The organism is Planococcus circulans (genome assembly GCF_020023385.1).
In the GTDB taxonomy this organism is placed as follows: domain Bacteria; phylum Bacillota; class Bacilli; order Bacillales_A; family Planococcaceae; genus Planococcus.
The window spans coordinates 1-230,686 of the sequence record NZ_JAIQCL010000006.1 but is presented as its reverse complement, the minus strand read 5'-3'; the positions used below and the strand labels follow the sequence as shown (position 1 = coordinate 230,686).

Here is a 230,686-nt window from a genome sequence, read left to right as displayed (position 1 = left end):
AGAAGAAAAAAGGCGTTGCCGCTTTCTGCGGACACGCCTTTTTGATGCTCCGATCCAAGCTTCAAGGCTGATAATTGCAACTATTCTTTATAACAGGTAAAATTGTAACATCAATGTTTACACATCACGAATCTACAGGAAAAGGAATGGGTCGTTTTGAAAAAATGGAGTTTATTTTTAGCCGGTATCCTGCTGCTTGCAGCGTGTTCTAATGAAGAAACTGAACCTGCTGAATCAGAGAAAGAGGATAAGACCGAGATGGCGGTCGAACAGAAGAGCATGACAGAAGAAGGATTCATCACACAAGTCAGTGGAGAAGACATTCTGGTCAACAATATTTACTTCACCATTCCTGAAGATGTCGACGTGCAATTCAGCGACGGCGCAGAAACGACCGACGGGGTGGTCCGCGACATCCGTACAGGCATGAAAGTCAGCATGGATTACCAGGGGCCGCTTGCTGAATCTTTTCCGATGCAAGGAGAAGCGGAAACCATCACGATCCTGACAGATGAGGATTCCGTCAAACAATCAGAGGCACTTGAAGCATTCATCAATCAAGAGCAATTATCAAGGTTGATCATGATGGGACAGCCGATTATCCGTGATAACGAAATCGGTTTCCTGTTCAGCAACATGGAAACAGGGGAAATGTCCGAAGTTCGGATTGACCTTGATACTCATGAATATACAATTGGCGGGGAACAAAGCGAATGATGAAAAGGAAAAGCGGCTATAGCTGCTTTTTTTCATGAAAAATTATGGTTGTATCTCTTGCACTCGGCAAAAATCCATGATATAGTTTGTATATTCATTTCAAACATTGCATAAAAATACATTGGAGGTTTTCATATTGAATAAAAAGATTGTACTCGCATACTCAGGTGGATTAGATACATCGGTGGCCATTCCGTGGCTGAAAGGACAAGGCTACGACGTCGTTGCTGTATGCCTGGATATCGGGGAAGGCAAGGATTTGGACTTCATCAAACAAAAAGCGCTTCAAGTTGGAGCGGTTGAAAGTTATATGATCGATGCAAGAGACGAATTTGCGGATGAATATGCATTGATTTCACTGCAGGCGCATACTTTATATGAAGGCAAATATCCATTGGTATCCGCCTTGTCTCGTCCATTGATTTCGAAAAAACTGGTTGAAATCGCTGAAGCGACCAACTCTACTGCTGTAGCACACGGCTGCACAGGAAAAGGCAACGACCAGGTGCGTTTTGAAGTTTCCATCAAATCATTGAATCCGAACCTAGAAGTGGTAGCGCCGGTGCGTGCTTGGGCTTGGTCACGTGATGAGGAAATCGCTTATGCGAAAGAACATAATATTCCAATTCCTGTGAATTTGGACAGCCCGTTCTCCATCGACCAAAACTTATGGGGCCGTGCAAACGAGTGTGGCGTTCTGGAAGATCCATGGGCTACACCGCCGGAAGAAGCGTATGATATTACGGCTGCGCTTGAAGATACTCCGAATACTCCGGATGTTGTTGAAATCGAGTTCGTCAATGGTGTTCCAACTCAATTGAATGGTGTTTCGTACTCATTCTCTAAATTGATCCTTGAATTGAATGAAATCGCCGGCAAACACGGTGTGGGAAGAATTGACCATATCGAAAACAGACTGGTCGGCATCAAATCACGTGAAATCTATGAAGCTCCTGCGGCAATGACGTTGATTGCAGCGCATAAAGAATTGGAAGATATCACATTGGTTAAAGAAATGGCCCATTTCAAGCCGGTCATCGAAAAGAAATTGACAGAATTGATCTATGAAGGTCTTTGGTTCTCTCCATTGCGTGTAGCACTGGAAGCTTTCCTGAAAGAAACACAGGCTTTCGTCAATGGAACCGTACGTGTAAAACTGTTTAAAGGACATGCCATCATTGAAGGGCGTAAGTCACCAAACTCACTTTACAGCGAGCAATTGGCCACTTATTCTACGGATGATACGTTCAACCACGAATCTGCAGTCGGCTTTATCGAATTATGGGGCCTTCCGACAGTCGTCAACTCAATGGTCAACAAGAAAGAAGTTGCAGTTCCAGAAGACTTGAAAGAGAAGGTGAAATCATGACCAAACTGTGGGGCGGCCGTTTTCAAAAATCGGCCGAACAGTGGGTCGATGAATTCGGTGCTTCAATTTCCTACGATCAAAAATTGGTGATGGAGGATCTGGAAGGCAGCTCAGCGCATGTAAAAATGCTGGCGGCCTGCCAGATTCTTTCTGAAGAAGATGCGGAGCTGATCCTATCCGGTCTTGCGACGCTGAAACAGAAAGCACAAGACGGCGATTTGAAGTTCAGTGTATCGAATGAAGACATCCACTTAAACTTGGAAAAGCATTTAATCGATGAAATCGGTCCTGTCGGCGGCAAACTGCATACAGCCAGAAGCCGTAATGACCAGGTAGCGACCGATATGCATCTGTATCTGAAAAACCGTGTCCAGGAGATCATCGAAGCCATCACGGCTTTCCAGGACGCCATCGTCACACAGGCGGAATCGCATGTGGAAACGATTGTTCCTGGCTATACGCATCTGCAGCGTGCCCAGCCCATTTCATTCGGCCATCATTTGATGACGTATTTCTGGATGCTGCAGCGCGACAAGGAACGATTGACGGAATCGGTAAAACGCATCGATATCTCCCCGCTTGGAGCGGGAGCGATGTCGGGTACGACCTTCCCGATCGACCGTGAAATGTCAGCTGAGCTGTTAGGCTTTTCAGCTGTCTATCAAAATAGCCTGGATGCTGTCAGCGACCGTGATTTCATCCTTGAATTTCTCAGCAATTCGTCCATGTTGATGATGCACCTTTCCCGTTTTGCCGAAGAAATCATCCTTTGGTCGAGCGAAGAGTTCCGTTTCATCGAACTGGATGATACCTTCTCAACTGGTTCAAGCATCATGCCGCAGAAAAAAAATCCGGATATGGCAGAATTGATCCGTGGCAAGACCGGACGTGTCTATGGCAATCTATTCGGCTTGCTGACGACATTGAAAGGCCTTCCGTTGGCCTACAATAAGGATATGCAGGAAGACAAGGAAGGGATGTTCGATACGGTCCATACATTGATGGGCTCCTTGCCGATCTTCGAAGGTATGATCCGCACCATGAATGTTCGCACGGATTCCATGGAAAAAGCCGTACATTCGGATTTCTCCAATGCGACGGAATTAGCGGATTATCTGGCTGCCAAAGGCATGCCGTTCCGCGAAGCTCATGATGTGACGGGAAAACTGGTTTTTACCTGCATCCAACGCGGTTATTTCCTGAAAGACTTACCGCTCGCTGATTTAAAGGAAGCGAGTCCACTGATCGATGAAGACATTTACAATACGTTGATGCCGAGAACGGCAGTAGAGAGAAGAAACTCACTGGGCGGCACAGGTTTTGAACAAGTACATCATCAATTGGGACTTGCCAAGCAACTCATCGGGTAAAAAGTCCATCTCTATAAAGCCGTCGGCGGTTGGTACCCGCTTTCGGTCAATAAAAGCCAATTTTCCTAGTCCCCTATGGAAAATTGGTTTTTATTTTTTTGTCTTTTTTTGAGAATGAGACCGCTGCGGTGATTCTGAATTTACCCTTCATGGCGATTTCAGCCGTAAGACTGATTTATTTTACAAATCGAACTATTGTCTTTCCAATAGTTGGCAGGTTTTGCTAAAATAAATTGAGATGAATCGGACACGCCAGAAGATAAAAAAAGATTTAGTATTTTAACACTCATACGTGCAGTGCGGAAAGCAAGAAGGCAAAAACTTAAATCAGCAAGGGGTAAGATGCAATGCGTGTATTTTGGGAATTGGGCTGGTTTTTTAAGGAACGGAAAAAGCAATATGCCATAGGGATTTTTTTATTGCTCATTGTGGCATTTTTAGGGGTTTTGCCTCCGCGCATCATTGGATTTGTAGTGGACCGCATCAGCCAAGGTACTTTGACACCAGCCTACCTGCTGCAATGGCTGGCAATTTTAGCAGGGGCAGCTTTAGCGATGTATGCCCTTAGATACATGTGGCGGCTGCTGATATTCGGTTCATCCATTATTTTGGCGCGGAATCTGAGAGAGCGGCTGTTTCAGCATTTCACCCAAATGTCCCCGGCTTTCTATCAAAAACGGCGTGTCGGAGATTTGATGGCCCATGCGACCAATGATCTGCAGGCGGTTCAGCAAACGGCCGGGGCAGGTGTATTGACGTTGGTCGATTCGATTGCGACGGGAGGATTTGTCATCGCAGCCATGACCATCACCATCGATTGGAAATTGACGTTGATCGTGCTGTTGCCGATGCCCTTGATGGCCTTTCTGACTAATTATTACGGGAAATTGATGCACCAGCGTTTTCATGGAGCACAACAGGCTTTTTCCGGACTGAACGACAAGACGCAGGAAAGCATTTCAGGAATGAAGGTCATCAAGACGTTCGGCCAGGAACAGCAGGATATTGAGGATTTCACTAGGCTTTCAGAACGTGTTGTCGATGAAAATATCCGGGTGGCGCGCGTCGATTCGCTGTTTGATCCGACGATTTCCGCAATCATCGGGATCTGCTATTTCCTGACCATCAGCTTTGGTTCTTATTTTGTGGTGAACGGTGATATGACTATCGGCGATCTGGTCGCTTTTACTGCCTATCTTGGCCTTTTGGTTTGGCCGATGCTGGCGTTCGGCTGGCTCTTCAATATCGTGGAACGCGGCCGGGCTTCCTATGACCGCATCCGTGCGCTGTTGGCGGAACCGATCGACATCGATGACCGTGAAGATGCCATCGATGAGGATCCGGCTGGCGATCTGATCTTTTCGTTGGAGCAATTCAAATTTACAGGTGATGACCGGGCAGCGCTTCGGCATGTTCATTTTACGCTTAGACAGGGTGAAACATTGGGCATTGCCGGCAAGACGGGTTCTGGAAAATCAACCATACTGCGTTTGCTGCTGCGCGAGTTCGAAAACTATAGCGGATCCATTGTATTTGGCGGCCATTCCATCGATGCCTATAAAAAGCAGCGTTTGCGGCAGGCGATCGGCTATGTGCCTCAGGATCATTTTTTGTTTTCAACAAGCATTGCCGGCAATATCGCCTTTGCACGGCCGGATGCACAATTGCATGAAGTCGAGAATGCGGCTCTATTGGCACATATCCACGAAGACATCAGCAACTTTACCGAAGGCTATGCCACGGTAGTTGGAGAGCGCGGCGTCTCCTTGTCCGGAGGCCAGAAGCAGCGGATTTCGATTGCGCGGGCATTGATGACAGATCCTGAATTGCTGATTTTGGATGATTCTCTGTCTGCAGTGGATGCCAAGACGGAAGAAGCCATACTGAAATCGTTGAAACAGACGCGGGCAGGGAAATCCACCATCATCACCTCGCACCGGTTGAGTGCCATCCAGCATGCGCATCAGATACTGGTGATGGATGAGGGGACGGTTGCGGAAATCGGTTCGCATGAAGAACTGATGCGGAAAAAAGGACGTTATTACGAAATGTATGAGCTGCAGCAACTGGAAGCGCTTGTCGAACAAGGAGGCGAGGTGTAATGCTGGCCAAAGAAACCGAAAAACAACAGGAGCTGACCGGCCGGGATCAATGGATCGTCTTCAAGCGCCTATTAAAATACTTGGCACCGCATAAAAAAATGCTGGCATTGGCTATGGGGCTACTGATTTTGACTGTATTCGGGGATGTACTGGGACCATTGCTCATAAAAATTTTCATCGATGACTACTTGACTCCTGGAACCTTTCCCACTGGACCGATTGTTGGATTAGCAGCCGCTTACTTATTTATTCAAACTTCCAATGTCATCATCAGTTATTTTCAGATGCTGAAGTTTCAGGAAGTCGCATTGAAGATCATCCAGCAGCTGCGGATCGATGTTTTTACAAAAGTGCACGGACTCGGCATGCGCTATTTCGATAAGACCCCTGCAGGAGGCATCGTGTCGCGAGTCACCAATGACACCGAAGCGATCAAGGAAATGTTCGTCACCGTCCTGATCGGCTTTATCCAAAGTGCATTCCTGATTGTCGGCGTCTATATCGCCATGTTCTTCCTCAATGTCCGGCTGGCGCTCATCACGTTGGCCTTGCTGCCGATACTTGGGTGGATCATCTATCTTTACCGCAAATACAGCTCGGTATTTTACCAGGATCTGCGGGAGCGCCTGGGGCAGCTGAACGCCAAATTATCCGAATCGGTCCAGGGCATGGGCATGATCCAGGCTTTTGGCCAGGAAACGCGCCTCAAGGATGAGTTTAATAAAATCAATGACAAGCATTGGCAGGCGGGCAAGCGCAACATCAAAATCGACGGCTTGCTGCTGCGTCCCGCAATCGATCTTGTCTATGCGTTGGCGCTGATTATGTTGCTGAGCTATTTTGGCATCACTTCGTTTTCGAATACTGTGGAAGTCGGCGTCATTTATGTATTCGTCACTTATATCGACCGCTTTTTTGAGCCGATCAATCAAGTGATGCAGCGGCTGTCGATATTTCAACAGGCCATTGTCGCTGCATCGCGCGTTTTCCTGCTCTTGGATGAACAAGAGAAAACACCAAGACAGGAAGAGGTGGCGTTAAAGATCAAAGATGGGAAAATCGAGTTTCGGAATGTCAGTTTTTCCTATGACGGGCATGCCGATGTCTTAAAGAATATATCCTTTACGGCGTTGCCGGGACAGACTGTAGCACTTGTCGGCCACACTGGCAGCGGAAAAAGTTCCATCATCAATTTATTGATGCGCTTCTATGAATTCAACAGAGGCGAAATCCTGATAGATGACGTGTCGGTGAAACAATATCGAACTGCCGAATTGCGCAGGAAAATGGGGTTGGTGCTGCAGGATCCATTCCTGTTTTATGGAACGATTGAGAGCAACATCCGGCTTTACGATCAGTCAATTACGGAGATGGAAATACGGGAAGCGGCGGAATTTGTGCAAGCGAATCGTTTCATCGAAGCTTTGCCGGAAGGCTATAGCCAGAAAGTCACTGAACGGGGATCGACTTTTTCAAGCGGACAGCGCCAATTGGTGGCATTCGCTCGTACGATGGCGACGGATCCGAAGATTTTGGTGCTTGATGAAGCCACGGCAAACATCGATACAGAAACGGAAGTGGCGATCCAAGGGAGCCTCGAACGTATGCGGCGCGGAAGGACGACCATAGCGATTGCGCACAGGCTCAGTACGATTCAAGATGCTGAACTGATACTTGTGCTGCATCAAGGCGAAATCGTCGAGCGCGGATCGCATCAACAATTGCTTCAGCAGCGCGGGTTATACCATAAAATGTATCTTTTGCAAAACAGTATTGTGGAATAAAAACAATGGACGGCTCTGGCCGTTCTTTTTTTATGGAAAAAGAATCGTTAAAAAGAGGGAAACGCTTGTTTTCATTTACTATGTAGTAAACTACAAAAGGTTTTCGGATAAAAATCAAAACCGTCAACAAGAAAAATCAATACTAGCTAAAAGAAGCAAGAAAAATTCCCTAATTAAACGGAAGATTTTTGAGGGAGCAGATAGGCAGGGCTATTATTTCAAGGAACAAAAAAGAGTTGAGAGCAGCAAAAAGAAGATGGAAACTGCCGGTCCAATCAGTTCAGCAATCAAACGGCTGTTATTTTGTCCACAAAGATTTCACAGGCGCAGAGGCAGTGTTTCCACTGGAAATTTGGTAAGATGGGAAGAGCACAGGAAGGAGAATACCCAGTGGGATCTGATATTAATTTATTTTTAGCTTTTGGAGCAGGCTTTTTAAGTTTTATTTCGCCATGTACACTGCCTTTGTATCCTGCATTTTTATCTTATATAACAGGCATGACTATGGATGAGATCAAGAACGATAAAAAAGTCATGCAACGACGGGGCATGTTCCATACATTATTTTTCTTATTAGGATTTTCAACTATATTTATCGCACTCGGTTTCAGTACATCATTCTTTTATGAGTGGTTCATCCGCTATGATGAATTGATCCGCCAAGTGGGCGCGATTTTTATCGTGTTATTCGGATTGATGATCGTTGGGGTCTTCTCACCTAAATTACTGATGCAAGACCGCAAGTTCTCGTTCAAGAACCGTCCGTCCGGCTTTTTAGGGACATTTATCATCGGTTTGGCGTTCGCAGCTGGTTGGACACCTTGTACAGGTCCGATTACTGCCGCTATTTACGCTCTTGCTGCGACCAATCCTGGGTCTGGTGTCTGGTATATGCTGGCCTATGTACTCGGTTTCGCCATTCCATTTTTCGTTCTGTCCTTCTTCGTGACACGGATGGGCTGGCTGCGCAAGCATAACCGCAAGATCATGAATATCGGCGGTTATGTTATGATTGGAGTCGGCATCCTGCTGTTTTTCGATGGCATGACGTATTTAATCCGGATTCTGAGCCCGTTCTTCGGTGATTTTCAAGGATTTTAAAATGATAGTAAGTAGGTGACAAAGATGGAAACCATTTCAGCGATAGAAGAATACCAAGCTAAAATTGGTCAAGAGCAGTCGTTTCTGCTTTTTGTCAAAACGGATAACTGCTCAGTCTGTGAAGGTTTGCGTCCCCAGGTCGAAGCATTCGAAAATGACTACAAACTGCCATTCCACTTGGTCAATGCCGCAGAGGTACCAGAGCTGGCAGGCCAGCTGATGCTGTTTACAGCACCTGTTGTCCTGTTGTACCGGCAAGGCAAGGAAATCCATCGATTTGCCCGGTTCGTACCGATCGAAGAGTTGCGCCGCAGATTGGATGAGTTGGAGGGGAGTTTAAATGCTTGATCAAATCCCCACTGAAGTGTATTTAATCATCACTACCATTGGTGCATTGGCGATGGGGTTGTTCGCAATGTTTGTCCGTTCGAAATCTGCAAAAAAACCGGCCTCAGTCAAGAAAATCATTCTTCCACCGTTTTTCATGTCAACTGGTGCATTAATGTTCATCTTTCCGTTTTTCCGGGTTGCGCCTCTGCAGATCTTTGAAGCATTGGCGGTCGGCATCCTATTTTCAACTGTTTTGATTTGGACTTCCAAGTTCGAAGTCCGTGACGGCGATATTTATTTGAAGCAATCGAAAGCATTTGTTTTTATTTTGTTCGGGCTTCTGCTGGTTCGCGTAATTGGAAAAGTGGTGTTAAGTTCAAGCATCGATATCGGAGAACTGGGCGGCATGTTCTGGATCCTGGCATTCGGAATGCTTTGGCCATGGCGGCTCACCATGCTGTGGCAATACAAAAAAATCGCTTCAAAGGATAAAAGCGCTATTCCCATTTAAGGGAATGGCGCTTTTTACTGTTCGAAATATTGTTCGTACGGACGGACATCAATCTCCATCTCGGCCAATTTTTTTCTTAAGAATTTATGGTCACGTTTCGGAGTTGCCAGGATGTAGCCGCGGATGATATGTTCAAGCTTCATCTTTTTGACTTTTTCTTCAAGCATCACTTGTCCGATTCGGCCAGCGATTTTTTGCTTAGCCACCGGGCGGAATAAATCAGGAACCGGCTGCACCAACTCATTTAACATCGCTTTTTCTTCATCGCCCCATAAATGAATGGTTTTATCGACGTAATATTCTTCCCAGTTCAGATCCGAAAGACCATCTTCTTTCGGCATGGACTTGAGGAATTTTCTGAACATGAAATATCCCCCGATTGCGAAAAGCCCTACCAGCACGACTACCCAAAATAGGATAAACCATAAAAACCAGCCACTTAGTTCCATATTGTTTCACCTCATTTTTCCATTACTTCTATTATAGAAGGCTTTGTAAAGAAATTCATTAAAAATGTATCTCTTTTTCTGAACTATGTCTATATAGCGAATGAAAGGAGGTGAGAAACATGGCTTTTAGTGAATTTAAAAACGCCAGCATTCGCTGCACATACGACAACGGGTTGGATGCCAATGGCAAAGTGAAACGCAAATTCAAGTCGTACCACAACGTCAAAGAAACAGCAGCTGCAGAAGGAATCTTCGAAACGGCAGCCGTATTGACGAACTTCGGAACCAAGACATTGATGGATATTGAGAAACAATCCGCAACGTCGATCTACCAATAATCAGCATAAGGGGGAATAGGAAATGGCTAAAACATTGGAATTGATTTTTACGAATATTGAAGGGAAAGACGTTACGTTGACCGTGGATGAGCCGCGTGCCAATGTCACAGATGCGGAATTGGCAGTTGGAATGCAGGCAATCATTGCCCAGGATATCTTTGAGGTGGAAGGTTCACCACTCGGTACGATAAAAGGTGCACGAATCGTCGAACGGAATATTGTGGAGTACGAAGTATAAGCAAAAAGCTCTCCTGATTCGGGAGAGCTTTTTTTAGTTAGAAAGGAGTGAAAACAATGGCTGAGTGGATGCAATGGATTCAGGAACTCGGATTCCCCATTTTTGTATCTTTTTATTTGATGCATCGTGTGGAGACGAAATTGGTCGCCATTCATGATGCATTGCTTACATTGAAACTGTCCTGACTTCACAAAATCGTGACAATGGCAGTGGAACGTGTATTGTGAAGATTCTACACTTTCGCTATGATAAGAATGATGAAAGAGTGGAGGCAATTTTTATGCGATATATTTCTTTGTCAGTTTTGCTGAGTTTGGCTCTATTGTTATCGGCATGCGGCAATTCTGCGATAGACGATTTTTCCTTTACAGACCACAGGGGAGAACCGGTTACTTTAGAGGATCTGGAAGGTACACCTTGGCTCGCAACTTTTGTTTTCACAAATTGCGAAACGGTTTGTCCGCCAATGACGTTCAATTTAAGCGGGATCCAGGAAGAGCTGGAAGCAGAAGGTTTGCAGGACTATAAAATCGTAGCATTCAGTGTGGACCCGAGTGTGGATACACCGGAAACGATGCAGACGTATTTAGCCCAGTATTCGGTGCCGGATGAATCGAAATGGCATTTGCTTACCGGCTATACACAACCGGAGATAGCGGAGTTTGCGAAAGATAATTTCAAATCCTTTGTCCGCAATGATCCCGAAAGCGACCAGGTCATACATGGTACGAGTTTTTATCTAGTGGACCAAGAAGGGGTTGTCGTCAATAATTACGATGGCTTCGAAAATGTACCAGTGGAAGATATTAAAGCTGATTTACGGAGTTTAATTGAAGAAAAGTAAAAAACCGGTCATAGACCGGTTTTTTCTTTGCCCAAAAGATCTCTGATTTCGAGAAGGATTTCCTGGGTTTTGTCCAGCACTTCCGGCTCTTCGTCGGCAGGTATGTCTTTTTTGCGTTTCATCTTGGTGAAGATGCGGATAACCATGAAAATCGAGAAAGCAATGATGAAAAAGTCGATAATGGATTGGATAAATAGGCCATAGTTCAAAACAACATCATTGAACGTATAACTCCAATTCTCCACACTGATTCCACCGACCAAAATTCCGACAACCGGCATGATGATATCTTCCACCAAAGAAGAAACCACTTTACCGAAAGCGGCGCCAATGACTACTGCTACAGCAAGGTCAAGGACATTCCCCTTCAACGCGAATTTTTTAAAGTCTTCCCACATATAACTCACCTCCTGTTTTCAACTAGTTAATCATATCATAAGAAATTTAATATAGTAGACGAATTGGGTTTTAGATTGCCGGCTATTCATCAGGAAACGGCAATAAAATAAAGTTTATGCTACACTTAAACAAATAAAAAATAGGTGTGGAGAAATGAAAAAGAAAAAATTACCAATTAGGTGGAAGCGTAAGATTGGTTGCCTGATTCTTTTTGTACCGGCGGCTATAGTCACGATGACAATCGGAATCCTTGTTTTCGCGATGGTCAATTCCGCTTCGGTATTCGATACCATCAAAGAAGCACCCAGCCACTTAGTGGAGCTGGAAGTTCCGGAAGAATACATTCCGCTCTATAAAGAAGCGTCAGATGCCTACAGCATTCCCTGGACTTTACTCGCTGCCCATCACCGGGTTGAAACAAGGTTTTCGAGAATGGATCCATTGTTGTCTCCAGTGGGAGCAGAAGGGCATCTTCAGTTTATGCCCTGCACTTTTGTGGGGTGGAGCCATCCGACCTGCTCGGGAAAAGGCCAAGGGGAAATCAGTGAAGAAGATAAGACAAACCTTGATGTGATTGCCTATTATGGAGGTTATGGAGTCGACGGCAACGGAGATGGCATTGCGGATCCCTATAATTTAACGGATGCCTTGTACAGCGCTGCGAATTACCTGTCACAGAATGGTGCCGCCGAAGGGGACTTGGAAAGCGCAATTTTCCAGTATAATCATAGTGAAGAGTATGTCGCTGACGTGTTGCATTATTACAATGTGTATGAAGAAGAATACAATTGAACGCAAAAAAAAGAGTGGACATTGTCCACTCTTTTTTATTAGGCTCTCCGGCCTTTTCTCATAGATCCCATAATCAGGCTAAGAACGAATACAAAGATCAAAGCACCGATTAATGCTGGGATAATAGCTACGCCCCAAACGACTGGACCTAGGTCTCCAAGAATCAATCCACCTAACCAAGCACCTACGATACCTGCAATGATGTTCCCGATAATGCCGCCAGGTACATCTTTACCAAGAATCATACCCGCGATCCAACCGATGATACCACCCATAATCAAATATAAAATAATACCCATTTTTTCCAGCTCCTTTTCGAATGTAATGAATAATTGCTACACTCTAGGTATAACCAGATTCAGGACATTTGAAACATAAACGGGCAAAAAAATTATAAAACTTGTGCGCCTAAGGTTGTAGTGAAGTGCCGCAGAGCCCAGTCGTGGCCTGCCTGATCGAAGCTGGCAACGCCTTTTTCATGGATGAAAATTTTGTAACCTTTGTTGTAGGCATCGACTGCCGTATGCAGTACGCAGATGTCCGTACAGACGCCAACAATGTGCAATTCCTTAATATTCCGTTCACTCAACAGCAGCTCCAGGTTGGTGCCGGCAAATGCGCTGTACCTCGTTTTGTCCATCCAGATGATGTGGTCAGCATTCGCTTTATAGACTTCCGCAAGGCGGCCGTAAAGCTCTCTTCCAGCAGTCCCTCTTATATTATGAGGAGGAAAAAGTTTTGCCTCCGGATGGAATGCATTGGTTTTTTCATGCAGATCGACCGGCATTACCACCAGTTCTTTCTCGGTTAGAAATTCCTCTGTCAGTCTGCAAATCGTTTCTTCAATCGCCTGTCCAGGCTTTCCGCAAGTCAGTGCTCCGTCATCCGCAACAAAATCCACAGTGTAATCGACAACCAACAATGCTTTTTTCATGTGATCCACTCCAATCCTTTTCTTGATTATAAACCTAAATCATTCCTTACTGAAAGCAACAATCCTTGCCATAGGACTTAGTTTTCAGTATAATCAGACTATTATATAAAGAAGGGGTGGTCCTGATGCAATATGAAAACGTAGAGAAACTAGATCGGCAAGCAATGATTTTTGTGGTGATCCATACTTTGCTCATTTTCAATTTTGCTTTGGATTTCGGTTTTTTCTTATGACCGGAAACCAAAAACAGCCTGTCCCGATATTCCGGGACAGGCTGTTTTAATGTGAACCTCTTTTCAGGCGAACCAAGGAATCCTTAAGGATACGTGATGCCGAGTCGAGCGAGACACCCAGAATTTCCTGGATTTCCTCAAGATTTTTGTGCTCAACAGAATAGAGGTAGTGGACATAAGCGAAACGGATATCACCGGATCGCATCGGCATGCCGACAAAAGCGGAAAGCGCTTCAGTGTAATCAGACAATGATCCCATCTGGAACATCGTGTATTCGTTTTTCACTTTGGACGACAGCAAATATGGCGTGCCACGGAATACGGCGCGTTCAATCCCGTCAAGCATGACTGGAATCTCCTTGTCCGAAAATTTCAGGAGACATTGATAACCGTCTTTCTTTTCGACCACCAATGCCAGTTTTCCATTGCGATCATCAAAATTATCCACATCGATGGCCACCATATCGCGCAGCCGAAGCCCGCGCAAATATAGGATATAGAGGATCTTGGCATTCAATGATAAATGATCCGCCTCAAGTACGGCGTCTTTTTTCTTCAATAGGTCTTCATAGTCCAAATAGATATCGGAAGGTGTCAAATCAAGTTTTTCACTGAATTTAAATTTAGGCATGAAATCGTTCGGAATGCGTCCGATCTGCCACATATAATCAAACCATCTTCTGATATAGATCAGTTTTCGGTTCAAGGTGCTGTCTTTAATGCCGGATGCATGCTGATCCTGCAAGAACTGCTGGATATCGGAAGGGCGGATGTCATGCGGCTCCACCGGTTTTTTATAGGTATGCCGAAGAAAAGCGAAGAGCGAGCGGATCAATTGGACTTCATGGACAACCGTGTTCGGGCTTATGCCGTTGTCCAACCGGAATTTCTCATAACCGTAAGGCATCGTGCGTCACCTCTTCTAAGGAATTTCCTTAAATTATACCATTAATTCAGTCAAATAGAACGTATTTTCCCTTATTAGGCAAGACCGGAGAAAACTGCCGATTCTGGCTATCGGAAAGCTGTGGTGACAAGGCAGAATGTGTTGTCTTTCATGTATATAATTCGGATAGATTAGGGTATGTTAATAGAGATAGGCATTTAGATGAAATGAAGGTGGATATTGAGATGTTCAAAGAAGACAACGCAAAAATCAGAAACCAGATTCTTCAGGCAGTAGAGGGGTTGAGTGACGAAAAACTGAACCAAAAACCGTCAGCAGAAGAATGGTCGCCAATTCAAATTCTGGATCATCTTCAATTAATGGAAAAAACCATTGCGAGGGGGGTGTCCCACGAACTCACGAAAGAAGACAGCCACAAATCGATCAAAAAACCGATTGGGTTGACTGTCAGCCGGTCGTTCAAAGTGAAGGCACCGAAACATGTGGTGCCGACTGAAGAATTCGTTACGCTCGAAGAGATGAAAGAGCGTTTGAACGCTTCACATAATTTATTGTATGAAGTGTATGCAAGCGCCAGCTCTGAACAGTTAAAACAGAAATCGATGGATCATCCGGTGTTTGGAAAAGTGCCGCTCTTTCAATGGTTTCCATTTGTCGGATTGCATGAAAAGCGGCATTTCAAGCAGCTGGAAAAGACATTAAGCAAACTCGATTGATTCGCAGAATAGTCATTCGAAAAACTTATCACAATGTATAATTTTAATGTAATTTACTTATGCTCCCACTTTCGGTATGATGGAAGAGGAGAAAAGCGCTGTCACGAGCCTTTTCAGAAGATTCAAAGGAGGAACACACAAATGGCAAAGAGCAGTTTGCACAACAGCCGCACTTCTTTTGAGCTAAATGGCAAAACGTATAACTATTATCGTTTAGCAGCATTAGAAGAAGCAGGAGTCGCTAAAGTATCACGCCTCCCTTATTCAATTAAAGTTCTATTGGAATCCGTATTGCGTCAGCATGACGGATATGTGATCAAAGACGAGCACGTTGAAGAATTAGCAAAATGGGGCAAAGATGCCAACAAAGAGGCAGAAGTTCCATTCAAGCCTTCACGCGTTATCCTTCAGGATTTCACTGGCGTACCAGTAGTCGTCGATTTGGCTGCACTTCGTTCAGCAATGGCTGAAATGGGTGGAGACCCGAACAAAATCAACCCTGAAATTCCAGTGGATCTTGTAATTGACCACTCTGTACAGGTTGATAACTATGGAACAGAAGATGCACTTCGCATCAATATGGAACTTGAATTCGATCGTAACGCTGAGCGTTACCAGTTCCTTAGCTGGGCTCAAAAAGCTTATGATAACTACCGTGCGGTTCCACCTGCAACTGGTATCGTTCACCAGGTAAACCTTGAATACTTGGCAAACGTTGTCCATGCAGTTGAAAATGCAGATGGTACATTCGAAACATTCCCTGATACATTGGTCGGAACAGATTCACATACGACAATGATCAACGGAATCGGTGTTCTTGGATGGGGCGTTGGCGGCATCGAAGCTGAAGCTGGCATGCTCGGACAGCCTTCTTACTTCCCAATTCCAGAAGTTATCGGAGTTAAAATGACTGGCGAACTTCCAAACGGTGCAACTGCTACCGATTTGGCGTTAAAAGTCACTCAAACATTGCGTAAAAAAGGCGTAGTTGGTAAATTCGTTGAGTTCTTCGGCCCTGGCGTTACAACATTGCCGCTTGCTGACCGTGCAACAATTGCCAACATGGCTCCAGAATACGGCGCAACTTGCGGATTCTTCCCAGTTGACGACGAAGCACTTGATTACATGCGTTTGACTGCACGTGATGCAGAACAAATCGCTGTAACCAAGAAGTATTTGCAGGAAAACGATATGTTCTTCACTGTTGAGAACGAAGATCCGATCTACACAGACCTTGTGGAAATCGACCTTTCTGAAATCGAACCAAACCTTGCAGGACCGAAACGTCCACAGGATTTGATTCCTTTATCTCAAATGAAACCTGAGTTCAACAAAGCTGTAACTGGCGAAGAAGGACCACACGGTTTTGCACTTGATGCAGCTGAAATCGAAAAAACTGCAACAGTTAACTTCAAAGACGGCAGAAATGTTGATATGAAGACTGGTGCTTTGGCGATTGCAGCAATCACATCTTGTACAAACACTTCCAACCCATACGTAATGCTTGGTGCTGGATTAGTAGCGAAAAAAGCAGTTGAAAGAGGATTGACTCCACCTGCTTACGTGAAAACTTCATTGGCTCCGGGATCTAAAGTTGTTACGGGTTATTTGAACGATTCAGGTTTGTTGGATTACATGAACCAAATCGGCTTTAACCTTGTCGGCTACGGCTGTACAACATGTATCGGTAACTCGGGTCCATTGCTTCCTGAAATCGAAGAAGCGATTCTGGACAACGATTTGCTGGTTTCATCTGTATTGTCAGGTAACCGTAACTTTGAAGGACGCATCCACCCGCTTGTAAAAGCTAACTACTTGGCATCTCCAATGCTGGTTGTTGCTTATGCACTTGCTGGTACAGTGGATATCGACTTCGCAGTTGAGCCGATCGGCACAGACAAAGACGGCAAAGACGTCTTCTTTAAAGACATCTGGCCATCAACCGAAGAAATCAAACAAGTCGTTAAAGACACAGTCACTCCAGAATTGTTCCGCAAAGAATACGAGCACGTATTCAATGAGAACGAAGCATGGAACGCGATTGAAACGAACGACGATTCTTTGTATGAGTTCGATGCGACATCAACTTATATCCAGAACCCGCCATTCTTTGAAGGTCTATCAAAAGAGCCGGCTCCGATCCAACCGTTGGCTGACCTTCGCGTAGTTGCGAAATTCGCAGACTCGATCACGACTGACCACATTTCACCAGCTGGTGCCATCGGCAAAGATACGCCAGCCGGACTATACCTTCGTGAAAACGGCGTAGAGCCACGTAACTTCAACTCTTACGGATCTCGTCGCGGTAACCACGAAGTCATGATGCGCGGAACATTCGCCAACATTCGTATCCGTAACCAGGTAGCTCCAGGAACAACTGGCGGTTACACGACTTACTGGCCAACTGGCGAAACAATGGCAATTTACGATGCTGCCATGAAGTATCAGGAACAAGGCACAGGACTTGTGGTCTTGACTGGTAAAGACTACGGCATGGGCTCTTCACGTGATTGGGCTGCTAAAGGTACATTCCTTCTAGGCATCAAAACAGTCATCGCTGAAAGCTATGAGCGTATTCACCGTTCAAACCTTGTAATGATGGGCGTTCTGCCATTGCAATTCGTTAACGGCGAAAGCGCAGATTCTCTTGGATTGACTGGACACGAAACCATCAGCGTCAACTTGTCTGATGACGTGAAACCACGCGACGTCCTTACTGTTACAGCTACTGCTGAAGACGGTAAAGTGACTGAGTTCAAAGTATTGGCACGTTTCGATTCCGAAGTGGAAGTGGATTATTTCCGCCACGGCGGCATCCTGCAAATGGTGCTACGCAACAAATTGTTAGAAGTATAAGAAAAGCGTAAGCTCCCATCGAATCTGGGCGCTGGAGTCTTTACAATAAGTCTCCAGCTGAAAGTTATATTTTCATAATGTAGAAAATCTACACAAAAAGGCTGCCGGGAAATTTCCCGGTAGCCTTTTCTGTTATATAAAGAAGAAATATCTTGTATACTGGTAAAGAGGTGAAATGGACATGTACATAAGCGAAAAAGAAATAGAAATCCGTTACGCGGAAACCGATCAAATGGGGGTTGTCTATCATGCCAACTATATTATTTGGCTGGAAATCGGCCGCACCAAACTGATCGAAGACTTGGGATTCACGTATGCGGGCATGGAGAAAGATGGCTACTTGTCTCCTGTGACCGATATTTCCATTCAATATAAAGCGGCTCTCCGTTATGGACAGAAAGCCTATGTCCGAACCTGGGTGGAGGAACACGGACGCCTGCGGACCAAATACGGCTACGAAATCGTCCATGAAGACGGTGCGATTGCCGCAACCGCAACATCCGAGCATGTAGTAGTCAAAAAAGAGTCGTTCCGTCCGGTTTCCATCAAGAAAATCTATCCGGAATGGCATGAGAAATACGAAGAGATCAAAAAGCAGGCTGTCGATGGCGTTCGGAATTAAGCGGGACGAGCTGGAGCGCTGGAAACAGGGAGTCGCCAACGGACAGATTTCATTTTTGACCCATTACTGGGTGGATGAGCGCTTTCCGGGATGCAGTACGGTCACCAAAGTCGGTTGCTGCGACTTGGATAAGCTGGAGACATGGGGCAAGCAGTACGGTCTGCACCGTGAGTGGATGGATTTGCGCGGCAATTACCCCCATTTTGACTTGTTCGGCGATCGCCAAAAAGCAATCCTGCAAAATGAAGGCCAACTGGAGCAACTGAATAAACTGCAAAATAAAAAAGCATGAATTATTCATGCTTTTTTATTTTGTATATGAATAATCAAGTTCGTGTAAGTCATCATTGACGCTGACCTGTAGATTGTGGCCGTCAAAATACCAGACATCGGTTTGTTCAATAAAGTAGGTGACTTGGTCCTGTTCCACCTGGACAGCCATTTCATACGGCTGATCTTTGGTTACACCCAATGAAAATCCAGGCTGCAGCTTGCTGGAACCGCCGTAGCGGACGAAAAAGCGAACTGCTTCTCCCGGAGCCACTTCCATTTCTTTTTTAAACCAATCGAGTGCGTCTTGACTGATGTTAATCTGCATATCACACGTCCTTCCACTGGGTTTACCAGTTGATTTTTGGCTCAGTTCCGGCTCGGATCCGGGAAATATTGGCACGATGGCGGAAAATGATGAACAAAGCCAGAATGTAGATGACAATCATAAACAGGTAATCTCCCGTGTAGATCCCATAAAAAGTCGTATAGATGATGAAAACGACAGCCAGGATAATAGACGACAACGACACCATTTTCGTGATCTTCAAAGCGATGAGCAGCACTGCCACCGCCATGATAAACAATGGCCATTGATAGCCAAGAAGGATACCGCCTGATGTCGCAACTGCTTTGCCGCCTTTGAATTTAGCGAACACCGGATAGATGTGACCAATGACTGCAAGAACTCCAAGCAGCAGCGGATGAATGTCAGTTGCGATATAGAGGGGAATCAGCGTTGCAGCCGTTCCTTTCAGGATATCCAGCAGCGTGACAGCAATTCCGGCTTTCTTCCCGAGGGTCCGGAATGTGTTGGTAGCGCCTAAATTTCCGCTTCCTTGTGTGCGGATGTCCGTGTTGTAAAATAGTTTCCCGACCCATAAGGCAGACGGAATCGAGCCGAGCAGGTAAGCGAGTAGAATGGGAAGCAGTATAGTCATCATGAACTCCTTTAAAACAACCTTATTTTGTAGTATCAGTTTACCATGACTGAAGTTCTTTGAACAATAGATGGCAAATTATTCAACAGGCAGGACGAATTCGTGTATGATAGAATAAAAAGGACAGGTGATGATCTTGAACAATCCTAGCCGTGAAGAAATCAAAAACGTACTCGACAATGCGAAAACAATTGCTGTAATTGGCCTCAGTCCGAATCCGAGCCGAACTTCCCATATCGTCTCGCAATCCATGCAACGTGCCGGTTACCGCATCATCCCAGTCAATCCGCAAGCAGATACTGTGCTGGGTGAAAAAAGTTACGCCTCTTTGAGTGAGATTCCAGAAAAAGTGGATATCGTCAATGTTTTCCGGCGAAGTGAGTTTTTAGAAGATATCGCTGAAGAGTTCATGAAAATCGATTGTCCAGTGTTCTGGACACAATTAAATGTAGTTGATGAAGACGTATTCAATCGCTTGGCTGATGCAGGTTACACAGTCATTATGGACCGTTGCATCAAAGTGGAACACGCCATTCTGAAATAAGGCATTACTGCTAAAGGGCGCTCAGCGCTCTTTTTCTATGAAGTTTGACAGATGCCTACAAAATAGAATACGATTAAGAGAGATTATTATGCGAACAAATGTTTGTTGGAGGGAATTAGATGGCTAAAATTCAAAATACGGCATACAACGAAGAAGCAATTCAGGTACTCGAAGGCTTAGATGCCGTTAGAAAGCGTCCGGGGATGTATATCGGTTCGACGGATACACGCGGGCTTCACCACTTGGTCTATGAGATTGTCGATAACTCGGTCGATGAAGCGCTTGCAGGATACGGGGACAGAATTACTGTAACCATCCATGAAGACAACAGCATCAGTGTCCGGGATTATGGACGCGGCATGCCTACAGGAATGCACCGAAGCGGAAAACCCACTCCGGAAGTGATTCTGACGGTTCTCCATGCCGGAGGAAAATTCGGCCAGGGCGGCTATAAGACAAGCGGAGGCCTTCATGGCGTCGGTGCATCGGTCGTCAATGCTTTATCCGAATTTCTGGAAGTGACGATTTACCGTGACGGCAAGAAGTACCGCCAACGATTTGAAAACGGCGGCAAGCCGGCCACGACTCTGGAAGAAATCGGTTCGACAAAAGAAAGTGGCACCATGATCCACTTTTTGCCGGATGAAACTATTTTCTCCGTGTCCAAATACAATTACGAAACTCTTTCCGAACGTCTGCGCGAGTCTGCTTTCCTGTTGAAAGGATTGAAGATCGAATTGTTCGATCAACGGACAGAAGCAAAGGACATTTTTCACTACGAAACCGGCATTGAAGCGTTTGTATCTTACCTGAACGAGGAAAAAGACGTGCTTCATCCAGTAGCCTACATCGAAGGGCAGCAGGACGAAATGGAGATCGAATTTTCGTTCCAGTTCAACGATGGCTATTCCGAAACGATCCTGTCGTTCGTCAACAACGTACGGACCCGCGATGGCGGTACCCACGAAACCGGTGCAAAAGCAGCCATGACACGCGTCTTCAACGACTATGCCAGAAAAATCAACTTGCTGAAGGAAAAAGACAAAAACCTTGAAGGCTCCGACATCCGCGAAGGATTGGCAGCCATCGTTTCCGTCCGCATCCCCGAAGGCATGCTGCAATTTGAAGGGCAGACGAAAAGCAAGCTTGGAACCAGTGAAGCAAGAAGCATCGTCGATTCAGTCGTGTCCCAAAAATTGATGTATTTCCTGGAAGAAAATGCTGATCTCAGCGCTTCTTTGGTGCGAAAAGCAATTCGTGCATCCCAGGCTCGAGTGGCCGCCAGAAAAGCGCGCGAAGACGCGCGAAACGGCAAAAAGCGCAAGAAATCGGACGCGTTGTTGTCCGGTAAATTGACGCCTGCCCAATCCCGCAACGCCTCGAAGAACGAATTATACCTGGTGGAAGGAGATTCGGCCGGCGGTTCTGCCAAACAAGGGCGCGACCGGACCTTCCAAGCCATCCTGCCGCTGCGCGGGAAAGTCGTCAACACGGAAAAAGCGAAACTCGAGGAAATCATGAAGAATGAAGAGATTTCAACCATCATCCACGCCATTGGCGGAGGGGTATCTTCCGATTTTTCAATCGACGACATCGCCTACAATAAAATCATCATCATGACTGATGCAGATACGGATGGAGCGCATATTCAAGTGCTGTTGCTGACATTCTTCTTTCGGTATATGAAACCATTGATCGAGGCTGGAAAAGTGTTTATTGCGCTTCCGCCGCTATACAAGGTTTCCAAAGGCATCGGCAAAAAAGAAGTGGTCGACTACGCCTGGACAGAATCGGATCTGGATGCATCGATTCAAAAAGTCGGTAAAGGCTATACACTGCAGCGCTATAAAGGTTTAGGTGAGATGAACGCAGACCAGTTATGGGAAACGACTATGAACCCAGAATCCCGTACGTTGATCCGGGTTACGATTGAAGACAGTGCACGTGCAGAACGCGGCATCACTACCTTGATGGGTGATAAAGTGGAACCGCGGCGCAGATGGATTGAAAACAACGTCGACTTCGGACTTGAAGAAGACAGCAATATTCTTGAAAATGATTTGATTCACGCTGAGGAGGAACTTGTATGACACAAACCGAAAGATTTCAGGATTTGCCACTGGAAGAAGTAATCGGCGATCGGTTTGGCCGTTACAGTAAATACATTATCCAGGACCGGGCATTGCCGGACGCCCGTGACGGGTTGAAACCTGTTCAGCGCCGTATTTTATATGCCATGCACCATGAAGGCAACACCAACGATAAAGCGTTCCGTAAATCGGCCAAAACCGTCGGTAACGTCATCGGTAACTACCATCCACATGGAGACAGCTCTGTTTACGAGGCGATGGTGCGCTTGAGCCAGGATTGGAAAATCCGACACATGCTCGTTGAAATGCACGGTAATAACGGCTCGATGGACGGCGATTCGCCTGCTGCGATGCGTTATACTGAAGCCCGTCTATCTGCTATTTCTTCTGAACTGCTGCGGGACATCAACAAAGGCACCGTGGATTTCATCCCGAACTTTGATGATTCTGATATGGAACCGACTGTTTTGCCGGCTCGATTCCCGAACCTTCTGGTCAACGGATCGACCGGTATTTCTGCCGGCTATGCCACCGATATCCCACCGCACGCCCTTCATGAAGTGCTCGATGCGGTATTGATGCGCATGGACAACCCGCAAGCGACGGTCGCAGAACTGATGACTGTCATTAAAGGACCGGATTTCCCGACTGGGGGCATCATCCAGGGAGTGGATGGCATCCGTAAAGCTTATGAAACCGGCAAAGGCAAAATCATTGTCCGTTCAAAAGCACGAGTGGAACCGTTAAAAGGCGGGAAAGAGCAGATCGTCATTACGGAAATCCCGTTTGAAGTCAATAAAGCCAATATGATCAAAAAAATTGATGACCACCGGTTCGACCGCAAGCTTGAAGGCATCTCCGAAGTGCGGGATGAATCGGACAGAAGCGGGTTGCGGATTGTCATTGAATTGAAGAAAGATGTCCAGGCAAACGGAATTTTGAGCTATCTGTATAAAAATACCGATCTGCAGGTCAGCTACAACTTCAATATGGTGGCCATCTACAAACGCCGTCCAACAATGATGACTTTACAGACGATGCTGGATGCCTATATCGAACATCAGAAAGAAGTCATCACCAAGCGCTCTGAGTTCGATCTCCAAAAAGCCAGCGATCGTATGCATATTGTGGAAGGCTTGATGAAAGCTCTATCGATTCTGGACAAAGTGATCAAGACCATCCGTTCTTCAAAAGATAAACGCGATGCCAAAAATAACCTGATTGAGTCATTCGATTTCTCGGAAGCACAGTCGGAAGCGATTGTTTCCCTGCAATTATACCGTTTGACCAATACAGACATTACGGAACTGCAAAAAGAAGAAAACGATCTGAAAAAATTGATCGCTGAATTGACAGGGATTCTGACCAGTTCAACAAAATTAAAAAATGTCATCAAGAAAGAATTGGCAAACATACGCAAGCAATTTGCAGAACCGCGCCGATCCGTCATTGAAGATAAAATAGAAGAAATTACCATTACACGCGAAATCATGATTCCAAGCGAAGAAGTGGTAGTGACCGTAACCAAAGAAGGGTATGTCAAGCGGACCAGTACACGTTCGCATGCCGCTTCAAACGGCAAGGACTTTGCGATGAAAGAAACGGATTATCTGCTGTTCGAAGGCAACTTGAATACGCAGCATACCATTCTGATATTCACCACTGCAGGAAACTTTGTTTACCAGCCGATCAATGAGCTGCCTGACATCAAATGGAAAGACCTTGGCCAGCATTTATCCAGCATTGTTCAATTGGATGCCAATGAATCCATCCTTGCAGTGTATCCGTTTGAAAACTTCGATGCAGATGCCAGCATCCTGACGGTGTCTAAATTAGGGCAGGTCAAACGTTCAGCGTTGAAGGATTATCATATTCAGCGTTATTCACGTGCGATTAAGACGATGAACCTGAAGTCGGGTGATGCGATGATCTATGCAGGATTGGTGACGAAGGAAACTGAGTTGTTCATTGGGACTAAGCAAGCCTATGGTCTACGTTTCCCACTGGAGGAAGTTCCGCTCACCGGCCTTCGTACCGGGGGCGTCAAAGGCGTCAATCTGAAAGATGGGGATGAAGCAGTTTCCGCTGTTATGATCGACCCGGAAGTGAAGCAGGAATTGGTGTTGATCACCCACCGCGGTGCGGCGAAGAAAATGAAGCTGCAGGAGTTTGAGAGCGGCAGCCGTGCGAAGCGCGGGGTCGTTATGCTCCGTGAGTTGAAATCGAATGCTCACCGTGTGGTTGCTGTAGTCGCTGCAACCGGAAAAGAAGAAATCATACTAGAAACCGACAAAGGCGCACGCATTTCACTGATTGCGAATTCGTTGAAGAATGTGGACCGTTATTCGAACGGTTCCTTCATCGCGGATGAAGCGGCAGATGGAAAAGTGATTTCCGCCTACCGTGTCGAGCTAAAAGAGTAATACGAATAACCCCACCCTTTATTCAAAGGGATGGGGCTTTTTTTATTCAAGGTATTCATTTTTTAACTGAGTTATATTTATTATTCATAAATATTCAATGAATAATATTAAGGGTGAACCATTTGTAAAAATGAATAATCAACAATCTTCAATTCGAACGTTTTACAACTGCTTTTAAGTTCGATAAAGACAAGATGGAAAAAACTTTTCATTGAATTGTCGCAATTTTCTTACCAAGTAAACGCTCTGATGTGGTAGAGTAGTGAGATAAATAAAAATAAGAAGGTGACATCTATGGCTAAGAGCAACATCACAGAGCTTGACAGGGAAGTAAAGCTATCTAGAGTATCGGTGGAAGAGATTATGGTGGCCAACCAGGCGCTCAAGGATGTCGTCAATAAAACTCCGTTGCAGAAAAACGAATTATTGTCCGCACGATATGAATGCAATGTCTATTTGAAACGTGAGGATCTGCAAGTGGTTCGTTCCTTTAAACTGCGTGGAGCCTATAACTTCATCCGCAGCCTAAGCGCAGCAGACCGTGCTAAAGGCGTCGTCTGTGCCAGCGCCGGCAACCACGCACAAGGTGTGGCCTACTCGTGCTTCGCACTCGGCATTGAAGGGAAGATTTTCATGCCATTGACGACTCCGCGTCAAAAAGTATCGCAGGTCAAGCGATTTGGCGGAGACAAAGTATCGGTAGTATTAACGGGCGATACGTTTGACGATTCTTTCACTGCGGCGATGGACTACTGCACGGTGGAAGAAAAGGTGTTTGTCCATCCATTCAACGACAGCCGTATCATCGCTGGACAAGGGACAGTTGCGGTAGAAGTGCTGAATGATATGCAGGAGCGCGTCGATTATATGTTCTGCGCAATCGGCGGCGGCGGATTGGCATCCGGTGTCGGGTCTTATTTGAAAGGAATCAGCCCTTCGACAAAACTGATCGGTGTGGAACCGGCCGGAGCTGCAGGGATGAAAGCTTCTCTCGCCAATGGACAGGTGACGCGTCTGGATACCATCGACACATTCGTCGACGGCGCTGCAGTCAAACAGGTTGGGGATCTTTCCATGGCCATCTGTTCAGATGTCTTGGACGACATCGCTCTGGTGCCCGAAGGTAAAGTCTGCACGACGATTTTGCAGCTGTATAACGAAAATGCCATCGTCGCAGAACCCGCTGGCGCATTATCCGTTGCAGCCCTTGATTTCTATAAAGATGACATCAAAGGAAAAAACGTGGTTTGCGTCATCAGTGGGGGCAATAATGACATTGAGCGGATGCAGGAAATCAAAGAAAAATCCCTGATCTACGAGGGATTGAAGCATTATTTCATCGTCACTTTCCCACAGCGTGCTGGAGCGCTCCGTAAATTTATGGAGCAGGTTCTTGGAGAAAATGATGACATCACCCATTTCGAATACACGAAACGGACAAATCGTGAAGAAGGACCGGTCTTGGTCGGAATCGAACTGAAATGCCAGGAGGACTACGAGCCGCTTGTCAAACGCATGACAGAAAACGGTTTTCCATATAAAGACCTCAATAATGATTCTCTGCTGTTCAATTTATTGATCTAATGGCAGGTTTGACCTAGACGAAAGGGCGTTCACGATTAGTGGACGTCCTTTTCAGTATTCCGAAAAAGTCTATAAAGTGGAGACTTCTCTTCAGTGGTATAGTGGAATCAACTACAGGAACGAGGTGGACTAAGTGGGAAATCGATGTTTATGGGCTCAGAGCAATGCCATGATGCAAGCCTATCATGATGAAGAATGGTGCAGGCCCAGCCGGGATGACCGCTATCTTTTCGAAATGTTGATTCTGGAAGGTGCACAGGCCGGATTATCGTGGAATATTGTGTTATCAAAGCGCAATGCCTATCAGGAAGCTTTCCATCAATTCGACGTTGATTATTGTGCGGAGCTGTCGGATGCAGAGCTTGCGTCCATCAAAGAGAATTATACTGTAGTCAAGCACGGCGCAAAAATCCAGTCTGTCCGCACCAACGCCCAGGCGGTACAAAGCATTCAAAAAGAGTGGGGAAGTTTCGTTGATTTCCTATGGAGCTTTACAGATGGCATACCGGTCCACAATAATTGGGAGACCGATGCACAGATTCCTGCGCAATCGCCGCTTTCTGTCCAGCTCAGCAAAGAATTGAAAAAGCGCGGCTTTAAATTCGTGGGACCGGTGACGACCTATTCGTTTATGCAGGCCATCGGGATGGTCCATGACCACATCAATAGCTGTGACTACCGAATAGTGAAACAATAAACGACCGCCAGTGGCGGTTGTCGGTTAAGGTGAATCTTCAGTTTGGTGCTGGTTCTTTGAATTCCAGCAGGTTTCCGAAGTTTAAACAAGGTAAAAAGCGAGAAAGTGCAGTGATCACTTCCTCGCTTTTTTTGACTTAAAGGAATTGCCATATAAAAGCAGAATAAGATACAGACAGCTTTCCAAATGAATTAATGAACTAGACAATCTCTATGTATTATCGACGGGTTTCAGCCCGTTTTTAAGCTGCTTCTTTACAGTTCAGACGGCTTCTCTTTTTTCCACTAGAGCTTATAGGGTTTCTGCGGTAAACTGAGTAATAGAAAGACTATTTTTCTCCTTTTTGTTTATTGGTATCTCTAATACTAAGAGAAGGCTTCCATTTCTCTCTTTTGCAGGCGAAGAAGAGCTGTATAGTGAGTCTTATATCCAAATAAAACCATTTAATTGAGCGCATGTAAATGTTTAGTTTATGCAAAGTTAACGACATTCTGAATAACGAGTGGTCTTTACAGTAGCCGTCTTATTTTTTGCCAAACGGCAGAAGAATAAAACGAGTCGCGAAAGGAGATGTAGTATGTTGAACTTAAAATATTTGGATCTATTGGCGCAAAAATACGATAGTGAAGAAAAAGTTGCGACTGAAATCATCAATCTTGAGTCAATCCTTGATTTGCCTAAAGGAACCGAGCATTTTGTAAGCGATTTACACGGGGAATTCCAAGCTTTCCAGCATGTTCTGCGAAACGGTTCGGGAAATGTGAAAGTGAAGATCAAGGACTTGTTCAAAGATGAAATGAGCCAGAAAGAGCTCAACGAATTTGCGACATTGGTCTATTACCCGGAAGAAAAACTGCAATTGATCAAAAGCACTTTCAGCAATAAAGCGGAATTGCAGGAATGGTACATAGAGGTCATTGAACGGATGCTGAAGCTCGTGTCCTATGCATCGTCCAAATACACACGTTCGAAGCTCCGCAAAGCCTTGCCGAAACAGTTTGTCTATATCATCGAAGAGCTGCTCTACAAAACGGACGAGTTCAAAAATAAAAAAGAGTACTACGCCAAAATGGTGGATCAGATTATTTCACTCGGACAAGCCGATAAGCTGATTATCGGGTTGGCTTACACGACACAGCGATTGGTCGTGGACCATCTGCATGTGGTGGGCGATATCTATGACCGGGGACCGGATCCGCATAAGATTGTGGATACACTCATCGATTATCATTCAGTTGATATTCAATGGGGAAATCATGACGTACTTTGGATCGGCGCCTTTGCCGGCTCTAAAGTGTGCCTAGCGAATATCCTTCGCATATGCGCGCGCTACAATAATTTGGATATTATCGAAGATGTCTACGGCATCAACCTGAGACCGCTGTTGAATTTGGCGGAAAAATATTATGAGGACAATCCGGCTTTCCGTCCGAAAAGAATTGCGGATGAACAACTGACAGAGCAGGAACAGCTGCAGATCACTAAAATCCATCAGGCGATTTCCATCATTCAGTTTAAATTGGAAAGTCCGATCATCAAAAGACGTCCCTGCTTTGCGATGGAAGACCGGCTGCTGCTTGAAAAAGTCGATTATGAAAAAAATGAAGCAACAATCCACGGAAAAACTTATCCACTGGAAAATGGCTGTTTTGCGACCGTCAATCCGGAAAAACCTGATGAATTGCTGGAAGAAGAACAGCAGGTCATCGATAAGCTGCTGTTCTCTCTTCAACATTCGGAAAAATTGGCAAGACATATGAATTTCCTGATGAAAAAAGGCAGCCTTTATTTGAAGTACAACGGCAATCTGTTGATCCATGGCTGTATACCGCTGGATGAAGAAGGCAATATGGAGAAGATGGAGATTGAAGGGAAAGACTATGCCGGCCGGGATCTATTGGACCTTTTCGAGCGGTATCTCCGGCATTCATTCGTCCATCCCGAGGAAACCGATGACTTTGCGACCGATATGGTCTGGTACTTGTGGACAGGGGAATATTCATCCCTTTTCGGCAAACGCGAGATGACGACATTTGAGCGCTATTTCATCAAAGATAAAGAGACGCATAAAGAGCGGAAGAATCCATATTATTATTTGCGTGAAGATGAGGAAATGTGCCGTAAGATGCTGGAGGAGTTTGACTTGAATCCAGATTACGGACGCATCATCAATGGCCATACGCCGGTCAAGGAACGCGATGGGGAAAACCCGATCAAAGCGAACGGCAAGATGCTGGTGATCGATGGCGGATTCTCAAAAGCCTACCAATCAACCACAGGAATTGCCGGCTATACGCTGTTATACAACTCCTATGGCATGCAGCTGGTGGCGCATCAGCTGTTCAACTCCAAAGAAGAGGTATTGCAGAACGGTACGGATGTATTGTCCGCAAAACGGCTGGTTGATGAAGAGCTGGAGCGGAAAAAAGTCAGGGAAACGAATATTGGAGAAGGATTAATGCAGGAAATCTTCAATTTAAACAGCTTGAGGGAATACCGTTACATGAAGTGACAGCAGTTGAATCGAATGAAGAAAGGAAGAGCCGCAACTCTGTGGCTCTTCCTTTTCTGTTTAACATCCCACTCATTTGCCGACGGGTTCTATAAAGGGCGCCTTGCAGAGCCATCCATCCCGACGGATTTTCTTTTTAAAGCGTTGTGCTGTTCCAGTCTTGGACCCAGCTGAAACAACAGGACACCGCCGCTGATCAACAGAACGCCGAGCAGGGACTGCCATGTGAAAGCGACTTTTTCCAAGCCGAACCATCCGAGCGTATCCCACATCAAGCCAAAGAAAATCTGCGACACCATGATCAGGGAAATGGCGCGGCTGGGTCCGAGAATCTGGACGCCCTGTGTCACGCAGGCCACGACGCCGACGCCAAGTATGCCGCTGAACCAAAACCAGGGCTGTGCCTGGAATTCGAATAGCCGGCTGCCTTCAAAAGCGAGACCTGCGGCCAGTGAAGCCAGAAATCCGAGAAGCAGGACAAGGGCCGTAGTGGACCAGACGCTGACATGTTTTTTAACGTTGGCGTTGAAAGTGTTTTGAAGACAGACAAACGCGCCTCCGAGTAATGCCAATAAGATGCCGATTGCCATACAGATTCTCCTATTCGTAAATATTTTGACCGGCTTGAGTGAGCAGGGAAGAACGGTCAAGAATGGTGATTTTTCCACGTTTTTTAATGATCCATCCAGCTTGTTCGAATTGCTTAAGCACACGATTCAAATGCCGATAGCTGGTGCCGATCAAGTCAGCCATATCGAGGAGGGAAGTGGAGTCGAGTTTCGGTTGTGTTGGTGTCATGGACAACAGGTAGCTCGCCAGCCGAACATCCACTGGATAAAGCAGGTTGAAGTTCATGGCATGCGATTTCATCTTGAATTTCTGGGTTACGGTTTCGAGGAGGAAATTAAGCCACACGGGATTGTCTGCCATCTCTTTTTGCAAGACTTCGTATGGAATCCGGATGACCCGTGTCGTTGTGACGGCTTCTACGGTATTGATCAGCGAACACTGCTGGATGAATTCGATATCGCCCACCAAATCAAAAGGATTTTTAAACGCTAAAATTAAACGCTTTCCTTCGGGAGACAGCATGGATATCTTCAGTTTTCCTTTAACTAACAGGTAGAGTGTGCCGGAATCATCTCCTTGAGACAGCAAACGGTCTCCACCTGCTAAACTTTCCAGCTGCATCACCTGTTGGACACGCTCCGGAAACAAATCCGCCAGTCCGTATTGGGATAGATAATCCTTGCTTGTCAATTCCATTTCCACCCTCCTCACCATTTCAGAACAATGACTCCTGCAATCATCAGCAACAGACCGGCAATCTGTGTCCGCCCGATCCGTTGCTTGGCCATGTCGAACCAGCCTTTACTGTCGATCATGACTGCCGCAACCAACTGGGCAATCAGGAAGATGCCGATGGTCAGCGTCACGCCCATCCGGTGGACCGCTGTCATGTTGCTGTAAAGGACGACCGCTGCCAGCATTCCACCGGATGCGTAAAGAGGCGGTACTGTTTTTAAATTGAGGTACGAACGGTCCCCCAGCATAACAACAATCAACAGCGCCAGCACAAAGCCGGTGAACTGTGTCATCGTCGCTGCCTGCCAGGTACCGATGCCAGTACTGATTGTGGCATTTGCAACACTCTGGAAGGTCAGGAAAAAGCCGCCTGCCAGGGCAAAAAAGATTCCTCTCATCCAGATCACACACCTTTCTTTCATTTTACAGTAAGAGAAGATTAAAAAACCGAAAAGGACATATGTCCCATATCGAAAAGGCTTTAAGTAAACCTAGGCGGGAATTACCTGAACTGTATAAAATAATTGAATGTGCCGAAAAAACCGGTTCTTTTGTTTATAATGAAATAAAAGTAGCTTCCAATTAAAGCAGGCAGGTGAGACTACCAATGGGGCAAGGGAGTACTGATCGGGAGATTTTACCACGTTATTTTGCCAGCGTAAATCAACATAAGGACCCTAAATCCTTCTCTCGTCAACTTCAGCATATTGTTTCCGGAAAAAGATAAGCAAAGCCGCTAAGTGAAAAATTTCAGCCAAAGCAAAATAATTTATGGTAAGCTACTGACATCATATCCTCATGAAATAAAAAAAATCTCCAAAATCATCGTTACTATTTCGTAAGGATCAAGAGCGGAGCGTATGACTATGTTAAAAGAACAAAGTAGATATTCAAGACTGGCAGAACTGACGAAAATCATCAATACGAAGTTGGAACTGCATGAAGTATTAAAGCATGTCACGGTTGCAATCTCCGAAGAGATCGTTCAATGCGATTCTGTCGGTATCTATCTGCCTGATGAAGATGGCCATTTCAGGGCGGTAGCCGGAAAACCTGATTTCATCAACGGGCACGCCATCTCTTCCCAGAAAATCAATAGTGAAACAGATCGCTTCGCTAAAGACATCTTAACTACGAAGCAGACGATTTATATTCCCGATACATCGAGGGATAAACGACCCGACCCGTCAGCTGTCGCTGCATTCAATATCCATTCACTGCTCGGGCTCCCAATCATTTATGAGGAGCATCTCTTTGGACTGGTCTTTCTATTCGATTGTGGAAAACCCATGGACATTACAGAACTGCAGATACAAAGTGTAGAAGCATATGTCAATATGGCAGCGGTCGCTATTCAAAACGCCAATAACTTAAAGCAGAAAGAGCATTTGCTTGCAGAAAAGCAGCTGTTGCTCGATGCCAACCGCGAATTGTCCATGTGCTCAACCATCCAGGAAACCTTGGATACTTGTTTTTATTATTTGGGCAAAACCGTGGACTGCACGAATGTTGCTGCCTTTCTCAGTGATCCGAAGAAAGAAAATGTCCTCAGTTTTAAAGGAATGAGCAAGGAGTCTGAATGGACAGAAGATGAATGGAAGAATGCACTGAAGGATATCCAGGCGAATCAAAGCACTGAAAACATTATCCATGAAGTGATGATCAACAGAACAGTCAAGTTTATACCGAGTGAGGAAAGATGCCGACTGCTGCTGATTCCGATGATTTCGAAAGGAGAAGTTTTCGGGTTTATTGCCATTGCCTGTTTAATGGAGACCCTCCAGTCGGACGAAAAATCCCAGGTCCACCTGGCGCATTCCATTGTTGATGCGACAGCCCTCAGCTATTCAAATTTAACGTATATGGATCAACTGGAATTGCGTGTGAAAAGACGTACAAATGAATTGGCGACTGCCAACGACAAAGTCACCAGCGTCATCGAAAGCATAACGGATGGTTTCTTCGCGCTGAACAAGAACTGGGAATTCATCTACATCAACCAGCATCAGTATCTACCAAAAGGAAAAGTATCCGAGAACGTGTTGGGGCAAAGCATATGGGATGTGTATTCGGATACACTCAATCCCGTTCTGCATGGTGAGCTTTACCGGGCGATGTCGGAGCGGGTTCCTGTGCATTTTGAAGTTTCATCAGCGGAGGGCTGTTGCTTTGAAGTGGTCGCCTATCCTTTTGACGATGGCATCTGTTGCCTTTGCAAAAACACCACAGAAAAAAAGAACTATGAAAATGAACTGAAACGCTTATCGAATCTTGAATTGATCGGCCAGATGGCTGCGGGAATCAGCCATGAAATCCGTAATCCAATGACCACGGTCCGGGGCTTCCTTCAATTGCTTACAAATGATCAGGGATTGAAGAAATACGCTACTTACTTCGAGCTCATGATTGATGAATTGGATCGCGCCAACTCCATCATTTCAGAATTTCTCTCGATGGGAAATACGCGTTCATCGGAATTGAAGATGCAGGATTTAAATGCCATCATCTATGATATCGCACCTCTATTGGAAATCGATACCTTCAACCAAAACAAAATCATCGAATTCGAGACGCAGGAGATACCCGAAATGTTCTTGAACCGGGATGAAATCCGTCAATTGCTCATCAACCTGTGCAGAAATGGCTTGGAAGCGATGCAGCCGGGCAAGATGCTGTCGATTCGCACCTATATTGAAGAGAAAGACACTGTCGTACTGGAAATCCGCGATCAAGGCGCAGGGATGGACACAGAAGTCCTGAAGAAAATCGGCACTCCTTTCTATACCACGAAAGATAATGGCACCGGCCTGGGGCTGGGCGTCTCTTATGCAATTGCCGCTCGCCATCATGCTAAAATCAATGTACAGTCGAATGAAGAAGGTACCGTGTTTTTCGTTAAATTCTGTTGTCCGGGATGTTGAAAAGCCGACCTTTTATCCGCTTCAGGTTTGAACCCGTACGAATTGAATTTTCGCAGCAATAGGAAAGAGGGCGATAGAAGTCTGTATTCATCAGACTTCTATCGCCCTCTTTCTAATTTGAAACGTTATGGCATCAAAAATGGTGGAGATCCCGGTGAATGTCCTGAAGCAAAGTCCAGTAACGGGATCACGTAAGCGATGGCGATGGAAAGTGTCGCCAGAGCAACCCAGATTGCCCAACGGTCCATGAACAACGGGGATGCATCTTTTTTGTTGTAATCTTCGCCAATCGGAAAATCCGTGTCTCCTTTTGGTGCGATAAAGGCAAGTTGGATCCAGATGTATACCAGCAAGAGGATGCCGATAAACAGGATGACGCCACCCATAGCCATCAACATTTCATACAGCGCCCAATCCGATGCGGCACTGTGTCCGTTATATGTTGTGTTTGCCGTCCGGCGCGGGCTTCCAAGCAGTCCATTAAAATGCATCGCACCGGACATCAGAAGCATTCCGCTTGCCCAGACAACTGTTTGGGCAAGAGCTAAACGATTGATGGTTTTCGTCATTTTTCTTCCAGATAGATAAGGAATCAGCCAATAGGAAATTCCGAAAAACGTCAGCATAACCGTCGTCCCCACAGTCAAATGCAGGTGTCCGGTGACCCAGATCGAGTTGTGGACAACTTGATTGACCTGATTGCTGGCATTGATGATTCCGCCCAGTCCAGCCGGAATGTATGCCAACATGGCGACAATCAAAGCGAAGAAACGAGCATCGGACCAAGGGAGGATTTTCCACCAGCCCAATAAACTTGTGACTCCTTTTGTTCTGCCGGCACGCTCCATTGTAGCAAGCATCGCAAAGGCTGTCATAAGGGATGGGAAGATGATCATGAACGTTTGGATGACATGCAGGAATTTCAATTCCACGGACAATCCTGGATCAAGAATCTGGTGATGGAAGCCACCGGGTACGTTGGCGACCACCAGAATGACCACGGCGACTCGGGCAAGCGAATCACTGAACACCTTCCCACCGATAATTTTTGGCATTGAGACATACCAGGCGGAAATGGAAGTCAGCATCCAAATATTAACGAGCGTATGGCCGAAAGCCCAAAACATGGTGCGCCCGATCATGGGATCGATTGTCGGGACCCAGCCAAACGCCCAAGGGATAACCATCCCCACCACAAACACAGCGATGAAGAGGGACGCAAAGACCCAAAGAACAAAAACGGCATTGGAGAAAAATGCAAAAAGCGGCGTCAATTCACCGGGATTCCGCTTTCTCCAGCTCTGGTAGGTGATGAACATACCCACACAATTTAGCAGGATTCCAACAACCAGCAAGGCCAGGCCTACATAAAACCAAGGATTTGCCTGCATGGGTGTATAGAATGTGTAGAGCACATTGGCATCTCCCGAAAGGATGAAAAATGCGGCAATTACAGTTCCGGCTGTCATCAATCCAAAGCCAGCCCATCCGAAAGCCACTGTTTTATCTGCGAGGCCACCCAGTACCCGCGATGTTCCAGCATATAGATAGCCAATACTGAAGAAAGAGCTTAACACCAGCACCAGCAAGACGCCGTGAGCTGTCAGCAAAGCATAATAGCTGATCCAGGAAGGAAGTTCCAAAAAACCGCTTCGGACAAAGCCCTGCAACAAACCGGCAGCACCGCCGATGACTAAGGCGATAAAGGCAATCGATAAATTGGCGATGGACAAGCGGGAATCCCTTTTTGAAATCCCAGCGATGGCACCTGCCGTAACTGCTTTCCCTTTATGGCGGATTGGTACGTCAGTTATGTGCGTCATTTTTTTCCCTACTTTCTATTCGTATGATTATGGTGAAAATAGCGGCTGGTGCAGATCAGCCAGCAGCTCAATTGACGGTAATGGTATTTGCCATGAACTCGTGTCCCAGTCCGCAGTATTCATTGCACAAAATCAAGTATTCTCCCGCTTCGTGGAAGGTATGGCTGACTTTCGAGATATGTCCCGGAACGACCATCACATTGACGTTGGTGTCGGTGATTTTAAAGCCATGGGTCACGTCAGGAGAAGCCAATGTGAAGTGGACAGTTGCACCGGCTGGGATTTCCAGATCTCCGGGCTGAAAAGCAAACATTTCGGCAACGATGGCGATTTCGTATTCGTTATCGCCAATTTCTGTCAGTTCGGCATCTGCGAAGAGTTCAGATTCCCGTACCTCTTGTGGATCCATCATCTCAGCATGGCTTGGCGGCCCCATTTCGAGATAAAAGGTTTGGATTGCTAAAATTGCCAGGAAGACTAGGAGAATGAGAGAACCGATAATCAACCAAAGTTTTTCATAACGATGAATATGCATGAATGACAAACCCCTTTCTGATTTCTTTGCTGGAAAATGCTTTTAATTGCGTTCTAAAAATAAAAGGAAAACACTGAACCAGGAGAGAATCATGAAGACAGCTATGATCATGACGGAAACAAACGTGCCACTCAAAGAAGTTTCATCATATTTTTTGCGGCCTTTGTGGTTCTTATTTGTAGAAGCCGTATTCTTCATATTAAAATCCTCCTTTCCTTGTTTTTCATAACGAATATTTCATAAGCTGGAAAATAGGCTTTTTGTTGCTAAAAACTATACAAAACATAATTATCTTTATGGTAACAAATATTCAGATAATTTAGAAGACTTATCGGCGTATTTCCCGATAGACGATTGCTAGCCCACTTTCTAATTGGCTGAAGATCTTTCTAGTTCTTTATCGTAAAGGAACTGAATGTGAAAATCCTTGAGCTGCATCAAGGAAAAAAACCTGCAGCTGGAAAAATGTCCAGCAAAAAAAAAACAATCTTTCAAGTTAGATAAAGACACGGATTTCTCTGTTGGCTTGACAGTTTTTTCTTTTATTTAAAATTCTTGATGCAGGTCAAGAATCTGCAGGCCAAAATGGTCTATAATGAAGGTGTGAATAGTACGGACAATTCAGTTAATGTATCCTGCATTTGACGGGAGCTGGATTGGATGATAAAAATCAGGTTCTGTTGATGCTGGCTCCAAGAGCAGGGACAGAAAATAACTCAGTCTGGAGGAGATTCTCATGCTGGTAATTATGTCTTTAGTGCTTATCGTAACGGCAATCCTGACTCTTATCATATCTATTGAAGTAAGCGAGACCGATGAGGGAAATTAAAGCGTTGCCGATGGACTCTTGAAGATCGGGAATTGAAACGTCCGCAAGAACCTGTAAAAACTAATGCATAAAAAAGAGAGAGGCGGTTGCCGGTGCAGCTCAATCTCTTCTTTTTGTCGCCAATGCACTACCGGAATCGAGGTTCCTGGACAGTAATTGAGATAAGGAGATTGACTGAATGGAAGTTTGGGATGTATTCGATCGAACAAGAACCCCCCTTGGCAAACAACATGTACGAGGTCAGGCGATGCTGCCAGGCGAATACCACCTAGTGGTGGAAATCTTCACTTTCAACGAAGATGGCAAACTATTGATTACGCAAAGAGATCGGGTCAAGACCCACCCTTTGCTGTGGGAGTGTACAGGCGGATCGGTGACCGCTGGAGAAACCAGTCTTGTTGGAGCGGTCCGGGAGCTTAAAGAGAAAACCGGACTCTGTGCAAATCCCCAGGAACTGCATCTTCTCGGGAGCTTAAAGAAAAATGCTTATTTCTTGGACAGTTATCTGTGGAAAAGTCCGAAGAACTTCGAACTGGCGGATTTAAGATTGCAGGCAGGAGAAGTATGCGGCGCGAAATTCGTTACACTGGCAGAATGGGAAGAAATGAATGAAAAAAAGTTGGTTGTCCCGGTAGTATGGGAGCGCTTTAGTCTCTATAAAAATGCAGTAAGAGAATTGATTGGGAAAATGGAACAGTATAGAAGCTGAAATAAGGGAGTGGTTTTTTTGATGCCGCAACACCAAAAAACATATCCAGCTCCTTCACCTCCAAAGCACATCCTTTCTGCGGCAGCTATTGTCCTCAACGATCAAGGTGAAATTTTGCTGATTAAAGGTCCGCGCAGAGGATGGGAAATGCCAGGAGGACAAGTGGAGGAAGGGGAATCTTTGAAAGAGGCTGCAGTGCGGGAAGTAAAAGAAGAAACAGGTATAGAGATTGAAGTAGTGAAATTTTGTGGGGTTTTTCAAAATGTCGAAGATTCCATCTGCAATACGCTCTTTTTGGCGAAACCTATCGGAGGCATCGAAACGACGTCTGCTGAAAGCTTGGAAGTTGCCTATTTTCCAGTGGCACTAGCATTGGAACTGGTGACCTGGAAGAATTTCCGGCAAAGAATTGAATATTGTCTGAATGATATGGCCCATCCGTTTTACATAGAATTTTAACGAATGCATGAGAAAAATTATCTGCACAAAAAAGTCAGGAGCATCCTTGCCCCTGACTTTTTTTGTTCTCATCAACTGAAGTTACTCCTCATCTTCAAGATCTTCAATCAGCCTTTTCATTTCGGCGATTTCCTCCCGTTGCGCTTCGATAATCTGATCTGCTAGTTCGCGTACACGGGGATCTGAAATATCCGCTCTTTCACTTGTCAGAATGGCAATCGAATGATGTGGGATCATCGCTTTCATCCAACCCGTGTCTTCAATCAGCACCTGGCTGCGGACAAGCCACAAAGAAAGGGCGAAAACGACCGCGCTTCCTGCGAGAATCGCAGTGTTGATTTTTTTGTTTTTGTACATGGGCCACATGAATAACATCATGACGACCGCCATGATGGATCCCATGATCAAGGCCATGTAGACTCTCGTCTCACTAAACGTCACGTGATCAACTTGAAAAACATTCAAATACATCAACCAGTACATCAAAAATGTGGAAGTTCCGATCATAATGCCAAATTTCAAATAAGGATTCATCAGGTGTTTTCCTCCTTTTCCAGATTATTTACATATAAATGGGTTCTTTCTATCTGTATACCATCGATAAAGCACAATAAACTTCATAGAAACTGCACATTTCGTCTTTCACTGTCAGCAGGGTACAGGGATGAATAAATGAATTAGTGCAAATTGAGAGCAGGAGATAATGGTATAATTATTCCAATTAGGAAAACGACCGGAGGCTCGTAATGGAAATTTCTACAGTATTGGCCTATTTGACAGAAGAAAAAATCCTTCCTTCTGCCGACTGGAAATGCACAGCTATGAGCGGCGGGACAATGAGTGAAGTCTATCTTTTGCGGTTGGAAATAGGCATGCCGGTCGTTGTCAAAATAAATGAAGAAAAAGTAACCAAATCAGAAGCGGAATTTCTTTCGTTTTATCCTTTCCTTTCACTTTTGCCGCGACTTGTGGCGGTTGATCCCGTATATCGATTCATAGCCTATACCTATATTCCAGGTTCCACGGACAATGGGTCTGGCGGTAATAAAAAAGAGCTTCTCCAAGCGCTTGTCAGCGGATTGATCAATCAGTATCTGCCTGTATATTCGGGTAAAGGCTGGGGATGGCAGGATGCGCCCGTGAGATCCTGGCAACAATTCTTGATGGAAAGAGTGAAGGCTTCTGAAGAAGTTCTGAACGCCTACCTAAAAAAGAAAGATTTGAGTATTGTATCACCATCGACAAGAGACCTAACGCAAAATTCGCCTAAATCTATTCCTTATTTAATCCACGGCGATTGCGGTGTCCATAACTTCATCCTTCATGAAAAAAGGCTCGCAGGTGTCATCGATCCGACGCCGGTACTTGGGTGGCCGCATGATGATTTGATCTATGCATTCTTTTCGACGCCGCATGAACTGACAAAAGAAGCGCTGGACGCTGCTTTCGAAGTTTTCACCTTGCCACTGCCCGACAGGCAGCAGCTATACAAGGAAGTACTGATCGGCTTGTACCAGCGCTTAGCGATTTGTGTGAAACACCATCCAGAGAACTTCCATGCATATCTTCAGGCTTGGAAATATTGGGAGGGAATTGTTGGAAGAGAGCCGCTTTCTGTCAACAAAACAGAGAAAAACAGCAGCCCGATAAGTTCAGAGAAGCTATAGGTAAAGGAGAGTGGCAAATGAAGGAGAAACTGATTTTCTCATTTTTGGTCATATTGACGACCGGCTTGATGGGGTCTTCCTTTGTGGTGGCTAAAATGGGGTTAGTTTACATATCGCCGTTGTTGTTAGCAGGATTGCGCTTCGTAATTGCCGGGAGCATCATGTTGTTTTTCGTCCGAATGTTCAAAAGGAAGCAGCTCGCACACCGAGGCGAATGGGGGAAAGTGATACTGATTGGCGCTGTTCAAACGGCTGGCGTCATGGGAGCGATTTTTTTAAGCTTGCGTACCATTACGTCCGGCGAATCGGCCATTTTAACTTTCATGAATCCTTTGCTGGTCGTAATTTTTGGGACATTGGTGATGGGTGTCCGCTACCGGATGGTCCAGTGGACGGGGGTGCTGATCGGCTTTATCGGTGTTTTCATTGCGATGGGAAGCCATTTGGCGATTGAAATCGGCACGTTTCTGGGATTTTTGAGCGCCGTTTTTTGGGCTGCCGGAACGCTTTTGATCAAAAAATGGGGCAAGTTGTTCGATATATGGGTGCTGACTGCTTACCAGATGTTTTTCGGTGGCCTCATTTTGCTTGTCGGCTCGGCTTTACTTGAAACTTCCCGTCTTGTCATCAATTCCAACTCCATTTCGATTCTTTTATGGCTATCCATCCCTGCCTCTATCATCCAATTTACCGTGTGGTTCTATTTGCTGCAAAAAGGCGATTCTGGAAAGGTCAGCGCTTTTCTGTTTTTGGCTCCTTTGTTCGGCATCCTATCAGGTTGGTTGGTGCTAGGAGAGCAGCTCGGCTTGCCTTTATTGGTCGGTGGCAGTTTAATCTTCGCTGGAATTTTTCTGGTGAACTGGCCAGAAAAGCAGGTGCCGGTAAAAGTCACTGTTTAAATCCAGCAGGAAAAGGTTTTCAATAATGTCTTATTGGAATACCCGGACAATAATTCTGTTGCACGATTTGAATTGATTGCCTTGAAGAAACGGCTTGAAACAGAGGTAGAAAGCGATTAGGAAGGGAAGCAGCTCATCATGGTTAACATCATTGGAGATAAGATTAGATTGACACAAGCATCAACGGCCCAGCTGGACGAACTTTATTATTGGCGCTTTGAGGAAAAGCGGCAGGAAGCAAAAAAATGGAACGGACCCTATATTCCGGAAACGCGGCTGAACAAAGAACAGCACCGGGAAAAATGGCTGGAAGAGGAGTCGATCGCAAGCGGAGTGCCCGCGTCACTCATCATAACAGCTGATGAAAAAACTATCGGTTACGTCGGCGCTTATTGGGTGGACCAAAACACAAGCTGGCTGGAAACAGGCATCGTCATTTATGACACTGCGTACTGGAATGGTGGATATGGAACGGAAGCATACCGGCTATGGATTGATTTTCTGTTTGAATTCACCGATCTGCATCGGCTTGGCATGTCCACTTGGTCGGGAAATGACCGGATGATGAAAGTCGCTCAAAGGCTCGGAATGAAAGAGGAAGCCCGCATCCGAAAAGCGCGTATGGTAGAAGGTGAATATTATGATGCCATTAAGATGGGGATATTGCGTGAAGAATGGATAGTGCAGTGTAAATGAGCAGAACGTACTGGACATAAGTAAATTAGAAAACCCTGAATGGGATCACTGTTGCGTGAAAACCATTCAGGGTTTTTGATTGAAAATCCTATACTCTGCAATTATTTGAAGTTAAATGCTGACTTGACCATTGTCTCATAATCATCAACAATAAAGTTGCCTGCTTTACCAGTTAAGTTTTGTTTGGTATGTTCGATCGTCAGTAATTGGCGGTCCGGTGACAATTTGAACGAAGTAGGTTTTACTGGAATTTCAGTACCGTCTTCCAACTCAACCATGAAGCTGAAGAAATCAGCTATTTCTGTCGCATTGTAATCAGCCAAAGCGGGTTCTGTCAATGTAATTGCAGTAGAAGTGGCTGAAACCACTTTTACACTTGAAGCTTCCGGGTAATAGAACCAATCTGTTGTTGTATCGATTGTTTTGTACAACAGGTTGGCATATTCTCCGCGTGTAATATTGGTATAGGTTCCATATGAAGTAGGCGTTTTACCTGAAGTGATCCCTGCGCCATATAATGCTTCGATATACGGTTTGAAGACTCCGCCAACATCAGAAAATGGAGTCGTTTGCTGATACTCTTCCAATTCAAATGCCACTGACAGGAATTTCGCCATTGCACCACGGCTTAATGGAGCGCCCGGCTGGAACTCAGTTTTTGTTACGCCTGAAACTATGCCGACTTCAGCAAGAGCATTTACAGATCCACGAACACGGGTATTCAAATCTTTGAAGCCTGCATCTTTAGCGGTATCGGTATCCAAAAATAACGTATTCGCTAAAATGACCGCAGCATCGCCGCGTGTTAATGGCTCATTTGTACCGAACTTTGTTGTGGTTTTCCCATTTATAAGTTCTGTGATATAGAAGAACTCTACTGCTTCTTCGTAACGGTCTCCGACATCAGTAAAAGGGTGGAGAGAAGAAGCGGATGCAGGTGAAGCGATGGTCATGGCTGCAACTACTACAGCAGCTGCTGTATAAAAGAATTTTTTGATTGTCAATGAAGTATCCCCGATCTAAATATAATGAGTGCTGTTTTTTGATAAACTTTGAATAATAAAACGACTTGGATAATTGTTCCTTTCTTTCAATTTCTATTCATCAAACTGAAATTATTATAGCTGATTATTAATGTGTTTGTATAGTAATTTTTTCGAATAATTACTAGTTATTAGTGAATATTTGTTGTTTAGTAAGATAAAGTCTAAATACCTATTAATAATAAGTTGAATAGATATACTTATCCATTCGATTAACGCAAGTCCCTTTCCGAGCTTTGTTGCATTAAATCTAATGGTAAAAGAGAAGATATAGACTGGAAAAAACTTAATGAATGAGATTTATTGGTGAACGGTATGTACATAGTATCTAACTACAAAAGACGAAAAACCGTGTGTACATGCAAACGGTTTTTCGTCTTTTGATATCATAAAGCAACTAAATCTAAACCGCGAAATACGCAATGACTGACAGCAGAATGGAAGTGATCGTCATCGCAGCAAGCGGCAACATGGCGCGTTCGCGCAAATCCCGCAAGCTGACAGTCAAGCCGAGTCCGACCATCGCAGCCGTCAGGAGCCATGTAGTCAATGTCGAAACAAAGTCACGCCAGGCATCCGGAAATGGAACTGAGTGGCCGAAGACATAGCTGCCCAACACACTCAACAAGATAAAACCTGCAAGAAACCACGGGAATTCAATTGCAGTTTCTGTTTTCTGATCTTTGTTTTTACGCTTCATCAGAAAAATGAAGATAAAGCAAAGTGGAACAAGCAGAAAGACGCGGCCCAATTTCCCTAACAAGGCCATTGCCAGGCCGTCTTCTCCAGCCGGTGCTCCGGCTAACGCCACATGGGCGATTTCATGGAGACTGATGCCGACCCACATGCCGTATTCGATGTCGTCAAGCGGCAAAAACGGGCGAAGAATAGTGTAGGAGATGGCGAAGACTGTTCCAACCAGGGCGATGATGCCGACGCCGATGGCTGTGTCTTCGTCTTTTGCTTTGATGATCGGGGCGATTGCGGCAATCGCTGCCGCTCCGCATACCCCAGTCCCGACACCGAGCAGGAGAGAGATGGTCTTATCAGCTTTAAAGCGTTTCGCCAGCCACACCGTCAGCAGGATAGCGAAGGCGATGACGACCATGTCCCGCAGCAATAACCCCAGTCCGTCACTTAAGACGGTATCGATATTCAATTTCAGTCCGTAAAGAATGATGGCGACTCGCAACAGACGCTTTGAGGAAAAGGTGATGCCCGAGCGGACGGCATTTGGATAGCCGAAAATCTGCCGGTAAAAAACCGCGAGGATGATGGCACAGGCAAGTTGCCCAACCTGGTCGAAGCCAGGCACCTGAGCTAACAGGTAGCCAAGAAAAGCCAATAGAAATGTAAAAAGAACGCCGCCGATCCAGGCTGTGGCCGGTGAAGTCCATTTGGAATTGGAATGGGTAGGTTTATGGGTATTTGCAGACATGGGAAGACCTCCTGCAACAAGTATAGAAAAATGCTATACATTAGTAAAATAAGTATCTAATATAGTTATGATAAGTAAAAGCATATACAGAAGGAGGAAGAAAATGGATCAGCGCCTGGAAGTATTTCTGAAAGTAATCGAAAAGAGAAACTTTTCTAAAGCAGCGGAAGAACTCCATATGACACAACCTGCCGTCAGTCAGTATATCCGGTCTTTGGAAGAAAGCACGGGTGTCCAATTGCTGGAGCGGACCAATAAATATGTACGCTTGAACAAAGCAGGGGAAATTGTCTATCACCATGCCATTGAAATCAAAGAACTTTACGCAAAAATGAACCACCTTCTCGATGACCTGACCAATAAAGCGAGCGGTTCGATCGCCATCGGAGCAAGCTACACATTCGGGGAGTACCTGCTGCCGCAAATAATCGCAGAAGCGAAAGAGCAATTTCCGGACATCAAACCGACTGTCACGATCGGCAACACCACTACCATTGCCGGCCTTGTGCTCAGTCACCAATTGGATGTCGGCATCGTGGAAGGACATTTTAAAGGTGTGCAGGAATTGAAGACCGAGCCGTTCGCAGAAGACAGAATGGTCGTAGTCGCATCCGCCGACCATCCATTGGTTCAACGCGTTAAGCCTATAAAAGTGGAAGAGCTGATTGAAGAAACCTGGATATTGAGGGAGCTTGGCTCCGGCACAAGGGAGGCGTCAGAAAATGTCTTTAAGCAATTTTCAATAGAACCCAAGTCCCTGATGCATTTCAGCAGCACACAACCAATCAAAGCCATGGTCGAGGCGGGTATGGGCATCAGCCTGGTATCGGAATGGGCGATAAAAAAAGAACTGCACTACGGAGACTTAAAGGTAGTGGATGTAGAAGGATTGCCTTATACAAGAGACTTTTCAATTGTGACAAGATCTCCGTTCCGAACAAAAGCCCTTTCTGCATTTCTGGATTTGTTGAAGGGCCATAAGGAACTGACGGATTTTAAGATTTTATAAAATCATTCAGCGTATTGTTGTTCGTATAGAATTATTTTATGAACGGTTATATTCTGATGATCTTTCTTCGATTATATTTTCCAGCTTTATTATATGGTATTATTAGTAAAAAATTAAAAATAAATACGCAGATAATACCATTTCAACAGAGGAGGGCTATGGTGTGGAATGGAGTTGGAATAAGACCAGCATCAAGCGTCCTTATTCATATGAAAATCTCAAGGCTCTTTTAAATGTAGTCTGCAGAGAAGAAAATCAATTCAGCCAAGTAGACTTCTGTATGTGGTGCGATAATTTAACGATGGCTTGGGATGAAGAAGATTTAGGCGATCAGGATCAACTAGCTTTTCATATTGCACGGGATATTGAGGCGCAGTGGGATTTGCATTGGTACGAGTTCTATTCCCACAAAGAACTGTTTAAGATGGATTTGTCGAAATTGGAATTACCACCTGAATGGTTTAAAGAATGGGCAGCTGAGCTAAACAGAAATAACCAATGAATTAGAGGAATCGAATGTAACTTATGTGCAGTTAAGTTACATTCGATAAAATACAGAATGGCTGAATTTCAAAAGGGGTAATGACAAGTGGCTGAATTTGAAAGTTATTCTTTTTCTCGGTTGTACAAGGATGAGAATATTGAATTCTTTTTTATTATTGGAGTAAATGATTCGGATAGTTTCGATGACTATTGGGATGGAAGGTTAAAAGAGGTAATAGGGTATGTAATGATTTTTACTAATAAAAATAATCGAAAGCAAGAAAATTTTATTTACTTGATCGAAAAATCTTCCAGAAGATTTGAAGACATAGTTAGATATACAAAGAGGTTCGTTGACCAAATGTCACTATCACCGAATCTTTCTGACAGAGAGAATTTTAAAATCTCAAAAACCAATAGAACAGGCCAATTTGTAGATTCTCCATACACTCCTTTTATTCAAAGCATCGTCCGTAATGACATTCCTCATCAAATTTTAGAATCTATGACCGAAGCAACCTTATTTGACAAATAATTTAGTTAAACGAATGTAACTTATTGGTAAGTAAGATACATTCATCAAACGAATAGAACAGAAGAAAAACTCCTTCCAAAAATTCAGTTCTGGAAAGAGTATCTTTAAAACTCCTACTCTATTCGTTTGGTCTTACTCAACAAACTCAATATCGTTTGTCTCCTGCAACGTGGCAAAATTGCTCAGTAGGCCATTATGATGATCGATGATTTGCACAGCGCTCATCTTTTCAGAATCCCAGGTGCCGTGTGCGTCTTTGGCAAGAGTCACGTGAAATCCTAGGTTGCTGGCGCTGCGTGTCGTTGCATCTATACAATACTCAGTTTGGTTGCCTGCGATTACAAGGTTCTGGATGTCTTTATTTTTCAATATCTCCAGTAGCTTTGTCTCATGAAAGGAATCGGGCGTCCATTTCTGGACAACGGCATCTTCTTCTTCGGGAGTGATTGATGGATGGATTTCCCAGAAGTCGGTACCTTTTACAAGGCCAGGGTCGTTATGCTGCACATAAATTACGGGAACGTCGGCTGAACGCGCTTTTTTGATCAGTGACTGGAGATTCTCGAGCAATTGTCCGCTTTGATGGACAGGATTCGACTGGTCGAACATTTCGTTTTGGGCATCAATGATTAGTAAAGCCGTCTTAGACATTGGACAGTCTCCTCTTCATTTATTCGTTTTCCTTATTTTATAGAGGATACAATATCTTGTATAGTGGCTGTCGTTAAATATGAAAACAGACTGATTGCTGCAACTTCGGTCAGCTGTCTTAACCAGTCATTCCATAGCAAGGCAGTAAGGTTAAAGATAACTTTTATTAGTTACATAAACTGGTATATTTAAAGAATAACCGAACCTTAAGTTCGAAGTTAATCTGAGTTAAATAACGCATTATTGGAGGAAGCAAGATGAATGGATTTGGGAAAACAATAGTAGGGATGCTGATCATCGCTGGCATTCTTTTTGTATTTTTTGGTGGAGCGCTTCATATTTTAAATACAGGAGATGTTCATTTGTTTGGCTTCTTTGGTGCAATCATCATTGCGCTGATAATTTTCTTTGTTTTTATTATAGAAAACAGAAGCGGCAAAAAAACGGCTGTTTGGATTTCTTTAGTTTTAGTGGGTGGAGCAGCCTTCGCAGTTCCTCATTACTACAAAGAAAGTTTCGAGAAAGTGAACGATACAGAAGTGGACCTCTTTGCCTATGAGCCATTTAAAGAAAGTGAAGACCTGGCGAGATTGGAAGGGGATGCTTCTTTCCAAATAGAAGGGGAAGTGCCGATACTGGATGGGGCAACGGCTTTATATCCGTTATTTGCAGCATTTGCGGAAGCAACTTATCCGGTAGGTGTATATGAACCTTATAAAGGGCCGGTCGCTACTACGACAACTCCATCTGCCTATAGCCGTCTCATTGAAGGGAACGTCGATTTAATCTTTGCTGCAGAGCCTTCCAGCGGCCAAATACAGGCGGCTGAAAAAGCTGGCGTTGAACTGCAAATGACGCCAATAGGACGTGAAGCCTTTGTTTTTTTCGTCAATGCCCGCAATCCCGTAGATAATTTATCGAGTGAAGATATTCGGAAAATCTATTCAGGGGAACAGGGGAATTGGAAAGCGCTTGGCGGGAAAGATGATGAAATCCGTCCTTTCCAGCGGCCTGTAGACAGCGGCAGCCAGACCATGTTCATTAAATTCATGGGAGATACCAAAATCACTGAACCAGAAACTGAAGAAATAGCTGAAGGGATGGGCGGGATGATAGAGGAAGTGGCGAGCTACCGGAACTATAAAAATGCAATTGGCTATACTTTTCGCTACTATTCCACCGAGATGGTCGGCAATGAGAAAATTAAGTTGATTTCCATTGATGGCATTGAACCGAGCATCAAAAATATCCGTTCAGGCAGCTATCCGCTGGCTTCTGAATTTTATGCTATTACCGCGGGAACAGAAAATCCCAACGTACAGCCATTCATTGACTGGATCCTTTCTGAAGAAGGGCAACTATTAGTGGAGGATACAGGGTTTGTGCCAGTCCGGTAGAATTCCGATAAAAGAGAAATGGTTCTGGTAACGGCCGGGATTAAAATATATCGAAAAGGTTCACAAACTATTAATTGACAGGCTATTTTGATAAAATTAATTCAACACAAACAACTCCTTTTTTATTGGTTTTTGCGTCAAATCAACCATACAAAAAAGTTCGAGTTGTTTGTTTTTTTGCCTTAAACTACTTCGTAAACTGTAAAACGGGGTTAAATCGGGACCGATGGCAAAATGCAAAGGAGATGATCATTTTGCAAAAATACGTGATGGAATTTCAAGAAGTGGAAGAAAATGATTTGCTGCTGGTGGGTGGGAAAGGCTTGAATTTAGCAAAGTTGGCGCAAGTTCCGGGCATTCGGGTGCCGGCAGGATTTTGCATTACGACTGCCGCTTACAAGCGCATGGTCAACGGCAATCCAAAAACTGCAGAATTAATGGAGCGTTTGGCAGCGCTTGAATCCTCAGATGCAGACGAAATCCGATTGATCAGCGAAAAGTTAAGAAAAGCCATCGAAAGCACGGAAATTCCGGCGGAAATAGAACAGGAAATCGCCGACTCTTTTGAACAGCTGGGAAGCAAGTTCACCTATGCGGTCCGGTCAAGTGCGACGGCGGAGGATTTGCCGACGGCGTCTTTTGCAGGACAGCAGGATTCGTATTTGAACATTCACGGGAAAGAGCAGCTCTTGCGGCATATCCGAAAATGCTGGGCTTCCTTATTTACGGAACGGGCAGTCGTTTACCGCATCCAAAACGATTTTGACCACCAGAAGGTCCATTTATCGGTTGTCGTCCAGCAAATGGTTTTTCCTCAAGCTTCGGGAATACTGTTTACGGCTGACCCAGTCACTTCCAACCGCAAAGTGGTATCGATTGATGCAAGTTTCGGTTTGGGTGAAGCACTCGTCTCAGGCATTGTCTCCGCAGACAATTACAAAGTCCGGGAAAGGCAAATCATCCAAAAGACGGTTTCCGTGAAGAAGCTTGCCGTTTATCCGTCGGACAGCGGTGGAACGGAACAACGGGAGGTTCCTCTCGAACAACGTGAACAGCAAGCGCTATCGGATGAACAGATTCTGGCGCTTGAGGGCATAGGTCGGAAAATCGAAGCGCATTTCGGACAGCCTCAGGACATCGAATGGTGCCTGGTAGACGAGTCGATCTATATTGTGCAAAGCCGGCCGATCACCACTTTGTACCCGTTGCCGGAAACGAGTGACGGAAAGTATCGCCTCTATCTGTCCGTCGGGCACCAGCAGATGATGACCGAGCCGATCAATCCGCTTGGCATGTCGTTTTTTGTTTTTCTTTCCAATTACAATTTGACACAAGCTGGCGGACGGCTATTCATGGATTTGTCGCCTGAGCTTGCTTCAGTTACTGGGCGGGCGATTATCGTGTCGTCGCTTGGAAGCAACGATCCGCTGATGAAAGATGCATTGACCAATTTCATGAAGCGAAAACCGCCGTTCTCGAAAGGAAAGCGCATGTATAAATTGGGGAACGAACTCTTTACGTGGAGATTTCCGGTGGAACTGCTGAAATTGTATCGGAAAAATGACCGCAGGCTGGCCAGTCAGCTCATCAATTATAATGAGGCTTCTATCCGCTCACTCGAATGGCGCATTCAAACGGTTTCAGGAGATGGATTGTTCGAGTTTATTGAAGAAGACCAAGAACAATTGAAAAAAGAAATTTACAATCAGGAAAGCTTTGGCGCCATTATGGTTGGCATCTATGCGGTCAACTGGCTCAATAAACAAATGGAAAAATGGCTGGGGGAAAAGAATGTCGCAGACACCCTTAGTCAATCGGTGGCCCATAACGTGACGTCCGAAATGGGGCTTGAACTTCTGGACGTAGCGGATGTGGTGCGAAATTATCCCGAGGTACAAGCATATTTTGAACACCCCCGAAAAGAAACGTTTTTTGAAGACTTGGAAAAAATGCATGGCGGAGCGGCGGTCAGTGCAGCTCTGAAGGAGTATCTTGAGAAATATGGCATGCGCTGTGCGGGTGAAATCGACATTACGAAAACGCGGTGGAGCGAGGATCCGACAATTCTGGTTCCTGTTATCTTGGGCAATATCAAAAACTTCGAGCCGCAAGCGCATGCAGCCAAAGTGGCAGAAGGCAAACGGAAAGCCAAGCAGAAAGAACAGGAATTGCTGGAGCGCTTGGCCAAGCTTCCGTGGGGCGAGAGAAAAATAAAACAAACCAAGCACATGATTGGTTTGCTGCAAAACTTCCTCGGGTACCGTGAATATCCGAAATTCAATTTTATCAAACGCTATTTTCTTTATAAGCAAGCATTGATGAAAGAAGCTGTTCTGCTCTGTGAAAAAGGGGGCATCCAAACGCCGCAGGATGTTTATTATTTATCATTTGAGGAATTCCGGGATGCCGTCAACGGCAAGAACATAGACCAACAGGTGATTGAAAAGCGGAAAGCGGACTACCGCTATTACGAGAAATTAAAAGCGCCACGACTGATGACTTCAGAAGGAGAAGAGATTTTCGGAAGCTATCAAATGGATAAGTTGCCAAGCGGCGCAATTCCAGGCATCGCGGTCTCTTCCGGCATCGTTGAAGGGCGGGCGAGGGTCATCTTGAAAATGGAGGACGCCCACATCGAACGGGGGGATATACTCGTAACGGCTTTTACAGACCCCAGTTGGACTCCGCTATTCATTTCACTATCAGGGTTGGTGACGGAAGTGGGCGGCCGGATGACACACGGGGCGGTCATAGCCCGGGAATATGGCCTGCCGGCTGTGGTCGGGGTGATGGACGCCACGAAGACCATTAAAGACGGACAGAAGATTCGCATTAACGGTTCTGAAGGCTATGTGGAAGTGCTGGAAAAGCAGGCGAAAAAAAGTCCTATTCAATAAAGTACAACCATATGGTAAAACGCTTAAGCGAAATACAAGCTGTAAGGCGGGAGATATAATGACGAATTCTGAAGATTATCCAACATCCAATAAAAGAGATGGACAGCTTGTATCCAAAAGCAAAAAAGGAAAGATCAAAAAAGTCCTGTTGTATATGTTGGTGCTGATCGGCACATTGGGAGGGATCTTAATTTTGTTTATCAACATTCATCCCGGTTTTGGCAGCAATCCGAGCAAAGAACAAAAAGACGTATACAAGACCTTTGATAACTATGAAGATGGCAAGTTTGTCTATCAGCCTTCAACTATGGAAACTGTCAGCGTAGAGATTCCTTCCACATCTGCGGAACCCGATACAACGGATAAAGAAAAGCAGCCGGCTGGACAACTGCCTGTCTCTGAAATTGATTGGGATAAAATCAATGGCAGTGAAGATAGTCTGACTTGGCTTGGCCATTCAGCCTTTATCCTGAGCCTGGATGATAAAAAAATTCTGGTTGATCCCATGCTGGGTCCCACCGCATCCCCTGTTTCCTTTATAGGGCCAAAACGCTACAGTGAAGATTTCCTGGGGAGTATAGACGAAATGCCTCCTATCGATGCAGTGTTCATTACGCATGATCATTATGACCATTTGGATTATCAGTCCATAAAAAAACTGAAGAGCAAGGTCAGCCATTTTTTTGCTCCTCATGGAGTAGGCAACCATTTAATCCAGTGGGGGGTCACAAAAGAAAACATTACCGAAATGAATTGGTGGGATGAAACCGAATTCCAAGGATTGACGCTGGCTTTAACGCCAGCTGATCATTTCTCTGGAAGAGGGATTTTGAATCGAAACTCGACTCTTTGGGGAGGGTGGGTCATTCTTGGAGAACAAACCCGATTCTATACGAGTGGGGACGGCGGGTACGGTACGCATTTTAAGGAAATCGGTGATAAATACGGACCTTTTGATATCGCTTTAATAGAAGGCGGACAGTATGATGAACGCTGGCCAGACTCGCACATGCTTCCGGAAGAATCCGTACAGGCCAATATCGATGTACAAGGCAAGCAGATGATGTTAGCCCACTGGGGTGCTTTTACGCTAGCGCGGCACGGTTGGACAGAACCGATAGAACGGGCGTCCAAAGCGGCAAAGGATAGTGATGTGAAGCTGATGGCTCCCAGAATTGGTGAAACGATTCGACTGGATGAAAACGCGCCTGTACCCGTTTCAACCTGGTGGGATTGAAAGTTCTGGAACCATTATGGGATGAAACTGGTTATGCATGTATGTTATAAATGAATAGGTGTCTAGAAAATGCGGCAAACTTGAACTTTAGTTTTTACTGCAATGGATTGAAAGGATGATTTTTTGTTTGATTTTGAAAGTTTTGATTGGGAAAGCCTGCTGTTGAAGGCAGGATTGGTTGCGGCGCAAATAATCGGTATTTTAATTGCTTTTGTTATTGTGCGGGCAATCGGAAACAAACTGATCAATCGATTTTTCACTAAATTGACGGGCAAGGGAGATGTCACAAAAGGCCGGGCATTGACGCTGCAGACTTTATCGGAAAATGTTTTCTCCTATGCACTGATCTTTATCCTCGTCGCAACGATATTCAATATATTTGGCTTATCTGTAGCGAGTCTGATTGCCGGGGCAGGAATTGTCGGTTTGGCGATCGGCTTCGGGGCTCAGGGTCTCGTCAGCGATGTAGTCACGGGTTTTTTCCTGTTGCTCGAAAAGCAGATTGATGTCAATGATTATGTAACTGTCGGAAGCATCGACGGCATCGTGGAATCGGTCGGCTTGCGGACCACCCAACTCCGCAGTTTCGATGGTACGCTGAATTATATTCCGAATCGGGACATCACGACTGTCAGCAACCATTCACGCGGAAATATGCAGGCGCTCGTGGATATTGGCGTATCTTATGATGAAAACATCGATAAAGCGATTGTTGTCCTGCAAACAGCCTGTGAAAAGGTCGCAGCAGAAAATGAAATGATCGTTGAAGGACCCGATGTAATCGGTGTACAGGCGTTCGGTGCATCCGATGTCACACTGAGGATCATCGCCAAAGCCAAGAGCGGGGAGCAATGGGCAGTAGAACGCCATTTGCGTAAAGCCATTAAAGAAGCTCTGGATGCCAATGATATCGAAATCCCCTACCCGCATCAGGTCAATATCCATAAAAACATAACTATGCAGGAAAATTAACTGTACGAAAATAATTTTTATGAATAATGGATAAAGCAATCGGAACTAATCCGATTGCTTTTTTTGTAATAAATCTAGATTAATAATTTTTTTAACTATTCAGAAATATATGCTATCATAAAGTAATTAACCTTCTAACTAATCGGTTAAATAGGCAAATGCCAAGGGTAGATGCGTTTATTGAGCAACCGAGGATCAGTCCCATCCTCAAGAAAAAAGGAGTTGGTGACCGTGGGAGAAACAGCAAAAACAGTGCTATTTGAAATCGAACGCAGAAACTCCACTGAGGAAGATTCATATTGGGAAAAGTTCGAATTGCCTTATGTAATGAATATGAATGTCATTTCTGCTTTAATGGAGATCCGACGGAATCCGGTAAATAAGGAAGGTGAAAAAACGACACCCGTCACATGGGATATGAACTGTTTGGAGGAAGTGTGCGGTGCTTGTTCGATGGTCATAAATGGTAAGGCGCGCCAATCTTGTACCGCTTTAGTGGATCAATTGGAACAACCGATCCGGCTGCAGCCGATGAAGACATTCCCAGTTGTCAGAGATTTAATCGTTGACCGCAGCACCATGTTCGATACATTGAAAAGGCTTAAGGCATGGATTCCGATTGATGGAACTCACGATCTGGGAGAAGGGCCGCGCATGCCGGAACGCAAACGGCAATGGGCGTATGAATTGTCCAAATGCATGACCTGCGGTGTCTGCTTGGAAGTATGTCCGAACGTCAATGAAAAAAATGATTTCATCGGCGCTGCGCCTATTTCTCAGGTGCGGTTGATGAATGCACATCCCACAGGTGCAATGAATAAAGATGTACGTTTGAATTTATTGATGGGCCCCGGCGGAATCCAAAACTGCGGCATGGCTCAAAACTGTGTAGAATCCTGTCCGAAAGGGATCCCGTTAACGACTTCCATCTCTGCTATGAACCGGGACACCACAGTCCAAATGTTCCGCAATTTCTTTGGAAGTGATAGGATGGTCGAGTAATAGTGGAATTAGCGCGTAAAGCGGTAGGAATGACTCAATCGGATGAAGAGGTCTAAAAAATTACCCCCAGTGTATGAAAATGATGCTCATAGTTTAACTTGAGCTTCCCAAGTTGTAGCAATTAACTTTCGAACAGTAGCTGCAGCCAATAATTATTGAATTCAAAAGTGATCAAACAATCAATTTGAATTTTACTTAACACGGAAAGAAGAGGCTGCTCAAGGCTTATCTTCTTTTCTTTTTTTATAAATAGCATCTTCTTGAGCGATTAAATTTTTCGAACAAGGATTTCTACGGAAAAATTATAGTGAAGGACTTTCAAGAAATTCGGGGTAAACGGTCTATGGAACTCAGCGGTATCGACTGGTTTTGGGGACGATACACCTATTGTAACCATTTTTCTGAGAAAGCGTCTAACTGTTTAAAGCAACAGTAGAAAAGGGGGCCACAATGATGAAAAAGATTCTCGTATTGATCGGCCTGCTGCTTTTATTGTCTGGTTGTGGAACAGATGAGGAGCCGCTTAAGGAGCCACTGGCAAATGAAGAGGATCCATCAGCTGCAAGCGGAGCAGGGGATAAAGAAGCAGTGAGGGGCCGTGAAATTCTTGTGACACTTGAACAGACTGCAGATCCGGTAAAACGCAACGAAGCGGCAGCAGCTGTGAAGGAATCCTCTGACTTCAAAGAAGGTTATTTAGGAGAACCGACAGAAGAACTTGCCGAAGACATGGCAGTTCAGCAAATCGAAGCAGAAGCGGTGTTTAAGGCGGTGGAGGACATATACAAAGGAAATGAGGGACTAGAGAAAGCGGGTGTTATATTCCTGGAAAACCAGACATCCGGCGCAAACCAGTCAGGAGTCTGGGTAGGCATCAAGAATCCCGATGAGCGGATTGGGGAGCTTGCCGCGATCTTGCAGAAGCAAGTCGACGCTGGTGAAATTCTGGCAGAACCGATTTACATCTATAAGAGTGCCCATACCCGATCTGAACTGAATGACCTGATGTATCAGGCAGGGAAAATTGTGAAACCGATGGCGGAAGCCCATCCAAATCCTGAATCCGTCTCTTATTCTATTTCTGCAGATACCATAACAGGCGCTATCGAGATTGGACATAACTTTTTGACAGAAGCGCAGATTGATGAACTGAAAAATGCGTTTCCAGAACGTGAAGTTATGATTGAACAGGAAGGCATCATGGTGCCGGCACCGGGCGAACCGACCGTTAAGTATCCCGAACCCGCCATGACAGTTGAGCCATCGAGTGAAGGAAGCTATATCATAGATATGGAGGAAGACCGTTTCCTCGCAGTTGAAGCTACACCAAAAGACTTCAGTGAAAATGGAGGGCAGGATGAATTTTATTCGGCGGTCCACTTTGAATTCAAGGATGCTGCTAATTTGTTGGAAGTCGGCCAGCGTGTCAAAATAGAAGCAGCCGGACCGATTCTGGAATCATATCCGGGACAAGGACGCGCTGTGTTTGTGGAAGTATTGCCGACCTATCAACCGAAATCTGCTGATTTGACGGAAGCTGAAGTAGTGAAACGGGCATTGAAAGGGATTGACCAGCTGGAGTTCGGCATACCGGCCATCCGTTCTGTCACTTACCATGCTGCGGAAGATCATTGGTCGGTTGCGTTCAAATCATGGGAGCAGGAAACCGAATTAACGATAGAAGATGAAAAATAGCAGACAAATGTCTGCTGTTTTTTTGAACGAAGTAAAGGTAGAGGATGATTGGTTTGAGGAAGAATTCATTCACTGATAGATAAGGGGAAACAATCGGCCATTCCAAGGAGCAAATAAAGAAAAGTTACTGAATTCAATGAATAGAACCCCAAATGAGAGTCACTTCAAGGAAGCAATCACATGTGGGGTTCAGTCTAGTTACTATTCTGTTATGTACGGGAATTTGGAGCTAATATGAAAACAATGTAACCCAAATCCTGATCGAAATCCCAGTCCATAAAGATATCCAGTATTTGCTGCTGCAATATTTCTTCCAAACCTGCTTGACCAAACAACTTCCGTTCCAGTGGACGCTTAACCACTTTCAAAACTTCTTCGTAGCCTTCAGCGATCAATGCCTTTTCAATGCCGACTAGGATATCCACCCGCTTTACCAGCAAAATCCGATTGCTTAACCAGATGCTTTCAATCAGACCAGGTTTGCGCTCCACTGCTTCATTTACTTTTTCTATTTTTTTGTGAATCATTTTTCTATCTGTTTCTTTTGACCACTTCAAATTTTGGGCAGTCACTTTTTCGTCCATAATTCCGATGAATATTCCCGTTTGTGACGAGATATTCCAATCGGTATAAAGTTCTGTAAATTCCAGTTCCGTTATTTTCAATAATTCTGCCAGAATTTGAGGTTTTAGCGCATTCAGCAGCAAATCTCTCGTTTCTAATACTCGTTTCCATTCGTTTTGGTCGAGTAGGATTTTTTCCATCGGACTGAGAAATCCTCTGAAGTGAATAGCAATGTAGGGTCTTTTGAGGGTAACATAAACAGAGGTGGGTCCTTTTCCAAAATGTTTTCGCAACAAAGTGGACATATACCCTGATATATCGGCTTGGATTGTTCTTTCTTCAAGCATAGTAAAAGCTCCTTTTGGCGAGTGACAGCCGTTCATTTTTCAAAATTCTGCTACAGGATCATCTGTATTTTTGGCTTTCGTCCCTTTTCAATAAAAGAACCATATAACTAATATCCTTTTGGAAGTTCCAGTCTACAAAAAGGTCTTCAACCGGGCTTTTTAAAATGGATTGCAAATTGAAAAGTTCGATTATCCGGTATTCCAATGGCCGTTTGGCCAAACGCAGTTCTTCCGTAACGCAATTTTGGATCAATTGTTTTTCGATATCCACAAGCACTCCAATGCGTTCAATCAAAAGAGTATACTCATTCAGCCAGTAAAAGTTCGTTTGATCCGGCTGTTTTTGTGTACGGATGCTGTTCAAGATAATAATTTCCTTCAATGTGTCCTGATTCACATTTTGCGGCCATAAAAAATCAGGTTCATCATTTTCTGTTTTTAATGTGATGATCAACAATCCGTTTTGTTTAGTTAAATTCCAGTCTGCATACAAATCATCAGTATGGAGACCTAAGTGATCTTCGAATCCCTTTAATAGCTCATTTTTTACGGATCGGACGAGGATATCTCGGGTTTCACGAATCTGTCTGGCCCGTCCTTTTTCCAACAGTATTTCTTCAGAAGGCAATAAGAAGCCGGTGATGTGAACAAGCAGGAAAGGGGGGCGCAGCGTGATTTCCAGTTGTGCAGGTTTCCCTCCGAAATGTTCTTCCAAGAAAGTTTCTATGTAGTGGATAGTAGTGCTCAGACTGTTCTGTTCCTTATTCATTAGATGCACTCCTCGATTGAATAATTCAGCAGACCGATATTTTCTGACTTTTTCGAACAAATAAAAAAGAACGCCAAAAAGAATGTAACATTCTTCTTGGCGTTCTTACCGGCTCTATTGTCCGAAATACTCAGCTCAATTATATTCTATTATTTACTTCATCGAAATGAAATATCGTCTGGAAATCAAAAAAACCATTTATACAGCTATATGTAGATTTTACCTATAATTCTGGTCAAAGTAAAGGGGGAATAACGCATCACTAAAGAGTATTCAACAGGTAATAGGTCTAGACTTATCTTCGGAAATAATACAAACAGCTATCTTTGGCAAGCGACAGCAGTCGACTTTCATAAATTTAAAAAGGAGAAGCGATATCATCGCTTCTCCTTTTAGTTTGGTTTGTTTTCAAGAAAAAAATGGATTGAAATCAAGGAAGTTTCCTGACATGTTGAGGAAATGCACTTAGGCAGTCGGCATTCCGCCGGTTATGCTATAAATTTGTCCGGTAACGTAGCTGGATTCGGTCGAAGCCAGGAATACGTAAACAGAAGACAACTCAACAGGCTGTCCTGCACGTCCAATCGGGGTTTCAGGTGTGCTTTTGCCGAATTCCGGAATGTTTTCTTGAGGTTGTCCGCCGGAAATTTGAAGAGCTGTCCAAATCGGTCCCGGAGCAACCGAATTTACTCGGATGCCTTTCTCAGCCAATTGTTTTGATAAGGATTTTGTAAACCCGATAATCGCAAACTTCGTTGCTGCATAATCGACGAGCATCGGGCTCGGGTCAAAACCTTCAACAGAGCTGGTAGTGATGATGGAAGCCCCTGCCGGAAGATGTGGAAGTGCTGCTTTTACAGTCCAGTAGAGGGAATAGACATTTACTTGGAAGGTTTTTTCAAGCTGCTCGGTGCGCAAATCCAAAATGTCTTCCACGGCTTGCTGCTTGCCTGCGACCAATGCCAGAATATCCAGTCCGCCAAGTTCGGAGTTTGCTTGTTCGACAAGCTCCTTGCAGAAAGATTCATCACTTAAATCTCCTGGAAGTAAGATGGCTTTTCGACCTTCAGCTTCGATCAATTTTTTGACTTCTTCTGCATCGGTTTGTTCCACAGGCAAGTAGTTAATTGCAACATCTGCGCCTTCTCTGGCATAAGCAATTGCCGCCGCTCGACCAATTCCAGAATCACCGCCTGTCACAAGCGCTTTTCTTCCCGTTAATTTTCCTGATCCTTCGTAACTTGTTTCACCACAATCCGGAAGGGGGCTCATTTGGTTTTGAAGGCCTGGTGGCTCTTGAAATTGTTTTGGAAAATCATCTGTCGTGTATTGAGTTTTAGGATTTGGAATGTTCGTCATATCGATCTCTCCTTAAGTAGATAATGAATGGTGTCTATCTTTATCTACCACTAAACAATAAGGTAAAACATGGATGAGAAAATATAGATGCTTTTTATTTTACAAATGAAAGAGCGGACAGATAATGAAAGCCCCTGATTATTCTTTTACAGCGATCTCCACATTCTTCTTTGGCTTAGTGGAAAGGGGAAGGATCGTCGTTCTGCAAAAAAGAAATAGCAGGCCGATGATTGAAAACAGGATAAAAGCGAAAGGATAGGAGATTCCTTCGATTAACATCCCTGCGGCTATTGAGCCTGCTGATTGTCCAATTCCCAACGAGAAAAATGAAATACTGACACCGGTTGAAGGGGATTCAGGAAACTGACGGGTGCCCCATACTATAAAAAGGCCTGTCATGAAAATAAATGCGACCCCAAAGAGAAGTGCCGAAAAGTAGATGGCTGCAAAATTAGGGTTTGTCAATCCGAAAATAGATGCCGATACAACCACAACCCCTAAAAGATATGAGCGGTGCAGCCCGATCGACTGGATGATGGCGCCTGCCACTCCTCCAAGAATGCCAGCCCCTCCCATGATGGTCCAAAATCCAACACTTTCGCTTACAGTTAAGCCATGGATAGCAGTGATGTAACTTTTTGAGAAAGTCCAATAGATGGAAGAGCTAAACCCGATTCCAATAGAAGCCATGATCAAAAAGCGCGCTTTAACTAAAGGTTTTAAGCTGATCCTAATTTGATGGGTCATTCGGGTTTCCTGTTTTTTCTCTTTAATCGAATAGCCGTTCCACAAGCAAACAATCATGGCAAAAACTGCGAATAAGGCATAACTCCATCTCCACTGCTCTGCAAATGCCAAAGCAACAGGACCGGTTAGTAAAATGCCGAAACTGGTTCCTGTATTAATCCAGGTGTTCCTTTTATCCTGTAGATCGGAACTGACCGACTGCGCCACTACTTGGCTAAAAGCCGGGGAAACCCATCCGCTCCCCAATCCCGCCAAGAATGCGCTGAGTGTCAACGTATAAAACCCTTGGGACAAAGCCATTCCTGCCATGCCTAGACTGGCGGTGGTGCCAGACAACAGAATCATACGCCTCGCGCCGAAATGATGTATAAAAATGGAGGCAGTCAGCAAAGCAATTGTATAAGCCAGATAAGCAGATGAACTGACATATCCCGCCTGACTCTCAGATAGTTTCAGGGAGGAGCTGATGTCAGGCAAGAACCATCCAAAACTATATCTAGCGAAAGCATACGTAACGGCGATCATCGCAATGCCAGGAAATACAAGTTTCCACATATTTTCCAACTCCTTTATAGATAGAACGATAACTCTAAAATTTTTATAAAAAAAGTAAGCAATCAGCTTACTTATAAGTGTTGAACCATTGCCATCGTCGCCTGCTCAATTTCTTCACTATCTATGGTTTCAGCTGAAGATGTGGCTCCTTCGAATAACAAGGATAATTGAATGGCTTTTGTGTGGGAGAGTCCGCTCGCGATAAAAAAGTGTATTAGCTGTTCTTTATGGGCATAGACTTTTTGAACAATCAACTGATCCGGGGAATTGCCGAATTCTTCTTTTGCCCGAAGAAACATGCAGCCATTCGGCGCGTGTTTTTTTAGCCAGAGCAGATGGCCAACAGCGAGTCTTTTCGTGAGGGGTCCAGTTTCTTCTTTTTGGGCTGTTTCCAAATAAGTGAAATAAGCCAATTCTCTTCTATTCAAAATCTCCAAAATGAGTTCTTCTTTAGAACCAAAATGATTATACAAGGTCATAAGTGCTACGTCCGCTTCTTGGACAATCGATTTTAAGCCGATTGCATGGAACCCGTGGCTGTAAAAAAGCTGTTCGGCAGCAACTAATAAATCTTCTTTTTTAGTACTCATCTAATTCCCTCTTTCCATTATAGATATAACGGTCACTCTAAAATTAGCATATCTAACTGAATTTTTCAACCTATAATAAAGGGAGAAGATTTATTTCTTTTTAGTGATGAAGGCCGGAATGCGAGGAGTGACTCATCTTAAGGACTTATGGCAGACATAAAAATAGGCCTGTCTTAAGATGGCTATTCATTCCAGTATGGCATTTGTTTTTGGAGAGGATCAACTGGGATACCCAATGATTAAAGAACTCCCCAACAATTTGTTGAAAATAAAGAAATCAATAGAATTACAATAAAAATAAGCTGGCTTAAAGTGTAAATATAGGCATTCGGATTTTCTGCATGTCTTTTTTCCATAATAGCCCGTATGATTTCAGCGATAATTACAAGCGTCAGCAACAATACCCACGGTTCCAAAAACAAAATCGGCTCTTCGGGAAGCCTGTTGATATTGACCGCTCCGCCGAGTATCATCAAGGCAATAAATACCCCTCGAAAGATCCAATCGATTTTTTTGTGCTTGTCGTTAACATGGTTATGTGAGAACATTTTTGGTCTTTCAACTTTTAGCCATCTTCTCATAATGCCGTTGAACAAAAACGTCAGTATAAAAAACGGAACCAGTACAAACAGCAAGTCGAGCCAAAAAGATGAATCGATTCCAACCACCAAATCTCCTCCAATCATAAGTATACGAATCTTCAAATCGATTGTTCTGAATGAGTTTATATTCTTTTCAAAACTCTAATGTATCTTTTTGTTAATTTTACCATAAAATTTTAGATGCTTTTCATGTTTTGAAGACAATGACAACTAGTATGGAAAGGGGGAACCCTTAAAGTTTGTTACATAGAATTAATCCTAAGCTCTGACATTTATTCCTATAAGCAAGGGAGGCAGCCGAAATAATAAGGTTGCCTGCTTTATATTTTCACTTAAAAATATGTTAAAAATGAATCCAACGATTGTATTTTCCGGAAAAAAGGAGTATCATCTATAATTGGATATCGGATATCCATAATGGATATCCAAAGTAGAAGAAAAAGAGGTGTTACGTATGCAATTGACAAAAGGAGTAGAGCAAGCCGTTTGCACCATCGTTCTGCTCGCCACTCAGGAAAGCAGCGCGCCACTCGCATCCGATGAAATCAGCAAAAGACTGGGAGTATCTCCTTCCTATATGAAAAAAATCATCAGGAAGCTGGTCGTCCAGGGAATTGCTGAGTCGGTATCAGGGAATAATGGAGGTGTCTCGCTCGCAAAGCCAGCAACAGAGATTACCTTGCTTGACGTGATCGAAGCGATGGAAGGATCTATTCAACTTTATCCGGATACGGGATTGATCAGTCTTGCTTTTCACGATGGAAAGTATGCGCAAAAAGGGCAAGAACTTCTCCGCAATGTTTTTTCCCAGGGAGATCGTTTACTGATTGAATACTTTTCGAATGTAACAGCAGCAGATCTTTTGAAAGAAGGATTAGGAACGTCCAATTTGCCGACTTTAAACTGGAACCGGGAAACATTAAGTGATGTAATCGGTAATGAACGGGATGATGACAAGTGAAAATGCTGAAGCGGGAATGGAAGCAATTGTTTTCGAACCCTCTTTTATTGGGAACAATGATCGTAATGATGTTTATCCCGATTATTTATGGGGGATTTTTCCTCGGTTCTTCTTGGGATCCCTATGGAAAAACGGATCAATTGCCGGTAGCCGTCGTAAACGAAGATAGAGCTGCGGCTTATGAAGGCAGGACCTTTGCTGTCGGGGACGAACTGGTCGGTAATTTAAAAGAAAACAAAACACTCGACTGGCATTTTACAGATGCCAAAGAAGCTGAACGCGGCATGGAAGACGGAACATATTTTATGGTATTGACGATTCCGGAGAATTTTTCTGCAAATGCTTCGTCTATTATGGCCGATCAACCAAAAGCCATGAACCTACAGTACGAAACCAATCCTGGCCGCGGCTTTTTCATCGAAGCTGTCAGTAAACAAGCGACTATGGCTATAAAGGAAGAAATTGCTGAAAACGTCACGAAAGAATATATAAAAGCGGTATTTGCACAAATTGAAACGCTTGGTGAAGGGATGGGACAAGCGGCGGACGGTGCGGAGCAATTGGATGCAGGAGCTGTGCGATTGCAGGAAGGAAACACCCGGCTAACTGCAGGGCTGCTCGAATTGTCAGAAGGCAGTTTGACTTTCCATGAAGGCGCCGAGCAATTGGAAATTGGTACCGGACAATTTGCGCGTGGAGCAACTGAGCTGCACAAAGGAGCAAACCAGCTGAACAAAGGGATTTTTGAATACACCGAAGGGGTCGGCAGATTGCAGGCCGGTGTTGCTGGACTTGCTGAAGGCACCGCTACTTTGAATGAAAATGGAGCTAGTCTGGTCCTGGGTTCCGAAAAATTGGCGCAAGGCATCGGTTCACTCCTTCCGGGAGCGGAACAATTAAGTGATGGCCTTTCAGCAACTGAGCGCGGCAGTGCTGAATTGGATAATGGCTTACATGAATTGCAGGCACAAACAAGTCAGTTGGCAGACGGCTCATCAGGCATCCAACAATTGGTTTCAGGCCAAGCCGCGCTAAGCGAAGGACTAGCTGATTTGTCGACTGGCAGTTCGGCACTTCATGACGGACTAAATGCATTGGATGAGGGACTGCCCGAAGCAAACCAAATTGCCGGTCTGCAACAGGAACTTGCAGGTATTCAGACGAACCTTAACCAATTGAATGGGACATTTTCCGCAGGTAATGTGCAGGGTGCTGCAGGTATGCAGGCGAATTTGGCCGCGGCGCAGCAGGATCTAGTCGAACTGCAGACAACGTCTCCAAGTGGAGCAATTGAAGCGATGCAGGCGGCTCCGGCGTTTGCGAATTTAACTGAAGAACAACAAGCAGAGCTGTCGGCTGCCGTCAGTGGGAGTATAGAAGGACAAACGGCTGCGCAACTAGCGGCTGTTGCAAAGCTTGAGGAAAGCCTTAACGCTGTATCAGCCGAATTGAATGAACAACTAATTCCTTCGTTCCAATCATTGGGTTCATTGCCGGAGCAAATCGCAGAACTGAACAGTGCTGTGGAAAGAGTGAATCCCCAAGCGGTCCAGGTACTCGGCGGATATGCATCAGTACAAAGTACCCTGACTGAGCAGCTTATTCCGGGAGCAGCATCTCTGGTGGCTGGAGCGAATCATGCTATGCAAGGCAGCGAGAAACTGATGGCAGGCACGGAAAAGGCAAAAGCAAACCTTCCACAGCTGGCGGAAGCGGTCGACCGTTTGGCGCAAGGCAGCTCTTCATTGAATGAAGGCGTCTCATCTCTTGCTTCGGGTTCAGTCGGCCTTGTTGAAGGCGCTAACGAATTGCAGCAAGGATCCGTAGAATTGAAAAAAGGCACAGCGGCTTATACGACCGGCGTATCAGAAGCAGCGGAAGGCGCCGGCAAACTTCTACAGGGAACCGATCAACTGGCAGGCAACTCGGCGCAATTGAATTCGGGTTCCGGTGAATTGGCAGATGGTGCAAGTCGTCTGGCAGAAGGCGTCCCGGCACTTTCCGGTGGAGCGGAAGAACTTGCTGACGGTTCAGCTGGACTGCACAGTGGGGCAAACCAGCTGACAGAAGGTTCAGGTGAACTTGAAAAAGGAATCGGTGAGCTTTCAAAAGGTTCATCCGAACTCGCCAAAAGTTTAGCCGAGGGAGCGGACGACGTAAATGGTACCCAACTGGAGGACGCCAACTTCAATATGCTGGCTGCTCCAGCAAAAGCGACAGAAAACCAGCGCAGCGACGTACCGAACTACGGCCATGCACTTGCCCCTTATATTTTGTCGCTTGGGCTCTTTGTCGGTGCTTTGTCATTCAACTTGGTGTTCCCGATCAATGCGCCGGCAGGGCGTCCGACATCAGGGACCGCATGGTGGCTAAGCAAGTTTTCGCTCGGCTTTGTGCAAGCAACCGCAGCGGCATTAATCGTAGACGCTATTATGTTATTCGGTTTCCATCTACAAGTGGAACATCTTGGAGAATTCCTCGCAATTTCGGTGATGACATCGCTCACCTATATGTTCCTGATCATGTTCTTGGGAATGACGTTTGGCAATCCCGGACGTTTTATGGCCATGATTTTACTCGTCCTTCAATTGGGCGCGAGCGGCGGCATGTTCCCGGTAGAGCTGACAAATGGTTTCTTCCAGAAAGTGCATGATTTTATTCCGATGAGCTATGCACTGCTTGGATTCCGGGAATCGATGTCTTCGGCATATGGAATAGATACATTTGTGATGAGCTTTTCAGTGCTCGGAGCGTTTTTCCTTGCCTTCAATGTTTTGTTGTGGCTTGTGCTTAGCTTAAGAAGCCGCAAAGCCTTCAAGTTGGCAGCAGAAAGTTAATGAGCATCTCTTTTGAATGGCCATGTAAATGGGTGTTCAAAAGAGATTTTTTTGTGGAAAATTACTGACTTTGAAATATATGATTTGGTTAAAAAGATAGAATATTCACTTATATCGTATATGGATTGGGTTTATTTGGTATATTAAAAGAAAGGGAGTAGAAAAACATAGTGGATAGGAGAGGGAAAGAATGAAGAAGCTTATTTTGCCAGTAAGCTTGTTGCTTATTTTAAGCGGGTGCGTGAATAGCGATCGATATGAGTTTTCAGGAAGCAGTGAAAATTGGGATGTATTTTATGTTGTGGAGATTTTGGATAGAGATAGGCAACAAGAAAAGGGAACTGTTAAATTCACCGGCGACGATGACGCTCCAGAAGTAATAGAGTATAGACTTCAAACAACTTCGGGAGATTCCGAAGGTACAGGCGTCATGTTAACTAATGGAGTCGGAAATATTGCTAATGGTTCTTGCGGAGGTTGTGCTGTTGTTCAAGAGGATGAAAAGGTTGAAGTGGAGATCACATGGGATGGGCAAACGGAAAAGTTAGTATTGATGAACGAAAATTAAGATTCAATCATTTTCAAAATGGGAGGCGAAGAAATGGAGTTGGTCTTTATTCGCCACGGACAAGGGCAGCATACAGCGAATTTGCCTGAAAGCCTAAATGTAGCAAATCCTTCATTGACAAAGATAGGGAAGAACCAGGCGAAGGATCTGAGGATATCCCATCCTTTAGCTAAAAAAGATGTTTTAATCGTTAGCCCGACTTTACGAACACTTCAAACGGCTGATCTATGGTCCGGGAATATAGAGTGCCTGAAAATAGTTCATCCTCTGGTAGCTCCGCGCATATTTCCGAGTCGTTCTGCCGCTGGTACATTGCCGTGTGATGAACTACTCAGTTTCGGGAGATTTGCAGAAGAATTTCCGCATTTTCATCCAGCGCCAAACCTTCCTTCTTCATTGTGGGAAACAGGCATCAATGTCTTGCCTGAAGGCGAATTCAGTCGGTTAGCAGAAGCGTTTATTGATTTTTGTCAAAGCCTGAAAAAAGATAAAGCTTATATCGTCACGCATGATGGAACCATCACTTCGTATCGGCAAGAACTTTCAGGGCTGGTGCTGACAAGAGCTGACTTTCTTGAAGAAACAGAATCGTATCGCCTGATTGTATAGTGGGTGATGGACTTAGTTTACAAGCTCTATGAATCTTAAAGGGATAAATATGAATCTACCTATTATCAAACCAGCTACAGAACATGCAGAAGGCATTTTTGCAAGATATTTTATGGATTGGAAGAAAACTGTTGAAGAAAGAACCACAAAAGTCCGATTAGCTTGAGAGGCAAGTTAATCGGACTTCGATAAATCAGTGGAGAAAAGTCAAGTTTTCTGCAGACCTTACAGTAAACTTCCTATTTTTATTCTTTGGCTTTCTCTGGATTGTCACTTCTGACCACTAAAACATCACAAGGACTGCTTCTTACAATGTGCTGAGATACACTCCCCATTAAATAATGATCAACTGCATTTAAGCCCTGAGCTCCACATACAATAAGATCGGCTTCCACTCGCTTTGAAAAATCACGGGAAATGACTTTATTGGGAGAGCCAGGTGCAACATATACATTTACTTCAGGGATTCCGGCTGCTAAAGCTTGCTCTTTGTATTTATCGAGCATTGTTTTGCCGAACTCAAACACTTCTTCATCCATGTCCGGCACATGTTTTGTCATGACCGTAAATGAACGGGTATCCACTACATAAAGTAAGTTTAATACTGCATTATTTTGCTTAGTGATTTCTACCGATTTTTTAAATGCCCAATCTGCTTCATGTGAACCGTCAATTGCTGTTAAAATTCGTTTGTATGCCAATGTCATGCTAAAACCTCCCATGATTTTTCTGTTCTAACAATTCATTCATAGATGTAACGATTGTTTTGTTCTATTATAATCTAAATATTCAGATAATTATATAGCGAAGATATGTTAACTTCATATAGAGAATCTTAAGGAGGGAACTCATTTAATGAAAAGATTCATGATCTTGTTTCTTTCTACGATACTTCTCTGTAGTTGCAATCCATTTGATTCGAGTGATTATCAGGGCTATATAGAAGAAGTCAAGAAATCGAGCATAATTATCTCTCCTCCAGCTACTGACCCTGAAGCTGATTATCCTATCTATGAAGTATTTAGTACAGAAGAAACGATTGTAGAAGGAAAAAAAGAATCATTTGATGAACTTGAGCGCTTGGACAAAGTGGAGGTTTGGGTTGATAAGAAGAGTGAAGAAAAGGAGCTGGCAGAAACGATCGTTGTAGAAGATTAACCTAAAATTTGCCTGTGTCGCGCTGAGTGAATAGATATCCTGAAGAAGAGGAAGTGGCGGAAATGAAACGATTGCTTGGTATACTCGTTATTCTCCTGATAGCGTTATCGGCCTGTGGGGATTATGAAGGTGAAGTTACGGAAAAGAAAGATGTCAGCTTTATTATAGAAGTGCCTACGGATGATCCGGAAGAAGAACCGGTTGTTCATGAAATGCACCTGAATGACGGTACGGTCTTCAAGGGGGCGATCAGTTCTTATGAGGAATTGGAAGTAGGGCATCAAGTCCGTGTCATTCCCTTTGATGTTCCGGATAATTTCTCTGGAATCCTTCCTTCGGAAGTGATTGTGGAGTGACTGATGATTGAGCTGATAGTTTATAAGCATTGAGACGAAAACTGGGTTCAATCGGAAAAGGAGGAATTCCGGATGTTCGCTTTGAAAAGTAAAACCATTCTATGGCTGTCAGTTTTAATTTCTTTCATGGCTGGCTTAGCTTCTTGGGGAGGATTGTTCTCTGAAGGACTCTACCGGGATAATGCACTCGTTGTTTCTGCCTGGCGAGGCAATGATATCGTGACTTTGTTTATCGCAGTGCCACTGTTATTGATTTCGTCGTTGTTTGCATCACGTACTTCTAACAGAGGCAGGCTGTTTTGGATGGGTTCCCTGTGGTATATGATCTACAATTATATGTTCTATCTTTTTGGAGCGGCCTTTAATAATTTCTTTCTGTTGTATGCAGCCTTATTCGTGGTTTCTGTCTATACTTTTGTACTTGCGTTGATCCAAACGGATGCACAGGCATTCAGCCGGAGCTTCAGTGAGCAACTTCCCTATAAATCCGTCAGTATATTCATGTTGTGCTTTGCCATACTTTTAGGGAGCATGTGGATTATCTTGTCGTTCAATTTTGTCTTTACTGGGCATATCCACCAAAGTATTTTGCAAACCGGCCATCCAACTGCTGTTGTGTTTGCGGTGGATTTGACCTTATTGGTACCGTCTTTAATCATCAGCGGGATACTCTTGTGGCAAAAAAAATCCTGGGGACCGATAGTGAGTTCGGTTGTATTAGTAAAGGCCACTGCCTACGGATTGGCCTTAATCAATATGACAGTACTCAGTTATCGCAATACAGGGGTGGTGGATCCATTTATTCTTTTGTGGATTATACTCACTGCTGGTTGTGCAGTATCGCTGATCTTGCTGCTGCGAAATATCGGAAATCATTCTACTTCGTTGAAGAAGTAAGTAAGGTGGACGAAGAGGAGGTATGAAAATGGAAGATCATCCGAAAAAAGAAACGAATACACCGAAAGAAATAACCATTCTTACTGTTCTAAATAGCTACGGTGTTTTTCTATTTCTAGGGCTCTTGGCCGCTATTTTCGTTCACGGGATTGAGTACAAAACTGAATTTCTTTTATTCATTTTAGTCAGTGGCATCTTTTACTTCCTATTATTAAATTTATATTTTAGAGGGGACTTATGGAGAAGAGTGGTCTATGGTGCAATGTGCGTAATCGCATCGTTCAGCCTGTTCATGGTGTTTTACCTTCAAGTTCAGCAGTAGGGATTGTTTCTCCTGAAACGACCATAAACGCACGGAAAAAAGTCTGGAAGAAACCCAGTATACGGGTTTCTTCCAGACTTTTTAAAATTCGGCTGACATTTGCTTATCTTTGGATGTTAAAGTGCTGGCGGCTTTTTCCGTCAACTATAAATCTTGTACTGATCCTGATCTGAAGTTTTTGCTTCGTATAAGGCCATATCCGCGTACTTGACCAATTGCTTTTCATTGACTGCATCATCAGGATAGAGGGAGATGCCAATCCCTGCGCCAATTCTAATGTTAAAACCATTGAAGTTTAAGGGAACCTCAAATGATTTCAATATGCGTATGGCTGTATTTTCTGCCATTTCCACTGAATCGATTTCGGGTAAAATTATTCCCATCTCATCTCCGCCCAGCCGTGCAACTGTATCACTGGAGCGGATACTCGCCTGAAGCCGAACGGCCATTTCCTTAATGACAGCATCTCCTGCATCGTGGCCGAACTGATCATTAATCTGTTTGAATTTACGTCCATCCAGCATCAAAACCCCTACTTTTTTGCCGGTGCGTTTCGCTTGATGAATCGCTTTTTTCAACTTGTCATCAAAAGTCCGCCGATTGGGGATTCCGGAAAGATGGTCATAAAAAGCCATTTTCGCCACTTTATCCTGAAGTCTTCTTCTCTCAGTGATATCTCTGGAAATGGTGAAAAATTGTTTCAACTCACCGTTGGATAAGACCGGGGTAGGGGAGACTTCCATCCAAATATAATGGCCTTCCCGATGCAAGTAACGTACTTCAATCGTTGTCGGTTCTCCTCCATCAATCAGAGAAGCTACACTTTCTATTAAGTCGAAAGCATCTTCAGGATGGATGTGGGTGGTAAAAGGGCTTCCGATATAAGTTTGATCCGGATATCCAAGGATTTTTTCGCTTGCAGGAGATACGTATTCAATCTGGCCTGAAAGGTCGATCAAGGTGATGATATCAAAGGTGCTTTCTGTAATCAGTTTATATTTCTCCTGGCTTTTCTGCAGTTCCTGTTCTGCTTTTTTCAGCTCGGTTACGTTTTTGTAGACAATCGTTGCGCCGACCACTTTTTTATCTGCGTCGTGAACCGGCGAATAGGAGGAAATGATATTCAGCGGTTTACCAGATTTGTTTATCCGCAAGGTATCATGAAATTTGACGGTTTCTCCGGCTAAAATCCTTTCCACGATATTGTCTTGATCAGACGTCATATGCGGTGGAATAATTGTGCCTTCTCCCCTGATCATTTCCTCTTCCGTAAATTCAAACGTTTCTTCGAAGGCGGGATTTACTTTCAGGATATCTCCTTTTGTATCAATGTAAAAAATCGGATCTGTAGAACTTTTCCAAAAGACTTCAAGTTCTTCTTTCGCTTCCAATAAGGCTTTTTGGGCACGTTTTTTTTCGGTGATATCGGTCACGATGCCATGGATTCCAAGCAATTCCCCGTCTACTATGATTGGGATATTCAGAACCTGCAAATCAATTAGATCACCATCTTTTTTATGGAAGCCCATTTCATAGCGCTCCGGCCTTTTAGTATGGATCGATTCGAAAAAGTGGTGGCGAACTTTATCTGTTTCTTCAGGCATGACGACAGCTATAAATGCATTTGCCTGAAGTTCTTTCAAGGAGTAACCCGTAATGGTTTCTGTTCCGGCATTGATGCTATTCAGATTGCCGGTGCGGTCGAATGTGAAAATTCCATGTGGATGATTATCGAACAAGGACTTATATCGTTGTTCATTTTCACGCAAAAGACGTTCCGTATTTTTCTGCACAGTAATTTCTTTTGCGATGGCATAGATTCCGAGGACTATGTCTTCGTCGATGATGGGAACCGTATTTACTTGGAAAGTGGCCATCTGCTTGTTTTTAGTATAGATAGTCGTCTCAAATTCCACAGAACGCCCTTTTAGCGCCTCTTCAAAATGCGCTATGGTATCCTTCAAATCGGTTTCAATAATTAAGGAAACTATCGATTGGCCAAGCAATTCTTCTTCAGTGAATCCCGTTACTTCAGTGACCATTTTATTGATGCTGATGAAATTTTTTTGCTGGTCAAATTCAAACACAGCATTCCCATTGTTTTCTACCAAGGAATTTAATCTTTTCCGTTCGATTTCGATTGCTCTTTTTGTCTTTTGGAGGTCCTTGTTTTTATATTCTCTTTCGGTGACGTCTCTTACGACAGCTAATATGTATTGAGATTGGCCATTTTCTGCTTCAATCGGATTAAGCATGGTTTCTCCGATGAATTCGCCAAACCCGGTTTCTATTTTCTCGATAAACTCGATGGGTTTTTGAGCAGCTTTTGCTTTTTTATAATGTTGGATTAACCGGTCGCTTAATTCCTTAGGGAATATCTCTTCGATCAGGCATCCGATAATATTTTGGGAAGGCATGATGGATAAGGCTGATGGATTTACGTAAATATATCGATAAGAGTCGTGAGCTTCCTCCATCAAGAAAATGGGGTCTTTAATTAAATCAAAAAGAGGGGTGGACGTTAAAATATCTTCTCCGCCTTTTTTTGTGATATCCTTCATCATCATCAATCTCCTTTCGGTAATCAGAATTTTTATTTTTAAGAATCCTGCGTTTATCGGCAAGTGTGGTAGGCATGAAATTCATTTTCGTTGCAAAGGAAGTCTACTATTTTTTCAGCAGATTTCATATAGGCCAGTCCTGCAACTAAGAGCATGTTGAATAACGGTAGGCAGGTAGACAAATCCCAATTGTTTTCTTGATTGATATGCTTTGTTTTTGAATTGATCTGAAATGAAATTTGAAAAAATTTTTATATATCGTTAAAAAGACAGTAATTCCCATGTCTTACTAGTTTATAGGATTGAGTCAGAGCAAGATAGGGGTTTTTGATAAAAATTAGAAAATATTAGGAATATTATAAATGCAATACTCTATCACTAGTTTTATTAAAAATGATTGATAGAAAAAAACCAAGCATCATCTTTTGGGGCTGTGCAGTAAGGAAGAGAGCGATAGTTTTAAAATACAAAAAAGAGATGAGCTTAACCACTCATCTCACTTTTCGTATTTTGTTTTTCGCGGGCACTATGTTTGGTTCCCCATTCATGCATCGCACCTAAAATGTCTTCCAAGGTACGTCCGTATTCCGTGATGGAATATTCGACTTTCGGTGGAACTTGGGGGTAGACGACTCGATTTACAATATCCTCATCTTCAAGTTCCCGTAAATGCTTCGTAAGCATTTTCTGTGTAATTGCAGGAATACTGCGTTTCAATTCGCTGAATCTCATGGTGTCGTTTTGCATCAAATATAATAGAATGATGGGTTTCCATTTTCCCACAATGATATCTAAAGCATCATCCACTCGACACAGTTCGGGTTGTACATCGGCATCCATAACTCTTCTCCTCCAGTGGTATCTTTTTGTACACTATAGCATTTTCAAGGATGTCCTTACTATATATCCATTTGATAGCGGCCATCTGTTAAACTTGTGCTTTTACTTCTTCAGGGTCCGGGATACGGACCACTAAGACATCACAGGGGCTCCGGCGGACAATATGTTGGGACACACTTCCCAACATAAAACGTTCCATGGCATCCATTCCAGAGGCGCCGCATACGATCAAGTCCGCTTCAACTTTGTTGGCGAAGTCCCGTGCAATGACCTTTTTGGGGGAACCAGGAGTGACGATGGCATTTACATTTTCCACGCCTGCGGCCAGTGCTTCCGTCTTGTATCTCTCGAGAAGATCCTTGCCGAACTTAAAGGATTCTTGGTCATCATCGGGTCCGTGCACTTTAACGGCGGTATAGGTGCGGGGATCCACGACATAAATCAAGTTCAACACGGCATTGTTTCGTTTGGCAATGCCAATCGACTTATTGAAGGCCAATCCCGCCTCTTCTGAACCGTCGATTGCTACAAGGAGATGCTGATATGTTAAGTCCATAGTATTTCCTCCTGTCAGGTTAGGTGATAGAAAGTACTTCGCTGCGTGATGGGCAAACTCCTGCCTTCAGGTGGGGGAGATTAATTCTGAGACATTTGGATGAAAAGAGGAAGTCATGGATAAAATGGCCAATGAATTTCTCGAAGATACTACTTTGGAAATCATTGATATTAAGTTCCCTACACCTGTTTTCTATTTCTGTGCGATGGTGATGTATAAGACAACTGATTATTCGAAAAACCCTATAGAATATTAGAAATCCAAGTATTTAGATCAGTGGGGAGGACGACGTATCTCTATTGATGGGAATCTCTCATTATTTATCTGCTTGTTTTTTCCCCTCTAAATCTCCCCTTGTTCTATCTGTGTCCTCACTAGTAAATCACTTATGTAAATTGCTGCACATCGTATAATTACACTAAAGGACGGAAAACCCTATTATGGCATGGATATCCTATTCCTTTCTTTCCGGTAGCTCGAGGAAACCGGGTAGCCATGTGAACCCTACCGATTGATGGGATGGAAAGGGTGTCCTAAAAACAAAAAAAAACAGCACTTCATTGCCGGATATTCCGAACAACGGGTTGCTGTTTTTGAAGTGCTTAATACTCTTTGACGTCGGGTATAGCTGTTGGTGTATAAGTGGTGTTGCTGGCTTTGGAAGATTTTCGGTTTTTAACAAGATCGACAAAGCCAATTGCCGTGTTGCTGTATTGATTAACCTCAGCAATGTTCCGCTTGTCACGATCCACTCGTGTTGAAATGTCGTTAGTGATCGACCGGACTGTTGCATTCAGATCGACAACCGAATTCATGGTGCCTTTCGCAGCATCAACGAACATGCTGACTTTTTCAGATTTCATTTGGACATCTTCTTTTAATTCATTTGCGGTATGCGAAAGGGCAGTCGCTTCTAAATTGAGCTTGTCAACACGCTCTTTCAGGTTGTTTGCTGAGCCTTTGATCTCTTTCACCGGTTCTTTGATTCCTGATATCAGCATAACCACTCCGACGATTGCGATAATCAGGCCCAGAACGAAAATTCCGAGCGCTATGTACAGCCATAATGTTGGATCCATGATGATTTCCTCCTCTAAATTTATTGATGTCTTGGATATGCTATACCCGTTATGTACTCTCGCTTAACCCTTCAGAGGATGGTATTTGCCTATAGTCAAAAGGTTTTGGGAGAATGGCTTTTTTCATTCTGCAAAAAATAGACTCTATCATTTCAAGTTAAGCTTTCGCCGATTTTGCAAGTTGCTTTTTCAAGTGCTCTTTAATGGCTGCAACATCCTCAGAAACCGAGGCAGCGCGCTGTTCATCTTTTTCGATTTTTTCAAGTGAGCCGGCCAATACTTTTTGTGCGCTTTCCTGCGGGATAACAATAACGCCATCGCCGTCTCCGACAATGATGTCACCGGAATGTACTGAAACGCCTCCACAGGAAATTGCCGTATTTATTTCGCCTTGGCCAGCCTTATTGCCGGCGGCCATCGTTGTGCCTTTGCAGAAAATCGGAAAATCCAAAGCCTTGCATGCTTCCAGGTCCCGAATGGCACCATCGACCACAAAGCCAGCGATTCCTAGGGTTTTGGCCATGCCGATCACGAAATCGCCTGCGACAGCGCGCGACAGGTCTCCTTTTGCATCAATGACAATAATGTCTCCAGGCTCGGCTGCATCGAGCGCCTTCATAACACTGTAATTGTCTCCGATGGGCATTTTCACAGTAAGTGCTTTCCCGCTGATTTTATAGGTATCCTTCAATGGCTTGATGGACGAATCCAGATTATTCAACCCTTCCATTGCATCGGAAATAGCGGTAGTGGGAATAGATTTGTATTGTTCGATAAGTGATTGATTTACCATTTTACTAAACACTCCTTCGTTTAATGGGATTCTTCAAAAATTCGGGTGCCTCTTTTTAATTAGGTAAAAGCATATCGCTAAAAGAAAGATAAGTAAAATCGAATCTGTAATGGATATCGATAAGTTGTTGTGATGTTCTGACTTGTTTACTGTTTTCCTCGATCATTTTCTCCTGATCGATTTCTATCTAACTTGCTGCATAAATGGAGAGATCCATTTAATAAGAGTTTCTCATTGGTCCCTAGTTGGTATAGTAACTACTAATACGAATCCCGGAGGCGAGAGAAATGAAGGTTGATATTATCAGACATACCGAATGGGCAGATACCAAGTTTACGCTGCATTTGATTTCACAGATCCTGGGAAAAATAAAACTGGAAACTGCCCAGCAGGAACCACAATGGGCGCACGTCGGACTGAATGTTACACCTGATGGCTTCTCAACCGGTTTGCTGTTCCATAAGAAAGCTGTTTTTCAACTCGATCTGGACATCAGGAACAGCCAAATCCTATTCAATGTGGATGGCAACGTTCAATCTTTGGAATTGAAATCCTCCAAATCCATAAAGGATTATTTTGAAGAAATAATGGAAGCTCTGAATTCTGGTGGCATTAATGTCATGATCAATCCAAAACCGCAGGAAATGGCCTATAAAAAGAACCTGAATGAAGATAATAGCCCTCTGACATTTAATCACAAGGATGGGATGAGGGGATTGCAGCTATTCCATTTTGCGTTGCGAGAACAAATGAGATTTGCAGGTCCGCTCAGATGCCGGAAAATGAAACCGCAATTGTTTTGGGGCACCTTTGATGTGTCTTTATTGATTATCAAAGACAAAATGGAACCATTTCCGGAAGACAAAATTATCGAAAAGGCGGCTTTTGATGAGCAGATGATTGAATATGGATTTTGGTTGGGAGACGACAAAGTCGATGTCCCGACATTTTTTGTATTGCCCTATCCATTCATCTATAAAGATTTAACTTATCCCAACCTGAAACCCAAATCGGCGTATTACGATAAAAAACTGAGCGAATACTTCCTTGACTTGGAAAGTGCAGTCAGGTCTGAGGATCCAAGTCAAGCTATACAAGATTTCTTCCATTCCAGTTTCGATATTTTATCCAACGAACTCCAGTGGGAAGGCATTGACCATTATTTTATTCCGTTGAAGATGAATAAGCAAAATGGTGCCGATAAATCCAATGGCACTGACAGAAACCAACAAAGATAAGGCCTTTGCTTTAAGTAATTGCTATTCACGTGAAGAAGGATAAAGCTTCATTTCTTAAGGGAAGTATGACGAAATGGCCTTGTTTAGAAAACAGGGCTATTTTACTGCCGGCAAATTTGATGGTTGAAAATTCACTCTTTTTATGTACATGACTTAACATACTTGATATACTAAATTATGGAATAAAAGAAAGGAAGTTGAAAATGAAAACTATTTGGTTGGCTTTGCTTGGGGCCGCAACTGTCCATCTTCTTTATTTTGCAGCTGTATTTTCCGTGGGCTATGTAAAAACCATCACCTACAGACCCAATATTCCAAAAGCCTGGGAAAATGCAGAAAATCTGCAAAGTACTGCAGCTTTCGGGTACGCTGTTTCCCCTATCATCTATTTTGGTACATTTTCAGCTGCAACGGTCGCTTGTATGTTGCTGTTGTGTGGGTATAAAAAACTTGCTTCAACGCCTGTCAGAACTGAATAGATATAGACAGAAAGTCTGATATAGCTATTTTTTCTTGTTCTATTGCTGAATATTTAAAAGATTGAATACAAGATGAACTGGATTAATGGCGATGTTGATGTTACGCTTACTTTAGATTTTAGCATTTTCAAAATAACTGAATATAAAACACTGGGGGAGTCTTTTGAGACTGAGATGGAGAAATCCGGACCCTTTGAACCTGATCTAGTTGAAACTAGCGTAGGGAAGTGGTTGATGTATGTCCAATCTTTTCTGTAGATATACCCAAAACCACTCCATCGCTGGAGTGGTTTTTTTATGTTGTTATTAAACTCATTTGTTTTAACTTTCCGAAAGTCGATAAAAGGAGGCAATATATGAGAGATGGCGAGTTGCATATAATCTCAACTGATAAGCACCCCCCACAACAACTGGCAGAAATCATCAGCCGGATTCATCGTGAAGTTGATTTTATCCATCTACGTGAAAAGAGCAAAACAGCAAGAGAAGTAGTGGAATTAGTGAAGTTGTTGGTGGATAAAAATGTACCTTTATCAAAAATAATCATAAACGACCGAGTGGATATTGCCGTTGCCTCCAATGTAAAAGGTGTTCAATTGGCTTATCACTCGTTACCGGTAGATTGTGTGAAAAGAAGTTTTACACATTTAACGATTGGGTGTTCGGTGCATGCGATTGAAGAAGCTCAACTTGCCGAAAAGAAAGGGGCTGATTATGTAGTATGTGGCCATATTTATTCGACTTCATCAAAAACTGGACTGATACCGAAAGGCTTAGAACTACTGAAAAATGTTTCTGAATCAGTTTCTATTCCAGTCATTGCTATTGGTGGCATAACGCCCGGAAATACTGGGGATGTTATCAACTCTGGAGCGAGAGGGATCGCTGTAATGTCAGGAATTTTCGAAGCGAAAGATCCTTTGCTGGCTGCAAGATCCTATCGTTCCTGTTTAGCGAAATAAAGTTTTTATCTGGTGCTATGAGGAGAGGATTTCTATGAACAGAACATTTGAAGCAATTGTAGTTGGGGGTGGAGTCATCGGCGGTTCAATAGCCTATAGTTTGGCGAAAAGAGGAATGGAGGTGTTGCTATTGGAAAAAGGACGCCTTGCTGGTCAAGCATCTGGTGCTGCAGCTGGGATGCTTGGTGCGCAAGCGGAATTGGAAGGAGAAGGACCGCTTTTTCTATTAGCGAAGACCAGCAGGGCGATGTTTAACGGCTTGGCCGATGAGCTGAAGATTGCGAGTGGAATTGATATTGAACTTGTCAATAAAGGGATGTTGAAGCTTGCCTTAACCGATAAAGAACAGCAGGAGCACCGTCGAATCCTGGAAGTCCACAGACAGAATAACGAACGGGCCGAATTGCTTACGGGTGATGAAGCTAGAAGAAGGGAACCGGCAATATCTAGCGAGGTGATGGGAGCCATGTATCTAGAACGAGATGGCCAAGTTGCCGCTCCTCAACTGGCATTAGGGTTTTTAAAGTCAGCTGAGGCTTTTGGTTCTGTCATTAAAGAAGATGTAGAAGTTCAGTCCTTTCACTCTTCTAAGGGCATAATGACAGGAGTCGCTACATCTGAAGGGGACTTCATGAGCGCAAATATCGTGGTGGCAGGGGGGGCATGGAGCGAAGTCTTGTTAAGTAAAATGGGTTTACCGACTATCACCCATCCTGTAAAGGGGGAATGTTTTTCTGTGCGGACAGAAACGCCGTTATTATCCAGCACGATCTTCACTTCCGGCTGCTATCTGGTGCCGAAGAAAGACGGGAGAATCATTGTAGGCGCAACCGTTATACCGAATACATTTAATCCGCAGACCACTGTAAAAGGCATTTCGTTATTGAAGGAAAATGCAAAGAAGCTGGTGCCTTCTATAGAAGAAGCAGAATGGGAAGGGGCTTGGGCTGGAATACGTCCACAAACTGCGGACGGTTTGCCTTTTATGAGTGAACATCCTGACTACAGCGGCTTATTTATCGCGACAGGCCATTACAGAAATGGGATCTTGCTGTCGCCGATTACGGGAGAAGTGATGGCTGATTTGATTGAAGGAAAAACACCATCACTTGATCTCTCTTCTTTTCGTATCGAACGATTGATCAGAAGAAAAAATTGATAAGGAAGTGTTGAAAATGAAGTTGGTGGTTAACGGAGAACGGGTGGTCGTACCAAATACGGTGGAGACGGTAACTGAGCTGCTGCGACATTTTGAATTGAATCAGAAAGTGATCATTGTTGAATTGAACGCTGAAATAGTTGGGAAAGAGAAGCATGCTGAAACTCTGATTTCTTTCGGGGATAAAATTGAATTGGTGCATTTTGTAGGAGGAGGATGACTATGTTAAAAATAGGTGGTTACGAATTTTCATCAAGATTATTATTAGGCACAGGAAAGTATCCTGATTTTGATATACAAAGGAAAGCCGTGGATGTGTCAGGTACAGAAATATTGACGTTTTCAGTTCGGCGGATGAATATTTTTGAAGCAGGACAACCTAACTTCCTTGAAAATCTGGATATTACAAAATACACCTTGCTTCCAAATACAGCTGGAGCGAAGACAGCGGAAGAAGCGGTTCGGATCGCGAAACTAGCTAAGGCATCGGGCCTTTGTGACATGGTTAAAGTTGAAGTAATCGGGTGTCTAAAAACCTTGCTGCCGGATCCAGTTGAAACATTAAAAGCATCGGAAGAGCTAGTGAAAGAAGGATTTACCGTATTGCCATATACGTCGGATGATGTACTTCTGGCAAGGCGCCTTGAAGAATTAGGCTGCCACGCGATCATGCCCGGAGCATCTCCCATCGGTTCCGGCCAAGGAATCATCAATCCATTGAATCTTTCTTTCATAATTGAACAATGCCAGGTTCCAGTTATTGTGGATGCAGGAATAGGAACACCTTCAGATGCTGCCATTGCAATGGAATTGGGAGCGGCTGGGGTCTTGTTGAATACTGCGGTTTCCGGTGCAAAAGATCCAGTAAAAATGGCCGAAGCGATGAAATTTTCGATCGAAGCAGGAAGATTGGGATTTGAAGCTGGACGAATTCCCCAAAAACGATATGCCACTGCCAGCAGTCCAGTTGAAGGAATGAGTTTTAATTGAATGGACGATATTCACGACAGGAGCTTTTTGCACCGATCGGCAGAGAAGGGCAACGGAAACTGAGGAACAAGCATGTTTTAGTGGTGGGAGCCGGAGCTCTGGGAACAGGCAGTGCAGAAATGCTGGTACGGGCAGGTATCGGCAAACTGACTATAGTGGACCGTGATTATGTAGAGTGGAGCAACCTTCAGCGTCAGCAACTCTACACCGAGGCGGATGCGAAGCAGCGGATTCCAAAGGCCGTTGCAGCTAAAGAACACTTGTCACGCATCAACTCTGAAGTGGAAGTCCGGTCATTTGTTATAGATGTCTCTGTCGAAGAGATGGAACAGCTGGTAGAGGGAATTGATTTGATTATTGATGCAAGCGATAATTTTGATATACGGATGATCATGAACGATATTTCTCAGAAGCATCGAACCCCATGGATCTACAGTGCCTGTGTAGGAAGTTACGGAATCAATTATGCCATTCTTCCGGGAAAAACACCCTGTCTGAGTTGTCTTCTGGAGGATGTGCCAATGGGTGGCATAACCTGTGATACCGTAGGAATCATCAATCCTGCTGTGCAAATGGTTTTGTCTTTACAAATTACAGAAGCATTAAAGATTTTGGTTGAAGATTCGTTTCAGTTAAGCAACAAACTCGTATCGTTCGATCTTTGGAAAAATCAATATTCATCCATTACCGTCGATAAAGTGAAAAAAGAGGATTGTTCATCCTGCGGTTTAAATCGATCCTATCCATATCTTTCTTTTGAAAAGCAGACAAAAACCGCTATTTTATGTGGTAGGGACACAGTGCAAATCCGACCATCCCAACAGATGGACAGGAATTTGGAAAATTTGGAGGGGATTTTAACAGAACTGGGGATGAATGTGTCCCGCAATCCCTATTTACTGTCTTTTTCGACAGCACAGCACCGGCTTGTCGTTTTTAAAGATGGCCGTGTCCTGGTACATGGAACGAAGAACGTTGTGGAAGCTAAAGCTTTGTACTATCGCTATTTAGGATAAATAGAATTCCGGTATGATGTTGAATCCCTTTCTCCTAACATCGGGTTAGACAAAATCGCTGAATCAATACTGCTACGAATGACAAGCTGCCCGAGAGGAGCTTGTTATTCATAGAGGTCCTTATAGCGCTTCATGAATTTCAGGTCAATATGCTTTTTGAGTTTCCAGGGGATTCCACCATGCAGCGCTTGTTTTCCATAAGAAAGGAAAGCCTCGCCATCGCCAGTAGACAAGATGGAAACGAATCGCTTTTGTGGAGTGAACGGCAACAGCCTTTCTTCAGAAAGGCTGTTTTTCAGGTTCTTCCAAAGGATTGGACCTTGACGCACCGCATAGACGCCATTTTTGGCAAGTGACGGATAACGGTCGATCGTGATGCAATCTCCGGCCCCGAATATGTCTGGATGCTTGACGCTTTGCAGCGTATCGTTGACCAGCAGAAAACCGCTGCCATCCGTCGGCAATCCGGAAAAGCGGAACAAGTCCGAACTTTTGGGTCCTGTCAGCCAAAGCACACCTGAGTGCGGATACGAACGTCCTGCACTTGTGATGACACTGAAATCATCAACGTCTTGAACCAAGACATCTGTAAAAAAAGGCAAAGATTTCTGCTTAGCAATGAATTCAATTTTCTTTGAGGCTGTCAGCCCTTGACCGGAAAGGAGCGAAGTCGAACTGAACAGCGCCACGTTGGCAGGCAAGTTTTGCTGTTTTCTCCATGACAGAATGGAAAACGCCAATTCCACTCCCGAAGCGCCTCCGCCGACAATCACGGGGTAAGCAGAATCCCGCAGCTGTGCCAACTGCTCTGGAAAGCGGTAATTGGGTTTGATGGAAGAGACATGTTTTTGTATTGTCTCTGGAATAGCGGTTTGTGAGCCGATATCAAATGATACGGCATCATAGTGATAAACGTTGCCATCTATGCCCTTCAATTCTTTTTTTTCCGGATCGATGGTGTGGATCAGATCCTCGACAAATAGTGCCCCGATCTTGTCACAAAGACGTTTCAAATTGATCCGGATATCTTCGAGCGTGTAAACGCCTTCCGTATATCCGGAAAACATCCCTGAATAATACTGATAGGAAGATGGAGAAATCAGCACCACTTGCCAGTCTTCCGGCAATTTATGTTTTGTTTGTTCAAGACAATGCAGATGCGCATGTCCGCCTCCGACCAGTACAAGTGCCTTCATCCCACTCCGCTCCCGTCTACTTCAGAATCCTTTTGGCTTCAGACAAACGCTGTAAAATCGTCACAACCTGTACAGCGAAAAAAATCAGCGTGAATGCTGTTAAGTATGTTGAAAAAATAATCATTAGGGTAAAGAGTATAAAGCCTTCTGTTCTTTCAGCAAGTCCTGCCTGGTAGTAGAACGATTTCATGCCTGGCTTATCAGATAACGCACCCACCGTCAGGAATACAGTCATTGCGACGATGATGGAGACGCTCAACAGCAGCAATGCCCACATCGAATCAGGGAATCGGAAAGCTAACCCTATAATGACACTGATCTCCACCAGGCGATCAAAACTGATGTCCAGCAATGTTCCCCAGGAGGATGGTTTGGTTTTCCGCGCCATGGTGCCATCGACGACATCGAGATATCCGGAGAACCAAAGAACGAAGACGGCCCATAAAGGCTGGTCCAGGTAGATGAAAACACCTGAAGACATCCCGACGGCAAAGGCGATTTTCGTCACGCCATCAGCTGTAAAGCCTTTTTTCAGCAAGACATCAGCCGTCTTTTCAACGACTGGTTGAACATGTTTTCGTGCGTGTGTATCGAGCATCAAGTTCACCTTTTCATTTTCAAGATATTTTCAGTATATAATAGGAGCCCGATTGAAACCCGTAATCCCACTCGAAAGCGAAATACGGTTTTTTAAAAAAGATCTTACCTATCCGAGTCTGATTAAGAGTAAGTTTTTTAAGCTTTTTGATAAGATGATTGTAGTTCAGGAAAAGAAAGGAAATGGTAAAGATGGTAAAAAAATATGATATCGCAATAATCGGAGCTGGTGCAGCCGGACTGACAGCCGCATTTACAGGGGCAGGATTCTCAAAAAAAGTCGTGTTGATCGACAAGAATCTACCGGGCGGAGAGTGTACCTGGTCCGGATGTATTCCAAGTAAATCCCTGATCAACATCGCGGAAGAAGTCCATCACGCCAGAAAATATACACCTAATCTGCAAGTAGACACCTCAGTTGTATTAAAGGATATTCAAGACGTTATCCAGAAGGTCTACGAAGGCGAATCGCCGGAAGTGCTGAAACAATCAGGCATCGATTTCATCAATGGTTACGCAAAATTTGTAGGCCCGCATGCAGTGGAAGTCGACGGGGAACGCATTGAAGCAAAGAAAATCATCCTTTCGACAGGGTCATCACCGATGGTTCCGCCAATCGAAGGCATGGATAAGGTATCGTATTTGACCAACGAAACCATCTTTACCCGGAAATCTTTCCCGAAATCCATAACGATTCTTGGTGGAGGAGCGATCGGCGTTGAAATGAGCCAGGCTTTAAACCGCATTGGTGTGAAAGTGACATTGGTTGAGAAATTCGAACGGATTTTGCCGAAGGATGAAGAAGAATTGGTCTTGATGATCCAGCAGCGGCTGATCGACGAAGGTGTAACCATTCACACAGGCGCAACCGCAGTTAAAGCGGAGCAAAAAGGCGATCAAATCGATTTGAAAATCGAAAAAGGCGGCAAAGAACTGACCGTTTCTGCCGAAGGGTTATTGGTCGCGCTGGGACGGCAGGCAAACGTCACAGGCTATGACTTGGAAAAAGCAGGCGTAAAATATGATTCGAAGAGCATCCAGGTGGATGATCATATGGAGACTACCGCTAAAGGCATTTATGCAATCGGGGATGTCGTCGGACCTTACCAATTATCCCATATGGCCAATGCACAAGGCATTACCGCTACACAAAACGCTATTTTACCGATCAATAGAAAAATGGATTACGAGCATGTCACGTGGTGTACATACACGGATCCTGAACTTGGCCGATCGGGTTTATCCGAAGAGGAAGCACGTGAAAAATACGGGGATTCCATTCGCGTCTATGAACACGATTATGCGGATATTGACCGTGCCAATACGAAAAAAGACAGCATTGGCAAAGTGAAGATCATTCTGGATAAAAAAGGCTATATAATAGGCGCAAGCATTCTCGGAGACCGTGCCGGTGAAATCATCAGCCAAATCCAGACCATCAAATCGCTGCACATCAACATGGGCAAATTATCGGGTGTCATCCATCCCTATCCGACCTACAGTGAAGTGTTGGTGAAAATCGGCAAGAAAGTCTATGTCGACAATCTATTGAACCAGCCCGTCGTCAAAACATTCAATAAAGCAAAAGCAGGAGAATTGCCGGCGGACAAAGTCGCAATTTATGGAGCCGCCACTGCAGCTGGAATCGGTATCGCCAACATGGCCATCAAAAACAACGTCAAGCCGAAACTCGGTGTGGAAAACGGCCGTCTGAAGGAAATGCCGTCAACGCCGAATGCGGTTTCGTCGCAAGCTCAAACAAAAGACAAGCATGTGCCGGCATGGCCGTATAACGGTACCAAAAACGAAGCGAAAAAGAACTTGATCGGCATGCTGAAAGGGTATGAAGGTGTAACGATTGTGCAAAATGACGAAAATTACGTCTATGCAGTCGCCAAGTCCAAAACGATGCGATTCAAGGATGATATCGAGTTCTATTTTAATGATGCCGCTCAGCGAATCGAATTCCGTTCAGCTTCGCGTGTAGGCTATTCAGATGCAGGCGTCAACCGGAAGCGTTATGATGAAATGAGAAACCGTTACTTCAGCATCTCAGCACACACGCGCAACTTATGAACCGCAGCACAACTTTGAAGGTAGGGAAATGGCTGTTAGCTGTTTTTGCCGTCGGATTGGTCATTTGGCTTAGCCGCTCGGTTTTCGATGTCGACGCCAATGATCTTCGCAGCTGGATATTGTCCTTTGGCATATGGGCACCTGTCATGTACATCGTCATCTATACGATCAGGCCGTTGATCTTTTTTCCGGCCTCCGTCCTATCAATTGCCGGAGGCTTGGCTTTCGGTGCCTGGCTCGGAACGCTTTACACTATCATCGGTGCGACATTCGGTGCGATGCTGTCTTTTTATGTGGCGAAAACATTCGGGAAAAGCTTAATTCGCAAGGAATGGACCGGCAATGCCGGAAAAATCCAATCCCAAATGGAGCAGAACGGATTTTTCTACGTTTTGCTGTTCCGTTTCATACCGGTCATCAATTTCGATTTGATCAGCTATACGGCAGCTTTTGCGAAGGTCCGCTTCACTTCTTTTGCGCTTGCTACATTGATTGGCATCATACCAGGGACATTCGCCTATAACTTTTTGGGCAGCAGCTTTGTCACTGGAAATCCACAAATCATCCTTCGGGCAGTCGTGGTTTTCGTCGTCTTGACAGTGGTTCCGATCATCGTCCGAAATCGGTGGAGTAAAAAACAAAATCTCGATAAATAACAGGAAGTTCATTAAAGCATTTAGGAAGTGGAAAAATGAAAAAGTTTTCATTACTGGCACCAGGATTTCTAGTGCTTACATTGGCCGCGTGTTCTGAAGAAACCGGAGACGGTGCTGCGGCAGAAGCAGATAGCCTGCAGACAAGTGACTGGGAAGAAGTTTCTGGAGCGGCGACAGGACAGGAAGTCAATATGTATATGTGGGGAGGCAACGACAATATCAACCGTTACCTCGATGAATGGGTAGCTCCCCGTCTGAAAGAAGAGCATGACGTTGAGTTGAACCGTGTGCCGATGAACGACTCACAGGATATCATCAACCAATTGGTGGATGAAAAATCAGCCGGCAAGACCAAAGGCAGCATGGACATCATTTGGATCAACGGCGAGAATTTCAAAGCCGCCAAAGACAACGAGTTGCTGTGGGGGGATTTTAGCGGGCAATTGCCGAATTTCAATGACTATGTCGATGCGGAAGCACCGGAAATTGCAACCGATTTTGGAGAACCTGTGGATGGATTGGAAGCGCCTTGGGGCAAAGCTCAATTTGTTTTTGTCCACGATGAAAACAAGTCGGAAGATCCGCCAAAATCAATGGCCGAACTGGCTGAATGGGTGCAGGACAACCCAGGGCAGTTCACCTATCCCGCCTTGCCTGATTTTACCGGCAGTGCCTTTATCCGCCACGTGCTCTATGAAACAACTGGCGGCTACGAACAATACCAGCAACCGGCAGCTGATATTGAAGACCTTGAAGCACGGCTTGAACCGATGTGGCAATACTTGAACAGAATTGAACCGTATTTATGGCGTGAAGGAGAAACCTATCCGGAAAGCCTGGCCAAGCAGGATCAGTTGTTTGCGAGCGGTGAAATTGGCATGACCATGAGCTACGACCCCGCGCTTGCTGCCAGCGAAGTGCTGAAGGGTCGCTTCCCTGAATCCACCCGCACTTTCGTACTGGTAGGCGGGACACTCGCCAATACGCATTTCCTATCCATTCCATTCAACTCTTCCGCGAAAGCAGGAGCGATGGTGGCCATCAACAAAATGATGTCGCCGGAAGCCCAAACCGCTAAATTGTCTCCTGAAAACTGGGGTGATTTGTCGGCATTGGATTTGGAGAAACTATCGCCTGAGCAGCAACAAGCCATGAACGATGTGGATCTAGGCGCAGCTACATTGCCATTGGAAGAATTGGAACAACACCGTCTTCCGGAGCTGTCAGCCGATTACATCGAAATCATCGAAAAAGGATGGATGGAAAATGTGGCAAAAGACTAAACCCTATCTTTTGCTGCTGCCAGCCGTCGGCACCATCGTCCTCCTGTTTTTTGGAGGACTTTTTGATGGGCTTCTGAAAAGCCTGGGCTATTTTCCCGCTATCGGAGAAACGCGTTTTGAGCTTACGGCATACACGGATTTATTGCGCTCTAGCGAGTTCTGGGAATCACTCTTCCTTACTCTTCGAGTAGCGGCACTGTCTTCAGTGATTGCAGGAGTATTGGGGGCAGCCGTCGCAATATCCCTGTATTTGTTGAATGAATCGGCGAAATCCGGGACGACTCAAGTTTGGCACCGGTTGTTCCAGCTTCCTTTGACCATTCCGCACCTGGTCGGCGGCTATATCATCGTCCTGCTGTTTATGCAAAGCGGATTTTTGTCGAAGATTTTGGCGACTATAGGTTTCATCGATGAAATACCGGATTTTCCCGTGCTGGTCAATGATCCGTTCGGATGGGGCATTATTTTGACTTATGCCTGGAAAGAAGCCCCTTTTGTATCATTGATGATCTATCCGGTGCTGTCACGGATTCACCGGTCGTGGCGCGATGTATCGCGTGTATTCGGTGCCGGCAATTGGAGTTTCATCCGGGAAATCGTCCTGCCGGTGATGCTTCCGGCTTGGACGATTGCGACATTTATCGTTTTTGTCTTCACCTTTTCAGCTTTTGAAGTCCCGTTCCTGCTGGGTGTCACGTATCCGAGCATGCTGCCGGTCTACTCTTATCAGCTGTATACGAGCGGTACGTTGGCTGACCGGCCGGAAGCATTGGCGGTCAACATCCTACTCGCCATCCTTACAATTTTGCTTGGGCTGGTCGTCTATTACTTCAGCAAACGCTGGAATGTCTTGAAGGGGTGGGATTGATGACTAAGACCCGACCTTTCTTGAAATCCATATTATTCACCCTATTATTCATCCTTATCGGACTGCCGTTTATTCCTTTGATCCTGTCCAGTGTTTCCTTTGGCTGGCAATGGCCGAATATTCTTCCTGAGTCATTCAGTTTCCGTGCCTGGGAATATGTACTGCTTGGGAGTTCGGGCACTTGGCAGGCGGTGTCAGTCAGTCTGCTGATTGCTTTTATCGTCACAGCGGTGAATATCCTTCTCGCCGTACCGGCTGCCAATGCACTGGTGCGTTATCCACTGCGCGGCAAATGGCTGCTGGAAGCGATGCTTTTTGCACCGATCGTCATTCCGCCGTTTGTCGCTGTCATGGGCATCCATTTGACGTTTCTGCGGCTGGGTTTGACGGAAACCGTTTTCGGTGTAGTCCTGGCACATCTTTCACCGACTTTGCCTTATATGGTCCGTGCTGTCATGATCAGCTACAATACCTTATCAATCGACTGGGAAGACCAGGCACGGATGCTCGGGGCGGGCTCGCTTTCCCGTTTTAGGCATGTCGTGCTGCCGCATCTGTTGCCGGGCATCGCTGCTGGAGCCAGTTTAAGCATCCTGATTTCCTTGAGCCAGTACTTGATCACGTTCATCATCGGCTCCGGGCAGGTTGTAACTTTGCCGATTTTGCTGTTTCCATTCATCAGCGGTGGGGATCCGGCGATCGCTTCGGCCTATTCGCTGCTTTTCGCTGGAATAGCAATCTTGACCTTAATCGGAATGGATGCCGCCTTGAAAAAATATTACCAAAATAAGAAAGCCGGCGCAGAGAATGGCTAAAGGAGTGGAAATATGAGCAGTTTGCGCATCATCAACATCGAAAAGCAATACCAACAAACTCAGCGTAAAAGCGATCCGGCGTTTTCCCTGCAGCCGGTTGGGCTGACCATTAATGAGGGGGAATTTTTCTCATTATTGGGCCCTTCCGGCTGCGGTAAGACGACATTATTGAAGCTGGTGGCGGGATTATTGCAGGCAGACAATGGGGAAATTTGGGTGGGAGATGCCAATATAACAGCGGTTCCACCGGAAGACAGAAGGTTCGCCATGGTATTTCAGCAATCGCTGCTGTTTCCGCATATGACAGTGGAGGACAACGTGGCTTTCGGCTTGAAGATGCAGAAAGTCGGCAAAAAACAGCGTCTAGCTGATGCAAGAGAGATGCTCGAGCATGTGGGGCTCAAAGGATTCGGACTCCGTTTTCCTGATGAATTGAGCGGAGGGCAGCAACAGCGTGTAGCTTTAGCACGCGCGTTGGTCGCCAATCCACAAGTGCTGCTGATGGATGAACCCTTCAGTGCTTTGGATCCGAGTCTCCGGGAAGAAATGAGGGAGTTGCTCAGCCGGATCCAAAAACAGTTCCGTGTCACGGTGCTGTTTGTCACCCATGACCGGGAAGAAGCTTTTCAATTGTCGGACCGGATCGGTGTGATGAGTGAAGGCACGCTGCTGCAAGTAGGCAAAGCCAGGGATTTATATGAACGCCCTGAGAGCAGGAAAGTTGCTTCATTTTTAGGCTTAAAAAACAGCGTTGAAGGTATAGTGGCAGCAGGCCGATTTATATCTGCCGATCGAAGTTTTGATTTTCCGGTGGAAGAAACCATCGAGCGGGGACCATGCCATTTGATCCTACGACCAGAAGTGGTGCAGCTCAAAATCCTCAAGGAGGATCCGCTTGAAGACTCTATTCAGCTTAGCGGAGTTATTCAACAACTGAGATTCAATTATGGCTTTTATACCGGAACCATCCAAGTGGGAATCTATCTACTGGATTGTTCCTTTACCAGCCAACAGGCTGAAGGATTGGTGGTTGGTCAAGAGATTGACGTACTAGTGAATAAAAAAGACTTATGGTTTGTGGCATGAATAAAAAAGACTTGAGCCCACTAAAGCCACAAGTCTTTTTTATTTGGCTGCAGATGTAAACTGCTCAAGATGGTTATTCATCAATATCTAACCCATGGAAAAGATCTACTTTATAAACAGGATTATTCATAGTGTGATAGAGTGGTTTGATGAATAAAATGACTAGGTTATTCAGTTGGCTAAGCAAAATTATAAAAACCACTCAGCAGCAACTATTGCCAGACGGTGCACTATTGATTGTAAAGACGAGTGGCCTGCTGCTGCAGACGCCGGTTTCCGGCAGCTCCAGCTCTACCCGTTCGGCAGCTTCGTGATCGCCGGAAAGATGGGCAACAACCGACCGGGCTTGTTCAAATCCTGTCGCCATCAGGTATGTGGGCGCACGCCCGTAGCTTTTAGCGCCGATAATATAGAAGTCTTTTTCGGGCTGCCGCAGTTCCCGCTCGCCATGTGGGCGCACGGTCCCGCAGCTATGGATGTTCGGATCGATCAGCGGGGCAAGAGCTGGCACACTTTCAAGTGCCGGATCAAAGCTATAGCGAATTTCACGCAAAAGTTCAAAATCAGGACGGGAACCGGTATTGGCGATTACCCGGTCAAATGGGCCAAGCTCAAGTTGGCGGCCTTTTTGTTCAGCGCCCAGCATGACTTGCTGTTCATCCAGTTGGCTGACGGATTGTATGAATGTTGAAGTTTGGCTATCGATCATCCCTTGAACCAGCAACGATTTGACTTGTGTGCCAAGCGCACCGCGTTCCGGCAATTGGTCAGCGTCGCCGCCTCCTAATGCTTGTTCTGGAGAGTCTTTTCGGACGATCCAAGTGATGTGTGTCGCTGGAAAGTCTCTCTTCAGCTGGACCAGGTCCAACAAGGAATTCATCGCTGAATGGCCGCTCCCGACCACTGCTACACGCTTGTTTTCAAAGCATTTTTGGTCGGAGCCAAGAATCGCTGGAATGCCGTAATCCACCAATCCGGCTGCTGCATCAGGTGCCCCGCCGGATACAACAGAATTGGGGGTTTTCCAGGTGCCGGTTGCATCGATGACTGCTCGTGCAAGAATGGTTTTTCGTGTGCCCGTGCCGTTTTCGACTATGAGTTCAAACGGTTTTTCCTCGCGGTTGGCTGTTTTCATCTTGTCCAGTCCCTGGCGCTGCAAATGAACGACCCGGCTGTTTAAGTGGATGAACGGTTTTAGCTCTGGAAGTTCGCCAAGCGGCTGAAGATACTGTTCGGCAATTTCCTTGCCATATGGCAGATGCTGCGGGTCAGGCAGGGCCAGTCCGTGCAGTTCGAATAATTTTTTGGATGCTGCGTCGATATTATACCGCCAAGCTGAAAACAAACGGACATGGCCATATTCAAGAAAATGGGTGCCAAGCGCAGGGCCTGATTCGAATAACACGAATGCTTGCTTATATTGGGCCAGGTGGGCGGCCGCGGCCAGTCCTGCCGGTCCGCCGCCGATGATGGCTACGGGTAGAGAGCTTGTCATTGGGATACACTCCTTCTATAATAGGTTCGATTTTTTATGCTGCTGATCAGTTTGGTGGTCTAATGGATTTATAAAGCTCCTCAGGCAACAACCGCTCCATTTCTTCATTCTTCAAGGCGTAATAGCTCCAAGTGCCTCTGGTTTCTTTTGTCAGGAGCCCGGCATTCAACAGGATTTTCAAATGATAAGACAGTTTCGACTGAGGCATCGCCATTTCCTCAACCAGGTCGCAGACACAGACCGAGTCTTTCTGGCCGATCAAGTTCAGCAATTCCAGCCGTTTCGGGTCAGCCAATGCTTTGAATTTTTGGGCATAGATTTCATTCGTCATGTAGACTGCAGTGTTTTCCTCCAGCGGTTGAGCCATTCCAATCCCCACTTTCTTTAAATCAAATTTATTTGATGAATCAAGTATAATAGGTAGAAGAGATGAATGCAATTACTAAATCAAAAAAATTGATTTAGTAAGAGACCTCTGTTATAACGATTGACTTATATAAAGAAATCATTATATACTAAGCGCGAAGGAGTGGATCCTAATGGAGACTTTGGCAAAACAATCTGCAGCTGATGTCACGGCTTGTCTGAAGGCAGTCAGCGATCCAACCCGCCTGTTGATGATGAAACTGGTGGAGACGAATGAATTATGCGTCTGCCAATTCGTCGAGATGTTCGGCATGAGCCAGCCGGCCATCAGCCAGCATCTGCGCAAGCTGAAGCAAGCGGGACTCGTAAAAGAAAACAGAAGAGGGCAATGGCGATTTTATTCCATGAACAAGGAATCACTGCATGCGCCATTGATTGAAGGCATCTTAAGCCATATTGAAGACACGGACCCTCAAGTTTTGGCTTTGCGCGCCAAGGAAGCACCAGTGGATTGCTGCTAGAAAAAGCATTCGCGACTTACCGAAAAAATACTAGAGATCATAAGCTTTTTTAAGCAGCTCAAAAGGAGAACTCACTATGCCGAAAAAAACCATCTATTTTTTATGTACCGGAAATTCCTGCCGCAGCCAAATGGCTGAAGGCTGGGCAAAACAGCATTTAGCGGATGAATGGGACGTCTACAGCGCAGGAATCGAAGCGCATGGCTTAAACCCGAACGCAGTAAAGGCGATGAATGAAGTAGGCGTTGATATCTCAAACCAGACATCTGACATCATCGACTCGGACTTGCTGAATAATGCAGATTTCGTCGTCACGCTTTGCGGCGATGCAGCTGATAAATGCCCGATGACTCCGCCTCACGTCAGACGTGAACACTGGGGCTTTGAAGACCCAGCGAAAGCGCAAGGGACGGAAGAAGAAAAATGGACGGTGTTCCAAACAGTCCGTGATGCAATCGGAACGCGCATCGAAACCTTTGCCAAAACCGGAAACTGAACGTTAAAGGAGACTGACTCATGACGAAAGTGACGATATACGACCCAGCCATGTGCTGCGATACCGGTGTCTGCGGACCTGTAGTGGATCCGAAGCTGACCGCTGTAGCAGCCGCTGTTTTTTCACTGGAGAAAAAAGGTTTTGACATCAAACGCTTTAATCTGGGGACTGACCCGGCAGCTTTTGTCGAAAACAAAACAGTCAATGCACTGTTGTTCGAGAAAGGCGTAGAATCTTTGCCGGTGATCCTGATCGATGGCGAAATCGCCAAAACCGGAGATTACCCGACTGTCGAGGAGTTCGCTGAATGGTTCAAGGTAGAGAAAACGGAATTGCAGCCGGTTAAACAGCCGGCCAATCCGCTGAACGTCAAAATCGCAGGTGCCAAATGACCAGCCAGGCATTTAAACCAGACCACGTCAGCGGAACACCTTTCCTGTTTTTTACAGGTAAAGGCGGAGTGGGCAAGACTTCCACCGCTTCTGCGACAGCTGTGGCTTTAGCGGATTCGGGAAAACGGGTGCTTCTGGTCAGTACAGACCCGGCTTCGAATTTGCAGGATGTCTTTGGCATGGAACTGACGAACAAACCGCAAGCCGTTGACGGCATCCGGAATTTGTTTGCCTGCAACCTCGACCCGGAAGAAGCGGCACGAACTTACCGCGACTCGGTCGTTGGGCCATACCGCGGCAAACTGCCGGAAGCGGTCGTCAATCAGATGGAGGAGCAGTTGTCCGGCGCCTGCACGGTCGAAATTGCCGCGTTCGATGAATTCACCAAGCTCTTGGCTGATGATCGGGTCATGGATGATTATGACCATATTCTGTTTGATACGGCACCGACTGGCCACACGTTGCGGCTATTGAAGTTGCCGACGGCCTGGAGCGGATTTTTGGATGACTCCACACACGGAGCTTCGTGTCTCGGGCCACTCGCAGGACTGGATGCCAAAAAGGATCTTTACGCAAAAACCGTACAGGCTCTATCTGATCCAGACCAGACGACATTGATCCTGGTGGCGCGTCCGGACACGGCTTCTTTTAAAGAAGCTGCCCGTGCGTCTCAGGAACTCCAAACCATCGGCATCGAAAATCAGGTGCTGATCCTGAATGGTGTTTATTCACCGATTCAAAACGAAGACCATGTATCCCAGGCGTTTGCCCAGCAGCACCAGCAGGCTTTAAAAGAGATGCCTGCGCATTTGCAGACATTGCCGGTATACAGCCTGCCGTTCGTGGCATTCTCCTTGACTGGCATCGCTAATTTGAAGCGCCTTTTCACAGCACCTGAATGGCGTCCGGATGTTCTGAATACGGATCAGATGCCCGCGGAATTGGCTGGTTTAAAAGACATAGTCGACCAGTATTCAGCGCAGAATACCCGCGTCATTTTGACGATGGGCAAAGGCGGCGTCGGCAAAACGACTGTCGCGTCGCTGCTCGCTGTCGGCTTAGTTGAGAAAGGGCATTCGGTGCATTTAACCACGACCGATCCGGCCGCGCATCTGGCGGACCGCTTTGAAGAAACAGGCAACGACCGGTTGACGGTTTCCCGAATCGATCCGCAGCTTGAAGTTGAATCTTATCAAGCACAAGTCATGGAAGCGGCGGGGCCGATGGACGACGAAGCCCGTGCTTACCTGGAAGAAGACCTGCGGTCGCCCTGCACCGAGGAAATTGCCGTGTTCCGTGCTTTTGCGGAAGTGGTTGCCAAAGCGGACAATGAAATCGTCATCATCGATACGGCGCCGACCGGACATACGTTATTGCTGCTGGATGCCACGCAGACCTATCACAAGGAGCTGGAACGGTCGACCGGAGAAATCCCGGAAAGCGTCCAAAACCTGTTGCCGCGCCTGCGCAATCCAAACGAAACCGACGTCCTGCTTGTCACCCTCCCGGAAGCGACCCCTGTTTTTGAAGCGGCTCGCCTGCAGCAAGACTTGAAGCGTGCGGGGATCCAAGCGAAAAACTGGGTCATCAATCAAAGTCTGGCAGGTACCGGCACAACCGAAGGGCTCCTGCAGGCAAAAGCCCAGAGCGAATGGCCGTGGATCCGTAAAGTCAGCAGCGAGCTGGCTGAACGCACGGCGTTGATTCCATGGCAGGCACAAGACAGCATCGGCTATGATAAAATGAAGCAATTGGTAACCAATTAAAGGAGGATTTTCAATGAACATTACACAACCGGCTAAAGACATGCTGTTGGAATCCATGAAAGAAAATACAGCACAAGGCATCCGCTTTTATTTTGCGGGGCAGGGCTGCTGCGGACCGCAATTCGGCCTGTCGATGGATGCACCGGAACAAGGCGACATCATCAAGGAAATCAACGGCATCCAAGTGGCGCTCGATGAACGCGTAAGCACAATGGTGGAGGAAGTATCGCTTGATTTTAAAGACGGCGGCCTGGTACTCGAAGGCCTTCCGGAAAGCAATTGCTGATTTAATCGAAGCAACTATAGAAAACCGGCAGCCCGATAAAAGGGGCTGCCGGTTTGAGCTTGTAGACAAAAGAATATTGATGTCATTTAAAGAATGAATACACATTTTATCATGGTTATACCGGATCCTGCGCTTCCGGCGGACGCTTTCCGCGGGCTCGCGCCGAACTTACTCGGACTGGCGCCCGAGTGGATTTCGGCACTTCGCTGTCCCCGCAGGAGTCGCCGCCTTGCGCTCCGGATCCTTGAGTGAAGGATTTACTAGGTTTTGTGAGACTATTTTTTCCGAACCTGACTAGGAGCTTCTCTCTTTGTTTGAAGCAACACGCTNTCGGCACTTCGCTGTCCCCGCAGGAGTCGCCGCCTTGCGCTCCGGATCCTTGAGTGAAGGATTTACTAGGTTTTGTGAGACTATTTTTTCCGAACCTGACTAGGAGCTTCTCTCTTTGTTTGAAGCAACACGCTCCCAAGCGGGCTGGCCACGAAGACTCCTGTGGGACAGCGAAAGCTGAAGACCCCGCAGGAACGCAGTGACGAGGAGGCTGAAGCTGAGCCCACGGAAAGCGAAGTGGCCAGACCGTTTGGGGACTATGCACCGTTATACATTTTGGTCAGGCTTTGTCTACAGTCTGAAACCGGCAGCCCGATAAAAGGGGCTGCCGGTTTTTTTGTATACGACTGAATTGTTGCTCGATTCCGAAAACTGTATTGACACAGTTAGGGGCACTACCTATACTTGATATATAACAGTCTAGCTACTGACAGATGAAAGGGGATATACTTATGCTGGCAACATTAACACCACTCGATTGGAAACGCCGTGCAGTCAAATACTACCCGGAGAAAATCGCGGTCATTGACGGAGACAAGAAATTTACATACAAAGAGTTTGGAAAACGGGTTGACCGCCTGTCGATCGCTTTACATAACGCCGGCATCAACGAAAAAGACCATGTAGCAGTCATGCTTCCGAACAACCATGCGATGCTGGAATGCTTTTACGGCATCCCGCCACTTGGAGCGGTCATCGTTCCGCTCAATTACCGCCTGTCGACAAAAGACCTGGTGTATATCCTGAAGCACAGCGATGCCAAAGTGCTGATTGTCGATGCAGAATTCGGTAAGATGCTTGAAGAAGCCCAGGCCGAACTGCCGATTGACAAATATATCATCGTGGCTGTAGAAGGCTGCGAATCGGGCCTCAAAGGCGTGGATTATGAAGACTTTATCGGTGAAGTGCCGGATGACGCCAAAGTGCCGGCAACAGAACTGGATGAAAACCAGATGCTTTCCCTCAACTATACGAGCGGCACCACATCCAATCCGAAAGGGGTCATGCAGACCCATCGCACGAATTACATGAACGCTGCGAATTTCCTGCATCATTTGGAGATCAAATACGATGACGTTTACCTGCATACCTTGCCGATGTTCCACACAAACGGCTGGGGCGGCGTTTGGGCGATCACTGCAGCCGGCGGAACCCATGTCTGCCTGCGCAAAGTCGACCCGCCATTGATTCTGGATCTGTTCGAAAACCATGGCATCACGTCACTTTGCGGCGCGCCGACTGTCGTCAATATGCTGGTCAATGACCCGAAAGCCAAAGAAATCGAATTGACACGGAAAATCCGGATGGGAACAGCCGGGGCACCGCCTGCCGCGGCATTGATCGCCAAAGCGCAAAGCATTCTTGGCTTGAACATGATGCACGTCTACGGCTTGACGGAAACTTCGCCCTTCATCCTTTATTGCGAATGGAAAAATGAATTCAATGAATTGGATCCGGATCAGCAGGCAGCCATTAAAGCTCGCCAGGGAATCGAACTGGCGTTCAATGGGGAAACCAAAGTCGTCAACCAGGAAGACGGGAAAGAAGTGGCCTGGAATGGAAAAGAACTTGGTGAAATCGTAACGCGCGGCAATGTCGTCATGGCCGGCTATTACAAGGATCCTGAAAAAACAGCTGAAGCAATACGGGATGGCTGGTTCCATACAGGAGATCTGGCGGTCACGCATCCGGATGGATTCATCGAGATCCAGGACCGCATCAAAGATATGATCATCTCCGGCGGAGAGAACATTTCCTCGACTGAAATTGAAGGAGTCCTGTACAAGCACCCTGCCATTGCCGAAGTCGCTGTCATAGCGGTTCCGGATGAAAAATGGGGAGAAGTGCCGAAGGCCATCATCGTCCTGCACAAAGGCTCGGAAGTGACCGAACAGGAAATCCTGGATTATACACGCGAAAATATGTCCCGTTTCAAAGTACCGAAATCCGTGGATTTTGTGGAAGCTTTGCCGAAAACAGCCACAGGCAAACTGCAGAAATTCCAATTGCGGGAAATGTATTGGGGCGGCGGAAAAAAAGTGAATTAAAGATAAGCGTAAAGGCGAAGAGTGATCTTCGCCTTTACTTTTTGTTGAACTGTGCTAAAATTCCGAAAGTTCATTTGACAGTGAATAAATGCATTCCTATACTAAAGTAGACAGATGTTAAGAGTAAGAGATTGAAAGGGGTATGGGAGATTATGATTGCACCATTAACACCGCTCGATTGGAAACGCAGGGCCATCAAGTATTACCCGGAGAAAGTAGCCGTCATCGATGAAGAAAAAACGTTTACATACAAAGAGTTCGGAAATCGGACCGACCAGCTGGCGTTTGCTTTGCACAAAGCAGGCATTCAGCAAGGGGACCATGTAGCCGTCATGCTGCCGAACACCCATTATATGCTGGAATGCTTTTATGGCATCTGCCAAATCGGTGCGGTCATGGTGCCGCTCAATTACCGCCTGACCGCCAAAGACCTGGAATACATCATCAACCACAGCGATGCGAAAACATTGATCGTCGATGCAGAGTTCGGCAAGCTGATTGAAGAGATCCAGGACAAACTGCCGATTGAAAAATTCATCGTCGTGGAAGTGGACGGGCATGAATCGAAGATCAATGGGATCTCCTATGAAGATTTTATTCAAGTGGACAGCGACGCTGTACTTCCTGAAGTAAGGATTGATGAAAATCAGATGCTGACGCTGAACTATACAAGCGGCACGACATCAAATCCGAAAGGTGTCATGCTGACGCATCGCAGCAATTACCTCAATGCAGCGAACTTCCTGTACCATCTGAAAGTAGAGCATGACGACGTCTATCTTCATACTTTGCCGATGTTCCACGCCAATGGCTGGGGCGGCGTCTGGGCGATCACCGCTGCGGGAGGCACGCATGTCTGCCTGCGGAAAGTTGATCCGCCGCTGATTTTGGAACTGTTTGAAACACATAAAATCTCCGTGTTATGCGGTGCACCGACCGTCGTCAATATGCTGGTCAATGAACCGAAAGCGAAAACCATCAACATCACCACCAATCCACGAATGGGGACAGCCGGCGCTCCGCCCGCTGCTGCATTGATCGGCAAAGCGCAGGAATTGCTTGGATTGAATATGATGCATGTCTATGGTTTGACAGAAACGTCGCCATTCATTTTGTATAATGAATGGAAAAAGGAATTTGACGAGAAGACGCCGGATGAACAGGCAACCATCAAAGCGCGCCAAGGAATCGAGCTGGCATTTAACGGCGAAACCAAAGTCGTCAACCAGGAAGACGGCAAAGAAGTCGCATGGAACGGCAAGGAACTGGGCGAAATCATTACGCGTGGAAATGTCGTCATGAGCGGCTATTATAAAGATCCCGAAAAAACAGCTGAAGCGATCCGTGACGGCTGGTTCTATACAGGCGATCTGGCTGTGACCTATCCGGACGGTTATATTGAGATCCAGGACCGCATCAAGGACATGATCATTTCCGGAGGCGAAAATATTTCTTCTACGGAAATCGAAGGCGTGCTGTATAAGCATCCGGATGTCTTAGAAGTGGCTGTCATCGCTGTACCTGATGAGAAGTGGGGAGAAGTGCCGAAAGCGATCATCGTCCTGCATGCGGAGGCGACTGTTACCGAACAGGAGATCATCGCGTACACACGCGACAATATGGCGCATTTCAAGGCACCGAAATCCATCGAATTCGTCGAGGAGCTGCCGAAGACCGCGACCGGCAAACTGCAGAAATTCCGTTTGCGCGAAATGTACTGGAGCGGCCCGAAGAAAGTGAATTGATCTGAGTAGATGAAAAAAGAAACGTCCGTATAATGCTGAGAGGCATTCAACGGACGTTTTTTAATAACTGATTCGAAAGATGCTATAGTCGAATAAAAGAGTGTTTGCTCTAAAGTTAGAAGCCTAAGATTGCCACAAAAATCAGCGTAAATACCAAGCTGATGACAGAAGACTTTACCCAACGGTATTCTTGGCTGGTTCCGAGAAGCATACTGACGGCAACATGGATCAATAAAATGGCTATAAAAACGACGAGAGTGGTTACCAGAAAATAGAACATGATTTTTTCATCCTTTCGTTGAACGCATTATCCGGCTCTAAAATGGACCGATAAAAAACGAGGAGTGAATCCATATGAAACTGATTTGCCGTACATGCCATCTGGAAATTTCAAAGGAAGTAAGGGAATTGCCAGACGTCAGCCTGCTGAACCATGAAGATGCCCAAGATTATATTCCCGAAGGGTTTTACATTATTGACGACAATAAAATGCACCTGGACCTTAGAGATGCCATCATCATCAACCTTAAAGATCTAGTCAATTCAAAACGTCATTCAAACAGGAGCCGGCTGAATGGCTGTTGCGGCATGGATGGATTGGATGGAAGGAACCGCCTTTGTCTGAGAAACCACGAGATTGGCACAGAAAAATCGGATTGCTGGATGGCGCATTTTATTGCATTAGATCCAGAAATGGTTCAGTTTGAATGAATAGGTGAATTGTAAAAGTTTCTATTTTTATGAATTGAAAAATAGATTTGATTTCGAAAAAGAATAATTCACGAATAATTTTATCTCTTCGAATTTCTTAGCAGAGTCCTGATTTGTCCCCGGTGGCTGATTTCATCTTCCATGACATGGAACCAAAGATAATGGTTATTAAAGGAACCGCCATTTTCCCACTGGCTCTCTTCCAGCAACCAGCTGTCTTGCTTGGATTTCAGCAAGGATAATGTGCTGTTTCTGGTCTCCTGCAATTGAACTAAATAATATTCAAGTGGCCGATTTTTTATAGTTGCTCTCGCTTCATCTCCCAGTTCTAAAGGGACTTTCCACTTTTTATATTCAGCAGTGGTTAAATCCCTCTTTTCATTGGAAATGACTTGATGCACAAATTCGATGGACGCCATATGCAGCAGCAGAGCGGCAATGGTATTTGAACTGTCATCCGGCAAGTAATCCAATTCGTTTTGGGTCAGACCGGAAATTTCATTCAAAGTTACATTCCTTGTGTATTCCAGCATGGAGACAAGCTCACCTATTTTCTCGGTGAAAGGCACTGCTGAAATGATTCGGTAATCAATCATTTATCCACTTCCCATTCATGGTTTAGATTGGCTTGTAAGCATAATGAAAAGGAGGTCAACGGATGTCTCCGCTGACCTCCTTTTTTTACGCTTGATTATTGGTCTATCGTTTTCCGGAAATGGCTTCTGCTGCAATAGGCGATCAAGCTGACTAGTGCGAGCAATAGACCCGATAAGATAAAGACGGAACGGATGCCGATTGCATCAGCCAGTATCCCCATCAAAAGGGAAGAGACGCCGAATGTTCCCGTTCCGATTGCACCCAATGTCGTGAATACTGTCGGCAGCCGGTCTTTCGGGACGCTCGTCTGGACGATGGTCTGCTGCGGAATGTTTTTGATTTGGCTGAAAATGCCGACTAGAACAGAAAGCAGCAGCGCCAGTACCGGAACAGCGTTCAGTCCGAAAAGGAAGGTTGCCAGGCTGCTGGAGACCGCTCCTCCGACAATAAAAAGGCTGAGATTCTGTTCAATCCAACCAGAGAACCACAGGCAGAAAAGGCTGCCGGCAATCAATCCCAGGAAGAAGGAGCCGTTGATAAAGCCCCACCACATCTCTTCAAGCATCAGCGCTTCGCTGACGAATACATAAAGGATTGCGGCGATCCATACCGTACCGGCGATTGTTTCCAGTACATCCATCAAAGCAATTCGTTTCAGCACAGGAGAAGCGGAAACGTTTTTCCAACCGCTGCTGATTTGCTGCCATTTGCCCTGCTTGCTGGATGGTGTGAAATCGGCTCTATCCAGCCCGCTTAACAGAAGACTGGACAGGAAAAACAAACCCGCTGTAATCCAGATCAATTCATTTGCTGTCAGCCAAACCAACAGCGAACTGCCGACAAACCACATGGCGGTCTGGATCAGTTGTGTCACCGTTTCGGTTATACCATTGGCTTTCAAGAGAAGTTCGTTTTTTACATAAACCGGGATAAGCGAGCGGGTAACCGGATTCGCACAGCCGTCAAGCAATGCCACCAAGCTGATCACCAAAAACAGCCCCATGTAATTAGCGTGTGAAAGCTGTGGCATGAAGAAAGCGAGCCCCACCAACAGGCCCGTTTTTCCGATTTGCGAACCGGCAAGCAGCCATTTCAAGTTGAACCGCTCCATCAATAAAGGCGTCAATGTGTTCGAAAGAAACATTGCGCTTGTGATCGTGAAAGGCACGAAAGCAGCGGCGGTGGCTGAGCCTGTGAGTTCAAAAATCAGGTAAATAACACTGACGATGTAAAGCACATCGCCAATATTGGCAAAAGACTGCCCAGTCAGCAGCAACTTAAAGTTTCTATTAAATTTCATCGTAAAATCCCCCAAGAGTTCAATTGGTAAATGACTTCTAGAAGGGGTTGAGTTAAATTGGACGAGTGGTCATGAAAGATGTTCCTTTCCGGGAATGATGATCTTCGGGGGATTGAAGTACATCAAAATGTTTGATTATTCCCATTATACGCTAATTATTTGGGAAATAAATGGCTTGTTAAGAAAAAAATGGATATAGTAGGAGGAAGAATCTATCTTCTCTGGAGCAATAGTTCAATAGGTATTAAAAGTGGTACATCCAGGGTTCACCTATGAATCAATGTCTTCTGAACAGTATTCAAGCGTATCTTCGGTATGTATTAATCCACCGCTTTTATTTTGTAGGACCTCATCGATTGAAGGCCGCCTATAAAGGCTACTTGTCCGTCTTCGATCAATGAGCGGATTCGGTAATCGATCCATGAATCAGAGATTGGCTGTTCAGACAGGCCGTATGCTTCACCAATTACCCGGATGGCGTCTACGTAATCATTGCCGGCAGATTCTGCAACCTGTTTTTTTATACAATCGATGATAAAAGAGTCGTCACGGGTTTCGGCTTCTTCTAAAATTTCTCCATTTTTCCAGGTAAGGACCTGGCTGGTGCTGTGAAGCAAGTTCTTTCCATCCTCTTCAAATGCGATCCGCATGTCTTTTGTGACGGAGAGGGAAGAGTAGTTAAAAAAATGTGCCAGTTGCTTGGCATTGCATTCACCTGAATGCCGGACGGTTTGCTGAATTTCCTGATCCTTCAAGTATTCATTCAAGGCTTGCAGTGTATTTACTACGAATAGCCCGACATGTTTGCCTGTCAGTAAGAAGCAGGCAATGCGCAGCCCGATTTGTTCGGAGGCGTTTTCACATGTCCAAATGACTAGCTGTTCACCATTTTTTACGTCCTTCAGTTCTTTCAAAGAACGTTGGAAAATCGATAATGCTTCGTCAGAGCGATTATTCAGTGGGTGGTATGAAGAACCTTCCCAATCAGCACGGATTGAGACGCCGTTTTCCAAGTGGATCGCTGTGATTGGACCAACGGAAAAATCCATTGGCAATGGGATGATTTGATCGGTGGTTTCCGAAAGCGTGTTTTTTAGGGCGGCTGCAGCCGATTCGCCATTGACAATATGAATCATATCAGCACTCCTTCAGATATAAAATGGTCTATTCATTATATGCATTAATCGTAGCATAGTCCTTCAACATGAAACAAACAGATATGCATTGGACTGATGGAAACGAATCTACTTTCTATAACATTCAAGTATTCATATCTAAAAGGGGGGATCATGATGGATAAAACATTAGCGACATACATCGGTTTTGGCGCGATTATGGGTGTCTTTTTCGGTGAAATCTGGTTAGCCATCGCAGCAATGACATTAATTTATATTGCATTGCGCATGGATGAGTTCATAAAAGCTTTAACTAATAGATCATAAGCTGGCGTTAGTGGATTTCATTTGAAAAAGAGCTGGAAAGGAAAGTGTAGAATGTTTATACGGAATTCGGCCAAAGCAGTTATTTTGAAAGACTCTAAAGTGTTGCTGACAAAAAATGTAGATGATGAAGGGTTCTTTTACTTGTTTCCGGGCGGCGGGCAAGATCATGGAGAAACCTTACCGGAGACAGTAAAAAGAGAATGTCTGGAAGAAATCGGTTAACAGGTTGAGGTCGGGGAGTTGCTTCATCTCCGTGAGTACCTCGGAAAAAATCATGAATATGCAGAGTTTGATCGCCACATTCATCAAATCGAGACTTATTTTGTCTGCAAAATAAAAAGTGAACATGCAACCGAGTCAACAAATCCTGACAGCCATCAAGTTGGAATAGAGTGGATAGCGGTCAAGCATTTACTGGAGTATCGAATCTATCCAAAAGATTCGCGGAAATATATACAAGAGTTTGATGCGGGTAAACGAAATAGGGTCTATTTGGGAGATATCAATTAAATAAGCTGCACCTGAAGGGTTGAGGAGTTCTGCTGTTTTTGAGCTTCTATTAGTCAGGTGCATTTCTATTTATACAGGTCTAAAAATGAGCCGACTTTGAAAAATAGAGAATCACATGTTTTTTAATATAAATGTAATAAACTACTTAAGGATTTATTACAAAAATCAAAACCGCAAACAAGAAAATCAGCAAAAGCGAAAATAAAACGAGGATAGGACACCTAAAACAACCGACCGGAAAAAGATAAATTATTCTTGTACCATTTGGGCATATAAAAATGGAAAAACAGGTATGGTCAAGTTAAGGTCACGATATGCATCAGTTCAAGCCATTTTATAGAAAGAGGGAATACAATGAATGGAGAGAATTGAAAAAAAGTTTTCTATCGTGTTTTCAGCTGAGCAAAGTCCTTGCGATGTTCTTGCCTATATTCGATCCATCACGCGAGGGAAGAAATCTTCTTTTATCGGTTTTTACAATAATCGCTATTTGCTAACAGTGGATGACGATGAATTTATTGTGATTTCCAGAAGTCCAGAAGACTTGATTGACGTACAGAACTTTATTCGAGAAATGAATGGAGAGGAATCGAAATGACAAAAGTGTATTTTGGCATGATTGTTTCACTTGATGGATTCGTCAACGACCGCGATGGAAGAATAGACAAACTTTATGAAAGTTACCAGCCACATTATGAGTTTCCTGGGGCTGTCGTCATGGGGCGCAATAGCTTCGACATGGCCAGCGATCCGGATGGCTACGCTGACCATTATGAATTTCAAGTGCCGTTGTTTGTATTGACCCATCATCCGCCGGAAAAACACCCAAAAGAAAACGATAAACTGTCCATCACTTTTGTGACCAATGGCATTGAATCGGCTATTAGCCGGGCGAAGACCGCAGCAAATGGCAAAGATGTGCTGGTGTTGGGAGCAAATGTCAGCCAGCAGCTGCTTCGGGCCAAACTGGCTGATGAGCTACAGATCTGTTTTGCGCCGGTGCTCTTGGGACAAGGGACGCGCTTTTTCGAGCATTTGGAAGATCTCAAGATTCAATTGGAAAAGATCCGGACATACGTAGACAACCAGCAAGTTGAAAGTTGGTATAAAATCATTCAGCAGCCCAACTAATATCAGTTTTTATTCATTCATGCGGCTACCCGCATACAAATAGAATGGAAGTGATTGGCATGCGAAAAATTGAAGCGGTAACAGCATTGATTGGTTTGCGCGGAGATTTTCCGCATGAACAGGGAATGGATGCCTGGAGTGGTCCTTATGCACAAAAAGCAGCGCGAATTAACGGTGTGCTCGAATACCGGCAGCATCACTTCTGCAAGAATCAGCCTGGACATTGGCCAGCACTCTCTGGAGTTGAAACAGTGGTCCACCCGCGATACGGAATCGATGGAATGGAAGAGTATGTTTTGAAAACAGCCGCAGCCAAACGGCACAGGAAACTGAAGGGTAGTTATGGGGAAACGCTATTCGCCGATAGGGCGCTCTATAAGGCTCGTCTGAAAAACTGCCGAATGCTGCGTCATCCAACCTGCCATTCACAAGCAACTTACCGGGAAATCGTGCTGATCCGCAGGAAACCATCCGTCCGGCTGCGTGATTTCCAGTCATTCATCCAAAACAGTCTGGCTCCTGCGATTGCAGCTGTGCCCAGTTTTTCGGAAGTCCGTTATCAATTGTTCGAGACATCCGAGAAGAAACGGAATGCATCTATGGGTAATTATGAAGCAATGCTCGTTCTTGGTGCGGCGGATGCTCCTGCATTCCGGAAAGCACTTGATTCATCCGCTTTTCTGGAAACAAAGAAGGAACAGGAAAAACATTGTGCGGCTATTCATGCCTATTCCGTTGCGGCATCCTATGTATTCACGAAATCCGGGCGGCCGACGCTTCCGCAAATTAAACCTGAACCAAAACAAGCACTGGAGCCGGTGAGACGGAAACTGCCGCCTGCACCACCGCGTGCCGCACACAAATACAGCCGGACACCTTTCCAGCGTTCCTGGCGCATTCCGCTCAGCGGCTACGGACCGGAAGATGTTGTCGTTGATGGACAGGGGCGATTGATCTGCGGCGTGGAAGATGGACGCATTTTGCGCATCGACATGGAGCGGCATCAGGAGGAAACGATCGGTGATACGGGCGGCCGCCCTTTAGGCCTTGAAGTTCTGCCGGACGGGCATCTGCTGATATGCGACGCCCAGAAAGGTCTGCTCCGTCTAGATCCGGAGACAGGTGTGATTGAAACGCTGGTCCAGTATGTCGACGGAGTTCCGCTGCGTTTTTGTTCCAATGCTACAGCTGCAGGGGATGGGACGATTTGGTTCACGGAATCCAGCAACCGCTATGACTTCGAGCAGTATACAGGCGCATTGATGGAACACCGGGCATCCGGTCGGCTGTTCCGGCGGGATCCACAGGGACGCGTCGAAGTGATCCTCGAAGGGTTGTATTTCGCCAACGGCATCACGCTGTCGAATGATGAACAGGCCGTAATTTTTGCTGAAACGGATGGCTACCGGCTCAACCGGTTATGGATACAAGGACGCAATGCTGGAAAGAGGGAAATCCTTGCGGCTAATCTGCCGGGGTTCCCAGACAATATCTCTCGCCTGAGCGACGGCACGTTCTGGGTAGCCATGATGACAAACCGCAACCCTTTACTTGACCGGCTGGGCACGGCGCCCGCAGTTTTGCGAAAGCTGCTGTGGCGGGTGCCTGAACGTCTGCAGCCAAAAGGCGCTAAAACCGCTTGGGCCATGCTTTTCGATGAAAAGGGAAACTGCCTGCTTGATCTCCAAAGTTCAAGCATTGATTATCACGCCGTCACCGGAGTTGTAGAATTGTGCGGCATGCTGTATTTCGCCAGTATTGAAGAGCAGGCACTGCTCGCTGTGGAATTAATGCCTGAAAAAACTAGAAATTAACCCGCATCTGAGTGGCTTCCGTTGAAAACAGATGAAGAAATTCTGCTTTGAAACGGATTGTTTTCCATAGAGCATTACACCTTTCGCCGGAATATTGTATAGTTAATAAGGATTTATTTAGAAATGAAAGGTGTTATCTCAAAATGTTGCAGAACCCCACAGGAAGAAAACGGCTCGGCCTGGCCCTGATCCTCAGCATGCTGGGCATACTGGCTCCGCTGAATATCGATATGTATCTACCGGCATTTCCAGCGATCGCAGACGAATTGGACGCACACGTCTCGCTCGTTCAGCTGAGCTTAACGGCTTGCCTGATTGGACTTGCGGCAGGGCAAATCGTCGTCGGACCGTTTAGTGATGCGGTCGGCAGGCGCAAACCGTTGATCATCTCGGTCATCCTGTTTGCGCTGTCGTCCGTACTTTGCGCAGTGGCCCCGAACATCGAAACGTTGATCGCCGCACGCTTTTTGCAAGGATTCACCGCATCAGGCGGTGTGGTCCTTTCCAGAGCCGTGGTCAGCGACATCTTTACCGGCCGTGAAATGACGAAATTCTTCGCATTGCTCATGGTCATCAACGCTGTAGCACCAATGGCCGCTCCAATTGCGGGCGGTGGCATCTTGGCATTGCCGTTTGCGGGCTGGGAAACCATCTTTTATTTCCTCGGTTTGCTTGGTGTCATCATGGTCATCGTCGTCATCTTCCGCCTGCCGGAGACTTTGCCACCGAAAGACCGCATGCCCAGTTCAATCGGACACTCCGTCCGGACGATGGGAAGCCTGTTTAAAGCGCGCCCCTTTATTGGCTATGCCCTGGTGGTCGGCTTGGTCCACGGCGGCAGTTTCGCTTATGTCGCCGGGACGCCGTTCGTCTATCAGGAGATTTACGGCGTTTCGCCTCAAACCTTCAGTGTGCTGTTCGGCATCAACGGCATCGCAATGATCATCGGAAGCTTTATCATCGGTAAATTCGGCGGCATCGTTTCTGAGCACCGGCTCTTACAGGGCGCAGTCATCGTGGCAGCCAGTGCAACGTTCGTACTGCTGGTCATGACGATCATCGAGGGGCCGCTCGCTTCACTGGTGACGTCGATCTTCATCTACATGATCGCGATCGGCATGATCTTTACCAGTTCGTTCACCCTGGCGATGAGAGGCCAGAAACACCGGGCGGGAAGTGCCAGTGCGGTTGTCGGCATGCTGCCGCTTGTCATCGGTGCTCTCGTATCACCGCTGGTCGGCATCAACGAAACTTCGGCTGTTCCGATGGGCGCCATCCTATTTGGCACGTCAGTTCTTGGCCTGCTCGCCTTTTTCGGACTGACCGGACACAAGCAGAAAGTTGCAGAGAATACTAAATAATATTCAAGCAGGTGCGAGTATGCAGTTTGCTGAATTGAAACAGGAGCGGAAGAGATTTTCTTCCGCTCCTGTTTTTTATATTTTCTACTAGTTTAATCGATACCTTTTTACTTGCTTTCATAGGCTGAAATTATTAGTCAGAGATTAAAAATATCTTCAAATTAAACTCATAAAACAATCAGTTTCCTAATTTTATCTGAAATTCGTTCGAAAATGTGTATGCAAATTCGCGAACGTTCGTAAAGTCTTTTGCTATGTTTACGAACGTTCTTTTGTGCATTTTTCAGATGGTTTTAGAGTGTTCGTAAAAGTGTACTTTTACGAACGGTTTTTCTATAAGGTATAGTGAATTCAGTGTAATATTATCGATTGGAAGGAACAGTGGGTTTAGATTAAAAAGCGGAGAGTCTTTGGTTCAATGATGCGAGAAGAAGAACATCAAAATCCACACCATGAAATACTGACTGCGTAAGCAGTCTCCTGTATCGAAAAAATTGCAAGAGACCGTTTGGGTCTTCTGTCTGGTGAAAGGACCTTCGAGTGATACGATTACGTTGAAAAAAATGTGGAAATTGAGGTAATGAGTGGCTTCCAGAGCGACTTGTTAATGAAGGTTCTTCGCTTCGGACACTTGACCAATTATAATGAATGGCCGGATTGTCGAACAGGTGTATTTGGCCGCTGAACCAATAGACCTTTAAAAGTCAATCGACGGATTGGCGGTTATCTTCTAGTAACTGTTCCAGCTCGATTCCTTCTCCAACAGGCTCTTTGTGTTCTGTAACCGGAAGAAAGACAAGCTCAAGATTCTATTCTAGGGTCACAATGGCATTTAGCGCTATTACCGGCGATTGGAAAAAAGGTTGTTCGACAGGAACACGGGTCCAGTCAGCCGCTGCTCAACACTTCCCGCCAGGTGAACTGGCTGCTCGATGGTCTGCCGATGCACCAGCGCCGAGCGTATCCCTCTATTACAGCGAAAAAATATTTAGGTCTATTTGGGGCGAAACTTTTATTCTATTCTTAGATTTATGAGAAAATCGGACGGAAAACATCTATCTAGAATTGAAGAACTGGAGAAAAAGTACGAGTAGCTTGAAAACCAGATGAAGTAACTGTAGCTGAAGTTGCTTTCAGAGAAAACCGCATACGAAACAAAAACTGTTGGAGAAAAATCAATCATTTTTCTTCAGCAGTTTTATTTTAGGGATTTATAGAACACCCTCATTTTATTTAAAAAATTTATATTATCTTAAGTGGGCTAAACAGTCTTACCATTTCAACCTTCACCACGAGAGATGTACAATCTCATTTCTCCATTAACTACAGCAATATAACCGGACCGTGGATTCTTTGCTTTAAATATTTCTGTTCCAACAGGCAACTTAGAAGCAGTTCCAGTTTTAAAATCAGAAGCATTAGTGGATTGCATTTTAACTTCAAGTACTTTTTCCCCTATAGCTAAATCACTCTCAATTCTCCCATCTATTTCTTCTGCTTTAATATAAGTAACGTTATCAATCATTATGATATCTGCATCTGGATTTTCTAACAATCTTTCCTCAGGAGTTGGATTGCCGAGAGTGGCATCATTAACAGGTTGATCGATTGAGTCATTAGTACAACCTGAAATAAAGAATAATAAAATCATTAAACATATTAACAACTTCATTTTCATTAAGGTTTGTCCCTTCCATGTTTAAATTCATGTATTATTCCAAAAAAAATAACATTCTACAAGTAATGTAAGTTTATCATTAACTAAAATGAACGTAAACATTATTTTTTAGTTCTAAAGGTAAATTTAAAACATATTTTGTAAAAAAAATAAATAATAAGTCTTGTTGTTAGAAAAGTTTGAATATATAATCAAATAGTAATTCTTTTGTTTAATGTTATTAAAATTCACTTCAAAAGGAGCTATTAAATTGATTAAAAAAACTTTTACAGGTTTAATGTTGGCATCCATTCTATTGGCTGGAAATTACAATGCGGAGGTCCTAGCTGATTCAAATAAAAGTATAACCTCTGTTCAAAATAATGATGTATTAGAGATTGTCAATGCGAAAGTAGCTCAACGTATTGCAATAGGAGATTCTAATTTTAATGATGTTGAAGTCAGCAAGGTAAAAAAAATGAAAGATATTAATGAAAAAGATACGAAATATATGGTTTTGCTTAATAATAAAAGTGATAAAACGATAGCGGGTTATATGATAGTCGATGTACTTCTTGAGAATGAAGATGCAGTGGTGGAATTTGCTTTTGGAAGTGTATATCCAGGATATGAGAAGGATGAAAAACTTCTTTACTATCTAGGTCTGTAACCGTCAAGTAGAATTAAACAGTTTTCCCCAATTAAGACTCAACACCTTGATTGCTAAATAACGTTTTTCGGTATCTCATTCGGATGCTGTCTTGCTTCTCGTCGAACGTAAGAATCTCACTTCGGTGAAGCAGGCGGTCTAAGATGGCTGTTGTTAAGGTCTGATCGCCTAAGAATTTTCCCCATTCGCCTGGACCTTTATTTGAAGTTAATATGAAGGCCGCTTTGTCGTACAGTTCATAAATGAATTGGAAAAATAGATGAGCCTCTTGAGGCTCATAAGCCATGTACATGACATCATCAATGATGATCAGATCAGAAGCGGCAATCCGTTTATATCTGGTTTTTGACTTGCTCGTGTAATCTTTAGATTTCAGTACATAAATGAGACGCTCCATCGATATAAACGACACCTGATACCCACGCTCGATGGCGTGGATACCTAATGCAGTCGATAAATGAGTCTTGCCGGCGCCTGTCGGTCCCATCATGATCAACGTGAAACAGTCATCGATCCAGGAAAGTTCCTTTAATACATTCAGCTGCTTTTCGCCGATGGCTGTTTGTTCCTCCAAGCGGAAATCTTCAAATGTCAGTAATTCAGGGAACTCTGCCCATTTCATGAGCTTTTCACTGTTTTTTCGTTCTCGGCAACGCGTTTCATAACTAAGCACTTCATGGATAAACTCGTGATAGGTCCATCCCTTCGCCTCAGCTTCGCGAAGAAAATTCGGCAATTCTTTGGCCGTCTCTGCCAACCGCAAGGTTCGGCATTTTTCTTGTAATCCTTCGTAGGGATGGCTCATCGATTTACACCTCCTTGAAGGACAGAGAGGTAAATATCCGTAGTCCGTTCAGGTGCCACAAAGTCTTTGTACTTCTCGTTGATCGTGCCAACTTTTTTTGGTTTCTTTTGGCTTTCTATCTCTAACGAGATAGCGATGTCCCGTAATTCATTGGCACTCGTCATCTCAAGTCGATTAAACGTAATCAGCGCATCATCGACATAGTCCGGGTAGTTTCCGATGACGGAAAGCACGACTTCCAGTTGGTCGATCAAATGGCGTGGATATCGTTCGGTCAATCGCTCAATGAACCAGTTACTCAATTCAGTATCGGCCAATTGGTCTTGAATTTGTTGGATTAATAAATCTCGTTTGGTCTGATTCCGTTCACGGTGAGAAGGGTCTGAAATGACTTCCCCTTTACCTTTCGCTAATTTGTGTTTCGCTAAAACTTCCCCCTGTTCCTGCAGGCGTATGTACAGGTAGTTGTTATCCGTCTGAACATAAGCGCGATGTTTGGCGCGCCTTTACGATAAGTGCCACGAGGCACACTGTAACGATTTGAGCCGAAACGAATGACATTGTCATGCTGAATATCTCTTGTTATACTCGAAGTGAAGACTTTTTCAAAAATGTAAGTACCAGAGACCTTTTGCAGGTGTTGCTTTTCCAGGGCGTGCACCTCACAAGGTCTTTTTTTGATATTATGATGGACTTTTTTATTCCCCGTCCGTTCCAGCCACTTCATACAAGACTCTTGCCAATCGATTAAATTATCAAACGTACGGTTTTTAACAAAGTTATTTTTGACGTATTTTACAACTTGTTCGATTTTCCCTTTGGATTGTGGGTCGGATTTCCTGCAGAGGTAGACTTGAAATTTGCGCGTCTGTTGATACTTGGTGAAGTCGGCCGTCATAATCAAATCTCCAGAATTCTCACTTACGATTAATAAACGGTCTTGGTCGTAGACAATTTCTCGGGACATGCCCCCAAAGTGACGAAAGGCATTCTCATGCATATGTATCAGATCGCTTGCCCGGAAGGGCCGGTCCAGAAACTCCACATACTTGAACCTCGAATGCGCCAACACAAATCCAATAAAGTACAAACGCTTCATCGTACCATCAGTTGTCAGTACATTCCTCTGTCCAAAATCCACTTGAATCTGTTGCCCCATAGGTAGCTCCGGCACCGCACTGAATGTCCGCTCTGATGCTTGTTTGGGGATGTGGTAAATCTCACGCAGCTCATTCACATAATTCCTGACGGTATTTTCAGCGATCGTATTCACGCCCAGTCGCTCTTCCAACCAATCAAAAATTTGTGCACCTGTCAGATCCGGATGTTCCTTTAACCAACTGACAATTTCCTTGTGATACGGATCCAATTTCTTATTTCGATTTTGAAGCGACAGAACAAATTCACAAAACCCCTCGGGCGTCATATTTCCGTAGTCAATTACCCGATTTCTGGATATCTTTAGCTTCTTAGCGATTGCGCTATTTGAAAAGCCTGCGCTGCGAAGTTGGTGAATCTCGTTGTAAATCATAAACTTTTCCACTCCTCATTCCTCACTTTCAATAGACTCTCTCAAGTATATTAAAAGTGCATCAGTATCAGTAAACTGTTGAGTCTTATTTGGTGAAATCTGTTTACCGTTATTTGTGGAAAACTGTTTAGTCTAGTTTAGCGTTTACAAGGTCCCGTTCAATATGGAATTAAAGATGAGAACAATAATTTAACGGATTTGCGTACTGGCAAATTATTAGATGAAAGTATTAAAGAAAAAATTAAGACTAAAGAAAAGGAAAAGTACAGCGAATATATTTCTTTTCTTCATGAAGAATCTATAGTAAGTGATGGTGAAGTATCGACTGCCTCCGTAGTAAATCGTATTTATAGAAAGATCAGTGGGGTTCCTGACTATATAGATGGTCATTATCCTGGAGCTAATGATTGTTCTCCTGTAGCTTCTGGAAATATAGTGATGTATTGGGATGCAAATGGTTATCCTAATATGTCTTATGACAATACGCCTTCTTCTGTTATTTCTAGATTACATACATTTATGAACACAGATTCAATTAGAGGAACGTCAGGTGAGAACCTAGAAATAGGTTTAGATAGATATATGCAGGAAAGATACGCCAATGCGAATTCCGATCGAAGAGGCGCTCCGTCATTTGCTAATATGTCGAATGAAATAGCTGCCAAAAGGCCAGCTCTTATTCATTTGGATAGTTATAATACAGAGGGGGATAGTGAAGTGGGACATTCAGTTACTTTAGTAGGTACTGAAAGCTATCAAGAAACCACTCAAAATTTGCGGTACTATTATAATTTAGTTATCCATGATGTATGGGCTTCGACACCGACGGATGTTTGGATTTCCTTCGGCAGAGGAGGACATACTGTTTATGCACATACTGTTGTTTCCCCCTATGGATTGTGAAATATTTCTAAAAAAGTAAGTTGCAAAGAGATTAACTTTTTCCAAAATGACTAGACAATACTACATTTTAAATGCAACTTGTTTTCGTAATATTACTTTTTGCGAGATCATCAATATGGATAAGTTGCCTTCAAAAATTAGTCTCCCTAATTTAATTGCGAAAGAGAGTATATTATTTTTTCTTTACAATATTTAATATCAACCGCTGAATGTATTTATTTATGAAGTAAGTTATATTCAAATCCCTGATTCTATTGATTTCAAGGAAAAACCAAACGAAACTCTTTTCATTAGAAAAAATGATACATTCAAAAGCTTGCTTTATTAGGTTTTAATGCTCGAATTTCGAATGGACACAAGTTTACATATCAGGACTTATCAGAAGCAGCAGGAAAGAAAACTAAATTGAAGTAAAAAGGAAGAGGAAATGCTTAAAAAGCATTTCCTCTTCCTTCTGGTTTATAACGGTGTCCTTATAAAAACGCTTCATTATAAGGAGAAGAAGATAATTTCAAAATCAACCTGTTTCACAAAAGTGCAGCTAGCTTTTAATCAGTTGAAAAGTTTCTGGTAAATGCTGCGAGTCGGCACAGGAACAATCTCTTTTAATATGGGTAACTTCATTAAATCATCCATTTTGACTAAAAAAGTCTCTTCACTCAGATCGTCTAAGTCCAGATCCGCTTCTGGAGAACAAATGCATGTCTCTCGGTCTAACATTTTGATTAAGTACACCTCTCCTAAATCCGCAATATTTACTTTGTACATGGTTTTCTCTTTAGTAATGAAATTACTTACCTTTTTCATGCCGATACCTAATATGAAGGCACTGATCACCAGTGTGTTGACGGCAATACTTGTAGCCAGTTCCCAATTGATCGACGCAAGCTCCACATTATTCACGACAATTCCCCATGCGACGTACAAAAAAGGAAACAGAACCGTAAAATAAAGCACAGCCGCAAGTAAGGCAAACAATCGCTGTTTTATTTTTTGCTCTGTTGTCATAAAAACTTCTTCAAAAGCTGTTTTGGATAGAAGGGAAAAACCGGCAAACCCTATCCCACATATAGAAATCAGTAAAGCTATTACTCCTTGAATGCTCATTGTCGAATTCCTCATTTCCAAATAGATACCATAATTTACGGTTTTTATAACAATTGGTTTCAACAAATTAGCTGAAATATAACTTCTAAATCGCTTGTACACCTATAAGCTGGCTTTGAATGATATAACGTTCCGGAGCATACCCAATTTAATCAAACGTATAACAAGTCGCCAAAGTTAGAGTCGCTTCATTTGTATCTACAATAACGGTTCGGTCATCAGCATTGGTCACCCACATTTTTTCAACCTTATATTCATATCGCTATCTTTCATACTCCAGGAAAATAGAGTTGCCTTGTTTGACTTTATCCAACCCGACCAACTTCTTCTCCGAGTTGATATTGATCCAAGTAATCACCCATTAAAGCTGGCTGTACTTAAACCTTTTCAAGAGAATTCTTCAGCGAAGGCTGGACAGATTCTGTAGCCTCTTCTGGCCCGGCATTGTTTCAGCCTTCAATTTCAGCCAGTGAAACCGTCTCAGTGTCCTGAAGACTTTGTCACCACTGGAAGCTATAAAAGCCCATCATTGCAAGAACGACAATAAGAATAGCTATATAGACTTTATTCAGGGAGCAGACTTGCACCTCACTTTCTAATCAAACCAATAGCTACATACAAAAAAGCCGTATGCAAAGATACGGCTTTTTTGTTTTTTTATTAAGCCATCGAGCGTCTTCTAAACAATAGTATCCCAGCGCCTAAGGCAGCCAATTCCATGTCTGCAAAAACAAATTGGAAATCATTTCTTGCAGTAGCCGGCAATTCTTCATCTTCTTCACTGATTCCTTCAAGAGGAACTGCACCATTTAAAAATCAAAATATATACACAATTCTCATTTACATTTTTTATAGCATTTTTCCTTTTTCTTTTACAACAAAAAATATAGATGGAATAAATACTGCGATTTAAAACTGATTAGAGGGAAATGATTTTTCTTATATATGCTTAAACATTTGGTAATAAATAAGTGAGTAATTAAATTAAAGAAAAATATTATCAAATAATAATTACTTATCATTTAATAAAACTAAAGAGCTATAGTTATTACCATATTTAGGATATTTAAAATAAATAAATAGATTTTACTGTTAATTATACATACATTTGTAATAAATTTATTTACAATAATAAACAGGTAATTTTTTCAAAAAAAAAGAAAGAGTAGGTGGGGAATTGAACAGGTTGCAAAGAAGAATAAGAAAAGAATGGATTACGTTGTTGGTGGTGTTAACACTACTTATAACCTTGTTGCCGATGAAGTACATAGGAACTGAAAAAGTCGAAGCACAAGAGCCTACTACAGAAATTTTAACACAAGCAGATAATCCATCTGCAGGAAGTAAAGGTAATGAAGTTGTTTCTATGCGCTCTGAAAAATCGAAGACCTTTGAGAATACTGACGGGACTTTTACCACGGAAATTTCAGAGAATCCTATTCATTTTAAAGAAAAAAATAAAAAAGAATGGACCTCAATTGACAATTCGCTTGTTCCGGCAACATCCGGTAAGGGGTTTGTCAACAAAGCCAATTCATTGGAAACGAGTTTTAGCGAACAAGCAACTGAGGACACTCAGTTGGTAGAGATCAAAAATGGAGATGTTTCGGTAGCGATGACTGCTGTTGGAACAGAATCAGCAGCTCCTTCAACGACACAGGATAACTTAAGAGAATCCGTGGCAGAAATAACGGGAAATGAGATTGTCTATCCCGAACTATACCCAAATGTCGATGTCAAATATACAGTGGGAACCGATCGTATAAAAGAAGATATTATTTTAAAAGAGAAACCAGAAGCTGGCACTCCTATATCCTTCTCATTTTCCTTGGATTTAACTGGGCTAACTTATGAGGCGCAAGCAGATGGACGTATCTTGTTCAGCCATTCAGAAACCAAGGAAAGCATGTTCTATCTTGACAAGCCTTTTATGTACGACTCATTCAAACCAGAAGGCTATAAGGAAAATCCAGAAGTAACTTCTTTTGCAGAGGAGGCATTTTCTTACGATGTAGAGATGAAGATTGTAGAACGGGAGAACCAACTTTATGTTGACCTCATCCCTAATCGGGAATGGCTGGAAAGTGAAGAACGCGTTTATCCTGTCGTGATTGATCCGACCGTGGTGAAGGTCCAAACACTAGCAAATGTAGATGATACCAACATCCGGAGTTACTTCCCCAATGATACAGGAGGATCTGAAACAACTTTAGGCGTTGGCCTTCATCAAAATTCCATGACGACAAACAAAATCCGATCCTTGTTGAATTTTGATCTTACTTCAATTCCGGCAGGTACGCAGGTCCTTGATGCAACCCTGAACTTGCGTTTAGCAACCGTTTGGAATGATACAGATATACTTGTTGACTTGCATGAGGTGACCAATACGTGGACAGAGGCAGGAGCTAGCTGGTCCAAACGCGACGGGATTAATCCATGGACTGCAAATGGTGGAGATTACGACAGTACACTTATGGACACCGCGAATGTGGGACACCTTACCGATCTAAGTATAAATTACAAATGGGAAATACCACCCGCGAAGATCCAAAGTTGGATTGGCAAGCCATATACCAATAAAGGACTGCTGTTAAAAGCAAACAATGAAGGCATCAAAACTTATAAAAAATTTATCTCCGGCAACGATATCGGTAACAGTGATTACGCTCCTGTTTTAGCCATCACTTATGTATCGGCAAGTCGAGTGGGACTCGAATCCTATTGGACTTTTGATCAACACGAGGTAGCGAAGGGAAGCCTAGCTGTCAACGTAGGAACAGGCAACGGTGTGGTTCAGTTCAGTGATATCAATGTCAGTGGCCGAGGAAATTCAGGCATGGCATTTGAACGGATTTACAACTCGAAGTCTACGGAAGTTGATGCGTTCGGGCCAGGATGGTCGTTTACTGGATCGGAAAGCATTACACAAACGGAAGACAACTTGCTCTATTATACCGATCGAGATGGAACGACCCATGACTTTGTCTATGATGCCGTGGCAAAGAAATTTATAGGGCCTCCTGGTATTTATAGGAGTATTAAAGAAGTACCGGTCACTAGAATTAGCCATGGGGTTGAAATAGCAGACACAGCATATGAGATAACAGGCAAGAGTGGAGATGTTTCACTGTTCAGAAGGTCCATACAACGAATCGATTATGAAACAAATTCCACCATTTATCAACTTGATTATCAACTCGATCGAAATGGCAATAAAATTCAATATGCATATGACGATCAAGGGGAAATTATTAGTGTGACCGATGCTTCTGGAAGAAAAATGACGATTACACAGGGCAGCGCGGGCATTTCAAGCGTGGCGTTTGAAGGGAAAAGATATACCTATCATTATACGGCCGGCAACCTTCGGGAAGTACGTGAATACACAGACGCTACGATATACCTGTCGACTTTCTATGGCTATGATGCAAGTGGGAAAATGAGCACGATTACCGATCCCAATGGAAACATAACAAAGATCACTTATAGTGGTGCATTTGTTCAATCTGTTCAGCAACCATCTCCATCTGGAACTGGTGTTCCGGTCACTTCGTACCGATATGATTTACCGAATCGCACTTCCGAAATAACCGATCCCAATGGCGGGGTTACAAAGCTGACTTTAAATAATCATTATGGTGTCCAATCAAGTACCGATCCATTAGGCAGAACATCAAGCCAGGACACCATGGATGCCAATCTCAACCCAACGCAATTCACGGACGCGGAAGGCAAAATTACGAAAAGTCTCTTTGATGCAAATGGTAATCTGCTAAATTCAACAGATGCTAAAGGGATTCAACGCACGAATACGTATGACAATTTCAGCAATTTGAAGACGGCAACCAATTCAAAGGGTATGACTTCAATGAATTATGATGCCAAAGGAAATATGGTGGATATGACCGAAGCGGATGGCAACATCACGACGCAAGCCTACGATATCTATGGTAATAGAATGTCAACCACCGCTTCGGATGGCACACAAAAACTGTATGCCTATGACACAGGCAGCAATTATCAGACATCTGGTACAGATGCGATGGGGCGTATTACAGAAACCGAGTCCGACAAGTTCGGAAACGTAACTTCACAACTGGATGCTAAACAAAACCGTACATCTTTTGCTTACGATCAGCAACTCTTGTTGAAAGGGGTCACAAATGCACAAGGTGGGAGTTCTCCTTACACTTACGATGGCAACGGAAACTTGCTTTCGGTTGTCAATGCAGAAGGCAAAAAGACTGCTTTCACGTATACGGGGCAGAATCAGTTGAAATCTCGTACGATGCCCATGGGAGAGGTTACGACGTTGGGATATGATCATAATGGAAATCTTACTTCAACGATGAAGCCTTCCGGAACGAATCTAACCAATACATTTGATAGCGTTAATCAGCTGCAATCTATATCTGCAAATGGCGTTAAAAAATGGGGTATGACCTACGATAAGAATGGAAATGTGAAAACCATTACGGATTCCTCAACCGGAAACCTAAAAAGTTTTGCCTATGATGCCAATGAGAATCTGGACCTTGAAACAAGTGGCACGCTATCGGTTGACTACAATTACAATGATGCTAATGAATTAACTTCTCAAATCGGTAAATCTAGCACCACTTCGTTTACGCAATCGTATGATTTTACGGAAACAGGCAAGTTAAAGGAAATCAACCGCAATGGTACGAATCTGGTAACGTTTGGTTACGAACCGGTCGGACTTCCACTTTCTATTACGTATAGCAATGGCGTCCAAACGGGGTTCAATTTTGACGATGCTGAGCAATTGTTGAACTTGACGGTCAAAAGAGGAACTACGTCCATTCTGTCGGAAGCTTTTACGCATGACGAGAATGGAAATATCGAAACCGTCACCTCGACAAACGGGAATAAAGTCTACACGTACGATGAACTGAACCAACTAAAGAGCCAGACGCTGGCCGATGGGACAGTAGAAATCTACGAATACAACAAAGTGGGAAATCGGTTGGAAACAGAAACGGTGAAGAATGGGCAAACCACTCGGACCGTTTACGGCCACAATGACAACAATGAACTAACTTCCGTAGATGGGGTAAGTTTTACCTATGATTCAAACGGGAATCGTATCAAAGACGACCGATTCAACTATACGTACAACCAGTTCGATGAACTTCAAACCGTCAAAACGCTTTCCGGACAACTGGTCGCTTCTTACACGTATGACGAACAAAGCCGCCGCACCAGCAAAACCATCGGAGGCGTCCGAACAAATTACCATTATGGCCAAGGCATTGAAGTACTGTTTGAAACCAACGCCGCGGGTACTATTACGGCAGAGTACAGTTTCGACCAGCGTGGCTTTCCGAAGACCATGACTACTAATGGGCAGACGTACTTCTATGTATTGAATGGCCATTACGACGTTGTAGCACTGACCAACGCTTCCGGTCAAACAGTCGCTTCCTACAGCTATGATGCCTGGGGGAATATTCTGTCCCAAAGTGGAGCATTGGCAGAAGCGAACCCTTACCGTTACGCAGGCTACCGATATGATGAAGAGACCGATCACTATTACCTGATTGCCCGTTACTACAATGCAGCAGAAGGTGTCTTCTTGGCAGCAGATCCTGTAGCTGGAGAGACAAAAAATCCATTGACTCAAAATGGGTATAGTTACGCAAACAATAATCCGGTGATGAACTACGATCCAAATGGTAATTTAGCACAAATTGTAATGGGGGCAGTAGTTGGAGCTCTTATTAATATCATGTCCTACTATTTAGAGCTTGTTGCGGAGTATGGAGTTAATAATGCTTCTAGCCATATAGACAAAGGAGCATTAGGTCTTACAGCAATTAGAGGCGCTGCAACAGGAGCTATTGGATTTGGTTTAGTAGATAAAATTAAAACCATTGCTACATTAGGATCCTTGGAGACGGCCATATTGTCATTTAATTTAGCCCCACTTGCTTATGCTATTGGACAAGCAGGTAATTATAGTACTGCAGGTTTGGCTGAAAATCAATTTCTATCTTTATTCGGTAAATCTGATAACGCATTTTATCAAGCAATAAAGCCAGTTTTAAGTAGAATAGTAGATAGATATCGTTAAAAATCTGAATAAAAAGAGGGGATTAATAAGTGAATGAGGAGCTAATATGGTCTATATTAATTACTTTATTTGGTATTTTCGCTATATACATGGCGATTTTTGTATTTACTAAAAAGGCAGTTTTAGAAACGGATAAATTCCATGTTTTTAGAGATTTCACGCCTTTGCCTCCAATGGTAAATTACCTGTTGTTTAAGTGGTTCATTATTATTTCTGGAGCAATTACACTTTATTTGGGAATGTATGGAGTCATTTAAAATATTTAAGTAGGATATTTCACTTGAATGTAAGTAACTGCCATGAAGAGCCGACTCAATATGTTTTAAAGAGAGATCGGAGTAGAAATAAATGGGTTGTAAAAAATTTGAGATGTATACAACTAAAACTTTGTTCAGACAAAGAATGAAAGGAGGTTCATATGTCTAAGAATACTCGGTCCTTACTTTCACTTTTCTTCTTTCTCTTGTCAGTCGTCCCTTTTTTATCGGCTCAATTTACCAACTATGGATTTATCGATTTTGGCATTGAATCAAGAATAAGCCTCTTTTTCCCCTTCATATTTTCTATGATTGGATTAGTATTCGCTATAAGCGGAAGGGGCGGTAAAATAAGATTGGTATTAATTACATTGAATACTCTTGCTAATCTTTTTCACTTTTTTGTTGCTGTCTATGTATACAGTGCAATATAAAACCTGGTTTGATGCTTTTATCTTGCCGTAAGAGTTCCTTCATATGAATATAGTTTCTGTAACAATCAGCAATAGTTTATTATGCCTTCAATTCTAAGAAAGTTAACATATAAGGGATTATCAGAAGCAATTATATAAATTAAACCACACAGGGGGACGAGAAGATGCACATTTAAAGCATCTTCTCGTCCTTTTCCTGCAAAAAAGTGGTTCACTGATTATCAAAAGCTAAAAAAAGAAAGAGAATGTATAGCAATGTAATTTTTAATTCGATACCCTTTTGATAGGAGTTTCGTATTTTAATACGGTAAAAATGGAAAGGGTAAGACGCTATTCAATATAAAAGCTTCTTAACAGCAAGTTTTATTTGGTTAATTATAGAGGGAATTAGCCGGACTTCTTTCTTTTGTTTATAATTAATAGAAGCGAACTGATGTTTTTTATTTTGGAGGGGTCTTAATTGGAGATACTAATGGAGAATATAGATTTTTCTAACCTTGATAAGAGGATTGCACATGTAAAGGAAGAACAGATAGTTGAGCTCATGCAAAAGTACTATGAGGGAGAAAAGGTTTCAAAGATTTTAGACGAGTATAAGATTGAAATAAGCGTTTCCCAGTTATATTCATTATTTCCGCCCGCAATTACTGATGAAAAATGCATTCATTGTGAATCTTCCATGGTAAAATCTTGGGAATCAAAATCTTCACCTTCATTTATTGTTTATGGCATTCTAAAAATGTAGTCTTTGGCAGTTAATTTATGTAGTCTCTCTCGAGACTGATTGAATAAAAAAAGTCACTTGTCAACAGCATCCCATACATTTAAACTCTCTGTGATTGGGCTAACAATTACAGGGAGGTAGAAGGAGTGTTGACAGTGACTGACGTAAATTATATCAGACAAGAAGTAAATCTGAAAGGTCGTTCCTATTCGGAAGTAGCGAAGCAGATGGGGATTGATTTCCGAACCATCAAGAAATACGCAGATCAAGAAGATTGGAACGAGCCAAAGCAGATACAACGGCGAAAAGCCCGAGTGATGGAAGTTGTCAAACCAGTTTTAGACCAGTGGCTGTTGGAGGATTCAAAGAAAAAGAAGAAATTCCAACGCACCGCCAAGCGAATGTTTGATCAGTTGGAGAAAGAGCACAACTTCCAAGGGTCGTACCGTACGGTACGCGATTACGTAAGTCGACGAAGAAAAGAGTTGGGTGAAGCTGCAGAAGCTGCCTTGCCCTTGGAAGCGAAACCAGGGACGGCACAAGTGGATTTTGGAGAAGCGCCTTTTATACATAACGGCGAGGTCATTGACCTGCCCTACTTGGTTCTATCATTTCCCTACAGCAATACCTTTTATTTTCAAGTGTTCCGATCTCAAAATCGCGAGTGTTTCCTGGAAGGGCTGAAAAGAATCTTCCATTACATAGGTGGTGTCCCGAAGGCTATTCGTTTTGATAATTTGACACCAGCGGTAAAGAAAATCTTGCCTCATGGCGAAAGAGTTTTAACGGATGAATTTCAGCGCTTTGTCTTTCATTATGGATTTTCCCCGGAATTCTGCAATCCAGCGAGTGGCAATGAAAAAGGACATGTAGAAGCCATGGTCAAGTACGTGCGGAACAATTTCTTATTGCCCGAATTGCCATTTAGCGATTTGGAAAGTCTGAATCGCACATTCTGGCAATTAGCTGAAGAGGATCGCGACCGGAAGCACTACGTGAAGGAAGAACACCTTACGGCACTTTATGAAGAGGACAAAGAAGCTTTATTTCAACTGCCGGAAAAAGCGTTTGAATGTGTCCGGCTTGAATCTGGAAAGGCCGATAAGTACGGCTACCTGAAAGTGGATAACCGGCTTTATTCGACTTCACCACGCTTTGCGAAAAGCAAAGTGTTGGCTAAGGTTTCCTATAACCGCATCGACATCATGACGCCGGAAAAAGAATTGATCATCAGTCATGTGCGGCTTTACGGTGAAAAGAAGAAATCAATGGAATGGCAGCCTTACTTAAACTTAATGGCCAAACGGCCAATGGCAATCAAGTATACCAGCTTCTATGAACAGCTTCCGCAAAATTGGCAACAATACCTGGAAGCCTGTACCGTCCCTGAAAAGCAGCAAGCCTTACGGCTTCTATCCGTCTTGTTAAAAGAGCATGACTTTTCCGTTGCGACAGAAGCACTTTCCCTAGCCTCTGAACACGGACATCCTTCAGTCGACTCAATCAAGCAGGTCTTTTACCAGCTGATTAATGGCCGAGGCGTCCGAAAAGAAATTGAGATTCGTAAAGGTTCAGTTCCAGCCATGCCTGCAATTATCAGAGGCGCGGGCAATTACGACCAGCTCTTTGACAAAGGAGGTGCCTCTTGATGGAGCAAACGATTGAAGAATATGCCAAGCGATTAAAGCTGAGTTGGATTCGGCAGCACTATCAGGAGGTTGAAGCGACTTCAAATGAAGAATTCCTCCTCAAGCTCATGGAGCAGGAAATTCAGCAGCGGGAGGAACGAAAAACGAATCTCTTACTCAGTCACTCACAGCTGCCGGAGGTGCCGACGGTACCCTTCAATTAGATGAACTCGGCTATATTCCCTTGCATAAGCAAGGAGCCGAACTTCTCTTTCAGGTCATCAGCATGTGTTACGAAAGAAAAAGTCTAATTATCACGACAAACCTGCGGTTTGGGGAGTGGAATCATGTATTCGGTGACCCGATCCTCACCGAAGCGGTCATAGACCGGTTGATTCACCATTCCCATTTGGTTGTTTTTAAAGGCCCGAGCCATCGGATGAAAGAGTCTTTACTGCAAAATTGAATACGTAGAAAAAGGTGCTTTGGCAAGCGACATTTTTAAATGCCATTCACTACATTTTTTACTTGCCAAAAACAGGCGTTATCCCCTTGTACTCATTGATGGTAACGGTGATGTTGTTTGTCATAATGAACGCCTCCTCAAATAGCCTATGGCCGATTTTATGAAATTTCTGGCCCTTTTGACTATAGCATTTCTCGTTGACCTTTCCTAAGCATTTAAGGAACAATATACCCGAAAAACTAACTATGAATGTAACTTACTAGCAAAAGAGGTACATTCAGAAGCTTGATACTATAGGATTATTAGAAAAAAAATTGTCTAATTCTCTCCATATAATAAGGTGCATTAACACACTGGTTTTAGAGATTCTGAAAAAGGGTCTAATAAAAAATCAGTTTACCTCTCAGGAGTTTATCAGAAGTACTTGATTTCGGTAATTGGAATAAGAACGAGGGAAATCCTTAAATGAAATTAAACCCAAATGGCAGCCGCTTTTTAATAAGCGGATGCCATTTGGGTTCGGTTTCTCATACAAATAGATAAATGATCCAAAAAATGATAGGTGTTTTGTCAGGCCAAAGCTTCTCTGTAATCATAGTTATTTTTCGTATAAACATATCCTTCTAAAATCAATCTAGCTGTGCGCACCACTTTTATATTGCTGATATGGCCGGCAATTAAGTCTACTTTCGTTTCAATGATCCCTGATGGATGGCCTAAGCGCAACACAGTATTTTCGACTTGGATAACATCATTTAAAATGGTATCTGTTAAAAAGGCTCCCGCGGTTGTGCAAATAGCACCCGTGATTGCCAATGCCTGATGGGGTTTTTGCATGGACATCATTCGAATTCGACAATCCATTTCATCTACTTTCCGCTCAACACCATTAACATCCAAATAGGTTTCAGGAGGAGCGATTATCGTAAGTTTAGGCACTGCGGGCGATTTCACTGTAGCTTCTTTTTTAGTTGAAAATAAGCACATTTCAGCTGCTGCTGAACGGATTTCTTCTAATTCCCTTAGTTTTTCCACAGTAAACTCGTGCGGCAATTCCGACCCGGTCAACCCTACATCTTCTGCTTTCACAAAAACCAGAGGGTTGGCGACGTCAATAATGGATACTTCAAGCAGGCCGTTTCTTGTTTCAATCCGGTCAATCGGATTTTCAGTCGGGAACAGCTTGCCAGTGACGGCGCCTTGCGCATCTGTAAAGGATAAATAGATAGGGGAACCGGTCCCTGGAACACCAGGGATTTCGCATTGCCCTTCTGTTTTCACCCGCCCATTTTCCACTTCGACTTCAGCGATGATCACTTTCTGTGTATTGGTATTAAAGATTCTGACGGCTGTCATAGGGGCAGATGCTGCAACCAATCCTTGCTCGATGGCATATGGACCAACTGCGGAAGAAATGTTCCCGCAATTCCCTTTAAAATCAACCAACTGATTTTCAATACTGACTTGTGCAAAGGTATACTCCACATCGATATCCTTCATCTTCGACTTTTTGATGATTGCTGCTTTGCTCGTCAGGGAGTTTCCTCCACCTAGGCCATCAATTTGCCGCTGGTCGGGGCTTCCCATAATATCCAATAAAAAGCTATCCCAAAGCAAACGGTCCTCAGGCATTTCCTCGTAATTGATAAATACTCCTTTACTGGTTCCACCGCGCATCACGGCAATTGGTACTCTCATCGGATGAACCACCTTTCTGAAAATTCTATTGCTTCTAAAAATAGAATATGGTAATTTGGTTCATAAGTGAAATAGATATTTTGAACAATAACTTATCAAAAAAACTTATAACCTAACTGGAGTGATTGAAATGGACGAAAAAGATTGGGAAGCCATGCAAATACTATATGAAGAAAAAAATATTAGCCGGTCCTCGGAACGTTTATACATCTCACAGCCAGCTTTAACGTACCGTTTAAAAAATCTGGAGAAAGAAGTTGGAACAAAACTTTTTTTCAAAACGAAAAAAGGGATTGAACTGACCTCAGAAGGGATTTATCTAGCTCAATACGCGGAAGAAATGATTACAAAGCTTCAAAATACAAAAGATTATCTTCAAAATATGCAGCAGGAAATCCGTGGCACAATCCGTTTAGGCGTTTCAAGTAATTTTGCTCAATACAAATTGCCTCCGTTGCTGAAGGAATTTTTGACCACTTATCCAAACGTCCAGTTCAGTGTAAACACGGGATGGAGTTCAGACGTAATGGGACTTCTCAATTCCTCAGGCGTTCATCTGGGAATTCTGCGCGGCGATTACAATTGGACGGGATCGAAGACTTTGCTGCAGACGGAACAATTATTTTTGATTTCTAAAAAAGAAGTAAATCTGGAGGAAGTGCCGGAACTGCCCTTTATCAATTACAAAACAGACAGTTCGTTAAAAGATATCATCAGCAAATGGTGGCATAATCGTTATATTGAACCTCCGATGATTACAATGGAAACGGACAGGCAGGAAACGTGCAAAGAAATGGTGAAAAATGATCTTGGAATCGCCATTTTGCCGGAGATTTGTCTTCGCCCTTCAGATGAGCTCTACAAATATCCCTTGTTTTACGAGAATGGAGAACCGGTGACCCGGGATACTTGGCTAATGTACAACCAGGAGTTTTTAAAATTATCGACGGTGCGAACATTCATCGACTTTCTTGATGCCCACCCCTCTTTTTGAAAGTTGACCGATTAGACAGACAATAGGTTATAAGTTTTTTTATTCATTTCTAATAAAATTTATCTATTTTACTTATTTTAATAGATGGAATATTCTTATAACTAATTCAATTTGTTAAGTAATCGGGAATCTTAGCAGATTTATATTATTTGTAAGCGAATACATTCAAAGGGGGAATTCTTATTCTTACATTTTTAGGGGTGTCAATGGTTGTTGCATTTACGTATCTGATTATGGCGAAAAAGATGTCGCCGGTGGCGGCGTTGGTAGTGGTTCCAATTTTCTTTGCTTTAATCGGAGGTTTTTGGTCGGGGCTAGGGGATATGATGATGGAGGGATTGAAGCAAGTTGCTCCTTCCGCGGCATTGCTGTTATTCGCGATTTTGTTCTTTGGAATTTTGATCGATGCCGGCTTGTTTGATCCGTTGATCAACAAAGTCTTGAAAGTTGTCAAAGGGGATCCGGTAAAAATTGCACTGGGTACAGCCGTCATTGCAATGATTGCGTCTTTGGATGGCGACGGAACGACTACTCATATGATCACCATTTCAGCGATGCTGGCGCTTTATCTGCGTTTAAAGATGAATCCGTTGGTTTTAGCGACAATCTCTATTTTATCTGTAAGTATCGTCAGCGGCATGACGCCGTGGGGCGGACCGGCAACACGGGCCATTGCATCGCTTGGGCTGGATGCCAACGAATTCTTTATTCCGATACTGCCGACGATGCTGGCAGGGATGCTCAGTATTTTGGGCGTGGCTTATCTGATGGGCAAAAAAGAACGGGTCCGACTTGGCATCATCACAGTGGAAAAGATTCCCGCAGCCTCAGAAAGCATGCTTCAGGTAGCCGCTACTCAGGCTGTGGAAAACGACTTGAAACGGCCGAAACTGATCTGGTTCAACTTGATCTTGGCCGTGGCCATTATGACGATTTTGGTGATGGGCTTATTGCCGGCACCAATCAGTTTCCTAATCGGTTTTGTCTTGGCAGCTACCATCAACTATCCTAATTTAGCTCTTCAAAAAGAACGGATTTTGGCTCATGCCGGAAATGCGATTACCGTAGTCGTTCTTGTTTTTGCAGCCGGTATTTTCTCAGGCATCTTTTCCGGAACCCAAATGGTCGATGCCATCTCCAATTCGTTGATTTCCATTATTCCGGCTTCAGTCGGTTCGTTTTATCCGTTGGTAGTGGCGATTACCAGCATGCCATTTACGTTTGCGCTTTCAAACGATGCCTACTATTTCGGCGTCTTGCCGATTTTGGCAGAGGCGGGAGCCGCTTATGGCGTCAGTCCATTGGAAATTGCCCGAGCATCTGTTTTGGGCCAGCCGATTCACTTCCTGAGCCCACTTGTCGCTTCCACGCTTCTGGTTGCCGGCATGGTGCAAAAGGACATCGGCGAACTGCAGAAGTTTGCATTTAAATGGGCCTTTATATGCTGTATCACCATCATTGTGGTGGCATTTATTACAGGAGCGATTTAAACCAAAAAGGGATTCCGCCATGAATGGCGGAATCCCTTTTTTATTTTTCTTTGTCGCTGTCTAAAATAATCTGCGTAATCAGCTTGGCCAGTTTCATGACCGTATGGAGGCGGGTATCATTCAGGAACTGGGAACTGGGAAACGGATCGAGGTAGTTGACGATGCCTTGGAAGTGATAGTCGCCTACTGCCGGAAGCATTTTTTCAAGGGCTTTTCCAGGAACTAAAGGCCCCTCGTTGAATAGCACATCGCCTACTTGTTCTTTTTTCCCCAGACTGGCGTCAATGCTGATCAGCAACGGATTGTCACTTTTCATATAGATGTCTTTTAAGACGATCTTCAAATTAAATGCATGAACCGGTTCTTCCAAGGTGCCGTAAACAGGGTGGGAAATTCCATTCTCCAGCATCATGCTGCCGATTAACGGACCGAGTGAATCCCCGATATAACGGTCCGATCCGATGCACAAGAAAACCACCTCGCGTTGTTGCTGCTTCGCTTCCACAAAAATTTTCTTCAGCTTTTCACTCATCACTGCCATCTCTTCATTTCCAGTCTGTCCATTAAAATGTAAGGGTGCTTTGACCGGAACTTGTAAATGTGAATTTTTATATTTCCGAAAAGTATGCATGGATTCATACCACCTTCGATTGTATTTGTCATGGTGAGCATGCCCTTATTATAGCTTTAGAACCACTCCGATTGGTAGGAAAGTGCTTCTATTTCCAGAAGCTTTGTCCTGTTCTATTTCTTTCAGCACTTCATAGCTCCAGCCTGTAAAGACCTTGAACTGGATGTTGCTGTATTTCTCGGAAAATTCCTTGAGCACATCGGGCAGGATGAAGCGGGCATAATTACTGGAAACTCCCAAGCGGATCATTCCAGCAGACTCTTCGGTTGTATTAAGCAAATGATTTTTTGTCTGTTGGAGCTTTACAAGCATTTCTTTTGCGTACTGTACAATGTATTCTCCTTGAGGAGTGAATTTGATTCCTTTTTTATCACGCCATATGAGTCGAACACCGACTTCTTCTTCCAATTGATTTAAACGGTAAGTAATAAACGGTAAGTAATAGCCGGCTGAGAGGTGAAAAGTTTGTTCGCCGCTTTGGTTATATTTTTTTCTTCGTATATTGTGGTAATAATTCGCCAGTCTTTTTCATCCATATTCATCACGCCTTACAAGAAGAATACTCTAAAATTATCTATCCATAGATTCCATGAAGGAGATGTTTTCACTGACCACTGGAAACGTTCAATTAGCTAAGGATGAGGTTTTTCTTGCGGGAAACGATTGGTTCAGGGGACGTCAGCATTCTTCACTCCTGTTTTGGGGTAAGGATACTTCATGAACTGTAAGATTGGGCTGTAGAAGAATTTTTTATACGGTTTCTCTCTGGAGACTATTGCAGGAATTACTCGTTGTGTGGTAATTCCTGTAACTTTTTGATCAAAACATCAATCGCGGATCCATAAACTACCGCCAGAAGAAAGTGGAGAGGCAGGAGAAAGGAAGGCGAGTTCATAGTTTCCGGCAACATGGATCGGATATACCCGAATACAGGATCTATTACTGTAAAAACAAGTGACTTTGATGGTTGCGCAAATAATTCGAATAGAATTAACAAAAAACTGAAAAATGGCAGCCAAAACGCGAATTTGGTAAATAGCTTCATGCCCAACCTCCTCTAATTTCTTATTAAGCGGATAAATTGATAGAGGATATCTGCGAAGAGTTTAATCAGTACATTTGAAGAGGACGCAGAATGAAGTGAATTTCATATGTTCTCCTTGAAATGAGAGGAAACTGCATGGATTTAAAGTAGAGAGGGGTGTCGGAGCAAGTCAATAGAAGTGTATTTTTACGAATGCATAAAAAAATGATGGTTTATTTAAAGCAAAGTTGAATGAAGTGGCCTATGTTCAACAAAAAATTGTTTAAAGTGAAAGAAATAAGTGCAGTAAAGTAGAAGTAGGGGAGGAAACTTCTGATTAAAACTCTTACCTTCTGTCATAAGTTAAACGAGCAATCGGAAAGCAAAAAACCGAATGCGCGAAAACGCAACCAGTTTTTAATCGTCCATTTATTAAATTGAATTGATGTACGAGTCTAGTTTTTTTTGTATCGCTAAATAGTTGGTTGTAAATAAAATATAAGTATTTTCCTTTGTGAGGATAACGACTCGATCAGTTGTGCCATAGGGCATTCCAATTCTTATTGCCTTTTTTTCTTTTCCAGCATAAGTATCATCCGTGGCAACTGCTAAAATATCAGCTAGTGGAATTGTGATCTTTGTTAATAGCCATCTAATCACAATCTCAGAATTAACTTTTTTTACAAACACCTCAAACAAAATATCCCTCCTTCTCATCAATTAACTTATTTTAACATATTTTGATAACTTAAACTATTTCTAATATTCAGTAGTTTGCATTTACACATCCGCTAATCCCTTAATTAATAGCGTTATCAGCATTTCGGTTAGCCGGCTGTTTAAGACAAGCAGTTAAGGAGGAAGTTTATGAAGAAAATCTTTCTTTTTGTACTGGTTTGTCTGTTTCTCTTATGTTTAGGAGCTGCAGCTTCCTATTTACATGAAAACTACCATAAGACACCTGAAAGTGCCTTGGAAGAACTAAGACAGCAGACAGATGGCCATGTCCTGAGTTTGCCGATGAATGATTTAGTACTTCTCATTGATGGAAATGGAGATGTGGCAATTGCTTTTATGGCAGTAGAGCGCCTATTCAATATATATAAAGACTTCGAAGTCATTCCCACTCCTTTGAATATCTATCGTTCGGACTTAGATAACGAAATTCCTTATGCAATAGGTCCTTGGTATTTGGAAGTTACGTTCGGACTGATCAAAAATAAGAAAGTTGCATATACAGCACAGGGCAGCACTGTCCGAAAAGACAACGTGTCTCCTGTATATGGAGTTGAAGACGTTTTATCGGACGCTGATCTATCAGGGGTGAAGGTATGGTTCATCACTTCAAGATCCACTTCTCAAGTAGATGTGGAAAACAACGTTTTATTTCTGAATGAAAAAAGGGAACCTATCAAGATGGAAAACAAAGAATTTTCAGCAGAAAATGACTAAGGAGAGTGGCTTTGGTGAGTGGGTGAAGAGGCTCGTGAATCAGGTATCTCTTCTTTTTGTTCGTAAACGGTACTTCTACCAACGCTTTCTATCAATAAATCATATTCAAAAGTGTAGTTACCTTCAGTTTGAAAGGTTGGAAGTGAAAACTTTGGAGTGTTTCAAAAAGATTTTTCACAAGCTGATTTTTGAGAAATACAATCAATTTGCGGATTGGAAAGTTGCTTCGAAAAATACGCTTGTTATTTATCAAGGTGTTTTTTGAGGGAATTTAGTATAGGTTACTATTTAGAATGAATTAGTAAATATTACTATGAATTTAAAATTCGCAATAACCAAAAACAGAAAATTTAATTTATTTTAAAGGGAATTTGGAAATTTGGGTATAATGATTTAAAGGAGGAGGTTGGCGGTGAAAAAGTCATTGTGGATAGGAATTGTTCTATTTTTGAGCGCTTGTTCAATGGAAGAAAGCACAAAAGAGATAAATAAAGCAACAGCAATTCCTGAATCTGAAGTTTTGACTGACAATCAAACTAAACATATTGAATTGGTTGAAGCTAAAGAGAACACCAGGTTAGTCGAGTGGAGCTCAGACACTATGGATCGCGGAAATCACGATTATGACACCCTTATTCACAGCAGTTTAGTAGTTGAAATGGGGTACCAAAAAGTTAACCGCGGAGATGTGGTGTATTACAAAACACCTGAATCTGCTATTAATAAAAATCCGCAATTACCTGAACACTCTATTGCCAGAGTAGTAGGTTTACCAGGTGAAACTGTGGAAATTCGTGAGGGTCAGGTTTATGTGGACGATAAAAAACTTGATACGTTTTATGGGGTTGCAACAGATAGAGGACTCAGCAAGGCTGACTTTTTTGAAATGGCAGAGCAAAACATTGAAGAAGGAACTTGGACAACAGATGAAGAAGTTTCTAAAACAGAATTCATAACTTGGGTGAATCTGGATGCCAAAGAAGAGTATTTCAATACCTCAATGGAACCTGTAAAAGTATCAAGCGAAGCAGTTTTTGTCTTAGTAGATCAATGGTGGAGAGGAACAGATAGTAAGGACTTCGGAGAATTATCGCTGGAAGCAATTGAAGGTAAGGTTTTAGGATATTCAAAAAAGTAGGTTAATAAAGAATAAATGAATGCTGTCAGCTGGAGATGTTATTTTTTCACTCTAACTAACTTCTTTGTTTATTAACTCTGCTAATTGCCTTAGTTTATTCTAAGTTGATGGCAGCTAATTAGACAAACGGGGCTTTAATTGAATAAGCCCAATCCTGCATGAAAAGGAGAGTGGTCTTCATGAAAGCTGTTTTAAATTGGCAAGGCGGGATGGCGTTTAGTGGCATGACAGAATCCGGCCATATGGTATTGTTGGATGCCGGCACTGAAAGTGGCGGTTCAAATCAAGGGGCACGGCCTCCAGAAGTGCTTTTGCACGCCGCTGCTGTTTGTACCGGAATGGACATCGTCTATGTATTAAATAAAATGCGACTGGTAATCGATGAATTCTTCATAGATATTGAAGGAGATCGTGCATCAGAGCACCCTAAGCGTTTTACCGATATAGCCATCACTTATCATATTAAAGGCGAGTTGCCAGAAGACAAGGTCGTGCGGGCGATCAAGTTATCAAGCGAAACGTATTGCACCGTGGTTCATTCGCTCAATGCTTCGGTTGAATACAAATATGTTTTGAATGGAGCAGCTAGTAAGGTTGTGAGTTGAATTATTCAGTTGTGCCTGGATGTTGAGAAACTGAAGGAAATAAATTTATAACACATAAGGCAGCCATATTGTGGCTGTCTTTTTAAAAACGGCTTATTTACAGCAAACAATAATAGGTTATAAAAACCCTTTGTAGTCAGGAATTGAACCTGCGGGCATTCACCAAGGTTTTCATCCCGATCGAAGAAAATGAAATTGAATTGCTTTTATTGATGGGTACTATTGCTGAATCGATGAGCGGAAAATAAGCCGGAAAGCTCTGTAGAATTAGTTTATGTGCCTGGCACACAAACTAATTCACCGAGCTTTTTGCGTCTCATTAACTTAATGTAAGTTTTTTCTCTTCCAAATGTTTTTATTGGAGGAAAAATGATGAATAGCAAAATTCATATTCTGGGAGCTTCGGGATCAGGAACATCGACACTCGGCAACTCGTTGGCAAAAGTTCTGCTGCATACTCACCTTGATACAGATGACTATTTTTGGACAAACAAATATACAGAACAAAGACCAGTCCCTGAAAGAAAGGAAATGCTCAGGAAGGATTTGTTGCGAGATGATGAGTGGGTTCTATCAGGAGCTGTAGCTGGCTGGGGAGACTGCTTCATACCCTGCTTTGACCTGGTTGTTTTCTTGTGGATTCCATCGGAAATCAGACTTGCGAGATTACTGCAGAGGGAAATGGAACGGTACGGAAAGGAAGCACTGGCTGGTGGCAACAGATACGAAGAGTCGCAAGCTTTTCTCGAGTGGGCGTCCCTGTATGACCATGCACGCATGGAAGTCAGGAGCAAAGCCTTGCATGAACAATGGATAGCCGAATTGTCTTGCCCAGCACTAAGAATCGAGGGCGACTATTCAGTCGAAGAGCGTGTTGCTGCAGTTATGGAATACTTGAATAGTAATAATTCATGTTAACTTCTGCTTCTATCATACTTATTTATTGCGTATCTATTTTATCAGAAAATTAGCATTTACTAGTTTGGTAAAGTTGTAGTAATATTATAGAAATAAAAAATGAAAAGCGTTGACGAGAACAGTAGATGACTAAATACTTTTTTTAGAGAGCTCCGGTTGGTGGAAAGGAGTAGGAGTACGTTATCGAAACAAGCCTCTGAGCATCACAAAGGAACCTGATTTCGGGGGATGTTGGGACGGGAGCTCCCGTTATAGAGCTAAGGTATTCGCAATTTTCCATGGCTGTACCGAATAAGGTTAATACGGTGACGTATTAACAAATAGGGGTGGCACCACGATTTTAGTAATCTCGTCCCCAAGACAATTGTCTTGGGGGTGGGATTTTTTGTTTGGCTAAAATTCAGTGGGGAGGGGTTACGATGAGAAACTGGAAGTGTTCTTTATTATTGTTAGGTGGTATCGGTATTTCAAATATAGGGGCGTGGGTTTATCTGATTGCCTTGAATTTGATTATTCTAAATGAAACAGGTTCTCCTCTAGCGATCGCTTTGCTGTATATTTTAGGACCGATTGCGACTATTTGCGCTAATTCATGGGCGGGAAGCCTGATAGACCGGATTAATTCGAGGAAGTTTATGATTGGGTTAACTATTTCACGTGCCCTGTGCATTGCCTTGATCCCTGTGCTTCCTTCGCTGTTCTATGTTTATGGCATTGTCTTTATCATCAATATCGGAAGTGCCATGTTTGAACCTACTTCATTGGTATATATGACGAAATTAATACCAGTGAAGAATCGGCAAAGATTCAATGCGTTAAAAAGCTTTATAAATTCATGTGGAACATTAATCGGTCCTGCAATAGCTGGCTTATTATTTTGGATGGGTACACCATACACAGCTATATATGTAAACTCCATTGCTTTACTGTTGTCAGCGTTCATCATGCTGTTATTGCCAAATGTTGATTTACAAACAGTCCTAACTGAAACCGAAAAACTTTCTTGGAAGATGATAAAAGAGGATTTTAAAGTAGTCTATATGTTCAGTCATACTCATACGTTTATTTTAAAGGTTTATCTTCTTTTTGTCGGAATGACGATATTTATGACCGCCTTAGATTCATTGGAAGCTGCTTTTGCAAAAGAAGTTATCGGAATGTCAGACACCAATTATGGATTCTTGCTAAGTATATTTGGAACGGGGATTATTTTGGGTTCATTCATCAACACCGTCTTTTCTAATCAATTAGCAGTCAACCTACTAATAGGGGCTGGCTCTGTTTTCACTGCAGCAGGGTATACAGCACTTTACAGTTCGCAAGGTTTTATCAGTGCTGCAGTTGGAACTTTTATGATTGGAATTGCAATCACTTTTGCCAACACCGGATATCTGAAGTTCTATCAGAACAATGTACCAGTGAAAATGATGGGCAGGTTTAGCAGCTTATTTAGTATGGTTGAAGCAATATTCATTATCGTACTTACTGTCGTAATCGGTTTGGCAGCAGAATTGACTTCAATACGACCAGTTGGATTGATAGGTTCATTCACTTTCTTGCTGCTGGGGATCGTTGTTTTTAAGACTGTAATGGCTAAAAGAAGAGGAGAGCATTTTGAAGAGAAATTGACCTTAAACAATTAGTTATTGCTGTGTAATATTATTAAGAGAGATTAAAATATCTAATTTAGCCAGAGTAGGAAGAAATTATGCGGAAATTATAGTTTTGCCATACGACGAACAGTGGTTGTCCTTATTTGCCAAATCGGTAGTCCAGAAATTGAAAGGCATTTATCGTTTAAGGATTATCTTCTCACTCATTCCGTTGTCAGGCAAGAATATGGAGAATTAAAAAGACGTTTGAGTCAGAAATTCCCGTATGACATTGAATCCTCTATCAAGGGAAAAGAGGAATTGGCCTTAAAATTTAAAAGAGGCTTTAGCCTGGTATTCAAATCAGCTGACAACAAATTTGAAAGGAGGAGAATAATGGATCAATTTATTCACGAACTAGCAAAGAGGATAAAAGTGGCGGACAAAAAACTCATTATCGGGGTATCTAGCCATGGCGCTGCTGGGAAAATTACGTTTACAAACAGGCTCATAGATAGAGAAGCACGTAATCATGCAACTATCGATTATACATATCAAAACGTAGATCATCGGTATAAAATGACAGCTTGCCATCCTTCCGCTCATCATTTACCTTCATTGGAAAGAGACGTCCAGATGGTTAGAGAAGGGTTGGATTTCTGCACGATAGATACGCATTACATGAAAAAAACATGAATAGTTTTGAAAAGTCTTTTGAATTGGGAGTGAGGATTATTTTATTGTTTCAAAATGGGCACTTAAAGGTTCGTAATTTAGAAGAAAAAGACGATCACCTGTTAGCGAGATGGCTTTCAAACCCATCAGTTCTGGAATTTTATGAAGGAAGAGATAATCCGTTTGATTTAAAAAAAGTTACTAAAGTTTTTTATAATTCCAGTGATCAGAAATTCAAGTGCATAGTAGAGTATGACAGTAACGAAATAGGATATCTTCAATTTTATCAATTAGATGATGAAACAAAAGCAAAATATGGGTATGGCGATGAGAATATTTATGGTGCAGACCAGTTTATAGGTGAGAATGAATATTGGAATAGAGGCATTGGAACATTGCTTGTTACATCACTGGTTAGTTTTCTAATTGAACATAAAAAAGCAGACCGGGTAGTTATGGACCCTCAGATCAGAAATGTGAGGGCTATAAAATGTTATGAAAAAAGTGGGTTTAAAAAAGTGAAAATCCTTGTCAAGAATGAGTTGCATGAAGGGGTTTATCAGGACTGTTGGTTGATTGAATATCAAAAAACATGGAAGATACCAGAAGGTGACAGTCGGAAGTTCGAAGGCTAAAAAGGAAGGCGTGTCTGAAGTGAGAAAAGCCGTGAAGATTATTCTTGTGATTTTAGGCATCATTTTTCTAGGCATAACAGTGCTCGCCATATCATTTAACCTAAGCATGAAACCAGATTCTGATAGAGAAGAAAAGATACGGCGAGAAGCAGACCGATACTTGCCAGCAAACTTCAATGATGATTTTGAAATTTACGATACGCTGTATGACAATATGGGAAATTTCGAATTCGAGTACGCTGCTAAGGTACGAGATATCCGAAGCAATACAGAGTTTCTGGTGTATCCGGATGCTGAGACAGAACAGATGGTGGATACGTATGTTTCTGATACATGGTCAAATGAACTTGAAGAGGAAATGCATCAATACGTCCACCGAGCTTTTGGAGAATCGGCTGTCGTTTATGTGTATTAACGATGAGATAGGAGCTTCCTTAACTATCGATCCGCTCAATGTCGGCAGTTCTAAAGATTATAATCTCGAACCCACTGTCCGACTGAATCTACCAAGGAAAAGAATAGTGGATGACGAGGAACATTTCACTGAATTCATTTCTTATTTAAAAGATGAAGGCATTTTGCAAAACGGCCAGCTTATCGTGTCCTATGTCGCTGAAACAGGTGAAATCCTGGAAGATGAAGAGTGGAGCCGAGAGATTTAACCAGTCATTTCCCTATATTTCACCATTTTTATCTGCAAAAAACTCTTTTCGACATCGATTGAGATAAAATAACTGTAAGTAGCTGCTTCAATTTTATGCGCCAACACAAAAAGCTGCCGACGTAATCGGTTGCTTGCGCAATACGCGTGTTTGTTTGCACAATAAATCCGTTTGTTTGCGGTATAGGCGAAGTTGTTTGCGGTAGAGCACTTTTTGTTTGCAGTAAGCTCAAAAGTTCGCATGAATGGAGGAAAAAAGCTTCAGGCGATCACTCTGCCTGAAGCTTTTTTCGATAAATTAATAAAGAAAAGGTTATGAATTTGCAAGAGTAACCTTTATAGTGAAGCATAGAAAGAAGCTTGGATGTACAGAACGACTCTGTAATGAGGATTGTTTATACGTTCAATCATTGTTTCTTTCGCAATTATTTCGAACTGCCCCAGTTTTTGGTTATACCTAGTCATCGGAGAAGAAGTAACAGCATAGTAATTGGAGGCAAAAGAATGAATAAAGAATACCACTCATTTGGCTGGTACGCGTCTAAAGTATCGCCGCACCTGCCCAAACCAGCGTTTAAACCGGTACCAGGGCGTCTACTCGGCGGGCTCGCTTACTTGATCATTACCATCGCTGGAATGTTGGCGATTGGACTATATGATTTACCGTTTCTTGCAAACATCGCCATTTCGTTTGTCATTGGTACAAGTTTCGCTGCCATGGGATTCTTAGGACATGAAATCTTACACGGAACAGTAGTGAAAAAAGCCGGGTTGCGTAATTTATTAGGGGCTGTTTTCTTTTTCCCCCTGCTTACCGGTCCAAGACTATGGCGTAAATGGCATAACATGACCCATCATGTCCATACGCAAAATGAAGAAAAAGATCCGGATACCTGGATGACAAAAGACGAATTGGACCGAAAGCCTGCGCTGAAACTTATTTATCGATTGCCTTTTTCAGTACGTGCATTTCTGGAGTTTTTCTCGTTGTGCTTCCTATTCACGCTGCACTCTACGAGAATGTTCTTCAATTACGTCAAAGAGTTTCAGCCTGAAAAACGGGTTGCTGTCTGGATCCAGTTTTTAATTCCTTGGATTGTTTGGACAGGCTTGATCTTCTTTGTAGGAATAAGCAATTGGGTATTTATCTTCTTGATTCCGCATTTGATTGCGAATGCCATCGTGATGGGGTATATCTCGACGAATCATCGATTGAATCCACACGTCCCTGTAAATGATCCACTGGCAAACACCTTATCGGTGACGGTTCCTAAATGGATTGACGTGTTGCATTTTAATTTTTCATACCACACAGAGCATCACATCTTTCCAAGTATGAGCTCGAAGTATTATCCGTTAGTGAAAGAAAAAATAAAGGATAACTGGCCCGGTCTTTATCACGAGATGCCGATGTCGAGTGCTTTAAAAGCATTATGGAAAACGCCGAGGGTTTATTACAATGGGAAAGAATTGATTGATCCTCAGGCGGAGCTCGTCTATGGCTCACTCGGAAATGGCCTGGATCCTGAAGCGGTCAAGGCAAGGCCCGTAAATGGCGGGATTTAAAGAGTGCGTACACCTGAAGTTCCAAGGGGCGGGAATATCCCCAGAGGGTGTATGAAATGAAGATCGAAAGACCCGTGACCTCAGCTAAGAGGTTATGGGTCTTTCAAATTTCCTATGGCATATGGGCGCCGTTCATCACTTAATTTTTCTTTCGAAAACGCTGTTTTTCTGTTTAATAAGCATCATAATGGTGGTATAAACTGATTAAAGAGCTGAACGCCAACAAAGAGTTCCGTCTCACGGAAAAAGAGCCACAGGTTTAAACAGGTACCACCTATATGAATTCCCCGCAGACAAGGGGGAGTAGCTGGAGGAACACCTCTTTCACAATCGTCAGGACATGATGATGCGTCATCATCGGTTGTGATGGCAGATACGAATGCTCAGCGAGACCTTTGCCTAATTAATTAGGCATGGGTCTTTTTTGTTTGATTTCAAGAAGGAGGAGAACGGCGATGGATGTGTTAGTGCTGCAGTATGCATGGATTCTTTTGGTGCTGGTGGGCCTTGAAGGCTTGCTTGCTGCTGACAATGCGGTTGTGATGGCGGTTATGGTCAAGCATTTGCCGAAACCGCAGCAGAAAAAAGCCTTGTTCTACGGATTGTCGGTGGCGTTTCTGTTCCGGTTTCTGGCTCTTTTCGCGATTACTTTGCTGGTCAACATTTGGCAGATCCAGGCGCTCGGTGCGTTTTACCTGATCTTCATCGCGGCGAAGCACCTCCACGACCAGCGGAAACACCACGTCGTCTTGGAAAGTGGGCACAAAAGCCATTCTGGTTTCTGGACCACCGTATTGAAGATTGAAGTTGCGGACATCGCATTTGCGGTGGACTCGATGCTTGCGGCGGTCGCACTGGCTATGACGTTGCCGCATTGGGGAGCGTTTTCCATTGGCGGCATCAACGGCGGGCAATTTTCCGTCATGATTGCTGGGGGATTGATCGGTGTGGTGATTATGCGCTTTGCGGCCCATAAATTTGTCCAGTTGTTGGAGCGGTATCCGACGCTGGAAACCGCCGCCTTCATTGTGGTCGGCTGGGTCGGTGTGAAACTGGGTGTGTTGACTCTGTCCCACGAAAAGATCGGCTTGCTGCCGCATGATTTCCCCCATTCACTGCCGTGGACGGTGGTTTTCTGGACAGTCATGATCGGCATAGTGGCGGTCGGTGCATGGACCGGGAAAAAGCACAATGATGCTGCGCAGTAAATGAGTTTTTTAATGTGTTGCTGCCGCAGAAGGCGCCGCATGGTAAACTGGTAGCAACAAATCCGACCTTCCGAAAGGAGAAACCAGCATGAAAGGGATGGGACTTCTCACCGCACTTCGCCTGACGCACCGCGCGCGGAAGCTAAACCGGAAACAGCTGGAAGCGCTCCAGCAAAAGCGCCTTGCGCGTCTCGTGCAACATGCTAGACGCAGCCCGTATTTCCAGAGGAAACTTTCACATCTTGACGGGCCGCTCCGCTTGTCCGATTTGCCCGTCACCCAGAAGAAGGAACTGATGGCGAACTTTGATGACTGGCTCACCGACCGCTCCGTCTCGAAACAAGATGTGGAGCGGTTTATGGAAAATCCGGACAACATCGGGCGGAAGCTGAACGGCCGCTACCTGGTCAACACCACCTCCGGTTCTACGGGACATCCAGCCATTGTCCTGTATGACAAGACCACGATGAATGTCGTGTCGGCAATCGCGGTACTGCGCGCTGTCGCCAAACGGGAAGATTTACAGGCGTTTCTTAGAAGCGGCAAACGCACAGCGGGTCTGTTCGTCGATGGCGGCTTTTACCTCGGCAACGGGACGGTGCGTTATAACCAGCGGCGCATGCCGTGGAAGAAAAACCAGGTCATCGTCGATGTGCGGCAAGACACCGACAAAATCGTCAACCAGCTGAATGCTTTTCAGCCGGCGCTCCTCGGCGGCTACCCTACGGCATTGGAACTGCTTTTGCCCTATAAGCGGAGCGGGAAGCTTGCCATTTCACCGGTGCTGATCATGGCGGGCGGTGAACATCTAAGCAGCGAATTGCGGACAGAGCTCAGAGAGGCGTTCGGCTGCACGGTCCAGTCGACTTATGCCTGCACAGAAGCCGGAACGATCGCTTGTGAATGCCGGAAAGGGCGTTATCACCTTAATGAAGACTGGCTGATCGTCGAAGCGGTGGATGGGGACTTCCGTCCAGTGGCTGACGGCGTTCAAGCGGAACAATTGCTGATCACCAATTTGTTCAATTACACGCAGCCGTTTATCCGCTACGCCGTGACTGACCGAGCGACCGTCTACAGCGCGCCTTGTCCGTGCGGCAAACCAAGCCGCTGGATCGAACTGGAAGGGCGCACAGATGAAATCCTGAGCTTTTCAGGTGGCCGCAAAGTCGCGCCGCTTGCCTTGCAGTCTGTAATGGCCGACATCGAATCGATCGACCGCTTTCAGCTGATCCAGCGCAGGGAAGATACGCTTGAACTCCGGCTGCAGGCACAACACCCGGACCATGCATTTAGGGAAGCGCAACACAAGCTGCAGGCGTTCTTTGAGGGTCAAGGCATCCACGTGGACATCGCGCTGTCTGGGAAAGCGCCCCAAGCTCATCCGGGCAGCGGGAAATTCAAGCATATCTACGCTTATCCGGCGCAGCCGCCTGAAAGAACAGGGTAACCGAAATGCCAAGAGATCGGTTGACTGCTGAAAAGGGGGAAAAGGTTCATGAGAAAATTTTTGGGTTCATTGATCGGTGGGCTGTTGGCCGGCTTGCCTTTGGCATTTTGGTGGATCGGCTATGAAAGCATCACCTACAGCCAGTTGAATTTGGCCGGCGTCGACGAAGTCGTGGTCCGGGAGATGGATTTCGACTTCGTATTTTATGCCTCATTGCTGGTCGTCGGTATTGCGGCAGTCATCTATTCTATCTGGAGCTGGGTCGATAAAAGGCGGGAAGAACGGTTTTACCGGGATTATAAGAAGGATTCCAGCTAAGAACAGAGCTTTTTTGCCGCTGCCTGCGGCAATGGGCTCTTTTTTTATTGCCAAACGTTTAACACTCACCGGCTGGAGGTATGAGCAAGAGATAAGGGCTTATGCCTAACTTTTTGAAAGTGAGGGATGTCCATGTTTGACAGGACAGCTGGAAGTTATGTCGTTGAACTGCTGAAAGAATGGAAAGTGGACCATATCTACGGGATGCCGGGCGACTCCATCAATGAATTCATGGAAGAGCTGCGAAAAGATGAAGTGATCCGCTTTATTCAAATCCGCCACGAAGAAACCGGAGCGCTTGCAGCGTCCGCCTATTCGAAATTGACCGGCAAGATCGGCATCTGTTTGTCGATTGCGGGTCCTGGAGCGGTGCATCTTCAAAATGGCTTGTATGATGCACAAAAAGACAAGACTCCCGTCCTGGCGATCGTCGGGCAGGTCAGCAGCGAGCTGGTTGGAACGGACAGCTTCCAGGAACTGAAGATGGAGTCGCTGTTTGAGGAAGTTGCCGTCTACAACCGCCGCGTCCAAACGGCGGAACAGTTGCCCGACATGCTGAATCAGGCCATCCGGACGGCTTATGCCGAAAAAGGGCCGGCGGTGCTGATCGTCTCGGATGATCTGTTCGGCACCAAAATCAAGCGCGATAAAGAACTGACTTCACCTGCCTATGCCGCACCGAACATCCGGGCGCATGAAGAAGACCTGCAGGACGCGTTGAAGTTGCTGCAGGCCGCGAAAAAACCGGTCATTTTGGCCGGCAAAGGCGCAGCCGGCGGCACCTCGGAAGTTCTGGCGTTTGCAGAAAAGCTGAAAGCGCCCGTGATCGCCTCTTTTCCGGCGAAAGGCATTATTCCAGACGACCATCCACATAACTTGGGCCAATTGGGGCAGCTCGGCACCGATCCAGCTGAAGAAGCCATGAAAGAAGCGGATCTGTTGATACTGGCGGGCACCGCGTTTCCGTACCGGGAGTATTTGCCTGACGACGCACCGGCCATTCAAATCGATGTCGATCCGAAAGTCATCGGCAAGTATTACCCGGTGCTGGTGGGACTGGTCGGGGAACTGGCACCGGCTGCTGCCTGGCTGACCGGCCATTTAGGGGAGAAAGAAGACGCTTTCCTCTTGAAGTATCAGGAAAAACGTGCACAGTGGCACGAAACCCTCCAAAAGGATATGGCGCAGGAAACGGACCAGCTGCAGCCGCAGCACGTCATTGCGGAAGTGCAGTCCATTTTGGAGCGCGACGCGGTGGTGTCACTCGATGTCGGCAGTGTAACGCTGTGGGCAGCGCGCTACCTGCAATTGACCCAGCAGCAGCTCGTCGTGTCGGCGTGGCTTGCGACCATGGGATGCGGGTTGCCGGGGGCGATTGCCGGGAAGCTGGCGTATCCCGACAAGCAAGTCGCGTCCCTGCTCGGCGATGGGGGCTTTTCGATGGGCATGCAAGACTTTGTCACGGCAGTCAAATACGACTTGCCGATGATTCTAGTCATCTTCAACAACCAAAAAATCCAGCTCATTGAACACGAACAGGAAGAAATGGGCAATCAGGCGACACAGACCAATCTGGCGAACATCGACTTTGCGGCATTTGCCCATGCCTGCGGAGGGGAAGGCTATACTGCGAAGACAAGAACTGAGCTGCGGGATGCGCTGGCAAAAGCCAAGGCGAGCCGCAAACCGGTGGTCATCGACGCTTTTGTGGAAGACAGTGCACCGCCTTCTTAATGATGAAGGCAGGTTTCATCTCTACTGATTATAAAAATAAAACAGAACAACGCAAAAAGCGGCCGGTAGAAAAAACCGGCCGCTTTTTAGGTTATTCATTGATTGAATAGAGTGGAGAGATTATGCAATTCTGCCGGCAGGGGACGGCCGAAATAATAGCCTTGGCCTTCATCGCAATTTTCCCCTTGCAGGAAAGCCAATTGGGTTTGTTCTTCAATGCCTTCCGCTACGACACTCATGTTCAATTGATGCGCTAAGGAAATGATGGTGGCGGTGATGGCTTTGCCATTCAAATTTTTGCTGATGTCTTCGACAAAGCTGCGGTCGATCTTTACCCGGTCAAAGGAAAACTGACGCAAGTAGCTGAGGGACGTGTAGCCGGTGCCGAAATCATCAATGGACATGGAAACGCCGAGCTCTTTCAAGCTGTTTAAGCTGCATTTGAGCAAGTCCGTGTCCACCAGTAAAATGCTTTCCGTCACTTCCAGTTCCAGCCACTTGGCATCCAATCCAGTTTCTTCTAGTATCGCTTTTACCGTCTGGACGAAATTCGGCTGCTGAAGCTGGATCGTGGATATGTTGACGCAGATTTTAATGGGCGGATAGCCTTCGTCCTGCCAGGCTTTGTTCTGGATGCAGGCAGTGTGGAGCACCCAGCGGCCGATGGAGACGATTTGTCCCGTTTCTTCGGTTACCGGGATAAAGATATCCGGCGGCACCAAGCCCAATTCCGGGTGGTTCCAACGGATCAAGGCTTCCATCGCACTCAGCTTGCCGCTCTTCAACTGGATGATGGGCTGGTAATGCAGCACCATTTCCTGTTTTGTGAGGGCCGATTTCAACTCTCGTTCGATGGTCAGCCGGTATGCAGATTGATGATCCAGTTCTTCGGAATAGACCGTGTACTGATTGGTCTTGTATTTTTTTGTGTAGTACATGGCGGCGTCCGCTTTTTTGATGAGTGCATTGGAGGTTTCTTCCGGCCCGATGCTGAACGCGATGCCGACGCTTGCCGAGATGGCGACGGCATGGCCGAGTGCTTCAAATGGCTTCGCCAGCGATTCATGGAGCTGTTCCGCCAAATGGAAAACTTCCTGTTGATCGAGGTTCGGCAGCAGCACCGCAAATTCATCGCCCGCAAACCTTCCCACGGTATCACATCCATTAACACTGTCCAACAGCCGTTGTGCGATTCCTTTTAAAAATTCATCGCCGAACTGGTGGCCGAACGAATCATTGATGAATTTAAAGCGATCCAAGTTCAAAGAAAGCACGGCAGGTTGGCATTTTTCGCCAGCAGTGTTTTCAATCGCCTGTTTGACCCGGTCTTCGAATAATTTGCGGTTGGGCAGCCGGGTCAACGGATCAAAAAATGCCAGTTCTTCCATCAGGTTTTTATAGTAGAGTTCATCGGTGATGTCTTTGGCAATGCCGTACGCGCCGATAATGTTGCCGTTTGCCTTCATCGGAAAATTGGTCACCAGGAGATTCCGCTTTTTCCCGTCTTTTCGGATGATGGCGACGTCATAGGTTTCTGTAATGCCGCTCAGGGCGTTACGAAAATGAAGGAGGGCAGTGGGCAGGTCTTCTGAAACGATCATCGGGCTGAACGTCAACTGAAGGATCTCTGAGATTGAATAGCCGGATAAGGTTTCACATGCCGGATTGGCCGTCTTAAAATTCCCCTCCAGATCGAAAGTGAAGACTGCATCCGGATTGTGGACGAATAGGGAGTTCAGCCGATCTTCGTTTTCTTTTACCAAAAGATTGGCTGTGACTTCGGCTGTGACGTCAATAACGGTCCCGCACAAAATGGTTTCATTTTGCCATTGCTTTTTAGTCGAATGTATTTCAATATGGCGCAACTGTCCGTCCCTTCTATAGACTCGAACACGGTAACGTGCATAGGTGTCCAAGTTATTGCTATTCAGCATCCGTGCCTGGATAATCGCCAAATCTTCCGGATGGATGAGGGTATTGGGCGTGACGTTGGCGTTCAACAGCTCTTCTTCGCTATAGCCGATCAATTCACAGAAATGCTGATTGACGTAGGAAAAAGACAAACCTCTTACTATATACATGCTGATAGGTGCTTGGTGGACCATACCATCAAAGAGATCTTTATACAGTAAATCGTTGGACAAAGACATTTTTTCAATACTGGAGGATTTTAGATTGTTTTTATCGTATTCCATAAGTTGAACCTCCATTGAGTTGAACAAATACTGTTTTACAGCTAGTGAAGCCTGACAGCTAACTTTCTGTCGTTCTGTGCAATAATATGACTGCTTGTTATGTATGATAACGTATCCTTCAAACAACTTCCATTTATTTTTTAATTTAACAAATAAAATATGGTCATTTTGACTTTAACTTTCTTTCGTAGAGTCGAGCCGGTAAAGCCTGGGGGTGATGCCGACCGCTTTCTTGAAGGCTGCTTGGAATTGGGTAGCACTTTTGTAGCCGACACGTGAACCGATAGATGCCACAGCAGTTTCAGTTGTGGCAAGCAGCTGTTTTGCCGTATGGATACGGCAGGTGATGAGGTACTGGAGCGGACTCATACCGGTATGCTGTTTGAAGAGGCGCGCCAGCTGGTACTTGTTCATGGCGAACTGTACGGCAAGGTCGTCGAGCGACAGGGAGCGGCAATGGTGTTCTTCCATATAAATCTTAACCAGTCGGATTGTTTTTTCACCATCAATGGAGTTTTGCGTGTCTGTGGACCGTTCTAACAGCGCTAAAATCAATCCGACCAAGTGATGGGTGATCCTGGAGTCTGGATGTGGCTGAGCGTTTTCCTGCTGGAGCCGTGCAAACAGCGGTATTATTCCGGCAAGGTCGTCAACATGGATCACTTGCGGCACATCAGCCATGAGAGCGGATTTTAAATGAGGCGGAGTAAACGACAGCCGGTATCCCCTTTGCTTTGGTACAGCAGGATACTCCATTTCATGCCAGGACCCCGAAGGCACGAATAAAGCCGTACCGGAAGGGAGGGAATAGGATTGCGTGCCGATTTTACAGCGGACACAGCCTTCTGTCACCAGCAGCAATTCCGCCGTGTCAGGGTGGCGGTGGAGCGGCTGATGGCTGGGCTCACCGTGCGGAATTACAAAACGCTGGATAGAATGGAACAGGTACGTTTCTGAGGTGGAATGGATCGTTTCAGTCAAAAGAATCGCTCATTTCTGCTTTTCTTCTAGTTTAACAAGAATTGATAAGAAATTCTGTATAATACCGGTAAATTTCGATAAAAAAGAGCGAGTAAATACAAGAATCGATAAGAAGTGATTTCTGCAGGCCCGTACAGAGAACAGGGAACAAGATTATTTATGTTTCTACCGGACGCCTGCATGTAGTTGGCTGCAGTAATCCTCCCGGAGCATGGCCATCAGGATTTCGTCGGAATAGCTATTGTTCAGGTAAAGGGACTGCCTTAAAGTTCCTTCTTGTTTAAATCCTGCTTTTTCATACGCTTTGATGCCACGGACGTTATGCGAGTACACTTCTAATTCCAGGCGGTTTAGCTGGAGGTCCTCGAAAGCGAAAGCCAGGGCAAGTTGCGTTGCTTCAGTGCCAAAGCCTTTGTTCCAGTTATTTCGGCTGTGCAGCGCTATTCTAAAGCCGGCTTTGTGATTGTCCGGGTCAATGTCCAGGATGGCCAGATCCCCGATAATTTCGTGGGTCGCCGTTGAACATATCGCAAAGTCATAACGGCTTGGATCTTGGCTGAACTGCTGATGGCTTTCCCGGATGCTGTCGAGTGTAAAAGAAGTGCGGGTGCCTGTCATATACAAGGTTTCTTCGTCTTGGCAAGAGCGGTAAATGCTTTCCATGTCTTCATCTTCGATCGCTCTTAAATAGACTCTTGCGTTGTTTTTCATCATCAATTCTCCTTAACTTCCAGAGTAGTGGCTGTTGCATGGTTTATTGAGCTTAGAACGCGTCCCATGAATTACATACGTTGGAAACAAGAAATGGTTTCAAAGCTGGGCTGTAAGTACGGGAGAAGCGAAATCAGCAACTTCAGGAGGGGATTTGGTCTTCATTTTGCCGGAAATAGAGGGTTTTGGATATGAATATTCTAAAAATTAAGCTAAACTCTAAGTAAATAATGGAGCAAAGGAGGGAATCAGACAGTGGTTTTGCCAAGAAACACTCGAATCCATGCACAGAAAGAAGGTGAAATGCCGTGAAAGAGCTTTGGATCAATTTACCCGTTAAAGATCTGCGTAAATCCAGTGAGTTTTTCAGCAATATCGGCATTGAGATCATGAACCAGGGACAAGAAAACAACCAAATGATCGGAATGGTCGTAGGTAATCACCAAGTTCACGTTATGCTGGTTTTGGAGGAGCGATTTAAACGATTTTCACTCAATGAGTTGGCAGATACCAATCAGTCGACAGAAGCATTGTTTTCAATCTCAGTAGGTACTAGAGAAGAACTTGATGAGACGATCAGCAAAGTGAAACAAGCAGGCGGATTCGTGTTTGCCGAACCGTCAGAGCAAGATGGATTGTACGGCGCAGGATTTGCGGATCTGGACGGACACCGGTGGAATTTGCTGGTGATGTAGTGAAGCGGATTGTGCGTCAGGAACCGTAAACTCGGCTCATGATCGATACGAATTGTGTTTACGGGATTGCGATTGGATTTGTAAAACAAAACTTGCTGAAGAGTTTTCCTGTCGTTAGAAAAATTCTTCAGCAAGCAGATGCTATAAGTTTAGAGTAAAGATGAGATTTAGATAAACCGGACGAAAAAACAGACCATAAACGGAAAACCGGAAAATGAGTCAAAACCGCCAAAAATACCGAAAAAATCGGTTTCGTCTCACTGTCTTAAGCATACTTATTGAATGAGACGTTACTTCCGATAATTTATATTATGTCTACTTAAATTAAATTTTAAGAAAAGAGGCCTTTTGCTGTCGGCTCTCCTTCCATCTTCGCTGTTTTCACGTTCGTTATACATCTCTTAAAACTTACTGCATCCACTAATATATCTTAGACGCGCTGTCGTTTCAAAATTCATCGATTAAAAAACATTCAGTGCTAGTTAAGCTTGCTTGCCTGGCATCGCTCATCAGCTCCTTTAAAAACATCTTTATCGTTAGCAAATGCTCATCCAATCCATCATTAACTGTACGGCGCTATTCACTATTAATCTCTAGAACTTGCTGCAATTCGTCCTTCACAGAATAACCAATCGTTCCTTCTCCAAAAAACGTCTCACTCTTATATCACGTAAGCTACATTGAATGATAGATTCTGCTTAGAACGCTCCAAGTTATTGAAAACGCAAAAAAAACACCCAACTAACCGCTGAGTGTTTAAGAATTATAGGTTCGAACCTTGGTATGCAGGTTTGGTCACCGTCTCATCTTTTTGGTCTAAACGATAACTCACGAATGCCAAACCGGATGCGATCAGCGCACACAGTCCGCCGACCCACGATAAGTGGACCAAGCTGCCGTTTGCGACGACGTATCCGCCAAGTGTCGCTCCCAGTGCGATGCCGATATTCACGGCTACAGGTGTGAGTGAAGAAGCGAAATCCTTCGCAGCCGGAAAATAAACGGCTGCCAGGTTCATCAAGTATAATTGAATCGTCGCATTCATGACGTAGATCATGACCGCCATCAACATGATGCTGACGAGCCCGGCTATGGTCGATTGCATCGTGAAGAACAGCGACCCTAAGATGATGGCCTGTGCGATAAACACAAAGCGCAGCTTGCTGATGCCGTTATGGCTGGCAATTTTTCCTGCCAATACATTGCTGAGGATGGAAAACGCCCCATAGCCCAAAAGAATGATGCTGATGTATTTTGTCTGGATTCCCAGCCCTTCTTCCAAGATCGGAGTGATATACGTATAAACCGTGTAAGTTCCTGCAATGGCGAACGTCGGAATAAAGAACGCCAGCACCATCCGCGGGTTGGTCAATAATTTCAATTGCTCTTTGGCGGATGCTTTCTCGACCGGCAAATGTTTCGGAATGATGAATATGCTGATAATCAAACTGATGACACCCAAGAGCGCTGTGAACCAGAACGTCAGCTGCCAGTTGCCGAGTTGTCCGATGAACGTCCCTAAAGGCACGCCCAGCACATTGGCGATGGTGAAGCCGGCGAAAATAAGGGCGATGATCGCCCCTTTTTTGGCTTCCGGCATGGTATCACTCGCAATACTCATCGATAAAGCGATCAACACTCCGCTGACAACAGCTGTTAAAACACGTGATAAGATCAGCAGTTCATAAGAACCCGACAATGCACTGATGACATTGCCGATGATGAAAATCGAAATGAATAAGAGCATCAACGGATATTTCGGGAAACGGCTGACGTAAGCTGTCAATAAGGGGGTTCCAATTGCATAAGCGATGGCGAATCCTGAAATCAACGAACCTGCTGTAGCCAGTGTGATATTCAAATCGCTTGAAACCTCACTTAATAACCCGACGATGACAAACTCGCTGGTTCCCATCACAAAGGTCAATAAAGTTAAGGTAAATGCTAATATTTTTTGTTTCGTCGTTAATAGATCTTCACGTACATGTGCAGCCATAAAACGGTTCACTCCAACTTCTGTTTTTATTTATCGTGCGGATTCCCCTACTCTTCTTTCACAAAAGTTTGGAATTTAAAATATAGATATATCTAGAAAAATCGATATATAAAACTGACAGAGATTTGCCTCCAATTCGGAATCAAATCTCCTGTTTCACGAATTCTGCAATTTTAGCCAAGGTCTCTTCGTTCCGTCTGTAATACGTCCATTGCCCATATCTGACTGCTTCCAAGAGTCCTGCCTTTTGCATGAGCGACAGATAATGCGAAACTGTGGATTGGGATAAATTCACTTTATCCTGTATGTCCCCAACACAAACCCCACCTTTGATGCTGACCTCCTTCGGCAAATGCGCCTGTTGTTTCGGGAAGTTTTTTTCAGGTTCTTTCAGCCATTTCAAGATATCCAGACGGGTCTTATTCGACAAAGCTTTAAATACCTCTAATTCATTTAAATTATCCATGAACGTATTGTATATCGAATTTGTTCGATATGTCAATCAATGAGTGCCGGAGACACCATCCTCCTATACGCATCAAAAAAAGCCACTCAAATTTGTGGCTGTTTCTCTTTTCTGCATGTAGTTGGTTTTCACAAGCGTTCCATAGTTCTCTACTTTTCTTCATTGTTTACCAGCGCTTGACGCAGTCCGTCCTCATAGCCATCCAAGTATTCGATCTTCCCGATTTTTCCTTCTTCAGGCGTGATTGCTTCTCCTTCAAAATTGAATTGACTGGATTCCCCGTCTTCATCTGTGTATGCAACTTGGAAAGTAATGTCGTATAGCGTTGCTTCATTTTCATTTTGAACAATTTCAATGGCAGAAGTAGTTAAGTTATAATCATGATCAAATCCAGAATACATAAAAGCGGATGTATTTTTGAAGGTCTCATAGCCGTTCTCTGTAAAATAGGATGCATAAGTTTCTTCCATATAACTCATGAGGTCTTGGTATTCCCTTGATTCTAGAAAGGCATCATAATCATCAACATATTTTTCTGAAACCTGAGCTTCCCCCATTGCATCCCATAATTCATTGTACTTCTCATCTGGACCATTGAATTCCTTTTCAATAACAGTCCGGATCGCTTGTTCATTTTTATCAACCGATTCTTCGGCTTCTGTCCCGCCGCCTTCTGATGTGCCATTGGCTGAACAACCCGCAATCAACAAACTGGCGAAAATAAAAAACACTAGACCAACAGTTTTTTTCATCGATGCATGTTCGTTGTCCTTAAAATAATACATAAAATCCCTCCTCCTATAGTCAGTAAAAGGTGTTAACTGTTTGCTAAGTAGTAATACGAATAAAACGGAAAACGGTTTCAATTTCCTTACAGTTAATTTACATGTTTTTACTGTTAAAGAGATTTTCTCTCCTTTTGTATCAGAATTGAATAGTACCAATGATATCCAGTCATTACCAGGGAGGTGAATTTCAGTTCAGTTGTTCGGCTTTCAGGAGAATCCACAAAGTGTGAGCTTCTATAAAATAAAAAAGATTATACCCTTCTCAGGATATAATCTCTTCTATGTCGTGCTTCGTTTCATATCGCGTATCGCCTGGATGGACAGACGGACCAACAGGATGACACACAGGAACAATCCGGTATAGGCGGCTGTATTCAAATAGACCGCATATTGGGTATTGATGAACTGTGCAATGGCTAATAGAGCGGCTGATACTAGCCCAAAGGTAATACCGGACATGAGCAGCACGAATCGGGAAAACAGCTGTAGGACAAAATTGGCATTGTGCTTGTCGGAGAACACGTCATGGTGCAGGATGATTTTGCCGCCTTCAATGCGCTGGATCAATTGATCAGCCCGTTTCGGCAACTTCATCATTTCCGGGATCAGCAACGCCAATTCCTCTTCGATTTTTTGCTTGGTCTCACGCGGCTCAGTGAAGGGCTTCTTCAGTACGGCAGTCTTGTATTTTTTCGCAAAGACCTTGGCTTCTGTAAACATATCGAACTTCGGATCGATGGTATGGAGCGTACTGTCCAGACTGATCAAGGACCGAAGCGCCATGCCCACGGATGGGTAGAACGCCAACCCGAATTCACGGACAATGTCGAACATGGAATGGATGAGCTCATCAGTCGGGATCTTGTCGACATAGGAGATCTTCAGCAGCAATTGCCCAATCGCCTGTTCGAGCTTTTGGCGTTCAATTTGGCTATTGTCTTCCACTAATGCATTGATGGCATCATAAATGACTTCTGCGTCGTTTTGCTGGACGCCGATGATAAAGAGGTTCAAGCCATCCTGTTGAGGAGCGGCCAGCCGTCCGACGGCACCGAAGTCCAAGAGAATCGGTTTCCCGTCCTGTTCATCGATGAAGATATTGCCGGGATGGGGATCGGCATGAAAAATTCCGGAAAACAGCATTTGTTCGAAAAATGAAAACAATATGGTGCGGCCGAATTCCTTCTGGTCGATATGAAATTGGTCAAAGACTTCCTGGCCGCGGGAAATGCTTTTCCCTTTGAAATATTGCATGACGATTAAATTATCATTGCTGTATTCACGGTAGACATGGGGGATCTTGACCGGGTAATCGCTTTTTTTGAGTGCGTTGGCAACTTGAATGGTGTTGCGGGTCTCGATGCCGAAATTGATTTCTTCACGCAAGCCGTTCGCAAAACCGATCGCCAATTCACGAAAGCCGATGTTTTCCGCCCATTTGGATTTGCTGGCGACCCAATCGGCAAATTCAACCAGAATATCCAAATCATTGCGCATAATGCCTTTGACTTCCGGCCGCAGCAATTTAATCACGACATCTTCTTGCGTCTTCCTTAAGACAGCCCGGTGCACCTGCCCGATCGAGCCGGCCGCAAGCGGATCCATATGGAATTCCGAAAACACGTCTTCGACACTCGCGGATAAGGAATTGTTTAAAATCGTTTTGACCTGATCGCTGGTCAAAGGTTTGACATCCTGCTGCAGCGTTTCCAGTTCTTCGATGAAAACCGGTGAAAACAGCTCAGTGCGCGTCGACAAGACTTGGCCGAACTTGATGAAGATCCCGCCGCTTTGTTCCAGCGTATCACGGAACGCGATGGCGAAATCCCGGTTGCTTTCCCGGTGGCGCGCATAGCGGATGGTTCGGGAAAATCCGTTTCGGACAGCGATCTCCAGTACCTGGCTCAAGCGTTTTTGGCGCCGCCACCGATGCCTCAACCTTTGGATGATGAATTTCTGTCCGGTGATGCGCTCTCCTCGTTCTCCCAGTTCTATGGGATCGAAAAGCTCGAAAAACAGGTAGAACAGCATTGAAATCAACAGCATGCTGCCGATCCATATGATGGCGCTGGCATCAGTAACTGCAATAGCGATATTTTCACTTAAAACATCCGTGTAGCGCAAATAGGAATACCAGTAGACAAATGTCGTCAAGCTGACCCCCAGCAGGACAGACAGGATTCGTTTGGTGAAGTTGATCTGCGAACCCATTAAACGGCCACTCACATAATAGATGAAAAAGGCCACTGCCAGTAGTCCCATCAACATAATGAAATAGATCATGAAGGGCACTCTCCTTTCATCACCAATCCTCGACAGCAATAGGTGAGCTTTATTTCTTCAGTATATCAAATCTTTAGGCGGATAGACCTGAATCACTCAGAAAAGCGGATGCCGAGAAATTTGGCCGATCACGGTTTTGACCCCGTCGTCACCGGCATTTTTTGGATCAGTTCCAGCAAGCCTGTGGGGTATAACGTCGTTTCATCAAGTGCCAGCTCATCGAGCGTGACCCATTTCGCTTTGGTCGTTTTGCCTCCTTCGGTTACATCAAACTCTTCTTGCTGATAGAGAGCCTCTTCTTCAAATTCGACTTCATAGAAAAGGATAATTTCATGGAAGACCTGGTTCTTGAGCGTGAAGATATTCTCCAGCACATCCAGGTAGCGCACAATGCGGATGCTTGCGCCAGTCTCTTCTTTGAATTCCCTTTTCAAGCTGACAGCGGCCGGTTCCCCAAGTTCAATGGTGCCGCCAAGTGGCCGGTAAAATGGACCGGTACCGGCTGAATGGGGTCTAAATTGCTGTTCCAGGAGAATTGCATCACCTTTTCTGAGAATTCCTAAGGTAGTCGCACGTGGACTGAGGTGGCGGTTCTTTTTCTTCTCATAATCAGAGATTACAGAAGAGACGATATGGATGGTGTCCCATTCCCTTTTCGAAAACTCGATGATGGGATACGTTTTTTGAAAAAGCTGTTGATTGATGTCGCTTGAAGCCAGCCCTTGTTCATAAAGCCCGATGATTGTTTGCTGAAGGGTTTCCAAATGATGCAGCTTCTGCTCAAGCAAAGCACGTCCATTCTCCAGAAAGCCTGCATGGCTGCAAAATACCGATGTGAACGGCAGCGCCAATAGTTTGCGTAATGACGCTGCAATGAGTGCGACCGATTCAGTCTTCATCATGACACGCGTCTTCGGTGAGACAAATAAGTCCCCTGTGAAAAGACGACCCGATTCCTCATGAAACAAAGCGACATGGTCGTCTGCATGGCCTGGTGTATGAATCACTTGCCAGTCGAGTGTGCGGGAGCGGACGCGCGCTCCAAGGGGTTGTGCGTCAAATGCGCTTCGATTGCCCCAAGTAATTTTCCGGTACTCCGGGTACTCCCCGTTTTCTTTTATAATTTCCAATCCCAATGGATGAATAAAGAATGGAATCTCCCGATTTTGTTGAAGCCAAGCCGCATTGCCGGTATGATCCTCGTGATGATGTGTCAGCACGACCCGGTCGAACGTGTGCTCATTGAAAAAGCCGATCAATTCTTCCTGCAGCTTTTCGGCACCGGTATCGATCAGCATGCCGTCAACCAGATAGACGAAAACTTTGCTTCGGGTTTCTTCGAGTATCCCTTCAACGCACAGCACCCGTTCTTTTTCATAGACTTTAAGCATGTTCTTTTCCCCCTCTGGCTCCCTATCTGTTTCTTTCATGATACAAATACGGCCGGCTTCTGTCACGCAAAGCTTTAAACCGGTAAAAGTATAAAGCTTTCAAGTTTCTTTTCATACAGATTTTCTTTTCTTGTAGACGGTTTTGAATTTTAATGATATGTCCTTAAGTAGTTTACTACATATTTATTAAAAAAAGCATTTTCCCTACTCTCGGATCTGTTCGACCAGAAATTCACTGACTTGTCTACGTTTTTTAAGGACCCGTGTTTTTTCAGGTATCGATTCGAGTTTTTCAAGAAATACCGGCTTCATCGTTTCTTCAAAATAACGGTTCCATTTGAACATTTTCAGTAGCATCGATAAACGGGGCTTGTAATTGGACCGCTCCACCCCCACCCGCTGTTTCAAATAACGGAGAATACATTGATAGGTTCTCTGATGATAAGGGATGTCCAAGAAAATCACCATGTCCGCAGACCTGATCGCATTTTCCGTCCAACCGATGTGGACGCCTTCGATAATCCAATCCTCCTGTGTGACTGCCGCAAGGAACTGCGCATCTCTGACAGGTTCGGCATTACGGACGTCTCCGCCCTCCTGCCGCTGCCAGACGAAATTATCCGTTTCAAAATGCGGAATGCTTAAGGCATGTGACAACCGGCGCGCCATGGTGGACTTGCCGCTCCCGACTGAGCCGATGATGTAAAGTTTCATGACTCCGCCGCCTCGGCCACCCGCGCCATCAAATCTTCCACTTCCTGCCGGCTGCTGTTACTCGGATCCAGCTTCAATAAGGTTCTTCCAACCAGGTTGACACCTGCATTGGAGCCGCTGTAGACAAACAAGGTCTGATCACTGCTTTTTTGGGTCAAGGAAAAACACAGCGAGATGCGGAACAGCCCAGCTGCTACAAAACTGATATCTTTGCGTTTGTACGCCGGCAAATCTTCATAAGCGGTAATTTCCATGACATAGCTGACCAACCGATTGCCCATCCGGTTCTGCTGTGCATACTTGGATCCCACCCGGTTCGGCGGCCCTTCGAGCAATTGATGTTTTTCCAGCTGCGGCATAATCGTCTGCAGTTGCTCGTCTGAAAACAAGCTCCACACCTTATCGATTGGCGCATTGATCACCCGTTGTTCATTCCACTGGATCATCTCCCCCGCTCCCCTCTATAGCTTCAGTGCTTCATCCCTTACCCGCTCCATGAACGTGGTGACGGTCTGCTGGCGTTTTTTCTTGCTGCCCGACAGCAGCATCGCTTTGCCCATCAAGCCTTTGCCTTTATTGGTGCCTTCATAGATGAACTTTGTGCGATTTTCCCCTTCCCTCACCAGCGTAAACGAATAAAACACTGTGAAGCTTTGCCCCATCTCAAACTGTGTCTGTTTGAGTTTTTTATCCGGACTGTCCGCATAGCCTACGGTCTCGATGATGTAGGTCTGCAGCTGAGTGCCTTCGTGATAGCTTTGTGCGTGTTTGGCGCCAAGCTGGTCATTATCGTTTTCCAGCAGGATATGCTCCTCGACTTTCGGCATCAGCTTTTTGATGTTGTCGTCCCGGAACAAACTCCAGACTTTTTCGATATCGGCATCAATCATCATTTCTTCTTTCCATTTCACCATGGGTGTTCCTCCTTCGGTCTAACTTGCTCTCAGTCATTATCCCATTCCTGCCCCAAAGATTCACGTCCGGTTGCTTCTGTTTCAGGGGACTGTGGCATACCTGTTCGAGTTCTCCGGATTTCCGCTCACTTGAAATAATCGCCAGCACCTTTATAATGGGAAAAGGAACGGAGTGATTCGGTGAAGACCGCGACCATATTGATTTTATTCATAATTGCGATGCAATTGATAACTGCCGCAAATGCCCTGCTGTTCAGTGGAGCGCTGGGCGATCTCGTTTTCTGGTTCAATTCATCTCTATTCATGGGGGCATTGGCTGTTTATGTTTACCGCATGGACAAAGACAAAGCAGCGGCCGGGAAAAAATAAAAAGCAGCAAAGACGTTTTGCGTCTTGCTGCTTTTTTTTCGATTGCCTATCGTTTGCTGACTGTTTTTTCGAGATGGCTGATCTGATTGTAGTTTCGGATGATCCAGTTGTCTTCATGAAAATGGATGTGGCTGAGGCAGGCATTCAGTAAGCGGGTTTTCCCGGAACCGATTTCACCGTCCGACAGCTCTCCAAGTATGGCGTTGATGACACCGCCATGGGAAACCAGCAGCACGCGCTGTTCTTTGTAACGGTCGTTGATGATCTTCAACCCCTGTGCCAGGCGTTCAGCAAATAGCTCACTGTCTTCCTGATTCGGATAATGCCTGTCCGGAAAAGTAAGTGCCCGCTCCTCATAGGTTAAGCCCTCTGCATCACCGAAATGCTTCTCCGCAAACTCTTCCATTTCAATCAGCGGCAAATCCAATGTTTCATTGATGATTTCAGCAGTACGACGGGCGCGCTGCAATGGGCTCGTGACGATCAGATCCCAGTTGGAGTCGGATAAATACGCCCCGCATTGAGCTGCCTGCTGGACACCTGCCTCGTTCAACGGAATGTCGGTTTTTCCTTGAATTTTTCCTCGTGCATTCCAATCGGTCTCTCCGTGACGTACCAAGCATACGATGGTCATATTTATTCACCCCTTTAGTCAATCGTGTATTTCTTCATTTTACCATAAAGTCACCTGAGGCTCATCTATAAAACCTCTACTTTAGCAGCTACTCGGTCAGTAGCTCGACACCTCTAGCAAATTGCCGTCGGGATCTCGGAGATAGACCGAATCCATTTTCCCAAGAGCCCCGGTCCTTTTGACAGGCCCTTCTTCAATCTCGACACCAAGTTTAGCCAAATGGGCTGTGATTTCCTTGACTGAGCTTTCTGTAATAAAACAAAGATCCCCGCTTCCTGCTGTCGGCGTTGCCGCTTTCGGTTCGAACTCTTTGCCTGTTTCATGAAGGTTGATTTTTTGATTGCCAAATTTCAGCGCAGTCCGCCCTTCCCCAAAACGAATCACTTCCATACCCAGTACCTGTTCATAAAATCTGCAGCTTTCTTCGATGGATGACACCGTCAAGACCAAATGATCCAAATGCGTGATTTTCATCCAGACACGTCCTTCATAAGTAGTTTTCCTGATGTATACCCTCTTTTTAACGTAAAAGCTTGTTTTGAACTCATTTTGTATTAGCCTTATGTAGATAATTACATTTATAAACCCAAACCCCATTTTGCCATCAAAAAAAGCCCCTATGGCTATCAGGGGCTGCCACACATCGGTTATTCCTTTAATTCGACGACAAAGGTGGTCATTTCTTTGATCTTGCCTTCATCTTCATCGTCCAATACATAAAAATCGCAATAGGCATAAATTTTCGGGACATCCCCTTTGCCTTTTCGGATCATCTTTCCTTTGAGCGCCGCTTCTCTGCCATTGGTCAAGGACAGCTCGGTGGTGTATTCCATGTCCGTATAGCCATCATCCACGCCGAATGCCACATCGAGAAATGCCTGCTTGCCTTTGATCGGTTCTGACCCCACTATGGTCCAAACGATGTCTTCCGCAATGCTCTCTTCTATGAATTGGCGGTCTCCCTGAAAGAAAGCCCCATTGAATTGCCGGAAAAAATCCGTGTTTCTTGCCGTTTTCATCGCCAGCCGCTCCTTCCGGTCCTTTTTTCCTTTCTTTGTATTTCTTCCGTTTAACGGTCTGCAGAACTCCCGCTTGAAACAACGGAAGATCCGCTGGTAATTCCCCTTTTCTTGGATAACCATTAGATAATAGCAACTGCCGGCCAACTTGCATACTTGCTGTGAGACTTTTCACCTCTTCCCGATCAATTTCCCCAGTGCACTGGTTCCGGACTCTTTAATTGCATCGTAGTATTCAATACCCCATTCCGTTTGAAAACATACGCGAAAACCGCTGCCGCTAAGATTTATTTTGCATTAAATGACTCAAAAAAACCGCTCCAGGTTACGCCCTGAAGCGGTTGTTGATTATGCGGCAACGGGAACCCGTTTTTTCAATGAGCCAGCGACAAGTGCGGTAACGACCGCTCCTGCCAGAATGGCCACCACGTACATCAGAATGCTGGCAACCCCTCCATCGACGAGGCCGATGACGAACACGCCGCCGTGAGGAGCGCGCAATCCGATGTCAAACAGCATGACCATGGCACCGGTGACCGCCGCTCCAGCTACTGAAGCCGGAATGACGCGGGCAGGGTCGGCTGCAGCGAACGGGATGACGCCTTCGGTGATAAAGCAGGCACCCAGCACATAAGCGGTCTTGCCGGCTTCACGTTCCGGTCTGGTGAATTTGTTTTTGAAAAGTGTCGTAGCAATCGCCATGCCCAGCGGCGGAACCATTCCGGCCGCCATGACGGTCGCCATGAAATTGAAATTCTGCGCATCCAGCATCGCAATGCCGAATGTATAGGCCGCTTTGTTGATCGGGCCGCCCATATCGATAGCCATCATGCCGCCGAGCAGCAAACCGACCAGCACCAGATTCGTGCCGCCTAAACTTTCAAGGAAAGCGGAAATGGTCGTATAGACTTTCGTCAGCTGTGGATTGACGAGCATCATGATGATGCCGGTGATGGCAATCGCAAAGACCGGATAGAACAGCACCGGTTTCAAGCCTTCCAGTGCATCGGGCAAACCCGCAAACGCTCTTTTGACCAAAAGCGTCACATAACCGGCCAGGAATCCGGCGATCAATCCGCCGAGGAATCCCGAACCGCCGCTTGCTTCTTCTACACCGGTGACAGTAATGGCAATCAATCCGCCGATCATACCCGGCGCAAACCCGGGACGGTCGGCAATGCTCATGGCGATAAAGCCGGCCAGTACCGGAACCATCAAGAAGAAGGCGTTGCCACCGCCGATGGTGCTCAGCATGGCCGCAAATTCATTGTATTCAGGACTGTCAGGGTTGGAGGCGTTGATGCCCCAGAAGAACGAGATAGCGATCAAAATCCCGCCGCCGACAACAAACGGCAGCATATTCGAGACCCCGTTCATCAAATGCTTATAAAACCCGCCTTTGGTTTCCCCGGCGTCCGCTTCATCTTTCGACTTGTCATGCTTATAGGTCGGGGCATCTCCGGTTACGGCACGGTTCAACAGATTGTCCGTTTCGTAGATGGCTTTGCCGACTGCGGTCTGGATGACCGGTTTGCCGTCGAAACGGCCCATATCCACTTTCGTGTCGGCTGCAACGATGATGGCATCCGCTCCCGCAATGTCTTCATCGGTCAAGCGGTTTTTCACGCCGCTCGAGCCGTTGGTCTCCACTTTCAAGGCGATGCCCAGCTCTTTTGCGCGTTCGTTCAATTTTTCAGCGGCCATATACGTGTGCGCGATCCCAGTCGGACACGCCGTGACGGCCAGGATTTTCTTTTGCGTGCTGTCGACGGGGATGTTTTCAGCTGCCTCTTCCGGTTCTTCCAGGGAAGCTTCTTTATCGGTCACCACCTGCAAGACTTCCTGTTTGGATTGCGCAGCGAGAATATTCGTGCGGAACTGATTGTCCATCAGGTAAGTTGCGAGGCGTGACAGCGCCTCCAAATGATCGTCATTGGCGCCTTCAGTAGCGGCGATCATAAAGAACAGATTGGCCGGCTGGCCGTCGAGCGATTCAAAATCAAGTCCATCAGGCGCACGACCGAAAGCGATGGCTGGAGATTTCACCGCCGCCGACTTGGCGTGCGGGATGGCGATGCCGTCTCCGATGCCGGTGGTGCTTTGGCTTTCGCGTTCGAGTATGGCTGCAGTGAACGCACGTCTATCGGCCAATTTGCCTGCGCGCTCCAATTGGCCGGCAAGTTCTTCCAGTACTTCTTGTTTTGTCGCAGCAGTAAGGTTTAAGATGATGGTTTCTTCTGTCAACAGCTGAGTGATTTTCATGTGGTCACACCCTTTTCTTCGAATGGATAAATCTTTACTTGGTCAAGCAGCCTTTCTACGTCTTCCCTGCGGCATAAATCCGACCGGAAAGCGGTCGCACTCCCACTGGCTACTCCGTAGCGGAAAGCGAGCTCCGCGTTCTGATCGGTGGCGTAGGACGCGATGAACCCCGACACCAGTGAATCGCCGGAACCAACGGTGTTGACCACGGTTCCTTGAGGTGCTTTGGCGATTAAAGCCTGGTCTTTTGTGACAAGCAGCGCACCGCTCCCGCCCATGGAAACGACAACATGTTCCGTGCCGCGCTCCACCAGTTTTTTTGCGTAGCGGAATGCTTCCGGCACTGTGGTAATTTCCACACCGAACAGTTCACCCAGCTCTTGTTGATTGGGTTTTGCCAGAAACACCGGGGCGGTAATCAGGCTTTCCAGCGCAGGCCCTGAAGTATCCAATACAAAACGGACCTTATTGGCTTGGCAGATTTCCGCGAGTTCCAGAAAATAATCGGCGGCGATAGAGCCCGGCAGGCTCCCTGCCAGCACGAACCAATCGCCTTCAGCAATATTTTGTACTTTTTCCGTCAGGGCATCCAGTTGGGCGGCATTCAGATTAGGCCCTGGACCATTCAGCTCGGTTTCTTGAGCCGATTTGATTTTGACGTTAATCCGGGTGATTTCCCCCGTTTTGATAAAATCGGTGTCAACGCCTTCGTTTTTCAAAAACTCCTCTATATAATGTCCCGTAAAGCCTCCGGCATAACCGAGTGCCCGATTAGAGACACCAAGCCGCTTCAAAACCCGGGAGACATTGATGCCTTTTCCGCCGGGATAGTAATAGACTTCGTCGGAGCGGTTCAGTTTCCCGCTTTCAAATTCGGGTACATAAACTGTGTAATCGATGGAAGGCGTGATTGTGCAGGTGTATATCATGGTGCCACAACCTTTACTATTGTCTTTTTTTGGAGCCCAGCATTGGCTTCTTTGGAAATTTCATCTACAATTAAAGTGGCGCGATCCAAATCCATGATTTTGGCAAAACTGATTTTATTGGCTTTGGAATGATCAGCGAGCGCAAACGTCTTTCGCGATAAGGAGCTGGCCATCTGTTTGACAGCTGCTTCCTCTGGGTCCGGTGTGGTGTAGCCGTATTCCGGATGGAAGCCGTTGATGCCGAGAAAACAGATGTCGAAGCGGTAGTTCCGCAAAGCAGAGATGGTATGGGAGCCGACAAAAGCTCCGGTCCGGGGCTTCATCAAGCCCCCGGTCAAATAGGTCGTGATGCCTTGTTCATTAAGGGCTTCAACAAGCGTCAATCCGTTGGTGACGACCACCAGATCTTTGTCTTTCAAAAACGGAATCAATTGGAAGGTCGTGGTGCCCGCATCCAGGAAAATACTATCTCCCTGTTGGATCAGTGAAGAAGCGAATTCTGCAATCCTGATTTTTTCTTCCAGAAACTGTGTGGATTTGTCCGATATGCTAGGTTCCATCAGATTTTGTCCCGGCAAAATGGCACCGCCGAAAACGCGTTCCAATTTCCGGGAATGTTCAAGATCGGTCAAATCCCTTCGGATGGTCGATTCTGATGCGCCGGTGGATTCCACCAGCTCCTGTATTTTGACTGTCTGCTTTTCATCCAACAATCGTAGAATATAGGCATGACGTTCGTTGGTCAGCAAGTTCTCACCTTCTTTTTAATAGAGTAAAAGTTCTGTTAAATAGATAATACTTGAAATCGCTTCCACAATCAATCATAATCGTTCATAAGCAATCAAAAAACGCCATTTTAAAATTTACATTCACTCAAAACCCGTCACAATCGGTCAGTGGATACATAAATGGCTGCACCTACAAAAGGAGGAAATCAATCATGGTCGAAAAACAATTTACAATTACAGATGAAGCAGGTATGCACGCACGTCCGGCATCCGCATTAGTTGGAGCGGTGTCAAAATTCAAATCGGATATCACAATCGAACACAAAGGCAAAAAAGTGAACTTGAAATCCATCTTGGGCGTTATGTCCCTGGGTGTTCCAAGCGGTTCAGTCGTCACGATCGCAGCTGATGGCGAAGACGAAAACGAAGCCATCGAAAAAGCGGCCGACGTCATGAAAGCAGAAGGGATCTCAAACCAATGACACAAACAATGTCCGGAATAGCAGCATCAAATGGCATCGCCATCGCTAAAGCTTTTCGCTTGGAAAATCCGGAATTGAATGTTGACAAACGGACGATTTCGGATACCGACAGTGAATTGGAGCGATTAACTTCCGCCTTGGAGCAATCGATCACCGAACTGGAAGCCATCCAAAAGAAAACCGCAGAACAGATCAGCGAAAAGGAAGCGGCGATTTTCGGCGCTCACCTGCTGGTCCTGAGCGACCCTGAACTGGTCGGACCGATTACCGAGCGCATCACCGCGGACAAAGTCAATGCGGAGTTCGCCTTGCAGGAAACGACGGATATGTTCATTTCCATGTTCGAAGCAATGGACAATGACTATATGAAAGAACGCGCCGCGGATATCCGTGACGTCAGAAAACGGGTTCTTGCCCACTTGTTAGGCGTCACGATCCAAAGCCCGAGCATGATTTCAGACGAAGTCATCATCATCGCGGAAGATTTGACCCCATCCGATACCGTTCAATTGAACGCCGAGTTCGTCAAAGGCTTCATCACCGATATCGGGGGACGCACTTCCCATTCGGCGATCCTGGCGCGGACGCTGGAAATCCCCGCCGTGGTCGGCGCGAAAACGGCGATGGCCGACATAAAGAACGGCATGACGGTCATCGTCGATGGCTTGGATGGGACGATTCTGATCGACCCGGAAGACAGCGTCATCGAAGAATACAAAAACAAGCAAACGGCCTATGACCAGCAAAAAGCGGAATGGGCCGTATTGAAGAACGAAGCCACCGTAACTGCGGATGGCCAAGCCGTTGAACTCGGTGCCAATATCGGAACGCCGAAAGACATTGCCGGCGTCGTCGATAACGGCGGCGAAGCGATCGGCTTGTACCGCACGGAGTTCCTTTATATGGGACGCGACCAGTTCCCGACAGAAGACGAGCAGGTTGAAGCCTACGCCGCTGTCTTAAAAGGCATGCAAGGCAAACCAACCGTAGTCCGCACTTTGGACATCGGCGGCGACAAAGAGCTGTCCTACCTGGACTTGCCGAAAGAACTGAACCCATTCCTTGGCCTGCGCGCAATCCGCCTGTGCCTGGAAATGCCGGATATGTTCCGGACGCAGCTGCGTGCCCTGCTTCGGGCCAGCGTCCACGGGAACTTGAAAATCATGTTCCCGATGATTGCGACAGTCGATGAATTCCGCGCTGCGAAAGCCTTGCTGCTGGAAGAGAAAGCGAAACTGCAGTCTGAAGGCGTGGAAGTCAGCGAATCGATTGAAGTCGGCATCATGGTCGAGATTCCATCGACCGCTGTCATGGCGGATACTTTCGCCAAAGAAGTGGATTTCTTCTCGATCGGCACCAATGACCTGATCCAGTACACGATGGCCGCTGACCGCATGAATGAAAGTGTGTCGTATTTGTATCAGCCATTCAACCCGGCGATTTTGCGCCTGGTGAAAATGGTTATTGACGCTTCTCACCGCGAAGGAAAATGGACCGGCATGTGCGGGGAAATGGCCGGGGACGAAATTGCGATCCCGATCCTTCTCGGACTGGGTCTGGATGAATTCTCGATGAGCGCTTCATCGATTCTGAAAGCCCGTTCACAGATCAGCAAACTTTCCAAAGCGGAAATGGCCCAGCATACAGACCAGATCCTGGCGCTCAGTACTTCCCAGGAAGTTGAAGATTATGTTAAGAAACTTTCCGCAAAATAAAAAACGAGCCAAGGGATCTTTTCCCTGGCTCGTTTTCTTTTGCTTAAAAAGGGTTGGTTGCCCACTGGCTTGATGTTGGAATAAAGATCCGCGGATGCAATTTCAACTGCGCGACCATATATTCCGCCAGGTCCTCCGGCTGCATGAACTTTTCTTTTTCCTGAGCTGTTTCGCCTTCCTTGTGCGTCAAATCCGTTACCACACGGCTCGGCGTCAAAGCAAAAACGCGAATGTTCTGCTTGCGGACTTCCTGCGACAAAGCTTCCGTCATTCCCAGCACACCAAATTTCGAAGCACTATAGGCACTCGATCCAGCTGTTCCGCGCAGACCTGAACTTGAGGAAATATTAATGATGTCTCCCCTGTTTTTTTCGATCATCTGCGGCAGGACAGTTCTCGTGACGTAGTACATGCCCATCAAGTTAACGTCAATGACCCGTTTCCATTCCTCCGGCTCCAATTCCAAAAACGGGCCGTATTTGCCGATTCCCGCATTATTGATCAATATATCTGCAGTTCCAAGTTCTTTCGTCAATTTTTTCACGGCCGCTTCCACCTGCTCTAAGTCGGAAACATCCGCTACTGCATATGCTGCACGTCCACGAAGCGATTTGATTTCAGCAGTCAGCTTTGCTAAATCCGCTTCTGTACGCGCAATCAGCCCAACATTGACCCCTTCATTCGCCAAAGCCAGCGCCGTTGCGCGGCCGATGCCTTTTCCCGCTCCTGTGATAAAAGCCGTTTTTTCTGTCAATACTTGCATAATGTAAAACTCCACCTCTCACTAATCTGTCCCATACATTATTGTTTCAACGAAAAACTTGCACGCTTTTTCTTTACCCCTAACAGGACGGGGAATAAACAGCCTAAAAATAAAAAAGGGTTATGAATAATTATAATGAATATTCAATAGAAAATTCAGGCCATTCTTTATTATTCATAATTTTTATGAATATTTTAAAGATGTATTCTGGGGCGATTTCAAAAGAGACGCCGAACAAATAGGCCCGGCGCCTCTTTCTATCTCCTAATTTTGAAAAAGTACATGAATAACTTTATTCATCCGTATCGTTTTCTTCTTTTTCTTCTTTTTCTTGCCGGTCTGTCTGCTCTTCCGCTTCAAAATCAGGAAGCTGCTCTTCAGGAGTACCGGTGAATTCTTCTTTGTCCTCTTCTTCGGCGTTCTTCTTCTTATCCTTATTCATGTTCTGGCTCCTCCTTATGATTGTGGTTACATTTAGAATACCCCTCTCCAGAATTCTTTAATCCAGATTCCTTATCTTTGGGTTGACGCGAAGGGTCACACAAAAAAAACTGTGCATAAATGCACAGGTCTAAACTTGTTGCTGCTTTGACAAGGTATCGAGAATCCCCATGGAACTGACCTGCATATCCAGCCGGATATAGGGATAGACTTCGTGGTCATCCGGTACGTTTTGGGTTCTTAAGTAAGCCTGAACCCGGTCAAACATACGCTCGGCCAATTGATCAGGTGCTAGTTGTGCAGCCATTGCCGCTTTTCCTTCTTCCAGAAAAACCTGGAGCCATTCCTCGGATTGGCGCAGCGCTTGTTCAGGCTGGTCGGATTTGCTGAAATGGCCGTAATAGATGGCATCCAGCTTTGCGGCAGAAAACCGGTTAATGGCGTTTTGCATGGCTTCCGGATTGAATTGGTTGGGCGATGTCGAAGGCAGGTACAGCTCAATTCCTTCCCGAACCAATTGGTCATAGCGGATCCCCACTGTATCGCCGGCGAAAACCCCGTTGCTTACGGGATCATAGATACTGAAATGGTGGTTGGCATGTCCTGGGGTATTCCAGAATTCAAGCGTGCACGAAGGACCGATTTCGAGTCCATCGCCTTCTGTCTTAATGAGCAGACGATCCTCCGGAATGGCGACAATCGGAGCGAATAACTGATCGAACTGTTCACCGTACACCATCCGTGCCCCCGCGATCAGGCGGCTTGGATCGGACAGATGCCGTGCGCCTTTCGGATGGACCACTACCTTGGCGTTTGGACAATCCTGCAATAAAAGACCCGCCCCGCCGGAATGGTCCAAATGGACATGGGTGACGATTATGTATTTGACGTCTTCCAGGGCAAAGCCAAGCGCTGCCAGTCCTTTTTTTACGTGTTTGACCGATGGGCTTGGCCCGGTATCCACCAGTGTCAGTTCTTTTTCGTCGATGACATAAGTACCCGTCCGCTCCGGCAACCCCAAGTCAAATCCGTCGATCAGGTGCATGCGTTCATTCAAGTGAATCGGTTGTTTGTCTTCCATTCTTTCCATCCCCTTTGCTTTATCGAACTTTAAGTCATAATAAGAATATTCTATCATTCAATTCACCTGCCTGCCCATTAATAGGATCTGCTTTTCAGGACCGCTGTACATTAGTTAAAACCAGCGTGTCCTTTCCTGACTTCTTTTATAGCACTTTCATACTTCATGGGCTGGATTACTAAACAGTTCCTCGAATTATCAGAACACCCGGTTTTTTTGACGAATATTTTGCAATCCATGAAATTCTTGAGTAACTTAGAAACTATAAGTAAATAAAATATAATTTTTTCAACGAACAGGAGGAGAGCAGGAATGGCCCCACCAACTGGTACACCGCCTTTTTGGACGGCGGAACACGTAAAAGCGGCACTTCCCCAAAGAGGCGCAAACAGCCACAAAGGAAGCTATGGCACTGCTTTATTGATTGCTGGAACTGAAGAAATGCCAGGCGCTGCACTTCTCGCCGGACTTGGCGCTATGCGGAGCGGTGTCGGCAAGCTGGTCATCGCAACAGAAGCGGGAGCGATGGCGATGATTGTCCCACGTCTTCCCGAAGCCACCTATCTGCGGGATGGCATGCGGCGGATCGCAGAAAAAAAAGAATCTATCGATGTCTACCGGGCAGCGGCAATCGGACCCGGTACTAATCCGGACGCATTGACAGAAGATGCCGTGCGCGTCCTTCTTGAAAGTGGGCTTCCTGTGATTGCCGATGCGGGTGCTTTGAGCAGGCGTTCTTACCCCGAGCGTGAGGCTCCTGTCATTTTGACCCCGCACCCAGCTGAGTTTTCACGCATCACTGGCGTCGATGTACGCGAACTGCAAGAAAACCGGGCTTATCACGCTGCTGAATGGGCTGGGAGATTAGGCGCCACGATTGTCCTGAAAGGCAAAAACACCCTCACGGCTTTTCCGGACGGCGATACGTGGACCAATCCGACCGGCAACAGCGCCCTCGCCAAAGGAGGCACCGGAGACACGCTGACCGGCATGATGCTCGGGATGCTGTGCAGCCACAGCGACTGGAAGCATGCGGTGCTGAACGCCGTTCATCTGCACGGAGCCTGCGCAGACGAATGGACTCGGAGCCGCTCTCCCCACACCCTGTTGGCGCATGAACTGACGGACTTGCTTCCTGAGGTCTGGGCAAAATTCGAAGAATCATAAAAAACGGCTGAAAATGAATCTCCAGCCGTTTTCGATGGTTTTTTTTATCAGATTTCATAGTCTTTCCTAATTTTCGCCACCAGCGCTTCACAGCCATCATTCACCAGTTCATACGTTTCTTCGAAATCCCCTGTGTAATAAGGGTCCGGCACATCCTTCAGGTGGTCGGTCAAATCCAGGAAACGAAGAATTTTCGGGTGTTCCGGCTGGCCGAGCATCGAGCGGATATCAGCTATATTGGTTTGGTCCATCCCGATGATATAGTCGAACTTGTCGAAATCATCCTTATTCAGCTGGCGCCCTTTCATGCCATCCGCGGGGATTGCATTGTCCTTCAGGATTTTCAATGTTCCCGGATGCGGATTATTGCCGACATGCCAGTTTCCGGTACCGGCTGAATCCACTTCTACTTTATGCGACAATCCCTGCCGGTCCAGCTGCTCACGCAAAACAGCCTCTGCCATCGGGGATCGGCAAATATTTCCGAGACAAACAAACAATACGCGTATCATGCCTATTCCCCCTTTCCTGCCAGACTGGATGGACCGATTCCAAGCTTGGCAACCTTTCATTTTGGTCTTGCAATTATAGCATTGAAGCTAGTGTTCACGCACCCCATGCAGCCGATTCCGCTTGGAACGGAAAGAGATTTATCCTTCAAAAAGGTTTAGCGGGAGCCCGTTGCGGAATACTATATAAGAATCTAGCTTTTACGCATTGCTTCAGTCGCTTTGGATAGAGTTCCTAAGTAAGAGTTGTAAAACTCCTGCTTCAGCATCGCTTCGCTAGCTTCGAAGCAGAGTAAATAATCCAAACTTCCTAGCGAAGTTGATTTGTGGAATATCACCAGGCGAAGATTATTAGTTCAACTTATACTAGTAAAAACACCGAAAGCGAGGAATCCGATATGACTGCGCAAATCGAAACACTGCCATCGACCCAGTCGAAGGTCAATAACGCAACGCCCGATCACATCAACCAAAAAATCGAACGGGAAACCGAAGCCCGCATCAACACATTCAAGCGAAAAGATCCTGAGGCGATCGAACAACGCATTTCTGAGCTGGAACAAGAATGGGATACCGAACGTGTCTTGGAAGTCAATATGGCTTCCCTTGCGCTGGCTTCTTCTATCATGGCCCTTACTGTCGACAAAAAATGGGCTTACTTCAGCGGTGCTGTCAGTGCATTCATGCTTCAGCATGCACTTCAGGGCTGGTGTCCACCGCTGTCGCTGATCCGCCGCATGGGCATCCGCACAATGAGCGAAATCAACCTTGAAAAACAGGCTTTGAAAGATTTGCTTGAGGATGAACATTATCCTATTTGAACCAGAAACCATAAAAACGGCTTGTCCCAAGTAGAAATGGGGCAAGCCGTTTTTATACCGCTATTCAGATTTTAAAATGCCGCTTACCGGTTGGTTTGTTGCGTACTAGTTTTTCTTTGTAAATTACCCACAGCAAATATACGATGCCGACGATACTCAATGAAAAAAAGGTGACCTGATAAGTATTCAAGCTGCTATGCATCATTATTTCTGCGTAGCGGAAACCATTCATCATAAAGATCAATACCGGCAACCATAACCAATTATTAGAAATTGACGCTTCCTCCCTTTTTAAGAGCGACCGGCTTTTTCTATGAAAGCTTCTAATCATCTCAATTTCTTATTTTAGCAAAAAAACAGGATAAATAAAGAGTTTTTTATTTTTGTTGGCTCAAAAAGGGTTTCAGCAAGTGAGTGGCAAAGAAAAAAGCAGGCTGCTTGAGCCTGCTTTAGCGGTAAAGGGGAGTCATAGATTCCCGTGATGAAGTTTTCTTTATTCGACCGTTGCGACCGTCTGAACTTCCGCTTTCCGGTTTTTTCTGGCTTTGGTGTAGAACATCACAATGATGATGCCGGTAAGTACCAGACCGATGATGAAGGACAGGTTCAGATCCAGATTAAAACCGATTTTCTGGTTGAGTATATAGACGAATACCATATAGGTGATGAAAATCGCTGGCGCAAGTGACACCAGGTAGTTCTTGCCTTGAATGTAGAGATACATGGTGGCGATCCATAAGGCAATCGCTGCCGTCGCCTGGTTGGCCCAGGAAAAATAACGCCACAGCAGATTGAAATCGACTTGCGTCAGGACCGCTGAAATGATGAAAAGCGGTATGGCGATGAGCAGGCGTTTCATCAGTTTCGTTTGATCGATCTTGATGTAATCCGCAATGATCGAACGCGCAGCGCGGAAGGCCGTATCGCCAGAAGTGATCGGCAATACGATGGCGCCGAGAACGGCAATCGTACCGCCTACAGCACCAAGAAGCGTCATGGACACCTCGTTGACAACCGCTGACGGCGTTCCGGAATTGATCAGCCCGCTTAGCGTTTGACCGTCAAAAATACTCATCGCGGCGGCGGCCCAGATCATAGCGATGATGGCTTCTGCAATCATCATGCCGTAAAAGATATAGCGGCCCTGGGATTCTTTTTCAACCGTCCGGGAAATGATCGGTGACTGTGTCGCGTGGAATCCGGATAACGCTCCGCAAGTGATCGTAAAGAACAGGATCGGAAAGATCGGCAACTCGCCGGGATGCATGTTCGTAAAGTTCAGTTCCGGTATTTTGTACTCAGAGAACAATAGTGCAACGCCGACACCGATTGTTCCGATCAACAATACCGCACCAAAATATGGATAAAGCCGGCCGATGATTTTGTCGATCGGCAAGATTGTCGACAGGAAATAATAGATGAAGATGAACACGATGATGATGCCGACTGCAAGTTTGCCATCCAGTAAGATCGACAGCAGCGATGCCGGTGTCGTGACAAATACCGTACCGACCAATAACAGCAGCAACAAAGCGAAAACGTTGACGATGTGCCGCGAAGCAGCCCCCAGGAATTTGCCGGCAAGCTCCGGAATATGCGCACCTTTGTTGCGGATGGATATCATACCGGTCAAGTAATCGTGTACGGCTCCGGCAAAGATCGAGCCGATGACGATCCACAGAAATGCCACGGGGCCGTATAACGCACCCATGATGGGACCGAAAATCGGCCCCGTACCGGCAATGTTCAATAATTGGATCAGCGCGTTCTTATGCTTGTTCATCGGAACAAAATCCACACCGTCCGCATTCGCGTAAGCCGGCGTCTTTCTCGCTTCGACCGGATCGAACAGTTTTTCGATAAATTTACCGTATGTAAAATATGCCACCACCAAAATGACGATGGAAATCAAAAATGTAAACATGGTGCACCCCTATTCTATGTTGTAAACGCTTTCTCGATATAACAAAAAATGTTCCTTCTTTTTTATACCTCCCCCTTTATATCTCCATATCAAGATTCTTCTTTCTGGAACTAGAAGTATATTTTATATTAGTATTTTAATTTAAAATAGTCAATCTTTTTTGGGAAATACAAGAAAACCATTTCCAACTACGTGTCCCGATAAATGATCCGCTCGTTTCAACTGAAAAAAACGCCTTCCGGCTTACGGAAGGCGTTTCAGGTTTATTTCAGGAATTCCAATATCCCTTCCATCAGTCCTTCTGCCAGGGGCAAATCAGGATTGCCGTAGCTTGCCAGATTTTCCGTTGGATCGGTAGAGGTATTTTTCAGCACATGATTCATGTTGTCGACGATCAGCAATTCAGCCTGATCATGCGCTTTCTCCAGCAGCTCTGCATCACCGATAGGCACCTGCAGGTCAGTGGTCCCGCCAACGACCAGGACCGGCATGTCGAGCTTTTTCAGTTCATCCTGGGGATCATACGCCATCCAGGAAATCAGGTAAGGCTGGACCGAAGGCCGGAAGATGCTGGCGAGCTCCGGACTGACCTGTTCGACCAGACGCCCTTTCTTGAGCTCACTTAAAATGCTGTGCGCTTCATCCAGCAGATTTTTAGGCAACTGCTCCTTTAACTGTTCCATCAGGACTTCATCAGCGGGGCGCCCTGGACCTGCCAATGAAACAAACGATGCTGCCTGCTGTTGTTCTGCCGCAATCATGCCGATCAAAGATCCTTCGCTGTGTCCGATAACCCCTACAGAGGAAAATCCTTCCTGTGATTGGGCATAGCCGATCCACGCGGAAGCATCTTTGATATAATCTTCAAACCGCAGAGCTTCCTCTTCCACCATCAAGCCACTATTATCCCCAATCCCGCGCTTATCACAGCGGATTGTGGCGATTCCATCTGCAGCGAGTGCCTCAGCAACCATCTTCAAACTATTGTTTTTTCCGACAGTAATCAGGGAGTTGCCGTTTTTATCGGTGGGTCCGGACCCTGACAGCAACAGCATGACGGGAAACGGCCCCTCGCCTTCAGGTGTCAGTATAAGGGCTGTCATGCCCCCTCCCTCCACTTCTATCTCTGCGCGTGTTCCTGCTTCTTCCTCAGCTGCAGCCGTTCTGGAAAGTTCAAACGGAAAAGATTGTCCTTGCTGTGTAAATGTGCCGGCAATGGTGTCTTGCGAAAGCTCCCCATCAAAGACCAGCAATTGATTTTGAATACTCATTTCAAAGTGAATATCCGGATCGATAAAGTCAAAGTTTGAAAGGGGGAAACCTTGAATCCCCTGTACAGGAATTGAAATCGCTCCAGTGGCCCCGTCAAACTCGACGGCGATCGGCAATGCCTGACCCGGCACTTGAATCGCCCCTTCCCAATTCCCAATGAGTTCATCCATCTGTACACGCTCCTCTTGGTCCTCTTGCTGGCTGCAGGCCTGTAAAATCAGAAAAAGGACTGCCCATACTGAATATAAAATGACCGATTTCTTCATCCTCTTCCCCTTTCTTCTATACATCAATTTATACTTCTATTATCCTCGCAGAGAGAACATCCTTCAATCTTTTCAGCAAAAGAAAAAAGTACAGGGTGAATACCCTGTACTTTCATCATTCATCAATTGCTTATTTTTTATTCGGCAGGATGGTGAATCCTGTTGTCGAAAGCGTATGGAGCAATAATTCATGCATCAACTTATAGCCTTCATCATTCGGATGAATGGAATCAAGCCAGATGGATGGGTTTTTCCCCATCGCATCAGTTTTGGAAACGATGACCCCTTTTTCGCCGATTGCTGTATTCCAAAGACGGAATAGCAGGTTGGTGAAGCCAAAATACTGCACATCCTTTTTCATGGAATTATACAGATTGTTCTGGACGATAATGACTTGGTCATTGGCCTGTCGAAGATATGCATATATTTGAAGCAGGTTTTGGCGGTAAGTCCGTTTCAGAATGGCGAACTGCCGAATTAATCCTTTTGCTCCGCCGTCTCGGAATCCGCGGAGCAAGTCATTTCCGCCGATATTCAACAGGACCAGGTCCGCCTGTTCGAGCGGTTTATGCCAGGAGCCTGTCCGCATTTTTTGGACGAGCCCGCTGCTGGTCAATCCATTTATGCCGAGATTGGTGATGCGGCTTGATGGGAAGGTTTCTTTCAAATAATTGGCGATGCCGCCTTGGGTGCCATAGCCGTAAGCCACAGAATCACCTAGTATGACGATATTTTCTATATCAAGTGGGGTTTTAATTTTTTTCGAAGCGAGAAAAGGTGCTCTTCCAAAAAGGGCACCGGATCGAATCTTAACCAATCTGCTGCACGTCCCTTCTTGCTGATTTTCTCTCTTATTTTAACATATTTCGGCACTCGACCTATTGAATAAGCCTCAGGCAACGTCGTTTTTTTTACATTTTGAACTGTAGGCATTATCATAAAAAACAAGGCTGTTTTTTCAATATTTCATTTAGTATATACATAAGGAGGAACTCCAATGGATATGGTTTACTTAATCGCAGGAATCGTGCTGATTGTCCTGTGCATCATCGATTTCACGTGGACCACGTTATGGATCGATGGTGGAGCGGGACCGGTTACAGACCGCTTGTCATCATTGGTCTGGAGAACGGTCAAAGCAATCGCGGGAGACCACTCGAAAGCATTGAGTTTAGCAGGTCCTTTTGTTTTGAGTGCCACGCTGGCCATGTGGATTTTCATGTTATGGAGCGGCTGGACACTCATTTTCGCCGGATTGGCGGATTCAATCTCGCCTTCCAGCGGAACCGACCCGATCTCCTGGTTCGACCGCGTCTATTTTGCCGGCTATTTGATCTTTACGCTGGGCAACGGTGATTTCAGTCCGAAAGAAGGAGTTTGGCAAATCGCTTCTGTTCTTGCTACCGGCACGGGCATGCTGTTCATCACCTTTGGTGTCACTTACTTAATCTCTATCTTGAGTGCAGTTACGATGAAGCGATCTTTCGCTTCCAGTATCCATGGTGTGGGTGAAACCGCTGAGGAACTGGTCGAAAGCGCATGGAATGGAGACGACTTCCACGATTTCGATTTATTGCTGGATACTTATTCGGAGCAATTGGGCTCTTTGACTACTCAGCATATTGCTTATCCTGTGTTGCATTATTATCATGCAGTGAGCAAAAAATCTGCCATGCCGACAGCCGTTGCGATTCTGGACGAAACGCTGAGCCTCATTAAATACAGTATACCTGCCGAACACCACCCCAACAGGCTGCTTTTGAAAAATGCGCGCTCCAGCGTCCAGCAATATTTGGAAACGCTCAATAAATCCTTTTATCGTCCATCGGAACACAATCCATCTCTTCCTGATTTTGAGTTTCTTCGCCAGTCAGGAATCCCATTGATGCCGGAAAAAGATTATCTACAAGCTTATGAAGAGCTGCAGCAACGCCGCAGCAAATTATTGGGTGTTATTGAAGCAGATGAACGGGCATGGCCAACCCGGTAAAATGGGTATTCAAAAAAGGAGTGGTTTTGTTGATTAAAGACTGGCTGACCAATTCAAGACATACAGTGGTTTTTACCGGTGCCGGCATGTCGACGGAGAGCGGGCTTCCTGACTTCCGCTCGGCAAATCAGGGCTTATGGCAGCAAAAAGACCCCAGCCAGGTTGCCAGTGTCGAAGCGCTGAATAGGAATGTTGACGAGTTTATCGATTTCTACCGGAAGCGTGTGCTTGGTGTAAAGGAATACCGTCCGCACAACGGCCATCGCATTTTAGCGGAATGGGAAAGGCAAGGCCGGATCCAGTCGGTGATCACCCAGAACGTCGACGGCTTCCATCAACAGGCCGGCAGCAAAAATGTGGCAGAACTGCACGGCACGCTGCAGAAGGTCCATTGCCAATCGTGTGGAACCTCCTACAACAGCGAAGCGTTTCTCGACGGTTCATACCGCTGCAATTGCGGCGGCATTTTGCGCCCCTCCGTCGTGCTGTTCGGGGAAATGCTGCCGGAACAGCCATTCGAGTCGGCGTTTGACGAAGCAAGCCGTGCAGAATTATTCATCGTTCTCGGGTCTTCCTTGTCCGTGACACCAGCCAATCAGTTCCCGCTCATCGCCAAGGAACACGGTGCGAAACTGGTCATCGTCAATCAGGAAGCCACGCCGCTTGATGATTATGCCGACCTGGTGATCAATCATCGTCAAATCGGTGAGGTATTAATGGAATGGCATCAGGATTAACCATATCCAACTTAAGCAATAGAGATTGACTAGATGACAAAGCGGTTGGAACCTTAGGGTTTCAGCCGCTTATTTATTTTCAGGAAAATTTGTGTGCCTGTTCTCCGTCGCCTCATTCTTCAGGTCAGCAAGGCCATTTTTTGTTTTATTGCCAGCTTCATTGCTATAATTACCGTAATGACAGAAAGTTTGTTTAATAGAAAGGGGCAGTTCTGTGATTCATTCCATTCCACTCGATTCAAAGCACCTTCATTCTTCCTTTAACCGGGATTATAACCCGATTCTAACCGTCGATTCAGGCGATACCATCCAGTTGAAGACCATCGATATCCAATGGGGCTATTCGGCAGCCGAAACTGAAGCACGGACGATTTTCACGTCGCGTGAAAACGAAGAAAAGCTCGCACATCCAATCATTGGCCCGATTGCCGTTGCAGGTGCGAAACCCGGCATGGTGCTTGAAGTGCGCACCAATAAACTCATCCCAGGCTGGTACGGCCGCAATTGGGCAGGCGGTCTCCCGGCTTGGCAAAATGACAAGTTGGGCATCTCAGACAGCGGACGGCTGCAGGTGGATTGGAGGCTCGATGCCGCACGGATGACGGGCAGCTGTAAACTCGCCGGGCAGGAATTCAAAGTCGGTTTGTCCCCTTTTTTAGGGTTGATGGGCGTAGCGCCAAAGGAAGCGGGAACTTTTCCGACAAAACCACCTGCGTATTTCGGAGGCAATATCGACTGCAAGGAATTGGTGCCGGGAAGCAGCTTATTTCTGCCTATATCTGTGGAGGGTGCGTTGTTTTCACTGGGAGATGGCCACGCCCTTCAAGGTGATGGGGAAAGTTCCGGAACTGCAATTGAATGCCCGATGGATCTCGCGGATATCACGCTGATTCTCCATAAAGACAGGACATTATCGATGCCGCGTGCAAACACACCCGCCGGATGGATTACATTCGGATTCAATGAAGACCTGAACGAAGCTGCAGCTGTCGCTTTAGCTGAAATGATTTCGTTTATGCAACAGCTCTATAGCATTTCACGGACAGAAGCGACTGCCTTATCGAGTGTCGCAGTCGATCTGCATGTCACCCAAGTCGTCAATGGGGTCAAAGGCGTTCATGCAATTTTGCCTCATGGCGTTCTTCGCTGATTGTTCTTTCTGAAACTTTTTATGGAGATTCTCGTAAATAGAGAAAGAGGTGATGGAAATGCACAGAAAAAAACCGTTTATCTGTTTTTTGACGCTGCTGGTTCTCATGCTGTTTCCCTTGCAGGCATTAGCCGTCGAGTTCTCGATTGCTGAAGTTGTTATCGATGCACAGGTGAACACAGACGGCACCGTGGATGTGGTGGAACATCACACATATGAATTTGAAGATGACTTCAACGGCATCACACGGGAAATCGCTCCGAAAGAAGGAAGCTCGATCCAAAAGTTCAGCGGTTATGAAAACGGCCAGGAATTGGAAGTCGAACGGGAAGGCGATCTGTACAAGGTCTTCCGTGCAGGCGAAGATGAAACCGTAACCATCGAATTGCACTACGAAATCCAGGATGCTGTGGACAAATTCGAAGACGGCGCCGAATTCTACTGGCCGTTCTTCGATGACCGCAACGAAAGTGATTACGGACAAATGACCATTACGGTCACCCCTCCCGCTCCTTCCGAAGAAACGGATTTTGTCGGCTATGATGAAGCCTATCAAACAGGCAGCCTGCAGGACGATGGAGCGGTCCGCTTCGATATGGGTCGCGTGCCGGAAGGATCTAACGGAGATGTCCGTGTCATCTTTGACGCTCAGCTCTTCCCCGCCCTTCCCGAGCAGGATGGATCTATCCGCGGGGAATTGGCAGATGAAAAAGAACGTTTGGAAGATGAGGCCATCGCTTTTGCGGCAAGACGGGACACCGGCTCTCTCATCGGCAATGGACTGATTCCGGGGGCCGGGGCTTTGCTGCTTGCACTTGCCGCCTGGGGGTGGAACCGTGCGCGCAGAACCAAACAGCAAGCAAAACCAAGTACAAGCGCCTTCTTCGTGCCCAAACAGAAAATGAGTATTCCGGCGACCTTGTATTTCACCAAATCCTCCATCTTGACGCCTGCCGTAACAGCAGCCGCCTTAATGGAACTGGTGCGCAAAAAGAATGTAGAGCAATTGTCGGAAGAACACTTCCGGCTGATCGATCGCCATGCGGAACATGCGCATGAGGCGACATTGATCGACTTATTATTCGATAAAGTCGGGGATGGCGAAACTTTTGCAACCAAGGATCTTGAAACCTATACCAATAACGAACTGAACCACTCTTCCTATAACGAATCGATCACGGCCTGGCAGCAGGGCGTCGTCGAAGAAGTGAAGCAACATGACCTATACGGCAAGCACCCGTTGCTGCGCTGGACCGTGGGACTGATCGGGCTTGCCTTATTTGCAGCAAGCATCTTTTTCGGGGTAATGGATCTATTGCCGTTGATGTTCTTTTCTCTCTTCATTGGAATCGGTTTTGTCGCTTTTTGCTTCTACTCCCCGATTACCCGTGATGGCCACGAGATACGGGAAGAATGGAAACAACTGCGTACTGCCATGGAAAATCTGGATGCTTCAGACTGGGAAAACTTGACGCAGGATGAAAAAATGCGTGCCTATGCCTACGTTTTGGGAGCGGACGAAAAATCGGCCAATCCGAAAACGCAGAGCTTCACCAATGCCTACAGTGAATCTGTTTTTGCAGAGTTTGGCGTGTTCTACAATCCAGTCCTCTTGACGGGTATTTTCATCGCTGCGAATTCCAGCACCAGTGCTTCAGCCAGCGGGACAGGCTCTATGCCTGCAGGCGGTGGAGTCGGAGGCGGCGGTGGCGGTTCCGGAGCTTTTTAATTCAATTGATGAAACGGCTGTGATTTTTCTCAGCCGTTTTTGTTTTGTCCTGTGTTTCTTAGGGAAGTAGAAGGAAGACGCTATTTTATGCATATGGAGGAATATTTGATGATTACAACCCACTCAGCTTTATTGACGAAAGAAGATTTTTCAGTACGGACAGACTTGCCTGAATGGTTGCTGGCCGAATACAAAACCTTTCACGAAACCGTAACGGATAAGACTTTTCCATGTTATTTCGGGATGAGCGGCGAACTGAAGGGAGAATTGCGCTACGCTTATATCACCCAAGACGACTGGAGCAACTTGCCTGCCGCCGTTGAATCATTTTTGACGCTATTCAATGATCCGAAACACAAGCGGCATGGATTGTTTGTTTTTGTTGAACCATTCAAGGAAGAAGGTTCACTGGAAACCTACCGCCAGCAATTCTGGGATATTCTCCAATACCTGCATGATGAAGATGAAATGGAATGGCCGGAAGAAGCACCACGCGACCCGGACCATTATCTATGGGATTTCACTTTCCAGGGAGAGCCGATCTTCATCTTCGGCAATACACCGGCTTATAAACAACGGAAAACCCGGGACCTCGGCAACGCAATGGTTTTAGGATTCCAGCCCCGCCGCATCTTTGAAGGATTAAAAGGAACCGAAAAAGGCGGCGTCATGTCACGCGATAAAGTGCGGCAGCGTGTAGAGGCATGGGATCATTTGCCGACACACCCGGATATCAGCCATTTCGGAGACCCTGAACATAACGAATGGAAGCAATTTTTCATCGGCGACGACAGTGAACCGATACAGGGGAAGTGTCCCTTTACGCATAAAGAAATGAAATAATAAGCAACTCCATCCATTTATGCAGAACAGAATGAAAGAAATGAACCCGTATCTCGGACTTTGCCGTGGGTTTTTACTCACTGAAAAAAGCTGTACCGGCATCTTTGCCAGTACAGCTTTTTAATTATGGGTTAATCTCCGTTCCTTTCAGGGTAAGACTATAATGGATGCAGAAAATGAATCCTGCATTCCGTACAGTTTCATCACCTATCCGTGAACAGTAGTCTTGCGCTCATAAAGAAGAACTTCCCGGTTTACATGAAAGGCTTCATCTTGATCGAGCGTCAAGATATCAAAAAGTCTTTTCACGGCTTCCTGACCTAGATTAGCCAGGCTATCGGCTGAACCGACAGAAGTCAGTCCGAATGCTGAATGCTGACCGATTTCTGAATTTCCGATACCGATGATGCTGATGTCTTCCGGAATCCGATATCCGTCTTCCTGATAGAAATCCAACAGCTGGATGGCAATTTCATCGGTAGCCGCCACAATAGCCGTCGGTTTTTTCTTCAAACTCTGCAGATCCTGATAAACTGCATAGAGAGAAGATTTATCGGTATCGGTAATCACCAATCGTTTTTTGCGTATTTTGCTTTTCGCTTCCTGAAGCGCATGAATGAAGCCTAAAAACCGGTCTTTATAGGTGGAGCTATTTAAAGGTCCCCCCACCCAAGCCACTTCCTGATGATCGGCGGTAAGCAGGTGGCTGGCCGCAAGATATCCGGCTTCGATATTGTCCAGGCCAATTGAGTGTTGGCTACCAGGATGGTTCGAATTCAACAGGATGAATGGGATATTTGATTCAACCAGTCTCTTATGGCTTACATCATCAAGGAGTACGGAAGCCAAAATAATGCCATCGGTTTTGCTGGACAAAACGGCGTCATAAGTCTCCAACTCATTCTCTTTTGTAACAAAATGAACGTTTACTTGATAGCCCCGTTCTTTTGCATAGTTGATAATAGCTGGAGCAGCACCGATGAAAATCGGGTCATCCAATGGTCCGGCAATCAGGCTGATTGATTTGGTTTTTTCGATGATTGGAACTGCCTCTTCATTCCCATCCAGCGAATAATTCAAGTCAGTTACAGCAGCCATCACTTTATCATAAGTTTCCTTTTTCACTTGATCGGGTTTATTCAACACACGTGAAACCGTGGTCTGCGAAACACCTGCATGCTTAGCAACATCCGTAGTGGATACCAAATCCATCACCCTGCTTCCTATTTTTTTGAACAGCATTCATACAGTCATTCAGTTTGTGATATTCATTTTAAATTCACATACTTATTCACTATACCACGCAGGAGCAAACTCTACACTCTTTTATTATAATGAATGAATGTTTATTTCACAGAATAAAATATATACCCATTCGACTAACCGAAAGGAATGAATAATAAATATGAATACCACCGACTACCTTAAGCGATTCAAAGCTTCACCCGTACAGGAGCATTACCTGCAGAACTTGGCTGAGCTGCAGTCTTTGCATATGCAGAATATCCCTTTTGAAAATTTGGATGTTATCCGCCGGACGCCGATCTATTTAAATATCAATAGCATTTACGACAAAATCGTCAATCAACACCGCGGCGGCTATTGCTACGAAATAAATGGTTTGTTCCATTGGCTGCTGAATGAATTGGGATTTGATGCAAAACTGATTTCCGCTACTGTACAAAAACCCGACGGTACATGGTCGAAAGCCGATACCCATGCAGCGATTCTCGTTGAGCTCGATACCCTCTATCTGGTTGATGCTGGATTCGGGGATTCCACCATCAGCCCAATTCCGCTCGGCGGTGAACGGCATACAGACCATAGCGGCACTTACCGTGTTGAACACGTTGATGAAGTCTACTACGACTTGATTCGTGAAACCGAAGATACGGAGAAAACACTATACCGATTTTCCATAGAAGCAAAACAGCTGGCTGATTTTCACGAAGGCTGTGTCTTCAACCAGGTTTCACAGGAGTCTCCTTTTACCCATGATGACCTAGTTACACGGGCTACTGAAAATGGCCGGGTGACGTTATCAGGCAGTCAGCTGACGCGTTCTGAAAATGGGAAAAAGGAAAAGACAGAATTGTCGGCTGCAGAAAAACAAAGTGTATTGAAGGAAGAATTCGGCATTGATTTGGATGTGCTTGAAAAACAGCACCAATAACAGCCTCTACTATGAATGGATCAGAAAACCCCGCTCATATTTGAGCGGGGTTTTCACTATTATTCGAAAGCTTCGGGATATACTGTTTTCGCTACCAGCTCGACAGCATCTCCGATTCTTGGTCCCGGACGGGAAGTGATATCGGAGTCCAGGAAAAACACCTGATCGTTTTGGATTGCTTCGATATCTTTCCAACCTTCGCGGCTTTTAATTTCGCCGATTGGGTCATCAATATAAGAGACTGTGGTCGCAATGATTTTCGGATTTCGTTTGATGACTTCTTCTTCAGAAATCTGCGGCCATCCTTCCAAATCGCCAAACAGGTTGTCGACATTGGCGTGATTCAGTATTTCCTGCTGAAAAGTCTTCTGGCCTGTTGTATAGATTTCCGGTGAAGGGCTGATTTCGAAATACAGCTGTTTTTTCTCTTCCACGCTTGCTACTTTTCCCTGTACGCCTTCAATTTGCTGCTGAATGGCCCCGATCACTTCTTCGCCTTTGTCTTCCAAGCCCATTACAGTTGAAATTTGCTCGATGTCTCCGTAAACGTCGTCGAAGGATTCCGCTGATTCGATGACAAATACCTGTATGCCGGCTGCTTCCAATTCGTCGTAGCCGGTCGGTCCACCTGTCGAATAACCGATGACCACATCCGGTTCCAGTTCAATGATGCGTTCGGCATTGAAAGCCACCGAATCGGAAACACGCTCCACTTCGGCTGCCTCAGCCGGGTAGTTGTCGTAATCTGTCGCACCGACCACTTTGTCTCCAGCTCCGATTTCATAGAGGATTTCAGTATTGCTGGGAATCAATGACACGACAGTAGCAGGAACTTCTTCAAAAGTCAGCTCCTTGTCCAGGTCATCCGTCACGGTATAACTTGCCTGTTCTTCAACTTCAGCTGCTGCATCCGAATCAGCTGTTTGGGATGTGTCTGACTGGCAGGCGCCGAGCGTTAATGCCACTGCTCCGATGGATAGGTACTTGAATAGGGAAATTTTCATTGTTAGTTGGCCACTTCTTTCTTTTTGGTTTTTTTGGTTGGATAGGACTTGCTGACAAACGGAATTTCTTCCACGCCGTGGTGTTGATTGACATAAACAGCCATGGTAAAGAATACATTCGCCAAAAGATTGGCGTAATTGAAAAGGATTTCCGGAACTTCACGTTCCAAGCTTACTTTATGCAAGGCGCGGACAGATTTTTTCGCCTCACTACGGCATCCATGCAGGACACAAGCACCTATAGTCCCTTGAGGCAAAACGAAGTGGTCGATTTTGTCCCTTGTACAGTTGACATAATAATCATACATGTTACTTAACTCGATCAAATCTTCATCCCGGATAGCCAGTTTCCCTCGGACTGAGCCATTCAAATGATAGGCCATCGGCTGGAGAATCTGCAGGTCGCGCTGAACTGCAGCTACATCTTCTGTCAGCGCCAGGGCTTCCCCGATGTGTGTGGTCAATGAATCTGTTCTGATTTCAAAGTCCACTGTAGAGGCGGATTCCCGCATGAATGGATAACATAGGTAACGCATGTCTTTCTTCATCATTTCACCTCACTTTTGTCTGGTGAAAATCACTGCATTGAACGCTCTCATTAAACAGCAAAAAGCCGCCCTCAAAAAGAGGGCGGCGCCATAGCTATTCAGAGACATACTCCAGCAGTCAAAAATAGAAACGTTGCCGTATGATTCCCTTATCTTCCGAAGAGTAAAAATACGTTCAAAAAAAGGTAGGTCTCCTGGCTTGTGCATCGATTTACTCTAAGAACCTTCCCGTCCCGATGACTAGTCATCGGAACAGTGGCATTTTCTTATTTCATACGCACTTACAGTTGCGGAAACAGCCCCGGAATCTAACCGGGTTCCCTGTTATGCTGACGAATCAGCACCTTTTTTCTGCATGATTATTCACTTGTTTTCAGTGTAGCATATTCCATTCGCCTATAGACAGATAAAAAAATCTATTGTTCCTGGTTTGTCAGCAATTTCACTTTTCTCGGTTCTGCAAAAACAATCCGTTTATGCCACCTTAAATAAGGCGCATGCTCCGGGGAGACCGGAACTTTCATGCTCTTACGCAATCTATATACCGGATAGTCTTCTTCGGGAATCCGGCTCGAAATATGGAGCCTTCCCCCACCGGTGAAGGCAATATAACCTGCTGAGTACAAGGCAGCGTGATTAGCGCAAAGCAGAATGCCATTGAACGGATCCAATCGCTCTGAATCCGAACTGTCCTTCCACGGCTTCGCATGGGTCGCTTTTAAAACCTCTTCGACCCCGATGCCGCAAAGCGGACATTCGCCGTTCCATTGCGGCAGCAAACTTTCCCGAAATTGTTCTTTGCCTCTGCGCATTTTAGTTTTGATTTCAAGTTCCGCTTCGGCAATCAGCCCCAGCAATGGATTGTGCTCCGTTTTTTTGATCACTTCCATCGATAATTCCAACTGTTCCACTTCAATTGTAAAAATGTTCAACGAGCTGATCAGCTCCAGAAACTTCATCGCCAGTTCTTCATTGCAGGGATACAGATAGCCTGAATTGCCGCTGGCATCTTCCTGGAACGCGGAATACTTCACCGGCAATAAAGGCTCGATCTCCGCAAAGAATTCCTTCACTGACAAGGGCTTATCCAGTTCGCGATAGACAGTGTGTGCCACGAACGCGTCTTCATGTCCATTCTGCTGCTCATCCGGATTTTTCGGCTTCGTGCCTTTATGGCAATCTTCCCGTACTCGGCTGATGGCCATAAAGGAGCCTTTTACATAATGAAACACAATATCGCCTTTCTTCAATTCCTGCATCCGGTTCCACGAATGCGGCACCATGCCGGATTTGTCGATCTGCGGCGTCCAAAGAACCCCCGCATTGCGTTCTGCCTGATAAGTCTCTCCTTGCATAACAATAAAACTATTCATGAATTGCCTCCTAATAATGGTGATGCTTAAATTCATTCGTTCTTATGTAGTAGAGCAGATTATTCGAATCCAAACGCTTATCTCTAGTTTAACCCAAAACAAGAGACTTTGCCTGAGAAAAAGAAAAGCGGAAACGGCCGTTCAGCTCCGAAAGGCATAAGACGCGCTGACGAAGCGGCGTTTTATGCCGCATAGTCAGTGTGGCGTATGACCCGAGGAGTTGGCCGTTGGAGCTGGACACAAAGAAAAGCGGAAACGGCCGTTCAGCTCCGAAAGGCATAAGACGCGCTGACGAAGCGGCGTTTTTTGCCGCATAGTCAGTGTGGCTTATGACCCGAGGAGTTGGCCGTTGGAGCTGGACAAAAAGAAAAGCGGAAACGGCCGTTTAGCTCCGAAAGGCATAAGACGCGCTGACGAAACAGCTTCCCCGTACGCTTCATATCTTCTCAGCCATTTCACTTTTCCTCGGAGCAGTGGCTTTATACCACTGCCAGCAAAAGATGACGATGATGACCAAATCGATGAAGTCCCCACCATAATACATGATCATGCCTCCTGCTTCGGCTTGCTCTCTTGGCACACCGTCAGGCGGATAGGCGTAGATGAGTTTTGAAAGGATTTTATGAGCCGCCAACGACACGATCAAAACAACGGAACGGAACAAATAACCCAGGCGATGGCTTGTGACATCGATATAGAGGATAGAAGCAGTGAACAGGTAGCCTGCTAGAAATACATGCAGATGGATAAGGCCGTAAGCAATCAGCGACCGGTGCATAAGCTCATATAAATCCGTCATGTACAGCATATACAACCCGCCGGTATTGAGGATCCATGCGGTAATCGGGTTGCTCAACAAATGAAACAGCTGGCTCTTTAAAATTGAAGTAACCTTTCTTGCTGCAGAAATCGGCAGGGACCGCAACAGCAGAGTCATAGGCATGGCCAGCAATAATAGTAGAGGTGCCAGCATGCCAAGCAGCAGATGTGTCCACATATGTCCAGTGAAATCATCATGCGCTATATCCGCCAATGGCCCTGTAAAGACGGCTGCGATGCAAAAAACACCGAGGCTCCATAAAAAATAGCGATGGAGCGGCCACGCTTTTAAGCGCAAGCTCGTCAAAGCTGCTGCAAGTGGGTACAGCAAAAATGCCAAGAACAGCAAGATGACGACTATTGTCTCCATAGACGCTAATCCCGTCTGCAGATTGTGCTCCATCTGGATTCCTCCCGTCTTTTATGTTAATTGGAAAGCCCATTGTCCATTGAGCCAGGTTTCCTCTTTATCCCCCTCTACCCAATTTTCCATGCTTCTATGTTTAAGGTCTCGCTTTCACTAAAAAAAGACAGCCGCTTTTGAGAAAAGACGGCTGTCCGGTTCTATAAGTTTTTCACTCTACACATTCACGGATTCCTTTTCCTCGGTTTCTGAAAAAGCGGTAACCTGATTTCTTCCATGGTGCTTGGATTGGTAAAGTGCCTGGTCGGCTTCGCCAATCAGCTGATCCAGCGTTTTGTGGTAGGAATTCAAGGATATTCCCATAGATACAGTCAGCTTGCCTTCAGGTTGCAGCTCTTCACCTTCAAAATGATACTGTTCGATCCGTTCCCGAACCCTTTCAGCGATTTCCAGTGCTTCCGCATCATCTAGAGGATCGGTGATAAAAAAGATGAATTCTTCACCGCCATAACGGGCGATATAATCTTTTTTTCGTGTATGGTCCCGCAGCAGCTGGCCAATCGACCGGAGCACAGCATCCCCTTTTTGGTGGCCGTGCGTGTCGTTATAGGTTTTGAAGTAATCGACATCGATCATTACAATAGCCACTGGGACATATTGCGCCACCAGCATTTGAACTTTATTTCGGAAATAGCGGATATTGGGCAATTGTGTCATCGGATCCTGATTCGAATAAAATTCAAGTTCCTTGCGGACGAGGATGTGATGATTTTCCCCATTTGCGATCAATCCCATGGCCAATACAGCAACCATCGAAAAGAACATCATCGATAGTGTTATAAAAATCGTTGCCGGTGTAGTTACCAGCATCGTTATCGATTTAAGGACTTCGAATACAAGCAATCCCAGAACCATTCTCTTGATATCCAGCAAGGCAAAAAACTTATTGACGGTCTTCTTATCGCGGAACAAGCTGCCGATGATGACCGGCAACACCACTGTCTGCAATACACCTTCTATTGCGGTTGGACCACCTAGCGAATAGCGGTAGAACGACGGGAACACAGCAGACAGAATCCCTACTTTCCACCCTCCCACATAGGAGATGAAATAAAGCGGTACTTCCCGCAGGTCAAGCCTCATCCCTTCGTGGATATAAGGGTTGTACATGACTGAAAACGTTAAAAATCCGATGAACACTACACTCAACACCAATAAAAATGTTGATTCGGTTAAATCGGGGAATAATAATTCCTTAGCTTTTAAAGCCAGGTATAGCAGCGCGATGATCAACGCCATATTTTCAAGAAAGAAAAAAAGCAACGAATCCATTTATCCAACTCCCCGTAAAAACATTCTTTATTAGTTTACAATCATTGCGTCTAAAAATACAGATAAACTACAATATTTTACATACCTCTAGTATATAAACATAAGATATCGTCTTATTTCCACATTTCTCGCTTCATTTCCTAAAAAGCGGCAAAGGGTTCTATAGCCACCGACTTTACTGGTGGTAATAGAACCCTTTGCCGCTCTATGACCTAGAGCAGTTTCGACATATACAATTCGTTGGCATAGCTGTCGTTAATCCATATAGAATCCCGCTTGATCCCTTCTACTTGAAACCCCATTTTTTCATATAGTGCAATGGCAGCTTTATTATGCTCGAGAACGGTAAGTTCAATGCGGTGAAGCGCCTTTTCTTTGGCCCATTGCTCCAACGCCAGAAACAGCTCGGTGCCTCTGCCTTTTCCCCGCTCGTTTTGCCTAATGCCCAGCGCCACATAAACGGAATGCCGTTTCCGTTTGACTCCTTCGCCCATCGCAAACAAATAGCCTGTCAACTCCGACTCTTCTTCTGCCACCAGCACGATTGACTCATCCCCTGCAGCACCAAGGCGTTTCTTCAGCTGTTCGGCAGTGGTTTTTCGTTCTCCCGGCTCAAACAGCATCAAATTCGATTCTTCCACATGCTTCATGAGTGTGGTTAACTGAGCCGCATCTGCTGGAACTGCTTTTCTAATCATCATGCTCATCCTCCTGGCATTTCATTTGTCTGCTAAAGTAGTGGAGATCAAACGATTTCCGGTTCGGCCACTTGCTCTTTCTTCGATTTTCTGACAAACAGGCCCGTGTAAACAAGGAGCGTTCCGATCATCAACAAGACGCCGATATAGACAGACATCATTGTCGGAATCAGGAATGCACCAATGATGATGGTGGAGCGGGCCAATAGATCCGCGCCGCTGAATGAAACATTGGAGAAAGCGGAATACGAACCCCGCTTGTCTTCGGGTATCATATTCGCCATCTCTGCATTGCGCACCGGCGAATATACGAGTTCGCCGATTGTCCCGATAAAGTTGAACAGGAGCAGCAGGTACCAGCTGTTCGCTGATGTAATCGTGACATAGCCAATGCTGTAAAGCAACAATCCGGTCAAGAGGACATGCTGTTTGGAAAATCGGTCCGTGAATTTATTGACCATAAATGTCATACAGACGACCAGTAGCATGTTTTGGATATTCAAGAGGCTCAGCATCCGGACTCCGGCAACCTCGAAATCCCCGATGGTGAAAGAATCGAAGCTCTCGGCAAGCCGGACGCCGATATAGCTGTTCAAGGAAAATTCCGCTGAAAAAATGAACATGGAACCGATCACCACTTTCACAAAAGGCCGGTCCTGGAAAGCAACTTTGTAGTTTTGCAGCAGATCGATCACCACATTCTGATGCTGTTTTTTCAAGCTTTGGACGCGTTCGTCCTTCAGCCAAATCTGATAAGCAATCGGCAAGCTGGCAGCTGTTACTGTCAATAGAATAAACAATTCAATCTGATGATTCAGATACAATAAGCCACCGAGTGCTGCACCGATGGCCATCGACAGGTTGATCATCCAATAATCGATGGCATAGATCGCTTTACGGTTTTCCGGAGTTGTCGAATCGATGATGATGGCATGCATCGCCGGTCTGCCCAAACTGCTGGTGACGATAAACATGACGTAGGCGAGCGCAAACAGGCGAATCCATTTTTCATCCGGCAACAAACTGATCGCCATCAACAGGAACATGACAGCGCTCAGAGAAGAGGTCATCACCAACACTCTTTTTCGCGGGAAGCGATCAGAAATATAGCCGCCGATCATGTTGACAAGAAAACCGATGAAAACGGTGATGATCAAAAAAGAACCTGCCCAGACCTTGCTCATCTCCTGGGCAAAAAACAATGCCATAAATGGCATGACGGCTGAAGCGACAGCCCGGTTAAAGAATGAAGTAATCAAACGCACTTTAATATTTTGTGGATAGTCCTTCCATTTCATCTTGTCAACCTCCTTTGTCTTATGTATATTAAACTAGACGAAAGATACTAAAAATAGACAATTTTATAAATCATGTCCACTTTTACAAGGAGGCATTATGGAAAAATCCCTTTTGGCGTTATGGCAAGCGATCCCATCCGGCAACATCAAGCAAAATGAGCTGGCAGATTCACTTCAATTGAGCAATAAACAAACGGCACGGCTGTTGCGTAAATGGGCTGATGAGGGCTGGTTCACCTTTACGTCGGGCCGTGGCCGTGGAAATACTTCCCATATAGAGTGGCATCGGGATGTAGAAGAAGTATATGAACAACAGCTGCTTCACCTGATTGAAGAGCAGTCCATCGAAGCGGCCGGGAAATACCTATTGTTTGACTGGTCACCGGAAGTCAGGCTGCGTCTGCTCCATCACTTCCGGTCCAACTTCGGTTATGTCCAAAACGCTGTTAGCCAGAAAGATAAACTGATCATCCCGCGGAAATATCCGTTGCTGACGCTCCATCCATTGGAAGCGGCAGATGTCCAAAGTGCAAATATGGTTTCCAATGTCTATAGCCGTTTGGTGTCAGTCCATGCAAACGGAGACGTTTCTCCGGAGCTGGCCCATAGTTGGGACCTTACCCCCACTACTCTTCGGCTGTATCTCAGGAAAGAAGTCAGTTTTCACGATGGCTCTTTTTTGACTTCAGAAGATGTAGTCGAATGCCTAAACCGGCTGCGTACGGATGCTTCTTACGCGGATCTTTGGAAGCCGATTACAGCCATAAAAGCAATCTCCCCACATGTTCTTGAAATCTCATTTCCAAATGGCTGCAGCTACTGCCTCTATATGCTCGGCATGATCAATTCCAGCATCTATAAAGAAGGACCATTGAACCCTATCGGCACCGGCAGCTTTTATGTCACGGAAAATGACATGCTGAAAACCACCTTGATGGCATTCGGTGGATACTTCCGTGAACGGCCGCTGCTCGACATCGTCGAATTCCTCCAGGTACCCGAGGATTTCGACTTTGCCTATCGTTCTTCAGCGAATGAACAGACCAATGAGACGTTTCAAGTAGAAAGCGATTCAGGGTTTGGGGTGGTCATATTAAATGCATTCAGGAATTCACCCATCAATCGGAAAGAAGTACGTGAGTATGTCCACTATGCCATCGCCAAACACCGCCATAAAATCGGCGAGTTTCATCCGCGTGCCTTGCCCAATCACCACAGCTGTTTAATCGGACAAAAACAAGCCTATACACAGCCAAAGCCTGTATGTCCGCGCATTGAACAGCCATTGATCATTAAAGCGGCAAACTATACCAACGGAGCTACCCGCTGGCTGAAAGAAGCTCTGGAAAGCGAAGGCATTCCTGTCGAAATCCAATGGCTGTCTTTCCGGGACAAACTGATGGATACCAAAGACGACCAAACAGCCGACCTTTTTGTTCACGGAGAGGTCTTTGAAATGAACCAAAATTTCTCGTTTTTCTATTTTCTTTCAAACGGCTATTCTCCGCTGGCGGCTATCATGAAATCCCAACCACGATTTACTGATTACATGCAGCTGTATGCTGAAACGCCATTTGAAAATTGGACGGCCTTAAATCTGGAAATTGAACGTGATCTGATCGAGTCCTCCATCATGCTGACTTTGTATTATGAAAAGCGTCAAATTCCTTTTTCTGTTGACTTAATGAATATTTCCATCAGTCATTTCGGCTATGTCGATTTTTCCAAACTATGGGTAAGGCCGATTATTGCACATTAAATCGAAAAGATGGAACGCTGCGCAAATATGCACTGCATTCCATCTTTTTGTTTAGAAGTTCATGTAATTTCGTACGATATTTCAGTAGCAAGCAACCGGGTTTACATAGAGTGCAGACTTGTAGAAAAAATGAGGTACAGACTTAGCGTCAGCACATTGAATAAGACAAGATTGAACCTCAAATCTCCTTTTGCGCCGATCATCGCTGCCACAATCCCCAAACCGCTCAACACGCAAGGCAGATGCAGGTGAAGGCTCAGCAAAATTTCAAGTGGTTTATAGAACCAGTGAATCGCTGCCATTGACAAGGGCAGCATGGTCAATAAAAAGAGGACTGCCGAGATGCATGATAAACATTTCCCATTCATAAGAACACCCTCTTTTCTGTTGTGGGTATCAAAGTTTGACGATCCGGACAAAAAGATCAATTAATGACAGCTTTTAATGCGGCTGCAAAACGTTCGGCAAAAAGTTCAGGAAGTTCTTGGGACTCCATGTATAAGCAAAAGACATCCGTTTCCATAACCAACCGTTGTGTGTAATTGGTGGGTAATGAGACACTTTGGCTGATCAACGCTGAGGAAAACACGGGCAGTTCTTCAGGCAATAAAAGCAGTTCGGCTTTATTCAGCATCTTGCCTTGCTGGTGGATATTTTGAAACGTAATTTCGTAATCGATTTTAAAGCACAAAGTGGAATTTCCTGTTTTGATGGCTAACTCCCTCTGCTTATTCACTACGTGAAGATCTCCAAACACCTCGACCGGTGCTTCCAATATATTCTCCAGAATTTCAGTCAAAGTTTTTACCGGTTGTGCACTAATCATATACTCCATCCTCTCGTCTTCCCGTTAGAATGAACAAGCAAAATATTATTAAAAATAATTTGCTGTTTTGAAAATAGTCAGTCGTATTAACAGTCTTTAAACCCATTTAATTTACTATTAAATTGAAATTCAGTGTTTTTCATAATACTCATAGACTACAATGGATTATGCAAATTGTAAACAATTTAACGTTAATTTAGTATTTTTATTGCAACCTTATTTTTCCAAAAACTATTTTTCTCTATTTCTTCACTGTATTCTTCTATACTTGGATATCTTTAATTCGATAGTTATTTTCTTTTGTATTGCTCGCTGTCTAGAAAGTGTATTCAGCCCAGAAGATAAAGTATTATTCAAATAAACTATTTAATCAGCAGGCAATATTTTGTTTTTATCGAGCTCTTCCCTTTGCTGAAAAGAAAAAAGAACCCGATTAAAGGTCCTTTAAAGTCATCGCATATTTTTCTAGCAATTCTTTCAGTGCTGGTCTTTCATTGCCATCACGTCCAACAACCGCTTCTGCAGTGATCAATGAATTGAGCACTGCTTCTTCCACAGCTTCCCCAACAGCGCGGAAGGCTTCATCCAGATCGTCTTCATGAATGGTTTCGATCGAAAGGGTTTTTTCCGGTTTGGCATGAGGGATTTTATTGGCAGTTGAAAAACCCAGTACGATTTCTCCGCTGCCGTTGGTGATGATGGATCCCGTCCGCGAAAGCCCCGTTACCGCCCGTTTAAGGATCCGGTTCAATTGCCGTTCAGATAACGGAAGATCGGTGGCCACGATGACCATGACAGAGCCCTTGTCTTCTTCTTTATGCGTTTGCTGGATATTTTTCTTTAATGCTTCGCCGATGGGATTGCCGTCGATCGTCAAATCACTCAGCATCCCGAAGTTCGACAGCACCAGTACACCTATCGTATAGGTTCCATGCTCCTGCTCCATAATGCGCGAAGCGGTGCCGATGCCGCCTTTCAGCGAATAGCACAGCATACCTCTGCCTGCTCCGACTGCGCCTTCTTCAAATTCAACAGCGGTATTGTCAAGTGCCTGCCGAACGTGCTCTTCTTTGACAAAACGGCCCCGGACATCATTCAAAAACATATCGTTGCATTCGCCAATCACTGGATTTACCGTGCCGGTCGTGTTGCCGATATCCGGATTCTTCTCCAGCATATAGTCGATGACGGCATTGGCTGCCGTCCCGACATTCAATGTATTAGTCAAAACAATCGGTGTCTCCAACGTACCCAATTCCGCCAGTTGTATCGTCCCCATCGTTTTTCCGAAGCCATTGATGACATGGCTCGAGGCAATCAATTTTTCATGAAACAGATCTCCCTGATGCGGCAGGATTGCTGTCACACCGGTCTGCATATCGCCTTCACTTAAAGTTACATGCCCTATGGAAACACCTTCTACATCTGTTATGGCGTTCAGCACACCGGGCTTCATCTTGCCGATTTCTACTCCATAATCACGAATTCGCTTTTGGTTTCTCAAATGCCCACCCCTATTAAATAATTGATTTGTTGCGATCCTTATCAATACGTTCAGCTATGTATGGCGGTGATGGAAAAATCAAGAGTCAAGCTGCAGTAATTTCTGCTTTTATTTTTTATGATCCAACTTTCTTTCTGCCCGCCTTTTTTCGAATACATTATAAAAACTATAAATTCCGATCAACCCAAGAGTAAACATGCCAAATCCATGGAATATCGACTTAGCCGTCTGGTTTATGGAATCATTGCCGCTGGTGACACTCGATCCTAAGACGAAAAATATGATAATTGCGAACAGGATTCGATCTTTCATCTAACTCCCCCTCTTTTTATCTTCAATCACCTGATGAGTAAAACTGTCATAAATCTTCTTGTACTCATCAATTCTCATACTTATTTTACCATCCTGAATTTATAATGATAGGTGGATCTGCAGGAACTTTCCCCTAGTCGGCAGCAGACGTAAAAGCACAAAACGAAGGTTAAACATGCAACCGAATACCTGGCCATCTTTCGTTGATTCACATTCATACGAAACAAAAAGAAGCATGCCCACCAAGGACATGCTTCTTTCGAATCTTCTTCTTTTAATGCAGCTCTGTGTCTTCTGACTCGGAGACTTCCTCCAGTACAAGGCTGGCATTGTCGTCTGTTTGGTCTCTTACGGCAATGTCTCCCAATGATACGATCCCTACTAACTGATCATTCTCAACAATTGGAAGTCGGCGAATTTGATGTTCGGACATTAAATCAGCAGCGTCTTCGATAGACATATCTTTTGTTCCAGTGACCATTTCTGAAGTCAGAATCTGTGATACAGGGCTATCCAATGAAATTTGAGAAGCGATTCCACGTGTGACAATGTCGCGGTCTGTAACGATTCCAAGTAATCGTTTGCCGTCGCTGATTGGAATGGACCCTACATCGAGTTCCAGCATCTTAGATGCAATTTCCTGAAGGGACGTTTCCGGTGCACATGTCTCGACGTCTTTCGTCATGATGTCGGTAATCTTCATGAATAGTTCCTCCTCTAAAAATTTTACTGCTTATGCCCAGCCTAATGGCTTTTCTGACGACTGAAATGATTTGTCAATTCATCTTTCGCCAAACCTCCTCCTTTCTTTTTCATCTACTATTCCTTATCCATTTTACAAAAAATAAAACGTGTTTTCAGCAAAAAAAAAGGATTTTACGCAGTTTTTTCTGTTTAAAAAACTTTACCGACCGAACTCGCAAACCTCAAATAGCTAATTTTCAGCTGTGTTAAAATGAATCTAAAAAGAGTTGCTGTGTATAGTAAACACTGGTTCTCTAAGAAAGGGGCCTCGCTTATCGAGTCTTTATCCACCATAGTGGAATTTCTGGTTCTCCTGGCCGTCAATTTATCAGTCGGAGCCGTCGGATTTATTCCAAGTGTCCTTGTCACAGTCGTCAATATCCAATCTTTCGGCCTTTACGGCGGTGCAGTTTTAACTTTTTCCGGTGAAATCATCGGTGCTTTTCTTGGATTTTACCTGTACCGCTTTGGATTTTCCAAAGCAGACCCAAAATGGCTGCGGCACCCCTTTTGGCAAAAGTTCCAGGACCAGCCGACTACCCGCGTCTTCAGCCTGGTGATTCTGCTGCGGCTGCTTCCTTTCATGCCATCCGGATTTGTGACAGCAGGTGCAGCCTTGACGAGCATCAGCGGCAGACTGTTCTTTACCGCCAGCACCATCGGCAAAATACCGGCTGTCCTTTTGGAACTGGCTGCAGTTTACGGATTTACCCAAGCAGTCCCAGTCACCATCCAGTACATCCTGTTCGGCGCAGTATTGGCTGTTTCCCTCACCATCTTTTTCATTAACTCTTCCAAACGGAAAAAAAGCCCTCAATCGACGGATTGAGGGCTTTTGGACTGATTCAGTAGACTTTATCGCCATTGAAGATGGAGTTTTTGACGATGACGTAATCCACATTGCGGATCGCCAGCAACTTGTCTCCTCCAGCGTATGAAATGGAAGATTGAAGATCCTGTTCCATCTCCACCAGCGTATCTTTAAGCGATCCTTTGTATTCCACATACATTTTCTTGCCTTCGACGTTTTTCTTCTCACCTTTTTGAAATTCAGAAGCTGACCCGAAATATTCCTTTAACAGCTTGCCGTCTTGATTGATCGTTTGTCCAGGTGATTCCTCGTGCCCCGCAAAAAGAGAACCGATCATCACCATTGAAGCACCGAAACGTACCGATTTGGCAATATCGCCATGCGTACGGATTCCACCGTCCGCAATGATCGGTTTGCTCGCCGCTTTTCCGCACCAGCGAAGTGCAGCCAACTGCCAGCCGCCTGTACCGAACCCTGTCTTAATCTTGGTGATGCACACTTTTCCGGGACCGATGCCCACTTTCGTCGCATCTGCTCCGGCGTGTTCCAATTCCCGGACAGCTTCTGGTGTACCGACATTTCCAGCGATCAAAAAGCTGTCTGGCACCAATTTCTTGATATGCTGAATCATCTTGATCACAGCGTTCGAATGGCCATGAGCCACATCGATTGTAATGTATTCCGGCGTGATTTTTTCATCAGCCAACTGTTGGATAAATTCATACTCTTCCGATTTTACGCCGACACTTATGGAAGCGTAAAGTCCGCGCTGTTGCATGTCTTTTGTAAATGCCAAGCGTTTTTCAGGCTCAAATCTATGCATAATATAAAAATAATTATTTTCAGCCAGAAATCCGGCGATTTTTTCATCTACAATAGTCTGCATATTTGCAGGTACGACCGGCAACTTAAAGGTCCGTCCACCGAATTCAATCGAGGTATCGCATTCTGATCGGCTTTCCACCACCGCTTTTGCAGGAACCAACTGAATATCTTCGTAATCAAACACATTTTCCATAAATTACACCCCTATACACGAATGATTTTTCAATATACCATCATTATTGTTCGTCCATATGATAATGTACTTTATTTTGGAGGAGATGTCAAAGAACAAAAATATTTGCTTGTCAATAGCAGGATTTCATCTTAGACGATGTATCTATTGGGATTTACCCTGTAATAAATTCAACTTTGGAATATACATTACTAGAAAAACAGATCTGCCAAGGCTAAACAAGATAAAAGCCAGCCATAGTCCATGATTTTGTAAAATTGGGACCCCTCCCCAGAGGGCAAGCAAAAATACCCCTAATGCGAAAAGCATCGAATTTCTGATATGTGCTGTTTCGGTAGCACCTGTAAAGACGCCGTATAATACAATGCCAAAACTTGCGACTAAAGGATACAGCAATAGCCAGTCTCCATAAATTCCGCCCAATTCGATTACTTCAGGAATCGAGGTGAAAAACGAAAATAAGGATTCGCTAAAAAGCCAATAACTCACAGTCAGCAACAGTGAGGAGTAAATGGCCCATTGAAATGATAAATTGATCGTTTTTTTAAAAAGTCTGGAATCATTCGAACCAACCGCTCTTCCGGAAAGGATGCTTGAAGCATTGGAAATTCCGTCATAAAAATAAGCCATTAAATAATGAACCTGCAGCAGAACAGCATTAGCGGCCAATGTTTCTGTGCCAAATGCCGCGCTTTTATAAGTGAACAAGTTTATAACAGTAAGCAGGCAGAGCGTACGGATAAATAAATCCTGATTGACAGCCATCATCTTCTTGATGGAAGATCCATCGGTGACCAGTGTTATTGAAGGCACCTGGAACTGATAAGAAGTTCCTTTCCAAACGATCCAAAGTCCGAACAGACAGGCCGTTACTTCAGCGATCAACGTGGCAGAGGCGACTCCGGATACTCCCCAGCCGAAACCAAAAACAAAAATCACATCCAGCAGAATGTTCAGCAAGTTCATAAAAACCTGTATCATCACTGATATTTTAATGCGCGCCATGCCGATTAACCAACCCATGATGACGTAATTGACCAAAGTAAACGGTACTCCCCAGATTCGGATGCCGAAATAGTCGGATGCCAGCGCAGAGACGTCTTCAGCAGGATCAAGCAAAGTTAACGCAAGAAATTCAATCGGTTTCTGCAGCAGAAAGAAACTGAGTCCTACAACAAGCGCAATAATCAATGGCCGAATAAGGGCAAGTGTCCCTAATAAGGAATCGTTAGCTCCATTCGCCTGTGCAGCAAAACCGGATGTTCCAATTCGCAAGAAGCCGAAAAGCCAATATAGTGTGTTGAAGATCACTGCCCCGATGGCAACACCGCCTATAAAAGCGGGGTCCGGCAATTGACCAACGACCGCCGTGTCGACAGCTCCCAGCAAAGGGGTGGTGATAGTTGATAGTGTCAATGGAATCGCCAGAGCAAGGTATGTACGATGATTCATTTTGAAGCTCCTAACTATTAATTTGAAAAATTACTGCCATATGCCATATTAGCAAATATATTCAGGCAGTACAGAATTTATTCTTCAAAACATGGAAACCAGTTCTTTCGTATAAGGATGCCGGTTTTGCAAAAAAATCTCATCACTTCTGAAACCATCAATGATGCGCCCTTCTTCCATCACCAGCATTTTCTGGCTTAAAGAAGCAACGGCCGCTAAATCATGGGATATAAAAACGTAGGAAAGTGAAAATTGCCGGCGAAGTTTCTCCAGCAATTTCAATAGCGAAGCCTGGGACAGCACATCAAGGCTGGAAGTCGGTTCGTCAAGTATGAGGACTTCGGGTTCTATGCTGATGGCTCGGCTAATAGTCACGCGTTGCTGTTGCCCGCCGCTCAGTTCGTGCGGATAACAGTCTGCAAGGTGGGCAGGAAGTTCAACCGCCTCCAGCAATTGGCTAATATAGTCTTCTTTGCTTGTAAAATTGAAATGCTGCAACTCTTTCTGGCTGCCATATTGCTGGTAGGGGTCCATCAGCGAATCTTTTATTTTCAATTTCGGGTTCAGCGAAGCGGAGGGATTCTGGAAAACTGCCTGAATGTGCTTCCTGAAAGGATTGAGACTTTTATCGGTTTGATTATGGAGCATATAGCCGTTCATGGAAATTTCTCCCGCATCTATTTTTTCAAGTTGCAGAAGACAGCGTGCCAATGTGCTTTTGCCGCAGCCGCTTTCTCCGATGATTCCCAGGCATTGGCCTTTTTCCAGTGTAAAGGAGATATCTTTCAATACCTGTTTGCCGTTCGGAAATGATTTATCGACATGGCTAATCTTCATCAACATTCTCATCCGACCTCCTGTCATGCAGATTTTCCGGCTTTTTTAACACCGGAATTGCTTCAACCAATGCTTGTGTATATGGGTGTTTCGGAAACTCGAGAATGGTGGACTGATCTCCTTGCTCAATAATATGGCCTTCTTTCATCACGAGTATACGGTCAGCGTATTTGCTTGCGTGCCGCAGATCGTGTGTGATAAACAAAATGGCGCATCCCGTCTCTTCCTGCAGCTTTGCCAGCAGTTGAAGAATCCGGAATGATGAAATGCTGTCCAGAGCTGTCGTCGGTTCATCCGCAATCACCAGATCAGGTTTAAGCAGCAATGCTAACGCAATTGCGGTGCGCTGCAGCTGTCCACCGCTTAGTTGGAAAGGGTAGCGGCTTACTAAGTCTTTTGTAAGTCCTACAGAGCCCAATGCCTCCTGTGTGTTCTTGTTGCGCTGAGCTTTTGTCATCCGGAGATGCGTTCGCTGGTATTCATCAAAATGCTTTCCAATGGTCAAGAATGGCGTAAAGGAACTCTGATAATCCTGAAAAATATAGGAAATCCTATTTCCACGGATGCTTCTCATTTTTTTGGAAGTCATGGCCAATACATTGGCTCCGTTAAACTCAATCGTACCTTTGGCTTGCAGATTGGGCTTCAGTAATTGTCCAATGGCAGATGCAGTCATGCTTTTGCCGCTTCCGCTCTGGCCAACGATAGCGAGCCAATCCCCTGGGTCTACTTCAAATGAGATTTCTTTGACGATTTGTTGATCTTTTGTTTCGACTGTCAGTTTATGGACTTTCAATAAACTCATGATCGCACTTCCTTCTTCACATCAAACTTGTCCCGCAGATAATCACCCAGAACATTTGAAATCAGCACAACCGTAATAATGGCCAGACCTGGATAAACCATCAACGAAGGCATGGACTGAAAATAAGGGCGCGCATCATTCAGCATGGCTCCCCATTCAGGAGCCGGCGGTTGAGCGCCAAGCCCAATATAGGATAGGGACGAAATCAATAAAATGATTTTCCCCATATCCAGGCTGGCAAGAACCAGCACATTGCCGATGATATGGGGGAAAAGATGTTTCCGAATAATTTTCCCGTCATGCAAGCCGTTGATTTTCGCCATCGCTATATACTCTTTTTGACGCTCACTTACCACCGTGCTTCTGACAAGGCGTGCATAATTGACCCATTTCACAAAAACGATAGCGAGCAGTAAATTTTCAATCCCCGGTCCGAGCAGACCACTTAAGACAATCGCCACAATGGTATCCGGAAAAGCCAGAAATGTATCGGCAATTCGCATAAGTACGCGTTCGAGCAGGCCCCCTTTGTATCCGGCAATCAAACCAATCGGCAGGCCGATGGCTACCGCTATCAGCAATGCCAAAAATGCATACCCTACTGTCAGTTGTGCTCCAAGTAAAATGCGCGTCAGCACATCCCTTCCCAAATGATCCGTTCCAAATGGATGCGAAAAGCTCATCGGCAAAAGTCTAGAGCCTAAATCAACAAAATCCGGATCATGTTTTAAGAATAGAAAAGTATAGGTGGTGAGCAAAGCCAATAGACTCAGCAATAACAGCAAAAGACCTGTCTTCCAATTTAATTTACTGTAGTTGATCGGGAAAGCGCCCATCAATTCCCCTTCCTTTCCTTTAGCCTGATTTCCGGATTTAAATAGCGGTATGAGAGATCAACCAGGCTGTTGACCACAAATACAATAATGGCCATGATGAACAGATAGCCTTGGATAACGGGATAGTCACGGCTTCTAATGGCTTCTACGACCATCTTACCAATTCCTGGATAAGCAAAAATCACCTCGATGACCACCACTCCACCGATCAAACTTCCCAAACTGACACCAAATACGGTAATCACCGGCGGTAAAGCAGCCCGCAGTGCATGAGTGAAAAAAATCCGAATTTCGGAAATTCCTCTCGAGCGGGCTGCTTTTATATACTCATTGCTTAAAGAATCGATTAAGCTGGAGCGGAGCAGCCTGACATAAACACTTGTAATGGCAAGCCCCAATGTTGCGGACGGCAAGAGGATGGAAACAAAGCCGTCCCTGCCCATCGTCGGCAGCACATTCAACCGGACGCCAAACAGATCAATTAATAAAAGTCCAAGCCAAAAGCTTGGGACAGCGGCGCCGAACAGTGAGAACCAGCGGCTGACGTGGTCAATCCAGCTTCCCCGGTAAAGGGCTGCGAGCGATCCTAAAGGCAGAGCGATGAGAACCATGACAATCAGTGCTCCTGCGGTCAATTCCAATGTCGCCGGAAGCCCGCTTACCAGCATTTCCAAAACCGGTTGGTTGGTCAAATAGGATTCCCCAAAATCCAATTTCACAAAATTCACAAACCACTCGCCATACTGGACTAAAAGCGGCTCATTGAATCCCATGTCTTCACGAAGCTCTTCCACTTGTGCCGCGGTCACCGATACATCATCTACCCGCAAAATCGACAACACCGGATCCCCGGGTGCCAGCCTTGCAAACAGGAAGCTAACAAAAGTAATTAATAAGAGAAAAACTGCCACTTCGATAAATCTTGTCAATAAAATCCGTGCCATTTATTTCACATCCAGGGTATTGGTCAACATATAATACTCGCTGCGGGTCGTAACCCAATTTTCTACTTTATCGGCGTTGTAAGCGACTAATGTATTAGGATGCAGGATAAACGAATTGTATACATGGTCATCCACATACAACGCGATTTTTTCAGCAATGACTGAACGCGCTTCTTCTCCTACTGTCAAATTCAGTTCATCGATCAAAGCAGTCAACTGATCATCAGCAGCTCCGCTAAAGTTCAAAGCTCCCTGCGGATGGTAAGTTGCATTTAAGTAATAGCCTGCGTCTCCGCGTGGAGCTGTTAAATTACTGTAGGTAGTCAAGTCCCAATCACGGTTGGCTGCCATATATTCTTCCGGCACTTCAATTTGTTGGATATCTACAATTATGCCCAATTGTTTGGCATCTGACTGAAACACCTGGGCGATCAATGGCAAATCTGCACGAGCACTGTAAGTCAGCATTGTCCATACTAAAGGTTCTCCATCTTTTTGCATTACGCCGTCTTTTTCTTCATAACCTGCCTGTGCCAAAAGCTTTTTGGCTGCTTCAGGTCCGGTCTGTTTTTCAGGATAATCCGGGGCAAATGAGAAAGTCGAAGGAAATGGACCTTCTGCCACTTCTGCATGTCCTTTTAAAATTGTGTCTGCAATCAAATCACGGTTGATCAGTGCATCTACAGCTTTTCTCACGTTGATGTCTTTCATTGATTCCCTCTGTAGGTTCATCGTCATCTGGTGTACCCGGAAAGTGGAGGTCGATTCGACTTTTACACCCGGAACCGACTCCAGATTTTCCAAACTTTCAACTTCTGGGCGGAATGAAATGTCCGCATCTCCTGATTCGAGTGCAAGCGATCTAGCGTTGGCATCTTCATTGAATGAAAAGCGTGCCGCCTCTAATTTTGCAGCTCCATCCCAATAATCATCGTACCGGACAAGATCGACTGCCGTTCCAGGGGTAAATGATTCGACGGCAAACGGACCAGTACCGATCGGCCGGTTAATATAATCGGTTTCAGTAATATCTATAATCGAAGTGTTAGGATGAACCAGTTCGGAAGGAAATTCAGGAAATGGCATGGTTGTTTTCACCCTTAACAGCTGTCCATCAGCTTCCATCGACTCGATCCGCAAAGCATTCTCAATAGCCACATTATCCTTCATCGCCCGTTCCAGTGAAGCTTTTACGGCTTCCGCATCCAGTGGATTGCCATTTTGGAACGTGACCCCTTCGCGCAATTGAATTGTCCAGTCTTGTCCATTGTCACTGTGCCAGCTTTCTGCAAGCCACGGTTCAAGTGTCAGCGAATCGTCATTCAAATGCACCAAAGTCTCTGTAATTCCTGCGCGCAATGGTACATAGCTGCTGTCAACATTGGGATCCAGCGACCGTGCTGCGAAGTTGAACAGCAAATTAAGTTCTTTGCGGTCCTCTTCCTGCTGATTTGCTGCACCTGATGTGCATGCGGTTAAGAATAGCGTTACTACTATAAACAGTAATCCAAATACCTTCTTCATCAATGAACACGCCCCTTTTTCAAGTGTAATTATTACGGTTTGTAAATTAAAAATATTCCCTTTCTCTCCTTGTACAGCTTGGAGAAAAAGGGAACTTTCTTCTTAAGCTCTTCTATAAATAAACTTTATGTATTTTACAAACTGTAACTGTTACGTTTTACATCATATCCTTTTGAAGTTTCCAATGCAATCTTTTTTTATAATTTGATTGTAAAATACGGCATCTGTCCGTTTTAGAATTTTCTGCTGAAATCAAACAGGCCAGCCACTTCGGGAAGCGGCTGGCCTGTTTTGGATACTCTCTATTTTTCTGTGTAGCAGAACCTTCACTTTAATGGAACATTAGTCGAACAACAAATATTCATCGTCCTTAAGTCTGGATACTGCTACTCGTTTTATGGATTCGAATTGTTTTATCCGTTCTTCTATCGTTCTCCCCACTTCATCAGGAAAAAGGTCTTCCCGATCATAATGGGGGAAAAGGAGGATGTCAGTAAGGTTCAAGGCATTAAAGTCCGTCAGTTTTGGTGTATTCAATTCCGGCGCAAAAAAAGCAGCCAGCTCGATAGTGCCCCCAAGGACCATCGCACCGGCACTCGCGCCGATAAAGACCGTATCTTGTTGAGCAAGTTTTCTGAGGACCTTTATGCCGCCGCTTATCTTCATCCGATAAAGAAGTTGAATAGGATTTCCCCCGTTCAAAAAGATGACATCATACGTTTCAAGTGCTGTTGGATTTTCATATTCGAAGTCAAAAAAAGCGACATGGCAAATGTCCATTTCAAACAAATCTTTTTGTGCTTTAATTGCAGACTTGCTCGACTCTTTCTGTGGAGAAGCTGTGGTGATGATAACCGCTCTGATTTCTGATGGGGGCTTCGGCAATACTGATAAGAATTTCCATTTAATCCCTTCGGTAAAAAAACCGTTGGATGTCAGCAGCATCTTGCACATCGTATTCCTTCTTTCCAGTTGGTGAGCCATGTTCAATTAAGGCATGGTTCTCCTGATTTGAATGAGTGGATATAAAAGCACCGGCATACTCGCTACTCCGCAACAGTTAAAATTCACCTGGATACTCCTTGTCCAACTTCTCATTTAAACGATCAAGCACATAGGGATTATAAAGCCATTCTTCATCCAAAAGCTGACGATAGCCTTCTGTTGCTTTACTGGAATTTATTTTTTCATAAATGGCTATCAGGTCTTCTTCATAGAAATAGAATTCAGTATCCTCCTGTAATTTTTCTGCCTGTAAAGCTGACTCCAACGATAGCTGCGGATCGATCAACAAGTAAATTTCCGCCAGTAAAAACAAGTCATCAATGAGGAAATCTGCGTGGTCTGCCGCAATCTTCCGATTCATCAAATCTGCAGCTTCCATGAAATTCCCCCGAGCCAATTGGATATCCACAAGCATCCAATCCGCTGCATCGTTGTCATAAATGTCTCCAGCTTCTTTGATGGCCGTCGCTGTTTTTTCAGCCCCCTCATAATCTTTCTGTTCGAATTGTATATGGGAAAGTTCGTACCATTCATCCAATTGCTCTTGTTCCGCAATCATCTTTTCAAGGAAGATGTCCTGATATTCTTCAATTTCCATACCGATCATCGTTTCCAGCTTATTATAGAATGTACTGGTGGATCTGGATTTCAATAAATCCACAATGAAACCCTCTCCATAAGCATCCACCAGTGATTCCACCGCCAAAAAACCCTGAGCGTATGGATCATAACTAGCTGAAGCAGAACTGTCATACTCTTCTTGGCTGTCGAGATCATGGAAATCGATGAGTTCAATAGTTTTCAGGTCATACCAACCACTGGAATCATCCGCAAAATAATCGGCGATGCCTTCTTCAAACCAGGAAGGAATCCGTGTAATCGGCAAACTATACTGATTGGAGAAAAGATGGCTCTGGTAATGGGAGTATTCATGCACCAAGATCAGTTCCCAGTTTTCATCAGTAGGAACCAGGTGGATGCTTTTGTTGCCTAAGTTATAATACCCGGCGACTTCCCCCGAACCATAGCTGGATTCAAGAGAGCCGTAATCATCATGGAACTCGACTGTCAATCCACCTTCATCGCTGGTGCCCAGAATCGAATTGAAGCTTTGCCGTTCCCGTTGGAGAACCTCATCCATTTTAGCGATTTCAGCTTCGGTTTCTTCAGAATAAAAATAGATGACCCCATTTTTTTCGGTCTTCATCAACTCTTTTTGTGAGGAAACTTGAAAAACTGTCGAGGCGAACAGCCTGACTTTGTCATCTGATGCTTGCTTGTCGTCTCCGGTTGTAAAGACGACAAAAGAATTGATGACGGCCACTACCAGCACCACAAGAAATAGGATGGATGAAAAAATCAGCATTCCGACTGCTTCGCTGATACTCTTGAGCTTCAAGAATCTCAACTTTCCTTTTATGGCCCCTATCATACCGGCTAAGAAAAGGATTGTGCAGACTAGAAGGAACGTGCCCGCAACCATCAATCCCCCAATCAGCCCTTGATTTAGAATAAGGAAATAGGCAAGATACGAACTGAAAATTAACATAAGGAATTGCTTAACTGTGCTTTTCATCGATACCCCCACTTTACATTTATAGAAAATCTGCAGGCTTGAAAAGGTAATAAGTCCTTAATCTTTTCTAAATAGTAGCAGGTATCCAAAACAATATATAGTCTTATTGAGGTCCTCAAGACATTTTTTTATCAGCTAAGAACATCACGAGTATGGGATGCTTTACAGAACGCAAAAAAAGAACAGCCCTGAAGCCGGGTTTCACGACTTCAGGGCTGTTCTCTGTTTACATTTCACTTTCTTGCTTTATTGTTTGCGGAAACGCAAAGCAAGGGTTGTTGTCAATCCTGCAAGCATTAGCCCAGCTAAGATCCAAAGGTATGGAATCGTACCTGTATCCGCTGTGCCGCCCATACCGGTTGCCGGCATTTCTGAAGGCATTTCAGTTGCGCCAAACTCTTCCGGGAACTGGTCGACGATGGCTGCTGATAATCCAGCTGCTGGCATTGTCATATGTGCATAGGCTTCACGAATCGAGCTGTAAGCTGTTTCGTAATCGCCTGCTACATATGAGTCAAAAGCCATCAATAATTGGTCGACGTGAGCCGTCAATCCTTCTTCCAATGCATCAGCCGGTACACGGCCTTCTGTTGCTGCATCAAGCAAAGCGGCCTGTTCGACAATATAGCCATCAAGATCAGCTTTTGCCTGCTCTTGTGCTGCTGCATCGCCTTCACCTGTCGCTACAACGTAATCCACAAAGTAGCCGATATGGGATTTCCAGATTTCTTCAAATTGCGCCCCTGCTTCTTCTCCGTAGACAGATTCCACTGCTGCAGACAAGTCATCTGCATTGGCGATCAATGCAGCAGAAGCCTGTTCAAAGCTTTCAGCCCCATCGGCACCATCTTGCATTGCCATTGCGGCAAGTCCGGCATGCTCAGTAAATGTCATGTTCAATTGAGCGCGTAAATCTGCTGCTGGTGTATCCGGATTCGTGTTATCGAACTTCTCTGGGAATTGTGTCGTGATGGCTATCGATAGGCTTTCCGCGAACATGCTCATATGGTGAATGGATTCACGTTCAAGCGAGTAAGCAGTTTCGTAGTCGCCCGCTACATACGCATCAAAAGCGGAAATCAGCTGATCGACGTGCATATCCAATCCTTCCTGAACCGCTGCTGCCGGCAGAAGCCCGCCCGTTGCAGTGTCGAAGAATGTTGATTGTTCCACTTTGTATTCTTCCAAAGCGGCCAACGCCTGCTCTTTGCCTTCCTGGTTATCTTCAGCTGTTGCTGTTACATAATCAACAAAGTAGCCGATATGGGATTTCCAGATCTCGTCAAACTGTGCTGCGCCTTCTTCCCCGTAGACAGAACCGACAGCCGCTGAAAGATCGTCAGCGTTTGCCAATAATGCACCCGAAGCCTGTTCGAAATCTTCGGCGCCATCAACGCCTTTTCTCATCGCTTCGACTGCCAGGAATGCATGTTCGGTCAATGTGGTATCCAGTGCGATGCGCAATTCCGCTGCCGGCGTTGCTGTGCTTGACTCCATGGCCGTTTCGCTAGCTGGAGTCGCATGGCCGTGGCTGTCCGCCAATGCCGCCGTGGGTACTAATAAGGCTAATGATAGTGGAAGTGCTAATAGACATTTGTTTAATTTCATCTTAATCTCTCCTCTTTTTTTATAGTTTCATAGACATAACGGAGAGCGTTTACATTTAGATCACATTTACTTAAAAAAAATCAAATAAAAAAAACTGACCGCTAAAGCGGCCAGTTAAATTCCTGCACTCAGTATAACTTCACCTTCGGGCAATTCGTTTCCTGCCTGAGGTTCCAACGTTATGGCAATCGTATCCCAGTCGGCTGAACTTTCATCCAACTGATAATAGCTTGCCCCTTCACCATTTGGGTTGGGTGAAAAAGCGCCTGCCGGTATCGGCTTGTCATCCTTGATCAACCACACCTGATAAACCTGGCTGTCTTCCAGCTCTGCCAATCGATCGGCTTGTACAACTAAATTGAGCGAACCCTCTTCTTCAATCATCGCTGCGGTTGCGGTTCCCTCAAATGCTTCATTCGGCTCCAGCTCAATAGACTCGATCGCCGTTTCCGGTGCATCTTCCTGATCTGATAATTGGAAGAAAGCATAGGCATTGCCCAGTAAGGATGCGAGGAGTACAGCCGCAAGGAGCGGCTTCCATAAGCCAGGCTTTCTTTTTGGCTTGTGCATCGGTATGGCGGCCATTTCCGGCTTCAAGGCCACTGGCGGTTCATCCTGTTCTCGCTCTTCTTCAAATACATTAGACAGAATACGCGCTTTCATGCCTGCCGGCGGTTCCACCGGATCTGCAAGATAAGGGAGCTCGCCTGTCGCTTCTACTATTTCCTGGCATTCCGTACATGTTTTCAAATGATGTTCATATTGCTGGATTTCGTCTGCTGATAGCGTTCCGTTCAAATAATCCACTAAACGGTCACAATCCATGTTAGTCATCGTAAGCCCCCCTTTCCTGCAACCCATGCAGAGATGTTTTTAATTTTTTTAACGCAAGCCTTATTCGGCTCTTCACAGTTCCGAGTGGAATATCGCACATATCTGCAATCGTTTCATGGGTATGCCCCTTAAAATAAAACAAGTCGATCATTTTTTGCTGCTCAATGGATAAATGCTGAACAGCCGTTTCGATCTGCCCTTTCTTTTCCTGCCATTCCACCTGTTCGGCAACAGGCGCATCGTTGCTGGCCACCTGAGCCGCCTCTTCAATCGGCACGGTCGGTTTTTTGCGTTTCCGTATCAAGTCGATGGCTGTATTTTGTGCCATTCTGAAAAGCCAGGAAGTGAATTTCCCTTTACTTTCATCGTACACCCCTTTGCCGCGCCAGATCTTAATGAATACTTCCTGTAACACCTCTTCAGCCAGATCGCGATCTTCCAGCATCTTATATAGAAAAGAGAAAAGGATTTTTTCATAGCGGTCGTATAATTGTTCGAGCGCGGCTTTGTCTTGTTCATTGATCCGCAAATATAGATGTGTATCGGTAGTTTTTTCCATCCCCTGTCTCCTTTTTACATATTTCGTATACCTACCTTACTATACTTCCCGCTACAGGAAAATCTTTTCTTTTCATGGGCTGTTCTCCGTGTCCTTGGCTACGGAAAAGAATCTTACGCTTGAATTCTACTAATTCCGAAAAAGCAACAGTCAGCTGGAAACTACGCATAGCCTGGAAGTTATTAAAAAGTTCTTCCGTTTTTATCTGCTATATACAAAACGCATGTAACAAGGAATTAGTTCACTATTGGTTAAAATCGGGAATAGAACTGTAGGTAGAAAACAGAACGACTGGAGGAATCCTTATGATCTATAACATCACCGCTGCAACCGGCCATCTTGGTGTCAAAATCGTCGAAGAAGCATTAAAGTACATGGATCCAAAAAATCTGGTGCTGACAGTGCGCAATCCTGAAAAAGCTTTGCATTTCCAAAAAAAGGGAATACAAATAAAACAGGCGAATTACCGCTCTGAATCAGCAATGGCAAATGCTTTCAAGGGTACAGATGTGCTCATCTATATTCCAAGTCTTACGTTCCCGAGCGTCGCACGAATCATGGAATTCGAGAATGCGATTTTGGCTGCTGAACAAACCGGGATCAAACAATTCATTTTTATCGGTTTCATGGCTGACCACGGCAATAACCCGTTTAAAATGAGCCCATTTTTCGGCTATGTCCAGCGCCGTTTGGCATCCGGATCAGTTCCATTCACTTATATCCGAAACGGCATGTATTCTGATCCCCTGCCTCCTTATCTGCCGGAACTGGCCGAACGGGGAAAAATTCTTTATCCGGTTGGTGACGAGCGAATTTCTTTTATTTCCAGAAAGGATCTGGCAAAAGCCATCGTTCAAATTGCGTTGAAACAGGAGTTGCACGGCAATGAGTTTACGTTGACCGGACCAAAAGCGTGGTCTATGACTGAACTTGCCGAATTGCTCTCACAAATCAGCGGAACATCAATTTTCTACGATCCGCTCAGCAATGAGGAATTCGCGGAACTTTATGACGAACCGAAAGGGTTCGGTCCTGTTCTTGTTTCTTTGTATGAAGCTGCAGCCAGGGGATTGATGGCGGAAGTTACAGAGGATTTTGAAAGCATCACAGGAGAGGCAGCGGAAGATTTATCGATATATATTGAACGTGAATACCGGAATCTTCCTTAATGCCAGAGAAAAGACCGAAGAGCCTTTTGGCTTTTCGGTCTTTTCATATAGTTTACATGAAGCTACTCGATCAAAATCTGGTGCCCTTCGTCTTTCTTCTTGTCTTCTTTTGATTTAGGAACCTGAATCATCAAAACACCGTCTTTAAAAGATCCGGAAATTTCGTTTTGTTCCACGTCACCAACATAGAAGCTTCGCTTGAAAGAGCCATAGGACCGTTCTTTCCGGATATAATGGCCGTCGTTTTCTGTTACTTCTTTGTTTTCTTCCTTCTTCCCTTGAAGTTGAAGATAACCATCTTTGTATTCAACTGAGATATCTTCTTTTTTGAATCCTGGTACATCCACTTCCACTTCATAATGGTCGTCGGCATCTTTGATGTCTACTTGAGGATAATTGGCTTCTTTGAAAAAACGATCGAAAACATCCATTTCAAAATTGCTGTCAAAAAGGCTTGGGAAAAAATCTTCCCGTTTTCTTGGTAAAAGTCTCATTTTCAAACTCTCCCCTCGAAAAAATTTTAATGGAACATCACTTTGAAATGCTCTACGAAAATCTGCTTTACCCAACGACTGCTGTCTTCCTGCTAATACCGATTATCCCTCCTTTGCCTTCTAAATTGCTGGTGAGTGATTTGCCGCTCTCTCTAATAATAATTATAGAAAATGATGTTTTTTTGTCAATTAAAAGCTTTCAAAATTAACAGGAAAATTCAGATTTTTTTGCTGCTTGGATTCAGTCAAATCACCATTACAGGTATATCCCGGTGTAGGATTTCTTGCATAATTTTACTTCTTCAGGCGTTCCTTCGGCAATAATGCGGCCACCACCATTCCCACCTTCAGGACCAAGGTCGATGACCCAGTCGGCTTGTTTGATGATTTGTATATTATGCTCGACAATTATAACGGTATGGCCTTCATCCACCAGCTTATTGAGCAAAATCAATAATTTTTTAATGTCATTTGGATGAAGCCCGGTAGAAGGCTCGTCTAAAATGTAGAGTGTCTCACCTTTGACATTTCTGTTCAATTCCTTAGCCAATTTCAGACGCTGACCTTCACCGCCTGACAAAGTGGTAAGCGTCTGGCCCCATGTCAAGTAGCCGAGCCCAACTTCACAAAGCAATTCGATAGTGGATATTATCTTTTTCTGGTCAGCGAAAAAGACGCTGCTTTCTTCAATGCTGATATTTAGGATATCCGAAATGGATTTGCCTTTATACGTCACGGCCAACACTTCTTCTTTAAAACGATTGCCTGAACAAACCGGACAAATCACTTCCAGGTCCGGCAGAAAATACATCGGTGTAAAGACATAGCCCATGCCGAGGCAATGCTCACAGCGTCCACCTTCTGTGTTGAACGAAAAATGCTTTGCGCTTAACCCTCTTTCTTTCGCTTGCGGCAATTTCGCAAACAGATTCCGGAATAATGTATAGATTTCTGTATACGTTGCCACATTAGAACGCTGCATCCGGGTCAATCCGGATTGTCCAAAGGTGACCATCCGGCTGAGTTCTGCTGTTCCGGTAATCTCATCGTAGCCCTCTTTTATATGATCCGTTTCGACACTGGCGGCCAGAATGCCAAACAAAAGAGACGATTTTCCTGAACCCGATACACCGGTAACGGCAATAAATGACCCGAGTGGGAATGCAACGGTGATGTTTTTCAAATTGTTCTTATAGGCGTTGTGTATAGCCACATGGCGCCCGTTTCCGGTTCGACGCATCTTTATTGCTGGCGGCTCTTCCTTCAGGTAAGCACCTGTTACGGAATTCTGTTGCTCCATCAATTCATCCAATGTGCCTTCTCCCACAATTTGACCGCCATTAATTCCCGCTCCCGGCCCAAGGTCGATAATCCAGTCCGCCTGCTTCATGACGTCGACATCGTGTTCAATGACCAGGACCGAATTGCCCAGTTCCCGTAATTGTTTCAAGACATCGACCAAGCCCTGAATATCCTTGGGGTGGAGCCCGGCTGTAGGTTCATCCAGTATGTACAGCACTCCCGTCAAACTGGAACCCAGGATGGTTGCCAGCCGAAGGCGCTGCGCTTCTCCTCCGGATAATGTAGACGACTGCCTTTCCATCGACAGATAACCGATGCCGACATGGATAATCCGCTTGATTTTTTCTGCCAGTTCATAGACCAATGAAGACGCGACTGACTCGTCATTCGCTTCAAAGCCCAGAGAGATTTCTTCCACCCATGCAAGTATTGCATCCATTGGAATTTGCGACACATCGGAAATCGATTTTCCAGCCACTGTTACCTGGCGGCTTTCTTTTTTCAACTTGGTTCCCTGGCATTCCTGGCAGGTTTGCTGAAAGAAAAAATCGGCTTCCGCTAAGTTGCCGCCTTTTTCGTTGTAGCGCCTCCACAATCCGGTCAAGACGCCTTCGAACTTGCCTTTCGCGACTGTTTTGGGAGATGGTGTCTGCGGATGATGTTTTTTGAACTCCTCACTCTCCACACCATACAATAGAAGATCTTTCTGTTCAGCTGTCCAGTTTTCCACTGCCAGATCCTTATCAATCACAAAGCCATAATGCTTTGCCGCAGCGACAACCGATTTGCCGTAATACTCAGTGACTGCAGCATTCCAAACAGTCACAGCGCCTGCGTTCAAGCTTTTCCCTTCATCCACCACCCGCTCAGCACGGATCCCCAGCTTTTTCCCTAAGCCGGAACAGGCTTCACATGCCCCTTCAACGGTGTTGAAGGAGAAGTGGGCCTTCTTTAAATTCTTCATATGGAAGCCACAAGCTGAACAAGGCATCATTTCACTTTCTTCATCCAGCTCCGGCGGCCGTCTGACCTTTTCATGACAATTTGGGCATTCCCGCATCCCCAATTTTTCATAAATGACCCGCAAATACGTATACATATCCGTCACCGTACCGACTGTAGAACGCGGATTGTGGTTGGTGGTTTGCTGCTGGCCGATGCCAATGGACGGTGACAGCCCGCTGATTGATTCCATTTTCGGTTTATTGATGAAATTGGTGGTCATGCCATTCAGTTCCATGTACTGCCGTTGGCTCTCCCGTTGGATGATATCCAGCGCCAATGTCGATTTACCTGAACCGGATGGACCGGTGATCACAACAAATCGCTGTTTTGGAATGGCAACAGAGACGTTTTTCAAATTGTTTTCGGAAGCCTTTACAATGCGGATAAAATCAGCCACGCTCAGCGCCTTCTTTCTACATAAGCTTTCTGATTGCCCTGTTTTAACGGATTTTCATTGAGAGTTGCGGCATTCAATCGTTAGAAATAGCCCGCCATAATAGGATGTGACTTTCTCTATATGCAGACCGGATTCCTTCACCAGTTGGAGTGTATCCCGGTCTAGATGACATCCATCACATACTCTTTTCCAGATAGGCGTCAAAGCTTCTTGGGTTTTCCCCAACATTTTTTGGTCCATTTTAACATGTTCGAATAATAGAATTTTCGCGCCTGGCTTGCTCGCTCTTCGAATTTCCTGGAGTGCCCGCTCGGGTTCTGGAATGGTGCAGAACACTAAAGTTGCAACTACCGTGTCAAAGCTATCGTCGAAAAACGGCAGTTCTTCCGCTATTGCCTGATATGCATAAATAGGGGTTCGGGTCTTTTTAATCCGCTTTATTGCCTGTTTAGCCATTGCAGGATTTGGTTCGATCGCATCCACTCGTTCGACATTTCTGTAATAGCCAAAGTTCGCGCCTGTTCCAAAACCGATTTCCAAAACCCGCCCTTGGGCTTTCCTGACAAGGCCCGCACGGATCCTCTCAAAACGTGTTTTCTCAAGTGGTTTCATTGCTACATCGTATAGTTTCGGAAACAATCCGGCCAAGCTACTCAGCTCCTGTTCTGTGTTTTTCTGTATGGTATAGAATTCGACTTTTCGCGCTTGTTTCCCTTGTTGCCAATGGAACTTCAGTGCAGAAGAAAGCAAGTGTCTTGGACGGCTCTCTGCATTCCAGAGCACAAAAAGACGGCAATCCCTTTTTCGAGATTGCCGTCGCATGATCTGTTTAGTTTTTTGTGTTATTGACAAATGGCCCGTATTCACGGCGCTGATGCTGAACCGATAACCATTTTAAGGTAGTGAACTCTTCAAGCACCCATTCGCCGTTAAAGCGGCCAAGTCCTGAATCTTTTTCTCCGCCGAACGGCATATGCGCTTCATCATTGACCGGCTGGTCGTTTACGTGGATCATGCCGGTATGGATCTGATGAGCAATATTCGTACCGTGCTCGATGTTTGCGGAATGAACCGCTCCACTGAGTCCAAACGGGTAAGCATTCGCCATTTCAACCACTTCTTCGTCGCTGTTGAAAGGGATCAAGATCGCTACGGGACCAAATATTTCATTTTCTGCAAGTGGCATGTCGTTCGTCACGCCTGTCAGCACAGTCGGCTCCAGTACATTGCCGTCAGCATTGCCGCCAAGCTGTACTTTTGCACCCTGTTCGACGCTCGCTTCAATGTCTTTCAGGATCTGGTCCACCTGTTCACGGTTGATGAGTGGCCCGACTTGAGTATCCTGCTCTGCCGGATTACCGAACTTCAATTTTCCGGCGCGGGCAATAAACTGCTCTGCGAATTCATCGTAAATATCCTGGTGGACAAAAATACGATTGATGGCCATACAGATCTGGCCTTGATGATAGAATTTGCCGAATAAGGCGGAATCCACAGCCTGGTCCACATCAGCATCCCCCAAGACTATGAAGTTATTATTTCCACCGAGTTCCAACGCCGTTTTCTTCAATGCACCACCGGCAAGTTCACCGATGCGTTTTCCAACGGGCGTTGAACCAGTAAAGGAAATAAGCCGCGGCGTCGGATGTGTGACAATGTCATCTCCAATTTCTGAACCGCGTCCGACCACCACATTTAGCAGCCCTTTCGGTAATCCAGCTGCTTCAAAAATGCTGGCAAACAGCAAACCACCGGTTACCGGAGTGTCTGTTGCCGGTTTGATGACTACGGCGTTGCCGGTTGCGAGTGCCGGCGCAATGGAACGGATCGCCAAATGCAAGGGGAAATTCCACGGGCTGATGATGCCGATGACACCTAAGGAATTGCGGTATACCCGGTTTTCCTTGCCTGCTTGCTGGGAAGGAAGGATTTTGCCTTCCATGCGGTACGGGAAAGTCGCCGCTTCCTTCAGGATATTGATTGAAGCTCCGAACTCGACAGTCGCTTTAATGACGGTACTGCCGGCTTCTTTAACAAGCCATTCGATAATCAGCTCTTTATTTTCCTGCATCACTTCCAACGCTTTCTCGATGACTGCCCGCTTGGTCTGAGGCAATTCTTTCGACCATGCCACCTGCGCTTCAGCTGCAGCTTTATAAGCAGCATCCAAGTCATTCTTATCAGCAGCTTGAGTTGTCACCAGTTCTTCTCCAGTGAAAGGATTGGTGTTTTTCATTTGGCTGTCGCTTGAGCCGGTAGTCCATTCACCATTTATATAAATCTTCGAAAAATCGGTTTTCATTTGGATCGTCTCCATTCTCTAAAGTTTACGGCTGTTGTCTAGGGCGGATCAGGATTTCGTTGACATCGACATGTGCCGGCTGTTCCACCGCATAGGCGATTGCATTAGCAATATCCTGTGCTTGAAGCATCTTCATCTCTCCGCCTTGTTTAAAGGCAGTCAAAACATCTTCGTCCGTAATCGTACTGGTCAATTCTGTTTCCACCGCACCCGGTGAAACAATCGTCACGCGAATTTCATGTGATGGGTCGATTTCCTGGCGCAGTCCCTCTGAAATGGCACGAACAGCGAATTTGGTACCGCTGTATACGGCACTGCCTTTGGAAACGCTATGTCCTGCCACTGAAGAGACATTGAGGATATGTCCAAATTTTTGTTTCTCCATAACCGGCAATACTGCGGCAATCCCATAAAGGACACCTTTGATATTGACATCGACCATTCTATCCCATTCGTCGACTTTCAATTTATTCATAAATGATAGCGGCATAAGTCCGGCGTTATTCACCAGCACGTCGATTTTACCGGTTTTCTCCAAACCGGCTTCCACTAAAGCTTTCATCTCATCAGCCGAAGTCACATCGGTCACTTTATAATCCGCTGATCCGCCATCACGTTCAATTTCCTTTTTCAGTTCCACCAGTCGGTCTTCGCGCCGTGCAGCGAGCAGGACATGATATCCCTTGGCAGCCAATTCCCTTGCGGTAGCCTGCCCTATTCCACTGCTTGCTCCTGTCACGATTGCGGTTTTATCTATTGTCATATCTGTTCATCTCCATTTCTTGACTTTAGACATTTCAGTTTAAATCAGTCTATTATTATTGCACCCTAACCCTTTACCCGATTCCTCCGCCAAACTAAACAAATTACCCTGAAAAATAGACCGTCTCGATCCGATTCCTGTGTTATAATTTTCACAAGATGGGGGTGTTTGTATGCGGAAAATCTCTCCGGAGGAGCGGCGGATAATGCGGCGGTCCTATGCCGAGAAAATTATGGAGACTGTTCGGACAAAAGGCTTCATCACCTTAACAATTCAGGATTTGGCACGTTTGATGGGAATCAGCCGGGCTTCCTTATATAACTTTTTCGCATCAAAAGAAGACATCATCCTGGAAGTCACCGAAATCTATATTGATTACCTGACAAACACCAATGCTTTCATCAATAACCCACGTTTTGCCTATAACCAGAGATTTCCGACTGTTTTTGAACAGGCTGCCTTTTCCGCTGTCTACGCCTCTGAAATCTACTTGAATGAATTGAAAATAACTCTTCCTTCCTTATATGAACGCAAGCTGAAGCTCGCAAACGAACGGATTTCAACACTTCATACTTTTTACGAAAACGGCATGATCGATGGGGATTTCAATCTTCTTAATCCTTCTTTGATCATTGCTCAGGACGACGCCGCTCTGCGGAAAATACTGAACTCTTCATTTTTGGAAGATGAAAACATAAACTTGGAAGACAGTATGTACGGCTACTATAAAATTATGAAGTACCGCACTTTTGCGCCTGCCTTACTGAAAACCAGCAAAGACCCCTATATCGACAAAGTCGTCGAGGTCATCGTCAGCCAGTTGACTAAAGAAAAATAGGGTTTGCACAAAACGGATTGTATTCTCTCCGTAAGAAAGGCTTTGTCACAATTCTGTGACAAAGCCTTTCTTCTTTTAATCAGAACCAAGAAGTAAAGTTTGGATTTTTAAAGTGCTGGGAATAGAATAAAACACACATAAACCTATTTCATCATTTATCTCGAGAATAAAAGTTTTAAAATTCTGACAAATAGAATATAATGAAAAGCAACTACCGAGAAAAGGAGATGGTTAAAATGAACTTAGACTCAATAAAAGGCTCGAGCATGATTGTGAAGATGGCGCGCGCTTTAGTGGAAGATGGCTGGTCATTCACTCCCAATGAATTTGACGTCATCGTGAAAGCGGAACATAAGGGGACAGGAGAAGCCATCTCTTTTAATTCAATCGGCAATTTAAAAAGATGGATGTATGAAAAAGCGCTTAGTTATTGAAATTTTCCAGTCCAACTAAAAATCTCCAATGCCATACAGGCATTGGAGATTTTTTTGAACTTCTTACAAACAGGCCGCTTTTTTACACAATTCCGCTTTAATTCCACGGATTTTCAAGCTTTCAACAATCTCACGGGCTGTTTTCGGTTTGGGATTCACATAAAATAAGGTTCCGCTCATCTTCATCAACCTCCAAGACTTTTTCATAGTCTCAGTATACAGAACAAATGTGAATAAACTATTAACAAATCAAAATTCTTTAAAATATATTTCGCTTATACACACTTCGAGATGCTGCCTCGGCAGCGAATATGCGGATTACAGACAAAAGGGAGATCTCTGGTGAAAACCAAGGCTGTCTTTTCTTTATCTCATTAACTCCAGTTTCTTCATCACTACGGACACTAAAGGGTCGCCTTCCGCCACTCCCGAAACTTCCCGAAATGCCGCTTCATAACCTTTTTCAGCAATCATTCCACTTAGTTTTACTGCTTCTGCATCTTCTTCACTGCGGTATAGCAAAGCGGCCGCAATTACTGTGGCAAGGCCATCCGGTTCTTTGCCGGTGGATTGCTGATAAAGGACCGCCGGCCGCAGCAACCGGTCTTTTTTGCCCAGCTTGCGGATCGGCCCTCTGCCTACACGCGTAACATGATCAGATATATGCGGATTGCGGAAGCGTTCAATGATTTTTTGGGTATACGCCTCATGTTCACTACGGTCAAAGCCGTGTTCACGGATTACTACTTCGCCTGTTTCTGCCAGCGTCTGTTGAAGCAGTTTCTCCACTTCGGGATCCTGCATCGCTTCGAAAATCGTCTGGTGGCCTTTGTAGCGGCCAAAATAAGCAGGAACTGCATGACCGGTATTGACGGTGAACAATTTTCTTTCTATATAAGGGGTCAATTTGTCTACATAGGTGATGCCTTTAATATCAGGAACGCTGCCTTTGACAGCCGGCCGCTCCACCACCCATTCAAAATAAGGTTCAACCGAAACATCCAGCACGTTTTCATTGGACTGGTCAGGCACAATCCTGTCGACCGCAGCGTTCGGGAAGCCGAATAGTTTATCCGCCTGCTTTTGTTCCGATTCACTTAAATGCTTATAGACATGTTCTTTTAAGGCAGAGCTTCCGTTGATCATATTTTCACAGGCTATTATATTCAAAGGTTCCGGATCGGCCTGTAACCGGATCTTCAATCCTTCGGCAATCAACCCGGAAATGGCTGACAGCACATTCGGCCCTACGGCAGCCGTCACCAGATCTGCCTTGCTGACAGCTTCCGCTGCTTGGTCGAGCATCGTCTGGCTATTGATGCCCCGGACGTTTTTGACCGTTTGGACGGATTGTTCCTTCCCCAGTAAATTCACATTGTATTGGCGTTTTTTATTGAGCTCATCGATGACCGCTCCGTTGACATCGAGAAAAACCGTTTCATAACCCGATTCATCCAATAATGCTCCGATAAATCCCCTGCCAATATTGCCAGCACCGAAATGAACCGCTTGCATTCAGCTCACCTCACTGAACAAATCCATGATCTCATCTTCCGAAGTCGCATTGAGGATCTTGTCGATATTTTCCTCCTCTGAACAGACAATCGCTATATTGGAGAGAATCTCCAGATGCTCATTGTTCTTTCCGGCAATGCCGATCAGGATTTTTGCGATATTGCCGCTGCCAAAATCGACTCCTTCCTGTACAGTGACTACCGAAATGCCGGTTTCCAGGACGTTGGCTTTGGCATCTTCTGTGCCATGGGGAATTGCCAGGCTATTCCCCATGAAAGTGGAAGCCATGCCTTCCCGTTCAAGCATTTTGTCGACATATGCTGCATCCACATAGCCGTTATCAACCAAGATTCCTCCGGTATACCGAATTCCTTCCTCCATCGTAGATATGGGGACATTCAATTTAATATTTTCCCTTTTCAATACTGCTTTGGCCATCATCATCACTCCCGATTTGTTTTTTATGATTTCCTATCAGTGCTTATTTTTTTAAACGCTGTGCCAGCTTGTCGTATTCCGGACTATTCATGAAATTCTCCACTGAAATATGTTCCGCCTGCGGCAATTTTTCTTTTGCACGCGGCGTCAGATCTTTGTGGGTGACAACGATATCTGCATCGTCCGGCAACTGGCTGATGGCGGTGTTGGTGACCGGTATATCAATGTTTTCTTTCTTGAACTTATTTTTCAGCAAGGAAGCGCCCATGGCACTGGACCCCATACCCGCATCACAGGCGAAGACGACACGACGCACCTGATCCGCTTCTTTCATATGAGGGTCGGAAGTCACTACAGCGCCTTCCTGAAGGACATCTCCATCAGAAGTGGCTGTCGGTCCTTGGGCTGCCTGAGGCGCCAAGTATCCAGCCGCTGTGCTCTTTTTGCCTTTCATTTCCTCCATTTTACCGGTTGCAGCTGTCAGGTCCTCTTCCACATCCTTGGTGGTTTTCAGGACAAGCGACGCGATAGTGAACGAGACGGCTGCGGCAACAATTACACCGAGTACCACGCCGACGTAGTTTCCTTGCGGCGTCAAAGCGAGAAGGGCAAAAATACTGCCCGGTGATGGTGTGGCCACTAATCCTGCATCCAGCAGGACAAAGGTGAAAACACCGCTCATCCCACCGCCGATGACAGCCAACAGCAATAGTGGCTTCATTAGAACGTAAGGGAAATAGATTTCATGGATACCACCGAGAAACTGGATAATGGCTGCGCCAGGTGCTGAGCTTTTGGATATCCCTTTTCCGAAAATACTGAAAGCCAGCAAAATCCCGAGTCCGGGTCCCGGATTGGTCTCCAGTAGGAACAAAATCGACTTGCCATTCGATGCCGCTTGTTCAACTCCAAGCGGACTCAACAGCCCGTGGTTGATCGCATTATTCAGGAACAGGATCTTGGCAGGCTCAATGATGATGCTCGCCAAAGGCAAAAGCCCGTTATTGACGATGACCTCAACTCCTGCTGCCAGGCTATTGGTCAGGGAGTTAACAATCGGTCCAACTCCGAGTACCGCGATGCCTGCCAGAATTGCACCCAAGATGCCAGCTGAGAAATTATTATAGAGCATTTCAAATCCGGCACGTATTTTGTCCAGGAAAAGCTGGTCCACTTTCTTCATTAGATAACCTGCCAACGGCCCCATGATCATGGCGCCGAGGAACATGGGAATATCAGCACCAACAATAACGCCCATCGTAGCAGTCGCACCCAGTACGCCGCCCCTGAAGTCATAGACGAGCCGTCCACCGGTAAAGCCGATCAATAATGGAAGGAGATACGTGATCATCGGACCGACCAATGCCGCCAGCGGCTCGTAAGGCAGCCATCCATCTGGAATGAATAATGCCGTGATAAGTCCCCATGCGATGAACGCGCCGATGTTCGGCATGATCATCCCGCTTAAATGACTTCCGAAACGTTGGATCCGTGCACGATTTTTACCTTCAGCCATATGAATCCCTCTCTTCTGATATTAGTCACAAAAAATAACAGGGTAAATGATGAGGTTTGTACTTACATGATGAAGTTCGTATGCCGTATGCTCTATGAAGTTAGGTGTTGGATGACTGCTTCTGTTCAGCTTATCCTGATGTTCTGTTGCCACATCGGTTCTCACCTCTTTCTATAGGAAGGAAGAATAGCAAGCTGGAAAACCCTAAGACTTTATTTAAATGGTAGCATATTCCTAGCCAAAAATGTTAGTTTTTTCTGAATAATCAGTTTTCACAAGAGTAATCATTTATAAGTATGCAAAACAAAATGCCAGCGGCGAAGACAGGAGAGGTGTCTTCGCCGCTGACATATTTTATCAGCCGACCGGTTCCTTGCAGATCCCCTGCAAATGATAAACGATCATTTTCCGTTGCTGTTCCCTGCCCGAATACTCGGGCCTGACCAATGCATCCAACACCATCCCGTCCAGCAGGTTGATCAATCTATTTGTTTCAAGCGGAACGTCCAGCTCTTTCTTCAACAAATTCAGTAAGATTAAATTAGACATAACGTTTTTGATCGCCTGCATGGCTACATCCTGACCTTCGCGGTATCCCTTCCTGCTATGTCCTCCCTGAAGCTTAAAGATCAGCCTGACCTTGGCTTCAACCTCCAGCTCATCAGCAGCAGGCAGAAACACCATCAACACAGCAATGATTTTCTCCAGCGGAGTCTGTTCTTGCTGGAATATTTCACTTGTTTTATCAGTCAGCCGTTCAAAAATCAATGCTTCTGCATAAAGCATCAATTCTTCCTGAGATGAAAAATAATAACGCAATGCACCCAATGACAAACCGGCCTCCTTTGCTATATTCCGTGAGGATGCCGCTTCCATCCCATGTTCAAGCATGATTTTCCAAGTGGCTTCGGCAATTAACTGTTTTCTTTCGTTTGAATCGATAAGTTTTGGCATAGCTTTATATTATCAGAATAATAATAATTTTCAATCTTTTTAATACGACTGTGTTAGGATGGTTTTTCACCTTTTATTTTGTTGATACGACTGTATTACCAAAATATTAACAACTTTCAGACACTGTGGATAACCTACTTTATCTGTGCGCAACTGTGTATAGTATGCTTTGGATGTGGAAAAACTAATTTCGCAGCATGCGTCCGATGAAATAAATACCTGTGACTAGTATTACTGTCAAGAAGACGGGCATAAAGAAGCTCCCCAGACCATCTGCAGCACCCGTAGCCACTCGAACCGACTGGACAGTGATGAAACTGAAAAGGATACTGATTTCGTTTTTCAGTACATTGATCATTAACCGGCCATTACTGTATTGTGCCTCTATATTCTCTTCTGTCAGGTTTAGGTAGTTATAACTATGCGGATACTTTTCAAGAACTGTCATACCGCTCCATAATGCTGCTGCGATTATCGGCAGAAGAAATAGCTCCGTTTTCCTGCCCCAGCCGTCGGGTTCACCTGCAGCGTTATAGTGGCTCGGTACTTGGTCAGGCAACGCATTATAGTGAAATAGCAGATAGACGAACATCATTAAAAAGACCAGTACAGAGACAGCATTCAGAAATGCCTCAAGAACTGAACCTGGTATTTCTATTTTCGGTTGGTTCTTCACTAAAGTCCCCTCCCCTCTTCATTGTTTTTTTCAAAAAAAAAAGAAAAACCCAGTTGTGTCAAGCTTTCAAGAACGCAATAAAAGAACGGTTATATGTGTAGGCGCATAGAGTTAAGCCATATAATTTTAAAAAGAGTTAGCTCTACTGGATCCCTCCACTACGATACGATTGTCTAAAGCAAATTGAATAGCAATAAAAGATCTGCTGATATATCTTTACTTTTGAAATCGGTTTCGAATTGAAAATTGATTCCATTCTGCTTCCCTACCACTTCGCAGCTGAAAATTCTCTTTAAACTATTGATGTACGCCTAATTCCCGCTGTGTTTTTTTAAGACACAACCACCTTGCCACAACTTTAAAGAGGCAAAGATTTTCTATGTAATTCCACTAGGCATTCAAGAGATTTTTCAGACTCATCTTCCAAACATATCCTGGATAGTTAAGTAATTTACATTTTTCACATTTACATCCTCTAAAACCAGCTTACTTATATTATAATAAATGGAAAGCCCAGATTCTTCAATCGGCCTTTAGGAGGCATCACTCATGTTCAAAAGTTTTTTCAGTAAGTTTGCAAAACAACCAGAAAATCCTATCCCGCAAATCTCATCCCCTAAAATAGACTCTAACAAAATTTATCTTTTTGAATCCAATCAACAGGAACTTGATCGGATCATCCAACTTCCTGCACAGCCAGGGAAAGCTCCCGGCTATGTATATTTCGTACAGGAGTACATGACCGGCTCGTTTAAAATAGGCAAAACCAAGCAAATCGACAGACGAATGAATGTCTTCAATGTCAAACTCCCATTTGAAAACAAATTGATTTTCCTTATTAAAACTGCAGATCATCATCAAACGGAAAGCGCCTTTCACCAGCATTTTTCAGACAAGCGCCTTGAAGGCGAATGGTTCAGCCTGACACGGGAAGATCTATCCTGGATAAAAAAAGGATTCTATACCGAAGCTATCCAAAAAACCATCATTTCCCCTTCCGAAGTCACCAAGCAACTTTCCGCCAATAAAGCTAAAAGTGAGGAAAAGCCACTGACACAAAAACAAATTGAATTCGCCAAAACTTTGGTGCTGAAACTCGAGCAGGACTATGAGTTGAGTACAGCATATACAGCTTGGACCCAAAAAGACTTGAACAGATTGAGTGGTTATTTCCGGTTTAAAAATATCGGCGCCTTAAACAATCTCGTAGAGAGCGGCATCCTTAAAGCAAAATAATGTCCTTATTGAGCGGAATGTAAATCTTAACATCTGCTTAAAAGCAGCTCAACAATCTTTTGGGATACTGGATTTAGATAAGATTGAAAGGGGCGGAACAGCAGATGAAAATTGCGGTTATCGGTGACTTGCATTATCCGGCTTTGAAAGAGTCCTATTCCTTTATCGAAAGGGACCGGAAAAGATTTTACGAGGTTTTCCTGAGAGAATTCTTTTCAATTCCAGCAGACCTTTATGTATCGATCGGTGATTTGACTAATTTCGGCACAAAGGACGAACTGGCAGATGTCTATTCCATCATCGAGAAACACGGCAAGCCATTCAAGCATGTTCTTGGTAACCATGATGTCTACGGGATGACCCGGAAAGAAGTACTGGCCATTACGCGCCAGCATCGTTTCCATCAAGTTTCAACCGCTTCAGTTGTTCTGGCATTTTTGGATACTGCACAGGAACAAAATTACGCCGATTGGGGCGGAACCATGGATCCGCTCCAGCAGGACTGGCTGTCGGCGGTGGTTAAAGAAACCGACAAACGGCCTCTGATCGTATTCGGGCACCATCCAATCCACGGCACCACCAAAAACTCCACCAAAGATAAGCGCTGCATCCATCCCGATATTCCGATGTGGGACATCCTATCCCAAAAACAAGGTACCGGTCTATACGTCAACGGCCATAACCACTTCAATTCCATAGCCGCACGTGAAAACTGGACCTTCCTTCAGCTTGCGGCAGTGCTGGATGAACAGGCTGTCCGCCTAATTGAGGTTTCCGACTCCCTGCTGTCCATCGATTATATTTCTTTTGCTGATTTACAGCTGCACGAACATGCACAAGCCATTGGAAATGCCATTGATCATTTCCGGCTTAACCCTTACCCGTTAGGAACCGCGGCTGATGTCAAGTATGCCATTCCGTTGGTTGACACAGAAATTCTCACTTCTGTAGAGAAATAATGTAGCTCTAAACTCTCCAAACAAGCCGCGGCTCCTTAAAGGAGCTGCGGCTTGTTTTCATCTTTTCCGTTTTTCGATGTGAATTATCCGTTCATTAATTGAACAACACCAAGTAAACCGTCATTTCATGCTCTTGTATAAATTTCTCTATTTCTGAAACAGCAACTTGTTTGGCTTGTTCTTTCGGATAGCCATAAATTCCTGAAGAAATCAGTGGAAACGCGATCGATGCGCAATCAAGTGACCTCGCCAACTCCAATGAATTACGGTAGCAGGAACGCAATAATTCTTCTTCTCCCTCATAGCCACCCTGCCAAATCGGTCCGACTGTATGGATAATATATTTCGAGGGCAGCTGGAAACTATCGGTAAAAACCGCGGCTCCTACAGGGCAATGCCCTATTTCATCACAGGCTTTCTGCAATTGTTCCGCGCCAGCTGCACGAAAAATGGCGCCGCAGACCCCACCGCCCATCTGCAGTTCCGAGTTTGCGGCATTGACAATCGCATCCGCCTCCACATTGGTGATATCCTCTCGTACAATTTCCAATGGCATGATATACACCCCCTCAAGTTCTTCCATAAAACCCTTACCCCGACTAAATTATCGCCAGCTGCGCCCAACCAGTATTCCCCATTTCTAAAAACCATCTCTTTTTATCCTATACCCTGCCAAAAAAGATATAAAGCATCAGCACCAATTGTTATTTTCTGTACAAATACACTCAGCTTCCCCAACTCTGCTAGAGTAAGATGTTGTTTTTCGTTATACTGAAGTATAGAGATCAATGAATACGGTTGTGAGTTGAAAAGACCGTCAAAGGAGCTGCTCCATGTACGAAATGCCATATGAAAATCCATTTAAGAAATCATTCTTTGACCTGAAGGAATTGGTCGACAGCATCCAGGAAAATTTGCTGTGCCCAGCTACGATCGAAGATACAAACCATCGGCTGCATGCGTATAGCTCCCATGAGGATGATACCGATTCTGCCCGCATCGGCACCATCATCTCACAGCGTGTGCCCGAAAGAGTCATCAATCGCCTTTGGAAAGAAGGTGTCATCCCCAAATTGATGAAATCGGATTCGGCTTTGCGCATCCCTCACATTGAAGACATCGGACTTCGTGACCGCGTCGCGATTGCCATCCGGAAAAACAATGAAATTCTAGGGTATATCTGGGTAGTTGAAGGCGGCAAGAAATTGACTGATGCACAATTGGATTTGTTGAAGGATGCCGCTGCCGCTGCTACCCCCTTAATGTCCAAGCTGCATCAGAACCGCAAGCGGAAAGAAGAAAATTACCAGGATTTCCTCTGGAAGCTTTTGACCGGCCAATATAAAACCTTAGAAGAAATCCATGATAAATTCGATGAGTTGAATCTGAAAAAACCAGATCGGTTCACCGTACTCGCCTTCCGTTTCGATCAAAGTATTACACGAAAAATGGAAGAGCAGATTTCCTATTTAATTACAACTAGCCAAAAGATCACCAATCATTTTTTGGTGGTCATGGAGGAGGAGTTGATCCTCATCGCTTCTCCCCATCCGTCACAATCCGATGACAAAGCCTTTGAAGACTTTATTGCATTCTTTATTTCTGAAATGGCCAATCGTTTTTCAATCTCTGGCGTCAAAGGAAGTGCCGGAACAAGTTACAGCGATTTCGTCAAAGTAGAGACGAGTTATCAGGAAGCGCAAAAAGTGTTGAAGATGAAAGATTTTTTTCCGGAGGAACTGGAGGATGTGTTCCATTTTCGCCAGCTCGGGATTTTCAGGTATATGGAAAAACTGCAAAAAGATCTGCGTACCGAACGCTATGAACATCCAGCCATTGCGAAACTTGAAGCCTATGATAACCAGCACAAGTCCAACCTGTTGAAAACACTGGAAGTTTTTATCCAGCAGGACAGCAATATGAACGATGCTGCAAAAAAACTGTTTGTCCATACCAATACGCTTCATTACCGGATTAAACGAATTTCGGAAATAGGCGGAATCCGCATGACCAATGTCCATGAAAAAATGGGCATATACTTGGATTTGAAAGCCCGAAAACTGGGCAACAAATAGTTTTTTGTGAAATTTCACAAAAGAAACCGCTTTCTTTCTTTGTTTCATACAATGAAGAATCATAGGCTTCCCGCTATACTTATGGATATCTACACTATTCGTTTTATAGGGGGAAGAAAAATGATTATTGGAATTCCAAAAGAAATCAAAAACAACGAAAACCGAGTGGCCATCACTCCAGCTGGTGTCGACGCTTTTGTAAGAGCCGGACATCAAGTCATCATCGAAGCAGGTGCAGGTCTTGGAAGCAGCTTTACAGACGCTGATTACACAGCGACTGGTGCGAAGATGGTTGAAACAGCTCAGGAAGCCTGGTCTGCAGAAATGGTCATGAAGGTTAAAGAGCCCGTTGCTTCTGAATACAAGTATTTCCGTGAAGACCTTTTGTTATTCACTTACCTGCATCTTGCAGCGGAACCTGCGTTAACACAAGCTTTGGTTGACAGCAAAGTAACTGCAGTTGCCTATGAAACGGTATCAGTAAACCGTACGCTTCCACTATTGACGCCAATGAGTGAAGTAGCTGGAAGAATGGCTGCTCAAGTCGGCGCTCAATTCCTTGAAAAAGTTTATGGCGGCAAAGGAATCCTATTATCTGGAGTACCGGGTGTACAACGCGGCAAAGTGACAATCATCGGCGGCGGTGTTGCAGGAACAAATGCAGCGAAAATGGCGATCGGCCTTGGCGCGCAAGTGACTGTCATCGATTTGAGCCCGGAACGCCTTCGCCAATTGGATGATATTTTTGGAACTGATGTAACTACATTGATTTCCAATCCATTCAATATCGCAGAAGCAGTCAAAGAATCCGATCTGGTTATCGGCGCTGTATTGATTCCAGGATCTAAAGCACCTAAATTGGTATCTGAAGAAATGGTCCAATCCATGAACCCGGGTTCTGTTATTGTAGACATCGCCATCGACCAAGGCGGAATTTTTGAAACGACAGACCGCATCAGCACACACGATGATCCAACTTATGTAAAACATGAAGTGGTTCATTACGCCGTTGCGAATATGCCTGGCGCTGTTCCACGCACATCAACGATTGCCTTGACGAATGTCACAGTCGGTTATGCACTTCAGATGGCCAATAAAGGCGTTCAACAAGCAGTCGCAGAAAACCCAGCGTTGAAACTGGGTGTCAACACAGCAAACGGCAGTGTTACGTATGAAGCTGTCGCCAAAGACCTTGGGTTTGACTTTGTTTCTGTCGATGAAGCTCTCGCTAAGCCGGCATCATTGGTATAAGAATACCTGAAAGATAGTCCTTCGTTGCCTGCTGGCAGCGGCAGGGCTATTTTTTGTATCCAAACTCCAATCCGGTCTCCCTCTTCCCTGTACATCCAATTTTTATTGTTCTATATTTAGGAAAGGTGATGAAAATGAAAGCAAAAATATATGTAAATGATGAACAATTCCTATCCGGAATGACGGAAAAAGATATCGCGGAACCTGAACACAACAATATGGCCTTACATGCCTGTGAAAATCCACAAACGATCTTGGCGAACCGAAAGAAGTTAGCGGAACTCCTGGATGTTTCGCTCGCCGATTTTATTTGTACGCAACAGACCCACAGCGCCAATTTCCAGCGTGTGTCGAGCAAGGACAAAGGCCGTGGTGCATATGATGCGGAGGATGCTTTTCCCGCTACGGATGCCTTATATACCTACGAGAGCGGACTTGTGTTGTGCAGCTTTGCAGCTGATTGTGTACCTGTCATCATCCGTGACAGGAAAACCGGAATGGTCGGCGTTGTCCATTCGGGCTGGCAAGGCACGGTCAAAGAAATTACGCTTAAGTTGCTTCAGCAGTTGATCCATGTTGAAAACTGCAAGCCTTCCGATATAGAAATCCAGATTGGAGCAGCCATCAGCCAGCAACAGTTTGAAGTCGATCAGGATGTCTACTTGAAGTTCGATCTGCTTGGCTATGCCAGCGAATTTATAGAATTTAATAATGCCACAAACAAATACCATATCGACAACCAGGCTACGGTAAAAAAGCAATGTGAGCTTGCCGGTGTTCCAACTGAACAGATCTCAATTGATCCGACCTGCACATTTTCAAGCCCGAAAGGCTTCTCCTACCGGCAGGACAGAGAGAGTGGCAGACATTTGATTTTCGTAATGAAAAAATGATTATCTGGGTGTTGGAAAATTGAGTGATTGAACTAGGATTATTAGTCAAAAAAAAATGAGAATTCTCCACCATCTGATTCCTTTACTCTGGACTCGTCTTCCACTCTCTATAACTACTGCTGGAATTCAGTTTCCTTGGAAATTTCACTATAAAAAAGTCGCATCCGAAACCCATTAAGGTTTTTGGATGCGACTTTTTTGTTTCATCTGTAGTAATTGAGTGAAATTAATTTTATTTTAACACGCTACTAATTATTCATTTTTCTTTAAGTTAAAATTGATTCTTTAGAATCAATTTTATTAGTTATTTCCTTCTTGTAAGTTAAGTCCTTTTGGAGAGACATTCTCCTTTTTCGGATCCTGCAGCCCCTCAACCCGCTTAATGTCCCAACGGATCAACAGAGAAATCAGGAATGCGATAGATGCCAAAACAATAAAGACATAGAACACTGGCACATAGCTGTCTGTCCGCTCTCGGATCTGCGAGACGATTGCCGGTCCGATGATGCCACCCAGTGACCATGTCGTCAATAAGTAGCCGTGAATTGCGCCCAATTGCTTGGTTCCAAATAAATCGCCGATATACGCTGGCAGATTGGAGAAACCACCACCATAACAGCTGACAATAATTAAAATCAATGCTTGGAAGATTAGTACATTGGTGATGTTCGGAAGCATAGTGAAAGCTGCGATTTCCAGTACAAAGAAAATCGTGAAGATTGTTGGGCGTCCGATGTAATCGGAAAGTGCAGCCCATCCTAGTCTGCCTCCACCATTGAAAATTCCCATGATGCCTACTAACGTAGCAGCACCAGCTGCTGAAAGTCCCATCATCTCCTGCGACATTGGTGAAGCAACTGAAATGATCATGATGCCGGCACTGACATTAATCAGCATCATTGACCAAAGCATCCAGAAACGGCGTGTTTTCACGGCTTCTCTAGCCGACAACTGCGCTAAATCTTTTTTCATTACTTTTTTACCGGAATCGATAGCCTGCTGCATACCAGCTGGCATCCAGTCTTTCGGCGGTGGGGCAATATAGGATGCACCCAATACGATCAGTATGAAATAACTGATTCCTAGGATATAGAACGTAGTGCTGACTCCAAATGATCCCATTAAGTTTGCAGCAACCGGAGCGGTGATCAATGCACCGGCACCAAAGCCCATTACTGCCATCCCAGTAGCCAATCCTCTGCGGTCCGGGAACCATTTAACAAGGGTAGAGATAGGTGCGATATAGCCTACACCTAAGCCAAGACCGCTTAACAAGCCATATGTAAGCAGGAATAATACCAACGAATCGATTTGAACGGCAAATCCTGCGCCGGCTTGTCCGAAACCGAATAGTAATGCTGCTACAATTGCTGACTTTCGAGGGCCATTCTTTTCCACAAATCCTCCGAAGAAGGCTGCCGAAATACCACCGAGTGCCATCATGATCGTAAAGGCGTATGTAATTTCTTTAGGTGCCCATCCCATTTCGTCGCTGATCGGTGTTGTATAGACGCTATATGCATAAGCCGCCCCGATCGAAAGTTGAATCGCTATGGCTGCCAAAGCAATCAGCCATCTGTTTTTTGTTTTACTCATCAAAAGTCCTCCTTTAAACCATTTTTATCTGCTTCATCAGCTGAGAAGCGATTCTACAGAGAATATATGTTATTCCAAAATAACACAAGAGCGTTTTTTAAATTTGTAATTTCAAACTCTTATTTTCCTGCTTATCAAGCCTTGCGGCTGTAAGGTTTGATTGTCTAAAAAAATTTTGAGAAATAACGAAATATTACAGAAAAAATAAATTCCATTGTTTTACTGGTTTTTCTGTGTTATGAATTCATCTCGAACGTAAAAATACTCTCTTTTAAACATCCATTATTCTGCTTTAGACAATATATAAGCAATCACAGCCATTTAAAACTGTTTTATCAGGCAGATAAGTTAAAGTAAATAAATAACACAGAATAGTCACAGTTACCCCGAGTAGCGGTATTGACCCAGTAGAACATGTCGAAATTATTCAAATGAAAACGCTTAACTGATTATTCCTGCAAATCAGAGCATCGCCATAATCGGGTCAGCCCAAACTTAAAAAAATTACTGAGGAGAGATTTTTCTTATGACAACAACTAAAGGTTTAGAAGGTGTAGTAGCGACCCAATCCGCCATCAGCTCGATCATTGATGACACACTTAC

The 230,686-nt window shown here is 44.9% G+C and carries 225 protein-coding genes, 5 pseudogenes, 2 riboswitches and 1 other annotated feature; of the genes and pseudogenes, 121 read left to right on the top strand and 109 right to left on the bottom strand.

Going from position 1 to position 230,686, the window contains the following annotated elements:
* Positions 1 to 156: 156 nt before the first annotated feature.
* From K8U60_RS12005 to K8U60_RS11970, 8 genes are all read left to right on the top strand, one after another.
* Positions 157 to 717, top strand: a complete 561-nt coding sequence (locus tag K8U60_RS12005; RefSeq protein WP_223639285.1) for a DUF3221 domain-containing protein — start codon at positions 157 to 159, stop codon at positions 715 to 717.
* Between the two features lie 133 nt (positions 718 to 850).
* On the top strand, positions 851 to 2,086 hold the full coding sequence (locus K8U60_RS12000; RefSeq protein WP_223639395.1) for an argininosuccinate synthase: 1,236 nt from the start codon (positions 851 to 853) through the stop codon (positions 2,084 to 2,086).
* Positions 2,083 to 3,456 carry an argininosuccinate lyase gene (gene argH, locus K8U60_RS11995; protein WP_223639282.1) on the top strand — a complete coding sequence of 458 codons (1,374 nt, stop codon included), beginning with the start codon at positions 2,083 to 2,085 and terminating at the stop codon, positions 3,454 to 3,456. The genes K8U60_RS12000 and argH overlap by 4 nt, the downstream gene beginning before the upstream one ends.
* Before the next feature lie 347 nt (positions 3,457 to 3,803).
* Complete coding sequence (locus K8U60_RS11990; protein ID WP_223639279.1) at positions 3,804 to 5,558, top strand: ABC transporter transmembrane domain-containing protein; 1,755 nt, start codon at positions 3,804 to 3,806, stop codon at positions 5,556 to 5,558.
* Positions 5,558 to 7,342 carry an ABC transporter ATP-binding protein gene (locus K8U60_RS11985; protein WP_223639275.1) on the top strand — a complete coding sequence of 595 codons (1,785 nt, stop codon included), beginning with the start codon at positions 5,558 to 5,560 and terminating at the stop codon, positions 7,340 to 7,342. Before K8U60_RS11990 ends, K8U60_RS11985 begins: the two co-directional genes overlap by 1 nt.
* 390 nt (positions 7,343 to 7,732) lie before the next feature.
* Positions 7,733 to 8,443 carry a cytochrome c biogenesis CcdA family protein gene (locus K8U60_RS11980; RefSeq protein ID WP_317851927.1) on the top strand — a complete coding sequence of 237 codons (711 nt, stop codon included), beginning with the start codon at positions 7,733 to 7,735 and terminating at the stop codon, positions 8,441 to 8,443.
* A 24-nt stretch (positions 8,444 to 8,467) separates the two neighbouring features.
* Positions 8,468 to 8,791, top strand: coding sequence for a thioredoxin family protein (locus K8U60_RS11975; RefSeq protein WP_223639253.1), 324 nt, complete (start codon positions 8,468 to 8,470; stop codon positions 8,789 to 8,791).
* The gene (locus K8U60_RS11970; RefSeq protein WP_223639250.1) at positions 8,784 to 9,284 is read left to right on the top strand and encodes a CcdC family protein; all 501 of its coding nucleotides are present in this window, start codon (positions 8,784 to 8,786) and stop codon (positions 9,282 to 9,284) included. The genes K8U60_RS11975 and K8U60_RS11970 overlap by 8 nt, the downstream gene beginning before the upstream one ends.
* 14 nt (positions 9,285 to 9,298) lie before the next feature.
* Here K8U60_RS11970 and K8U60_RS11965 read toward each other — a convergent pair whose 3' ends face one another.
* Positions 9,299 to 9,733, bottom strand: coding sequence for a DUF2621 domain-containing protein (locus K8U60_RS11965; protein ID WP_142827912.1), 435 nt, complete (start codon positions 9,731 to 9,733; stop codon positions 9,299 to 9,301).
* 119 nt (positions 9,734 to 9,852) lie between these two features.
* Here K8U60_RS11965 and K8U60_RS11960 point away from each other — a divergent pair, with 119 nt between their 5' ends.
* From K8U60_RS11960 to K8U60_RS11945, 4 genes are all read left to right on the top strand, one after another.
* Positions 9,853 to 10,071, top strand: a complete 219-nt coding sequence (locus tag K8U60_RS11960) for a DUF1659 domain-containing protein (protein ID WP_223639232.1) — start codon at positions 9,853 to 9,855, stop codon at positions 10,069 to 10,071.
* Positions 10,072 to 10,093: 22 nt separating this feature from the next.
* Positions 10,094 to 10,309, top strand: coding sequence for a DUF2922 domain-containing protein (locus tag K8U60_RS11955; protein ID WP_223639229.1), 216 nt, complete (start codon positions 10,094 to 10,096; stop codon positions 10,307 to 10,309).
* A gap of 56 nt (positions 10,310 to 10,365) precedes the next feature.
* On the top strand, positions 10,366 to 10,494 hold the full coding sequence (locus K8U60_RS11950; protein WP_142827916.1) for a YvrJ family protein: 129 nt from the start codon (positions 10,366 to 10,368) through the stop codon (positions 10,492 to 10,494).
* A 95-nt stretch (positions 10,495 to 10,589) separates the two neighbouring features.
* Complete coding sequence (locus tag K8U60_RS11945; protein WP_223639226.1) at positions 10,590 to 11,153, top strand: SCO family protein; 564 nt, start codon at positions 10,590 to 10,592, stop codon at positions 11,151 to 11,153.
* An 8-nt stretch (positions 11,154 to 11,161) separates the two neighbouring features.
* Here K8U60_RS11945 and mscL read toward each other — a convergent pair whose 3' ends face one another.
* Positions 11,162 to 11,551 (bottom strand): large conductance mechanosensitive channel protein MscL, encoded by a 390-nt coding sequence (mscL, locus tag K8U60_RS11940; RefSeq protein ID WP_223639223.1) that lies wholly within the window; start codon positions 11,549 to 11,551, stop codon positions 11,162 to 11,164.
* Between the two features lie 154 nt (positions 11,552 to 11,705).
* On the opposite strand from mscL, the gene K8U60_RS11935 reads away from it, so the two are divergent.
* Complete coding sequence (locus K8U60_RS11935) at positions 11,706 to 12,344, top strand: lytic transglycosylase domain-containing protein (protein WP_223639207.1); 639 nt, start codon at positions 11,706 to 11,708, stop codon at positions 12,342 to 12,344.
* Between the two features lie 38 nt (positions 12,345 to 12,382).
* Here the strand turns inward: K8U60_RS11935 and K8U60_RS11930 are convergent, their stop codons facing one another.
* The 3 genes from K8U60_RS11930 to K8U60_RS11920 all read right to left on the bottom strand — a co-directional run bounded on the left by K8U60_RS11930 (position 12,383) and on the right by K8U60_RS11920 (position 14,418).
* Positions 12,383 to 12,643: a GlsB/YeaQ/YmgE family stress response membrane protein gene (locus tag K8U60_RS11930; RefSeq protein ID WP_223639204.1), complete on the bottom strand. Its 261-nt coding sequence runs from the start codon at positions 12,641 to 12,643 to the stop codon at positions 12,383 to 12,385.
* A gap of 92 nt (positions 12,644 to 12,735) precedes the next feature.
* Positions 12,736 to 13,278 carry a cysteine hydrolase family protein gene (locus tag K8U60_RS11925; RefSeq protein ID WP_223639201.1) on the bottom strand — a complete coding sequence of 181 codons (543 nt, stop codon included), beginning with the start codon at positions 13,276 to 13,278 and terminating at the stop codon, positions 12,736 to 12,738.
* Positions 13,279 to 13,557: 279 nt separating this feature from the next.
* The gene (locus K8U60_RS11920; protein WP_223639198.1) at positions 13,558 to 14,418 is read right to left on the bottom strand and encodes a tyrosine-type recombinase/integrase; all 861 of its coding nucleotides are present in this window, start codon (positions 14,416 to 14,418) and stop codon (positions 13,558 to 13,560) included.
* Positions 14,419 to 14,642: 224 nt separating this feature from the next.
* Between K8U60_RS11920 and K8U60_RS11915 the strand changes: the two genes are divergently transcribed.
* The 4 genes from K8U60_RS11915 (at position 14,643) to K8U60_RS11900 (ending at position 18,904) form a co-directional block, all read left to right on the top strand.
* Entirely contained in the window at positions 14,643 to 15,134 is a 492-nt protein-coding gene (locus tag K8U60_RS11915; protein WP_223639195.1) for a DinB family protein, read from the top strand.
* A gap of 141 nt (positions 15,135 to 15,275) precedes the next feature.
* The gene (gene acnA, locus K8U60_RS11910) at positions 15,276 to 17,990 is read left to right on the top strand and encodes an aconitate hydratase AcnA (RefSeq protein ID WP_223639192.1); all 2,715 of its coding nucleotides are present in this window, start codon (positions 15,276 to 15,278) and stop codon (positions 17,988 to 17,990) included.
* 181 nt (positions 17,991 to 18,171) lie between these two features.
* Positions 18,172 to 18,612 (top strand): acyl-CoA thioesterase, encoded by a 441-nt coding sequence (locus tag K8U60_RS11905; RefSeq protein ID WP_223639393.1) that lies wholly within the window; start codon positions 18,172 to 18,174, stop codon positions 18,610 to 18,612.
* Positions 18,596 to 18,904 carry a hypothetical protein gene (locus K8U60_RS11900; protein WP_223639189.1) on the top strand — a complete coding sequence of 103 codons (309 nt, stop codon included), beginning with the start codon at positions 18,596 to 18,598 and terminating at the stop codon, positions 18,902 to 18,904. The genes K8U60_RS11905 and K8U60_RS11900 overlap by 17 nt, the downstream gene beginning before the upstream one ends.
* A gap of 15 nt (positions 18,905 to 18,919) precedes the next feature.
* On the opposite strand, the gene K8U60_RS11895 is transcribed toward K8U60_RS11900, so the two are convergent.
* Positions 18,920 to 19,210 (bottom strand): HesB/YadR/YfhF family protein, encoded by a 291-nt coding sequence (locus K8U60_RS11895; RefSeq protein WP_223639186.1) that lies wholly within the window; start codon positions 19,208 to 19,210, stop codon positions 18,920 to 18,922.
* A 22-nt stretch (positions 19,211 to 19,232) separates the two neighbouring features.
* Positions 19,233 to 19,823, bottom strand: a complete 591-nt coding sequence (plsY, locus tag K8U60_RS11890; protein WP_223639390.1) for a glycerol-3-phosphate 1-O-acyltransferase PlsY — start codon at positions 19,821 to 19,823, stop codon at positions 19,233 to 19,235.
* Between the two features lie 130 nt (positions 19,824 to 19,953).
* On the opposite strand from plsY, the gene K8U60_RS11885 reads away from it, so the two are divergent.
* The 6 genes from K8U60_RS11885 to K8U60_RS11860 all read left to right on the top strand — a co-directional run bounded on the left by K8U60_RS11885 (position 19,954) and on the right by K8U60_RS11860 (position 29,673).
* Complete coding sequence (locus tag K8U60_RS11885) at positions 19,954 to 20,367, top strand: CoA-binding protein (RefSeq protein WP_223639183.1); 414 nt, start codon at positions 19,954 to 19,956, stop codon at positions 20,365 to 20,367.
* A gap of 119 nt (positions 20,368 to 20,486) precedes the next feature.
* The gene (gene parE, locus K8U60_RS11880) at positions 20,487 to 22,457 is read left to right on the top strand and encodes a DNA topoisomerase IV subunit B (protein ID WP_223639179.1); all 1,971 of its coding nucleotides are present in this window, start codon (positions 20,487 to 20,489) and stop codon (positions 22,455 to 22,457) included.
* Entirely contained in the window at positions 22,454 to 24,880 is a 2,427-nt protein-coding gene (parC, locus tag K8U60_RS11875) for a DNA topoisomerase IV subunit A (protein ID WP_223639175.1), read from the top strand. The genes parE and parC overlap by 4 nt, the downstream gene beginning before the upstream one ends.
* A 294-nt stretch (positions 24,881 to 25,174) precedes the next feature.
* Positions 25,175 to 26,464 (top strand): threonine ammonia-lyase IlvA, encoded by a 1,290-nt coding sequence (gene ilvA, locus K8U60_RS11870; RefSeq protein ID WP_223639171.1) that lies wholly within the window; start codon positions 25,175 to 25,177, stop codon positions 26,462 to 26,464.
* Between the two features lie 133 nt (positions 26,465 to 26,597).
* Entirely contained in the window at positions 26,598 to 27,161 is a 564-nt protein-coding gene (locus tag K8U60_RS11865; protein WP_223639167.1) for a DNA-3-methyladenine glycosylase I, read from the top strand.
* 580 nt (positions 27,162 to 27,741) lie between these two features.
* Positions 27,742 to 29,673 (top strand): fructose-1,6-bisphosphatase, encoded by a 1,932-nt coding sequence (locus K8U60_RS11860; RefSeq protein ID WP_223639387.1) that lies wholly within the window; start codon positions 27,742 to 27,744, stop codon positions 29,671 to 29,673.
* Positions 29,674 to 29,762: 89 nt separating this feature from the next.
* Here K8U60_RS11860 and K8U60_RS11855 read toward each other — a convergent pair whose 3' ends face one another.
* The 3 genes from K8U60_RS11855 to K8U60_RS11845 are packed head-to-tail and all read right to left on the bottom strand — an operon-like array spanning position 29,763 to position 31,376.
* Positions 29,763 to 30,263 (bottom strand): DMT family transporter, encoded by a 501-nt coding sequence (locus K8U60_RS11855; protein WP_223639164.1) that lies wholly within the window; start codon positions 30,261 to 30,263, stop codon positions 29,763 to 29,765.
* 10 nt (positions 30,264 to 30,273) lie between these two features.
* A complete protein-coding gene (locus tag K8U60_RS11850; RefSeq protein ID WP_223639161.1) occupies positions 30,274 to 30,939 on the bottom strand; it encodes a Crp/Fnr family transcriptional regulator in 666 nt (221 codons plus the stop codon).
* A gap of 11 nt (positions 30,940 to 30,950) precedes the next feature.
* Entirely contained in the window at positions 30,951 to 31,376 is a 426-nt protein-coding gene (locus tag K8U60_RS11845; protein WP_223639158.1) for a DMT family transporter, read from the bottom strand.
* A gap of 468 nt (positions 31,377 to 31,844) precedes the next feature.
* On the opposite strand from K8U60_RS11845, the gene K8U60_RS11840 reads away from it, so the two are divergent.
* Positions 31,845 to 33,899, top strand: coding sequence for a GAF domain-containing sensor histidine kinase (locus K8U60_RS11840; protein WP_223639384.1), 2,055 nt, complete (start codon positions 31,845 to 31,847; stop codon positions 33,897 to 33,899).
* 125 nt (positions 33,900 to 34,024) lie between these two features.
* On the opposite strand, the gene K8U60_RS11835 is transcribed toward K8U60_RS11840, so the two are convergent.
* The 3 genes from K8U60_RS11835 to K8U60_RS11825 form a co-directional block, all read right to left on the bottom strand.
* On the bottom strand, positions 34,025 to 35,722 hold the full coding sequence (locus K8U60_RS11835) for a cbb3-type cytochrome c oxidase subunit I (protein ID WP_223639140.1): 1,698 nt from the start codon (positions 35,720 to 35,722) through the stop codon (positions 34,025 to 34,027).
* A gap of 67 nt (positions 35,723 to 35,789) precedes the next feature.
* Positions 35,790 to 36,257 (bottom strand): cytochrome c oxidase subunit II, encoded by a 468-nt coding sequence (locus K8U60_RS11830; protein WP_223639137.1) that lies wholly within the window; start codon positions 36,255 to 36,257, stop codon positions 35,790 to 35,792.
* Positions 36,258 to 36,299: 42 nt separating this feature from the next.
* Positions 36,300 to 36,455: a cytochrome c oxidase subunit 2A gene (locus K8U60_RS11825; RefSeq protein WP_223639134.1), complete on the bottom strand. Its 156-nt coding sequence runs from the start codon at positions 36,453 to 36,455 to the stop codon at positions 36,300 to 36,302.
* A gap of 809 nt (positions 36,456 to 37,264) precedes the next feature.
* On the opposite strand from K8U60_RS11825, the gene K8U60_RS11820 reads away from it, so the two are divergent.
* Together K8U60_RS11820 and K8U60_RS11815 are read left to right on the top strand one after the other, a co-directional pair.
* A complete protein-coding gene (locus K8U60_RS11820; RefSeq protein WP_223639132.1) occupies positions 37,265 to 37,795 on the top strand; it encodes an NUDIX hydrolase in 531 nt (176 codons plus the stop codon).
* Positions 37,796 to 37,816: 21 nt separating this feature from the next.
* Positions 37,817 to 38,254 (top strand): NUDIX hydrolase, encoded by a 438-nt coding sequence (locus tag K8U60_RS11815; protein WP_223639381.1) that lies wholly within the window; start codon positions 37,817 to 37,819, stop codon positions 38,252 to 38,254.
* Between the two features lie 81 nt (positions 38,255 to 38,335).
* Here the strand turns inward: K8U60_RS11815 and K8U60_RS11810 are convergent, their stop codons facing one another.
* Entirely contained in the window at positions 38,336 to 38,788 is a 453-nt protein-coding gene (locus tag K8U60_RS11810) for a DUF305 domain-containing protein (protein WP_223639129.1), read from the bottom strand.
* Positions 38,789 to 39,000: 212 nt separating this feature from the next.
* Here K8U60_RS11810 and K8U60_RS11805 point away from each other — a divergent pair, with 212 nt between their 5' ends.
* From K8U60_RS11805 to K8U60_RS11795, 3 genes are all read left to right on the top strand, one after another.
* The gene (locus tag K8U60_RS11805; protein ID WP_223639126.1) at positions 39,001 to 39,921 is read left to right on the top strand and encodes an aminoglycoside phosphotransferase family protein; all 921 of its coding nucleotides are present in this window, start codon (positions 39,001 to 39,003) and stop codon (positions 39,919 to 39,921) included.
* Positions 39,922 to 39,938: 17 nt separating this feature from the next.
* Entirely contained in the window at positions 39,939 to 40,820 is an 882-nt protein-coding gene (locus tag K8U60_RS11800) for a DMT family transporter (protein WP_223639123.1), read from the top strand.
* Between the two features lie 138 nt (positions 40,821 to 40,958).
* A complete protein-coding gene (locus tag K8U60_RS11795) occupies positions 40,959 to 41,516 on the top strand; it encodes a GNAT family N-acetyltransferase (RefSeq protein WP_223639121.1) in 558 nt (185 codons plus the stop codon).
* Positions 41,517 to 41,617: 101 nt separating this feature from the next.
* Here K8U60_RS11795 and K8U60_RS11790 read toward each other — a convergent pair whose 3' ends face one another.
* Positions 41,618 to 42,520 (bottom strand): S-layer homology domain-containing protein, encoded by a 903-nt coding sequence (locus K8U60_RS11790; RefSeq protein ID WP_223639119.1) that lies wholly within the window; start codon positions 42,518 to 42,520, stop codon positions 41,618 to 41,620.
* Positions 42,521 to 42,962: 442 nt separating this feature from the next.
* The gene (locus K8U60_RS11785; protein WP_223639116.1) at positions 42,963 to 43,997 is read right to left on the bottom strand and encodes a YeiH family protein; all 1,035 of its coding nucleotides are present in this window, start codon (positions 43,995 to 43,997) and stop codon (positions 42,963 to 42,965) included.
* A 103-nt stretch (positions 43,998 to 44,100) separates the two neighbouring features.
* Here K8U60_RS11785 and K8U60_RS11780 point away from each other — a divergent pair, with 103 nt between their 5' ends.
* From K8U60_RS11780 to K8U60_RS11770, 3 genes are all read left to right on the top strand, one after another.
* Entirely contained in the window at positions 44,101 to 45,006 is a 906-nt protein-coding gene (locus K8U60_RS11780) for a LysR family transcriptional regulator (protein WP_223639113.1), read from the top strand.
* Between the two features lie 163 nt (positions 45,007 to 45,169).
* A complete protein-coding gene (locus K8U60_RS11775) occupies positions 45,170 to 45,508 on the top strand; it encodes a hypothetical protein (RefSeq protein ID WP_223639110.1) in 339 nt (112 codons plus the stop codon).
* Positions 45,509 to 45,595: 87 nt separating this feature from the next.
* Positions 45,596 to 46,024, top strand: coding sequence for a hypothetical protein (locus K8U60_RS11770; protein WP_223639107.1), 429 nt, complete (start codon positions 45,596 to 45,598; stop codon positions 46,022 to 46,024).
* Positions 46,025 to 46,156: 132 nt separating this feature from the next.
* On the opposite strand, the gene K8U60_RS11765 is transcribed toward K8U60_RS11770, so the two are convergent.
* Entirely contained in the window at positions 46,157 to 46,675 is a 519-nt protein-coding gene (locus K8U60_RS11765) for a cysteine hydrolase family protein (RefSeq protein ID WP_223639103.1), read from the bottom strand.
* A 257-nt stretch (positions 46,676 to 46,932) separates the two neighbouring features.
* On the opposite strand from K8U60_RS11765, the gene K8U60_RS11760 reads away from it, so the two are divergent.
* The 7 genes and pseudogenes from K8U60_RS11760 (at position 46,933) to K8U60_RS11730 (ending at position 55,875) form a co-directional block, all read left to right on the top strand.
* On the top strand, positions 46,933 to 48,072 hold the full coding sequence (locus K8U60_RS11760; RefSeq protein ID WP_223639100.1) for a PstS family phosphate ABC transporter substrate-binding protein: 1,140 nt from the start codon (positions 46,933 to 46,935) through the stop codon (positions 48,070 to 48,072).
* 254 nt (positions 48,073 to 48,326) lie between these two features.
* On the top strand, positions 48,327 to 50,969 hold the full coding sequence (gene ppsA, locus K8U60_RS11755; RefSeq protein WP_223639097.1) for a phosphoenolpyruvate synthase: 2,643 nt from the start codon (positions 48,327 to 48,329) through the stop codon (positions 50,967 to 50,969).
* Positions 50,970 to 51,123: 154 nt separating this feature from the next.
* Entirely contained in the window at positions 51,124 to 52,206 is a 1,083-nt protein-coding gene (locus tag K8U60_RS11750) for an MBL fold metallo-hydrolase (protein ID WP_411730365.1), read from the top strand.
* Positions 52,207 to 52,329: 123 nt separating this feature from the next.
* Positions 52,330 to 53,178, top strand: coding sequence for a mechanosensitive ion channel family protein (locus K8U60_RS11745; protein WP_223639093.1), 849 nt, complete (start codon positions 52,330 to 52,332; stop codon positions 53,176 to 53,178).
* A 231-nt stretch (positions 53,179 to 53,409) separates the two neighbouring features.
* Positions 53,410 to 54,180, top strand: coding sequence for a succinate dehydrogenase iron-sulfur subunit (gene sdhB / locus K8U60_RS11740; protein WP_223639075.1), 771 nt, complete (start codon positions 53,410 to 53,412; stop codon positions 54,178 to 54,180).
* Between the two features lie 105 nt (positions 54,181 to 54,285).
* Positions 54,286 to 54,339, top strand: a pseudogene (locus K8U60_RS19180) (hexameric tyrosine-coordinated heme protein); the annotation flags it as partial.
* A gap of 291 nt (positions 54,340 to 54,630) precedes the next feature.
* Positions 54,631 to 55,875, top strand: a complete 1,245-nt coding sequence (locus tag K8U60_RS11730) for a DUF3221 domain-containing protein (RefSeq protein WP_223639072.1) — start codon at positions 54,631 to 54,633, stop codon at positions 55,873 to 55,875.
* Positions 55,876 to 56,084: 209 nt separating this feature from the next.
* Here K8U60_RS11730 and K8U60_RS11725 read toward each other — a convergent pair whose 3' ends face one another.
* The 6 genes from K8U60_RS11725 to K8U60_RS11700 form a co-directional block, all read right to left on the bottom strand.
* Positions 56,085 to 56,786: a Na-translocating system protein MpsC family protein gene (locus tag K8U60_RS11725; protein WP_223639069.1), complete on the bottom strand. Its 702-nt coding sequence runs from the start codon at positions 56,784 to 56,786 to the stop codon at positions 56,085 to 56,087.
* Between the two features lie 58 nt (positions 56,787 to 56,844).
* A complete protein-coding gene (locus tag K8U60_RS11720) occupies positions 56,845 to 57,555 on the bottom strand; it encodes a Na-translocating system protein MpsC family protein (protein ID WP_223639066.1) in 711 nt (236 codons plus the stop codon).
* Positions 57,556 to 58,020: 465 nt separating this feature from the next.
* Positions 58,021 to 58,914 carry an SDR family oxidoreductase gene (locus K8U60_RS11715; RefSeq protein ID WP_223639063.1) on the bottom strand — a complete coding sequence of 298 codons (894 nt, stop codon included), beginning with the start codon at positions 58,912 to 58,914 and terminating at the stop codon, positions 58,021 to 58,023.
* 138 nt (positions 58,915 to 59,052) lie between these two features.
* The gene (locus K8U60_RS11710) at positions 59,053 to 60,216 is read right to left on the bottom strand and encodes an MFS transporter (RefSeq protein WP_223639060.1); all 1,164 of its coding nucleotides are present in this window, start codon (positions 60,214 to 60,216) and stop codon (positions 59,053 to 59,055) included.
* Between the two features lie 71 nt (positions 60,217 to 60,287).
* Complete coding sequence (locus K8U60_RS11705) at positions 60,288 to 60,806, bottom strand: TetR/AcrR family transcriptional regulator (RefSeq protein ID WP_223639057.1); 519 nt, start codon at positions 60,804 to 60,806, stop codon at positions 60,288 to 60,290.
* A 239-nt stretch (positions 60,807 to 61,045) separates the two neighbouring features.
* A complete protein-coding gene (locus K8U60_RS11700) occupies positions 61,046 to 61,474 on the bottom strand; it encodes a DUF4181 domain-containing protein (RefSeq protein WP_223639054.1) in 429 nt (142 codons plus the stop codon).
* A gap of 388 nt (positions 61,475 to 61,862) precedes the next feature.
* Between K8U60_RS11700 and K8U60_RS11695 the strand changes: the two genes are divergently transcribed.
* From K8U60_RS11695 to K8U60_RS11680, 4 genes are all read left to right on the top strand, one after another.
* Positions 61,863 to 62,369: an RrF2 family transcriptional regulator gene (locus K8U60_RS11695; RefSeq protein ID WP_223639052.1), complete on the top strand. Its 507-nt coding sequence runs from the start codon at positions 61,863 to 61,865 to the stop codon at positions 62,367 to 62,369.
* Positions 62,370 to 62,371: 2 nt separating this feature from the next.
* On the top strand, positions 62,372 to 65,206 hold the full coding sequence (locus tag K8U60_RS11690) for a YhgE/Pip domain-containing protein (protein WP_223639361.1): 2,835 nt from the start codon (positions 62,372 to 62,374) through the stop codon (positions 65,204 to 65,206).
* A gap of 190 nt (positions 65,207 to 65,396) precedes the next feature.
* The gene (locus K8U60_RS11685) at positions 65,397 to 65,774 is read left to right on the top strand and encodes a hypothetical protein (protein WP_223639050.1); all 378 of its coding nucleotides are present in this window, start codon (positions 65,397 to 65,399) and stop codon (positions 65,772 to 65,774) included.
* Between the two features lie 33 nt (positions 65,775 to 65,807).
* Complete coding sequence (locus tag K8U60_RS11680) at positions 65,808 to 66,383, top strand: histidine phosphatase family protein (RefSeq protein ID WP_223639048.1); 576 nt, start codon at positions 65,808 to 65,810, stop codon at positions 66,381 to 66,383.
* A 245-nt stretch (positions 66,384 to 66,628) separates the two neighbouring features.
* Here the strand turns inward: K8U60_RS11680 and K8U60_RS11675 are convergent, their stop codons facing one another.
* On the bottom strand, positions 66,629 to 67,090 hold the full coding sequence (locus tag K8U60_RS11675; protein WP_223639046.1) for a universal stress protein: 462 nt from the start codon (positions 67,088 to 67,090) through the stop codon (positions 66,629 to 66,631).
* Between the two features lie 148 nt (positions 67,091 to 67,238).
* On the opposite strand from K8U60_RS11675, the gene K8U60_RS11670 reads away from it, so the two are divergent.
* The 4 genes from K8U60_RS11670 (at position 67,239) to K8U60_RS11655 (ending at position 69,116) form a co-directional block, all read left to right on the top strand.
* Positions 67,239 to 67,541 (top strand): hypothetical protein, encoded by a 303-nt coding sequence (locus K8U60_RS11670; protein WP_223639043.1) that lies wholly within the window; start codon positions 67,239 to 67,241, stop codon positions 67,539 to 67,541.
* A 62-nt stretch (positions 67,542 to 67,603) separates the two neighbouring features.
* Positions 67,604 to 67,897, top strand: coding sequence for a hypothetical protein (locus K8U60_RS11665; RefSeq protein WP_223639041.1), 294 nt, complete (start codon positions 67,604 to 67,606; stop codon positions 67,895 to 67,897).
* Between the two features lie 72 nt (positions 67,898 to 67,969).
* Positions 67,970 to 68,794 (top strand): hypothetical protein, encoded by an 825-nt coding sequence (locus K8U60_RS11660; protein WP_223639039.1) that lies wholly within the window; start codon positions 67,970 to 67,972, stop codon positions 68,792 to 68,794.
* Between the two features lie 28 nt (positions 68,795 to 68,822).
* A complete protein-coding gene (locus K8U60_RS11655; RefSeq protein WP_223639037.1) occupies positions 68,823 to 69,116 on the top strand; it encodes a hypothetical protein in 294 nt (97 codons plus the stop codon).
* A 140-nt stretch (positions 69,117 to 69,256) separates the two neighbouring features.
* Here K8U60_RS11655 and K8U60_RS11650 read toward each other — a convergent pair whose 3' ends face one another.
* From K8U60_RS11650 to K8U60_RS11630, 5 genes are all read right to left on the bottom strand, one after another.
* Positions 69,257 to 71,680 carry a PAS domain S-box protein gene (locus K8U60_RS11650; RefSeq protein ID WP_223639035.1) on the bottom strand — a complete coding sequence of 808 codons (2,424 nt, stop codon included), beginning with the start codon at positions 71,678 to 71,680 and terminating at the stop codon, positions 69,257 to 69,259.
* 480 nt (positions 71,681 to 72,160) lie between these two features.
* Positions 72,161 to 72,517 (bottom strand): winged helix-turn-helix transcriptional regulator, encoded by a 357-nt coding sequence (locus tag K8U60_RS11645; RefSeq protein ID WP_223639033.1) that lies wholly within the window; start codon positions 72,515 to 72,517, stop codon positions 72,161 to 72,163.
* Between the two features lie 88 nt (positions 72,518 to 72,605).
* A complete protein-coding gene (locus K8U60_RS11640) occupies positions 72,606 to 73,073 on the bottom strand; it encodes a universal stress protein (protein WP_223639031.1) in 468 nt (155 codons plus the stop codon).
* Between the two features lie 602 nt (positions 73,074 to 73,675).
* The gene (locus tag K8U60_RS11635) at positions 73,676 to 74,152 is read right to left on the bottom strand and encodes a DUF948 domain-containing protein (protein WP_223639030.1); all 477 of its coding nucleotides are present in this window, start codon (positions 74,150 to 74,152) and stop codon (positions 73,676 to 73,678) included.
* A 157-nt stretch (positions 74,153 to 74,309) separates the two neighbouring features.
* Positions 74,310 to 74,945, bottom strand: a complete 636-nt coding sequence (locus tag K8U60_RS11630; RefSeq protein WP_223639029.1) for an RraA family protein — start codon at positions 74,943 to 74,945, stop codon at positions 74,310 to 74,312.
* A gap of 287 nt (positions 74,946 to 75,232) precedes the next feature.
* On the opposite strand from K8U60_RS11630, the gene K8U60_RS11625 reads away from it, so the two are divergent.
* From K8U60_RS11625 to K8U60_RS11595, 7 genes are all read left to right on the top strand, one after another.
* Entirely contained in the window at positions 75,233 to 76,183 is a 951-nt protein-coding gene (locus K8U60_RS11625; RefSeq protein ID WP_223639028.1) for a DUF5996 family protein, read from the top strand.
* Between the two features lie 203 nt (positions 76,184 to 76,386).
* Positions 76,387 to 76,662 carry a hypothetical protein gene (locus tag K8U60_RS11620; protein WP_223639027.1) on the top strand — a complete coding sequence of 92 codons (276 nt, stop codon included), beginning with the start codon at positions 76,387 to 76,389 and terminating at the stop codon, positions 76,660 to 76,662.
* 142 nt (positions 76,663 to 76,804) lie between these two features.
* Positions 76,805 to 76,905, top strand: a riboswitch (TPP riboswitch).
* A gap of 113 nt (positions 76,906 to 77,018) precedes the next feature.
* Positions 77,019 to 77,624, top strand: coding sequence for a thiazole tautomerase TenI (gene tenI, locus K8U60_RS11615; protein WP_223639026.1), 606 nt, complete (start codon positions 77,019 to 77,021; stop codon positions 77,622 to 77,624).
* A 34-nt stretch (positions 77,625 to 77,658) separates the two neighbouring features.
* Positions 77,659 to 78,783: a glycine oxidase ThiO gene (gene thiO, locus K8U60_RS11610; RefSeq protein WP_223639025.1), complete on the top strand. Its 1,125-nt coding sequence runs from the start codon at positions 77,659 to 77,661 to the stop codon at positions 78,781 to 78,783.
* Positions 78,784 to 78,799: 16 nt separating this feature from the next.
* On the top strand, positions 78,800 to 79,003 hold the full coding sequence (gene thiS, locus K8U60_RS11605; RefSeq protein WP_223639024.1) for a sulfur carrier protein ThiS: 204 nt from the start codon (positions 78,800 to 78,802) through the stop codon (positions 79,001 to 79,003).
* Positions 79,004 to 79,005: 2 nt separating this feature from the next.
* A complete protein-coding gene (locus tag K8U60_RS11600; protein WP_223639023.1) occupies positions 79,006 to 79,773 on the top strand; it encodes a thiazole synthase in 768 nt (255 codons plus the stop codon).
* On the top strand, positions 79,770 to 80,789 hold the full coding sequence (locus tag K8U60_RS11595) for a thiazole biosynthesis adenylyltransferase ThiF (RefSeq protein WP_223639019.1): 1,020 nt from the start codon (positions 79,770 to 79,772) through the stop codon (positions 80,787 to 80,789). The genes K8U60_RS11600 and K8U60_RS11595 overlap by 4 nt, the downstream gene beginning before the upstream one ends.
* Positions 80,790 to 80,893: 104 nt before the next feature.
* Here the strand turns inward: K8U60_RS11595 and K8U60_RS11590 are convergent, their stop codons facing one another.
* Positions 80,894 to 81,985 (bottom strand): FAD-dependent oxidoreductase, encoded by a 1,092-nt coding sequence (locus K8U60_RS11590; RefSeq protein WP_223639016.1) that lies wholly within the window; start codon positions 81,983 to 81,985, stop codon positions 80,894 to 80,896.
* A 16-nt stretch (positions 81,986 to 82,001) separates the two neighbouring features.
* Complete coding sequence (locus K8U60_RS11585) at positions 82,002 to 82,583, bottom strand: CDP-alcohol phosphatidyltransferase family protein (RefSeq protein ID WP_223639013.1); 582 nt, start codon at positions 82,581 to 82,583, stop codon at positions 82,002 to 82,004.
* A 191-nt stretch (positions 82,584 to 82,774) separates the two neighbouring features.
* Here K8U60_RS11585 and K8U60_RS11580 point away from each other — a divergent pair, with 191 nt between their 5' ends.
* The 6 genes from K8U60_RS11580 to K8U60_RS11555 are packed head-to-tail and all read left to right on the top strand — an operon-like array spanning position 82,775 to position 89,366.
* Positions 82,775 to 84,658 carry an FAD-dependent oxidoreductase gene (locus K8U60_RS11580; protein ID WP_223639010.1) on the top strand — a complete coding sequence of 628 codons (1,884 nt, stop codon included), beginning with the start codon at positions 82,775 to 82,777 and terminating at the stop codon, positions 84,656 to 84,658.
* Positions 84,655 to 85,314 carry a TVP38/TMEM64 family protein gene (locus K8U60_RS11575; RefSeq protein ID WP_223639007.1) on the top strand — a complete coding sequence of 220 codons (660 nt, stop codon included), beginning with the start codon at positions 84,655 to 84,657 and terminating at the stop codon, positions 85,312 to 85,314. Before K8U60_RS11580 ends, K8U60_RS11575 begins: the two co-directional genes overlap by 4 nt.
* A 35-nt stretch (positions 85,315 to 85,349) precedes the next feature.
* The gene (locus tag K8U60_RS11570) at positions 85,350 to 86,597 is read left to right on the top strand and encodes an ABC transporter substrate-binding protein (RefSeq protein ID WP_223639004.1); all 1,248 of its coding nucleotides are present in this window, start codon (positions 85,350 to 85,352) and stop codon (positions 86,595 to 86,597) included.
* Positions 86,581 to 87,465 (top strand): ABC transporter permease, encoded by an 885-nt coding sequence (locus K8U60_RS11565; protein ID WP_223639001.1) that lies wholly within the window; start codon positions 86,581 to 86,583, stop codon positions 87,463 to 87,465. The genes K8U60_RS11570 and K8U60_RS11565 overlap by 17 nt, the downstream gene beginning before the upstream one ends.
* On the top strand, positions 87,465 to 88,280 hold the full coding sequence (locus tag K8U60_RS11560; protein ID WP_223638982.1) for an ABC transporter permease: 816 nt from the start codon (positions 87,465 to 87,467) through the stop codon (positions 88,278 to 88,280). Before K8U60_RS11565 ends, K8U60_RS11560 begins: the two co-directional genes overlap by 1 nt.
* A gap of 12 nt (positions 88,281 to 88,292) precedes the next feature.
* Positions 88,293 to 89,366 carry an ABC transporter ATP-binding protein gene (locus tag K8U60_RS11555; protein ID WP_223638979.1) on the top strand — a complete coding sequence of 358 codons (1,074 nt, stop codon included), beginning with the start codon at positions 88,293 to 88,295 and terminating at the stop codon, positions 89,364 to 89,366.
* A gap of 202 nt (positions 89,367 to 89,568) precedes the next feature.
* Here K8U60_RS11555 and K8U60_RS11550 read toward each other — a convergent pair whose 3' ends face one another.
* Positions 89,569 to 90,861: an NAD(P)-binding domain-containing protein gene (locus K8U60_RS11550; RefSeq protein WP_223638976.1), complete on the bottom strand. Its 1,293-nt coding sequence runs from the start codon at positions 90,859 to 90,861 to the stop codon at positions 89,569 to 89,571.
* Between the two features lie 46 nt (positions 90,862 to 90,907).
* Positions 90,908 to 91,228, bottom strand: a complete 321-nt coding sequence (locus K8U60_RS11545; RefSeq protein ID WP_317851926.1) for an ArsR/SmtB family transcription factor — start codon at positions 91,226 to 91,228, stop codon at positions 90,908 to 90,910.
* 172 nt (positions 91,229 to 91,400) lie between these two features.
* Here K8U60_RS11545 and K8U60_RS11540 point away from each other — a divergent pair, with 172 nt between their 5' ends.
* The 7 genes from K8U60_RS11540 to K8U60_RS11510 all read left to right on the top strand — a co-directional run bounded on the left by K8U60_RS11540 (position 91,401) and on the right by K8U60_RS11510 (position 98,811).
* Entirely contained in the window at positions 91,401 to 91,748 is a 348-nt protein-coding gene (locus K8U60_RS11540) for an ArsR/SmtB family transcription factor (RefSeq protein WP_223638974.1), read from the top strand.
* 76 nt (positions 91,749 to 91,824) lie between these two features.
* On the top strand, positions 91,825 to 92,244 hold the full coding sequence (arsC, locus tag K8U60_RS11535) for an arsenate reductase (thioredoxin) (RefSeq protein WP_223638971.1): 420 nt from the start codon (positions 91,825 to 91,827) through the stop codon (positions 92,242 to 92,244).
* Between the two features lie 20 nt (positions 92,245 to 92,264).
* On the top strand, positions 92,265 to 92,636 hold the full coding sequence (arsD, locus tag K8U60_RS11530; RefSeq protein ID WP_223638960.1) for an arsenite efflux transporter metallochaperone ArsD: 372 nt from the start codon (positions 92,265 to 92,267) through the stop codon (positions 92,634 to 92,636).
* Positions 92,633 to 94,402 (top strand): arsenical pump-driving ATPase, encoded by a 1,770-nt coding sequence (arsA, locus tag K8U60_RS11525; protein ID WP_223638950.1) that lies wholly within the window; start codon positions 92,633 to 92,635, stop codon positions 94,400 to 94,402. Before arsD ends, arsA begins: the two co-directional genes overlap by 4 nt.
* Before the next feature lie 13 nt (positions 94,403 to 94,415).
* Complete coding sequence (locus K8U60_RS11520; protein ID WP_223638948.1) at positions 94,416 to 94,688, top strand: iron-sulfur cluster assembly accessory protein; 273 nt, start codon at positions 94,416 to 94,418, stop codon at positions 94,686 to 94,688.
* Positions 94,689 to 95,470: 782 nt separating this feature from the next.
* On the top strand, positions 95,471 to 97,066 hold the full coding sequence (locus K8U60_RS11515) for a long-chain-fatty-acid--CoA ligase (protein ID WP_223638946.1): 1,596 nt from the start codon (positions 95,471 to 95,473) through the stop codon (positions 97,064 to 97,066).
* Positions 97,067 to 97,218: 152 nt separating this feature from the next.
* Positions 97,219 to 98,811: a long-chain-fatty-acid--CoA ligase gene (locus K8U60_RS11510; protein WP_223638933.1), complete on the top strand. Its 1,593-nt coding sequence runs from the start codon at positions 97,219 to 97,221 to the stop codon at positions 98,809 to 98,811.
* Between the two features lie 115 nt (positions 98,812 to 98,926).
* Here the strand turns inward: K8U60_RS11510 and K8U60_RS11505 are convergent, their stop codons facing one another.
* Positions 98,927 to 99,091, bottom strand: a complete 165-nt coding sequence (locus K8U60_RS11505) for a hypothetical protein (protein WP_223638930.1) — start codon at positions 99,089 to 99,091, stop codon at positions 98,927 to 98,929.
* 74 nt (positions 99,092 to 99,165) lie between these two features.
* Between K8U60_RS11505 and K8U60_RS11500 the strand changes: the two genes are divergently transcribed.
* Entirely contained in the window at positions 99,166 to 99,522 is a 357-nt protein-coding gene (locus K8U60_RS11500; RefSeq protein ID WP_223638928.1) for a hypothetical protein, read from the top strand.
* An 80-nt stretch (positions 99,523 to 99,602) separates the two neighbouring features.
* On the opposite strand, the gene K8U60_RS11495 is transcribed toward K8U60_RS11500, so the two are convergent.
* From K8U60_RS11495 to K8U60_RS11485, 3 genes are all read right to left on the bottom strand, one after another.
* Positions 99,603 to 100,118 (bottom strand): DinB family protein, encoded by a 516-nt coding sequence (locus K8U60_RS11495; RefSeq protein ID WP_223638925.1) that lies wholly within the window; start codon positions 100,116 to 100,118, stop codon positions 99,603 to 99,605.
* Between the two features lie 95 nt (positions 100,119 to 100,213).
* On the bottom strand, positions 100,214 to 101,419 hold the full coding sequence (locus tag K8U60_RS11490) for an MFS transporter (protein WP_223638922.1): 1,206 nt from the start codon (positions 101,417 to 101,419) through the stop codon (positions 100,214 to 100,216).
* Between the two features lie 320 nt (positions 101,420 to 101,739).
* Complete coding sequence (locus K8U60_RS11485; RefSeq protein WP_223638919.1) at positions 101,740 to 102,555, bottom strand: DUF1835 domain-containing protein; 816 nt, start codon at positions 102,553 to 102,555, stop codon at positions 101,740 to 101,742.
* A 156-nt stretch (positions 102,556 to 102,711) separates the two neighbouring features.
* Between K8U60_RS11485 and K8U60_RS11480 the strand changes: the two genes are divergently transcribed.
* From K8U60_RS11480 to tnpB, 7 genes and pseudogenes are all read left to right on the top strand, one after another.
* The gene (locus K8U60_RS11480; protein WP_223638916.1) at positions 102,712 to 102,861 is read left to right on the top strand and encodes a hypothetical protein; all 150 of its coding nucleotides are present in this window, start codon (positions 102,712 to 102,714) and stop codon (positions 102,859 to 102,861) included.
* Positions 102,862 to 102,912: 51 nt separating this feature from the next.
* Positions 102,913 to 103,371, top strand: a pseudogene (locus tag K8U60_RS19175) (NUDIX domain-containing protein).
* 358 nt (positions 103,372 to 103,729) lie between these two features.
* Positions 103,730 to 103,969, top strand: a complete 240-nt coding sequence (locus K8U60_RS11470) for a hypothetical protein (RefSeq protein ID WP_223638913.1) — start codon at positions 103,730 to 103,732, stop codon at positions 103,967 to 103,969.
* A complete protein-coding gene (locus tag K8U60_RS11465) occupies positions 103,966 to 104,502 on the top strand; it encodes a dihydrofolate reductase family protein (protein ID WP_223638911.1) in 537 nt (178 codons plus the stop codon). Before K8U60_RS11470 ends, K8U60_RS11465 begins: the two co-directional genes overlap by 4 nt.
* Before the next feature lie 59 nt (positions 104,503 to 104,561).
* Positions 104,562 to 106,316, top strand: a complete 1,755-nt coding sequence (locus tag K8U60_RS11460) for an SMP-30/gluconolactonase/LRE family protein (RefSeq protein WP_223638908.1) — start codon at positions 104,562 to 104,564, stop codon at positions 106,314 to 106,316.
* A 143-nt stretch (positions 106,317 to 106,459) separates the two neighbouring features.
* Positions 106,460 to 107,677, top strand: coding sequence for a Bcr/CflA family efflux MFS transporter (locus K8U60_RS11455; protein WP_223638906.1), 1,218 nt, complete (start codon positions 106,460 to 106,462; stop codon positions 107,675 to 107,677).
* A gap of 737 nt (positions 107,678 to 108,414) precedes the next feature.
* On the top strand, positions 108,415 to 108,495 hold the full coding sequence (gene tnpB, locus K8U60_RS19170) for a transposase (RefSeq protein ID WP_223639354.1): 81 nt from the start codon (positions 108,415 to 108,417) through the stop codon (positions 108,493 to 108,495).
* A gap of 461 nt (positions 108,496 to 108,956) precedes the next feature.
* On the opposite strand, the gene K8U60_RS11445 is transcribed toward tnpB, so the two are convergent.
* The gene (locus K8U60_RS11445) at positions 108,957 to 109,355 is read right to left on the bottom strand and encodes a hypothetical protein (protein WP_223638904.1); all 399 of its coding nucleotides are present in this window, start codon (positions 109,353 to 109,355) and stop codon (positions 108,957 to 108,959) included.
* Positions 109,356 to 109,605: 250 nt separating this feature from the next.
* Between K8U60_RS11445 and K8U60_RS11440 the strand changes: the two genes are divergently transcribed.
* Complete coding sequence (locus K8U60_RS11440; protein ID WP_223638902.1) at positions 109,606 to 110,004, top strand: hypothetical protein; 399 nt, start codon at positions 109,606 to 109,608, stop codon at positions 110,002 to 110,004.
* Between the two features lie 31 nt (positions 110,005 to 110,035).
* Here K8U60_RS11440 and istB read toward each other — a convergent pair whose 3' ends face one another.
* The 3 genes from istB to istA (K8U60_RS11425) all read right to left on the bottom strand — a co-directional run bounded on the left by istB (position 110,036) and on the right by istA (K8U60_RS11425) (position 112,340).
* On the bottom strand, positions 110,036 to 110,809 hold the full coding sequence (gene istB, locus K8U60_RS11435) for an IS21-like element helper ATPase IstB (protein WP_223638899.1): 774 nt from the start codon (positions 110,807 to 110,809) through the stop codon (positions 110,036 to 110,038).
* Complete coding sequence (locus K8U60_RS11430; RefSeq protein ID WP_223638897.1) at positions 110,806 to 111,111, bottom strand: hypothetical protein; 306 nt, start codon at positions 111,109 to 111,111, stop codon at positions 110,806 to 110,808. The genes istB and K8U60_RS11430 overlap by 4 nt, the downstream gene beginning before the upstream one ends.
* Before the next feature lie 122 nt (positions 111,112 to 111,233).
* Positions 111,234 to 112,340 (bottom strand): IS21 family transposase, encoded by a 1,107-nt coding sequence (gene istA / locus K8U60_RS11425; RefSeq protein ID WP_223638894.1) that lies wholly within the window; start codon positions 112,338 to 112,340, stop codon positions 111,234 to 111,236.
* Positions 112,341 to 112,538: 198 nt separating this feature from the next.
* Between istA (K8U60_RS11425) and K8U60_RS11420 the strand changes: the two genes are divergently transcribed.
* Positions 112,539 to 113,243 (top strand): hypothetical protein, encoded by a 705-nt coding sequence (locus K8U60_RS11420; protein ID WP_223638891.1) that lies wholly within the window; start codon positions 112,539 to 112,541, stop codon positions 113,241 to 113,243.
* 552 nt (positions 113,244 to 113,795) lie between these two features.
* On the opposite strand, the gene K8U60_RS11415 is transcribed toward K8U60_RS11420, so the two are convergent.
* Positions 113,796 to 114,350: a hypothetical protein gene (locus tag K8U60_RS11415; protein ID WP_223638888.1), complete on the bottom strand. Its 555-nt coding sequence runs from the start codon at positions 114,348 to 114,350 to the stop codon at positions 113,796 to 113,798.
* A 148-nt stretch (positions 114,351 to 114,498) separates the two neighbouring features.
* On the bottom strand, positions 114,499 to 114,588 hold the full coding sequence (locus K8U60_RS19165) for a sortase family protein (protein ID WP_411730363.1): 90 nt from the start codon (positions 114,586 to 114,588) through the stop codon (positions 114,499 to 114,501).
* 939 nt (positions 114,589 to 115,527) lie between these two features.
* On the opposite strand from K8U60_RS19165, the gene K8U60_RS11410 reads away from it, so the two are divergent.
* From K8U60_RS11410 to K8U60_RS11390, 5 genes and pseudogenes are all read left to right on the top strand, one after another.
* A complete protein-coding gene (locus K8U60_RS11410; protein ID WP_223638885.1) occupies positions 115,528 to 120,444 on the top strand; it encodes a DNRLRE domain-containing protein in 4,917 nt (1,638 codons plus the stop codon).
* Positions 120,445 to 120,473: 29 nt separating this feature from the next.
* Positions 120,474 to 120,701: a hypothetical protein gene (locus K8U60_RS11405; protein ID WP_223638869.1), complete on the top strand. Its 228-nt coding sequence runs from the start codon at positions 120,474 to 120,476 to the stop codon at positions 120,699 to 120,701.
* An 894-nt stretch (positions 120,702 to 121,595) separates the two neighbouring features.
* The gene (locus K8U60_RS11400; RefSeq protein ID WP_223638866.1) at positions 121,596 to 121,880 is read left to right on the top strand and encodes a hypothetical protein; all 285 of its coding nucleotides are present in this window, start codon (positions 121,596 to 121,598) and stop codon (positions 121,878 to 121,880) included.
* Between the two features lie 125 nt (positions 121,881 to 122,005).
* Positions 122,006 to 123,508, top strand: a complete 1,503-nt coding sequence (gene istA, locus K8U60_RS11395; protein WP_223638863.1) for an IS21 family transposase — start codon at positions 122,006 to 122,008, stop codon at positions 123,506 to 123,508.
* Positions 123,508 to 123,953: pseudogene (locus K8U60_RS11390) on the top strand (ATP-binding protein). Before istA (K8U60_RS11395) ends, K8U60_RS11390 begins: the two are co-directional and overlap by 1 nt.
* A gap of 570 nt (positions 123,954 to 124,523) precedes the next feature.
* Here the strand turns inward: K8U60_RS11390 and K8U60_RS11385 are convergent.
* Positions 124,524 to 125,651: a 2-methylaconitate cis-trans isomerase PrpF family protein gene (locus K8U60_RS11385; protein WP_223638861.1), complete on the bottom strand. Its 1,128-nt coding sequence runs from the start codon at positions 125,649 to 125,651 to the stop codon at positions 124,524 to 124,526.
* Between the two features lie 130 nt (positions 125,652 to 125,781).
* On the opposite strand from K8U60_RS11385, the gene K8U60_RS11380 reads away from it, so the two are divergent.
* Complete coding sequence (locus K8U60_RS11380) at positions 125,782 to 126,645, top strand: LysR family transcriptional regulator (RefSeq protein WP_223638858.1); 864 nt, start codon at positions 125,782 to 125,784, stop codon at positions 126,643 to 126,645.
* A 182-nt stretch (positions 126,646 to 126,827) separates the two neighbouring features.
* Positions 126,828 to 128,135: a CitMHS family transporter gene (locus K8U60_RS11375; protein WP_223639351.1), complete on the top strand. Its 1,308-nt coding sequence runs from the start codon at positions 126,828 to 126,830 to the stop codon at positions 128,133 to 128,135.
* A gap of 40 nt (positions 128,136 to 128,175) precedes the next feature.
* Here K8U60_RS11375 and yyaC read toward each other — a convergent pair whose 3' ends face one another.
* From yyaC to K8U60_RS11355, 4 genes are all read right to left on the bottom strand, one after another.
* Complete coding sequence (yyaC, locus tag K8U60_RS11370) at positions 128,176 to 128,766, bottom strand: spore protease YyaC (protein WP_223638855.1); 591 nt, start codon at positions 128,764 to 128,766, stop codon at positions 128,176 to 128,178.
* Positions 128,767 to 128,814: 48 nt separating this feature from the next.
* Positions 128,815 to 129,174, bottom strand: a complete 360-nt coding sequence (locus K8U60_RS11365) for a LysR family transcriptional regulator (protein WP_223638852.1) — start codon at positions 129,172 to 129,174, stop codon at positions 128,815 to 128,817.
* A gap of 5 nt (positions 129,175 to 129,179) precedes the next feature.
* Positions 129,180 to 129,302 (bottom strand): helix-turn-helix domain-containing protein, encoded by a 123-nt coding sequence (locus K8U60_RS19160; protein ID WP_223638849.1) that lies wholly within the window; start codon positions 129,300 to 129,302, stop codon positions 129,180 to 129,182.
* 920 nt (positions 129,303 to 130,222) lie between these two features.
* The gene (locus K8U60_RS11355; RefSeq protein WP_223638846.1) at positions 130,223 to 130,489 is read right to left on the bottom strand and encodes a SunI/YnzG family protein; all 267 of its coding nucleotides are present in this window, start codon (positions 130,487 to 130,489) and stop codon (positions 130,223 to 130,225) included.
* Positions 130,490 to 130,657: 168 nt separating this feature from the next.
* Here K8U60_RS11355 and K8U60_RS11350 point away from each other — a divergent pair, with 168 nt between their 5' ends.
* The 15 genes and pseudogenes from K8U60_RS11350 to K8U60_RS11280 all read left to right on the top strand — a co-directional run bounded on the left by K8U60_RS11350 (position 130,658) and on the right by K8U60_RS11280 (position 143,742).
* Positions 130,658 to 131,242 (top strand): hypothetical protein, encoded by a 585-nt coding sequence (locus tag K8U60_RS11350; protein ID WP_223638843.1) that lies wholly within the window; start codon positions 130,658 to 130,660, stop codon positions 131,240 to 131,242.
* A gap of 412 nt (positions 131,243 to 131,654) precedes the next feature.
* Positions 131,655 to 132,380, top strand: a complete 726-nt coding sequence (gene lepB / locus K8U60_RS11345) for a signal peptidase I (protein ID WP_223638840.1) — start codon at positions 131,655 to 131,657, stop codon at positions 132,378 to 132,380.
* Between the two features lie 179 nt (positions 132,381 to 132,559).
* Complete coding sequence (locus K8U60_RS11340; RefSeq protein WP_223638835.1) at positions 132,560 to 132,985, top strand: OsmC family protein; 426 nt, start codon at positions 132,560 to 132,562, stop codon at positions 132,983 to 132,985.
* A gap of 372 nt (positions 132,986 to 133,357) precedes the next feature.
* Positions 133,358 to 133,903 (top strand): ATP-binding protein, encoded by a 546-nt coding sequence (locus K8U60_RS11335; RefSeq protein WP_223639348.1) that lies wholly within the window; start codon positions 133,358 to 133,360, stop codon positions 133,901 to 133,903.
* 100 nt (positions 133,904 to 134,003) lie between these two features.
* Positions 134,004 to 134,263: a binding site (T-box leader), on the top strand.
* A gap of 59 nt (positions 134,264 to 134,322) precedes the next feature.
* Positions 134,323 to 135,546, top strand: a complete 1,224-nt coding sequence (locus K8U60_RS11330; protein WP_223638832.1) for an MFS transporter — start codon at positions 134,323 to 134,325, stop codon at positions 135,544 to 135,546.
* Between the two features lie 87 nt (positions 135,547 to 135,633).
* Positions 135,634 to 135,807: pseudogene (locus K8U60_RS19155) on the top strand (GrpB family protein); the annotation flags it as partial.
* An 84-nt stretch (positions 135,808 to 135,891) separates the two neighbouring features.
* Positions 135,892 to 136,182 (top strand): annotated as a pseudogene (locus tag K8U60_RS11320) (phosphoribulokinase); the annotation flags it as partial.
* Positions 136,183 to 136,187: 5 nt separating this feature from the next.
* Positions 136,188 to 136,805 carry a GNAT family N-acetyltransferase gene (locus K8U60_RS11315; RefSeq protein WP_223638829.1) on the top strand — a complete coding sequence of 206 codons (618 nt, stop codon included), beginning with the start codon at positions 136,188 to 136,190 and terminating at the stop codon, positions 136,803 to 136,805.
* A complete protein-coding gene (locus tag K8U60_RS11310) occupies positions 136,780 to 137,220 on the top strand; it encodes a hypothetical protein (RefSeq protein ID WP_223638826.1) in 441 nt (146 codons plus the stop codon). Before K8U60_RS11315 ends, K8U60_RS11310 begins: the two co-directional genes overlap by 26 nt.
* 106 nt (positions 137,221 to 137,326) lie before the next feature.
* Positions 137,327 to 137,467 carry a hypothetical protein gene (locus K8U60_RS11305; protein WP_223638823.1) on the top strand — a complete coding sequence of 47 codons (141 nt, stop codon included), beginning with the start codon at positions 137,327 to 137,329 and terminating at the stop codon, positions 137,465 to 137,467.
* Between the two features lie 503 nt (positions 137,468 to 137,970).
* On the top strand, positions 137,971 to 139,032 hold the full coding sequence (gene desB / locus K8U60_RS11300) for a Delta(10) desaturase DesB (RefSeq protein ID WP_223638820.1): 1,062 nt from the start codon (positions 137,971 to 137,973) through the stop codon (positions 139,030 to 139,032).
* 455 nt (positions 139,033 to 139,487) lie between these two features.
* Positions 139,488 to 140,240, top strand: a complete 753-nt coding sequence (locus K8U60_RS11295; protein ID WP_223638817.1) for a TerC family protein — start codon at positions 139,488 to 139,490, stop codon at positions 140,238 to 140,240.
* Between the two features lie 88 nt (positions 140,241 to 140,328).
* The gene (locus K8U60_RS11290; RefSeq protein ID WP_223638814.1) at positions 140,329 to 141,690 is read left to right on the top strand and encodes a phenylacetate--CoA ligase family protein; all 1,362 of its coding nucleotides are present in this window, start codon (positions 140,329 to 140,331) and stop codon (positions 141,688 to 141,690) included.
* Positions 141,691 to 141,738: 48 nt separating this feature from the next.
* Positions 141,739 to 142,008 carry a hypothetical protein gene (locus tag K8U60_RS11285; protein WP_223638811.1) on the top strand — a complete coding sequence of 90 codons (270 nt, stop codon included), beginning with the start codon at positions 141,739 to 141,741 and terminating at the stop codon, positions 142,006 to 142,008.
* A gap of 132 nt (positions 142,009 to 142,140) precedes the next feature.
* Complete coding sequence (locus K8U60_RS11280) at positions 142,141 to 143,742, top strand: pyruvate oxidase (RefSeq protein ID WP_223638809.1); 1,602 nt, start codon at positions 142,141 to 142,143, stop codon at positions 143,740 to 143,742.
* Positions 143,743 to 143,837: 95 nt separating this feature from the next.
* Here K8U60_RS11280 and K8U60_RS11275 read toward each other — a convergent pair whose 3' ends face one another.
* The 3 genes from K8U60_RS11275 to K8U60_RS11265 form a co-directional block, all read right to left on the bottom strand.
* Complete coding sequence (locus tag K8U60_RS11275) at positions 143,838 to 145,937, bottom strand: sensor domain-containing protein (RefSeq protein ID WP_223638807.1); 2,100 nt, start codon at positions 145,935 to 145,937, stop codon at positions 143,838 to 143,840.
* A 174-nt stretch (positions 145,938 to 146,111) separates the two neighbouring features.
* Positions 146,112 to 146,918 carry a helix-turn-helix transcriptional regulator gene (locus K8U60_RS11270; protein WP_223638805.1) on the bottom strand — a complete coding sequence of 269 codons (807 nt, stop codon included), beginning with the start codon at positions 146,916 to 146,918 and terminating at the stop codon, positions 146,112 to 146,114.
* A 165-nt stretch (positions 146,919 to 147,083) separates the two neighbouring features.
* Positions 147,084 to 147,629, bottom strand: coding sequence for a GNAT family N-acetyltransferase (locus tag K8U60_RS11265; protein WP_223639345.1), 546 nt, complete (start codon positions 147,627 to 147,629; stop codon positions 147,084 to 147,086).
* A 308-nt stretch (positions 147,630 to 147,937) separates the two neighbouring features.
* On the opposite strand from K8U60_RS11265, the gene K8U60_RS11260 reads away from it, so the two are divergent.
* Positions 147,938 to 148,324 (top strand): VOC family protein, encoded by a 387-nt coding sequence (locus K8U60_RS11260; RefSeq protein ID WP_223638803.1) that lies wholly within the window; start codon positions 147,938 to 147,940, stop codon positions 148,322 to 148,324.
* A 763-nt stretch (positions 148,325 to 149,087) separates the two neighbouring features.
* Here K8U60_RS11260 and K8U60_RS11255 read toward each other — a convergent pair.
* The 8 genes from K8U60_RS11255 to K8U60_RS11220 all read right to left on the bottom strand — a co-directional run bounded on the left by K8U60_RS11255 (position 149,088) and on the right by K8U60_RS11220 (position 156,876).
* Entirely contained in the window at positions 149,088 to 150,320 is a 1,233-nt protein-coding gene (locus K8U60_RS11255; protein WP_223638800.1) for an MFS transporter, read from the bottom strand.
* Between the two features lie 142 nt (positions 150,321 to 150,462).
* The gene (locus K8U60_RS11250) at positions 150,463 to 150,786 is read right to left on the bottom strand and encodes an ArsR/SmtB family transcription factor (RefSeq protein WP_223639342.1); all 324 of its coding nucleotides are present in this window, start codon (positions 150,784 to 150,786) and stop codon (positions 150,463 to 150,465) included.
* 149 nt (positions 150,787 to 150,935) lie between these two features.
* Positions 150,936 to 151,571 (bottom strand): hypothetical protein, encoded by a 636-nt coding sequence (locus K8U60_RS11245; RefSeq protein WP_223638798.1) that lies wholly within the window; start codon positions 151,569 to 151,571, stop codon positions 150,936 to 150,938.
* 282 nt (positions 151,572 to 151,853) lie between these two features.
* Complete coding sequence (locus K8U60_RS11240) at positions 151,854 to 153,857, bottom strand: ABC1 kinase family protein (protein WP_223638796.1); 2,004 nt, start codon at positions 153,855 to 153,857, stop codon at positions 151,854 to 151,856.
* A gap of 128 nt (positions 153,858 to 153,985) precedes the next feature.
* Positions 153,986 to 155,248 carry an MBL fold metallo-hydrolase gene (locus K8U60_RS11235; protein ID WP_223638794.1) on the bottom strand — a complete coding sequence of 421 codons (1,263 nt, stop codon included), beginning with the start codon at positions 155,246 to 155,248 and terminating at the stop codon, positions 153,986 to 153,988.
* A 204-nt stretch (positions 155,249 to 155,452) separates the two neighbouring features.
* Positions 155,453 to 155,962 carry a P-loop NTPase family protein gene (locus K8U60_RS11230; RefSeq protein WP_223638792.1) on the bottom strand — a complete coding sequence of 170 codons (510 nt, stop codon included), beginning with the start codon at positions 155,960 to 155,962 and terminating at the stop codon, positions 155,453 to 155,455.
* Positions 155,959 to 156,408: an SRPBCC family protein gene (locus tag K8U60_RS11225; protein ID WP_223638790.1), complete on the bottom strand. Its 450-nt coding sequence runs from the start codon at positions 156,406 to 156,408 to the stop codon at positions 155,959 to 155,961. Before K8U60_RS11225 ends, K8U60_RS11230 begins: the two co-directional genes overlap by 4 nt.
* A 15-nt stretch (positions 156,409 to 156,423) precedes the next feature.
* The gene (locus K8U60_RS11220; protein ID WP_223638788.1) at positions 156,424 to 156,876 is read right to left on the bottom strand and encodes an SRPBCC family protein; all 453 of its coding nucleotides are present in this window, start codon (positions 156,874 to 156,876) and stop codon (positions 156,424 to 156,426) included.
* Between the two features lie 180 nt (positions 156,877 to 157,056).
* On the opposite strand from K8U60_RS11220, the gene K8U60_RS11215 reads away from it, so the two are divergent.
* Positions 157,057 to 157,245 carry a hypothetical protein gene (locus tag K8U60_RS11215; protein WP_223638786.1) on the top strand — a complete coding sequence of 63 codons (189 nt, stop codon included), beginning with the start codon at positions 157,057 to 157,059 and terminating at the stop codon, positions 157,243 to 157,245.
* Between the two features lie 46 nt (positions 157,246 to 157,291).
* Here K8U60_RS11215 and K8U60_RS11210 read toward each other — a convergent pair whose 3' ends face one another.
* The 6 genes from K8U60_RS11210 to K8U60_RS11185 all read right to left on the bottom strand — a co-directional run bounded on the left by K8U60_RS11210 (position 157,292) and on the right by K8U60_RS11185 (position 162,838).
* On the bottom strand, positions 157,292 to 157,879 hold the full coding sequence (locus K8U60_RS11210; protein ID WP_223638784.1) for a histidine phosphatase family protein: 588 nt from the start codon (positions 157,877 to 157,879) through the stop codon (positions 157,292 to 157,294).
* 96 nt (positions 157,880 to 157,975) lie between these two features.
* Positions 157,976 to 158,353 (bottom strand): VOC family protein, encoded by a 378-nt coding sequence (locus K8U60_RS11205; protein WP_223638782.1) that lies wholly within the window; start codon positions 158,351 to 158,353, stop codon positions 157,976 to 157,978.
* A gap of 173 nt (positions 158,354 to 158,526) precedes the next feature.
* Positions 158,527 to 158,898: a nuclear transport factor 2 family protein gene (locus K8U60_RS11200; protein WP_223638780.1), complete on the bottom strand. Its 372-nt coding sequence runs from the start codon at positions 158,896 to 158,898 to the stop codon at positions 158,527 to 158,529.
* A 348-nt stretch (positions 158,899 to 159,246) separates the two neighbouring features.
* Entirely contained in the window at positions 159,247 to 161,160 is a 1,914-nt protein-coding gene (locus tag K8U60_RS11195; protein WP_223638777.1) for a PTS fructose transporter subunit IIABC, read from the bottom strand.
* On the bottom strand, positions 161,157 to 162,089 hold the full coding sequence (gene pfkB / locus K8U60_RS11190; RefSeq protein WP_223638775.1) for a 1-phosphofructokinase: 933 nt from the start codon (positions 162,087 to 162,089) through the stop codon (positions 161,157 to 161,159). The genes K8U60_RS11195 and pfkB overlap by 4 nt, the downstream gene beginning before the upstream one ends.
* Positions 162,086 to 162,838 carry a DeoR/GlpR family DNA-binding transcription regulator gene (locus K8U60_RS11185; RefSeq protein WP_223638765.1) on the bottom strand — a complete coding sequence of 251 codons (753 nt, stop codon included), beginning with the start codon at positions 162,836 to 162,838 and terminating at the stop codon, positions 162,086 to 162,088. Before K8U60_RS11185 ends, pfkB begins: the two co-directional genes overlap by 4 nt.
* Positions 162,839 to 163,029: 191 nt before the next feature.
* Between K8U60_RS11185 and K8U60_RS11180 the strand changes: the two genes are divergently transcribed.
* Positions 163,030 to 163,299, top strand: a complete 270-nt coding sequence (locus tag K8U60_RS11180) for a phosphocarrier protein HPr (protein ID WP_223638763.1) — start codon at positions 163,030 to 163,032, stop codon at positions 163,297 to 163,299.
* A complete protein-coding gene (gene ptsP, locus K8U60_RS11175; protein WP_223638761.1) occupies positions 163,296 to 165,014 on the top strand; it encodes a phosphoenolpyruvate--protein phosphotransferase in 1,719 nt (572 codons plus the stop codon). The genes K8U60_RS11180 and ptsP overlap by 4 nt, the downstream gene beginning before the upstream one ends.
* A 43-nt stretch (positions 165,015 to 165,057) precedes the next feature.
* On the opposite strand, the gene K8U60_RS11170 is transcribed toward ptsP, so the two are convergent.
* From K8U60_RS11170 to K8U60_RS11160, 3 genes are all read right to left on the bottom strand, one after another.
* Positions 165,058 to 165,777, bottom strand: coding sequence for a 3-ketoacyl-ACP reductase (locus tag K8U60_RS11170; RefSeq protein WP_223638759.1), 720 nt, complete (start codon positions 165,775 to 165,777; stop codon positions 165,058 to 165,060).
* Positions 165,778 to 166,069: 292 nt separating this feature from the next.
* Complete coding sequence (locus tag K8U60_RS11165; protein ID WP_223638757.1) at positions 166,070 to 166,219, bottom strand: hypothetical protein; 150 nt, start codon at positions 166,217 to 166,219, stop codon at positions 166,070 to 166,072.
* Positions 166,220 to 166,348: 129 nt separating this feature from the next.
* Entirely contained in the window at positions 166,349 to 167,299 is a 951-nt protein-coding gene (locus tag K8U60_RS11160; protein WP_223638755.1) for an MBL fold metallo-hydrolase, read from the bottom strand.
* A gap of 312 nt (positions 167,300 to 167,611) precedes the next feature.
* Between K8U60_RS11160 and K8U60_RS11155 the strand changes: the two genes are divergently transcribed.
* A complete protein-coding gene (locus tag K8U60_RS11155; RefSeq protein WP_223638753.1) occupies positions 167,612 to 168,466 on the top strand; it encodes an NAD(P)H-hydrate dehydratase in 855 nt (284 codons plus the stop codon).
* 47 nt (positions 168,467 to 168,513) lie between these two features.
* On the opposite strand, the gene K8U60_RS11150 is transcribed toward K8U60_RS11155, so the two are convergent.
* Positions 168,514 to 168,978: a low molecular weight protein-tyrosine-phosphatase gene (locus K8U60_RS11150; RefSeq protein ID WP_223638750.1), complete on the bottom strand. Its 465-nt coding sequence runs from the start codon at positions 168,976 to 168,978 to the stop codon at positions 168,514 to 168,516.
* A gap of 395 nt (positions 168,979 to 169,373) precedes the next feature.
* Here K8U60_RS11150 and K8U60_RS11145 point away from each other — a divergent pair, with 395 nt between their 5' ends.
* Positions 169,374 to 169,796, top strand: a complete 423-nt coding sequence (locus tag K8U60_RS11145; RefSeq protein WP_223638747.1) for a YgaP-like transmembrane domain — start codon at positions 169,374 to 169,376, stop codon at positions 169,794 to 169,796.
* A gap of 493 nt (positions 169,797 to 170,289) precedes the next feature.
* Here the strand turns inward: K8U60_RS11145 and K8U60_RS11140 are convergent, their stop codons facing one another.
* From K8U60_RS11140 to K8U60_RS11130, 3 genes are all read right to left on the bottom strand, one after another.
* The gene (locus K8U60_RS11140; protein ID WP_223638745.1) at positions 170,290 to 171,720 is read right to left on the bottom strand and encodes a carbon starvation CstA family protein; all 1,431 of its coding nucleotides are present in this window, start codon (positions 171,718 to 171,720) and stop codon (positions 170,290 to 170,292) included.
* 263 nt (positions 171,721 to 171,983) lie between these two features.
* A complete protein-coding gene (locus tag K8U60_RS11135; RefSeq protein WP_223638742.1) occupies positions 171,984 to 173,258 on the bottom strand; it encodes an alpha/beta hydrolase in 1,275 nt (424 codons plus the stop codon).
* Positions 173,259 to 173,388: 130 nt separating this feature from the next.
* Positions 173,389 to 174,075 (bottom strand): GDSL-type esterase/lipase family protein, encoded by a 687-nt coding sequence (locus K8U60_RS11130; protein ID WP_223638739.1) that lies wholly within the window; start codon positions 174,073 to 174,075, stop codon positions 173,389 to 173,391.
* Positions 174,076 to 174,255: 180 nt separating this feature from the next.
* Between K8U60_RS11130 and K8U60_RS11125 the strand changes: the two genes are divergently transcribed.
* The 5 genes from K8U60_RS11125 (at position 174,256) to K8U60_RS11105 (ending at position 179,707) form a co-directional block, all read left to right on the top strand.
* On the top strand, positions 174,256 to 175,248 hold the full coding sequence (locus K8U60_RS11125; protein ID WP_223638735.1) for a potassium channel family protein: 993 nt from the start codon (positions 174,256 to 174,258) through the stop codon (positions 175,246 to 175,248).
* A gap of 29 nt (positions 175,249 to 175,277) precedes the next feature.
* A complete protein-coding gene (locus K8U60_RS11120; RefSeq protein ID WP_223639339.1) occupies positions 175,278 to 175,985 on the top strand; it encodes an NAD-dependent protein deacylase in 708 nt (235 codons plus the stop codon).
* 214 nt (positions 175,986 to 176,199) lie between these two features.
* Positions 176,200 to 177,135 (top strand): acetamidase/formamidase family protein, encoded by a 936-nt coding sequence (locus K8U60_RS11115; protein WP_223638732.1) that lies wholly within the window; start codon positions 176,200 to 176,202, stop codon positions 177,133 to 177,135.
* A gap of 58 nt (positions 177,136 to 177,193) precedes the next feature.
* Positions 177,194 to 178,864: a DUF2207 domain-containing protein gene (locus K8U60_RS11110; RefSeq protein WP_223638729.1), complete on the top strand. Its 1,671-nt coding sequence runs from the start codon at positions 177,194 to 177,196 to the stop codon at positions 178,862 to 178,864.
* Between the two features lie 108 nt (positions 178,865 to 178,972).
* Positions 178,973 to 179,707, top strand: a complete 735-nt coding sequence (locus K8U60_RS11105) for a YqcI/YcgG family protein (RefSeq protein WP_223638726.1) — start codon at positions 178,973 to 178,975, stop codon at positions 179,705 to 179,707.
* 207 nt (positions 179,708 to 179,914) lie between these two features.
* Here K8U60_RS11105 and K8U60_RS11100 read toward each other — a convergent pair whose 3' ends face one another.
* Complete coding sequence (locus tag K8U60_RS11100) at positions 179,915 to 180,919, bottom strand: LacI family DNA-binding transcriptional regulator (protein WP_223638723.1); 1,005 nt, start codon at positions 180,917 to 180,919, stop codon at positions 179,915 to 179,917.
* Positions 180,920 to 181,112: 193 nt separating this feature from the next.
* Between K8U60_RS11100 and K8U60_RS11095 the strand changes: the two genes are divergently transcribed.
* Entirely contained in the window at positions 181,113 to 181,880 is a 768-nt protein-coding gene (locus K8U60_RS11095) for an arylamine N-acetyltransferase family protein (RefSeq protein ID WP_223638720.1), read from the top strand.
* A gap of 59 nt (positions 181,881 to 181,939) precedes the next feature.
* On the opposite strand, the gene K8U60_RS11090 is transcribed toward K8U60_RS11095, so the two are convergent.
* From K8U60_RS11090 to K8U60_RS11060, 7 genes are all read right to left on the bottom strand, one after another.
* Positions 181,940 to 182,884 carry an ABC transporter substrate-binding protein gene (locus tag K8U60_RS11090; RefSeq protein ID WP_223638717.1) on the bottom strand — a complete coding sequence of 315 codons (945 nt, stop codon included), beginning with the start codon at positions 182,882 to 182,884 and terminating at the stop codon, positions 181,940 to 181,942.
* A 2-nt stretch (positions 182,885 to 182,886) separates the two neighbouring features.
* Positions 182,887 to 183,432 (bottom strand): ATP:cob(I)alamin adenosyltransferase, encoded by a 546-nt coding sequence (locus K8U60_RS11085; protein WP_223638714.1) that lies wholly within the window; start codon positions 183,430 to 183,432, stop codon positions 182,887 to 182,889.
* A gap of 167 nt (positions 183,433 to 183,599) precedes the next feature.
* A riboswitch (cobalamin riboswitch) is annotated at positions 183,600 to 183,796 on the bottom strand.
* A gap of 52 nt (positions 183,797 to 183,848) precedes the next feature.
* Positions 183,849 to 184,805, bottom strand: coding sequence for an HNH endonuclease (locus K8U60_RS11080; RefSeq protein WP_223638670.1), 957 nt, complete (start codon positions 184,803 to 184,805; stop codon positions 183,849 to 183,851).
* 436 nt (positions 184,806 to 185,241) lie between these two features.
* Positions 185,242 to 186,027 carry a cytochrome c oxidase assembly protein gene (locus K8U60_RS11075; protein WP_223638668.1) on the bottom strand — a complete coding sequence of 262 codons (786 nt, stop codon included), beginning with the start codon at positions 186,025 to 186,027 and terminating at the stop codon, positions 185,242 to 185,244.
* 177 nt (positions 186,028 to 186,204) lie between these two features.
* A complete protein-coding gene (locus K8U60_RS11070) occupies positions 186,205 to 187,320 on the bottom strand; it encodes a GGDEF domain-containing protein (RefSeq protein WP_223638666.1) in 1,116 nt (371 codons plus the stop codon).
* A gap of 212 nt (positions 187,321 to 187,532) precedes the next feature.
* Entirely contained in the window at positions 187,533 to 188,021 is a 489-nt protein-coding gene (locus tag K8U60_RS11065) for a GNAT family N-acetyltransferase (RefSeq protein ID WP_223638664.1), read from the bottom strand.
* A gap of 44 nt (positions 188,022 to 188,065) precedes the next feature.
* Positions 188,066 to 189,316 (bottom strand): MDR family MFS transporter, encoded by a 1,251-nt coding sequence (locus tag K8U60_RS11060; RefSeq protein WP_223638661.1) that lies wholly within the window; start codon positions 189,314 to 189,316, stop codon positions 188,066 to 188,068.
* Between the two features lie 97 nt (positions 189,317 to 189,413).
* On the opposite strand from K8U60_RS11060, the gene K8U60_RS11055 reads away from it, so the two are divergent.
* Positions 189,414 to 191,075: an ABC transporter substrate-binding protein gene (locus K8U60_RS11055; RefSeq protein ID WP_223638658.1), complete on the top strand. Its 1,662-nt coding sequence runs from the start codon at positions 189,414 to 189,416 to the stop codon at positions 191,073 to 191,075.
* 101 nt (positions 191,076 to 191,176) lie between these two features.
* On the opposite strand, the gene K8U60_RS11050 is transcribed toward K8U60_RS11055, so the two are convergent.
* The 5 genes from K8U60_RS11050 to K8U60_RS11030 all read right to left on the bottom strand — a co-directional run bounded on the left by K8U60_RS11050 (position 191,177) and on the right by K8U60_RS11030 (position 194,420).
* Positions 191,177 to 191,443: a hypothetical protein gene (locus K8U60_RS11050; protein ID WP_223638655.1), complete on the bottom strand. Its 267-nt coding sequence runs from the start codon at positions 191,441 to 191,443 to the stop codon at positions 191,177 to 191,179.
* A gap of 56 nt (positions 191,444 to 191,499) precedes the next feature.
* Positions 191,500 to 191,910: a hypothetical protein gene (locus tag K8U60_RS11045; RefSeq protein ID WP_223638652.1), complete on the bottom strand. Its 411-nt coding sequence runs from the start codon at positions 191,908 to 191,910 to the stop codon at positions 191,500 to 191,502.
* Positions 191,911 to 192,334: 424 nt separating this feature from the next.
* Positions 192,335 to 193,405: a DmpA family aminopeptidase gene (locus K8U60_RS11040; RefSeq protein WP_223638649.1), complete on the bottom strand. Its 1,071-nt coding sequence runs from the start codon at positions 193,403 to 193,405 to the stop codon at positions 192,335 to 192,337.
* A 108-nt stretch (positions 193,406 to 193,513) separates the two neighbouring features.
* Positions 193,514 to 193,717: a hypothetical protein gene (locus K8U60_RS11035; RefSeq protein ID WP_223638646.1), complete on the bottom strand. Its 204-nt coding sequence runs from the start codon at positions 193,715 to 193,717 to the stop codon at positions 193,514 to 193,516.
* 274 nt (positions 193,718 to 193,991) lie between these two features.
* Positions 193,992 to 194,420, bottom strand: coding sequence for a CBS domain-containing protein (locus tag K8U60_RS11030; RefSeq protein ID WP_223638643.1), 429 nt, complete (start codon positions 194,418 to 194,420; stop codon positions 193,992 to 193,994).
* A 273-nt stretch (positions 194,421 to 194,693) separates the two neighbouring features.
* Here K8U60_RS11030 and K8U60_RS11025 point away from each other — a divergent pair, with 273 nt between their 5' ends.
* On the top strand, positions 194,694 to 195,290 hold the full coding sequence (locus K8U60_RS11025) for a TVP38/TMEM64 family protein (RefSeq protein WP_223638640.1): 597 nt from the start codon (positions 194,694 to 194,696) through the stop codon (positions 195,288 to 195,290).
* Positions 195,291 to 195,306: 16 nt separating this feature from the next.
* On the opposite strand, the gene guaC is transcribed toward K8U60_RS11025, so the two are convergent.
* The 12 genes from guaC to K8U60_RS10965 form a co-directional block, all read right to left on the bottom strand.
* Positions 195,307 to 196,290: a GMP reductase gene (guaC, locus tag K8U60_RS11020; RefSeq protein WP_223638638.1), complete on the bottom strand. Its 984-nt coding sequence runs from the start codon at positions 196,288 to 196,290 to the stop codon at positions 195,307 to 195,309.
* Between the two features lie 144 nt (positions 196,291 to 196,434).
* Positions 196,435 to 197,742 (bottom strand): MATE family efflux transporter, encoded by a 1,308-nt coding sequence (locus tag K8U60_RS11015; protein ID WP_223638635.1) that lies wholly within the window; start codon positions 197,740 to 197,742, stop codon positions 196,435 to 196,437.
* 84 nt (positions 197,743 to 197,826) lie between these two features.
* The gene (locus K8U60_RS11010) at positions 197,827 to 198,585 is read right to left on the bottom strand and encodes an ABC transporter ATP-binding protein (protein WP_223638632.1); all 759 of its coding nucleotides are present in this window, start codon (positions 198,583 to 198,585) and stop codon (positions 197,827 to 197,829) included.
* The gene (locus K8U60_RS11005) at positions 198,569 to 199,384 is read right to left on the bottom strand and encodes an ABC transporter ATP-binding protein (protein WP_223638629.1); all 816 of its coding nucleotides are present in this window, start codon (positions 199,382 to 199,384) and stop codon (positions 198,569 to 198,571) included. Before K8U60_RS11005 ends, K8U60_RS11010 begins: the two co-directional genes overlap by 17 nt.
* Positions 199,381 to 200,220 carry a nickel transporter permease gene (gene nikC / locus K8U60_RS11000; RefSeq protein WP_223638626.1) on the bottom strand — a complete coding sequence of 280 codons (840 nt, stop codon included), beginning with the start codon at positions 200,218 to 200,220 and terminating at the stop codon, positions 199,381 to 199,383. The genes K8U60_RS11005 and nikC overlap by 4 nt, the downstream gene beginning before the upstream one ends.
* Positions 200,220 to 201,164: a nickel ABC transporter permease gene (nikB, locus tag K8U60_RS10995; protein ID WP_223638610.1), complete on the bottom strand. Its 945-nt coding sequence runs from the start codon at positions 201,162 to 201,164 to the stop codon at positions 200,220 to 200,222. Before nikB ends, nikC begins: the two co-directional genes overlap by 1 nt.
* Positions 201,165 to 202,688 (bottom strand): nickel ABC transporter substrate-binding protein, encoded by a 1,524-nt coding sequence (gene nikA, locus K8U60_RS10990; protein ID WP_223638607.1) that lies wholly within the window; start codon positions 202,686 to 202,688, stop codon positions 201,165 to 201,167.
* Positions 202,689 to 203,030: 342 nt separating this feature from the next.
* Positions 203,031 to 203,642 carry a Type 1 glutamine amidotransferase-like domain-containing protein gene (locus K8U60_RS10985; RefSeq protein WP_223638601.1) on the bottom strand — a complete coding sequence of 204 codons (612 nt, stop codon included), beginning with the start codon at positions 203,640 to 203,642 and terminating at the stop codon, positions 203,031 to 203,033.
* A 106-nt stretch (positions 203,643 to 203,748) separates the two neighbouring features.
* A complete protein-coding gene (locus K8U60_RS10980) occupies positions 203,749 to 205,269 on the bottom strand; it encodes a hypothetical protein (RefSeq protein ID WP_223638598.1) in 1,521 nt (506 codons plus the stop codon).
* Positions 205,270 to 205,515: 246 nt separating this feature from the next.
* Entirely contained in the window at positions 205,516 to 206,877 is a 1,362-nt protein-coding gene (locus K8U60_RS10975; protein ID WP_223638595.1) for a copper amine oxidase, read from the bottom strand.
* Positions 206,878 to 206,991: 114 nt separating this feature from the next.
* Positions 206,992 to 207,711, bottom strand: a complete 720-nt coding sequence (locus K8U60_RS10970) for an anti-sigma factor (RefSeq protein ID WP_223638593.1) — start codon at positions 207,709 to 207,711, stop codon at positions 206,992 to 206,994.
* Positions 207,704 to 208,270, bottom strand: a complete 567-nt coding sequence (locus K8U60_RS10965) for an RNA polymerase sigma factor (protein WP_223638590.1) — start codon at positions 208,268 to 208,270, stop codon at positions 207,704 to 207,706. The genes K8U60_RS10970 and K8U60_RS10965 overlap by 8 nt, the downstream gene beginning before the upstream one ends.
* A 305-nt stretch (positions 208,271 to 208,575) precedes the next feature.
* On the opposite strand from K8U60_RS10965, the gene K8U60_RS10960 reads away from it, so the two are divergent.
* The gene (locus tag K8U60_RS10960) at positions 208,576 to 209,439 is read left to right on the top strand and encodes an SDR family oxidoreductase (protein ID WP_223638587.1); all 864 of its coding nucleotides are present in this window, start codon (positions 208,576 to 208,578) and stop codon (positions 209,437 to 209,439) included.
* A gap of 62 nt (positions 209,440 to 209,501) precedes the next feature.
* Here the strand turns inward: K8U60_RS10960 and K8U60_RS10955 are convergent, their stop codons facing one another.
* The 5 genes from K8U60_RS10955 to K8U60_RS10935 all read right to left on the bottom strand — a co-directional run bounded on the left by K8U60_RS10955 (position 209,502) and on the right by K8U60_RS10935 (position 215,702).
* Positions 209,502 to 209,933, bottom strand: a complete 432-nt coding sequence (locus tag K8U60_RS10955; RefSeq protein WP_223638584.1) for an Hsp20/alpha crystallin family protein — start codon at positions 209,931 to 209,933, stop codon at positions 209,502 to 209,504.
* 256 nt (positions 209,934 to 210,189) lie between these two features.
* Positions 210,190 to 212,637, bottom strand: coding sequence for an excinuclease ABC subunit UvrA (gene uvrA, locus K8U60_RS10950; RefSeq protein ID WP_223638581.1), 2,448 nt, complete (start codon positions 212,635 to 212,637; stop codon positions 210,190 to 210,192).
* A 54-nt stretch (positions 212,638 to 212,691) separates the two neighbouring features.
* The gene (locus K8U60_RS10945) at positions 212,692 to 213,285 is read right to left on the bottom strand and encodes a class I SAM-dependent methyltransferase (RefSeq protein WP_223638578.1); all 594 of its coding nucleotides are present in this window, start codon (positions 213,283 to 213,285) and stop codon (positions 212,692 to 212,694) included.
* A 181-nt stretch (positions 213,286 to 213,466) separates the two neighbouring features.
* Positions 213,467 to 214,939, bottom strand: a complete 1,473-nt coding sequence (locus K8U60_RS10940; protein ID WP_223638575.1) for an aldehyde dehydrogenase family protein — start codon at positions 214,937 to 214,939, stop codon at positions 213,467 to 213,469.
* Between the two features lie 25 nt (positions 214,940 to 214,964).
* Complete coding sequence (locus K8U60_RS10935) at positions 214,965 to 215,702, bottom strand: SDR family oxidoreductase (RefSeq protein ID WP_223638572.1); 738 nt, start codon at positions 215,700 to 215,702, stop codon at positions 214,965 to 214,967.
* 205 nt (positions 215,703 to 215,907) lie between these two features.
* Between K8U60_RS10935 and K8U60_RS10930 the strand changes: the two genes are divergently transcribed.
* Entirely contained in the window at positions 215,908 to 216,540 is a 633-nt protein-coding gene (locus K8U60_RS10930) for a TetR/AcrR family transcriptional regulator (protein WP_223638569.1), read from the top strand.
* A gap of 236 nt (positions 216,541 to 216,776) precedes the next feature.
* Positions 216,777 to 216,974 carry a hypothetical protein gene (locus K8U60_RS10925; RefSeq protein WP_223638565.1) on the top strand — a complete coding sequence of 66 codons (198 nt, stop codon included), beginning with the start codon at positions 216,777 to 216,779 and terminating at the stop codon, positions 216,972 to 216,974.
* Between the two features lie 366 nt (positions 216,975 to 217,340).
* Here the strand turns inward: K8U60_RS10925 and K8U60_RS10920 are convergent, their stop codons facing one another.
* The 5 genes from K8U60_RS10920 to K8U60_RS10900 form a co-directional block, all read right to left on the bottom strand.
* On the bottom strand, positions 217,341 to 218,489 hold the full coding sequence (locus tag K8U60_RS10920; RefSeq protein ID WP_223638562.1) for a mannitol-1-phosphate 5-dehydrogenase: 1,149 nt from the start codon (positions 218,487 to 218,489) through the stop codon (positions 217,341 to 217,343).
* Positions 218,490 to 218,927, bottom strand: a complete 438-nt coding sequence (locus K8U60_RS10915; RefSeq protein WP_223638559.1) for a PTS sugar transporter subunit IIA — start codon at positions 218,925 to 218,927, stop codon at positions 218,490 to 218,492.
* A gap of 43 nt (positions 218,928 to 218,970) precedes the next feature.
* On the bottom strand, positions 218,971 to 220,443 hold the full coding sequence (locus tag K8U60_RS10910; protein ID WP_223638556.1) for a PTS mannitol transporter subunit IICB: 1,473 nt from the start codon (positions 220,441 to 220,443) through the stop codon (positions 218,971 to 218,973).
* Positions 220,444 to 220,800: 357 nt separating this feature from the next.
* Positions 220,801 to 221,397, bottom strand: a complete 597-nt coding sequence (locus K8U60_RS10905) for a TetR/AcrR family transcriptional regulator (protein WP_223638553.1) — start codon at positions 221,395 to 221,397, stop codon at positions 220,801 to 220,803.
* 184 nt (positions 221,398 to 221,581) lie between these two features.
* Positions 221,582 to 222,073 (bottom strand): DUF1648 domain-containing protein, encoded by a 492-nt coding sequence (locus K8U60_RS10900; protein WP_223638551.1) that lies wholly within the window; start codon positions 222,071 to 222,073, stop codon positions 221,582 to 221,584.
* Between the two features lie 549 nt (positions 222,074 to 222,622).
* On the opposite strand from K8U60_RS10900, the gene K8U60_RS10895 reads away from it, so the two are divergent.
* Both K8U60_RS10895 and K8U60_RS10890 read left to right on the top strand, forming a co-directional pair.
* Positions 222,623 to 223,309, top strand: a complete 687-nt coding sequence (locus tag K8U60_RS10895) for a GIY-YIG nuclease family protein (protein ID WP_223638549.1) — start codon at positions 222,623 to 222,625, stop codon at positions 223,307 to 223,309.
* Between the two features lie 104 nt (positions 223,310 to 223,413).
* Positions 223,414 to 224,268, top strand: a complete 855-nt coding sequence (locus K8U60_RS10890; protein ID WP_223638547.1) for a metallophosphoesterase family protein — start codon at positions 223,414 to 223,416, stop codon at positions 224,266 to 224,268.
* A 94-nt stretch (positions 224,269 to 224,362) separates the two neighbouring features.
* Here the strand turns inward: K8U60_RS10890 and K8U60_RS10885 are convergent, their stop codons facing one another.
* Entirely contained in the window at positions 224,363 to 224,824 is a 462-nt protein-coding gene (locus K8U60_RS10885) for a macro domain-containing protein (protein ID WP_317851924.1), read from the bottom strand.
* Positions 224,825 to 225,101: 277 nt separating this feature from the next.
* Here K8U60_RS10885 and K8U60_RS10880 point away from each other — a divergent pair, with 277 nt between their 5' ends.
* The 3 genes from K8U60_RS10880 to pgeF all read left to right on the top strand — a co-directional run bounded on the left by K8U60_RS10880 (position 225,102) and on the right by pgeF (position 228,487).
* On the top strand, positions 225,102 to 226,343 hold the full coding sequence (locus tag K8U60_RS10880) for a PucR family transcriptional regulator (RefSeq protein WP_223638545.1): 1,242 nt from the start codon (positions 225,102 to 225,104) through the stop codon (positions 226,341 to 226,343).
* A gap of 120 nt (positions 226,344 to 226,463) precedes the next feature.
* Complete coding sequence (gene ald, locus K8U60_RS10875) at positions 226,464 to 227,594, top strand: alanine dehydrogenase (RefSeq protein ID WP_223638543.1); 1,131 nt, start codon at positions 226,464 to 226,466, stop codon at positions 227,592 to 227,594.
* Positions 227,595 to 227,728: 134 nt separating this feature from the next.
* Complete coding sequence (pgeF, locus tag K8U60_RS10870) at positions 227,729 to 228,487, top strand: peptidoglycan editing factor PgeF (RefSeq protein ID WP_223638534.1); 759 nt, start codon at positions 227,729 to 227,731, stop codon at positions 228,485 to 228,487.
* A gap of 300 nt (positions 228,488 to 228,787) precedes the next feature.
* On the opposite strand, the gene K8U60_RS10865 is transcribed toward pgeF, so the two are convergent.
* Positions 228,788 to 230,083 (bottom strand): L-lactate MFS transporter, encoded by a 1,296-nt coding sequence (locus K8U60_RS10865; protein ID WP_223638532.1) that lies wholly within the window; start codon positions 230,081 to 230,083, stop codon positions 228,788 to 228,790.
* Positions 230,084 to 230,686: the final 603 nt, after the last annotated feature.

Coding starts and splice junctions, on each gene's coding strand:
- argH (WP_223639282.1), top strand. CDS start 2,083: ATGACCAAACTGTGGGGCGGCCGTTTTCAAAAATCGGCCGAACAGTGG.
- K8U60_RS11990 (WP_223639279.1), top strand. CDS start 3,804: ATGCGTGTATTTTGGGAATTGGGCTGGTTTTTTAAGGAACGGAAAAAG.
- K8U60_RS11985 (WP_223639275.1), top strand. CDS start 5,558: ATGCTGGCCAAAGAAACCGAAAAACAACAGGAGCTGACCGGCCGGGAT.
- K8U60_RS11975 (WP_223639253.1), top strand. CDS start 8,468: ATGGAAACCATTTCAGCGATAGAAGAATACCAAGCTAAAATTGGTCAA.
- K8U60_RS11970 (WP_223639250.1), top strand. CDS start 8,784: ATGCTTGATCAAATCCCCACTGAAGTGTATTTAATCATCACTACCATT.
- K8U60_RS11965 (WP_142827912.1), bottom strand. CDS start 9,733: ATGGAACTAAGTGGCTGGTTTTTATGGTTTATCCTATTTTGGGTAGTC.
- K8U60_RS11960 (WP_223639232.1), top strand. CDS start 9,853: ATGGCTTTTAGTGAATTTAAAAACGCCAGCATTCGCTGCACATACGAC.
- K8U60_RS11955 (WP_223639229.1), top strand. CDS start 10,094: ATGGCTAAAACATTGGAATTGATTTTTACGAATATTGAAGGGAAAGAC.
- K8U60_RS11950 (WP_142827916.1), top strand. CDS start 10,366: ATGGCTGAGTGGATGCAATGGATTCAGGAACTCGGATTCCCCATTTTT.
- K8U60_RS11945 (WP_223639226.1), top strand. CDS start 10,590: ATGCGATATATTTCTTTGTCAGTTTTGCTGAGTTTGGCTCTATTGTTA.
- mscL (WP_223639223.1), bottom strand. CDS start 11,551: ATGTGGGAAGACTTTAAAAAATTCGCGTTGAAGGGGAATGTCCTTGAC.
- K8U60_RS11935 (WP_223639207.1), top strand. CDS start 11,706: ATGAAAAAGAAAAAATTACCAATTAGGTGGAAGCGTAAGATTGGTTGC.
- K8U60_RS11930 (WP_223639204.1), bottom strand. CDS start 12,643: ATGGGTATTATTTTATATTTGATTATGGGTGGTATCATCGGTTGGATC.
- K8U60_RS11925 (WP_223639201.1), bottom strand. CDS start 13,278: ATGAAAAAAGCATTGTTGGTTGTCGATTACACTGTGGATTTTGTTGCG.
- K8U60_RS11920 (WP_223639198.1), bottom strand. CDS start 14,418: ATGCCTTACGGTTATGAGAAATTCCGGTTGGACAACGGCATAAGCCCG.
- K8U60_RS11915 (WP_223639195.1), top strand. CDS start 14,643: ATGTTCAAAGAAGACAACGCAAAAATCAGAAACCAGATTCTTCAGGCA.
- acnA (WP_223639192.1), top strand. CDS start 15,276: ATGGCAAAGAGCAGTTTGCACAACAGCCGCACTTCTTTTGAGCTAAAT.
- K8U60_RS11905 (WP_223639393.1), top strand. CDS start 18,172: ATGTACATAAGCGAAAAAGAAATAGAAATCCGTTACGCGGAAACCGAT.
- K8U60_RS11900 (WP_223639189.1), top strand. CDS start 18,596: ATGGCGTTCGGAATTAAGCGGGACGAGCTGGAGCGCTGGAAACAGGGA.
- K8U60_RS11895 (WP_223639186.1), bottom strand. CDS start 19,210: ATGCAGATTAACATCAGTCAAGACGCACTCGATTGGTTTAAAAAAGAA.
- plsY (WP_223639390.1), bottom strand. CDS start 19,823: ATGACTATACTGCTTCCCATTCTACTCGCTTACCTGCTCGGCTCGATT.
- K8U60_RS11885 (WP_223639183.1), top strand. CDS start 19,954: ATGATCTTGAACAATCCTAGCCGTGAAGAAATCAAAAACGTACTCGAC.
- parE (WP_223639179.1), top strand. CDS start 20,487: ATGGCTAAAATTCAAAATACGGCATACAACGAAGAAGCAATTCAGGTA.
- parC (WP_223639175.1), top strand. CDS start 22,454: ATGACACAAACCGAAAGATTTCAGGATTTGCCACTGGAAGAAGTAATC.
- ilvA (WP_223639171.1), top strand. CDS start 25,175: ATGGCTAAGAGCAACATCACAGAGCTTGACAGGGAAGTAAAGCTATCT.
- K8U60_RS11855 (WP_223639164.1), bottom strand. CDS start 30,263: ATGGCAATCGGCATCTTATTGGCATTACTCGGAGGCGCGTTTGTCTGT.
- K8U60_RS11850 (WP_223639161.1), bottom strand. CDS start 30,939: ATGGAATTGACAAGCAAGGATTATCTATCCCAATACGGACTGGCGGAT.
- K8U60_RS11845 (WP_223639158.1), bottom strand. CDS start 31,376: ATGAGAGGAATCTTTTTTGCCCTGGCAGGCGGCTTTTTCCTGACCTTC.
- K8U60_RS11840 (WP_223639384.1), top strand. CDS start 31,845: ATGTTAAAAGAACAAAGTAGATATTCAAGACTGGCAGAACTGACGAAA.
- K8U60_RS11835 (WP_223639140.1), bottom strand. CDS start 35,722: ATGACGCACATAACTGACGTACCAATCCGCCATAAAGGGAAAGCAGTT.
- K8U60_RS11830 (WP_223639137.1), bottom strand. CDS start 36,257: ATGCATATTCATCGTTATGAAAAACTTTGGTTGATTATCGGTTCTCTC.
- K8U60_RS11825 (WP_223639134.1), bottom strand. CDS start 36,455: ATGAAGAATACGGCTTCTACAAATAAGAACCACAAAGGCCGCAAAAAA.
- K8U60_RS11820 (WP_223639132.1), top strand. CDS start 37,265: ATGGAAGTTTGGGATGTATTCGATCGAACAAGAACCCCCCTTGGCAAA.
- K8U60_RS11815 (WP_223639381.1), top strand. CDS start 37,817: ATGCCGCAACACCAAAAAACATATCCAGCTCCTTCACCTCCAAAGCAC.
- K8U60_RS11810 (WP_223639129.1), bottom strand. CDS start 38,788: ATGAATCCTTATTTGAAATTTGGCATTATGATCGGAACTTCCACATTT.
- K8U60_RS11805 (WP_223639126.1), top strand. CDS start 39,001: ATGGAAATTTCTACAGTATTGGCCTATTTGACAGAAGAAAAAATCCTT.
- K8U60_RS11800 (WP_223639123.1), top strand. CDS start 39,939: ATGAAGGAGAAACTGATTTTCTCATTTTTGGTCATATTGACGACCGGC.
- K8U60_RS11795 (WP_223639121.1), top strand. CDS start 40,959: ATGGTTAACATCATTGGAGATAAGATTAGATTGACACAAGCATCAACG.
- K8U60_RS11785 (WP_223639116.1), bottom strand. CDS start 43,997: ATGTCTGCAAATACCCATAAACCTACCCATTCCAATTCCAAATGGACT.
- K8U60_RS11780 (WP_223639113.1), top strand. CDS start 44,101: ATGGATCAGCGCCTGGAAGTATTTCTGAAAGTAATCGAAAAGAGAAAC.
- K8U60_RS11765 (WP_223639103.1), bottom strand. CDS start 46,675: ATGTCTAAGACGGCTTTACTAATCATTGATGCCCAAAACGAAATGTTC.
- K8U60_RS11760 (WP_223639100.1), top strand. CDS start 46,933: ATGAATGGATTTGGGAAAACAATAGTAGGGATGCTGATCATCGCTGGC.
- K8U60_RS11750 (WP_411730365.1), top strand. CDS start 51,124: ATGTTGGTGCTGATCGGCACATTGGGAGGGATCTTAATTTTGTTTATC.
- K8U60_RS11730 (WP_223639072.1), top strand. CDS start 54,631: ATGATGAAAAAGATTCTCGTATTGATCGGCCTGCTGCTTTTATTGTCT.
- K8U60_RS11725 (WP_223639069.1), bottom strand. CDS start 56,786: ATGCTTGAAGAAAGAACAATCCAAGCCGATATATCAGGGTATATGTCC.
- K8U60_RS11720 (WP_223639066.1), bottom strand. CDS start 57,555: ATGAATAAGGAACAGAACAGTCTGAGCACTACTATCCACTACATAGAA.
- K8U60_RS11715 (WP_223639063.1), bottom strand. CDS start 58,914: ATGACGAACATTCCAAATCCTAAAACTCAATACACGACAGATGATTTT.
- K8U60_RS11710 (WP_223639060.1), bottom strand. CDS start 60,216: ATGTGGAAACTTGTATTTCCTGGCATTGCGATGATCGCCGTTACGTAT.
- K8U60_RS11705 (WP_223639057.1), bottom strand. CDS start 60,806: ATGAGTACTAAAAAAGAAGATTTATTAGTTGCTGCCGAACAGCTTTTT.
- K8U60_RS11695 (WP_223639052.1), top strand. CDS start 61,863: ATGCAATTGACAAAAGGAGTAGAGCAAGCCGTTTGCACCATCGTTCTG.
- K8U60_RS11690 (WP_223639361.1), top strand. CDS start 62,372: ATGCTGAAGCGGGAATGGAAGCAATTGTTTTCGAACCCTCTTTTATTG.
- K8U60_RS11685 (WP_223639050.1), top strand. CDS start 65,397: ATGAAGAAGCTTATTTTGCCAGTAAGCTTGTTGCTTATTTTAAGCGGG.
- K8U60_RS11680 (WP_223639048.1), top strand. CDS start 65,808: ATGGAGTTGGTCTTTATTCGCCACGGACAAGGGCAGCATACAGCGAAT.
- K8U60_RS11675 (WP_223639046.1), bottom strand. CDS start 67,090: ATGACATTGGCATACAAACGAATTTTAACAGCAATTGACGGTTCACAT.
- K8U60_RS11670 (WP_223639043.1), top strand. CDS start 67,239: ATGAAAAGATTCATGATCTTGTTTCTTTCTACGATACTTCTCTGTAGT.
- K8U60_RS11665 (WP_223639041.1), top strand. CDS start 67,604: ATGAAACGATTGCTTGGTATACTCGTTATTCTCCTGATAGCGTTATCG.
- K8U60_RS11660 (WP_223639039.1), top strand. CDS start 67,970: ATGTTCGCTTTGAAAAGTAAAACCATTCTATGGCTGTCAGTTTTAATT.
- K8U60_RS11655 (WP_223639037.1), top strand. CDS start 68,823: ATGGAAGATCATCCGAAAAAAGAAACGAATACACCGAAAGAAATAACC.
- K8U60_RS11650 (WP_223639035.1), bottom strand. CDS start 71,680: ATGATGAAGGATATCACAAAAAAAGGCGGAGAAGATATTTTAACGTCC.
- K8U60_RS11645 (WP_223639033.1), bottom strand. CDS start 72,517: ATGGATGCCGATGTACAACCCGAACTGTGTCGAGTGGATGATGCTTTA.
- K8U60_RS11640 (WP_223639031.1), bottom strand. CDS start 73,073: ATGGACTTAACATATCAGCATCTCCTTGTAGCAATCGACGGTTCAGAA.
- K8U60_RS11635 (WP_223639030.1), bottom strand. CDS start 74,152: ATGGATCCAACATTATGGCTGTACATAGCGCTCGGAATTTTCGTTCTG.
- K8U60_RS11630 (WP_223639029.1), bottom strand. CDS start 74,945: ATGGTAAATCAATCACTTATCGAACAATACAAATCTATTCCCACTACC.
- K8U60_RS11625 (WP_223639028.1), top strand. CDS start 75,233: ATGAAGGTTGATATTATCAGACATACCGAATGGGCAGATACCAAGTTT.
- K8U60_RS11620 (WP_223639027.1), top strand. CDS start 76,387: ATGAAAACTATTTGGTTGGCTTTGCTTGGGGCCGCAACTGTCCATCTT.
- tenI (WP_223639026.1), top strand. CDS start 77,019: ATGAGAGATGGCGAGTTGCATATAATCTCAACTGATAAGCACCCCCCA.
- thiO (WP_223639025.1), top strand. CDS start 77,659: ATGAACAGAACATTTGAAGCAATTGTAGTTGGGGGTGGAGTCATCGGC.
- thiS (WP_223639024.1), top strand. CDS start 78,800: ATGAAGTTGGTGGTTAACGGAGAACGGGTGGTCGTACCAAATACGGTG.
- K8U60_RS11600 (WP_223639023.1), top strand. CDS start 79,006: ATGTTAAAAATAGGTGGTTACGAATTTTCATCAAGATTATTATTAGGC.
- K8U60_RS11590 (WP_223639016.1), bottom strand. CDS start 81,985: ATGAAGGCACTTGTACTGGTCGGAGGCGGACATGCGCATCTGCATTGT.
- K8U60_RS11585 (WP_223639013.1), bottom strand. CDS start 82,583: ATGCTCGATACACACGCACGAAAACATGTTCAACCAGTCGTTGAAAAG.
- K8U60_RS11580 (WP_223639010.1), top strand. CDS start 82,775: ATGGTAAAAAAATATGATATCGCAATAATCGGAGCTGGTGCAGCCGGA.
- K8U60_RS11575 (WP_223639007.1), top strand. CDS start 84,655: ATGAACCGCAGCACAACTTTGAAGGTAGGGAAATGGCTGTTAGCTGTT.
- K8U60_RS11570 (WP_223639004.1), top strand. CDS start 85,350: ATGAAAAAGTTTTCATTACTGGCACCAGGATTTCTAGTGCTTACATTG.
- K8U60_RS11565 (WP_223639001.1), top strand. CDS start 86,581: ATGTGGCAAAAGACTAAACCCTATCTTTTGCTGCTGCCAGCCGTCGGC.
- K8U60_RS11560 (WP_223638982.1), top strand. CDS start 87,465: ATGACTAAGACCCGACCTTTCTTGAAATCCATATTATTCACCCTATTA.
- K8U60_RS11555 (WP_223638979.1), top strand. CDS start 88,293: ATGAGCAGTTTGCGCATCATCAACATCGAAAAGCAATACCAACAAACT.
- K8U60_RS11550 (WP_223638976.1), bottom strand. CDS start 90,861: ATGACAAGCTCTCTACCCGTAGCCATCATCGGCGGCGGACCGGCAGGA.
- K8U60_RS11545 (WP_317851926.1), bottom strand. CDS start 91,228: ATGGCTCAACCGCTGGAGGAAAACACTGCAGTCTACATGACGAATGAA.
- K8U60_RS11540 (WP_223638974.1), top strand. CDS start 91,401: ATGGAGACTTTGGCAAAACAATCTGCAGCTGATGTCACGGCTTGTCTG.
- arsC (WP_223638971.1), top strand. CDS start 91,825: ATGCCGAAAAAAACCATCTATTTTTTATGTACCGGAAATTCCTGCCGC.
- arsD (WP_223638960.1), top strand. CDS start 92,265: ATGACGAAAGTGACGATATACGACCCAGCCATGTGCTGCGATACCGGT.
- arsA (WP_223638950.1), top strand. CDS start 92,633: ATGACCAGCCAGGCATTTAAACCAGACCACGTCAGCGGAACACCTTTC.
- K8U60_RS11520 (WP_223638948.1), top strand. CDS start 94,416: ATGAACATTACACAACCGGCTAAAGACATGCTGTTGGAATCCATGAAA.
- K8U60_RS11515 (WP_223638946.1), top strand. CDS start 95,471: ATGCTGGCAACATTAACACCACTCGATTGGAAACGCCGTGCAGTCAAA.
- K8U60_RS11510 (WP_223638933.1), top strand. CDS start 97,219: ATGATTGCACCATTAACACCGCTCGATTGGAAACGCAGGGCCATCAAG.
- K8U60_RS11505 (WP_223638930.1), bottom strand. CDS start 99,091: ATGTTCTATTTTCTGGTAACCACTCTCGTCGTTTTTATAGCCATTTTA.
- K8U60_RS11500 (WP_223638928.1), top strand. CDS start 99,166: ATGAAACTGATTTGCCGTACATGCCATCTGGAAATTTCAAAGGAAGTA.
- K8U60_RS11495 (WP_223638925.1), bottom strand. CDS start 100,118: ATGATTGATTACCGAATCATTTCAGCAGTGCCTTTCACCGAGAAAATA.
- K8U60_RS11490 (WP_223638922.1), bottom strand. CDS start 101,419: ATGAAATTTAATAGAAACTTTAAGTTGCTGCTGACTGGGCAGTCTTTT.
- K8U60_RS11485 (WP_223638919.1), bottom strand. CDS start 102,555: ATGATTCATATTGTCAATGGCGAATCGGCTGCAGCCGCCCTAAAAAAC.
- K8U60_RS11480 (WP_223638916.1), top strand. CDS start 102,712: ATGGATAAAACATTAGCGACATACATCGGTTTTGGCGCGATTATGGGT.
- K8U60_RS11470 (WP_223638913.1), top strand. CDS start 103,730: ATGGAGAGAATTGAAAAAAAGTTTTCTATCGTGTTTTCAGCTGAGCAA.
- K8U60_RS11465 (WP_223638911.1), top strand. CDS start 103,966: ATGACAAAAGTGTATTTTGGCATGATTGTTTCACTTGATGGATTCGTC.
- K8U60_RS11460 (WP_223638908.1), top strand. CDS start 104,562: ATGCGAAAAATTGAAGCGGTAACAGCATTGATTGGTTTGCGCGGAGAT.
- K8U60_RS11455 (WP_223638906.1), top strand. CDS start 106,460: ATGTTGCAGAACCCCACAGGAAGAAAACGGCTCGGCCTGGCCCTGATC.
- K8U60_RS11445 (WP_223638904.1), bottom strand. CDS start 109,355: ATGAAAATGAAGTTGTTAATATGTTTAATGATTTTATTATTCTTTATT.
- istB (WP_223638899.1), bottom strand. CDS start 110,809: ATGAGCCATCCCTACGAAGGATTACAAGAAAAATGCCGAACCTTGCGG.
- istA (WP_223638894.1), bottom strand. CDS start 112,340: ATGATTTACAACGAGATTCACCAACTTCGCAGCGCAGGCTTTTCAAAT.
- K8U60_RS11415 (WP_223638888.1), bottom strand. CDS start 114,350: ATGAGCATTCAAGGAGTAATAGCTTTACTGATTTCTATATGTGGGATA.
- K8U60_RS19165 (WP_411730363.1), bottom strand. CDS start 114,588: ATGTGGGTGACCAATGCTGATGACCGAACCGTTATTGTAGATACAAAT.
- K8U60_RS11385 (WP_223638861.1), bottom strand. CDS start 125,651: ATGAGAGTACCAATTGCCGTGATGCGCGGTGGAACCAGTAAAGGAGTA.
- K8U60_RS11380 (WP_223638858.1), top strand. CDS start 125,782: ATGGACGAAAAAGATTGGGAAGCCATGCAAATACTATATGAAGAAAAA.
- yyaC (WP_223638855.1), bottom strand. CDS start 128,766: ATGCATACTTTTCGGAAATATAAAAATTCACATTTACAAGTTCCGGTC.
- K8U60_RS19160 (WP_223638849.1), bottom strand. CDS start 129,302: ATGGATGAAAAAGACTGGCGAATTATTACCACAATATACGAAGAAAAA.
- K8U60_RS11350 (WP_223638843.1), top strand. CDS start 130,658: ATGAAGAAAATCTTTCTTTTTGTACTGGTTTGTCTGTTTCTCTTATGT.
- K8U60_RS11340 (WP_223638835.1), top strand. CDS start 132,560: ATGAAAGCTGTTTTAAATTGGCAAGGCGGGATGGCGTTTAGTGGCATG.
- K8U60_RS11335 (WP_223639348.1), top strand. CDS start 133,358: ATGAATAGCAAAATTCATATTCTGGGAGCTTCGGGATCAGGAACATCG.
- K8U60_RS11330 (WP_223638832.1), top strand. CDS start 134,323: ATGAGAAACTGGAAGTGTTCTTTATTATTGTTAGGTGGTATCGGTATT.
- K8U60_RS11315 (WP_223638829.1), top strand. CDS start 136,188: ATGAATAGTTTTGAAAAGTCTTTTGAATTGGGAGTGAGGATTATTTTA.
- desB (WP_223638820.1), top strand. CDS start 137,971: ATGAATAAAGAATACCACTCATTTGGCTGGTACGCGTCTAAAGTATCG.
- K8U60_RS11295 (WP_223638817.1), top strand. CDS start 139,488: ATGGATGTGTTAGTGCTGCAGTATGCATGGATTCTTTTGGTGCTGGTG.
- K8U60_RS11290 (WP_223638814.1), top strand. CDS start 140,329: ATGAAAGGGATGGGACTTCTCACCGCACTTCGCCTGACGCACCGCGCG.
- K8U60_RS11285 (WP_223638811.1), top strand. CDS start 141,739: ATGAGAAAATTTTTGGGTTCATTGATCGGTGGGCTGTTGGCCGGCTTG.
- K8U60_RS11280 (WP_223638809.1), top strand. CDS start 142,141: ATGTTTGACAGGACAGCTGGAAGTTATGTCGTTGAACTGCTGAAAGAA.
- K8U60_RS11275 (WP_223638807.1), bottom strand. CDS start 145,937: ATGGAATACGATAAAAACAATCTAAAATCCTCCAGTATTGAAAAAATG.
- K8U60_RS11265 (WP_223639345.1), bottom strand. CDS start 147,629: ATGAAAAACAACGCAAGAGTCTATTTAAGAGCGATCGAAGATGAAGAC.
- K8U60_RS11255 (WP_223638800.1), bottom strand. CDS start 150,320: ATGGCTGCACATGTACGTGAAGATCTATTAACGACGAAACAAAAAATA.
- K8U60_RS11250 (WP_223639342.1), bottom strand. CDS start 150,786: ATGGATAATTTAAATGAATTAGAGGTATTTAAAGCTTTGTCGAATAAG.
- K8U60_RS11245 (WP_223638798.1), bottom strand. CDS start 151,571: ATGTATTATTTTAAGGACAACGAACATGCATCGATGAAAAAAACTGTT.
- K8U60_RS11240 (WP_223638796.1), bottom strand. CDS start 153,857: ATGATCTATTTCATTATGTTGATGGGACTACTGGCAGTGGCCTTTTTC.
- K8U60_RS11235 (WP_223638794.1), bottom strand. CDS start 155,248: ATGCTTAAAGTCTATGAAAAAGAACGGGTGCTGTGCGTTGAAGGGATA.
- K8U60_RS11230 (WP_223638792.1), bottom strand. CDS start 155,962: ATGAAACTTTACATCATCGGCTCAGTCGGGAGCGGCAAGTCCACCATG.
- K8U60_RS11225 (WP_223638790.1), bottom strand. CDS start 156,408: ATGATCCAGTGGAATGAACAACGGGTGATCAATGCGCCAATCGATAAG.
- K8U60_RS11220 (WP_223638788.1), bottom strand. CDS start 156,876: ATGGTGAAATGGAAAGAAGAAATGATGATTGATGCCGATATCGAAAAA.
- K8U60_RS11210 (WP_223638784.1), bottom strand. CDS start 157,879: ATGACCATCGTATGCTTGGTACGTCACGGAGAGACCGATTGGAATGCA.
- K8U60_RS11205 (WP_223638782.1), bottom strand. CDS start 158,353: ATGAAAATCACGCATTTGGATCATTTGGTCTTGACGGTGTCATCCATC.
- K8U60_RS11200 (WP_223638780.1), bottom strand. CDS start 158,898: ATGAAAACGGCAAGAAACACGGATTTTTTCCGGCAATTCAATGGGGCT.
- K8U60_RS11195 (WP_223638777.1), bottom strand. CDS start 161,160: ATGAAAATCACTCAGCTGTTGACAGAAGAAACCATCATCTTAAACCTT.
- pfkB (WP_223638775.1), bottom strand. CDS start 162,089: ATGATATACACCTGCACAATCACGCCTTCCATCGATTACACAGTTTAT.
- K8U60_RS11180 (WP_223638763.1), top strand. CDS start 163,030: ATGGTCGAAAAACAATTTACAATTACAGATGAAGCAGGTATGCACGCA.
- ptsP (WP_223638761.1), top strand. CDS start 163,296: ATGACACAAACAATGTCCGGAATAGCAGCATCAAATGGCATCGCCATC.
- K8U60_RS11170 (WP_223638759.1), bottom strand. CDS start 165,777: ATGCAAGTATTGACAGAAAAAACGGCTTTTATCACAGGAGCGGGAAAA.
- K8U60_RS11165 (WP_223638757.1), bottom strand. CDS start 166,219: ATGAATAAGGATAAGAAGAAGAACGCCGAAGAAGAGGACAAAGAAGAA.
- K8U60_RS11160 (WP_223638755.1), bottom strand. CDS start 167,299: ATGGAAGACAAACAACCGATTCACTTGAATGAACGCATGCACCTGATC.
- K8U60_RS11155 (WP_223638753.1), top strand. CDS start 167,612: ATGGCCCCACCAACTGGTACACCGCCTTTTTGGACGGCGGAACACGTA.
- K8U60_RS11150 (WP_223638750.1), bottom strand. CDS start 168,978: ATGATACGCGTATTGTTTGTTTGTCTCGGAAATATTTGCCGATCCCCG.
- K8U60_RS11145 (WP_223638747.1), top strand. CDS start 169,374: ATGACTGCGCAAATCGAAACACTGCCATCGACCCAGTCGAAGGTCAAT.
- K8U60_RS11140 (WP_223638745.1), bottom strand. CDS start 171,720: ATGTTTACATTTTTGATTTCCATCGTCATTTTGGTGGTGGCATATTTT.
- K8U60_RS11135 (WP_223638742.1), bottom strand. CDS start 173,258: ATGAAGAAATCGGTCATTTTATATTCAGTATGGGCAGTCCTTTTTCTG.
- K8U60_RS11125 (WP_223638735.1), top strand. CDS start 174,256: ATGGATATGGTTTACTTAATCGCAGGAATCGTGCTGATTGTCCTGTGC.
- K8U60_RS11110 (WP_223638729.1), top strand. CDS start 177,194: ATGCACAGAAAAAAACCGTTTATCTGTTTTTTGACGCTGCTGGTTCTC.
- K8U60_RS11105 (WP_223638726.1), top strand. CDS start 178,973: ATGATTACAACCCACTCAGCTTTATTGACGAAAGAAGATTTTTCAGTA.
- K8U60_RS11100 (WP_223638723.1), bottom strand. CDS start 180,919: ATGGATTTGGTATCCACTACGGATGTTGCTAAGCATGCAGGTGTTTCG.
- K8U60_RS11095 (WP_223638720.1), top strand. CDS start 181,113: ATGAATACCACCGACTACCTTAAGCGATTCAAAGCTTCACCCGTACAG.
- K8U60_RS11090 (WP_223638717.1), bottom strand. CDS start 182,884: ATGAAAATTTCCCTATTCAAGTACCTATCCATCGGAGCAGTGGCATTA.
- K8U60_RS11085 (WP_223638714.1), bottom strand. CDS start 183,432: ATGAAGAAAGACATGCGTTACCTATGTTATCCATTCATGCGGGAATCC.
- K8U60_RS11080 (WP_223638670.1), bottom strand. CDS start 184,805: ATGAATAGTTTTATTGTTATGCAAGGAGAGACTTATCAGGCAGAACGC.
- K8U60_RS11075 (WP_223638668.1), bottom strand. CDS start 186,027: ATGGAGCACAATCTGCAGACGGGATTAGCGTCTATGGAGACAATAGTC.
- K8U60_RS11070 (WP_223638666.1), bottom strand. CDS start 187,320: ATGGATTCGTTGCTTTTTTTCTTTCTTGAAAATATGGCGTTGATCATC.
- K8U60_RS11065 (WP_223638664.1), bottom strand. CDS start 188,021: ATGATGATTAGAAAAGCAGTTCCAGCAGATGCGGCTCAGTTAACCACA.
- K8U60_RS11060 (WP_223638661.1), bottom strand. CDS start 189,316: ATGAAATGGAAGGACTATCCACAAAATATTAAAGTGCGTTTGATTACT.
- K8U60_RS11055 (WP_223638658.1), top strand. CDS start 189,414: ATGGAAAAATCCCTTTTGGCGTTATGGCAAGCGATCCCATCCGGCAAC.
- K8U60_RS11050 (WP_223638655.1), bottom strand. CDS start 191,443: ATGAATGGGAAATGTTTATCATGCATCTCGGCAGTCCTCTTTTTATTG.
- K8U60_RS11045 (WP_223638652.1), bottom strand. CDS start 191,910: ATGGAGTATATGATTAGTGCACAACCGGTAAAAACTTTGACTGAAATT.
- K8U60_RS11035 (WP_223638646.1), bottom strand. CDS start 193,717: ATGAAAGATCGAATCCTGTTCGCAATTATCATATTTTTCGTCTTAGGA.
- K8U60_RS11030 (WP_223638643.1), bottom strand. CDS start 194,420: ATGAAGATTACCGACATCATGACGAAAGACGTCGAGACATGTGCACCG.
- guaC (WP_223638638.1), bottom strand. CDS start 196,290: ATGGAAAATGTGTTTGATTACGAAGATATTCAGTTGGTTCCTGCAAAA.
- K8U60_RS11015 (WP_223638635.1), bottom strand. CDS start 197,742: ATGAATCATCGTACATACCTTGCTCTGGCGATTCCATTGACACTATCA.
- K8U60_RS11010 (WP_223638632.1), bottom strand. CDS start 198,585: ATGTTGATGAAGATTAGCCATGTCGATAAATCATTTCCGAACGGCAAA.
- K8U60_RS11005 (WP_223638629.1), bottom strand. CDS start 199,384: ATGAGTTTATTGAAAGTCCATAAACTGACAGTCGAAACAAAAGATCAA.
- nikC (WP_223638626.1), bottom strand. CDS start 200,220: ATGGGCGCTTTCCCGATCAACTACAGTAAATTAAATTGGAAGACAGGT.
- nikB (WP_223638610.1), bottom strand. CDS start 201,164: ATGGCACGGATTTTATTGACAAGATTTATCGAAGTGGCAGTTTTTCTC.
- nikA (WP_223638607.1), bottom strand. CDS start 202,688: ATGAAGAAGGTATTTGGATTACTGTTTATAGTAGTAACGCTATTCTTA.
- K8U60_RS10985 (WP_223638601.1), bottom strand. CDS start 203,642: ATGTGCAAGATGCTGCTGACATCCAACGGTTTTTTTACCGAAGGGATT.
- K8U60_RS10980 (WP_223638598.1), bottom strand. CDS start 205,269: ATGAAAAGCACAGTTAAGCAATTCCTTATGTTAATTTTCAGTTCGTAT.
- K8U60_RS10975 (WP_223638595.1), bottom strand. CDS start 206,877: ATGAAATTAAACAAATGTCTATTAGCACTTCCACTATCATTAGCCTTA.
- K8U60_RS10970 (WP_223638593.1), bottom strand. CDS start 207,711: ATGACTAACATGGATTGTGACCGTTTAGTGGATTATTTGAACGGAACG.
- K8U60_RS10965 (WP_223638590.1), bottom strand. CDS start 208,270: ATGGAAAAAACTACCGATACACATCTATATTTGCGGATCAATGAACAA.
- K8U60_RS10960 (WP_223638587.1), top strand. CDS start 208,576: ATGATCTATAACATCACCGCTGCAACCGGCCATCTTGGTGTCAAAATC.
- K8U60_RS10955 (WP_223638584.1), bottom strand. CDS start 209,933: ATGAGACTTTTACCAAGAAAACGGGAAGATTTTTTCCCAAGCCTTTTT.
- K8U60_RS10940 (WP_223638575.1), bottom strand. CDS start 214,939: ATGAAAACCGATTTTTCGAAGATTTATATAAATGGTGAATGGACTACC.
- K8U60_RS10935 (WP_223638572.1), bottom strand. CDS start 215,702: ATGACAATAGATAAAACCGCAATCGTGACAGGAGCAAGCAGTGGAATA.
- K8U60_RS10930 (WP_223638569.1), top strand. CDS start 215,908: ATGCGGCGGTCCTATGCCGAGAAAATTATGGAGACTGTTCGGACAAAA.
- K8U60_RS10925 (WP_223638565.1), top strand. CDS start 216,777: ATGAACTTAGACTCAATAAAAGGCTCGAGCATGATTGTGAAGATGGCG.
- K8U60_RS10920 (WP_223638562.1), bottom strand. CDS start 218,489: ATGCAAGCGGTTCATTTCGGTGCTGGCAATATTGGCAGGGGATTTATC.
- K8U60_RS10915 (WP_223638559.1), bottom strand. CDS start 218,927: ATGGCCAAAGCAGTATTGAAAAGGGAAAATATTAAATTGAATGTCCCC.
- K8U60_RS10910 (WP_223638556.1), bottom strand. CDS start 220,443: ATGGCTGAAGGTAAAAATCGTGCACGGATCCAACGTTTCGGAAGTCAT.
- K8U60_RS10905 (WP_223638553.1), bottom strand. CDS start 221,397: ATGCCAAAACTTATCGATTCAAACGAAAGAAAACAGTTAATTGCCGAA.
- K8U60_RS10895 (WP_223638549.1), top strand. CDS start 222,623: ATGTTCAAAAGTTTTTTCAGTAAGTTTGCAAAACAACCAGAAAATCCT.
- K8U60_RS10890 (WP_223638547.1), top strand. CDS start 223,414: ATGAAAATTGCGGTTATCGGTGACTTGCATTATCCGGCTTTGAAAGAG.
- K8U60_RS10885 (WP_317851924.1), bottom strand. CDS start 224,824: ATGCCATTGGAAATTGTACGAGAGGATATCACCAATGTGGAGGCGGAT.
- K8U60_RS10880 (WP_223638545.1), top strand. CDS start 225,102: ATGTACGAAATGCCATATGAAAATCCATTTAAGAAATCATTCTTTGAC.
- ald (WP_223638543.1), top strand. CDS start 226,464: ATGATTATTGGAATTCCAAAAGAAATCAAAAACAACGAAAACCGAGTG.
- pgeF (WP_223638534.1), top strand. CDS start 227,729: ATGAAAGCAAAAATATATGTAAATGATGAACAATTCCTATCCGGAATG.
- K8U60_RS10865 (WP_223638532.1), bottom strand. CDS start 230,083: ATGAGTAAAACAAAAAACAGATGGCTGATTGCTTTGGCAGCCATAGCG.